The sequence below is a fragment of the Variovorax sp. OK605 genome, assembly GCF_900115445.1.
Taxonomy (GTDB): domain Bacteria; phylum Pseudomonadota; class Gammaproteobacteria; order Burkholderiales; family Burkholderiaceae_C; genus Variovorax.
This window is the reverse complement of the sequence record NZ_FOWL01000010.1, coordinates 94,801-301,791: the sequence shown is the minus strand read 5'-3', so window position 1 is coordinate 301,791 and position 206,991 is coordinate 94,801. Positions and strand designations below refer to the sequence as shown.

At 68.9% G+C, this 206,991-nt stretch carries 191 protein-coding genes, 1 tRNA gene, 1 rRNA gene and 2 riboswitches (1 of these 195 only partly in view); of the genes, 107 read left to right on the top strand and 86 right to left on the bottom strand.

Annotated features, from left to right (window positions below):
* The first annotated feature begins 175 nt into the window (after nt 1–175).
* A 5S ribosomal RNA gene (gene rrf, locus BM013_RS26280) occupies nt 176–288 on the top strand.
* 100 nt (nt 289–388) lie between these two features.
* On the opposite strand, the gene BM013_RS26275 is transcribed toward rrf, so the two are convergent.
* The 5 genes from BM013_RS26275 to hppD all read right to left on the bottom strand — a co-directional run bounded on the left by BM013_RS26275 (nt 389) and on the right by hppD (nt 6,037).
* Nucleotides 389–1,321, bottom strand: a complete 933-nt coding sequence (locus BM013_RS26275) for an MBL fold metallo-hydrolase (protein ID WP_093130594.1) — start codon at nt 1,319–1,321, stop codon at nt 389–391.
* Complete coding sequence (locus tag BM013_RS26270) at nt 1,322–3,016, bottom strand: AMP-binding protein (RefSeq protein WP_093130593.1); 1,695 nt, start codon at nt 3,014–3,016, stop codon at nt 1,322–1,324.
* Nucleotides 3,017–3,155: 139 nt separating this feature from the next.
* On the bottom strand, nt 3,156–4,031 hold the full coding sequence (gene phhA, locus BM013_RS26265) for a phenylalanine 4-monooxygenase (protein ID WP_093130592.1): 876 nt from the start codon (nt 4,029–4,031) through the stop codon (nt 3,156–3,158).
* Between the two features lie 19 nt (nt 4,032–4,050).
* Nucleotides 4,051–4,872 carry a transporter substrate-binding domain-containing protein gene (locus tag BM013_RS26260; protein ID WP_093130591.1) on the bottom strand — a complete coding sequence of 274 codons (822 nt, stop codon included), beginning with the start codon at nt 4,870–4,872 and terminating at the stop codon, nt 4,051–4,053.
* 37 nt (nt 4,873–4,909) lie between these two features.
* Nucleotides 4,910–6,037, bottom strand: a complete 1,128-nt coding sequence (gene hppD, locus BM013_RS26255) for a 4-hydroxyphenylpyruvate dioxygenase (RefSeq protein WP_093130590.1) — start codon at nt 6,035–6,037, stop codon at nt 4,910–4,912.
* Between the two features lie 151 nt (nt 6,038–6,188).
* On the opposite strand from hppD, the gene BM013_RS26250 reads away from it, so the two are divergent.
* The 4 genes from BM013_RS26250 to lnt all read left to right on the top strand — a co-directional run bounded on the left by BM013_RS26250 (nt 6,189) and on the right by lnt (nt 10,051).
* On the top strand, nt 6,189–6,662 hold the full coding sequence (locus tag BM013_RS26250; protein WP_093130589.1) for an Lrp/AsnC family transcriptional regulator: 474 nt from the start codon (nt 6,189–6,191) through the stop codon (nt 6,660–6,662).
* A gap of 108 nt (nt 6,663–6,770) precedes the next feature.
* Complete coding sequence (locus tag BM013_RS26245) at nt 6,771–7,499, top strand: GNAT family N-acetyltransferase (protein ID WP_093130588.1); 729 nt, start codon at nt 6,771–6,773, stop codon at nt 7,497–7,499.
* Between the two features lie 99 nt (nt 7,500–7,598).
* A complete protein-coding gene (locus BM013_RS26240; protein ID WP_093130587.1) occupies nt 7,599–8,477 on the top strand; it encodes an HlyC/CorC family transporter in 879 nt (292 codons plus the stop codon).
* The gene (lnt, locus tag BM013_RS26235; protein WP_093130586.1) at nt 8,477–10,051 is read left to right on the top strand and encodes an apolipoprotein N-acyltransferase; all 1,575 of its coding nucleotides are present in this window, start codon (nt 8,477–8,479) and stop codon (nt 10,049–10,051) included. Before BM013_RS26240 ends, lnt begins: the two co-directional genes overlap by 1 nt.
* A gap of 21 nt (nt 10,052–10,072) precedes the next feature.
* On the opposite strand, the gene BM013_RS26230 is transcribed toward lnt, so the two are convergent.
* From BM013_RS26230 to BM013_RS26200, 7 genes are all read right to left on the bottom strand, one after another.
* The gene (locus BM013_RS26230; RefSeq protein ID WP_093130585.1) at nt 10,073–11,443 is read right to left on the bottom strand and encodes an FAD-binding oxidoreductase; all 1,371 of its coding nucleotides are present in this window, start codon (nt 11,441–11,443) and stop codon (nt 10,073–10,075) included.
* 8 nt (nt 11,444–11,451) lie between these two features.
* Nucleotides 11,452–12,273, bottom strand: a complete 822-nt coding sequence (locus tag BM013_RS26225; RefSeq protein ID WP_093130584.1) for an ABC transporter permease — start codon at nt 12,271–12,273, stop codon at nt 11,452–11,454.
* Nucleotides 12,270–13,106 (bottom strand): ABC transporter ATP-binding protein, encoded by an 837-nt coding sequence (locus BM013_RS26220; RefSeq protein ID WP_093130583.1) that lies wholly within the window; start codon nt 13,104–13,106, stop codon nt 12,270–12,272. The genes BM013_RS26225 and BM013_RS26220 overlap by 4 nt, the downstream gene beginning before the upstream one ends.
* A gap of 76 nt (nt 13,107–13,182) precedes the next feature.
* On the bottom strand, nt 13,183–14,163 hold the full coding sequence (locus BM013_RS26215; RefSeq protein WP_093130582.1) for an ABC transporter substrate-binding protein: 981 nt from the start codon (nt 14,161–14,163) through the stop codon (nt 13,183–13,185).
* Between the two features lie 99 nt (nt 14,164–14,262).
* Entirely contained in the window at nt 14,263–15,126 is an 864-nt protein-coding gene (locus BM013_RS26210; protein ID WP_093130581.1) for a creatininase family protein, read from the bottom strand.
* An 18-nt stretch (nt 15,127–15,144) separates the two neighbouring features.
* On the bottom strand, nt 15,145–16,416 hold the full coding sequence (locus BM013_RS26205) for an amidohydrolase family protein (protein WP_093130580.1): 1,272 nt from the start codon (nt 16,414–16,416) through the stop codon (nt 15,145–15,147).
* Complete coding sequence (locus BM013_RS26200; RefSeq protein WP_093130579.1) at nt 16,413–17,000, bottom strand: NAD(P)H-dependent oxidoreductase; 588 nt, start codon at nt 16,998–17,000, stop codon at nt 16,413–16,415. Before BM013_RS26200 ends, BM013_RS26205 begins: the two co-directional genes overlap by 4 nt.
* 194 nt (nt 17,001–17,194) lie before the next feature.
* Between BM013_RS26200 and BM013_RS26195 the strand changes: the two genes are divergently transcribed.
* Nucleotides 17,195–17,515, top strand: a complete 321-nt coding sequence (locus BM013_RS26195; protein ID WP_093130578.1) for a hypothetical protein — start codon at nt 17,195–17,197, stop codon at nt 17,513–17,515.
* Between the two features lie 28 nt (nt 17,516–17,543).
* Here the strand turns inward: BM013_RS26195 and BM013_RS26190 are convergent, their stop codons facing one another.
* A complete protein-coding gene (locus tag BM013_RS26190) occupies nt 17,544–18,221 on the bottom strand; it encodes a TetR family transcriptional regulator C-terminal domain-containing protein (RefSeq protein ID WP_177225568.1) in 678 nt (225 codons plus the stop codon).
* A 170-nt stretch (nt 18,222–18,391) separates the two neighbouring features.
* Here BM013_RS26190 and BM013_RS26185 point away from each other — a divergent pair, with 170 nt between their 5' ends.
* Nucleotides 18,392–19,462, top strand: a complete 1,071-nt coding sequence (locus tag BM013_RS26185; RefSeq protein WP_093130576.1) for an asparaginase — start codon at nt 18,392–18,394, stop codon at nt 19,460–19,462.
* 136 nt (nt 19,463–19,598) lie between these two features.
* On the opposite strand, the gene BM013_RS26180 is transcribed toward BM013_RS26185, so the two are convergent.
* The 3 genes from BM013_RS26180 to BM013_RS26170 are packed head-to-tail and all read right to left on the bottom strand — an operon-like array spanning nt 19,599 to nt 22,239.
* Nucleotides 19,599–20,417: a phosphatase PAP2 family protein gene (locus BM013_RS26180; protein WP_093130575.1), complete on the bottom strand. Its 819-nt coding sequence runs from the start codon at nt 20,415–20,417 to the stop codon at nt 19,599–19,601.
* A gap of 11 nt (nt 20,418–20,428) precedes the next feature.
* Nucleotides 20,429–21,274, bottom strand: a complete 846-nt coding sequence (locus BM013_RS26175; RefSeq protein ID WP_093130574.1) for a metallophosphoesterase family protein — start codon at nt 21,272–21,274, stop codon at nt 20,429–20,431.
* Complete coding sequence (locus BM013_RS26170) at nt 21,271–22,239, bottom strand: diacylglycerol/lipid kinase family protein (RefSeq protein WP_093130573.1); 969 nt, start codon at nt 22,237–22,239, stop codon at nt 21,271–21,273. The genes BM013_RS26175 and BM013_RS26170 overlap by 4 nt, the downstream gene beginning before the upstream one ends.
* 232 nt (nt 22,240–22,471) lie before the next feature.
* Here BM013_RS26170 and glyQ point away from each other — a divergent pair, with 232 nt between their 5' ends.
* The 6 genes from glyQ to BM013_RS26140 all read left to right on the top strand — a co-directional run bounded on the left by glyQ (nt 22,472) and on the right by BM013_RS26140 (nt 28,610).
* Nucleotides 22,472–23,380, top strand: coding sequence for a glycine--tRNA ligase subunit alpha (gene glyQ / locus BM013_RS26165; protein ID WP_093130572.1), 909 nt, complete (start codon nt 22,472–22,474; stop codon nt 23,378–23,380).
* A gap of 19 nt (nt 23,381–23,399) precedes the next feature.
* A complete protein-coding gene (locus BM013_RS26160; RefSeq protein ID WP_093130571.1) occupies nt 23,400–23,966 on the top strand; it encodes a metal-dependent hydrolase in 567 nt (188 codons plus the stop codon).
* Nucleotides 23,967–24,067: 101 nt separating this feature from the next.
* On the top strand, nt 24,068–26,200 hold the full coding sequence (gene glyS / locus BM013_RS26155; protein WP_093130570.1) for a glycine--tRNA ligase subunit beta: 2,133 nt from the start codon (nt 24,068–24,070) through the stop codon (nt 26,198–26,200).
* Between the two features lie 46 nt (nt 26,201–26,246).
* On the top strand, nt 26,247–26,825 hold the full coding sequence (gmhB, locus tag BM013_RS26150) for a D-glycero-beta-D-manno-heptose 1,7-bisphosphate 7-phosphatase (protein WP_093130569.1): 579 nt from the start codon (nt 26,247–26,249) through the stop codon (nt 26,823–26,825).
* Nucleotides 26,825–27,595 (top strand): lysophospholipid acyltransferase family protein, encoded by a 771-nt coding sequence (locus BM013_RS26145; protein WP_093130568.1) that lies wholly within the window; start codon nt 26,825–26,827, stop codon nt 27,593–27,595. Before gmhB ends, BM013_RS26145 begins: the two co-directional genes overlap by 1 nt.
* 19 nt (nt 27,596–27,614) lie before the next feature.
* Entirely contained in the window at nt 27,615–28,610 is a 996-nt protein-coding gene (locus BM013_RS26140) for a M48 family metallopeptidase (RefSeq protein ID WP_256221693.1), read from the top strand.
* A gap of 679 nt (nt 28,611–29,289) precedes the next feature.
* Here the strand turns inward: BM013_RS26140 and BM013_RS26130 are convergent.
* The 4 genes from BM013_RS26130 to BM013_RS26115 all read right to left on the bottom strand — a co-directional run bounded on the left by BM013_RS26130 (nt 29,290) and on the right by BM013_RS26115 (nt 33,469).
* A complete protein-coding gene (locus BM013_RS26130) occupies nt 29,290–30,060 on the bottom strand; it encodes an SDR family oxidoreductase (RefSeq protein WP_093130567.1) in 771 nt (256 codons plus the stop codon).
* A 69-nt stretch (nt 30,061–30,129) separates the two neighbouring features.
* Complete coding sequence (locus tag BM013_RS26125) at nt 30,130–31,050, bottom strand: pseudouridine synthase (protein ID WP_093130566.1); 921 nt, start codon at nt 31,048–31,050, stop codon at nt 30,130–30,132.
* The gene (locus BM013_RS26120; protein WP_093130565.1) at nt 31,047–32,369 is read right to left on the bottom strand and encodes a leucine-rich repeat-containing protein kinase family protein; all 1,323 of its coding nucleotides are present in this window, start codon (nt 32,367–32,369) and stop codon (nt 31,047–31,049) included. The genes BM013_RS26125 and BM013_RS26120 overlap by 4 nt, the downstream gene beginning before the upstream one ends.
* A gap of 29 nt (nt 32,370–32,398) precedes the next feature.
* On the bottom strand, nt 32,399–33,469 hold the full coding sequence (locus BM013_RS26115) for an MBL fold metallo-hydrolase (protein WP_093130564.1): 1,071 nt from the start codon (nt 33,467–33,469) through the stop codon (nt 32,399–32,401).
* Nucleotides 33,470–33,589: 120 nt separating this feature from the next.
* On the opposite strand from BM013_RS26115, the gene BM013_RS26110 reads away from it, so the two are divergent.
* From BM013_RS26110 to BM013_RS26045, 14 genes are all read left to right on the top strand, one after another.
* Complete coding sequence (locus BM013_RS26110; RefSeq protein WP_093130563.1) at nt 33,590–34,009, top strand: MerR family transcriptional regulator; 420 nt, start codon at nt 33,590–33,592, stop codon at nt 34,007–34,009.
* 29 nt (nt 34,010–34,038) lie between these two features.
* Entirely contained in the window at nt 34,039–34,830 is a 792-nt protein-coding gene (can, locus tag BM013_RS26105) for a carbonate dehydratase (RefSeq protein ID WP_093130562.1), read from the top strand.
* 51 nt (nt 34,831–34,881) lie between these two features.
* On the top strand, nt 34,882–36,702 hold the full coding sequence (gene aceK / locus BM013_RS26100) for a bifunctional isocitrate dehydrogenase kinase/phosphatase (protein WP_093130561.1): 1,821 nt from the start codon (nt 34,882–34,884) through the stop codon (nt 36,700–36,702).
* A gap of 60 nt (nt 36,703–36,762) precedes the next feature.
* Nucleotides 36,763–37,947 carry an acetyl-CoA C-acyltransferase gene (locus BM013_RS26095; protein ID WP_093130560.1) on the top strand — a complete coding sequence of 395 codons (1,185 nt, stop codon included), beginning with the start codon at nt 36,763–36,765 and terminating at the stop codon, nt 37,945–37,947.
* Between the two features lie 98 nt (nt 37,948–38,045).
* Nucleotides 38,046–39,293, top strand: a complete 1,248-nt coding sequence (locus tag BM013_RS26090; RefSeq protein WP_093130559.1) for a glutamate carboxypeptidase — start codon at nt 38,046–38,048, stop codon at nt 39,291–39,293.
* Nucleotides 39,294–39,330: 37 nt separating this feature from the next.
* The gene (locus tag BM013_RS26085; RefSeq protein ID WP_093130558.1) at nt 39,331–40,461 is read left to right on the top strand and encodes an acyl-CoA dehydrogenase family protein; all 1,131 of its coding nucleotides are present in this window, start codon (nt 39,331–39,333) and stop codon (nt 40,459–40,461) included.
* Nucleotides 40,458–41,291, top strand: coding sequence for a metallophosphoesterase (locus tag BM013_RS26080; RefSeq protein WP_093130557.1), 834 nt, complete (start codon nt 40,458–40,460; stop codon nt 41,289–41,291). The genes BM013_RS26085 and BM013_RS26080 overlap by 4 nt, the downstream gene beginning before the upstream one ends.
* 71 nt (nt 41,292–41,362) lie before the next feature.
* A complete protein-coding gene (locus tag BM013_RS26075) occupies nt 41,363–43,162 on the top strand; it encodes a hybrid sensor histidine kinase/response regulator (RefSeq protein ID WP_093130556.1) in 1,800 nt (599 codons plus the stop codon).
* 75 nt (nt 43,163–43,237) lie between these two features.
* Nucleotides 43,238–43,669, top strand: a complete 432-nt coding sequence (locus BM013_RS26070; RefSeq protein ID WP_093130555.1) for a YchJ family protein — start codon at nt 43,238–43,240, stop codon at nt 43,667–43,669.
* Between the two features lie 26 nt (nt 43,670–43,695).
* A riboswitch (TPP riboswitch) is annotated at nt 43,696–43,801 on the top strand.
* Between the two features lie 86 nt (nt 43,802–43,887).
* Entirely contained in the window at nt 43,888–45,774 is a 1,887-nt protein-coding gene (gene thiC / locus BM013_RS26065; protein WP_093130554.1) for a phosphomethylpyrimidine synthase ThiC, read from the top strand.
* A gap of 97 nt (nt 45,775–45,871) precedes the next feature.
* Nucleotides 45,872–46,564 (top strand): HAD family hydrolase, encoded by a 693-nt coding sequence (locus BM013_RS26060; protein ID WP_093130553.1) that lies wholly within the window; start codon nt 45,872–45,874, stop codon nt 46,562–46,564.
* A gap of 53 nt (nt 46,565–46,617) precedes the next feature.
* Nucleotides 46,618–46,950 carry a thioredoxin family protein gene (locus BM013_RS26055; RefSeq protein WP_093130552.1) on the top strand — a complete coding sequence of 111 codons (333 nt, stop codon included), beginning with the start codon at nt 46,618–46,620 and terminating at the stop codon, nt 46,948–46,950.
* 112 nt (nt 46,951–47,062) lie between these two features.
* On the top strand, nt 47,063–47,890 hold the full coding sequence (locus tag BM013_RS26050) for a helix-turn-helix transcriptional regulator (protein WP_093130551.1): 828 nt from the start codon (nt 47,063–47,065) through the stop codon (nt 47,888–47,890).
* 149 nt (nt 47,891–48,039) lie between these two features.
* Nucleotides 48,040–49,152, top strand: coding sequence for an aromatic ring-hydroxylating oxygenase subunit alpha (locus BM013_RS26045; protein WP_093130550.1), 1,113 nt, complete (start codon nt 48,040–48,042; stop codon nt 49,150–49,152).
* Here the strand turns inward: BM013_RS26045 and BM013_RS26040 are convergent.
* On the bottom strand, nt 49,090–50,118 hold the full coding sequence (locus tag BM013_RS26040) for an AraC family transcriptional regulator (RefSeq protein WP_093130549.1): 1,029 nt from the start codon (nt 50,116–50,118) through the stop codon (nt 49,090–49,092). The two genes, BM013_RS26045 and BM013_RS26040, sit on opposite strands and share 63 nt — an antisense overlap.
* A 141-nt stretch (nt 50,119–50,259) precedes the next feature.
* Here BM013_RS26040 and BM013_RS26035 point away from each other — a divergent pair, with 141 nt between their 5' ends.
* The 10 genes from BM013_RS26035 (at nt 50,260) to yfcF (ending at nt 61,518) form a co-directional block, all read left to right on the top strand.
* A complete protein-coding gene (locus BM013_RS26035; RefSeq protein ID WP_093130548.1) occupies nt 50,260–51,432 on the top strand; it encodes an isovaleryl-CoA dehydrogenase in 1,173 nt (390 codons plus the stop codon).
* A 143-nt stretch (nt 51,433–51,575) separates the two neighbouring features.
* The gene (locus BM013_RS26030) at nt 51,576–53,255 is read left to right on the top strand and encodes an AMP-binding protein (protein WP_093130547.1); all 1,680 of its coding nucleotides are present in this window, start codon (nt 51,576–51,578) and stop codon (nt 53,253–53,255) included.
* The gene (locus BM013_RS26025) at nt 53,252–54,877 is read left to right on the top strand and encodes a carboxyl transferase domain-containing protein (RefSeq protein WP_093130546.1); all 1,626 of its coding nucleotides are present in this window, start codon (nt 53,252–53,254) and stop codon (nt 54,875–54,877) included. Before BM013_RS26030 ends, BM013_RS26025 begins: the two co-directional genes overlap by 4 nt.
* A gap of 21 nt (nt 54,878–54,898) precedes the next feature.
* Nucleotides 54,899–55,768 (top strand): alpha/beta hydrolase family protein, encoded by an 870-nt coding sequence (locus tag BM013_RS26020; RefSeq protein ID WP_093130545.1) that lies wholly within the window; start codon nt 54,899–54,901, stop codon nt 55,766–55,768.
* Between the two features lie 16 nt (nt 55,769–55,784).
* On the top strand, nt 55,785–56,585 hold the full coding sequence (locus BM013_RS26015) for an enoyl-CoA hydratase/isomerase family protein (protein ID WP_093130544.1): 801 nt from the start codon (nt 55,785–55,787) through the stop codon (nt 56,583–56,585).
* A gap of 5 nt (nt 56,586–56,590) precedes the next feature.
* Nucleotides 56,591–57,103, top strand: a complete 513-nt coding sequence (locus BM013_RS26010) for an SMI1/KNR4 family protein (protein ID WP_093130543.1) — start codon at nt 56,591–56,593, stop codon at nt 57,101–57,103.
* Between the two features lie 9 nt (nt 57,104–57,112).
* The gene (locus tag BM013_RS26005; RefSeq protein WP_093130542.1) at nt 57,113–57,787 is read left to right on the top strand and encodes a DUF4126 domain-containing protein; all 675 of its coding nucleotides are present in this window, start codon (nt 57,113–57,115) and stop codon (nt 57,785–57,787) included.
* Entirely contained in the window at nt 57,780–59,783 is a 2,004-nt protein-coding gene (locus BM013_RS26000; RefSeq protein ID WP_093130541.1) for an acetyl-CoA carboxylase biotin carboxylase subunit, read from the top strand. Before BM013_RS26005 ends, BM013_RS26000 begins: the two co-directional genes overlap by 8 nt.
* 69 nt (nt 59,784–59,852) lie before the next feature.
* Nucleotides 59,853–60,854 carry a DUF4349 domain-containing protein gene (locus BM013_RS25995; protein ID WP_256221692.1) on the top strand — a complete coding sequence of 334 codons (1,002 nt, stop codon included), beginning with the start codon at nt 59,853–59,855 and terminating at the stop codon, nt 60,852–60,854.
* Between the two features lie 43 nt (nt 60,855–60,897).
* Nucleotides 60,898–61,518: a glutathione transferase gene (yfcF, locus tag BM013_RS25990; protein ID WP_093130539.1), complete on the top strand. Its 621-nt coding sequence runs from the start codon at nt 60,898–60,900 to the stop codon at nt 61,516–61,518.
* A gap of 15 nt (nt 61,519–61,533) precedes the next feature.
* Here the strand turns inward: yfcF and BM013_RS25985 are convergent, their stop codons facing one another.
* A complete protein-coding gene (locus BM013_RS25985) occupies nt 61,534–61,848 on the bottom strand; it encodes an EthD family reductase (protein ID WP_093130538.1) in 315 nt (104 codons plus the stop codon).
* 117 nt (nt 61,849–61,965) lie between these two features.
* Here BM013_RS25985 and BM013_RS25980 point away from each other — a divergent pair, with 117 nt between their 5' ends.
* From BM013_RS25980 to BM013_RS25950, 7 genes are all read left to right on the top strand, one after another.
* Nucleotides 61,966–62,886 (top strand): 2-hydroxyacid dehydrogenase, encoded by a 921-nt coding sequence (locus tag BM013_RS25980; protein ID WP_093130537.1) that lies wholly within the window; start codon nt 61,966–61,968, stop codon nt 62,884–62,886.
* A 99-nt stretch (nt 62,887–62,985) separates the two neighbouring features.
* Complete coding sequence (locus BM013_RS25975) at nt 62,986–63,735, top strand: IclR family transcriptional regulator (RefSeq protein ID WP_093130536.1); 750 nt, start codon at nt 62,986–62,988, stop codon at nt 63,733–63,735.
* Nucleotides 63,732–64,127: a cupin domain-containing protein gene (locus BM013_RS25970; protein WP_093130535.1), complete on the top strand. Its 396-nt coding sequence runs from the start codon at nt 63,732–63,734 to the stop codon at nt 64,125–64,127. Before BM013_RS25975 ends, BM013_RS25970 begins: the two co-directional genes overlap by 4 nt.
* 27 nt (nt 64,128–64,154) lie before the next feature.
* On the top strand, nt 64,155–65,171 hold the full coding sequence (locus BM013_RS25965; protein ID WP_093130534.1) for a Bug family tripartite tricarboxylate transporter substrate binding protein: 1,017 nt from the start codon (nt 64,155–64,157) through the stop codon (nt 65,169–65,171).
* Nucleotides 65,172–65,439: 268 nt separating this feature from the next.
* The gene (locus BM013_RS25960; RefSeq protein ID WP_093130533.1) at nt 65,440–66,663 is read left to right on the top strand and encodes a CaiB/BaiF CoA transferase family protein; all 1,224 of its coding nucleotides are present in this window, start codon (nt 65,440–65,442) and stop codon (nt 66,661–66,663) included.
* Nucleotides 66,660–67,829: an acyl-CoA dehydrogenase family protein gene (locus BM013_RS25955; protein WP_093130532.1), complete on the top strand. Its 1,170-nt coding sequence runs from the start codon at nt 66,660–66,662 to the stop codon at nt 67,827–67,829. The genes BM013_RS25960 and BM013_RS25955 overlap by 4 nt, the downstream gene beginning before the upstream one ends.
* Nucleotides 67,830–67,956: 127 nt before the next feature.
* Nucleotides 67,957–68,877, top strand: a complete 921-nt coding sequence (locus BM013_RS25950; protein ID WP_093130531.1) for a hydroxymethylglutaryl-CoA lyase — start codon at nt 67,957–67,959, stop codon at nt 68,875–68,877.
* Between the two features lie 24 nt (nt 68,878–68,901).
* Here BM013_RS25950 and BM013_RS25945 read toward each other — a convergent pair whose 3' ends face one another.
* The 4 genes from BM013_RS25945 to nirB all read right to left on the bottom strand — a co-directional run bounded on the left by BM013_RS25945 (nt 68,902) and on the right by nirB (nt 74,488).
* Nucleotides 68,902–70,653: a bifunctional protein-serine/threonine kinase/phosphatase gene (locus BM013_RS25945; protein ID WP_093130530.1), complete on the bottom strand. Its 1,752-nt coding sequence runs from the start codon at nt 70,651–70,653 to the stop codon at nt 68,902–68,904.
* Between the two features lie 11 nt (nt 70,654–70,664).
* Complete coding sequence (locus BM013_RS25940; RefSeq protein ID WP_093130529.1) at nt 70,665–71,477, bottom strand: formate/nitrite transporter family protein; 813 nt, start codon at nt 71,475–71,477, stop codon at nt 70,665–70,667.
* Nucleotides 71,478–71,561: 84 nt separating this feature from the next.
* Nucleotides 71,562–71,921: a nitrite reductase small subunit NirD gene (gene nirD / locus BM013_RS25935; RefSeq protein ID WP_371270621.1), complete on the bottom strand. Its 360-nt coding sequence runs from the start codon at nt 71,919–71,921 to the stop codon at nt 71,562–71,564.
* Between the two features lie 26 nt (nt 71,922–71,947).
* Nucleotides 71,948–74,488, bottom strand: a complete 2,541-nt coding sequence (gene nirB, locus BM013_RS25930) for a nitrite reductase large subunit NirB (RefSeq protein ID WP_093130528.1) — start codon at nt 74,486–74,488, stop codon at nt 71,948–71,950.
* Between the two features lie 485 nt (nt 74,489–74,973).
* Between nirB and BM013_RS25925 the strand changes: the two genes are divergently transcribed.
* From BM013_RS25925 to BM013_RS41335, 5 genes are all read left to right on the top strand, one after another.
* Nucleotides 74,974–75,462 (top strand): YbaK/EbsC family protein, encoded by a 489-nt coding sequence (locus tag BM013_RS25925; protein WP_093130527.1) that lies wholly within the window; start codon nt 74,974–74,976, stop codon nt 75,460–75,462.
* Nucleotides 75,459–75,716, top strand: coding sequence for a DUF1289 domain-containing protein (locus tag BM013_RS25920; protein WP_093130526.1), 258 nt, complete (start codon nt 75,459–75,461; stop codon nt 75,714–75,716). Before BM013_RS25925 ends, BM013_RS25920 begins: the two co-directional genes overlap by 4 nt.
* Nucleotides 75,713–76,354: a 2-hydroxychromene-2-carboxylate isomerase gene (locus tag BM013_RS25915; RefSeq protein WP_093130525.1), complete on the top strand. Its 642-nt coding sequence runs from the start codon at nt 75,713–75,715 to the stop codon at nt 76,352–76,354. Before BM013_RS25920 ends, BM013_RS25915 begins: the two co-directional genes overlap by 4 nt.
* Before the next feature lie 236 nt (nt 76,355–76,590).
* Nucleotides 76,591–78,285 carry an MFS transporter gene (locus BM013_RS25910; protein WP_093130524.1) on the top strand — a complete coding sequence of 565 codons (1,695 nt, stop codon included), beginning with the start codon at nt 76,591–76,593 and terminating at the stop codon, nt 78,283–78,285.
* Nucleotides 78,286–78,433: 148 nt separating this feature from the next.
* Nucleotides 78,434–78,583, top strand: a complete 150-nt coding sequence (locus tag BM013_RS41335; RefSeq protein ID WP_177206608.1) for a hypothetical protein — start codon at nt 78,434–78,436, stop codon at nt 78,581–78,583.
* A 114-nt stretch (nt 78,584–78,697) separates the two neighbouring features.
* Here BM013_RS41335 and BM013_RS25905 read toward each other — a convergent pair whose 3' ends face one another.
* Nucleotides 78,698–79,810, bottom strand: a complete 1,113-nt coding sequence (locus BM013_RS25905) for an ABC transporter substrate-binding protein (protein WP_093130523.1) — start codon at nt 79,808–79,810, stop codon at nt 78,698–78,700.
* Between the two features lie 189 nt (nt 79,811–79,999).
* Nucleotides 80,000–81,121: an ABC transporter substrate-binding protein gene (locus BM013_RS25900; protein WP_093130522.1), complete on the bottom strand. Its 1,122-nt coding sequence runs from the start codon at nt 81,119–81,121 to the stop codon at nt 80,000–80,002.
* A gap of 185 nt (nt 81,122–81,306) precedes the next feature.
* Here BM013_RS25900 and uvrA point away from each other — a divergent pair, with 185 nt between their 5' ends.
* The 4 genes from uvrA (at nt 81,307) to BM013_RS25880 (ending at nt 90,652) form a co-directional block, all read left to right on the top strand.
* Complete coding sequence (uvrA, locus tag BM013_RS25895; RefSeq protein WP_093130521.1) at nt 81,307–87,165, top strand: excinuclease ABC subunit UvrA; 5,859 nt, start codon at nt 81,307–81,309, stop codon at nt 87,163–87,165.
* A 213-nt stretch (nt 87,166–87,378) separates the two neighbouring features.
* The gene (locus BM013_RS25890) at nt 87,379–88,428 is read left to right on the top strand and encodes an ornithine cyclodeaminase (protein ID WP_093130520.1); all 1,050 of its coding nucleotides are present in this window, start codon (nt 87,379–87,381) and stop codon (nt 88,426–88,428) included.
* Between the two features lie 40 nt (nt 88,429–88,468).
* Nucleotides 88,469–89,509, top strand: a complete 1,041-nt coding sequence (locus BM013_RS25885) for a histone deacetylase family protein (protein ID WP_093130519.1) — start codon at nt 88,469–88,471, stop codon at nt 89,507–89,509.
* Between the two features lie 171 nt (nt 89,510–89,680).
* Complete coding sequence (locus tag BM013_RS25880) at nt 89,681–90,652, top strand: Bug family tripartite tricarboxylate transporter substrate binding protein (protein WP_093130518.1); 972 nt, start codon at nt 89,681–89,683, stop codon at nt 90,650–90,652.
* Nucleotides 90,653–90,658: 6 nt separating this feature from the next.
* On the opposite strand, the gene BM013_RS25875 is transcribed toward BM013_RS25880, so the two are convergent.
* Together BM013_RS25875 and BM013_RS25870 are read right to left on the bottom strand one after the other, a co-directional pair.
* Nucleotides 90,659–91,729: a Fic family protein gene (locus BM013_RS25875; RefSeq protein WP_093130517.1), complete on the bottom strand. Its 1,071-nt coding sequence runs from the start codon at nt 91,727–91,729 to the stop codon at nt 90,659–90,661.
* Between the two features lie 98 nt (nt 91,730–91,827).
* On the bottom strand, nt 91,828–92,415 hold the full coding sequence (locus BM013_RS25870) for a TetR/AcrR family transcriptional regulator (protein ID WP_093130516.1): 588 nt from the start codon (nt 92,413–92,415) through the stop codon (nt 91,828–91,830).
* 89 nt (nt 92,416–92,504) lie between these two features.
* Here BM013_RS25870 and BM013_RS25865 point away from each other — a divergent pair, with 89 nt between their 5' ends.
* On the top strand, nt 92,505–93,779 hold the full coding sequence (locus tag BM013_RS25865; RefSeq protein ID WP_093130515.1) for an MFS transporter: 1,275 nt from the start codon (nt 92,505–92,507) through the stop codon (nt 93,777–93,779).
* A 199-nt stretch (nt 93,780–93,978) separates the two neighbouring features.
* Complete coding sequence (locus BM013_RS25860; RefSeq protein WP_093130514.1) at nt 93,979–95,184, top strand: porin; 1,206 nt, start codon at nt 93,979–93,981, stop codon at nt 95,182–95,184.
* 133 nt (nt 95,185–95,317) lie between these two features.
* On the opposite strand, the gene BM013_RS25855 is transcribed toward BM013_RS25860, so the two are convergent.
* Nucleotides 95,318–96,145, bottom strand: coding sequence for an HAD-IIB family hydrolase (locus tag BM013_RS25855; protein ID WP_093130513.1), 828 nt, complete (start codon nt 96,143–96,145; stop codon nt 95,318–95,320).
* 138 nt (nt 96,146–96,283) lie between these two features.
* Here BM013_RS25855 and BM013_RS25850 point away from each other — a divergent pair, with 138 nt between their 5' ends.
* From BM013_RS25850 to BM013_RS25840, 3 genes are read left to right on the top strand one after another with little or no spacing between them, the layout of a single operon-like run.
* The gene (locus tag BM013_RS25850) at nt 96,284–97,279 is read left to right on the top strand and encodes an ABC transporter ATP-binding protein (protein ID WP_093130512.1); all 996 of its coding nucleotides are present in this window, start codon (nt 96,284–96,286) and stop codon (nt 97,277–97,279) included.
* A 59-nt stretch (nt 97,280–97,338) separates the two neighbouring features.
* Nucleotides 97,339–98,115, top strand: a complete 777-nt coding sequence (locus tag BM013_RS25845) for an ABC transporter permease (protein WP_093130615.1) — start codon at nt 97,339–97,341, stop codon at nt 98,113–98,115.
* 47 nt (nt 98,116–98,162) lie between these two features.
* Nucleotides 98,163–98,966 (top strand): ABC transporter permease, encoded by an 804-nt coding sequence (locus BM013_RS25840; protein ID WP_093130511.1) that lies wholly within the window; start codon nt 98,163–98,165, stop codon nt 98,964–98,966.
* 9 nt (nt 98,967–98,975) lie between these two features.
* Here the strand turns inward: BM013_RS25840 and BM013_RS25835 are convergent, their stop codons facing one another.
* The 5 genes from BM013_RS25835 to BM013_RS25815 all read right to left on the bottom strand — a co-directional run bounded on the left by BM013_RS25835 (nt 98,976) and on the right by BM013_RS25815 (nt 106,380).
* The gene (locus tag BM013_RS25835) at nt 98,976–99,629 is read right to left on the bottom strand and encodes an SIMPL domain-containing protein (RefSeq protein ID WP_093130510.1); all 654 of its coding nucleotides are present in this window, start codon (nt 99,627–99,629) and stop codon (nt 98,976–98,978) included.
* Nucleotides 99,630–99,635: 6 nt separating this feature from the next.
* A complete protein-coding gene (locus BM013_RS25830) occupies nt 99,636–101,264 on the bottom strand; it encodes a peptide chain release factor 3 (RefSeq protein WP_093130509.1) in 1,629 nt (542 codons plus the stop codon).
* A 69-nt stretch (nt 101,265–101,333) separates the two neighbouring features.
* The gene (locus tag BM013_RS25825; protein ID WP_093130508.1) at nt 101,334–102,068 is read right to left on the bottom strand and encodes an amino acid ABC transporter ATP-binding protein; all 735 of its coding nucleotides are present in this window, start codon (nt 102,066–102,068) and stop codon (nt 101,334–101,336) included.
* A gap of 21 nt (nt 102,069–102,089) precedes the next feature.
* Nucleotides 102,090–103,337: a M20/M25/M40 family metallo-hydrolase gene (locus BM013_RS25820; protein WP_093130507.1), complete on the bottom strand. Its 1,248-nt coding sequence runs from the start codon at nt 103,335–103,337 to the stop codon at nt 102,090–102,092.
* A gap of 31 nt (nt 103,338–103,368) precedes the next feature.
* The gene (locus BM013_RS25815) at nt 103,369–106,380 is read right to left on the bottom strand and encodes an FAD-dependent oxidoreductase (protein WP_093130506.1); all 3,012 of its coding nucleotides are present in this window, start codon (nt 106,378–106,380) and stop codon (nt 103,369–103,371) included.
* 105 nt (nt 106,381–106,485) lie between these two features.
* Here BM013_RS25815 and BM013_RS25810 point away from each other — a divergent pair, with 105 nt between their 5' ends.
* The 5 genes from BM013_RS25810 (at nt 106,486) to BM013_RS25790 (ending at nt 111,294) form a co-directional block, all read left to right on the top strand.
* Entirely contained in the window at nt 106,486–107,382 is an 897-nt protein-coding gene (locus BM013_RS25810; protein WP_093130505.1) for a dihydrodipicolinate synthase family protein, read from the top strand.
* Between the two features lie 99 nt (nt 107,383–107,481).
* A complete protein-coding gene (locus tag BM013_RS25805) occupies nt 107,482–108,312 on the top strand; it encodes an ABC transporter substrate-binding protein (RefSeq protein WP_093130504.1) in 831 nt (276 codons plus the stop codon).
* Between the two features lie 34 nt (nt 108,313–108,346).
* Nucleotides 108,347–109,066 (top strand): amino acid ABC transporter permease, encoded by a 720-nt coding sequence (locus tag BM013_RS25800; protein ID WP_093130503.1) that lies wholly within the window; start codon nt 108,347–108,349, stop codon nt 109,064–109,066.
* 16 nt (nt 109,067–109,082) lie between these two features.
* Nucleotides 109,083–110,537 (top strand): dihydropyrimidinase, encoded by a 1,455-nt coding sequence (gene hydA, locus BM013_RS25795; protein ID WP_093130502.1) that lies wholly within the window; start codon nt 109,083–109,085, stop codon nt 110,535–110,537.
* Between the two features lie 70 nt (nt 110,538–110,607).
* Nucleotides 110,608–111,294: a GntR family transcriptional regulator gene (locus BM013_RS25790; RefSeq protein WP_093130614.1), complete on the top strand. Its 687-nt coding sequence runs from the start codon at nt 110,608–110,610 to the stop codon at nt 111,292–111,294.
* A 54-nt stretch (nt 111,295–111,348) separates the two neighbouring features.
* Here BM013_RS25790 and BM013_RS25785 read toward each other — a convergent pair whose 3' ends face one another.
* From BM013_RS25785 to BM013_RS25770, 4 genes are all read right to left on the bottom strand, one after another.
* The gene (locus BM013_RS25785; RefSeq protein WP_093130501.1) at nt 111,349–112,269 is read right to left on the bottom strand and encodes an alpha/beta fold hydrolase; all 921 of its coding nucleotides are present in this window, start codon (nt 112,267–112,269) and stop codon (nt 111,349–111,351) included.
* Nucleotides 112,270–112,285: 16 nt separating this feature from the next.
* Nucleotides 112,286–112,792 carry a TIGR01841 family phasin gene (gene phaP, locus BM013_RS25780; protein ID WP_093130500.1) on the bottom strand — a complete coding sequence of 169 codons (507 nt, stop codon included), beginning with the start codon at nt 112,790–112,792 and terminating at the stop codon, nt 112,286–112,288.
* A gap of 161 nt (nt 112,793–112,953) precedes the next feature.
* A complete protein-coding gene (locus BM013_RS25775; RefSeq protein ID WP_093130499.1) occupies nt 112,954–113,595 on the bottom strand; it encodes a hypothetical protein in 642 nt (213 codons plus the stop codon).
* Between the two features lie 168 nt (nt 113,596–113,763).
* Nucleotides 113,764–115,887: a hypothetical protein gene (locus BM013_RS25770; protein WP_143098336.1), complete on the bottom strand. Its 2,124-nt coding sequence runs from the start codon at nt 115,885–115,887 to the stop codon at nt 113,764–113,766.
* Between the two features lie 174 nt (nt 115,888–116,061).
* Nucleotides 116,062–116,130: riboswitch (S-adenosyl-L-homocysteine riboswitch) on the top strand.
* Nucleotides 116,131–116,192: 62 nt separating this feature from the next.
* On the opposite strand from BM013_RS25770, the gene ahcY reads away from it, so the two are divergent.
* The 4 genes from ahcY (at nt 116,193) to BM013_RS25750 (ending at nt 120,000) form a co-directional block, all read left to right on the top strand.
* On the top strand, nt 116,193–117,632 hold the full coding sequence (ahcY, locus tag BM013_RS25765) for an adenosylhomocysteinase (protein WP_093130497.1): 1,440 nt from the start codon (nt 116,193–116,195) through the stop codon (nt 117,630–117,632).
* A gap of 7 nt (nt 117,633–117,639) precedes the next feature.
* Nucleotides 117,640–118,467 (top strand): TlyA family RNA methyltransferase, encoded by an 828-nt coding sequence (locus BM013_RS25760; RefSeq protein WP_093130496.1) that lies wholly within the window; start codon nt 117,640–117,642, stop codon nt 118,465–118,467.
* Nucleotides 118,468–118,477: 10 nt separating this feature from the next.
* Nucleotides 118,478–119,302, top strand: coding sequence for a methylenetetrahydrofolate reductase [NAD(P)H] (metF, locus tag BM013_RS25755; RefSeq protein ID WP_093130495.1), 825 nt, complete (start codon nt 118,478–118,480; stop codon nt 119,300–119,302).
* A gap of 92 nt (nt 119,303–119,394) precedes the next feature.
* The gene (locus tag BM013_RS25750; protein ID WP_093130494.1) at nt 119,395–120,000 is read left to right on the top strand and encodes a septal ring lytic transglycosylase RlpA family protein; all 606 of its coding nucleotides are present in this window, start codon (nt 119,395–119,397) and stop codon (nt 119,998–120,000) included.
* Between the two features lie 34 nt (nt 120,001–120,034).
* Here BM013_RS25750 and BM013_RS25745 read toward each other — a convergent pair whose 3' ends face one another.
* Nucleotides 120,035–120,988 carry a 23S rRNA (adenine(2030)-N(6))-methyltransferase RlmJ gene (locus tag BM013_RS25745; RefSeq protein ID WP_093130493.1) on the bottom strand — a complete coding sequence of 318 codons (954 nt, stop codon included), beginning with the start codon at nt 120,986–120,988 and terminating at the stop codon, nt 120,035–120,037.
* Between the two features lie 195 nt (nt 120,989–121,183).
* On the opposite strand from BM013_RS25745, the gene rplM reads away from it, so the two are divergent.
* From rplM to mdtD, 4 genes are all read left to right on the top strand, one after another.
* On the top strand, nt 121,184–121,615 hold the full coding sequence (gene rplM, locus BM013_RS25740) for a 50S ribosomal protein L13 (protein WP_028259766.1): 432 nt from the start codon (nt 121,184–121,186) through the stop codon (nt 121,613–121,615).
* 12 nt (nt 121,616–121,627) lie between these two features.
* Complete coding sequence (rpsI, locus tag BM013_RS25735; RefSeq protein ID WP_056577474.1) at nt 121,628–122,020, top strand: 30S ribosomal protein S9; 393 nt, start codon at nt 121,628–121,630, stop codon at nt 122,018–122,020.
* A gap of 231 nt (nt 122,021–122,251) precedes the next feature.
* Nucleotides 122,252–122,617 carry an iron-sulfur cluster insertion protein ErpA gene (gene erpA / locus BM013_RS25730; protein ID WP_007827949.1) on the top strand — a complete coding sequence of 122 codons (366 nt, stop codon included), beginning with the start codon at nt 122,252–122,254 and terminating at the stop codon, nt 122,615–122,617.
* Between the two features lie 107 nt (nt 122,618–122,724).
* A complete protein-coding gene (mdtD, locus tag BM013_RS25725; RefSeq protein WP_093130492.1) occupies nt 122,725–124,149 on the top strand; it encodes a multidrug transporter subunit MdtD in 1,425 nt (474 codons plus the stop codon).
* Between the two features lie 10 nt (nt 124,150–124,159).
* Here the strand turns inward: mdtD and BM013_RS25720 are convergent, their stop codons facing one another.
* Complete coding sequence (locus BM013_RS25720) at nt 124,160–125,284, bottom strand: anhydro-N-acetylmuramic acid kinase (RefSeq protein WP_093130491.1); 1,125 nt, start codon at nt 125,282–125,284, stop codon at nt 124,160–124,162.
* Nucleotides 125,285–125,323: 39 nt separating this feature from the next.
* A complete protein-coding gene (locus BM013_RS25715; RefSeq protein WP_093130490.1) occupies nt 125,324–126,670 on the bottom strand; it encodes a peptidoglycan DD-metalloendopeptidase family protein in 1,347 nt (448 codons plus the stop codon).
* Between the two features lie 159 nt (nt 126,671–126,829).
* On the opposite strand from BM013_RS25715, the gene tyrS reads away from it, so the two are divergent.
* Entirely contained in the window at nt 126,830–128,062 is a 1,233-nt protein-coding gene (tyrS, locus tag BM013_RS25710; RefSeq protein ID WP_093130489.1) for a tyrosine--tRNA ligase, read from the top strand.
* 37 nt (nt 128,063–128,099) lie between these two features.
* Here the strand turns inward: tyrS and BM013_RS25705 are convergent, their stop codons facing one another.
* Together BM013_RS25705 and BM013_RS25700 are read right to left on the bottom strand one after the other, a co-directional pair.
* On the bottom strand, nt 128,100–128,714 hold the full coding sequence (locus BM013_RS25705) for an OmpA family protein (RefSeq protein WP_093130613.1): 615 nt from the start codon (nt 128,712–128,714) through the stop codon (nt 128,100–128,102).
* Nucleotides 128,715–128,722: 8 nt separating this feature from the next.
* Nucleotides 128,723–129,310 (bottom strand): FecR family protein, encoded by a 588-nt coding sequence (locus tag BM013_RS25700; protein WP_177225566.1) that lies wholly within the window; start codon nt 129,308–129,310, stop codon nt 128,723–128,725.
* Nucleotides 129,311–129,464: 154 nt separating this feature from the next.
* Between BM013_RS25700 and BM013_RS25695 the strand changes: the two genes are divergently transcribed.
* On the top strand, nt 129,465–130,382 hold the full coding sequence (locus BM013_RS25695) for a cation diffusion facilitator family transporter (RefSeq protein WP_093130487.1): 918 nt from the start codon (nt 129,465–129,467) through the stop codon (nt 130,380–130,382).
* Nucleotides 130,379–130,822 carry a D-aminoacyl-tRNA deacylase gene (dtd, locus tag BM013_RS25690; protein ID WP_093130486.1) on the top strand — a complete coding sequence of 148 codons (444 nt, stop codon included), beginning with the start codon at nt 130,379–130,381 and terminating at the stop codon, nt 130,820–130,822. Before BM013_RS25695 ends, dtd begins: the two co-directional genes overlap by 4 nt.
* On the opposite strand, the gene BM013_RS25685 is transcribed toward dtd, so the two are convergent.
* On the bottom strand, nt 130,794–131,750 hold the full coding sequence (locus tag BM013_RS25685) for a LysR family transcriptional regulator (protein WP_093130612.1): 957 nt from the start codon (nt 131,748–131,750) through the stop codon (nt 130,794–130,796). The genes dtd and BM013_RS25685 overlap by 29 nt on opposite strands.
* A 123-nt stretch (nt 131,751–131,873) precedes the next feature.
* Between BM013_RS25685 and BM013_RS25680 the strand changes: the two genes are divergently transcribed.
* The 3 genes from BM013_RS25680 to BM013_RS25670 are packed head-to-tail and all read left to right on the top strand — an operon-like array spanning nt 131,874 to nt 135,291.
* The gene (locus BM013_RS25680) at nt 131,874–132,755 is read left to right on the top strand and encodes an SDR family oxidoreductase (RefSeq protein WP_093130611.1); all 882 of its coding nucleotides are present in this window, start codon (nt 131,874–131,876) and stop codon (nt 132,753–132,755) included.
* Nucleotides 132,752–134,260 (top strand): AMP-binding protein, encoded by a 1,509-nt coding sequence (locus tag BM013_RS25675; RefSeq protein WP_093130485.1) that lies wholly within the window; start codon nt 132,752–132,754, stop codon nt 134,258–134,260. Before BM013_RS25680 ends, BM013_RS25675 begins: the two co-directional genes overlap by 4 nt.
* Nucleotides 134,261–134,313: 53 nt before the next feature.
* A complete protein-coding gene (locus BM013_RS25670) occupies nt 134,314–135,291 on the top strand; it encodes a Bug family tripartite tricarboxylate transporter substrate binding protein (RefSeq protein ID WP_093130484.1) in 978 nt (325 codons plus the stop codon).
* A gap of 17 nt (nt 135,292–135,308) precedes the next feature.
* Here BM013_RS25670 and ybeY read toward each other — a convergent pair whose 3' ends face one another.
* Nucleotides 135,309–135,770 carry an rRNA maturation RNase YbeY gene (gene ybeY, locus BM013_RS25665; RefSeq protein ID WP_093130483.1) on the bottom strand — a complete coding sequence of 154 codons (462 nt, stop codon included), beginning with the start codon at nt 135,768–135,770 and terminating at the stop codon, nt 135,309–135,311.
* Between the two features lies 1 nt (nt 135,771).
* Nucleotides 135,772–136,728: a PhoH family protein gene (locus BM013_RS25660; RefSeq protein WP_177206606.1), complete on the bottom strand. Its 957-nt coding sequence runs from the start codon at nt 136,726–136,728 to the stop codon at nt 135,772–135,774.
* Between the two features lie 20 nt (nt 136,729–136,748).
* On the opposite strand from BM013_RS25660, the gene ruvA reads away from it, so the two are divergent.
* The 4 genes from ruvA (at nt 136,749) to BM013_RS25640 (ending at nt 140,540) form a co-directional block, all read left to right on the top strand.
* Nucleotides 136,749–137,321 carry a Holliday junction branch migration protein RuvA gene (gene ruvA, locus BM013_RS25655; RefSeq protein ID WP_093130482.1) on the top strand — a complete coding sequence of 191 codons (573 nt, stop codon included), beginning with the start codon at nt 136,749–136,751 and terminating at the stop codon, nt 137,319–137,321.
* A gap of 22 nt (nt 137,322–137,343) precedes the next feature.
* A complete protein-coding gene (locus BM013_RS25650) occupies nt 137,344–137,967 on the top strand; it encodes a hypothetical protein (protein WP_093130481.1) in 624 nt (207 codons plus the stop codon).
* Complete coding sequence (locus tag BM013_RS25645; protein WP_093130480.1) at nt 137,964–139,016, top strand: helix-turn-helix domain-containing protein; 1,053 nt, start codon at nt 137,964–137,966, stop codon at nt 139,014–139,016. Before BM013_RS25650 ends, BM013_RS25645 begins: the two co-directional genes overlap by 4 nt.
* A gap of 117 nt (nt 139,017–139,133) precedes the next feature.
* Entirely contained in the window at nt 139,134–140,540 is a 1,407-nt protein-coding gene (locus tag BM013_RS25640) for an aldehyde dehydrogenase family protein (RefSeq protein WP_218153686.1), read from the top strand.
* A 3-nt stretch (nt 140,541–140,543) separates the two neighbouring features.
* On the opposite strand, the gene BM013_RS25635 is transcribed toward BM013_RS25640, so the two are convergent.
* The 12 genes from BM013_RS25635 to BM013_RS25580 form a co-directional block, all read right to left on the bottom strand.
* Complete coding sequence (locus BM013_RS25635) at nt 140,544–141,188, bottom strand: SCO family protein (protein ID WP_093130478.1); 645 nt, start codon at nt 141,186–141,188, stop codon at nt 140,544–140,546.
* Nucleotides 141,188–142,771, bottom strand: coding sequence for an amidase (locus tag BM013_RS25630; RefSeq protein WP_093130477.1), 1,584 nt, complete (start codon nt 142,769–142,771; stop codon nt 141,188–141,190). The genes BM013_RS25635 and BM013_RS25630 overlap by 1 nt, the downstream gene beginning before the upstream one ends.
* Before the next feature lie 87 nt (nt 142,772–142,858).
* Nucleotides 142,859–144,205 carry a serine hydrolase domain-containing protein gene (locus tag BM013_RS25625; protein ID WP_218153685.1) on the bottom strand — a complete coding sequence of 449 codons (1,347 nt, stop codon included), beginning with the start codon at nt 144,203–144,205 and terminating at the stop codon, nt 142,859–142,861.
* Nucleotides 144,202–146,502: a primary-amine oxidase gene (gene tynA, locus BM013_RS25620; protein ID WP_093130476.1), complete on the bottom strand. Its 2,301-nt coding sequence runs from the start codon at nt 146,500–146,502 to the stop codon at nt 144,202–144,204. The genes BM013_RS25625 and tynA overlap by 4 nt, the downstream gene beginning before the upstream one ends.
* A gap of 69 nt (nt 146,503–146,571) precedes the next feature.
* Entirely contained in the window at nt 146,572–147,534 is a 963-nt protein-coding gene (locus BM013_RS25615) for a helix-turn-helix domain-containing protein (protein ID WP_143098335.1), read from the bottom strand.
* A 160-nt stretch (nt 147,535–147,694) separates the two neighbouring features.
* Entirely contained in the window at nt 147,695–148,282 is a 588-nt protein-coding gene (locus BM013_RS25610) for a YdeI/OmpD-associated family protein (protein WP_093130608.1), read from the bottom strand.
* Nucleotides 148,279–149,235, bottom strand: a complete 957-nt coding sequence (locus BM013_RS25605) for a phosphatidate cytidylyltransferase (protein ID WP_093130474.1) — start codon at nt 149,233–149,235, stop codon at nt 148,279–148,281. The genes BM013_RS25610 and BM013_RS25605 overlap by 4 nt, the downstream gene beginning before the upstream one ends.
* Entirely contained in the window at nt 149,232–149,954 is a 723-nt protein-coding gene (locus BM013_RS25600; protein WP_371280850.1) for a lysophospholipid acyltransferase family protein, read from the bottom strand. Before BM013_RS25600 ends, BM013_RS25605 begins: the two co-directional genes overlap by 4 nt.
* Nucleotides 149,951–150,406, bottom strand: a complete 456-nt coding sequence (locus tag BM013_RS25595) for a hypothetical protein (protein WP_093130473.1) — start codon at nt 150,404–150,406, stop codon at nt 149,951–149,953. The genes BM013_RS25600 and BM013_RS25595 overlap by 4 nt, the downstream gene beginning before the upstream one ends.
* Nucleotides 150,399–151,796: a phosphatase PAP2/dual specificity phosphatase family protein gene (locus BM013_RS25590; RefSeq protein WP_093130472.1), complete on the bottom strand. Its 1,398-nt coding sequence runs from the start codon at nt 151,794–151,796 to the stop codon at nt 150,399–150,401. The genes BM013_RS25595 and BM013_RS25590 overlap by 8 nt, the downstream gene beginning before the upstream one ends.
* 31 nt (nt 151,797–151,827) lie before the next feature.
* A complete protein-coding gene (locus BM013_RS25585) occupies nt 151,828–153,606 on the bottom strand; it encodes a bifunctional alpha/beta hydrolase/class I SAM-dependent methyltransferase (RefSeq protein ID WP_093130471.1) in 1,779 nt (592 codons plus the stop codon).
* A 52-nt stretch (nt 153,607–153,658) separates the two neighbouring features.
* Nucleotides 153,659–154,282 (bottom strand): CDP-alcohol phosphatidyltransferase family protein, encoded by a 624-nt coding sequence (locus BM013_RS25580; protein ID WP_093130470.1) that lies wholly within the window; start codon nt 154,280–154,282, stop codon nt 153,659–153,661.
* 99 nt (nt 154,283–154,381) lie between these two features.
* Here BM013_RS25580 and ruvB point away from each other — a divergent pair, with 99 nt between their 5' ends.
* Nucleotides 154,382–155,440 carry a Holliday junction branch migration DNA helicase RuvB gene (gene ruvB / locus BM013_RS25575; RefSeq protein ID WP_093130469.1) on the top strand — a complete coding sequence of 353 codons (1,059 nt, stop codon included), beginning with the start codon at nt 154,382–154,384 and terminating at the stop codon, nt 155,438–155,440.
* A 12-nt stretch (nt 155,441–155,452) separates the two neighbouring features.
* Nucleotides 155,453–156,418 carry a CDF family Co(II)/Ni(II) efflux transporter DmeF gene (gene dmeF, locus BM013_RS25570; protein ID WP_093130468.1) on the top strand — a complete coding sequence of 322 codons (966 nt, stop codon included), beginning with the start codon at nt 155,453–155,455 and terminating at the stop codon, nt 156,416–156,418.
* 120 nt (nt 156,419–156,538) lie between these two features.
* Here the strand turns inward: dmeF and BM013_RS25565 are convergent, their stop codons facing one another.
* Entirely contained in the window at nt 156,539–158,281 is a 1,743-nt protein-coding gene (locus BM013_RS25565) for a lysoplasmalogenase family protein (RefSeq protein WP_093130467.1), read from the bottom strand.
* Nucleotides 158,282–158,375: 94 nt separating this feature from the next.
* Here BM013_RS25565 and BM013_RS25560 point away from each other — a divergent pair, with 94 nt between their 5' ends.
* The 6 genes from BM013_RS25560 to BM013_RS25535 all read left to right on the top strand — a co-directional run bounded on the left by BM013_RS25560 (nt 158,376) and on the right by BM013_RS25535 (nt 165,779).
* Nucleotides 158,376–159,245, top strand: coding sequence for a UDP-2,3-diacylglucosamine diphosphatase (locus BM013_RS25560; protein ID WP_093130466.1), 870 nt, complete (start codon nt 158,376–158,378; stop codon nt 159,243–159,245).
* Between the two features lie 146 nt (nt 159,246–159,391).
* Nucleotides 159,392–160,588: an acyl-CoA dehydrogenase family protein gene (locus BM013_RS25555; RefSeq protein ID WP_093130465.1), complete on the top strand. Its 1,197-nt coding sequence runs from the start codon at nt 159,392–159,394 to the stop codon at nt 160,586–160,588.
* A gap of 10 nt (nt 160,589–160,598) precedes the next feature.
* Complete coding sequence (locus BM013_RS25550) at nt 160,599–161,726, top strand: acyl-CoA dehydrogenase family protein (protein ID WP_093130464.1); 1,128 nt, start codon at nt 160,599–160,601, stop codon at nt 161,724–161,726.
* A gap of 122 nt (nt 161,727–161,848) precedes the next feature.
* The gene (locus tag BM013_RS25545) at nt 161,849–162,961 is read left to right on the top strand and encodes a CaiB/BaiF CoA transferase family protein (protein WP_093130463.1); all 1,113 of its coding nucleotides are present in this window, start codon (nt 161,849–161,851) and stop codon (nt 162,959–162,961) included.
* Between the two features lie 55 nt (nt 162,962–163,016).
* Nucleotides 163,017–164,576 carry a long-chain-fatty-acid--CoA ligase gene (locus BM013_RS25540; RefSeq protein ID WP_093130462.1) on the top strand — a complete coding sequence of 520 codons (1,560 nt, stop codon included), beginning with the start codon at nt 163,017–163,019 and terminating at the stop codon, nt 164,574–164,576.
* A gap of 54 nt (nt 164,577–164,630) precedes the next feature.
* Nucleotides 164,631–165,779, top strand: coding sequence for an acyl-CoA dehydrogenase family protein (locus BM013_RS25535; RefSeq protein ID WP_093130461.1), 1,149 nt, complete (start codon nt 164,631–164,633; stop codon nt 165,777–165,779).
* A gap of 31 nt (nt 165,780–165,810) precedes the next feature.
* On the opposite strand, the gene BM013_RS25530 is transcribed toward BM013_RS25535, so the two are convergent.
* From BM013_RS25530 to BM013_RS25515, 4 genes are all read right to left on the bottom strand, one after another.
* Entirely contained in the window at nt 165,811–166,188 is a 378-nt protein-coding gene (locus tag BM013_RS25530; RefSeq protein WP_093130460.1) for a hypothetical protein, read from the bottom strand.
* A gap of 104 nt (nt 166,189–166,292) precedes the next feature.
* On the bottom strand, nt 166,293–167,156 hold the full coding sequence (locus BM013_RS25525; protein WP_256221686.1) for an AP2 domain-containing protein: 864 nt from the start codon (nt 167,154–167,156) through the stop codon (nt 166,293–166,295).
* A 185-nt stretch (nt 167,157–167,341) separates the two neighbouring features.
* Nucleotides 167,342–168,172, bottom strand: coding sequence for an AP2 domain-containing protein (locus BM013_RS25520; protein WP_256221685.1), 831 nt, complete (start codon nt 168,170–168,172; stop codon nt 167,342–167,344).
* Between the two features lie 232 nt (nt 168,173–168,404).
* A complete protein-coding gene (locus tag BM013_RS25515; RefSeq protein WP_093130459.1) occupies nt 168,405–171,191 on the bottom strand; it encodes a winged helix-turn-helix domain-containing protein in 2,787 nt (928 codons plus the stop codon).
* Between the two features lie 103 nt (nt 171,192–171,294).
* Here BM013_RS25515 and BM013_RS25510 point away from each other — a divergent pair, with 103 nt between their 5' ends.
* On the top strand, nt 171,295–172,077 hold the full coding sequence (locus tag BM013_RS25510) for an SDR family NAD(P)-dependent oxidoreductase (protein ID WP_093130458.1): 783 nt from the start codon (nt 171,295–171,297) through the stop codon (nt 172,075–172,077).
* A gap of 45 nt (nt 172,078–172,122) precedes the next feature.
* On the opposite strand, the gene BM013_RS25505 is transcribed toward BM013_RS25510, so the two are convergent.
* Nucleotides 172,123–172,632, bottom strand: coding sequence for a MarR family winged helix-turn-helix transcriptional regulator (locus BM013_RS25505; protein ID WP_093130457.1), 510 nt, complete (start codon nt 172,630–172,632; stop codon nt 172,123–172,125).
* A gap of 135 nt (nt 172,633–172,767) precedes the next feature.
* Between BM013_RS25505 and badH the strand changes: the two genes are divergently transcribed.
* The 8 genes from badH (at nt 172,768) to BM013_RS25465 (ending at nt 181,716) form a co-directional block, all read left to right on the top strand.
* Nucleotides 172,768–173,535: a 2-hydroxycyclohexanecarboxyl-CoA dehydrogenase gene (badH, locus tag BM013_RS25500; protein ID WP_093130456.1), complete on the top strand. Its 768-nt coding sequence runs from the start codon at nt 172,768–172,770 to the stop codon at nt 173,533–173,535.
* A gap of 30 nt (nt 173,536–173,565) precedes the next feature.
* The gene (gene badI, locus BM013_RS25495; protein WP_093130455.1) at nt 173,566–174,357 is read left to right on the top strand and encodes a 2-ketocyclohexanecarboxyl-CoA hydrolase; all 792 of its coding nucleotides are present in this window, start codon (nt 173,566–173,568) and stop codon (nt 174,355–174,357) included.
* A 19-nt stretch (nt 174,358–174,376) separates the two neighbouring features.
* Nucleotides 174,377–175,528 (top strand): cyclohexanecarboxyl-CoA dehydrogenase, encoded by a 1,152-nt coding sequence (gene aliB, locus BM013_RS25490; RefSeq protein ID WP_093130454.1) that lies wholly within the window; start codon nt 174,377–174,379, stop codon nt 175,526–175,528.
* Between the two features lie 49 nt (nt 175,529–175,577).
* Nucleotides 175,578–177,272: a cyclohexanecarboxylate-CoA ligase gene (aliA, locus tag BM013_RS25485; protein ID WP_093130453.1), complete on the top strand. Its 1,695-nt coding sequence runs from the start codon at nt 175,578–175,580 to the stop codon at nt 177,270–177,272.
* Between the two features lie 95 nt (nt 177,273–177,367).
* The gene (locus BM013_RS25480) at nt 177,368–178,360 is read left to right on the top strand and encodes a tripartite tricarboxylate transporter substrate binding protein (protein ID WP_093130452.1); all 993 of its coding nucleotides are present in this window, start codon (nt 177,368–177,370) and stop codon (nt 178,358–178,360) included.
* 13 nt (nt 178,361–178,373) lie between these two features.
* Entirely contained in the window at nt 178,374–179,153 is a 780-nt protein-coding gene (locus BM013_RS25475) for an enoyl-CoA hydratase-related protein (protein ID WP_093130451.1), read from the top strand.
* A gap of 127 nt (nt 179,154–179,280) precedes the next feature.
* The gene (locus BM013_RS25470; RefSeq protein ID WP_093130450.1) at nt 179,281–180,459 is read left to right on the top strand and encodes an acetyl-CoA C-acetyltransferase; all 1,179 of its coding nucleotides are present in this window, start codon (nt 179,281–179,283) and stop codon (nt 180,457–180,459) included.
* Nucleotides 180,460–180,552: 93 nt separating this feature from the next.
* Nucleotides 180,553–181,716 (top strand): GGDEF domain-containing protein, encoded by a 1,164-nt coding sequence (locus tag BM013_RS25465; protein ID WP_177225565.1) that lies wholly within the window; start codon nt 180,553–180,555, stop codon nt 181,714–181,716.
* Between the two features lie 16 nt (nt 181,717–181,732).
* Here the strand turns inward: BM013_RS25465 and BM013_RS25460 are convergent, their stop codons facing one another.
* The 6 genes from BM013_RS25460 to BM013_RS25435 all read right to left on the bottom strand — a co-directional run bounded on the left by BM013_RS25460 (nt 181,733) and on the right by BM013_RS25435 (nt 185,663).
* Nucleotides 181,733–182,131 carry a hypothetical protein gene (locus BM013_RS25460; protein WP_143098334.1) on the bottom strand — a complete coding sequence of 133 codons (399 nt, stop codon included), beginning with the start codon at nt 182,129–182,131 and terminating at the stop codon, nt 181,733–181,735.
* Nucleotides 182,132–182,204: 73 nt separating this feature from the next.
* On the bottom strand, nt 182,205–182,456 hold the full coding sequence (locus BM013_RS25455) for a hypothetical protein (RefSeq protein ID WP_093130447.1): 252 nt from the start codon (nt 182,454–182,456) through the stop codon (nt 182,205–182,207).
* A gap of 37 nt (nt 182,457–182,493) precedes the next feature.
* Nucleotides 182,494–182,886, bottom strand: coding sequence for a hypothetical protein (locus tag BM013_RS25450; protein WP_143098333.1), 393 nt, complete (start codon nt 182,884–182,886; stop codon nt 182,494–182,496).
* A 120-nt stretch (nt 182,887–183,006) separates the two neighbouring features.
* Nucleotides 183,007–183,948 carry a DMT family transporter gene (locus BM013_RS25445; protein ID WP_093130445.1) on the bottom strand — a complete coding sequence of 314 codons (942 nt, stop codon included), beginning with the start codon at nt 183,946–183,948 and terminating at the stop codon, nt 183,007–183,009.
* 36 nt (nt 183,949–183,984) lie between these two features.
* On the bottom strand, nt 183,985–184,770 hold the full coding sequence (locus tag BM013_RS25440) for a helix-turn-helix transcriptional regulator (RefSeq protein ID WP_093130444.1): 786 nt from the start codon (nt 184,768–184,770) through the stop codon (nt 183,985–183,987).
* A gap of 98 nt (nt 184,771–184,868) precedes the next feature.
* Nucleotides 184,869–185,663 (bottom strand): phosphodiesterase, encoded by a 795-nt coding sequence (locus tag BM013_RS25435; RefSeq protein ID WP_093130443.1) that lies wholly within the window; start codon nt 185,661–185,663, stop codon nt 184,869–184,871.
* A gap of 200 nt (nt 185,664–185,863) precedes the next feature.
* Between BM013_RS25435 and BM013_RS25430 the strand changes: the two genes are divergently transcribed.
* The gene (locus BM013_RS25430; RefSeq protein WP_093130442.1) at nt 185,864–187,504 is read left to right on the top strand and encodes a 3-(methylthio)propionyl-CoA ligase; all 1,641 of its coding nucleotides are present in this window, start codon (nt 185,864–185,866) and stop codon (nt 187,502–187,504) included.
* A gap of 215 nt (nt 187,505–187,719) precedes the next feature.
* Here BM013_RS25430 and BM013_RS25425 read toward each other — a convergent pair whose 3' ends face one another.
* The gene (locus BM013_RS25425) at nt 187,720–188,661 is read right to left on the bottom strand and encodes an AraC family transcriptional regulator (RefSeq protein WP_093130441.1); all 942 of its coding nucleotides are present in this window, start codon (nt 188,659–188,661) and stop codon (nt 187,720–187,722) included.
* 80 nt (nt 188,662–188,741) lie between these two features.
* On the opposite strand from BM013_RS25425, the gene BM013_RS25420 reads away from it, so the two are divergent.
* Nucleotides 188,742–190,232: a cytochrome P450 gene (locus BM013_RS25420; protein ID WP_371280835.1), complete on the top strand. Its 1,491-nt coding sequence runs from the start codon at nt 188,742–188,744 to the stop codon at nt 190,230–190,232.
* 268 nt (nt 190,233–190,500) lie between these two features.
* Nucleotides 190,501–190,821, top strand: coding sequence for a hypothetical protein (locus BM013_RS25415; protein WP_093130439.1), 321 nt, complete (start codon nt 190,501–190,503; stop codon nt 190,819–190,821).
* Nucleotides 190,822–190,870: 49 nt separating this feature from the next.
* Here the strand turns inward: BM013_RS25415 and BM013_RS25410 are convergent, their stop codons facing one another.
* The 4 genes from BM013_RS25410 to BM013_RS25395 all read right to left on the bottom strand — a co-directional run bounded on the left by BM013_RS25410 (nt 190,871) and on the right by BM013_RS25395 (nt 193,161).
* Complete coding sequence (locus tag BM013_RS25410) at nt 190,871–191,380, bottom strand: hypothetical protein (protein ID WP_256221682.1); 510 nt, start codon at nt 191,378–191,380, stop codon at nt 190,871–190,873.
* 177 nt (nt 191,381–191,557) lie between these two features.
* On the bottom strand, nt 191,558–192,037 hold the full coding sequence (locus BM013_RS25405; RefSeq protein ID WP_093130438.1) for a copper chaperone PCu(A)C: 480 nt from the start codon (nt 192,035–192,037) through the stop codon (nt 191,558–191,560).
* A gap of 35 nt (nt 192,038–192,072) precedes the next feature.
* Nucleotides 192,073–192,699 (bottom strand): SCO family protein, encoded by a 627-nt coding sequence (locus tag BM013_RS25400; RefSeq protein ID WP_093130437.1) that lies wholly within the window; start codon nt 192,697–192,699, stop codon nt 192,073–192,075.
* A 111-nt stretch (nt 192,700–192,810) separates the two neighbouring features.
* Nucleotides 192,811–193,161 carry a DUF2946 family protein gene (locus tag BM013_RS25395; RefSeq protein WP_093130436.1) on the bottom strand — a complete coding sequence of 117 codons (351 nt, stop codon included), beginning with the start codon at nt 193,159–193,161 and terminating at the stop codon, nt 192,811–192,813.
* A gap of 396 nt (nt 193,162–193,557) precedes the next feature.
* Here BM013_RS25395 and BM013_RS25390 point away from each other — a divergent pair, with 396 nt between their 5' ends.
* Nucleotides 193,558–194,886: a hypothetical protein gene (locus tag BM013_RS25390; protein ID WP_177225564.1), complete on the top strand. Its 1,329-nt coding sequence runs from the start codon at nt 193,558–193,560 to the stop codon at nt 194,884–194,886.
* A 98-nt stretch (nt 194,887–194,984) separates the two neighbouring features.
* Here BM013_RS25390 and BM013_RS25385 read toward each other — a convergent pair.
* Both BM013_RS25385 and BM013_RS25380 read right to left on the bottom strand, forming a co-directional pair.
* A tRNA-Met gene (locus BM013_RS25385) sits at nt 194,985–195,061 on the bottom strand.
* A 55-nt stretch (nt 195,062–195,116) separates the two neighbouring features.
* A complete protein-coding gene (locus BM013_RS25380; protein WP_093130434.1) occupies nt 195,117–196,637 on the bottom strand; it encodes a VWA domain-containing protein in 1,521 nt (506 codons plus the stop codon).
* A 138-nt stretch (nt 196,638–196,775) separates the two neighbouring features.
* Between BM013_RS25380 and BM013_RS25375 the strand changes: the two genes are divergently transcribed.
* Nucleotides 196,776–197,441, top strand: a complete 666-nt coding sequence (locus BM013_RS25375) for a sigma-70 family RNA polymerase sigma factor (RefSeq protein ID WP_093130433.1) — start codon at nt 196,776–196,778, stop codon at nt 197,439–197,441.
* Nucleotides 197,438–198,691, top strand: coding sequence for a hypothetical protein (locus BM013_RS41330; RefSeq protein WP_177225563.1), 1,254 nt, complete (start codon nt 197,438–197,440; stop codon nt 198,689–198,691). Before BM013_RS25375 ends, BM013_RS41330 begins: the two co-directional genes overlap by 4 nt.
* A 46-nt stretch (nt 198,692–198,737) precedes the next feature.
* On the opposite strand, the gene BM013_RS25360 is transcribed toward BM013_RS41330, so the two are convergent.
* The gene (locus BM013_RS25360) at nt 198,738–199,517 is read right to left on the bottom strand and encodes an enoyl-CoA hydratase (protein ID WP_093130431.1); all 780 of its coding nucleotides are present in this window, start codon (nt 199,515–199,517) and stop codon (nt 198,738–198,740) included.
* Between the two features lie 106 nt (nt 199,518–199,623).
* Here BM013_RS25360 and BM013_RS25355 point away from each other — a divergent pair, with 106 nt between their 5' ends.
* On the top strand, nt 199,624–199,959 hold the full coding sequence (locus tag BM013_RS25355; RefSeq protein WP_093130430.1) for an SMR family transporter: 336 nt from the start codon (nt 199,624–199,626) through the stop codon (nt 199,957–199,959).
* 66 nt (nt 199,960–200,025) lie between these two features.
* On the top strand, nt 200,026–200,616 hold the full coding sequence (locus BM013_RS25350; RefSeq protein ID WP_093130604.1) for a DUF2325 domain-containing protein: 591 nt from the start codon (nt 200,026–200,028) through the stop codon (nt 200,614–200,616).
* On the opposite strand, the gene BM013_RS25345 is transcribed toward BM013_RS25350, so the two are convergent.
* From BM013_RS25345 to BM013_RS25335, 3 genes are read right to left on the bottom strand one after another with little or no spacing between them, the layout of a single operon-like run.
* Nucleotides 200,613–202,511: a M61 family metallopeptidase gene (locus BM013_RS25345; protein WP_256221680.1), complete on the bottom strand. Its 1,899-nt coding sequence runs from the start codon at nt 202,509–202,511 to the stop codon at nt 200,613–200,615. The genes BM013_RS25350 and BM013_RS25345 overlap by 4 nt on opposite strands.
* Nucleotides 202,511–203,233 (bottom strand): DsbC family protein, encoded by a 723-nt coding sequence (locus tag BM013_RS25340; RefSeq protein ID WP_093130429.1) that lies wholly within the window; start codon nt 203,231–203,233, stop codon nt 202,511–202,513. The genes BM013_RS25345 and BM013_RS25340 overlap by 1 nt, the downstream gene beginning before the upstream one ends.
* A 51-nt stretch (nt 203,234–203,284) precedes the next feature.
* Nucleotides 203,285–204,421, bottom strand: coding sequence for an FAD-dependent monooxygenase (locus BM013_RS25335; RefSeq protein ID WP_093130428.1), 1,137 nt, complete (start codon nt 204,419–204,421; stop codon nt 203,285–203,287).
* A gap of 133 nt (nt 204,422–204,554) precedes the next feature.
* Between BM013_RS25335 and BM013_RS25330 the strand changes: the two genes are divergently transcribed.
* Nucleotides 204,555–205,436, top strand: coding sequence for an MOSC domain-containing protein (locus BM013_RS25330; protein WP_093130427.1), 882 nt, complete (start codon nt 204,555–204,557; stop codon nt 205,434–205,436).
* Nucleotides 205,437–205,488: 52 nt separating this feature from the next.
* Here the strand turns inward: BM013_RS25330 and rbsD are convergent, their stop codons facing one another.
* The 3 genes in view from rbsD to BM013_RS25315 are tightly spaced (at most 23 nt apart) and all read right to left on the bottom strand, a layout consistent with a single transcriptional unit that may run on beyond the window.
* Nucleotides 205,489–205,881: a D-ribose pyranase gene (rbsD, locus tag BM013_RS25325; protein ID WP_093130426.1), complete on the bottom strand. Its 393-nt coding sequence runs from the start codon at nt 205,879–205,881 to the stop codon at nt 205,489–205,491.
* Entirely contained in the window at nt 205,878–206,840 is a 963-nt protein-coding gene (rbsK, locus tag BM013_RS25320) for a ribokinase (RefSeq protein ID WP_371280828.1), read from the bottom strand. The genes rbsD and rbsK overlap by 4 nt, the downstream gene beginning before the upstream one ends.
* Before the next feature lie 23 nt (nt 206,841–206,863).
* Nucleotides 206,864–206,991, bottom strand: partial view of a LacI family DNA-binding transcriptional regulator gene (locus BM013_RS25315; protein ID WP_093130424.1) — the 3' end only. Its footprint extends 961 nt past the window's final position; only the last 128 of its 1,089 coding nucleotides appear in the window; the start codon falls outside the window, past its right edge; it ends in the stop codon at nt 206,864–206,866.

Sequence of the window (206,991 nt, the reverse complement as noted above, 5' to 3'; positions counted from 1 at the left end):
TAATGCGTTAAGCTAACTGATACTAATTGCTCGTGCGGCTTGACCCTATAACTTTGATCAGTCTGATCAAGGTGTTATGCCAAGTTGACGCATTCAAAATAATTCGCCAAAAGCTGATTCCAAACTCTATGAATTCGTTTGATTGATCACGTGATCAGTCAGACAACCCTTTATGCCTGATGACCATAGCGAGTTGGTACCACTCCTTCCCATCCCGAACAGGACAGTGAAACGACTCAGCGCCGATGATAGTGCGGGTTCCCGTGTGAAAGTAGGTCATCGTCAGGCTCTTACAGCCCAGAAAACCCCAGTCAGCATTGACTGGGGTTTTTTGCTTTGCGGGTACAGAATTGGCTTGCAGATATCCATTGCTCGTTCGACGAGCAATTCAGGCATTGCGAATATGCGATCCGTCCATTTCGGCAGCGCCCACAGCCACAAGCTCCCCCAGGATGTCGCCGGTCAGCAGATCCAACTGGATATCACCGAAGAAGCGCGCCCGGATGTTCTCGAGATAGGGTGTACGCCGCAGCCAGCCGTTCCATTCGTCGCGACTGATCGACTGCATTTCAAGCAGCTTGAACTTCATCAGCACCTTGATCGCGTGACGCGCATGCTTCACTGGATCGCGGCGAAGTCCGTCCAGCCGGCGGCGCGCAACAGACAGCGCTTTGCCGACCTCATCGAAGACCGCCCCGTGACCTGGTATCACCTGCAGCGGTGAAAGCCGCTCGATCAAATCCAGCGTCGCAGCCATGTCTGCGAAAGACGGCTCGCCGGCCAGCTCCGGAAACGCGATGCCGAAGCCGTTCTCCCAAAGTGCGTCTGCTGAAATCAGCGTTCGCGACTCCGGCTCGAACAAGATGACGGAGTGCGGATCGTGCCCCGGCGCCGCGTGCACCTGCCATGGCCGGTCGCCAAGCATGCATTCCTTGCCGGGCCGCAACAAACCCGTCGGATAAAAGCGCGGACAGGTCTGCCCGGTCGCCGCAAAGCTGAGTCCCTCTTCGTCCCAGCGCTCGACAAGCGCCGCGTCTCCCGGCGGAATGTCGATGCGAACGTCGGGATACCGCGCCTGCAGCGCCGCATTCCCTCCGCAGTGATCGCTGTGAAGATGCGTATTCAGAACACGATCGAGCGGCCGCGCACCCAATACCGACGCCACGAGCGCCAGCGTCTGATCGGCGTGCGTCGCATAACCCGTATCGACAACCGCAGTCTCATCCGCCCCGACGAACAGGACATTGTTCGAAGACAGCCACCCGCGCTCGAAAACCACCACATTCGCCGGCAGCCCGGCGCTCGCTGACGCCTGGCTCATTCAGGCGTTCGCGCTCGTGCGGAGTTCGCGCCGCAGGATCTTCCCGACGTTCGTCTTCGGCAGCGAATCGCGAAACTCGATATGCCTCGGCCGCTTGTAGCCCGTGAGTTGCGAGTGGCAGTACTGCAGCACGGCATCCTCGGTCAGCGCCGGATCCCGGCGCACCACGAACACCTTGATGGCCTCGCCCTGCTTCTCGTCCGGCACGCCGACAGCCGCGCATTCCACCACGCCAGGGCACAACGAAATCACGTTCTCTAGCTCGTTCGGGAACACGTTGAAGCCGCTCACCAGGATCATGTCCTTCTTGCGGTCGACGATGCGGCTGTAGCCATCTTCCTGCATCACGGCGATATCGCCCGTCCGCATGAAGCCATCTGCAGTGAACGCCGCGGCCGTCTCGGCGGGCTGGTTGTAATAGCCGGTCATCACGTTCGGCCCCTTGATGCAGAGCTCCCCCGATTGGCCGACGGGCAGCGAGTTGCCATCGTCGTCCTTGACCGCGATCTCGATGCTCGGCAGCGGCAGCCCAATGGTGCCGGTGAACTCGGTGTTCGACACCGGGTTGTTGGTGCCGATCGCACAGGTCTCGCTCATGCCCCAGCCCTCGATCATCGGGCAGCCCGTGGCCTCGAACCACTTGCGCGCCGTGCCTTCGGAAGCCGCCATACCGCCCGCCTGCGAGACGAACAGCGTCGAGAAATCGATGGTCTTGAACTCCGGATGCATCAGCAGCGCATTGAACAGCGTGTTCACCGCGGGCAGCATGTGGAAGGGCCGCTTCTTCAGCACCGCGATGAACTTGTTGAAGTCCCGCGGGTTCGGAATCAGCGTCATGTGCGAGCCCTGGCGGATCACCAGCAGGCACAGCGTCAGCGCGAAGATGTGATACAGCGGCAGCGCGGCGATGCTGTTGACCTTGGCCAGGTCGCCGGCGCGAGACAGCGCCGGCGTGAACCAGGCCTCGGCCTGCAGCGTTGCCGCGACGATGTTGCGATGGGTCAGCACCGCGCCTTTGGACAGGCCGGTCGTGCCGCCCGTGTACTGCAGGAAGGCGATCGAATCGAGCGTGCTGCTGTCGGCACCGAGCGTGCGGCCGCGGCCTTCGGAGATCGCTTGCGTGAACGCCGTCACCGAGCGCCCCTCGTCCAGCGGCAGCTTGTACGCCGGCACCATCTTCGCCAGGTGCCGCACGGCCGTGGTGATCCAGGCGCCGTACAGGCCGCCCAGCAGGTCGCCCATCGACGTCACGACCACGTGCTTCACGGGCGTGCGCTCGGTCACCTTCTCGAGCGTCGATGCAAAGTTTTCAAGAATGACGATGGCCGTCGCGCCCGAGTCCTTGAGCTGGTGCTCGAGCTCGCGCGCCGTGTACAGCGGGTTGACGTTCACGCAGGTGAACCCCGCGCGCAGCACGCCGCACATCGTCACCGCGAACTGGGGGATGTTGGGCAGCATGATCGCCACGCGCGCGCCCGGTTCGAGCCCGCGCGACTGCAGCCACGCACCCAGCGCCGTCGACAGCGTGTCGAGCTCGCGGTAGGACATCCAGCGCTCCATGCACACCGAGAACGGCCGGTCGCCATAGCGGCCGAACGCTTCGTCGAACATGTGGGGCAACGAACGGTACTGCTCGGGATGAATCTCGTGCGGTACGCCGGCCGGATAGTTGGATTGCGCGGATGTTGTCTGCATGCAAGCTCCTTTGGCGCGGATTGTGGAAGGCAGTGCGCCTTCGCCGCCAGCGGGCTTGTCCTAGGGAGCAGGTGCCGGCTGTCGCGCCCGCGATAGCCGCGGGGCGACCCTCAGGCGGCAAACAGCCGCCGTGACGCCGTCAGGCCTTGCCGGACTCGCCCGGCAGCAGCACGCCGGCCTCGATGTCGGTCGCAACCTGGAGCGATTCGTACAGCGGCGCGAAGTCGGGCTCGGTGAGGTCGAACAGCTGCGCAAAGCTGTCGATCACGAAGTAGTTGGCCTGGTAGGTGTCGATCTTGTAGCGCGTGCGCATGGCGCGCAGCAGGTCCAGCGGCAGCCGGCGCGGCTCGTCGCTGAGCACCGCGTGCTTCAGCTCGCCGACCGAGCTCAAAATGCCGGCGCCATAGGCGCGCAGGCCGTCCGGCTGGCGGATCAGGCCGAACTCCACGGTGTACCAGTAGAGCCGCGCCAGCTTCTCGCCGGCGCCCAGCTCGTGCGCCTTGATGCCGCCCGCGCCGTAGCGCTGCACGTAGTCGGCGAAGGTCGGGTCGAACAGCATCGGCACGTGGCCGAACAGGTCGTGGAACACGTCGGGCTCGACGATGTAGTCGAACTCCTCGGGCTTGCGGATCCAGTCGGTCACCGGGAACTTGCGGTTCGCCAGCAGCGTGAAGAACGGCAACTCGGGAATCAGCCCCGGCACCGCCACGATCTCCCAGCCGGTGGCGCGATGCAGCCGCTCGTTGAGCTCATCGAAGCGCGGAATGCGGTCCTTCACGCCGAGCGAAGGCAGGGCATCGATGAAGGCGTCGCACGCCAGGCCGGGCAGCTGCGCGGCCTGGCGCTCGTAGAGCCGCTTGTAGGTGTCGTGGTCGGCCGCCGTGTAGCTGGCCCAGTCCTGCGGGCAGGTGTAGTCGGCCATCACCTTGCCGCCGCGCGAGTAGTCGCCCCGGGGCGGGCGGTCGGAAGCGCCGTAGACGGCGGGGGTGACAACAGCGGCGGCAGGGGTGTCCATGGGAAACGATCTTGAGGGGTTACTTGAGCCAGCGGTCCATCGTGCGCTGGAAGTCGCCGCCGGCCTGCTGCAGGTGCAGCCATTGGTCGACGTACGATTTGAAGGCCACGTCGTCGCGCGGCAGCATCCAGGCCATTTCGCCGTACTGCAGCGGCTTGTCGGGGTTGATCGCGCACAGGCCCGGCTTGAGCTTCTGCTGCGTGATGGCCTCGGCCGCTTCGGTCACGAACACGTCGGCGCGGTTGGCAAGGATCTCGTCGAAGATCGTCACGTTCTCGCCGTGCAGCGTGAGCCTGGCCTGCTTGAAATTGGTGCGGGCAAAGCGCTCGTTGCTGCCGCCCGGATTGAAGATGACGCGCACCGACGGCTGGTCGATGGCGGCCACGCTCTGGTACTTGGCCACGTCCGCGCAGCGCGCGATGGGCGTCTTGCCGTTGACCATGTAGGGCGCGCTGAAGAAGGCGCGCTTCTGGCGGTCGGTGGTGACCGACACACCGCCCACCGCGATGTCGCACTTGCCGGCGGCCAGGTCGGGCAGCAGGTTGGCCCAGGTGGTCTTGATCCACTCGGGCCTGGCGCCCAGGCTGGCGCTGAAGCCCGTCATCAGGTCGACGTCGATGCCCTCGAAGGCGCCATCGGTCTTCTGGAAGCTGAAGGGCTTGTAGTCGCCCGGCGTGCAGATGCGAAGCACCGCGGTCTTCTGCACCTCGTCGAGGTGCGAGCCGGCCACCAGCGGCATGGCCGCCGGGGCCGGCGCTGAAGGCGACATCGCGCAGCCGGACAGAACGGCGGCCGTGGCCGCAATGGAAGTCAGACCGATCGAAAACTTGCAGCTGCGCATGCCGGGCTCCTTGTGCAAAAAATAAGGGAAGGAGCCCTTATTTTGCGGCGCTGAGCACGCCGCGGCGCATCTGGTCGAGCTCGATGCTCTCGAACAGCGCCTTGAAGTTGCCGTTGCCGAAGCCGTCGTCGCCCTTGCGCTGGATGAACTCGAAGAAGATCGGGCCGAGCTGGTTCTCGCTGAAGATCTGCAGCAGCAGCGCGTCCTTCTTGCCGTCGATCAGGATCTGGCGCTTCTTCAGATCGGCCACGCTTTCGCCGTGTTCCGGAATGCGCTTGTCCACCAGTTCGTAGTACGTGTCGATGGTGTCCAGCAGCGTGACGCCCTTGGCGCGCAACTCGTCGACCGTCTTGTAGAGGTCGTCCGAGCCCATCGCGATGTGCTGGATGCCCTCGCCCTTGTACATGTCCAGGTACTCCTGGATCTGGCCGGCCTGTTCCTTGCCCTCTTCGTTGATCGGGATGCGGATCTTGCCGCAGGGGCTGGTCATGGCCTTGCTCTTCACGCCCGTGACTTGCCCTTCGATGTCGAAGTACTTGATCTCGCGGAAGTTGAAGAGCTTCTCGTAGAAGCCGGCCCAGACGTTCATGCGGCCGCGGTAGACGTTGTGCGTCAGGTGGTCGATGTAGGTCAGGCCGTTGCCGAAGGGCGAAAGCGCCTGTTCCGGTGCCACGCCGGGCAGGGCCTCGAAGTCGACGTCGTAGAAGCCGATGTTGCCGATGTCGCCGGGCTTCGCGCCGTTCTTGCCGGGCCAGCGGTCCACCAGGTAGATCAGGCTGTCGCCGATGCCCTTGATGGCGGGGATGTTCAGTTCGCCGGGGCCTGCCTTGTCTGCAAAGCCCCATGCGCCCAGCGCCGTGGCGCGCTCGTACGCCTGCTTGGCGTCCTGCACGCGAAAGGCGATGGCACACACGCTGGGGCCGTGCTCGCGCGCGAATTTCTGCGCGAAGGAGTCGGGCTCCGCATTCAGGATGAAGTTGATCGTGCCCTGGCGGTACAGCAGCACGTTCTTGTGGCGGTGCTTGGCCACGGCGGTGAAGCCCATGCGCTCGAAGACCTTGCCCATGGCGACCGGATCGGGTGCCGCGTATTCGATGAATTCGAAGCCGTCGGTGCCCATGGGGTTGTCCCAGGGCGTGAAGGCGGGTGCGTCGGCTTGGCTCATGTGCAGTCTCCGAAGAAAAGTAAGGTGGGGATTTCGAAAAATAAGCCGCAAGGCGGCCGGTCATGCAATGTAGGCCGGATGGCTCTCAGGTTTTCTGCGTTTCCGGGCGCTCCCGATGGCTCTCGCGCAGTAAAACTGCAAGAATGGCGCAATGGAAGCACTGGACAAGATTGATAGGCTCATTCTGCGCACGCTGCAAGCAGACGGACGCGCAACCTACGACCAGATCGCCGAACAGGTGAGCCTGTCGCCCAGCGCGGTGCTGCGCCGGGTCAAGCGGCTGGAAGAGCACAAGATCATCGACCGCTACGTGGCGCTGGTGAAGCCGGAAGCCATCGGCCTCGGGCTGACCGCGTACCTCAACGTGCGGCTCGAAAAGCACACCGAGACCCACAAGCGCAACCCCATGGACCTGTTCCGCGCCAGCGTGCAGACCTGGCCCGAGGTGGTCGAATGCGCGGCGCTGACCGGTGACATGGACTACCTGCTGCGCGTGGTGGTGGCCGACATGGCCCACTACAGCCGCTTCATCATGGACACCCTGCTGAAGCACCCCAGCGTGGAAGACTGCAAGACCAGCTTCGTGCTCGACCGGGTCAAGGCGACCACCGCCGTTCCGGTTTAGCAACATCCGGTTGCGTGCGCGCCACGCAACCCGGGCACTCGGTCGCGAATGTGTCCCGGATTGCCCCTGCTGCCTTGATGATTAAGGGAAAACCCTTACATTCGAGGCATGCTCACCGCCAAGACCCTCCTCAAAGCGTCTCTCGGCCTTGGCTCTTTCCTGAAAGCGCCGATGGTTGAGGCGCAACCACGCGCCACCAGCGCGCCTCAACCCGTCATGGTGCCGATCCGCTCGATCGGCCCTCGCGAGCGCGAGCGCATCGCGCGCCACCTGCTCGACCTGACCCCGCACGACCGCTACCTGCGTTTCGGCTACGCGGCGGCCGACGAACAGGTGCAGCGCTACGTCGACAGCCTCGACTTCGAGCGCGACGAGCTCTTCGGCATCTACAACCGCCGCCTCGACCTGATCGCCATGGCCCACCTGGCCTTCGCGCCCGGCGACCAGCACAGCGACTGCGCCGAATTCGGCGTGTCGGTCTCGGCGCACGCCCGCGGCCGGGGCTACGGCGCCCGCCTGTTCGAGCGCGCCGTGGTCGTGGCCCGCAACGAAGGCGTGGGCATGCTCTTCATCCATGCGCTGAGCGAAAACGCCGCCATGCTGAAGATCGCGCGCAACGCCGGCGCCACCGTGGTGCGCAGCGGCGCCGAGGCCGAAGCCCACCTGCAGCTGCCCAGCGCCACCTTCGACAGCCGCATGAGTGAAATCGCCCTGGAGCACTACGCCGCGGTCGACTTCGCCCTCAAGAGCCGCGCCAAGCAGTTCTGGTCCTTCCTGGCCAGCCTGCAGGAAGTGCGCAGCGGCATGCGCGACGCCCGGCGCAAATCCGGTTCCTGAGCCCCGGCAAAGGCACCGCACGGCCTGTGACGCCCGTGCGATAGAGCCTGTCATGTGCAATCCGGTATCCTTGCGTCTCTTCAACTAAGCCCTCCCGCAGTGGCCGAACCTCACCCTGAACGCGCTCCCGTCGAACGGGAAGACAAGCGCGGCTTCCTCCAGAAGCTTGCCGAATTCATCCACCCCGGACCAGACTCGCGCGACGAGCTGATCGAAACCCTGGCGGACGCCGAGGACAACGAGGTGATCGGCGCCGAGTCGCGCGTGATGCTCGAAGGCGTTCTGCGCATGGCCGACATGACCGCCGGCGACGTCATGGTCGCCGCGCCGCGCATGGACACGGTGAACATCGACGCGCCCTACGACGCGTTGCTGCACCTCGTGATCGACACCGCGCACTCGCGCTTTCCGGTGTACGAGGGCGAAAAAGAAAACATCATCGGCATCCTGCTCGCGAAGGACCTGCTCAAGCTGCAGCGCGCGCCGGGCCTGAACATCCGCGCGCTGCTGCGCCCGGCCACGTTCGTGCCCGAGAGCAAGGGCCTGAACGACCTGCTGCGCGAGTTCCGCGGCAACCGCAACCACCTCGCCATCGTCATCGACGAGTTCGGCCGCGTGGCGGGCCTCATCACCATCGAGGACGTGCTCGAGCAGATCGTCGGCGAGATCGAGGACGAGTTCGACATCGCCGAGGACGAGGGCGACATCTTCGGCCTGGCCGACCACACCTACCGGGTGTCGGGCGACACGCCCATCGAGCGCGTGGCCGAGGCCTTCGGCATCGTGTTCGACGAAGAACAGCTCAGCGAAGACTTCGACACCATCGGCGGGCTGGTCGCGCACGAGATGGGCCACGTGCCCAAGCGCGGCGAGCACCACGCCATCGGCGGCTTCGACTTCGTGGTGCTGCACACCAAGGGCGGCGCGGTGCGCTGGTTCAAGGTGTCTCCGGCCCGCGGCGGCGACGCGGCCGACTGATGCGCGGCGCGCCAGTCTCTACCTCCGCCAACCTGTTCCGCCTGCTCGGCTTCGCTGCCGCGGGGCTCGCGCAGGCGCTGTCGATGGCATCGCCCGCGGGCGGCAAGCCGCTGTGGTGGCTGCAACTGCTGTCGCTCGGCGCCCTCGTCTGGCTGCTCGACGGCCTGCGCGCGCAGGGCGCGGGCTGGCGCCGCGCCGGCCTGCACGGCTGGCTCTTCTCGACCGCCTGGCTCACCGGCAGCTTCTGGTGGCTCTTCATCTCGATGCACACCTACGGCGGGCTGCCGGCGCCGCTGGCGGCCATTGCCGTCTTGGCACTGGCCGCGGCGCTGGGTCTCTACTACGCCGTGGCGGCCGCCTGGTTCGTGGTGCGCGGGCCCAAGGGACGGGTGACGGGCGCCGTCGTCTTCGCGGCGCTCTGGACGCTCGCCGAGCTCGTGCGCGGCAGCTGGTTCACGGGCTTTCCGTGGGGCGCCGGTGGCTACGCGCACGTCGAAGGGCCGCTGGCCGCGCTCGCGCCCTGGGTGGGCGTGTACGGCATCGGCGCGGCGGCCGCGCTGGCCGTGGCACTGGTCGCGCTGCGCCGGCCGTTGCGCGCGGCCGAGACCGCGCTGGGCGTGGCCCTGCTCGCCCTCGTGTTCGTCGCGCCGCAATTCGCCTCGCCGCTGCACAGCGAGGTGCAGGGCGACAAGGGCGCCACCGGCCAGCTGCAGTTCGCGCTGCTGCAGGGCAACATCCCGCAGGACGAAAAATTCATTCCGGGCGGCGGCATCGAGACCGCGCTGCGCTGGTACGGCGAGCAGTTGCGCGACGCCAAGGCCTCGCTCGTGGTGACGCCCGAAACCGCCTTGCCGCTGCTGCCGCAGCAACTGCCGGCCGGCTACCTCGAAGCCATCCAGGCGCGCTACAGCCAGGGCACGCAGGCCGCCATCGTCGGCCTGCCCATGACCGGGCTCGGCGGCCGCGGCACGTACAGCAACTCGGTGCTCGGCTTCCAGCCCGGCGCCGCACGCGCCTACAGCTACAGCAAGCACCACCTCGTGCCCTTCGGCGAGTTCATTCCCACGGGCTTTCGCTGGTTCATCCAGATGATGAACATCCCGCTCGGCGACTTCGAGCGCGGCGGCCTCGCGCAGGCGCCGTTCCTCTGGCAGGGCCAGCGCATCGCGCCGAACATCTGCTACGAGGACTTGTTCGGCGACGAGATCGGCGCCAACTTCAAGGACGAGGCCACCGCCCCCACCATCCTGCTCAACGTGAGCAACATCGCGTGGTTCGGCGATTCGGTGGCCATCGACGAGCACCTGTCCATCTCGCGCATGCGCGCGCTGGAGTTCGCACGGCCGATGGTGCGTGCCACCAACACCGGCGCCACGGTCGTCATCGACGCCACGGGCCGCGTCACGCACGAGCTGCCGCGCCTCACGCGCGGCGTGCTCGAAGCCAGCGTCGAAGGCCGCCGCGGCCTCACGCCCTATGCGCGCTGGGTGGCGCCCTTCGGGCTGTGGCCGCTGTGGATCGGGGCGATGGCCATCGTGGCCGCGGCCTTCGTGCTGCGCCGCCGCCAGGGCTGAAGCTCAGGCTGCTCAGGCTGCTCAGGCCGTGGGGGCCGCTTTCACCGGCCAGTCGCGCAGCTTGCCGGGGTTCAGCAGACCCATCGGATCGAAGCGCTCCTTCACCGCGATGACCTCCGGCGGCAGCGGCCCGCCGGCCTTGCCGTCTTCCACGATGTTCACGTGCGGGTTGTTGATGTGCACGTGGTGCGCACGGTGGATGTCGATGATCTCGTTCAGCCGCTCCTCGGTGCTGAAGCGCACCAGCTGCAGGCCGCTGCAGGTCATGAGCCCCGCCACGTTGCGGATGAACTCGGTGTGCATCATCACCTCGCCGCCCAGCAGCTTTTCCATCTCGACGATCTGCTCGACGTGCTTGCCGGGAATGAAGCCGCTCTGCAAATAGGTCAGGTTCGGGTCGATCTTCAGCGCGTGCAGCGTGGTGTGGTTCCAGGTGAACTCCATCAGCGTGCGGTTGCTCTTCTGCACCTCGGCGGCCGTCTTGCGGTAGCCCACGGTGCCGCCGTGCGCTTCCACCAGCAGCATCATGGCCGGCTCGCTCGATTCGGCCACCAGCGACAGCACCGTGTGGCAGCCCTTGGGCAGGCTCGCCGACAGTTGCGCCAGGTGATCGGAAATCGGCGCCGCGAAGAAAGAGACGCCGCGCTTCACGATGCCCGGCCCGTTCGCCAGCTTGTCCGCGAAGTTCAGCGCGTTCTCGAAGTTGTCGAAAGTCACGAGCGTCTCGAGCCACGGGTGCGCCGGTGCCAGCGCGATCTCCAGCTCCAGCACGAGGCCGTTGGTGCCCCACAGGTGGTGCATGCGCATGGCGTCGGGGCCGCGCAGCTCGACCATCTGCGGCTCGGCCTCGATGGTCATCGCGCGAATGCCGATCACGTTGCCCGGCGCGCTCAGCGGCCCGTAGTTGATCGAGCCCACGCCGCCGAAGCCGCCGCCGAACAGGCCGCCCAGCGTCGCGCTGCGGTAGGTCGAGGGCACGCAGCGCATTTCCTGTCCAGTGGGCTTGGTCTGCTTCTCGAGCTCGCCCAGGCGGATGCCGGCCTGCGCGCGCGCCACGCCGGGCTGCACCCACAGGCAGGCGTTGTAGCCCGTCATGTCCAGCACCACGCCGCCGGCCAGCGGCGTGGTCTGGCCGTAGTTGCCGGTGCCGCTGCCGCGGATGGTGATGGGCACGCCGCGGCGCGCGCAGGCGCCCACCACCGCGCGGATTTCTTCCTCGGTGCGCGGGCGCACGACCACGTCGGCGCGCTTGTCTTTCAGCTGGCGCGTGAGCACCGGGCTGAACCACGAGAAGTCCTGCGAGAGCCGCGTGACGCGGCCTTCGTCGGTGATCCAGTCGAGGTCGGGGAGTTCGAGCAGCAGCTGCTCGATCACGGAAACGGGAGCGTTCATGGTCTAGTTCAATCCTGGGAAAGTTCGCTCGCGTGCCACGAGCCCAGCGCCAGCTTGGTGAGCCAGGCCATCAGCACAAAGAGCGCGACACCGGTAAGGGAAATCAGCAGCAGGGCCGCGAACATGCGCGGAATGTTCAGCTGGAAGCCCGCCTGCAGGATCTGGTACGCCAGCCCCGCGCCCGAGCCGCCCGTGCCGGCGACAAACTCCGCCACCACCGCGCCGATCAGCGCCAGGCCGCTGGAGATGCGCAGCCCGCCGAAGAAGTAGGGCAGCGCGCTCGGAATGCGCAGGCGCACCAGCTGTTGCCAGCGCGTGGCGCGGTTCAGCTTGAAGTAGCTCTGCAGGTCGGGGTCGATGCTGCGCAGGCCCAGCGTGGTGTTGCTGATGATGGGGAACAGCGCCACCAGCGCCGCGCACACCGTCATGGCGGCCACCGGGTTCTTCACCCAGATGATGATCAGCGGCGCCACCGCCACGATGGGCGTCACCTGCAGCAGCACCGCGTACGGAAAGAGCGCGGTCTCGATGCGCTTGCTCTGCACGAACAGGAACGAGATGAGCACGCCCGCCACCGTGGCCAGCAGGAACGACAGCACCGTGATCTTCAGCGTGACCAGCAGCGCGCTGCCCAGCGGCGCCCAGTCGGTCACCAGCGTCTGCATCATCAGGTAGGGCGAGGGCACCAGGTAGGCCGGCAGCTCCATCGCCACCACCATCCATTGCCACAGCGCGACCAGCACCACGCCGATCAGCATCGGGTAGAGCACGCGCTGCACGCGCGGCTGGCTCAGCAGGGGAACGCGTTGCTTTCTTGCGGCGGCGGTCATCGTGCGGCCTCCTCGTCGTGGCTGCTGGCACGCAGCAGGCTGTCCTGCAGTTGCTTGGCTTGGCGCGCGAACGCGGGCGTCACCATGAAGTCGGCGCTGCGCGGGTAGGGTTCGTCGATGTGGAACTGTTCCACCACGCGGCCGGGCCGCGCGGCCATCATCACGACGCGGGTCGACAGGAACACCGCCTCGTGAATGGAGTGCGTCACGAAGATCACCGTGAGCTTCTTCTTGCGCCACAGCTCGAGCAGGTCGGCGTCGAGCTTGTGGCGCGTGATTTCGTCGAGCGCGCCGAAGGGTTCGTCCATCAGCAGCAGGTCGGGCTGCGTGACGAGGCCGCGCGCAATCGACACGCGCATCTGCATGCCGCCCGAGAGAGCGCGCGGCAGCGCGTTGGCGAACTTCTCCAGCCCCACCAGCGCGAGCGATTCCATCACCCGCGCATCGGCTTCCTTGCGCGGCACGCCGGCCAGGTCCAGCGGCAGGCGCACGTTGGTCTGCACGCTGGCCCACGGCATGAGCGTAGGCGACTGGAACACGAAGGACATTTTTCGTGCGCTGTCGTGCAGCTGGCTCACCGGCTTGCGCCACACCAGCAGGCGGCCGTCGCTGGGTTCGAGCATGCCCGCCACCATCTTCAGCAGCGTGCTCTTGCCGCAGCCCGAGGGGCCGAGCAGCGTGACGAATTCGCCTTCGGCGATCGACAGGTCCACCGGCAGCAGCGCCTGCGTGCCGTTGGGGTAGGTCTTTTCGGCCGACAGCACCTCGACGGCAGGCACGGCGGGTGTGAGTTCAGGCGGAGGCGCCAGGGTGTGGGGTTCGATGCGATTCATGCGTGGAGCCTTTCGAGAACGGCCGCGTGGCGCGGCCGCCTGGTTTCAGGGCAATGCCCAAACGTCGGGGCAGACCTCAGGGCAGGACCTTGGCGTCCTTGACGAACTCGGTCGTGTAGGTCTTGGCGAGGTCGACCTTGGCCGGGTCGAGCAGCTTGGCGCTCACCAGGAAGTCGTAGCTCGCCTTGGCGCGCGCATCGGTCATCACGCCGATGCCGAGCTTGGCCGCGTCGCCGCCGGTGATCATGCCCATCTCTTTCAGCTTGGCCACGCTGTAGGCCAGCTGGTCGTCGGTCATGTTGGGGTTGTCCTTCTTGATCAGCGCGTTGGCGGGCGCCGGATCGGCCAGGTAGCTCTTCCAGCCTTCGGCCGAGGCCTTCACGAAGGCGGCGACCTGCTTGTTGCGGTCCTTCAGCGTCTTCTCCATGCACGACACGGTGGTGGCGTACGCGGGGAAGCCGTGGTCGCTGAACATCAGCACCGTGCTCTTCACGCCGGCCTTCTGGATGGCGTAGGGCTCGGAGGTCAGGTAGCCCTGCTGCGCGGCGTTCTTGTCGGCCACGAAGGGCTGGATGTTGAAGGTGTAGGGGCGCGTCTGCTCGTCGGTGAAACCGAACTTGGTCTTCAGCCACGGCCAGTAGCCGCGTTGTGCCTGCGCGCCGATGAGCAGCGTCTTGCCCTTGAGGTCCTCGAACTTTTTCACGTCCTCATGGGCGATGAGCACCTGCGGGTCCTTCTGGAAGAAGGCGGCCACGTTCACCACCGGCACGCCGCCTTCGCGCACCTGCATCATCTGGATGTCGCTCGAACCCATGATGCAGTCGGCCTGGCCGGCGGCCATCATCTGCGTGATGTTGACCTGCGGGCCACCCATCTTGATGGTCACGTCCAGGCCGTACTTCTTGTAGATGCCCTGTGCCACCGCCTGGTAGAAGCCGCCGTGCTCGGCCTGCGCGTACCAGTTGGTCATGTAGGTGAACTTGTCCTCGGCCTGCGCGGGCGCGGCGAGGAAAGCGATGGCGGCGGCGCCGGCCAGGGACAGTGCGAAGGAGCGCATGGAGTAGACCTCTCGAAGGGGCGAATTGAAATGAAGAAACGGTGATCGGTGCGATGCAAATAGCGGGCCGCGCCTGGACTCGAGCGGCCTTCAACAGCCTCAGGCGGGCGTGAAGCTCTGCTGGATGAAACCGGTCTGGTGGCCGCGCTCCCAGGTGGGCTCGTCGCGCACCACCCACTGCAGCGCGTGCAGCTCGGTCAGCGCCTGCACCCAGCTGTCGGAGAGCGTGTCGAGGATGGCCTCGCCCTGTTCGCGCGTGGCCGTGGTCGGGTCGCCGATGACGCCGCTCGGGCCGAAGTCGCGCGCGGTCCAGGCGCAGGCCGGGCGGCCGTCGGCCGACAGCAGCTTGATGGGGAAGGGCGGCGGAAAGTTGGCCACCGCGCGCTCCATGTGCACCGTCTCGGGCGCCAGCGCGAGCATCAGCGCGGTCTCGGAATGGCCGGCGTGCATCGCGAGCTTCTTCTCCTGCTCGCTGACCTGCTTGCTGGCCGCGCTCGGCAGGCGCGACACGCCGTGCGGCACGATCACGAAGTCGCCATGGCGCAGGCGCAGTTCGCGCGCGGCCATTTCCAGCACCTGCGGCTGGCCGCCGTGGCCGTTGGCGAACAGCAGCTTGCGAAAGCCCGAGCGGTAGACCGACTCGCCGATCTCGATCACGGTCGACAGCAGCGTGGTGCCGGTGAGCGTCATGGTGCCCGGAAAGTGCAGGTGCTCTTCCGACTTGCCGTAGGTGATGGTCGGCAGCGCGAAGGCGCGCACGTCGGCCGGCAGCTTCTCCAGCGCCTTGCCCATCACGCCCGAGCAGATCACGCTGTCGACCGAGCACGGCAGGTGCGGGCCGTGCTGCTCGATGGCACCGCAGGGCAGCACGATGACCGTGTTCTCGCGGTCGGGCAGCGCGGCGATCTCGGTCCAGCTCAGGTAGGGCAGGAAGCGGTGGGGCGGAATGTAGCCGTGGAGCATGGCGGTCCTTGCGGTTCGTTATCGGGGGAGGAAGGGCGTGGCGTCGCCGCGCGTCACGCGGCCGTCGCGCAGCACCACGCGGTGGGCGGTGCGCGAAGGCCAGCCGTGGCGGTCGGCGTCGGTGAAGAGCACCAGGTCGGCGCGCTCGCCGACCAGCGTGGGGTGCGCGGGCGCTGTGCCGCGGCGCAGCCAGTCGCCGCGGCACAGCGCCTGCGACCAGGTGTCGAAGGGCTCGTCGAGCTGCGCCACCAGCGCGGCCGTGCCGAGCGCCTCGACCGGGTCGAAGCTGCCGAGGCGGCAGAACGGGTCCTGCACGTTGTCGCTGGCGAACAGCAGCGGAATGCCGCGCTCGCGCGCTTCCTTCACCAGCGTGATGCCGCGCAGCCGTGGCGTGCGGCCGGTCACGGCGTCCTGCAGCAGCAGGTTGGTGGCGGGCAGCGACACCACGGTGATGGGCGCGCGCGCCACCGCGTCGAGCGTGGTGAAGGCCTGCGCCTCGGGCTGGGCCGCGAGCGCGCAGATGTGGCCGCAGGTCACGCGGCCTTCGTAGCCGATCTCGCGCAGGATGCGCGCGGTGGTCTGCAGGCCGACCGCCGCGGCGTTGAGTTCTTCGTCGACGTGCAGGTCGATGTCGAGGTCGCAGGCCTGCGCCGACACCAGCAGGTTGCGCAGCGCGTTCTCGCTCCAGTTGGTGGAGTGCACGAAGCCGCCGAGCAGCGCGTGCGGGCCGGTGGCCTTCACCTGCTTTGCGAGGCGCAGGGCCTGCGCCGCGTCTTCGAACAACGGCAGCTTGATGAGGCTCACCTGCTCCAGTCGCACCTTGCCGGCCCATTCCTGCGCCAGCTCGGCCATCACGGGCCAGGCCATCGGCAGCGACTCGGGCTCCCACCAGTCGACATGCGTGCGCAGGTGCGTCGTGCCGCATTCCCAGGCCCACTGCAGGCCGCGCGCGGCGCGCTCGCGCACGTCGGCGGGCGTCCAGTGCACGCGGTCGGCCAGCATCGCGTCGATGGCGCCGAGCAGGCCGGGCTGCACCTGCTTCATGCGCGGCAGCGTGAAGGCCTTGTCCAGGTGCGTGTGGGCGTCGACGAAGCCGGGCAGGGCCAGCGTGCCGGCGAGGTCCCAGGCCGTGGCGGAGGGCGCATCGCCGGTTGCGGGCAGCACCGATTGCACGCGGCCGGCTTCGATGCCGAGGCGTGCCAGCACGGGCACGCCGTCGCGCTGCGGCCAGTCGGCCGGCAGCAGCCAGCGCGGCAGCCGCACGTTGTCCAGAAGGGCGGGCGCGTTCATGCGAAGCGCGCCATCGCGTGGCCGACCTTTGCCATGAAGCGCTTGAGCTGGGGCTCGGTCGCCACGTTCATGTGGTAGTGGGCGTGGTAGTCCACCTTGGCGCCCTGGCCGGTGAGCCGCTTCATGTAGCGCGTGACGATCTTGCGCGGCGGGTCGCCCATGTACATGGCCACCCAGCGCGGCCGGCCGTAGGTGACCACGGCGCTGATGCGCTTGATGTGCGTGAGCATCGGCTTCACGTTGGCCGGGTCGCTGATGTCGAAGGCCACGCCCGGCATGAAGAGCCGGTCGAAGTAGCCCTTGAGCATCGCCGGCAGGCCGAAGCACCAGGTCGGAAAGCAGAACACGATGCCCTCGGCCCACTGCAGCCGTTCCACGTAGGGCGCCAGCGGCAGCCGGTTGGCCGGCACGTCGTGGTAGCCCAGGCGCTCCTCGCGCGACAGCACCGGGTTGAAGCCCTCGGCGTACAGGTCGCAGTCGTCCACCTCGTGCCCGGCGGCGCGCAGGTTCTTCAGCACCTCCTGGTGCAGGGCGGCATGGAAGCTGGTTTCGACCGGGTGGCAGTAGACGACGAGCACGCGCATGGTGTGTTTGACCGTTTAATCAGAGCAAGTGGTCAGGTTATGCAAGCGACGTGCCAGTGCGCACGCACCGGTTTGGGGCGATCGGCGGCGACCGAGGCGAGCGCCCCGGCCCTTCAGTTCTTCCCCAGGCTGCCGATATCCGGAAGCCGGGCGCCATTGCAGTGCCCGAACCTTTGCTTTTTCGGATGGGGTGTATGAGGGAACGTTGGCTTCGATCGGGCCGCCGCGCGCGCGGCGCGGCAGCGGCGCTGTTGCTCGCGCCGGCGCTGTGCCTGGCGGAATCGGCCCATGGCAGCGCCAGCGCCTCGGCCCGGCTGCAGATCACCGTGGTCGTGCCGCCGGTGTTCCGCGTGCTCGAGGTCACGCCGGTGGCCGACGGCTACGAGTACCGCGTGTGGACCAACATCCCGTCGATCGTCATCGGCGGGCACGAGTACCGCTTCGAGCGCATCGGCGAGAACACGGTGCGCGTGCCGACGGCGCCCGGCGACACCTGGGTCGTGCACGGCCTGTAAGCCACGCGGGCCACGCAGGAGCGGAGCTTCAGGCCTTGATGCCGCAGCCGTTCAGCACGAAGGCCACGAGCTCGCGCGCGATCGGCTCTCGGTCGATCGGCGCGTCGGGCGGCAGGCCGAGCATCACGCGCGTCTGGATGGCGTAGTCGGCATAGCTCTGGGTCATGGCCCAGACGTGCATCAGCAGGATGCGCGCATCGAGCGGGCGCATCTGCCCGCGCGCGATCCAGCCGTTGATGATGTCCACCTTCTTCTGCGTCCACGCGCGTGCGTTGGGCCAGTAGCGGTCGAGGTTGCGCCCGCCGTCGAGGATCTCGCGCGTGAAGATGCGCGACATCTCCGGGCTGTCGATCGCGTGGTCTAGCTTCTTGCGGATGTAGTCGCCCAGCACCGTGGCCGGGTCGCTCGCGTCCTCGAACGAGAACACGACCTTCCACGCATGCAGCACCTGCATCAGCAGCTCTTCGTAGAGCTCTTCCTTGCCGACGATGTAGTAGTGCAGCTGGGGCTTGGTGAGGCCGGCGCGCGCGGCAATTGCCTGGGTCGAGGTGCCCTTCAGGCCGTGCAGGCTGAACTCTGTGACCGCCGCGGTGCGGATCGCCGCCATGATGCGTTCGCGCCCGGGCCGCGCGCGCGACAGCGGGCCGTCGGGGGCGGGCATTTCCTGGGCGGTCGAGGCGAAAGGGGCGGCGGAATCGGCGTTCATGGCAGGCGGCGGCGGCGGTGTGCGCGGCCCGTGAAGCGGCCGCGCGGTCGATGGTAATCCTTCGTGCATGGGCGCATGCCATGCCGGCATGGAGGCACGGAGCATGCGGGCATGGTTCATGTATCTTCCTCGCCGCCTCGAAAGATTCCACTTCAACAAAGGAGCTCTCCATGTACCTTTCTCCCCGTTTCAGGGCCCTCGCGGCCGGCACCGCACTGCTGGCGGCCAGCGCGCTCGCGCAGGCGCAGCAGGCGCTGCCCAACGTGGTGATCCTCGCCACCGGCGGCACCATCGCGGGCGCGGGCGCCTCGGCCGTCAACAGCGCCACCTACGCCGCGGCGAAGGTGGGTGTGGAGAAGCTGATCGCCGGCCTGCCGGAGCTGGCCAAGGTGGCCAACGTGCGCGGCGAGCAGGTGTTCCAGGTCGCATCGGAAAGCCTCACCAACGACAACCTCATGACGCTGGCCAAGCGCGTCTCGGCGCTGTCGAAGCAGCCCGACGTCGACGGCATCGTGATCACGCACGGCACCGACACGCTGGAAGAAACCGCCTACTTCCTGACGCTGACCGTGCACACCGCCAAGCCGATCGTGGTGGTCGGCTCGATGCGCCCGGGCACCGCGCTGTCGGCCGACGGCGCGCTGAACCTGTACGACGCGGTGAACGTGGCGGGCAGCAAGGACGCCATGGGCAAGGGCGTGCTGGTGACGATGAACGACAACATCGACAGCGGCCGCGACGTGAGCAAGAACGTCAACATCAAGACCAACGCCTTCTCCAGCCAGTGGGGTCCGCTGGGCATGGTGGTGGAGGGGCGCAACTACTGGTTCCGCGCGCCGGTGAAGCGCCACACCATGAACTCGGAGTTCGACATCGACACCATCAGCGCGCTGCCGCCGGTGGAGATTGCGATGGGCTACGAAGGCGTGTCCTCGGTGGCTATCGACGCCATTGCCAAGAGCGGCGCCAAGGCGCTGATCCACGGCGGCACCGGCAACGGCTCGGTGGCCGACCGCATCGTGCCGAACCTGCAGAAGGCGCGCGCCGACGGCGTGATCGTGATCCGCAGCGCACGCGTGCCCGACGGCTTCGTGATCCGCAACGCCGAGCAGCCCGACGACAAGTACGACTGGGTGGTGGCGCACGACCTGCGCCCGCAGAAGGCGCGCATCCTGGCGATGGTGGCACTCACCAAGACCAGCGACACCAAGGAACTGCAGCGCATCTTCTGGGAATATTGATCTCCCCCAGGCTTGCTCGCTTCGCGTAGCCTCCTTCCCCCTTCCGGGGGCAACACCTGCGGCCCGGCAAAGCCGGTTCCGCGGTGTTCCTGGCGAAGCCTCGGTTTTTCGCCCGGCGGAGCGTCCGGGCCGGGGTTCAGGCCAGGGCGCGCCGCTGCTGCCGGTGGCGCGCGTACTCCAGGCTGCTCACGCACACGAGCAGCCAGGCCAGGCCGGTCAGCAGGCCGGCCGCCACGTCGCTCGCAAAGTGCACCTGCAAGAAGATGCGGCTGCACGCGATGGTGACGATGGCGCCCGCCGCGGCCATCGCGCCCGGCACGTGCCAGCGCGGCGGCAGCGTGCGCAGCAGCAGGTACAGCAGCATTCCGTAGCTCACGATCGCGCCCGCGCTGTGGCCGCTGGGAAAGCTGTAGCTCGTCTCCAGCGCCAAGCCGTGGTCGTGCAGCGGTCGGGCCCGCGCAAAGATCTGCTTGAGCGCCGGGTTCAGCACCACGATGCCGCCCAGCGCCAGCACCCAGCCCAGCGCCAGGCCGCGGTGCGAATGCCACCAGAGCGCGGCGGCCACCAGCAGGCACACCGGCCCGAGGAAGGCCGCGTCGCCCAGGTGCGTGACCCAGCTGAACACCACCAGCGCGGTGCGCGGCAGGTGCGTGGCAATGGCGTCGGTCAGCGCGTGGTCAGCCTGGCCGAGCACGCGGCCGTCGGAAATGTTCGACGCGATCCAAGCGAACAGGCTCGAGGCCAGAAGAATCAGCACGAAGCCCGACGCGAGCCCGAGCGCGATGCGCGGCTCGTTGGGCTCGTCGGTGTCCAGCGCATTGAAGTGGCGTTTCTGCAGCAGGTGGCAGGCCAGGCCGGCACCGAGCACCGACATCGCGAGAAGGCAAAGGAACCAGGGCAGCGCGTGCACGCCGAGCTGCTGTGCAGCGAGAACAAGAGGGGCTTGCGTCAACATAGCGGCGCACCCTAAGGCCGCGCCGCCTCACTGGCAAGGGAAAGACCGAATACTTCGGCGCAGCCGAAGGCCTTGTCGCGCGCCACGTAGTCCCAGCGTTCGACGCGGCATGCGCGAGGGCCGCCAGCCATGCCTTCGGCAACATCGTCGGCCATGCCCGCGCGCACCACGTTCACCGAATTCGGATGGCCCGCGCGCACCCGCGACGACACCGCGGTGCCGGCCTGCACCGCCCAGGCCGTGCGCGCGCACCCCGGAAAGGCGTCGTGCAGCGGCCGCACATAGGGCAGGTGGATGTGCCCGCCCAGGATCAGGTCGGCGCCGGCCGCGCACCAGCGCGCCACCGCCTGCTCGCGCCCGTGCAGGCGGTTGCCCATGCCCTGCGTGCGCGTGACCATCACCGGCTGGTGCGTCACCACCACGCGCACCTGCGACGGCGAGGCCGCCGCCAGCCGCCGCGCCACGCGCTCGACCTGCGCGGGCGAGACCGCGCCGTCGGTGTGCCGGTACCAGCGCGTGGTGTTGACCATGGTCACCTGCCAGTCGGGCGACTCGAACACCGGCTCCAGGTCGTCGCCGAAGGCCCGGCGGTAGCGGCCGTAGGGCGCGAACACGCGCGCCCCCAGCTGGAACAGCGGAATGTCGTGGTTGCCCGGCACGGCCACCACCGGCCGCCCCAGCCGGTCGGCAAAGGCCCGTGCCGCCGCAAACTGCGCGGCGGTGGCGCGCTGCGTGATGTCGCCCGACAGCACCACCACGCCCGGCGCCAGCGCATCGGCGAGCCGCTCGAGCGCGTGCAGCACGTCGGGCTGCTCGGTGCCGAAGTGGGGGTCGGAAATCTGCAGCAGGCAGCTCATTCGCGCGCCGCCTCCAGCTCGGGCGCCGTCCGGGCCGGGCGCACCAGCCACAGCGGCTCGGGCGACACGCGGAACAGCAGCGGCGTGTCGACCCAGCCGATCTCGCCGTCGGTCGCCACCTTGATGCGGCGCGCGGCCAGCGGGCGCCGCGGCTTCACCGTGAGCGACTCGAACGGAAAGCTCAGCACCTCGTCGGCGTCGCCGAGCCGGCCGAGCGCGCCGCGCACCAGCAGGCCGGGCATGGCCAGCGGCCCCACGGGCTTGAGCGCAATGGCGGCCAGCTGGCCCTGCTCGGGCACGTCGGCTTCGGGAATGCCGACCTGGTGCAGCTGCAACGGGTTGTTGCCGACGAACAGCGTCGGCGTGCGGATGTCGCGCTCCACGCCGCGCCAGGCCATGCGCAGGTTCCATTGCCGGTGGCCGCGCAGCACCGTCAGCAGGCCGGCGCCGAAGGCGATCCAGCGGTTGCGGCCGTAGCGCGCCTTGTAGGCCTCGCGCTCTTCCAGCAACTCGGCGTACAGGCCGAGGCTGGCATTGACCAGGAACATCCGGTCGTTCACCAGCCCGACCTGCACCGCGCGGGGCTGCTCGGTCAGCAGGATGTGCAGCGCCTGCGCCGTGTCGCGCGGAATGCCGTGGGTGCGGCTGAAGTAGTTGAAGGTGCCCTGCGGCAGCACGCCGAAGGCGCAGCCGCTGCCCAGCGTGGCGTGCGCCACCGCGTTGATGGTGCCGTCGCCGCCCGCGGCCACCACCACGCCGCCCACCGCCCGCGCCCGCTCCACCGCCTCGCGCGCCAGCGCCTGCACCCGGCCGGGTCCGTCGACCACGAAGATGCGGTTGCGCCGGCCGGCCGCATCGCAGCCTTCCTCGATGACCCGGCGGGCCTCGGCCGCGTCCTCGCTGCCGGAGCTGGCGTTGAGCACGATGAACAGGGGGGCGTCGGGTGCGGTCTCGGGCACGGGCATGTCGTTGGGGCGGGTCTGAAGGCGGGAAAAGTGCAGGAAAAGAGGGCCAAAAACGGCAGCGGCGGCCCCGCCGCACGCGGCGGGTTGGGTGTTGTCGCACCCCTCGCCCGGCCCCGGCAGCAGGCGACTTCCCGACCCGCTGTGGGAGAGTTGCCCTCCGAACGTAAAATCGCCCGCTTTCGCGGTGCTTCGCCGCGCTACCGTCCAATGTCCGGCCACGCCGGCCAGCTTCATGTTGACCTTCCAGCAAATCATTCTCAAACTGCAGTCGTACTGGGCCGACAAGGGCTGCGCGCTGCTGCAACCGTACGACATGGAAGTGGGCGCGGGCACCTCGCACACCGCCACCTTCCTGCGCGCGCTCGGCCCCGAACCCTGGAAGGCTGCCTACGTGCAGCCCAGCCGCCGCCCCAAGGACGGCCGCTACGGCGAGAACCCCAACCGCCTGCAGCACTACTACCAGTACCAGGTCGTGCTGAAGCCGGCGCCCAGCAACATCCTCGAGCTCTACCTCGGCAGCCTCGAAGCCCTGGGCTTCGACCTGAAGAAGAACGACATCCGCTTCGTCGAGGACGACTGGGAGAACCCCACGCTCGGCGCCTGGGGCCTGGGCTGGGAGGTCTGGCTCAACGGCATGGAAGTGACGCAGTTCACCTACTTCCAGCAGGTGGGCGGCATCGACTGCAAGCCCATCACCGGCGAGATCACCTACGGCCTGGAGCGCCTGGCCATGTACCTGCAGGGCGTGGACAACGTCTACAACCTGACCTGGACCGACGGCCTGAGCTACGGCGACGTCTACAAGCAGAACGAGGTCGAGCAGTCGACCTACAACTTCGAGCACAGCGACGCCGAGTTCCTGTTCACCGCCTTCAACGCGCATGAAAAGCAGGCCAAGCACCTCATGACCGAGCAGCTCGCGCTGCCGGCCTACGAGCAGGTGCTGAAGGCCGCGCACAGCTTCAACCTGCTGGACGCGCGCGGCGCGATCAGCGTGACCGAGCGCGCGGCCTACATCGGGCGCATCCGCAACCTCGCGCGCAGCGTGGCGCAGAGCTACTACGAGAGCCGCGAGCGGCTGGGCTTCCCGATGGCGCCGCGCGAATGGGTCGCGCAGATGCCGCCGAAGAAGGCCGCCTGAGCGAACGCCGAGCCACTGCATGCCCACCGTCTTCACCCACGTCGCCGTTCCCGTCTGCGCAGCCATTGCGCTGGGCACGCGTCGCGTGCCGGTGGCGGCGCTGCTGGCGGGCATGCTCGCGTCCATCGCGCCCGACTTCGACGGCCTGGCCTTCAAGCTGGGCATTGCCTACGGCGGCATGACGGGGCACCGCGGCTTCACGCACACCCTGCTGTTCGCGCTGCTGCTGGGCCTCGCGGGCTGGTGGCTCGCGCCCCGCTGGGGCATGCGCCGGGCCGTGGGCTGGGCGTGGATCTCGCTGTGCGCCGTGTCGCATCCGCTGCTGGACATGCTGACCAACGGCGGCATCGGCATCGCCCTCTTCTGGCCGTTCAGCGACGTGCGCCATTTCAGCCCGTGGCGGCCCATCGAGGTGTCGCCGGTGGCGCTGAAGCGCTTCTTCTCGCCGCGCGGCGCGCAGGTGCTGCTCAACGAGATGGCCACCGTGTGGGCGCCGCTGCTGGCGGCCGCGGTGCTCGCGCTCGTCGCGCGCCGCCGCGTGGAGCGTCGCAACGTGGAGCTGCGCAAGGGCGCCGTTGCCGCATGAATCCGATCTGTCTTCTTTCTTCTTTCCCTTCCACGGCGCCGCTTCGCTGCGCGCCCGTGGCCGGTGCCGTCCGCGGCCCATTTTCAAAAGCCCTCTGAGCCATGTCGTCTGCCAGCCTTCTTGTCGAACTGTTTGTCGAGGAATTGCCGCCCAAGGCCCTGAAAAAGCTGGGTGACGCCTTTGCCGGCGGCCTGCGCGACCAGCTCGTGGCGCAGGGGCTCGCCGAGCCCGGCGCCGTGCTGACCGCCTACGCCTCGCCGCGCCGCCTGGCCGCGCACCTCACGCACGTGGCCGAGCGCGCCGCCGACAAGGCCGTGTCGCAAAAGCTCATGCCCGTGGCCGTCGGCCTCGACGCCTCCGGCCAGCCCACGCCCGCGCTGCTCAAGCGCCTGGGGGCGCTGGGCGCCGACGCCTCGGCCGTGCCCGGCCTCAAGCGCGCGATGGACGGCAAGGCCGAGGCCCTGTTCTACGAAAGCACCGCCAAGGGCGCCACGCTGGCCGAAGGCCTGCAGAAGGCGCTGGCCGAAGCCATCGCCAAGCTGCCGATCCCCAAGGTCATGACCTACCAGCTCGAAGAAGGCAGCGAGCTGCCCGGCTGGACCAGCGTGAGCTTCGTGCGCCCCGCGCACGGCCTGGTGGCGCTGCACGGCGACACCGTGGTGCCGATCGAGGCGCTGGGCCTGAAGGCCGGCCGCGACACGCACGGCCACCGCTTCGAGGCGGCTGTCGACCCCGTGGTGCTGCGCGACGCCAGCAGCTACGCGCTGCAACTGCAGGAAGAGGGCGCCGTCATCGCCAGCTTCGAGGCCCGCCGCGCCGAGATCGCGCGCCAGCTCGCGGCGGCCGCGGTGAAGGTCGGCGGCGGCGTCGTGCCGATCGACGACGACGCGCTGCTCGACGAAGTGACCGCGCTGGTCGAACGCCCCAACGTGCTGGTCTGCAGCTTCGAGCGCGAGTTCCTCGAAGTGCCGCAGGAATGCCTGATCCTCACGATGAAGGCCAACCAGAAGTACTTTCCGCTGCTCGACGCGTCGAACAAGCTCACCCACAAGTTTTTGGTCGTCAGCAACATCAGCCCCGACGACGCGAGCGCCGTCACCGGCGGCAACGAGCGCGTGGTGCGCCCGCGCCTGGCCGACGCCAAGTTCTTCTTCGACCAGGACCGCAAGAAGTCGCTGGCCTCGCGCGTCGAGTCGCTGGGCAAGGTGGTCTATCACAACAAGCTGGGCACGCAGGGCGAGCGCGTGGAGCGCGTGATGCGCATCGCGCGCGGCATTGCCGAGAAGATCGGCGACGCCACGCTGGCCGCGCACGCCACCCAGGCCGCCCAACTGGCCAAGGCCGACCTCGTGACCGACATGGTCGGCGAGTTCCCCGAGCTGCAGGGCACCATGGGCCGCTACTACGCGCTGCACGACGGCCTGGACGCCTCGGTGGCCGACGCCATCGAAGACCACTACAAGCCGCGCTTCGCCGGCGACGAACTGCCGCGCAACAACGTGGGCCTGGTGGTCGCGCTGGCCGACAAGCTCGAGACGCTGGTCGGCATGTTCGGCATCGGCAACCTGCCCACCGGCGACCGCGACCCGTTCGCGCTGCGCCGTCATGCGCTGGGCGTGCTGCGCATGTTGATCGAGAAAGACCTCGCACTGGGGCTCGACGCGCTGCTGCAGGACGCCGCCGCGCAGTTCGACGGCATCGCCGGTTTCGACAGCGGCAAGGCCACCGTCGAGCTGCAGGACTTCATTCTCGACCGCCTGGCCGGCAGCCTGCGCGAGCAGGGCGCCAGCGCGCAGGAAGTCGACGCCGTGCTGGCCCCGCGCCCGCAGCGCCTGGGCGAAGTGCCCAAGCTGCTGGCCGCGGTGCGCGCCTTTGCCGCCTTGCCTGCCGCTGCCGCGCTGGCCGCCGCGAACAAGCGCATCGGCAACATCCTGAAGAAGGCCCCCGAGGCCGACGCGCACGTCAGCGAGCTGCTGCTGCAGGAGCCCGCCGAGAAGGCACTGCACGCCGCCATGGCGCAGGTCGTGCCCGCCGCCAACGCGCAGTTCGAAGCCGGCGACTACACCGCCTCGCTGCAGACGCTGGCCGCGCTGCGCGAGCCGGTCGATGCCTTCTTCGACGGCGTGATGGTCAATGCCGACCAGGCCGACCTGCGGTTGAACCGCCTGGGCCTGCTGATGTCGCTGCACGCCGCGATGAACCGCGTGGCACAGCTCGAGCGGCTGGCTGTCTGATCTCTTCCCGACGACTCCACGAGACTCCACCACGGGCGGCATTGCCATGAAACTCGTCATCCTCGACCGCAACGGCACGATCAACGTGCACCGCGAAGATTTCGTGAAGAGCGACATCGAGTGGACGCCGCTGCCCGGTGCGCTGGAGGCCGTGGCGCGCCTGAACCATGCGGGCTGGCACGTGGTGATCGCGTCGAACCAGTCGGGCCTGGGCCGCGGGCTGTTCGACATGGCCTCGCTCAACGCCATGCACGCCAAGATGCACAAGATGCTCGCGGCCGTGGGCGGCAAGGTCGACGCTGTCTTCTATTGCCCGCACAGCCCCGACGAGGACTGCGATTGCCGCAAGCCCAAGCCGGGCCTGTTCCTGCAGATCGGTGACCGCTACGGCATCGACCTGAAGGGCATCCCGACCTGCGGCGACAGCCTGCGCGACCTGCAGGCCGGCGCGGCCGCCGGCTGCGAGCCGCACCTGTTGCTCACGGGCATGGGCGCGGCCTGCCGCGGCGTCGATCCGCTGCCTTCCGAATACCCGGCGAACACGGTGGTCCACGACGACCTCCCCGCCTTTGTCGACTTTTTGCTTGCGCGCGAAGCGCAGGCTGCACTGCAGGTAGCTGTCTGATGGCGTTTATCCGTTCCGTTCTCCATGCACTCTGGATGCTCGTCACCGTGGTGCCCTGGGGCATCATCATGTGTGTCAGCTCGCTCTGGAAGCGCGGCATTCCGCTGTACTGGATGGCCGAGCGCTGGCTCAGCTGGGCCATTGGCGGCGCGCGCGTGCTGCTGGGCATCAAGACCCGCGTGAGCGGCATGGAGAACCTGCCGACCGACCAGCTCGCCGGCGCCGTGCTGCTGGTGAAGCACCAGTCCACGCTCGAGACCTTCCTGATGCCCACGCTCATGCCGCACCCGCTGGCCTACGTGTTCAAGAAGGAACTGATCTACGTGCCGTTCTTCGGCTGGGCGATGGCGCGGCTGGACATGATCCACATCGACCGCAGCCAGCGCGCGCAGGCCTTCAACAAGGTGGTGAACCAGGGCCGCAAGCTGCTCGCGCAGGGCATCTGGATCATCATGTTCCCCGAAGGCACGCGCATTCCGCGCGGCCAGAAGGGCACCTACAAGAGCGGCGGCACGCGCCTGGCCTGCGAGACCGGCGTGCCGGTGATCCCCATTGCCGTCACCTCGGCCAAGGTGTGGCCCCGCAAGGCCTTCATCAAGCGCCCCGGCGTGGTGGACGTGTCCATCGGCCCGGCGATCCCGAGCGTGGGCCGCAAGCCCGACGAACTGATGCGCGAAGTCGAAGCCTGGATCGAGGCCGAGATGCGCCGCCTCGACCCCGAGGCGTATGCCGACAGCCCTGTGCAGCCCACGCAAGAAGCGGTGAGCTGAGAAGACAAGAAAGCCCGTCATGGGGGGACTGCTTCAGTTCACGATGGATCTTTTCGAGGGGTTGGGCAGCGAGTTCGCGCCACCGGCGCCAGCAACTGCGCCTGCGCCTGCGCGGCCGCGACGGGCAAGGAAGCCCAAGCTGGTGGCGCCGCAGGACGCGGTGCCTGATGCGGTGCCCACGGCACCTGTCGTTGCACCTGCACCAATGGATCCGAATGCGCCGCCCGCGGTGCTGCTGGCCGACACGCTGGCCTTGGCGCGCTTCGCGCATCCGCAGGCTTCGCGCGAGATCGTGCTGGGGTCGGCGCGCGTGGCCTATGAGTTCAAGCGGGGAAAGCGCAAGACCATCGGTTTCCTGGTCGGGGCCGAAGGCCTGTCCGTGCGCGCGCCGCGCTGGGTGGCGCTGCGCGATGTCGATTCGGCGATTCACGAGAAGTCGGACTGGATCCTGCGCAAGCTGACGGAGACGCAGCAGCGGCATGCGCGGGTCGAGGCGACGCGCATCGAATGGCGCGACGGCGCGGTGTTTCCGTTCATGGGCGAGGCCGTCGTGATCCGGCTCGACCCGAAGCACGGGTTTGCCAGCGTGGGCGGGACGCTCGATGCGGCGGAAGGGGGCGAGCCCAGGGTGCTGCGGCTGGCCGTGGCGCAGAACGCGGAGCCTTCGCAGATTCGCGATGCGGCGCAGGCGTGGTTGATGCGGCAGGCACGCAAGCTGTTCATCGAGCGGTTGGATCACTTTGCGCCGCTGCTCGGGGTGCGATGGGTGAAGCTCTCGTTGTCCAACGCGGCGACTCGGTGGGGGAGTGCGAGTGTCGATGGGTCGATTCGGCTGAACTGGCGGTTGATTCACTTCCGGTTGCCGGTGATCGACTATGTGGTTGCGCATGAGCTGGCGCATCTGAGGGTGATGGATCACTCGCATCGCTTCTGGGAGACGGTCGAGAGTGTGTTGCCTGACTATGGTTTGTTGCGGCAGCAGTTGAAGGATGAGGCTGTGCCTCGTTGGAACTGAACCTTTGTTGGGTTGGTTTTTTCCCGGGGCCGGGATTTCGCCCGGCGGCGGCCTTACTTTCTTTTGCTTCGCCAAAAGAAAGTAGGCAAAGAAAAGGCGACCCCACTGTCTGCGACCCCTGCGCTTCGCTACGGGGCAACCTGCGGTGCTCGCGTTTCGCGGGGTCTCGCAGAACTCGCTTCGCTCAAACAGCTGCGAGCCCTGATCCGCGAAACGCTCCGCTCCTCGGCGCAGCCAGAGGGGATGGGACGCCACACGGGCCATCGCGTTGCTCGGCCCGAGGCACTGCAGGCGCTGTGCGCCTGCAGTGATGAACCAGGGGTACGGGCAGGGGGCTGTCTTTCTGCTTTCTGTATCGGCTGTTCCCAAGCCGAGCGCAGCGATGGCGCGTCTGTTCCCCAAGCCCTTCTGGCTGCGCCGAGGAGCGGAGCGTTTCGCGGATCAGGGCCCACCCTTGTTTGAGCGAAGCGAGTTTGGGTGGGACCCCGCGAAACGTGAGCACCGCAGGTTGCCCGTAGCGAAGCGAAGGGACGCAGACAGTAGGGTCGCCTTTCTTTTGCCTACGTTTCTTTGGCGAAGCAAAGAAAAGTAGGTCGCCTGCCGGGGCGAGACCCGGCCCCGGAAAGCAAACGCCCAACGAGCGTGCCCAAAAAAGCGAGCGTGCTCGAAGAGCAAAACCTTATCGAGCGTGCGTAACCCCCCCATCCACCACCAACGTAGACCCCATCACATAATCCCCCGCCCGCGAAGCCAGATAAATAGCCGCCCCCGCCATATCCTCAGGCACCCCGATCCTTCCAGCAGGAATGCGATCCTTCACCACATCCCCGTGGTCCCGCGCATCCTTGTTCATATCGGAAGCAAACGCGCCCGGCGCAATGGCGCTCACCACGATGCGGTCCTGCGCCAGCCGCAGCGCCATGCGACGCGTCAGCTGGATCAACCCAGCCTTGCTCGCCGCATACGAATACGTCTCCTGCGGATTCACCGAGATCCCGTCGATCGACGCAATGTTGATCACCTTCGACAGGTGATCGGTCGCCGCCTTCTTCAGCAGAGGTGTCAACGCCTTCGTCAGAAAGAAGGGCGTCTTCAGGTTCAGGTCGACCACCTTGTCCCACCCGCTCTCCGGAAACTCTTCGTACGGCGCTCCCCAGGCCGCACCGGCGTTGTTCACCAGGATGTCGAGCGAGCCTTCATGCTTCGCATAGGCATCGACCAGCGCCTGCGCCCCTTCCACCGTCGACACATCCGCCGGCAGCGAAACGCAATGCCCGAACGCCGACAGCTCCTTCGCCGTCTGGTCGCAGGCCGCGGCCTTGCGTGCCGAGATGTACACGCGCGCGCCCTGGGCCAGGTAGCCCTCGGCGATCATGCGGCCGATGCCGCGCGAGCCGCCGGTGATCAGCGCGGTGCGGCCCTTCAGCGAGAAGAGTTGGGTGGTGTCCATGGTGCAGGTGTCTCCTGAATGAAAGAATTTTCAGGAAACGAGCTTAGTGCGCGCCACGCCGCGCGCGCGTCACCTCGGTGTCAGCGACAGGCTCCGGGGGCTCGTGAAGCTGCGTAGCTCACCGGTGAGCGGATCGATGAACGACAGCGAACGCGCCAGCAGCTGCAGGGGCTTGCTGAAGTCGTCCGCGCCCTCGGGCAGCAGCACGGGGTAGATCGGGTCGTTCACGATCGGCATGCCCAGCGCCTGGCAGTGCACGCGCAGCTGGTGCTTGCGGCCGGTGACGGGCGACAGCCTCAGCAGGGCATGGCCGTCGCGCACTTCCTGCACGGCGATGCGGGTCTCGGAATTGGGCTCGCCGGGCTCCTCGCGCACGCGCATGAAGTGGTCGTCGTCGACCAGGCGGCTGCGGTAGATCTCGGGCACCGACGACACGCCTTCCTGCCAGGGCACCACCGCCTCGTAGTGCTTGTCGATGCGGCGCTCCGGAAACATCGACTGGTAGGCGCCGCGCGTGGCGTGCCGCACCGAGAACAGCACCAGCCCCGAGGTGCTGCGGTCGATGCGGTGCATCGGCACCAGGTCGTCGAGCCGCAGCTTGCGTTTCAGGCGCACCAGCAGGCTCTCCTGCAGGTACTTGCCGGTGGGCGTGACGGGCACGAAGGGTGGCTTGTCGACGACCAGGAATTCGTCGTCCTGGAACACCACCTGCTCCTCGAACGGAATGGGCACCTCGTCGTCCAGCGTGCGGTAGTAGTACACGCGCAGCGGCGACTGGTAGGGGCGCGTGAGGGTCACGGCCACACCGTGCTCGTCCATGACGTCGTTGGCCTCGATGCGCGCGATCCAGGCCTCGGGCGTGATGGCGGGAAAGCGCTCGATCAGGAATTCGGCAATGGTCCGCCACGGGCCGTAGGGCAAACCGGTGCAGCTGGGGCCGACGCCATCGCGCGTGGGCAATGGCAACTGCGGTGGCCGGCGCCGCGTCATGGCGAAAGCGCTTGCTGCAGCAGCGCCAGGGCGTCGGCGAACGAAGGGCGCGCGGCCGCGTCGGGCTGCAGGCAGCGGTCTTTCAGCGCGGCCACGGCGGGCGGCGGCGTGTCGGTGCAGCGTTCGAGCAACTCTTCGAGCAGGCAGCCGAAGGCGCGCATTTCCAGCGACTGGAACGCGCGCGCCTGTGCCGCGCCGAGCGCGCCGGTCATCCAGGCCGCGCCGAAGTCGCCGAGCCGTCCGCCGCCCTCGGCCTGCCACAGGATGTTGTGGGCGTACAGGTCGCCGTGCAGGAGGCCCCGCGCATGCAGGTGCTGCATGGCCGAGGCGATGTCGCGCGCGATGCGCAGCGCCACGCGGGCCGGCCAGCGCGCGTCGCCCGAATAGACGTCGCGCGTGCACGATGCCAGGCTCGGCGGCCCGGCGAGGGTGACGAACGACGGATCGACCAGCGCCATCACGAGGCCTTCGGTGCCCTCGGGATGGCCGTCGATGCGGCTCTGCGCGGCGATCAGCGTCGGGTGTTCGCCGGCCGCGATGCACGCCGCCATTTCGCTGTGCGGCCAGCCGTCGCTGGTGACGTCGCCCTTGAACAGCTTGACCGCCACCTGTTGTTGCTGCTGCCCTGGTGTGCCGAGCGATGCCTGGTGGATCACGCCCGATGCGCCTTCGCCGAGCTTCCTGCCGAGCGTGAGGTCACGCCAGTCGATGTGCGGCACCGACCGCGCGGCGATCGCCGCGTCTTCGGCCTGGGTGTCGAAGGGGTTGCCCGCGCAGGCGAGCCACGAGAGGCGCGGCAGCGAGAGCAGCCACTCTGGCAGCGTCTCGAAACGGTTGGCCGAGATGCGCAGCAGCTCGAGCCGGTCGAACGCGGCCATCGACGGCGGCAGCGCGCGCAGGCGGTTGCCCGCGAGCATCAGCTTCTGCATGCGCGTGCAGTGGCCGAGCGTGTCGGGCAGTTCCTCGATCCGGTTGTCCGTGAGGATCAGCCAGCGCAGCGACGGCGGCAGCGCGGCGGCCGGCACGCTGCGGATCTGGTTGGCCTTGAAGCCGACGATGTCCAGGCCATCGCATTGGCCGATGGCTTCGGGCAGCGTGGTGAAGCGGTTGTCGGAGCAGAACAGCACGCGCAGCCGGCGCAGGCGGTGCAGGTCGTTGGGCAGGGTGTCGAGCGCGTTGCCCGACAGGTTCAGCGTCTCGAGCGAATCGGCAAGGTCGAACAGCTCGCGCGGGAACTCGGTGAGTCCGCACGAGAGATCGATTCGTTTTGCGCCTGCCAGCCGGCCCGCGCGCAGCTCAGCCAGCGTGTCGTCGTCCATCCGGCGAGTCTAAATTGCCGGCGATGTCCTCAGGCGGCGCCCGACTTGGCGCCGAAGCGGTACATGCCGTCCTTGCCCAGCTCGCGCTTCACCTGGCCCGCGAACCACAGCAGGTGCAGGTGGGCCACGGTCTCGCCCATGGCGAAGGTCATCTGGTGCAGGTCGAGCTCGCGCTTGAACAGGATCGGCAGGCCTTCGGCCGCGGTCAGCGGGCGCGCGGTGCAGGCCTCGAGCAGCTCGGCCAGGCGGTCGCGGTGGTGCTCCTGCAGCTGGTCGACGCGGCGATGGATGCCGGTGAACGGCTTGCCGTGCGAGGGCAGGCCCAGCGTGTCGGCCGGCAGCGCCTTGAACTTGTCGATGCTGTCCAGGAACAGGCGCAGCGAGTTCGCCTCGGGCTCGCCCGCATACACGCTCACGTTGGTGGAAATGCGCGGCAGCATCATGTCGCCGCCCAGCAGCAGCTTGAGCTCGTCGCAGTACAGCGCGATGTGCTCGGGCGCATGGCCGTAGCCGCTGATGCAGCGCCAGGCGTGGCCGTCGATGGTGACGGTGTCGCCGTCGAGCATGCGCACGAAGCTGTCGGGCACCGCCGGCACCATGTTCGCGTAGTAGTTGGTGCGCGCGCGGATCTTGGCGACCGCGTCGGGGTCGCTCAGGCCGTGCGAGCTGAAGAAGCGCGCCGCCTGCTCGCCGCCGGCCAGCGTGTCGCCGGCGGTGCTGAGCACGCGGGCCACGTGGTAGTCGGTCGAGCTGATCCACATCGGCGCGTTCCAGCGCTCGCACAGCCAGTGCGCCAGGCCGATGTGGTCGGGGTGCATGTGGGTCACGATGACGCGCAGGATCGGCAGGCCCTGCAGCTGCGTCTCGAAGATCTGTTCCCACTGCGCGCGCGCCTCGTCGTGGGCGATGCAGCAGTCGACCACCGTCCAGCCGGCCACGCCGTCGATCGTGTCGCGCAGCAGCCAGAGGTTGATGTGGTCGAGTGCGAAGGGCAGCCGCATGCGGATCCAGCGCACGCCGGGCGCCACTTCCATGGCTTCGCCGGGCTGGGGCAGGGTGTCGCCCAGGGGGTAGTGGAGTTCGCGTTCGAGGAGGTTCATGTAAGATTGACGTTTACGTAAACGTCATGAGTCAAGGGCACCATTGTAGGGATCGCCGGGCAAACCTGCTGTCGCCCTCGTAACCTTCCGTTTGACGCTTCCTTCGCCACCACTTCCGCCATGCCTGCGCAAACCTTCACCATCAGCCAGCTCGCGAAGGAATTCGACCTCACGACGCGGGCCATCCGCTTCTACGAGGACATGGGCCTGCTCACGCCCGAGCGCGCCGGCCTGCAGCGCGTGTACAGCGCGCGCGACCGGGCGCGGCTCACGCTCACCCTGCGCGCCAAGCGCCTGGGCCTGAGCCTGACGGAGGCCAAGGACATCCTGGACATGTACGACAGCCCGCGCGACACGGTGCCGCAGCTGGAGAAATTCCTCGGTGTGCTGGGCGCCCACAGGGCCCAGCTCGAGGCGCAGCTGACCGAGCTGCAGGCGAATCTCGCGGAAGTGCGCGAGCACGAAAAAAAGGGACGGTCCACGCTGGCCAAGGCACAAAAGGCGGCCAAGGGTTCGAAAGCCGCCGAAGCCAAGGCCTGAAAAACACTCCTCATCGACAATAGACGACTATGTCCGACAACCTCGAAGACCTCTTTGCCCATAACCGTGCCTGGTCCGCACAGATGGAGCGAGACCGGCCTGGTTTCTTCACCAGCCTGGTCAAGCAGCAAACCCCGCGTTACATGTGGATCGGCTGTTCCGACAGCCGCGTGCCCGCCAACCAGATCACCGGCCTCGAGCCCGGTGAAGTGTTCGTGCACCGCAACGTGGCCAACATCGTGGTGCACTCCGACCTCAACGCGCTCTCGGCGATCCAGTTCGCCGTGGAGCACCTGAAGGTCGAGCACATCATGGTCGTGGGCCACTACGGCTGCGCCGGCGTCAAGGCCGCGCTCAGCGGCAAGCGCATTGGCCTGGCCGACAACTGGATCCGCCACATCCAGGACGTGCGCGACCGCCACCACGTGATGCTCGAAAGCCTGCCCGAGGAAGCCCGCGTCGACGCGCTGTGCGAACTCAACGTGGCCGAGCAGGTGGTCAACGTGGCCGTGAGCACCGTCATGGTCGACGCCTGGGCGCGCGGCCAGAAGGTCAAGATCCACGGCTGGACCTTCGGCGTGCACGACGGCCTGCTGCAGGACCTGGGCCTGAGCGTCGACGGCGCCAAGCCGCTCGATGCCGTCTACAAGGCCGCCGTGCAGCGCATCCGCTACAAGTGGAGCAGGCCCGGCGAAGTGATTCAGGCGCTGACCGTGCAGGGCGCGCAGGTGAACCAGTCGGTGCAGGAAGCGCAGGCCATGTCGCCGCAGCCCGAGGCCGACACCGGTTCTGCCGGTTCTGTGGATCCCGCTGCGGCCTGAGGCCGCCCGGGCAGCGCCACGGCCATTTCCAGTTCCCCGGTCCGTCCATTCATGTTCCCGCAGCGCCTCGACTCGCCGCTGGCCTATGACATCGCGAAAGCGATGATGGACGGCTTCAACCGCCACTACCGGCTGTTTCGCGCCGAGTCGGCGCGCGCCAAGCACCGTTTCGAAACCGCCGACTGGCACGGCCAGCAGCGCGCGCAGCGCGAGCGCATCGAGTTCTACGACCTGCGCGTGAGCGAAGCCGTGGCCCGGCTCGAGAAGGAGTTCAAGGCCGGCGAGCAGCCGATGGACGTGTGGCACCAGATCAAGCTGCACTACATCGGGTTGCTGGTGGACCACCACCAGCCCGAACTGGCCGAGAGCTTCTTCAACTCGGTCACCACGAAGATCCTGCACCGCGCGTACTTCCAGAACGACTTCATCTTCGTGCGCCCGGCCATCAGCACCGAGTACATCGAGCCGCGCGGCGCGCCCACCTACCGGCCGTACTACCCCGAGCCCGAGACGCTGGCCGACACCGTCGAGCAGATGATCGACGACTTCGGCCTCACCGGCAGCTATGCCAACAAGCAGCGCGATGCGCAGCGCGTGGCGCACGTCATCCTGAACCGCTTCCACCAGGTGAAGCTGCGCGCCAACTTCCAGCTGCAGGTGCTGTCGGGGCTGTTCTATCGCAACAAGGGTGCGTACGTGGTCGGCAAGATCATGAACGGCTTCACCGAGATTCCGTTCTCGCTGCCGATCCTGCACGACAGCCACGGCAAGTTCTACATCGACGCGGCGCTGTTCGGCGAGGACGACCTGCAGATGCTGTTCAGCTTCGCGCGCGCGTACTTCATGGTCGACATGGAAGTGCCTTCGGCCTGCGTGCAGTTCCTGCGCTCGCTCATGCCGCGCAAGCCGCGCGCCGAGATCTACAACGCGCTGGGCCTGGCCAAGCAGGGCAAGACGCTTTTCTACCGCGACTTTCTTTCGCACCTGAACTACTCGAGCGACCGCTTTCGCATCGCGCCCGGCATCAAGGGCATGGTCATGCTGGTGTTCGACCTGCCGTCGTTTCCGTTCGTGTTCAAGGTCATCAAGGACTTCTATCCGCCGCAGAAGGACACCACGCGCGAGCAGATCAAGGGCAAGTACATGCTCGTGAAGCAGCACGACCGCGTGGGCCGCATGGCCGACACGCTGGAGTACAGCGACGTGGGTTTTCCGCTCGACCGCTTCGAGCCCGGGCTGATCGACGAAATCCGCAAGTTCGCGCCCAGCCAGCTGGAGATCGGCGACCGCGACGGCAACGGGGAAATGGAAGTCGTGCTCAAGCACGTCTACATCGAGCGGCGCATGATCCCGCTGAACATCTACCTGCAGGAAGCCTTCGACACGCTGGCAAACCCCGAGAGCCCGGCCCACGCCAGGCGCGCGAAAGACCAGCTCGAGCATGCGGTGATCGAGTACGGCAACGCCATCAAGGACATGGTGGCCGCCAACATCTTCCCGGGCGACATGCTGTGGAAGAACTTCGGCGTGACGCGCGGCGGCAAGGTCGTGTTCTACGACTACGACGAGATCGAATACCTCACCGACTGCAAGTTCCGCAAGGTCCCCACGCCGCGCAACGAGGAAGAAGAGATGAGCGGCGAGGTCTGGTACGCGGTGGGCCCGAAGGACGTGTTCCCCGAGACCTTCGAGCCTTTCCTGCTGGGCAACGCGGACGTGCGCCAGGCCTTCATGGCGCACCACGCCGACCTGCTCGACGCTGCCTTCTGGCAGCACCACAAGGAACGCATCCAGGCCGGGCAGATGCTCGACGTGTTCCCGTACGAAGAGTCGCAGCGCTTCCAGCACGAAGGCCACGCAACGCATTTCTGACCGATCGTTTTTTTCACCCGATCCAGTTTTCACTTCCCCATTCCTGAAGGAGACCTCCACATGTCCGAATCCATCGTCATCGTCGGCCTGGCCCGCACCCCCATGGGCAGCTTCCAGGGCGACTTTTCCGCGCTCTCCGCGCACGACCTGGGCGGCGCCGCCATCAAGGCCGCCGTCGAACGCGCGGGCATCGCGCCCGACAGCGTGGGCGAAGTGCTGTTCGGCAACTGCCTGATGGCCGGCCAGGGCCAGGCCCCGGCGCGCCAGGCGGCCTACAAGGGCGGCCTGCCCGACAGCGCGGGGGCCGTCACCCTCAGCAAGATGTGCGGCTCGGCCATGAAGGCCGCCATGCTGTCTTACGACATGCTGCTGGCCGGCACGCACGACGTGATGGTCGCGGGCGGCATGGAAAGCATGACCAACGCGCCCTACCTCATGCTCAAGGGCCGCGGCGGCTACCGCATGGGCCACGACCGCATCTTCGACCACATGATGCTCGACGGCCTGGAAGACGCCTACCAGCCGGGCCGCTCCATGGGCACCTTCGGCGAAGACTGCGCGGCCAAGTACAAGTTCACGCGCGAGCAGCAGGACGCGTTCGCCATTGCCAGCGTCGAGCGCGCCAAGAAGGCGACCGACACCGGCCTGTTCAAGGACGAGATCGTGCCCGTCACGGTCAAGGGCCGCGGCGGCGACACGGTGATCTCCATCGACGAAGGCCCGGGCAAGGTCAAGCTCGACAAGATCCCCACGCTCAAGCCCGCGTTCAAGAAAGAGAACGGCACCATCACCGCCGCGTCGAGCTCGTCGATCAACGACGGCGCCGCCGCGCTGGTCATGATGACCGAGTCGCACGCGAAGAAGATCGGCGCCAGGCCCATCGCCCGCATCGTCGGCCACGCCACGCACGCGCAGCAGCCCGAGTGGTTCTCCACCGCGCCGGTCGGCGCCGTCGCCAAGCTGTTCAAGAAGACCGGCTGGGCGGTGAAGGACGTCGACCTGTGGGAAGTGAACGAAGCCTTCGCGGTGGTGCCGATGGCGCTGATGCACGAGCTCGACGTGTCGCACGAAATCGTCAACGTGCACGGCGGCGCCTGCGCGCTGGGCCACCCGATCGGCGCGAGCGGCGCGCGCATCATGGTCACGCTGATCCACGCGCTGAAGGCGCGCGGCAAGAAGCGCGGCGTGGCCACCTTGTGCATCGGCGGGGGCGAAGGCACCGCGGTGGCACTCGAATTGCTATAAGGACAAGGGTCGGCCAGCGCCCGAGGGATGGGCGCTGGCCGGCTTTTTTCATTCGGATATTTCAAACAATGCAAAACATGCGTAGAGCAGGAGATTTCATGCGCCCATCCATCCACCGTACCGCCGTTGCCGCCGTGCTGGCCACCGCCTTCGTCGCGGGTGCCGCCCTGGCGCAGAAGCGCGACAACGTGCTGTTCCAGGCTGCCACCGACGAGCAGCCCGCGGTGATCAAGACGCTGGAGAAGCTCGTCAACATCGAGACCGGCACCGGAGACGCCGAAGGCATCGCCTCCGCCGGCAACTACCTCGAAGGCGAGCTCAAGAGCCTGGGCTTCACCGTCACGCGCAGCAAGTCGGCCGGCCTGGTGGTCGGCGACAACATCGTGGGCAAGCTCAAGGGCCGCGGCGGCAAGAACCTGCTGCTGCTGTCGCACATGGACACCGTGTACCTGAAGGGCATCCTCGCGAAGGCACCGTTCAAGGTGGAAGGCGACAAGGCCTACGGCCCCGGCATCGCCGACGACAAGGGCGGCAACGCCGTCATCCTGCACACGCTCAAGCTGCTGAAGGACTACGGCGTGCGCGACTACGGCACCATCACCGTGCTGTTCAACACCGACGAGGAGAAGGGCTCCTTCGGCTCGCGCGACCTGATCCAGGAAGAAGCCAAGCTGGCCGACTACGTGCTCTCGTTCGAGCCCACCAGCGCCGGCGACGAGAAGCTCTCGCTGGGCACCTCGGGCATCGCCTACGTGCAGGTCAACATCACCGGCAAGGCCTCGCACGCGGGCGCCGCACCCGAGCTGGGCGTGAACGCGCTGGTCGAGGCTTCCGACCTGGTGCTGCGCACCATGAACATCGACGACAAGTCGAAGAACCTGCGCTTCAACTGGACCATTGCCAAGGCCGGCAACGTGTCGAACATCATCCCCGCCAGCGCCACGCTGAACGCCGACGTGCGCTACGCGCGCAACGAAGACTTCGACGCCGCCATGAAGACGCTGGAAGAGCGCGCGCAGCAGAAGAAGCTGCCCGATGCCGACGTCAAGGTGCTCATCACGCGCGGCCGCCCGGCCTTCAACGCAGGCGAAGGCGGCAAGAAGCTGGTCGACAAGGCCGTGGCCTTCTACAAGGAAGCCGGCGGCAACCTGGGCGTGGAAGAGCGCACCGGCGGTGGTACCGACGCGGCCTACGCGGCGCTGTCGGGCAAGCCCGTGATCGAAAGCCTGGGCCTGCCCGGCTTCGGCTACCACAGCGACAAGGCCGAGTACGTGGACACCAGCGCCATTCCGCGCCGCCTGTACATGGCCGCGCGCCTGATCATGGACCTGGGCGCCGGCAAGTAACCCACAGCGATTCATAAGAAAGACAGGAGACAACGCCATGCTGCTCAGCACCGACCAGGAAGCCATCCGCGACGCGGTGCGCGACTTCGCACAAGCCGAACTCTGGCCCCACGCCCCCACGTGGGACCGCGAGCACAGCTTTCCGAAGGACGTGCACCAGGGCCTGGCGGCGCTGGGCGCCTACGGCATCTGCGTGCCGGAGGAGCATGGCGGCGCCGGCCTCGACTACCTCACGCTGGCGCTGGTGCTGGAAGAAATCGCGGCCGGCGACGGCGGCACCAGCACCGCCATCAGCGTGACCAACTGCCCCGTCAACGCCATCCTCATGCGCTACGGCAACGCGCAGCAGAAGAAGCAATGGCTCGAGCCGCTGGCGCAAGGGCAGATGCTCGGCGCCTTCTGCCTGACCGAGCCGCAGGCCGGCAGCGATGCATCGAGCCTGCGCACCACCGCGCGCAAGGACGGCGACGGCTACGTGATCGACGGCGTGAAGCAGTTCATCACCAGCGGCAAGAACGGCCAGGTGGCCATCGTCATCGCGGTGACCGACAAGGCCGCGGGCAAGCGCGGCATGAGCGCGTTCATCGTGCCCACCGACGCGCCCGGCTACAACGTGGCGCGGCTGGAAGACAAGCTGGGCCAGCACAGCAGCGACACTGCGCAGATCAACTTCGACGGCTGCCGCATCCCGCGCGAGAACCTGATCGGCGCGGAAGGCGAGGGCTACAAGATTGCGCTCGGCGCGCTGGAAGGCGGGCGCATCGGCATCGCGGCGCAGAGCGTGGGCATGGCGCGCAGCGCCTTCGACGTGGCACTGGCCTACGCCAAGGAACGCCAGGCCTTCGGCGGCACCATCTTCGACCAGCAGGCCGTGGGCTTCCGCCTGGCCGAATGCGCGACGCAGCTCGAAGCCGCGCGCCAGCTGATCTGGCATGCCGCGAGCCTGCGCGACGCCGGCCGGCCGTGCCTGAAGGAAGCCGCCATGGCCAAGCTCTTTGCCAGCGAGATGGCCGAGCGCGTGTGCAGCGCGGCCATCCAGACGCTGGGCGGCTACGGCTACGTGAACGACTTTCCGCTGGAGCGCATCTACCGCGACGTGCGCGTGTGCCAGATCTACGAAGGCACCTCGGACATCCAGAAGCTGCTGATTCAACGCGCGCTGGCGTGAACGCGCGCGGCGGGCGTCGCTGGAGCTGGATCGCCGCCGCAGTCGTGCTGGTGGCGCTGCTGGCTTGGGGCGTCGTCATCGAGCCGCGCTGGGTGGCGGCGCGCGTCGAGCCCTTGAGCTCGCCGCAATGGCAGGCGCCCGCCGGCCTGAAGGTGGCGGTGGCGGGCGACTGGCATCTCACCGAACGCTCGGCGTGGCGCATCACCAGCGTCGAGCGTGCCGCGCGCATCGTCGACGACATCAACGCCGCCCGGCCCGACGTGGTGCTGCTGCCCGGCGACTTCCTGGCCGGCTCGGGCGACGACGAGGCGCTGCCCATCGAGGACATGGCCGCCGTGCTCGGCCGCCTGAAGGCGCCGCAGGGCGTGTACGCGGTGCTCGGCAACCACGACTGGTGGCACGACGGCCAGCGCACCGCCAAGGCGCTCACCGCGCAGGGCATCCGCGTTCTGGAGAACGCCTCGGTGCAGTTGCCTGGTCACGACCTCTGGGTGGTCGGCATCGGCGATCACTCGACCGGCCATTCGGAGCCCGACAAGGCGCTGGCCGGCGTGCCAAAAGGCGCCGCCACGCTGGTCATGATGCACGACCCCTTCAGCTTCGCGACCATGCCGAAAACGCAGGGCCTGGTGGTGGCCTCGCACACGCACGGCGGCCAGGTGCGCATTCCCGGCTACGGCGCGCTGATCGTGCCCGGCGCGGCACCGCGCGACTGGGCTTACGGCTGGATCGCGCACAAGGACAAGCGCATGTACGTGACCAGCGGGCTGGGCGTGAGCATCCTGCCGGTGCGCTTCAACATGCGGCCCGAGTGGGTGATGTTCCAGTAGGCGATAGAGCGACGAGCGACCGGGCTGCAAGGCGGTCACATGCATCGCGCAGAATCGGCCGCACACCGACCATGCCATCGACACCCTCTTCCGGCACCGAATCCGCATCCAGGCCGCTGCTGCAGCAGCTTCGCGGCCATTGGGTCGAGGCGCCCAACGCCAATCCGCTGGTCGACCAGAGCCTGGCGCGCGCCTATGTGATCGACACGCGCGACACGCCGCTGTCGGCCGCCGTCACGGCCGCGGTGTTCTGGGTGCTGTTCCTGGTGCTCACCGGCAACCGCGGCACGCTGGTGTGGGCCGTGCTGGTGCACGCCATGCAATGGAACATGCACCGCCACCTGCACAAGCTGGACCCGGAGGCCATCGACGCCGCCTCGGCCGCGCGCACGCGCCGCCAGCTGGAGCTGCGCATGCTGTTCCCGGGGCTGGTGTGGTCGCTGGCGCCGTGGCTGTTCTTTCCGAGCGGCGACCTTGCCTACATCCTGCTCATGTACTTCTTCGTGAGCGGCACCACCAGCGTGATCATTGCCGCGCTCGCGCAGTGGTGGCTGGCCGCGCTGTGCTTCGGCGTGCCGGTGTTCCTGAGCCTGGCGCTGCGGCTGGTGCTGGAGCCGGGCAGCGTGCCGGTCATCATGGGCTGCCTCGCGGTGTCGCAGCTGCTGGCGGCGCTGCACTACGCGCGCAAGCAGAACCGGCTGATCGTCGGCTCCATCGAGAACGGCTTCGAGAACGCGCGCCTGGCCGAGGCGCTCGCGCGCCAGCTCGACCACGTGGCGCAGCTCGCCGCGCAGCGCGCCCGCATCTTCGCGGCCGCCAACCACGACCTGCGCCAGCCGATGCACGCGCTGGCCATCTTCGTGGACGCGCTCGACACGCGCAGCCCGCCCACGGCGCAGAACCTGCGCTTCATGCGCGACAGCGTCGACGCCCTGCGCGGCTCCATCGACGCGCTGCTCGACATCGCCCAGCTCGACGGCGGCGTGGCCCCGGTGCGGCCCGAGCCGCTGCGCCTGCAGCCGCTGTTCGACGCGCTGCACGGGCGCTTCGCGGCGCTGGCCGCGGCCAAGGGCTTGCGCCTGCGCGTGCGGCCCACGCAGGCCGCGGTGCTGGCCGATGCGCGCATGCTCGCGCGGCTGCTCGGCAACCTGGTGGACAACGCCATCAAGTACACGCCCTCGGGCACGGTGCTGGTCTGCGCGCGGCACGTGGCGCCGGGCGGCTGGCGCATCGAGGTGCGCGATTCGGGCGTAGGCATCGACGCGCAGCACCAGTCGCAGGTGTTCGAGGAGTTCTTCCAGGTCGACAACCCCGGTCGCGACCGCAGCCGCGGGCTCGGCCTGGGCCTGTCGCTGGTGGCGAGCATGGCGCAGGTGATGGGCTCGCGCATCCGGGTGCGCACCGCGCCGGGGCGTGGCAGCACGTTCTCGCTGGTGCTCGAGCAACGGGCTGCAGCAGCCGTTCCGACGGGCGACGACGATCTTTTCGCTTCGACCGCGCCCGAGCAGGAGGCCGCCACCGCGATTCGGATCCTGGTGCTCGACGACGAGCAGCCCGTGCGCGAGGCCATGCGTTCGCTGCTGTCCGCCTGGGGCCACGAGGTGGTGCTGGCGGCCAACCCGCGCGAGGCGCTGCAGCAGGGCGGCGTGTTCGACCTGATGCTGAGCGACCTGCGCCTGGGCAGCGGGCTCTCGGGCCTGGCCGCGGCGCAGGCCCTGCAGGCGGTGGGCAAGGCGCGCCACGTGGTCATCCTCACGGGCGAGACGGCGCATGCCAACCGGGCCGAGGTGGAGCGCGCCGGCTATGCGCTGATCTACAAGCCGGCCGACGCGCGGGCGCTGCGCGCCGCCATCGCGGGCAGCCTGCCCTAGGGTGGACAGGGCCTGGGCGGCTTCGGGCTTGCCCTGTCGGCGCTTCGGGCGCAAGGTGTTCCAATAGCGGTCTTCATGAGCGCCAACGATCCCACCAACGGACCTTGCCCCTGCGGCCGCACCGACCGCCGCGACAAGCCCATCGGCTACACCCTGTGCTGTGGCCGCTACCTCGACGATTTCGAGAACACCCCCGCGCCCGACGCCGAATCCCTGATGCGCTCGCGCTATTCGGCCTTCGTGCTGGAGCGCGGCGACTACCTGCTTGCCACTTGGCATGCCGCGCACCGGCCGGCCTCGATCGAGTTCGAGCCCGGCGTCAAGTGGCTGGGGCTCGACGTGCGCTCGCGCTCGGTGCTCGACGCGGACCATGCCGAGGTCGAGTTCGTGGCGCGCCAGCGTGGCCCCGCCGGCGCCGCCACCCGGCTGCACGAGCGCAGCCGTTTCGTGCGCGAGGGCAATCGTTGGTACTACCTCGACGGGGATCTGCAACTGCCCGTAGCTTGACGCGCGGGCCCGGGGCTCGCACAATCGGCCCCGCTCCGGGGTGCACGCATGTGGCGTGCTGAGATGGCAAAGTTGCCGACCCGCGAACTTGATCCGGGTCATACCGGCGTAAGAAGAGCTGCACTCCCTGACTCCGGTCCGTCATTCCTTTTCATGGCGGGCATCCCGAAGTCCATCGAGCGATTGCGGAGCACCCTGTCCCCACAAGGAGTGCCCCGATGAATGCCCCCGACAAGTTCACCACGCTGCTTTCGCTGACGCGCGAGCCCTTTCCCGCGTCGCACAAGTGCCTGATTCCGGGCAGCCGGCCCGACCTCAACGTGCCGGTGCGCGATGTGCTGCTGACCAACGGCGAGACCGTGTCGCTCTACGACACCTCGGGCCCCTACACCGATGCCAAGGTCGAGATCGACGTGCGCCGCGGCCTGCCCGATGTGCGCGGCGCGTGGATCGCCGAGCGCAACGACACCGAAAGCTACGAGGGCCGCTCGCACCAGGCGCTCGACGAAGGTCTCAAGCACGCCCACGACCACGATGCCCAGCGCCTGGCCGAACTGCGTGCCGGCGCTTCGGCGCTGCAGCGCACGCCGCGCCGCGCCAGGTCGGGCGCCAATGTCACCCAGATGCACTACGCGCGCCGCGGCATCGTCACGCCCGAGATGGAGTACGTGGCCCTGCGCGAGAACGGCAAGCGCGAGTGGATGGCCGAGTACCTGGCCAACGAGGAGCGTGCGAAGCGCGTCATGGGCAACCCGATGGGCGCCACCATTCCGCGCATCATCACGCCCGAGTTCGTGCGCGACGAGGTGGCCCGCGGCCGCGCCATCATTCCGGCCAACATCAACCACCCCGAGGTGGAGCCGATGGCCATCGGGCGCAACTTCAAGGTGAAGATCAACGCCAACATCGGCAACTCGGCCGTCACCTCGAGCATCGAGGAAGAAGTCGAGAAGCTGGTGTGGGCCATCCGCTGGGGCGCCGACAACGTCATGGACCTGTCCACCGGCAAGAACATCCACACCACGCGCGACTGGATCGTGCGCAACTCGCCGGTGCCCATCGGCACCGTGCCGATCTACCAGGCGCTGGAGAAGGTGGGCGGCGTGGCCGAGGACCTGACCTGGGAGATCTACCGCGACACGCTGATCGAGCAGGCAGAGCAGGGCATCGACTACTTCACCATCCACGCCGGCGTGCGCCTGCCGTTCATCCACCTCACGGCGGACCGCATGACGGGCATCGTCTCGCGCGGCGGCTCGATCATGGCCAAGTGGTGCATCGCGCACCACAAGGAGAGCTTCCTGTACACGCACTTCGAGGACATCTGCGACATCATGAAGGCGTACGACGTGAGCTTCTCGCTGGGCGACGGGCTGCGTCCGGGGTCGGGTGCGGATGCCAACGACGAGGCGCAGTTCGCCGAGCTGCGCACGCTGGGCGAGCTCACGCAGATCGCGTGGAAGCACGATGTGCAGACGATGATCGAAGGGCCGGGCCACGTGCCGCTGCACATGATCCAGGCGAACATGGACGAGCAGATCAAGCACTGCCACGAGGCGCCGTTCTACACGCTGGGGCCGCTGACGATCGACATCGCGCCGGGGTATGACCACATCGCGAGTGCCATCGGGGCGGCGATGATCGGGTGGGCGGGGACTGCGATGCTCTGCTACGTGACGCCGAAGGAGCACCTGGGCTTGCCGGATCGCGACGACGTGAAGCAGGGGATCATTGCCTACAAGATCGCTGCGCATGCGGCGGATGTGGCCAAGGGGCATCCGGGGGCACGTTCGCGCGACGACGCGCTGAGCAAGGCGCGCTTCGAGTTTCGCTGGCAGGACCAGTTCAACCTCGGGCTTGATCCCGATACCGCACGCGAATTCCATGACGAGACCTTGCCCAAGGACTCCAGCAAGGTGGCGCACTTCTGCTCGATGTGCGGGCCCAAGTTCTGCTCTATGAAGATCACTCAGGAAGTGCGTGAATACGCTGCCAAGAAGGGCATGGCCGAGGCTGCCGTGATGGCTGAGGGGATGGAGGAGAAATCCAAGGAGTTCATGGCGGGGGGCGGGGAGATGTATATCCCTATTCGAGCGGTGTCCTGACGTTTTTTTCCGGGGCCGGGCGGAATCCCGGCCCCGGAAAACAAATTTCAAAGCGATTGCTACCATCGACAGCAATCCCCCCAAGGCCAATGCAGCAATGAATCAATTCCCCTTCTCCGCAGTCTTGTTCGACTGCGACGGCGTCCTGGTCGATTCAGAACCCATCACCAACCGAGTCCTCGCAGAAATGCTCGGCGAACTGGGCTGGCACCTGACAACCGAAGAATCGATGAACACCTTCACCGGCAAGGCCGTGAAGGACGAAGCCGGCCTCATCGAATCCAGGACCGGCGTCAAGATCACCGACGACTGGCTGAAGGCGTTCAGAGCCCGCCGCAACGAAGCCCTCGAGCGCGACCTCGTCGCCATCCCTCACGCCCCCGCCGCCATCCGCGAGATCCACGCCAAGCTCAAGGGCCGCATCGCCTGCGCATCGGGCGCCGACCGCCACAAGGTCGAACTGCAGCTGGCCAAGGTCGGCCTGCTCGACTGCTTCCAGGGCCGCATCTTCAGCGGCCATGAAATGCCCCGCTCCAAGCCGCACCCCGACGTGTACCTCGCCGCGGCCGAGGCGCTGGGGGTCGACCCGAAGCGCTGCGCCATCGTCGAAGACACCGTCACCGGCGCGATGGCCGGCGTGGCCGCGGGTGCCACGGTGTTCGGCTACAGCACGGGCGAGTCGGGCCACAGCGGCCCGGGGCCGCTGCTGAGCGTGGGCGTGACGCGCGTGTTCAGCGACATGGCCGAATTGCCCGCGCTGCTTTCGGGCTACGGGCTGCAGACGGCCTGAGTTTCTGATGGAATGAGGGCCATCAACGAACGGCAGACAGGAACGACACGCCCATGACCTCCGAATACAAAACCGAGCAACCCGATCGCACCGAGATCGACACGCTCACCGGCCCCGCCGTGGTCGAGTTCGGCACCAACTGGTGCGGCATCTGCAAGGCCGCGCAGCCGAACATCGCCGAGGCCTTCGCCAAGTACCCGACCGTGCGCCGCATCAAGGTGGAGGACGGCAGCGGCCGGCCGCTGGGCCGCTCGTTCAACGTGCGGCTGTGGCCCACGCTGGTGTTCATGCGCGACGGCAAGGAACTCGCGAAGCTGGTGCGCCCGGAAGACAGCCAGTCGATCGCCGACGCGCTCGCGCTGATCGACGCACCGGCCCCCACCTGACGCAACTGGCGCAGTTGATGCTGCCCGGCCCCAGGCCCGACCCGGGTTAGTCCCGAGTCGCACGCGCCCCGCACGGCTTTCGCGCCGGCCCCGCGCGGGCCACAATTTCAGGATGCAGCCGCATCCGCCGCAAGCCACCTGGTCCGTGCCCGCGCTCGCCACGAGCGCGCAGACGCTCGACCTGCGCGCGGTGTCGCTGCTGCTCGACGCACCGCGCGACGCGGCCCCGGCGCGCGCGATGCTGCACTTCCTCAACGCGCTGCTGCCGGTGGAGTTCATCTCGCTGGTCTCGCACGGCGAGGAGCTGCCGGCGCAGCTCGAAGGCCATGCCTTTCACGCCGGCACGCGCAACGTCACGCGCGACTGCTTCACGCAGTACCGCCGGCACTTCTACCTGTTCGACGACGCCACCCGCATCACGCGCCACATGCGCTCGCAGGCGCGCGAGTGCGACACGGTCACCGCGCTGCACCTGCGTTCGCGCGACGTGCCCGACGCGGCCTGGCGCCACCGCATCTACGAGCGCGAGCACCTCACGGAACGGCTCGCGCTGCTGTACATGCCGGCGCCGCGCACGGCGTTTTCCATCAACCTGTACCGCAGCGAATCGATGGGCAGCTTCGCGCCGCAGGAAATCGAACGCGTGCTGGCGGTGTCGCCGCTGCTGCGCCAGGTGCACCGCAACCTGGTGGGCGGCGCGACGGCCCATGCGGACATGCCCACGCGCATCGCGCTCGCCCGCGCACGGCTGGCCGCGGGCGAGGTGCACCTGAGCGCGCGCGAGCTCGACGTGGCCGCGCGCATCGCCTGCGGCATGACCGCCGACGGCATCGCGGCGGACCTCGACATCGCACCGTCCAGCGTGCTCACGCTGCGCAAGCGCGCCTACGCCCGGCTCGGCATCCACGACCGCGCGGCGCTGGCGCGGCGCGCGGCCTGAACCGACATCGGTACCGACATCGGAACCGGCGCTGGCTCAGGCACCGGCTCAGGCGAATAGCCGAGCGTGTCCCCCGCGAAGGGGACGGGCCCGCCGCCCGCGCGCGCCACCATCGCGAAAAACAACCACCCGATGGAGACAAGCGCGCAATGTTCATCCGCAACTGCTGGTATGTGGTCGCCTGGGACCACGAGATTCCCGCCGAAGGCCTGTTCAACCGCACCGTGATCGGTGAGCCGCTGCTGCTGATGCGGCAGTCCGGCGGCGACATCGTGGCGCTCGAAGACCGCTGCTGCCACCGGCTCGCGCCGCTGTCGAAGGGCCGGCGCGAAGGCGACTGCGTGCGCTGCGGCTACCACGGCCTCAAGTTCGACGCGCGGGGCATCTGCGTCGAGGCGCCGGGCATGGAGACGGTGCCGCCCAAGGCCCGCGTGCGCAGCTACCCGGTGGCGGTGCGCAACCGCTGGGTGTTCGTGTGGATGGGCGATGCGGCGCGGGCCGACACCGCGCTGCTGCCCGACAACCATTCCTGCGACGACCCGCAGTGGCTGAACATCCCGGGCTACCTGCACTACGACACGCCGTACCTGCTGATCTGCGACAACCTGCTCGACTTCTCGCACCTGAGCTACGTGCACGAGAAGACGCTGGGCGGCTCGACCGCCATCGCGCAGGCGCGGCCGGCCATCGAGAAGATCGAGCGCGGCCTGCGCGTCACGCGCAAGGTGCCCGACGTGCCGCCGCCCGCCCACTGGGCCGGCGCGCGCGACTTCGGCGACAACCCGCGCTTCGACCGTTGGTTCGTCTACGACTTCGTGCTGCCCGGCACGCTGCTGATGCATTCGGGCGGCCGGCCGGTGGGCGATGCCGAGGGCGACATGCGGCGCGCGGTGGAGCTGCACAGCTGCCAGACGCTCACGCCCGAGACCGAAACCACCACGCACTATTTCTTCCAGCAGTCGCACCGGCCTTCGCTCGGGGGCGAGAAGCTCACGCGCACCATCCACGACAGCCTGATCGTCGCCTTCAACGAAGACCGCGACATGATCACCGCGCAGGCGCGCAACATCGAGCGCGACCCCGCGGCGCCGATGCTGCCGCTGGCAATGGATTCGGCGCTGATCCAGTTCCGCCGGCTGGTGGCGCAGGCCGTGGAGGCCGAGGAGGCAGAGCGCGCGGATCGCTCTGCTGCGGCCGCCTCACAGCCCCTGCTGGCGGAAGTCGCGCGGCGCGTGCCCGGTCCACTGCAGGAAGGCGCGTGAAAAGCTCTTCTCGTTGCGAAAGCCCACCGCCAGCGCCACCTGCTTGATGGGCCGCGTGGTGCGGCGCAGCTGGTCGACGGCCATCTCGTGGCGCACCTCGTTCTTCAGCACCTGCAGCGAGGTGCCTTCCTCGTGCAGCTGTCGGTGCAGCGTGCGGCTGGACACGTTGAGCAGCGCGGCCAGCGCCTCGGCGGTGGTGGCCTCGCTGGCGCGCGAGCGCAGCAGCTCGCGCACGCGCTGGCCCAGCAGCCGGTCGCGCCGGTACTGCAGGATGGTCAGCGGCAGCGCGCGCTTGAGCATGGTGCGCAGCGCGCGCTCGTCGCGCTGCAGCGGCAGCGCCAGGTAGCGCTCGTCGAAGCCGATGCTGGCCTGCGCTTCGCCGAAGCGCACCTCGGGCGTGAACATGGGCGCGTAGGCGTCGGCGTGCGGCGGCGCGGCGAACGGAAAGGTGGCTTCGCGCAGCGAGATGCGCGAGTCGATCGCCCAGCACATGTAGCCGTGCATGAAGCGCAGGCTGGTCACCAGGCAGAACTCGCGAAACGCGTCGCCGAGCGGTCGGTTCTCGGTGATGCGCAGCGTGGCCATGCCGCCCGCCACGTCCAGCGACAGGCCGATGTCCTCGGTCAGCAGCCGGTGGTGGCGGCACCAGCGCTTGATGGCCACGCCCAGGTCGGGCGAGCCGAGCGAGGCGCGGCACAGCATGCCGTAGCTGCCCCAGGGCAAGCGCCGCGAGAACCAGCCGAGCGCCTCGTCGTCGAGTTCCTGCATGGCATGGTCCGACAGCGCCTCGAACTGCGAGGCCGTCACGCGTGCGCCCGGCCGGACCAGTTCGCGCGGCGTGATCTGTGCCGCCTTCAGGGCCTGGGCCGGGTCCATGCCGTAGCGCTCGTAGCCCTGCACGATGGCTCTCACGAAGGCCATCGGCGTGACGGCGCGGGCGGGTCGCAGGAACGAGGGTGAAGACATGGCTGTATTGGGCGGGGCGTGGCGCAATTTGCAACCATTGTGGCGCCAATTGCGGCGCGACGAGGCGTAAGCTGCGATCTTTCAAGCGCCATCCAGCGCGGGTAGCACTGCGCGCCGACCCCTTCAGAGGAGACAAACCCCATGCACGATCCCGGCCTGAACTTCGACCTGGGCGAGACCATCGATTCGCTGCGCAGCGCCATCCAGGACTTCGCCGCGAACGAAATCGCACCGCGCGCCGCCGACATCGACCGCGACAACCTGTTCCCGCACGACCTGTGGCAAAAGCTCGGCGAGCTGGGCCTGCACGGCATGACGGTGAAGGAAGAGTTCGGCGGCACCGAGCTGGGCTACCTGGCCCACATCGTGGCGATGGAAGAAGTCTCGCGTGCCTCGGCCTCGGTGGGCCTGTCCTACGGCGCGCACTCCAACCTGTGCGTGAACCAGATCCACCGCAACGGCAGCGACGCGCAGAAGAAGAAGTACCTGCCCAAGCTGGTGAGCGGCGAGCACGTGGGCGCGCTGGCCATGAGCGAGCCCAACGCCGGCTCCGACGTGGTGAGCATGAAGCTCAAGGCCGAGAAGAAGAACGGCTACTACGTGCTCAACGGCGGCAAGATGTGGATCACCAACGGCGGCGACGCCGACACGCTGGTCATCTACGCCAAGACCGAACCCGAGATGGGCGCGCGCGGCATGACGGCCTTCATCGTCGAGAAGAACTACAAGGGCTTCTCGGCCGGCAACAAGCTCGACAAGCTCGGCATGCGCGGCTCCAACACTTTCCCGCTGTTCTTCGACAACTGCGAAGTGCCCGAAGAGAACGTGCTGGGCGGCGAGGGCATGGGCGCGAAGGTGCTGATGAGCGGCCTCGACTATGAGCGCGCGGTGCTGTCGGGCGGCCCGCTGGGCATCATGGCCGCGTGCATGGACGCGGTGCTGCCCTTCGTTCACGACCGCAAGCAGTTCGGCCAGAGCATCGGCGAGTTCCAGCTGATGCAGGGCAAGCTGGCCGACATGTACTCGACCTGGCAGGCCACGCGCGCCTATGTGTACGCCGTGGGCAAGGCCTGCGACCGCAACGACCACGCGCGCACCTTCCGCAAGGACGCGGCCGGCGCGATTCTGTACTCCGCCGAGAAGGCGACGTGGATGGCCGGCGAGGCGATCCAGGCGCTGGGCGGCGTGGGCTACACGAAGGAGTTTCCGGTCGAGCGGCTGTGGCGCGACGCGAAGCTGTACGAGATCGGCGCGGGCACGAGCGAAATCCGCCGCATGCTGATCGGTCGCGAGCTGTTCGCTGAAACGGCCTAGGATGTTTTTCTCCCTCCCCTTTCGGGGGAGGGCAGGGGTGGGGGCTCGCGGCGGCCGATGAAGCACAGCGCCGAACCGGCGCCGCTCGCCCCCATCCCAACCTTCCCCCGAAAGGGGAAGGAGCCAGACAAGGAGACAAGGAAATGAACATGACCGCTTCGTTGACCGAGAGCTACAACAAGGGCGCCACCGACGTCCCCCTCATCGAACAACCCATCGGCGACTTCTTCGACGACATGGTCGCGAAGCAGCCCGAGCGCGAGGCGCTCGTCAGCCGCCACGAAGGCCAGCGCTACACCTACCGCGCGCTGCAGACCGAATCCGGCAAGCTCGCCAGCGCGCTGCTGAACCTCGGCCTGCAGCCCGGCGACCGCGTGGGCATCTGGTCGCACAACAACGTGCCGTGGGTGCTGATGCAGATCGCCACCGCCAAGGTCGGCCTGATCCTCGTCAACATCAACCCCGCCTACCGCACCTCCGAGCTCGAGTACGCGCTCAACAAGGTCGGCTGCAAGGCGCTGGTGACGATGGCGCAGTTCAAGACCAGCGACTACCTCGGCATGCTGCGCGAGCTGGGCCCGGCACGCCTGCCGCAGCTGCTGCACACCTTCTGGATCGACAAGCCCGGCGAAGGCGCCGAGCAGGCCGGCATGCAGCGCTTCTCGCAGTTGCTGGCGAGCGGCGACGCCTCGGACGCGCGCATCGCGCGGATCCAGAAGACGCTGAAGGCCACGGACCCGATCAACATCCAGTTCACCAGCGGCACCACGGGCTTTCCGAAAGGCGCGACGCTCACGCACCGCAACATCCTGAACAACGGCTTCTTCATCGGCGAGTGCATGAAGCTCTCGCCGGCCGACCGGCTGTGCATTCCGGTGCCGCTGTACCACTGCTTCGGCATGGTGCTGGGCAACCTGGCCTGCCTCACGCACGGCTCGACCATCGTGTACCCGAACGACGGCTTCGACGCGCTCACCGTGCTGGAAACGGTGCAGGCCGAGCAGTGCACCGGCCTGCACGGCGTGCCCACCATGTTCATTGCCGAGCTCGACCATCCGCGCTTCAAGGAGTTCGACCTGTCGACCCTGCGCACCGGCATCATGGCCGGCTCGCCGTGCCCCATCGAGGTGATGAAGCGCGTGGTCAGCGAGATGCACCTGGGCGAGATCACCATCGCCTACGGCATGACCGAGACCAGCCCCGTGAGCTGCCAGAGCAGCACCGACACGCCGCTGGACCGCCGCGTGTCCACCGTGGGCACCGTGCAGCCGCACCTGGAGGTGAAGATCGTCGACCCCGAGACCGGCGCCATCATGCCGCCGGGCCAGTCGGGCGAACTGTGCACGCGCGGCTACTCGGTGATGCACGGCTACTGGGACGACGAGCCGCGCACGCGCGAGGCCATCGACCCCGAGCACTGGATGCACACGGGCGACCTGGCCACGATGGACGCCGAGGGCTACGTCAACATCGTCGGGCGCATCAAGGACCTGGTGATCCGCGGCGGCGAGAACATCTACCCGCGCGAGATCGAGGAGTTCCTGTACCGCCACCCCAAGGTGCAGGACGTGCAGGTGGTCGGCCTGCCCGACAAGAAGTACGGCGAAGAGCTGTGCGCGTGGATCATCGTCAAGCCCGGCCAGAGCGCCACCGACGAGGAGATCCGCAGCTTCTGCAAGGGCCAGATCGCGCACTACAAGGTGCCGAAGTACATCCAGTTCGTCACCGAATTCCCGATGACCGTGACCGGCAAGATCCAGAAATTCAAGATCCGTGACGCGATGACCGAACAACTCGGCCTCCGCCAGGAAAAGACAGCATGAGCCAACTCGAAACCAAACTCAACGCCCGTTCGGCCGACTTCCAGGCCAATGCCACCGCCATGCGCGCGCTGGTCGAAGACCTGCACAAGCAGTTCGCCAAAGTGGAGCAGGGCGGCGGCGAGGCCGCGCGCGCCAAGCACACCGCGCGCGGCAAGCTGCTGCCACGCGACCGCGTGGCCGAGCTGCTCGACCCGGGCACGCCCTTCCTCGAAATCGCGCCGCTGGCCGCGCATGCGATGTACCTCGATGCCAAGGGGGCCGAGTCGGCGCCGGGCGCGGGCCTCATCGCGGGCATCGGCCGCGTGAACGGCGTCGACTGCATGATCGTGTGCAACGACGCGACGGTGAAGGGCGGCACCTACTACCCGCTGACCGTCAAGAAGCACCTGCGCGCGCAGGAGATCGCCGAGCAGAACCGCCTGCCCTGCATCTACCTGGTCGACTCGGGCGGCGCCAACCTGCCCAACCAGGACGAGGTGTTTCCCGACCGCGACCACTTCGGCCGCATCTTCTACAACCAGGCCAACATGAGCGCCCAGGGCATCCCGCAGATCGCGGTGGTCATGGGCTCGTGCACGGCCGGCGGCGCCTACGTGCCGGCGATGAGCGACGAGTCGATCATCGTGAAGAACCAGGGCACCATCTTCCTGGGCGGCCCCCCGCTCGTGAAGGCGGCCACGGGCGAGGTCGTGACGGCCGAGGACCTCGGCGGCGGCGACGTGCACACGCGCCTGTCGGGCGTGGTCGACCACCTCGCGCAGAACGACCTGCACGCGCTGGCGCTCGCGCGCTCGGCGGTGGCGAACCTCAATGCGAAGACCGCCGCAGAAGGCGGCGGCAAGGCCGCGGTGCGCGAGCCAGCGTTCCCGCGCGAAGAGCTCTACGGCGTGATCCCGACCGACACGCGCAAGCCCTTCGACGTGCGCGAGATCATTGCGCGCATCGTCGACGGCAGCGAGTTCCACGAGTTCAAGGCGCGCTTCGGCGCCACGCTGGTCTGCGGCTTCGCCGAGATCGAGGGCATGCCCGTGGGCATCGTCGCCAACAACGGCATCCTGTTCAGCGAGTCGGCGCAGAAGGGCGCGCACTTCATCGAGCTGTGCTGCCAGCGCAAGATCCCGCTGGTGTTCCTGCAGAACATCACCGGCTTCATGGTGGGGCGCAAGTACGAGAACGAAGGCATTGCGCGCCATGGCGCCAAGATGGTGACGGCCGTGGCCACCGCCAACGTGCCCAAGTTCACGATCATCATCGGCGGCAGCTTCGGCGCCGGCAACTACGGCATGTGCGGGCGCGCCTACAGCCCGCGCTTCCTGTGGATGTGGCCCAACGCGCGCATCAGCGTCATGGGCGGCGAGCAGGCCGCGAGCGTGCTGGCCACCGTGAAGCGCGACGGCATCGAGCTCAAGGGCGGCAGCTGGAGCAAGGACGAGGAAGAAGCCTTCAAGGCGCCGATCCGCCAGCAGTACGAAGACCAGGGCCACCCCTACTACGCCACCGCGCGCATCTGGGACGACGGCATCATCGATCCGGCCGACACGCGCCGCGTGCTCGCGCTGGGCCTGGCGGCCGCGCGCAACGCGCCGATCCCCGAGCCGAAGTTCGGCATCTTCCGCATGTAAGAGCCGGCCAGGGACCCCGTCATGACGCTGCGCACATTCACGTTCATTGCCGCACTGCTCTGCTGCGCGCTCGGTGGGCAGGCGCAGGCGCAGGCCGTGGCGCGCCGCGACGTCGAGATCCCGATGACGGTCAAGGGCTTCTTCGGCGAGTCGCGCATCAAGCTCGCCGCCATCGAATACAGGCCCGAGGGCGACGGGCCGTTTCCGGTGCTGGTGATCAACCACGGCACGCCGCGCTCGCCCGCCGAGTTCCCCAAGATGCAGGACCGCTACGAGCGGCAGGCCGAGATGTTCGCCAAGCACGGCTTCGTGGTCATCAACCCGATGCGCCGCGGCTACGGCAAGTCCGACGGGCCGTGGGCCGAGAACTACTTCAGCTGCGCCAACCCCGACTACGTGCAGGCCGGCCTGGAGAGCGCGAAGGACATCGGCGCCGCGCTCGACTACGCGCGCACGCTGCCGTACGCCGACGCGCAGCACATGGTGCTGCTGGGCAAGTCGGCCGGCGGCTTCGGGGTGCTGGCGCTCTCCAGCCTGAACCCGGCCGGCGTGGTCGGCACCATCAACTTTGCCGGCGGGCGCGGCTCGCGTGGCCCCGACGACGTGTGCAACGAGGCAAAGCTGGTCGATGCCTTCGGCCGCTATGCCTCGACCACCAGGGTGCCGATGCTGTGGGTCTATTCGGAGAACGACCACTTCTTCGGCCCCGCGTTGGCGGGCCGGCTGCTGGCGGCCTACAAGGCCCAGGGCGTCGATGTGCGCTTCGAGGGCGTGCCGCCCTACGGCAACGACGGCCACGCCTTCTTCGAAGGCCGCGCCAACGTCGCGACCTGGGTGCCCATGGTGGACCGGTTCCTCGCGAAGCTGGGCCTGCCCCAGCACCTGCAATGACGACAAGACAACAGACATGAGCGACTACACCAAACTGCAACTGAGCTTCGATGGCGCCATCGCCCGCATCTGGCTCGACCAGCCCGACGCCCGCAACGCCTTCGACGACATCGTCATCGCCGAGTTGACGCGGGCCTTCACCGAAGCCGGCGCCGCCGCGCAGGTGAAAGCCGTGGTGCTCGGCGCGAACGGCCCGGCCTTCTGCGCCGGCGCCAACCTCAACTGGATGCGCCGCATGGCCGACTACACGCGCGACGAGAACATCGCCGACGCGGGCAAGCTGGCCGCCATGCTGCGCACCATCGCCGAGTGCCCCAAGCCCACCATCGCGCGCGTGCAGGGCGACGTGTACGCGGGCGGCATGGGGCTGGTTGCGGCCTGCGACATGGCCGTGAGCGTCGATACGGCCTGGTACTGCCTGAGCGAAGTGAAGATCGGCCTGGTGCCCGCGACCATCAGCCCGTACGTGCTGCGCGCGATGGGCACGCGCGCGTCGCAGCGCTACTTCGTCACGGCCGAACGCTTCTCCGCCGCCGAGGCGCATCGCATCGGCTTCGTGCATGAAACGGTCGCGGCCGGCGCGCTCGACGCCAAGGTCGACGAACTCGTGAAGGCGCTGACCGGCGCGAGCCCGGCCGCAGTGCGCGCCTGCAAGCAGCTGATTGCCGATGTGGCCGGCCAGGAGATCGACGACGCGCTGATCGCGAAGACGGTCGAAGGCATCGCCGACATCCGCGCCAGCGACGAGGGCCGCGAAGGCGTGCAGGCCTTCCTGCAGAAGCGCAAGCCGTCGTGGCTGGAAGCGAACAAGGGCTGAGCGGCATGTCGCACGGCGCACTCATCGAACCCATCCAGCGCATGGACGCGTGGCTGGCCGCGCACCGCGCGGACTACCGCGCGCTGCTGCGGCCCGGCGTGGACGACGCCGCGCTCGACGCGTTCGAGGCCAGGTTCTCGCTGAAGCTGCCCGAAGCCTTTCGCGCGCTCTACCGCTGGCGCAACGGCCAGCCGAACAGCGCATTCGACAGCCTGCAGGACAACCGCATGTTCAGCGCGCTCGAGGACATCGCCGACACCAAGGAGATGCTCGACGAGATGATCGGCACCGACTTCGAAGACCCCGCCACCTGGCGGCGCGGCTGGGTGCCCTTTCTGTCGAACGGCGGCGGCAGCCACCTGTGCGTCGACATCGATGCCGAAGGTGGCGGCCAGCCCGGGCAACTGATTGCGTTCTGGAAAGCCGACGAAGACCGCCCCGTGGAACACGCGTCGTTCGACGCATGGCTCACGGACCTCGTGGCTTCCATGGAAGCCGGCACCATCGAGTTCGACTGAGGCCCCGCCATGAACACCAGCCTCGACATGCCCCAACTGCTCGCGCTGGCCGCCGCCATCGGCTGGGCCAGCGGCGTGCGGCTGTACCTGGTCGTGCTGCTGACCGGCGTCGTCGGCTACTTCGGCTGGGTGCCGTTGCCCAGCGGGCTGCAGCTGCTGGCGCATCCGGTGGTCATCGCGGCCAGCGGCTTCATGGTGTTCGTCGAGTTCTTCGCCGACAAGATTCCCGGGCTCGACTCGCTGTGGGACGTGGTGCACACGGCCATCCGCATTCCGGCGGGCGCGGCGCTCGCGGCCAGCGTGTTCGGCGCCGACCATGGCGTGATGGCGCTCGTCGCGGCGCTGGTGGGCGGTGGCTTCGCGGCCACGGCGCATGCGGCCAAGGCCACCACGCGCGCGGCCATCAACACCTCGCCCGAGCCGTTCTCCAACGTGGGCGCGTCGCTGGTCGAGGACACCATGGTGCCCGCGGGGCTGTGGCTGGCGGTGGCGCACCCCTTCGTCTTTCTCGTGCTGTTCGTGCTGGTGCTTGTGCTGAGCGTGTGGCTCATCCGCAAGAGCTGGCGTTTCCTCAAGGCGCTGTTCGCCCGCGTGGCCCGCATCTTCAGCGGCCGACCCGATCCGGGCGTGGTGCCCGCGTTTCAACTGAAAAAGAATCCTCCGGGAGACACTCCGAATGTTTAAGAAGATCCTGATCGCCAACCGCGGCGAAATCGCTTGCCGCGTTGCAGCCACCGCGCGCCGCATGGCCATCCGCACGGTTGCCGTGTACTCCGATGCCGACGCGCACGCCAACCATGTGCGTGCCTGCGACGAGTCGGTGCACATCGGCGGCAGCGCGCCGAAGGACAGCTACCTGCGCTGGGAAAAGATCCTCGAAGCCGCCAAGGCCACGGGCGCGGAGGCCGTGCACCCGGGCTACGGCTTCCTGAGCGAGAACGAAGAGTTCGCGCAGGCCTGCGCCGACGCCGGCCTGGTCTTCATCGGCCCGCCGCCCTCTGCCATCAAGGCGATGGGCCTGAAGGCCGAGTCGAAGCAGCTGATGGAGAAGGCCGGCGTGCCGCTGGTGCCCGGCTACCACGGCCACGACCAGGACCCGCAGCTGCTGCAGCGCGAGGCCGACCGCATCGGCTACCCGGTGCTCATCAAGGCCAGCGCCGGCGGCGGCGGCAAGGGCATGCGCGCGGTCGACAAGGCCGAGGACTTCGCCGCCGCGCTGGCCTCCTGCCAGCGCGAGGCCATCAACAGCTTCGGCGACGACGCCGTGCTGATCGAGAAGTACGTGCAACGCCCGCGCCACATCGAGATCCAGGTGTTCGGCGACACGCAAGGCAACTACGTGTATCTGTTCGAGCGCGACTGCTCGGTGCAGCGCCGCCACCAGAAGGTGCTCGAAGAAGCGCCCGCGCCCGGCATGACCGAGGCGATGCGCAAGCAGATGGGCGATGCCGCCGTGTCCGCCGCGCGTGCCGTGAACTACGTGGGCGCGGGCACGGTGGAATTCATCGTCGAGCAGCGCGAAGGCGGCGAGATGAACTTCTTCTTCATGGAGATGAACACGCGCCTGCAGGTCGAGCACCCTGTGACCGAAGCCATCACCGGCCAGGACCTGGTCGAGTGGCAGCTGCGCGTGGCCTCGGGCGAAGCGCTGCCCGCGAAGCAGGCCGACCTGCAGATCCACGGCCATGCCATCGAGGCGCGCATCTGCGCCGAGAACCCCGACAACAACTTCCTGCCCGCCACCGGCACCTTGCGCGTGTACCGCAAGCCGCAGGCCACCGCCTTCCAGCGCAGCCGCGTGCGCATCGACGACGGCGTGCGCGAGGGCGGCGAGATCTCGCCGTTCTACGACTCGATGATCGCCAAGCTCATCGTGCACGGCACCACGCGCGAAGAAGCGCTGGCCCGGCTCGACGCCGCGCTGGCACAGGTGCAGATCGTGGGCGTGCAGACCAACGTGCAGTTCCTGCGCGGCATCCTGGCGACCGAGTCGTTCGCGAAGGCCAACCTGGACACCGCGCTGATCGAGCGCGAGCGCGCCGTGCTGTTCGAACGCGAGACGCTGGGCCTGCCGCTGGCCGCGGCCGCGGCCATCACGCGCACGCTGGTCACCGAGCGCCCGGTGGGCGCGCCCGACCCGTTCGAGCGCCGCGACGGCTGGCGTTCGCACGGCGAGTACCTGCGCCGCTTCGACTTCGAGTTCCGCGGCGCCGAGCAGGTCGCCCTGCTGAGCTACAGGCGCGACGGCAGCCTGTGGCTCGAAGCCGGCGGCGCCCAGGGGCCGCTGGTGGTCGGCCAGTTCCCGACCGGCGAGTTCGAGGTGGAGTTCGCCGGCACGCGCCAGACGCTGGACGTGCACCTCGACGGCGCCACGGCGCACGTCTTCGCGTCGAAGGGCGCGACGAAGATCACCGCCATCGACCGCCTGGTCCACGCCGGCGACACCCAGGCCGAAGGCGGCCGGCTCACCGCGCCGATGCCCGGCAAGGTCGTGTCCTTCGCGGTCAAGGCCGGCGACAAGGTCAGCCGCGGCCAGCCGCTGGCGGTGATGGAGGCCATGAAGATGGAGCACACCATCGCCGCGCCGGCCGACGGCACGGTCGACGAGCTGATGTTCGCGCCGGGCGAGCAGGTGGCCGAAGGCGAGGAGCTGTTGCGAATGAGTGCCGCTGCCGCCTGAAAAAAAGTTAACCCCGTTGCGGGCGCCCGCCCGTATCAGCTGCGGTAGTCATCACTCAAGGGAAATCCCATGACCTATCGCATGCTGTCTTGCACGCTTCGCCCCGCGTCCGCGCCCCGTTTCCTGTCTGCCCGCCACCGCTCGGGCATCGTCCTGCTGGCCCTGGCGGCCGCCCTGTCGCTCGCCGGCTGCAACCGTACCCAGGACGAGACCGCCACGCTCGCCGAGCCGGCGCCGGCGCCGTCTTCGGCACCGGCGCCCATGCAGGCCGCGGCCAGCTATGCCGGCGGCATGGCCCGCAAGGAGCAGCGCATGCGGTCGGCCGAGCAGGCGTCCGCGGACCAGGCCCAGGGCGGGCAGGACACGCCGCTGCAGCGCTTCCTAGCGGTGCGGCAGGACCTGAACGTCGAGGTGCCGTCCGAGCAACTGGCCGATGCCTGGGGCAAGGTGCGCGACCTGTGCGGCACGCTGAAGTGCGAGCTGCTGTCGTCGTCGCTGCTGCGCGAGACGCCGCAGCAGCCCGGCAACGCCATGCTCGAAGTGCGCGTGGAACCGGCCGATGTCGACAAGCTGCTCGGCGGCCTGGCCGGCGTGGCGAACGTGGTCTCGCACACCACCACCAGCGAGGACAAGACCGCCGAGGTGATCGACGTCGAGGCCCGCATCAGGAACCGCACCGAGTTCCGCGACAGCCTGCGCGTCATGCTGCGCGACACCGTCACCAAGCGCACCATGGCCGACCTGCTGGCCATCCAGCGCACGCTGTCGGACACCCAGGCCGAGCTTGACGCCAGCGCCACGCAGCGCAAGGTGCTGGCGCAGCAGACCGGCAAGCAGCACATCCAGATCCAGTTCACGCCCAAGCGCGCGCTGGTGAGCAACGGCGGCGGCTACAGCCCGATGGGGCATGCGCTGCGCAACGCGGGCTCGGTGCTGGCGCAGAGCGTGGGCTCGCTCATCACCTTCGTGGCGGCGGTGTTGCCGTGGCTGCTGCTGGTGGTGCTGCCGATGGGGTGGCTGGTGCGGGTGCTGTGGCGCCGCCGCCGCCAGGGTGGTTCTAAGATCGCGTGAGGCCCGCGACCGGGTCCTTTTCCCCACAGAGGAGCCATTCTTGATGCAGGACCCGATCCGCCTTTACGTCGACGCCCAGTTCGCGAGCCCTTACGCCATGTCGGTGTTCGTGGCCTTGCATGAAAAGCAGCTGGCCTTCGACATGCTGCCCGTCGACCTGGCGGCACTCGAACACCGGGGCGCCGGTTTCTCGCAGCTGTCGCTGACGCAGCGCGTGCCGACGCTGGTGCATGGCGACTTCGCGCTGTCGGAGTCGTCCGCCATCACCGAGTACATCGACGAGGTGTTTCCGGGGGCGCCGCTCTATCCGACGGAGCCCCGCGCCAAGGCCCGCGCGCGGCAACTGCAAGCCTGGCTGCGCAGCGACCTGATGCCGATCCGGCAAGAGCGTTCGACCGAGGTCGTGTTCTTCGGCCCGTCGAGCGTGCCGCTGTCCGCGGTGGCGCAGGTGTCGGCCCGGTCGCTGTTCGATGCGGTCGAGGCGATGCTGCCGGTGGATGCGCAGAACCTGTTCGGTGAATGGTCGATTGCCGATGTCGACCTGGCGCTGATGTTGAACCGGCTGGTGCTGAACGGGGATGCCGTGCCGCAGCGGCTGGCTGCATATGCGACGCGGCAGTGGCAGCGGCCCTCGGTTCAGCGGTGGGTGGCGCTGGCGCGCTGATGCACTGACGAGGCGTCAGCCCACCACCACTTCGCTGATCTGCATCAACGGCGCGATGTCGGTGTAGTTCTTCACGTCGCCCATGATCTCCTTCATGTGCGGTCCGAACGCCTTCTGGAAGGCCTCGACCGATTCGCTGAACACGTGGCACATGCCGACGTAGGTGGGGTCGGAGCCCGGGGCGCCGCCGGCCAGGCCCTTGTCGATGGTGTACGAGAGGCAGGCGTCGCCCATGCGCGCCTTCAGCATCGGCATGTGCTTGTCGCGGTAGTACGCGTGGTCGAAACGCGCGCCGGGGGTGTGGGGGTACATCACGCTGACTTTGATCATGGACAGGTCTCCTGAGGTAAGCGTTCGAGCATAGGAGATGGCCCCGGCCCGCACAAGCCGAGGGCGACTCGCGCGGGACCCGGTGCACCGCGGCGTCGCCGCCTAAGATTCGTCCCCATGCGAATCACCGTCTACCTCACCGACAACCGCCCAGACCCCTGGATCCAAGGCCTTCAGGCCGAACTCCCCGACGCCGTCATCGAAGCCTGGAAGCCCGGCGCGCCGCAGGCCGACCATGCCGTGGTGTGGGCGCCGCCGCAGGAGTTTCTCGACGAGCAGCCCGCGCTGCGCGGCATCTTCAACATCGGCGCGGGCGTGGATGCGTTGCTCAAGCTGAAGGTGCCGGCGCACGCGCGCATCGTGCGGCTCGACGACGCGGGCATGTCGGTGCAGATGGCCGAGTACGTGTGTCACACGCTGATTCGCCACTTCCGCGAGTTCGACGTCTACGAAGCCGACGCGAAGCAGGGCAAGTGGAGCTACCGCAAGCCGAAGCTGCGGCGCGACTTTCCGGTCGGCATCATGGGCCTGGGCGTGCTCGGCGAGCGCGTGGCCAGGGCCGTGGCGCAGTTCGAGTTTCCGGTGCTGGGTTGGAGCCGCTCGCCGAAGGCCATCGACGGCGTGCAGGTGTTCAGCGGCGAAGCGCAGTTCGACGAGTTCCTGTCGTCCACGCGCGTGCTCGTGAACCTGCTGCCGCTGACCGACGCGACGCGCGGCATTCTCAACCGCGACACGCTCGGCAAGCTCAAGCCCGAGGGCTACCTGATCAGCATCGCGCGCGGCGGCCACCTGGCGGAAGACGACCTGATCCCGATGCTCGATGCGGGCCAGCTCGCGGGCGCGACGCTCGACGTGTTCCAGGTCGAGCCGCTGCCGGCCGACCACGCGTTCTGGCGCCACCCCAGGATCACCGTGACGCCGCACGCGTCGGCGCGCACGCTGCGCGAGGAGTCGATCAGCCAGATCGCCGGGAAGATCCGCGCGATGGAGCAGGGCCTGCCGGTGGCCGGCGTGGTCGACCCGACGCGCGGCTACTGACGAAGGGTGCCGCCAGCGCGCGGCACCAAGCGAAGCGCCGAGGGGCAGGGAAGGGGAAACCCCGAGGCAATAGTTTTTCACAAGTATGAAAATCTTTTCATGACTGTGAAAACTGCGTTTCGCGTGATCGAGATCGTCGAGCTCTTCGCTCGCGAGAAGCAACCGCTGGCGCTGTCCGAAATGGCGCGCCTGCTCGACATGCCGGTGTCGAGCTGCCTGGGCCTGATCCGCACGCTCGAGGAGCAGGGCTACATGTACGAGACCGGCCGCCGCCAGGGCTACTACCCGACGGGCCGGCTGCTCGCGATGGCGCAGGTCATCGCCGCCCACGACCCGGTGCTCGACCGGGTGAAGGCCACGCTCGAGGAGCTGCGCGACGCGGCGCGCGAGACGGTGGTCTTCGGCAAGTTCCGCGACGCGGGCCAGGTGGTGTACCTGGAGGTGCTGAGCGCGCCGCAGGCCATCCGCTATTCCGCCGAGTCGGGCGAAACGCGTCCGGCGTATGCCAACTCGCTGGGCCGCGCGCTGCTGTCCACGCTGGCGTCCGAGGCGCGCCGCAAGCTGCTCGACGGCATGACGCTCGCGCCGCTGACCGAGGCCACGCTCACCACCGCCGAGGCCATCGAGGCCGAGCTGCAGCGCGGCGCCGCGCGCGGCTGGTACGGCAACCTCGGCGAAAGCATTCCCGACCTGATCGGCCTGGCCTGGCCGCTGCGCATCGGCGGCGAGGCCTACGCCATCTCGGTGGCCGGCCCGCGCTACCGCATGGAACCCCGCATCGAGGAGGTCGCTGCGATGCTGCGTTCGGCCTGCCTCGCCATCGAACCCAAGACCGAAAGCCCCCGATGACCACGACCGCCGCCGCGCCCCGCTACTTCGTCCGCGAGGACGAGATCACCGGTTACCACCCCGCCAACCACACCGGCACGCTGAACAAGCGGCTGATCGGCCCCGAGACGGTGGGCGCGAAGCAGCTCGAGGTGCTGGTGGGCCACATCCAGAAGGGCAAGGGCGCGCTGCCGCATGCGCACCCGGGCATCGAGCAGGTCTGCTACATGCTCGAAGGCCGCGCGGTCGCCGAGGTCGACGGCCAGCGGCAGGAGCTGCACCCCGGCGACAGCTGCTTTTTTCCGGCCGATGCGATGCACACCTTCACGGTGGTGAGCGACGAGCCGGTGCGCGTGCTGGTGATCTACAGCCCACCCTACGAGGAACTGCCGGAACGCGTGATCCGGCCCTGACCCGACAACAACCCGGAGACAAACCCAATGCAGACAACGAAGAACGCGACCGAGAAATCGGTCGTGGTGGCGAACCGCCGCCGTTTCATTTCCATCGGCGCGGCCACGGGCCTCGCGGGCGCCGTGCCGTGGGCCTTCGCGCAGGACGCCTACCCGAAGCTGCCGATCAAGCTCGTCGTGCCGTTCGCGGCCGGCAGCGGCACCGACGCGGTGGCGCGCATCACCGGGCAGATGCTCGGCGAGGCGCTCAAGGCCTCGGTCATCGTGGACAACCGCGCGGGCGCCAACGGCGTGATCGCGGCCGAGCTGGTGGCCAAGGCGCCGCCCGACGGCTACACGCTGTTCATGACGACCAACACCACGCACTCGGCCAACCCGAGCCTGATGAAGTCGCTGCCCTACGACCCGGTGAAAGACTTCGCGCCGGTCAGCCGCATGGGCAACCTGCCGTTCATGCTGGTGGTGAACAACGAGCTGCCGGTGAAGAACGTGGCCGAGCTGCTGGCCTGGGGCCGCGCGCACCCGGGCAAGCTGACCTATGCCAGCGGCAACAGCACCGGCATCGTGAGCGGCGCGACGCTGTCGCGCATGAGCGGCGTGCCCATGCTGCATGTGCCGTACAAGAGCACGCCGCCGGCCATTGCCGACCTGATCGGCGGGCAGGTGTCGATGATGGTGGTCGACCTTGCCGCGGGCCTGGCCACGGTGAAGGCCGGCAAGATGCGCGCGATCGCCGTGACCACGCAGGAGCGCACCAAGCTCTTTCCGGAGCTGCCGCCGCTGGCCGACACGCCCGAGCTCAAGGGCTTCGACATCACCTCGTGGAACGGCGTGTTCGCGCCGGCCGGCACGCCGAAGGACATCGTGCGCAAGCTCAACAAGGCGCTGTCGGACATGGCCAACGGCGCGGTGTTCCGCGAACGGGTAAGCAAACTGGGCTTCGATGCGTTCGGCAGCACGCCGGAAGAACTGGGCGCGTTCACGGTGTCTGAGCTGGCGAAGTGGAAGAAGCTGATCCAGGCCGCCGGCATTCAACCCGAATGACCACGCTGTATTTCTCCGTGCCCTGCCGGAGGAGGGCAGGGGTGGGGGCCCGCGGCGCCACCATCGGGCGCTCTGCCTGCCCCCATCCCGGCCTTCCCCCGGAGGGGGAAGGCGCAATGCAGATGCAGGACCTCCGTGTGCAAACGTCCTTGATGTCTTGCTCCCTCCCCTCCCGGGGGAGGGTTGGGGTGGGGGCACGCGGCGCATCCATCGGGCGCTCTGCCCGCTCCCATCCCAGCCTTCCCCCAAAGAGGGAAGGAGCAAGGACATGAACGCCACCGGACCTCTCGAAGGCATCCGCATCCTCGACCTCACGGCCGTGGTGATGGGCCCCTATGCCACGCAGACACTCGGCGACCTCGGCGCGGACGTCATCAAGGTCGAGCCGCCCGCCGGCGACAACCTGCGCGCGGTCGGCCCGATGCGCCACGCGGGCATGGGCGCGATGGCGATGCACCTCAACCGCAACAAGCGCTCGATCGTGCTCGACCTCAAGCAGCCCGAGGGCCGCGAGGCCTGCCTGAAGCTCGCGGCCAGCTGCGACGCGCTGATCTACAACACGCGCCCGCAGGCGATGGCGCGGCTCGGGCTCGGCTACGACGTGGTGGCCGCGGCGAACCCGAAGATCGTCTACCTCGGCGCGTTCGGCTACGGCGAGCAAGGGCCCTACGCCGGCAAGCCCGCGTACGACGACCTCATCCAGGGTGCGGCGGGCGTGGCCTCGCTGTTCGCGCAGCAAAGCGGCGGCGATCCGCGCTATGCGCCCGTCACGCTGGCCGACCGCGCCGTGGGCCTGCAGGCGGCCATCGCGCTGCTTGCCGCGGTGCTGCACGCGCAGCGCACCGGCAAGGGCCAGGCGGTGGAGGTGCCGATGTTCGAGGCGCTCGCGCAGTTCGTCATGGGCGACCACCTCGGCGGCCACAGCTTCGAACCGCCGCTGGGCCCCACCGGCTACGCGCGCCTGCTCGCGCCGCACCGCAAGCCCTACGCCACGGCGGACGGCCACCTCAGCGTGCTGATCTACAACGACAAGCACTGGCAGGCCTTCTTCGACGTGATCGGCCGGCCCGAGCTGCGCGACTCGCCGATGTTCGGCTCGCACACCGCGCGCGCCGCGAACATCGGCGCGGTGTACGCCTTCGTCGCCGAAGTGATGGCCACGCGCACCAGCGACGCATGGTTCGCCGCGCTCGATGCGGCCGACATTCCCGTCGCGCGCCTGCACAGCACCGACAGCCTGCTCGGCGACCCGCACCTGCGCGCGGTCGACTTCTATCCCGAGTTCGACCACCCGAGCGAGGGCCGCATCCGCACCCTCGCGCCGGTCGGGCGCTACAGCGCCACGCCCACCGCCATCCGCCGGCCCACGCCGCGCATCGGTGAGCAGAGCGTGGAGCTGCTGCGCGAAGCCGGCTACGGCGACGAGGCCATCGAGCAGCTGCTTGCGCGCGGCGTCACGCTGCAACCCGACCCCACGAAAGACAGCGAATGAATTTCTCCCTGAACGAAGACCAGCGCTCGCTGGTCGCGGCCATCGAACGGCTGTGCGAAGACTTCCCCGCCGACTACTGGCGCGACCACGACGACCGCGCCGTGTTCCCGCACGCGTTCCACCGCGCCGTGGCCGAGAGCGGCTGGCTCGGCATCGCCATGCCCGAGGCGCAGGGCGGCGCGGGGCTCGGCATCACCGAGGCGGCGCTGATGATGCGCGCCATCAGCGCGTCGGGCGCGGGCATGTCGGGCGCGTCGTCGGTGCACATGAACATCTTCGGGCTCAACCCGGTGGTGGTGTTCGGCAGCGAGGAACAGCGCCAGCGCTTCCTGCCGCCGCTGATCGCGGGCACCGAGAAGGCCTGCTTCGCCGTGACCGAGCCCGACGCGGGGCTCGACACCACGCGCCTGAAGACGCAGGCGGTGCGCCAACCGAATGGCAGCTACCTGCTGCACGGCCGCAAGATCTGGATCTCGACCGCGCAGGTGGCCGACCGCATGCTGATCCTCACGCGCACCACGCCGCTGGACCAGGTGAAGAAGCCCACGCAGGGCCTCACGCTGTTCTACACGCCGCTGGACCGCAGCAAGGTCGAGGTGCGAGAGATCCACAAGCTCGGGCGCGCGGCGGTCGACTCCAACATGCTGTTCATCGACGGGCTCGAGGTGCCGGAAGAAGACCGCATCGGCGAGGAGGGTCGCGGCTTCGAATACATCCTGCACGGGCTGAACCCGGAGCGCATATTGATCGCGGCGGAGGCCATCGGCATCGGCCGCGCGGCGCTGCGTATCGCATCGCAATACGCGCAGGAGCGCGTGGTGTTCGGCCGGCCCATCGGCCAGAACCAGGGCGTGGCGCACCCGCTGGCGCGCGCCTGGGCCAACCTGGAAGCAGCCGACCTGATGATGCTCAAGGCCGCCACGCTGTACGACGCGGGCGAGCCCTGCGGCACCGAGGCCAACGCGGCCAAGTACCTCGCGGCCGAGGCGGCGCACGACGCCTGCCAGAACGCGGTGCTCACGCTGGGCGGCATGGGCTACGCGAAGGAATACCACGTCGAGCGGCTGCTGCGCGAGAGCTACATTCCGCGCATTGCGCCGGTGAGCCCGCAGATGATCCTGAACTTCATCGCCGAGAAGGCGCTGGGACTGCCGAAGTCGTACTGATGGCGCCATTTGCAACCCCGCAGGCACGCATTGCTACCTTCCGGGACTTGTGTACCAGGCGGGGCCATTGCATGTGGCGGACAATCGAAGGCGGTTTTTCATCCGCCCGCGACGCCAGAGACATCCCATGAAACTCCCAACCAAAGTCAAACTCGTCGACGTCGGCCCGCGCGACGGCCTGCAGAACGAAAAGCAGCCGGTCTCGGCCGAAGTGAAGATCGGTCTCGTGCACCGCCTGCAGGACGCGGGCCTGAACGAGATCGAGGTCACCAGCTTCGTGTCGCCCAAGTGGGTGCCGCAGATGGCCGACAACGCCGAGGTGATGCACGGCATCCAGCGCAAGGCCGGCGTGCGCTACTCGGTGCTCACGCCCAACATGAAGGGCTTCGAGGCCGCCATTGCCGCGCCGCGCGAAGAGTGGCCCGACGAGATCGTGGTGTTCGGCGCCGCCAGCGAGGCCTTCAGCCAGAAGAACATCAACTGCTCCATTGCCGAGAGCATCGAGCGCTTTGCGCTCGTGGTGGCCGCGGCGCGCGAGAAGGGCATCCATGTGCGCGGCGCCATGTCGTGCACGGTGGGCTGCCCCTACGAGGGCGAGATCGCGCCGGCCAAGGTCGGCTACCTCGCGCAGCTGATGAAGGGCATCGGCGTGCAGCGCGTGGACGTGGCCGACACCATCGGCGTGGGCACGCCGCGCAAGGTGCAGGCGGCGATGGAGGCCACGCTGGCGCACTTCGATGTAGCCGCCATTTCCGGCCATTTCCACGACACCTACGGACAGGCGCTGGTCAACACGCTGGCTGCGCTCGAGCTGGGCGTGTGGAACTTCCAGTCGTCCTCGGCCGGCCTGGGCGGCTGCCCGTACGCCAAGGGCGCGACGGGCAACGTGGCGACCGAGGACGTGGTCTACATGCTGCAGGGCATGGGCATCGAGACCGGCATCGACATGGACAAGCTGATCGACGCGGGCGTGTACATCAGCCAGGCGCTGGGCCGCGAGCCGAACTCGCTCGCGTCGAAGGCCATCCGCGCCAAGCGGGCCGGCTGAACCGCGAGCGCTGCGGCGCCGTCTTCAGTGACCGAAGGCGCGCAGCCCCAGCAGCACGACCACCGCGGCGGCCAGCAGCACGGTCGTGCATTGCCAGAACAGCACCGGGCGGCGCTCGATCAGCGCGGGTGAGCGCGCGCTGAGGAACTCGGGGCCGGGCGCCCTGAGGTCGTGCGCGAACTCCGACACCGCCTCCTGCCGCTTCATGGCCTGCGGATGCAGCGCCTTCTGCAGCACCGCGTCGACCCATGCGGGCAGGTCGGGGCGGAAGTGCCTCACCGGCACATAGCGCAGCCGGCCGACATCGGCGGGCGAGCGGATGCGCGAGGCCTGCAGGCCGTAGGGCAACTGGCCGGAAAGCATCCGGTAGGCGATCACGGCCAGCGAGAACAGGTCCGAACGGGCCGTGCCGCCGTGGCCGACAAAGTACTCCGGCGCGGTGTACTGCAGCGTGCCTTCGATGGCCAGCGCCCGGCGCTCGCCGCTGCCGTCGGCCAGCCCCGCCACGTGGGTGGTGGCCAGGTCGATGATCTTCACGGTGCCTGCGCGGTCGATCATCACGTTCTCGGGCCGCATGTCCTGGTGCAGCATTTCCTTGCCGTGCAGCGCCTGCAGGCCGCGCGCCAGCTGCTCGACGACGCCGCGCACGCTGTCCAGCGGCGGGCGCGGGTTGTCGACCATCCACTGCGCGAGCGTGTGGCCTTCCACGTACTCCATGGCCACGTACAGGTGGCTGCGCGTGCGCGTGACGGCGCTGGCCTTGAGCACGTGCGGGCTGTCGATGCGCCGTGCCACCCATTCCTCGCGCACGAAGCGGTCGAGGTAGTCCGGGTCGTCGCGCAGGTCGACCGACGGCAGCTTCAACACCGCGGGCTGGCCGGTGGCGTCGTCGGTGGCCAGGTAGACGTGGCTGCGCGCGCTCATGTGGATCTCGCGCACCAGCGTGAAGCCTTCGAAGCGGGCCCGCGGTGCGAGCGCGGGCGGCATCGCCAGGCCTTCGCGCTGCAGTTGGGCCGGCGGCGCGTCGGCCACGGGGAGTTCGTCGATGCGCAGCAGCTGGACCGTGCTGTCGTCGTCGCTGCCTTTGGCCTGGGCGGCCTGCGCGATCAGGCGCGCGGCCGCGTCGAAATCGTCCGCGCCACGGGCCAGCGCGTCGTTCACCGTGGCGGCATCCAGGTGCGCGTAGGCGCCGTCGGTGGCCAGCAGGTAGACCTCGCCCACCTCCGCCTCCCAGCAGCGGTAGTCGATCTCCACGTTGGCGCCGGCGCCCAGCGCGCGGCCCAGGTACGACTCGGCCGACGACACGTGCACGCGGTGGTCTTCGGTGAGCTGTTCGAGCGCGTTGGCGTGCAGCCGGTAGATGCGCGCGTCGCCGATGTGCAGCAGGTGCACGTCGCGGCCCTTGAGGATCAGCGCGCTGAAGGTGCAGACGTAGCCGCTGTCCTTGTCGAAGCGCGCGTCGCTGCGCATCGTCTGCGCATGCAGCCACGCGTTGGTGGCGTTCAGCACGCGCTGCGCGGAGCGCCGCACCGACCACGCATCGGAGGTCGCGTAGTAGTCGTCGAGAAAGCCCCGCACGGCCGCCGCGCTCGCCACCTGGCTCACGCGGCTGGAGCCGATGCCGTCGGCCAGCGCCACCGCGATGCCCTTGGCCGCGCGCAGGGCGCCCTCGGGCAGCATCGCGCCGTGGAAGTCCTGGTTGACCTGCGACTTGGCGCCCGCCAGCGAGTGCTGGCCGAGCGTGACGCGCAGCGCCTTCCGGGGCGAGGCGGGCATGCGCTCGCGGATCAGCCGGCGACGCGCTTGGGCGCCGTCTTGTAGTGCGTGGCGTACAGCGTCAGGCCGACGAAGGTCAGGCCGCCCACCAGGTTGCCCAGCACGGTGGGCAGTTCGTTCCAGATCAGGTAGTCCATCAGCGTGAACTTGCCGCCCAGCATCAGGCCGGTGGGGAACAGGAACATGTTGACGATCGAGTGTTCGAAGCCCATGTAGAAGAAGATCATCACGGGCATCCACATGCCGATGGCCTTGCCCGACACGGTGGTCGACATCATGGCCGCGACCACGCCGGTGGACACCATCCAGTTGCACATCACGCCGCGAATGAACAGCGTGAGCATGCCCGCGGCGCCGTGCGCGGAGTAGCCGAGCGTGCGGCCTTCGCCGATGTGGCCGAGCCGCTCGCCGATGGCGTTGGGCGCTTCGCTGAAGCCGAAGGTGAAGATGACGGCCATGAACACCGCCACCGTGAGCGCGCCGGCGAAGTTGCCCACGAACACCAGGCTCCAGTTGCGCATGACGCCGCCCCAGGTGGCGCCGGGGCGCTTGTCGAACACGGCCAGCGGCGCCAGCGTGAACACGCCGGTCAGCAGGTCGAAGCCCAGCAGGTACAGCATGATGAAGCCGACCGGGAACAGCATCGCGCCGACCAGCGCATTGCCGGTGTTCACGGTGATGCTGACGGCAAAGGCCGCGGCCAGCGCGAGGATGGCGCCCGCCATGTACGAGCGGATCAGCGTGTCGCGTGTGGACATGAGCAACTTGGATTCACCGGCATCGACCATCTTGGTGACGAACTCGGCGGGGGCTAGGTAGGCCATTCTTTTTCCTTGAAGAAGCGTGAAGACGAAAAGCGTGAAGACGAAAAGCGCGAAGACGAAACGAATGAAAAGGAGGGCGGTGCCTCAGGCCAGCGCGACCAGCACGCGGCCTTCGTGCACGCGCACGGCATGCGCGCGCACCGAGTGCTCGGGCGCCTCGATGCATTCGCCGTTGCGCAGGTCGAAGTGGTTCTTGTAGAGCGGCGAGGCCACCACGATGCGGTCGCCCAGGCTGCCGACCAGTCCGCGCGACAGCACGCTGGCCTTGGCCTTGGGGTCGACGTTGTCGATGGCGAACAGCGACTGTTCCTGGCCGACGCTGAAGATCGCCACGTGCACGCCGTCGACGAGGGCGCACACGCCGGTGTCGGGAAGGATGTCGGTGGCGGCGCACACCGGGGTCCACCGGATGTCTTGCGAGGCGATGGAGGTCATCGAGGTCATGGGGTTTCCTTGGGTGTTCGTTCAGTTCAGGCCATCGACACATCGGCGGCTTTGGCGCGCTCCTCGGTGCGCTCTTCGGTGCGCGCCGGGCGGATCTGGCCGCGCTCCTGCACGAACACGATGTGCTCGTCGGGCTTCTCGCTGTTGACGAAGGAGCGGAAGCGCTGGCGCGTGACGGGGTCGTTCACCGCGGTCTTCCATTCGCACTGGTAGGTGTCGACCACGCGCTGCATCTGGGTCTCGAGCTCGCCGCCCAGGCCCAGCGTGTCCTGCAGCAGCACGCCCTTGAGGTAGTCGAGGCCGCCTTCGAGGTTCTCGCGCCAGGTGCTGGTGCGCTGCAGGCGATCGGCCGTGCGCACGTAGAACATCAGGAAGCGGTCGATCAGGCGGATGAGCTCGGCCTTGGTGAGGTCGCTCGCGAGCAGCTCGGCGTGGCGCGGCTTCATGCCGCCGTTGCCGCACACGTACAGGTTCCAGCCCTTGTCGGTGGCGATGATGCCCACGTCCTTGCCCTGTGCCTCGGCGCATTCGCGGGTGCAGCCCGACACGCCGAACTTGATCTTGTGCGGCGCGCGCAGGCCCTTGTAGCGGTTCTCCAGCGCCACGGCCAGGCCCACGCTGTCGTCCACGCCGTAGCGGCACCAGGTCGAGCCGACGCAGCTCTTCACCGTGCGCAGCGACTTGCCGTAGGCATGGCCCGACTCGAAGCCGGCCGCGATCAGCTCTTCCCAGATGGCGGGCAACTGCTCCACGCGCGCGCCGAACATGTCCACGCGCGCGCCGCCGGTGATCTTGGTGTACAGGCCGTACTTCTTGGCCACCTGGCCCACGGCGATCAGCCCGTCGGGCGTGACCTCGCCGCCCGGCATGCGCGGCACCACCGAGTAGGTGCCGTCCTTCTGGATGTTGCCCAGGAAGTAGTCGTTGCTGTCCTGCAGGCCGGCCAGGTCTTTCTTGAGCACGAACTCGTTCCAGCACGACGCGAAGATGCTCGCGGCGGTGGGCTTGCAGATGTCGCAGCCCAGGCCCTTGCCGTGCTTGGCCAGCAGGGCGGCGAAGCTGCGGATCTCGCCCACGCGCACCAGGTGGTACAGCTCCTGGCGCGAGTAGGGGAAGTGCTCGCACAGGTGGTTGTCGACGGCCATGCCGCGCTTGGCCATTTCCATCTTCATCACCTGCGTGACCAGTTGCACGCAGCCGCCGCAGGTGGCGCCGGCCTTGGTGCAGGCCTTCATCTCGGCGCTGGTGCACACGCCCTGGCCCACGGCTTCGCAGATCTGGCCCTTGGTGACGTTGTTACACGAGCAGATCTGCGCGGTGTCGGGCAGCGCGTCCACGCCCAGGCCCGGCCTGGCCTTGCCGTCGCTGGACGGCAGGATCAGGAACTCGGGGTCGGCCGGCAGCGCGATGCCGTTGAGCGCCAGCTGCAGCAGCGTGCCGTACTCGGCGGCGTCGCCGACCAGCACCGCGCCCAGCAGCTGCTTGCCGTCCTCGCTGACGACGATCTTCTTGTAGACCTGCTTGCGCTCGTCGATGTACTGGTAGGCGCGCGACTTCGGCGTCTTGCCGTGCGCGTCGCCGATGCTGGCCACGTCCACGCCCATCAGCTTGAGCTTGGTGCTCATGTCGGCGCCGGTGAAGGCGGCGTCGTCCTGCCCGGCGATGTGCCTGGCGGCCACGCGGGCCATGTCGTAGCCTGGCGCGACGAGGCCGAAGGTCTGCTCGTTCCACGAGGCGCATTCGCCGATCGCGTAGATGTCGCGGTCGCTGGTGCGGCAGTGGCTGTCCACCGCCACGCCGCCGCGCGGGCCGACGGCCAGCACGCTCTGGCGCGCCAGTTCGTCGCGCGGGCGGATGCCGGCGGAGAACACGATCATGTCGGTCTCCAGGTGCGTGCCGTCGGCGAACACCATGCGGTGGCGGGCGGTGGCGCCGTCGGTGATCTCCACGGTGTTGCGCCCGGTGTGCACATGCAGGCCCAGGTCCTCGATGCTGTTGCGCAGCGCGCGGCCGCCGCCTTCGTCGACCTGCACGGCCATCAGGCGCGGCGCGAACTCCACCACGTGGGTTTCCAGGCCCATGTCGCGCAGCGCCTTGGCGCATTCCAGGCCCAGCAGGCCGCCGCCCACGACCACGCCGCTGCGCGACCTGGCGCCGCAGGCCTTCATGGCCTCGAGGTCCTCGATGGTGCGGTAGACGAAGCAGCCGGGGCGGTCGCGGCCCGGCACGGCGGGCACGAACGGGAAGGAGCCGGTGGCCAGCACCAGCTTGTCATAGGGGATCACCTCGCCGTCGGCGGTGGTGACGGTGTTGTTGCGCCGCTCGATGGCCGCGGCGCGGGCCGCCAGGCGCAGCGTGAAGCCGCTGCGCTCGAAGAAACCGGGCTCGACCAGCGACAGGTCTTCGGCCGTCTTGCCGGCGAAGAATTCGGACAGATGCACCCGGTCGTACGCCGGGCGGGGCTCTTCGCACAGCACGGTGACCTGTGCATTCGCGACGCCGAGCTCGTGGAGTTGCTCGAGGAACTTGTGGCCGACCATGCCGTGGCCGATGACTGCGATCTTCATTGGGGGTCCTGCACGCAACCGGTCCGGGAAGCCGTGGCCCGCTGAACGCTGTCTGTAGATGGACAGCTGCAGTGGAGCCCCCGCGACGGAACGGATGCGAAATTGGGTTGGAGCGGACGAACCGGCGGCGTGGGGCCATCGGCTCGCTCGAACCCCGCCGTCGTTAGCGGAGGCACTGTGACCCGCCATCAAGTCAGCGGGTCTACGCTCGTGTCCAGCAATATCCGTGCCGCCGCAAAAACCGCCTGAAAGCCGTGTCCGCGCCCGGTCGCGCACCGAAATCGCACCGCCGCCGGCACCGCGCGCACGGGCGTCGTGCGCCCTGGCCCGGCGCGCGTCTCTGCATTGGTGCGCCCGGCGAAGGGGCGTCAATCGGTGCCGAACGCGGGTGCGCGGGGCTTTTCCGTATGCTCAGGGGGCCTGCAACGCGGGGGCGACCGCCCCCACCATCTCCCCCTACAACCTGCCAACCTGCTGAACCAGCCATGTGCGGCTCCGAACTCCATTCCCTTCCCGACGGTGTCCAGCGCGTCTCGCGCGTGCTCCAGGACGCCGGCCATCCCCATTCGCCGCGCATGCTCGACGACGCCTGCCGCACCGCGCAGCAGGCGGCCGACGCGCTCGGCATCTCCGTCGGGCAGATCGCCAAGAGCATCATCTTTCGCCGCAAGAGCGACGAGGCGGCGGTGCTGGTCATCACCTCGGGTGACAAGCGCGTCGACGAGAAGAAGGTCGATGCGCTGGTCGGCAAGACCGGCCGCGCCGACGCCGACTTCGTGAAGTCGCGCACCGGCTTCACCATCGGCGGCGTGTCGCCCGTGGGGCACGTCACCAAGCCCGTGGTGCTGATCGACCGCGAGCTGTTCCGCTTCGAGGAGATCTGGGCCGCCGCGGGCCATCCGCATGCGGTGTTCCAGCTGCGCCCGCAAGACCTCGAGAAGCTCACCGGCGCGCCGGTGGCGGACGTGGTGTGAATTTCGACACCGCTGAAACACTGGCCGAACGCGCCGTGGCCGTGCAGGGCGCGGCCGACGCCGTGCCTTCGCCCTGCACCTCGGTGTGCCGCATGGACCGCCTGAGCGGCTTCTGCGAAGGCTGCCTGCGCACCATTCCCGAGATCGCGGGCTGGAGCAAGATGGAAGACGAGACGCGGCGCCACGTGTGGCGCGCGATAGAGTTGCGCGCACGTGCCGGCATCTGGCGCGTGCCTGGAGACACCCCCGCATGAAGCACATCGACTTCTACCTGGACTTCATCTCGCCCTACGCGCACCTCGCGTTCGAGCACCTGCCCGAGGCGCTCGAAGGCCTGAGCTACAGCGTGGCCTACAAGCCGGTGCTGCTGGGCGCGCTGCTCAAGCAGCACGGCCAGCTCGGCCCGGCGGAGATTCCGTCCAAGCGCAGCTGGACCTACCGCCACGTGCTGTGGCTGGGCCACACGCACGGCATTGCCATCGAGATGCCGGCCTCGCACCCCTACAACCCGCTCGCGCACCTGCGGCTCGCGCTGTCGACCGGCGACGACGGCACCGTCAGCCGCCTCGTGGCCGAGACCGTGTTCCGCCACGTGTGGCGCGGCGGCGAGGAAGCGGGCGACGCCACGCGCCTCGCCGCGCTCACCGCGCAGCTCGCGCCCCGGCGCGACGCCAACAGCGACGAGAGCAAGGCGCTGCTCAAGCGCAACACCGACGAGGCGCTGCAGCGGGGCGTGTTCGGCACGCCGGCCTGTGTGGTCGATGGCAGGCTGTTCTGGGGCTTCGACGGCCTCGCGATGCTGCGCGCCTACCTGTCGGGCGACGCGTGGTTCGACGGTCCGCAATGGACCGGCGCCGACCAGCGCCCCTCGTTGCTGCGCAACAAGCCTTGAGCACATGGCTGCACAGCAAGGCCTGAGCACTTTGCTGCACGGCAGCAGGGTCTGAGGACAAACCCGAGCAGGCCTCCGATTTCTTACAAGCTGAAACGCGCCGCGCGGGTTTCACCTTAATTCGTAAGCGTCGGTTCAGTTTCGCGCAAGGCTCGGGTCAGTCGTGCCTCCAAGAATGCCTCACGGTCGTCCGGATATCGGGCGCCGCACGAACGCATACACACAGGAGACGACAAATGGCAGCCACACTAGATTCACGGGGAGTGCCGCATCCGGCCCCCCGGCCCATGTCAGCGGAGGAGAAGAAGGTCATCTTCGCTTCGTCGCTCGGCACCGTGTTCGAGTGGTACGACTTCTATCTCTACGGCTCGCTGGCCGCGATCATCGCGAAGCAGTTCTTCAGCGGCCTGGATGCGGGCGCGGCCTTCATCTTCGCGCTGCTGGCGTTCGCCGCCGGCTTCCTGGTGCGTCCGTTCGGCGCCATCGTGTTCGGCCGCCTGGGCGACATGATCGGTCGCAAGTACACCTTCCTGGTGACCATCCTGATCATGGGCCTGTCGACCTTCATCGTCGGCCTGCTGCCCAGCTACGCGACCATCGGCGTCGCGGCGCCGGTGATCCTGATCGCGCTGCGCATGCTGCAGGGCCTGGCGCTCGGCGGCGAGTACGGCGGTGCCGCCACCTACGTGGCCGAGCACTCGCCGCACGGCAAGCGCGGGGCCTACACCTCGTGGATCCAGACGACCGCCACGCTGGGCCTGTTCCTGAGCCTGCTGGTGATCCTGGGCGTGCGCGAAGGCCTGGGCGAAGCGGTGTTCAACGACTGGGGCTGGCGCATTCCGTTCCTGGTGTCGATCCTGCTGCTGGGCATCTCGGTGTGGATTCGCCTGACGCTGTCGGAATCGCCCGCCTTCCAGAAGATGAAGGCCGAGGGCAAGACCTCGAAGGCGCCGCTGGCCGAATCGTTCGGCGAGTGGAAGAACCTGAAGATCGTGATCCTGGCGCTGGTCGGTCTCACGGCCGGCCAGGCGGTGGTCTGGTACTCGGGCCAGTTCTACGCGCTGTTCTTCCTGACGGCCCAGCTGAAGGTCGATGCGACCACGGCCAACCTGATGATTGCCGCGGCGCTGCTGCTGGGCACGCCGTTCTTCGTGATCTTCGGCACGCTGTCGGACAAGATCGGCCGCAAGCCGATCATCATGGCCGGCTGCCTGCTGGCCGTGGTCACGTACTTCCCGGTCTTCAAGATGCTGACCGAAGCCGCCAACCCCGACCTGGCCCGCGCGCAAGCCACGGCCGGCGTGACGGTGACGGCCGACCCGGCCACCTGCTCGTTCCAGGGCAACCCGGTGGCCCGCGAGATCGACTTCAAGAGCTCGTGCGACATCGCCAAGCGCTACCTGGTGCAGAACTCGGTGAGCTATGAGAACGTGGCCGGCGCGCCGGGTTCGAAGGCGGTCGTGAAGATCGGCGACAAGACCGTCGAGGCCCCCATCGGCAACGTCGTGAACCTCAAGTTCGACGAAGGCTCCGCCAAGGAAATCGCCGCCTTCAAGAAGGGCGTGGCCGAAGACCTGAAGATCGCGGGCTACCCGTCCAAGGCCGACCCGGCCAAGATGAACAAGGTGCTCACGGTGCTGCTGCTGTTCTGGCTGGTGCTGCTGGTGACGATGGTCTACGGCCCGATCGCCGCGATGCTGGTCGAGATGTTCCCCACGCGCATCCGCTACACCTCGATGAGCCTGCCGTACCACATCGGCAACGGCTGGTTCGGCGGCCTGCTGCCGACCACGGCCTTTGCCATCGTGGCGTCGACCGGCAACATGTACAACGGCCTGTGGTACCCGATCATCATCGCGGGCATCACGCTGGTGGTGGGCACGCTGTTCATCCGCGAGACCAAGGACGTGGACATCTACGCGAACGACTGAGTTCCGCGTTCGCACACGGCAGGAGGGCGCTGCGCCCTCCGCTCCACAAAGAGGCTTCATGCCAACCGCATGAGGCCTTTTTCTTGAGCCGTCCGGTTCAGAGCTTCAGCGCTTCATCGATCCATCCGTTCTTCAGGAGACAGCACCCATGTGGAAACTCGTCGTCGGCTTCGTCATCTTCGCCGCCCTTGCCCTGTATGTGATTTCGAAGGCCGGTGACAAGGTCGACATGTCGGGCGAGAAGCACGGCGGCGACACCACCGCGCATGAGCCCGCGCCGGCTGCGGCGCCGAAGTAAAACGCCGGCCGCGGCGCCGAAGTAGAACCCCGGCCGCGGCGCCCAGGTAGAACGCCGGCCGCGGCGCCGAAGCAAGGCGCTGGCCGGGGGGCACGGAGAAACGGGGGGCGAACCCTAGCGCTTGAACCTGCCGTCGCTCACGATGGACAGGTCGACGTAGTCGATGCCCGTGTGGTCCGTGGGCGAGTAGCTCACGTCGAGGCCGCCGCCCAGGTCGTACTGGAAGGCGTTGAGCGTGGCGATCAGCTTGGCGCGCGTGGGCTTGGGCCCGGTGCGGCGCAGCGCCTCCACCAGCACCTTGGTGGCCACGAAGCCTTCGAGCAGCGCGGGCGACAGCTCGGTCTGGCCCTTGGCCTTGGCCAGCGTCATCGCCTCCTTGATGAGCGGGTGCGCCGCCGCGCGTTCGTAGGGCAGCACCTGCGTGATGATCACGCCCGCGCTGGCCGAGCCCAGTTCCTTGATGAAGCCCGAGGCCGCGTTGTTCGACAGCGTGATGATCTGCGCCGCCGAGCCCGCGGCGCGCAGCGCCTTGATGCCGTCGGTCACCGCCGTGCCCGAGCCGATCCACAGCACCGCCTGCGCGTTCGCCTTGGTCAGCTGCGGCACGATGGCCGCGTAGTCGGGCTTGTTGCGGTCGGCCAGCGCCACCACGGCCGGCTTGAGGTTGGCCTTCTCGAAGCCCTTGCTCGCGCCTTCCATCGCGTCCTTGCCGAACGAGTCGTCGGCCTGCACGACGGCAATGCGCTGGATGCCGGTGGTCTGCAGGTGCTGCACCGCCTTCTCGGCCTCGCGCTGGTAGGTCGAGCGCACGTTGAAGATGTTCTTCTGCACGGGCTTGTGCAGCGCCATCGCGCCGGTTGACGGGCCGACCAGCGCCACGCCGTACTTGTCGAGCAGCGGAATCACCGCCAGCGTGTTGGGCGTGCCGCGGTTCAGCAGCAGCGCCACCACTTTCTTGTCTTCGATCAGCACGCGGGTGTTCTCCAGCGAACGCTTGGCGTCGAGGCCGTCGTCCATGCGGATCACCTCGATCTGCTCGCCGTTGATGCCGCCCTGCGCATTGACCGCGTCGATCACCAGCTGCGAGCCGGCAATGGTTTCCTTCACGCTGGCCGCGACCGGGCCCGACAGGTCGGCCGACTGGCCGATCACGATCTGGGCCTGCACGCCGGGCGCCGCCATGGCCAGCAGGAGCGCCGCGGCGCAGGACGTCAACGTCTTCTTCATCGAGCAAAGCCTTTCCAAGGAGCGGGTGCTGGTGTCAGCAGGTGTGTAATGTGTTGCTGAACGTGACCGGCCGCTAGCTCGCGCAAACCCTGTCAAACCAAGGTTTCCAAGGCTCCTGCAGGCCCTCGAAAGCAAACGGCCCGCCGGAATGCCGGCGGGCCGTTGCGAAAAAAGCCTGGAAGAAGGGGCTCAGCGCTTGAAGCGCCCGTCGCTGATGATCGACAGGTCCGCGAAGTCGATGCCGCTGTGGTCCTGCGGCGAATAGCTCACCTCCAGCCCGCCGCCCAGGTCGTAGTTGCGGATGCTCTCGAGCGCGGCGACCATCCTGGCGCGCGTGGGCTTGGGCCCCGCGCGGCGCAGGGCCTCCACCAGCACCTTGGCCGAGGCGAAGCCCTCGAGCGCGGCCGGCGAGAGTTCCGCCTGGCCCTTGGCCTGCGCGAGGGCCAGCGCTTCCTTCACCATCGGCTGGCCGATGGCGCGCTCGCTCGGGAACACCTGCGTGACGATCACGCCCTTGCTGGCGTCGCCCAACTGCTTGATGAAGCCCGAGGACGCGTTGTTCGACAGCGTGACCACCTGCGCCGCCGAGCCCGCGGCGCGCAGCGCCTTGATGCCGTCGACCACCGCGACGCCCGAGCCGATCCACACCACGGCCTGCGCCTCGGCGCCCTTGATGGCGGGCACGATCGCCTTGTAGTCGGGCTTGTCGCGGTCGGCCGGGATGGTCACGATCGGCTTGGCCTTGCCCTTGGTGAAGCCGGCCATGGCGCCTTCGAGCGCGTCGGTGCCGAACGAGTCGGTCACGTGCACCACGGCGATCCGCGTGAGGCCGATGGTCAGCAGGTGCTGCACCGCCTTCTCGGCCTCGCGCTGGTAGGTGGCGCGCACGTTGAACACGTGCTTCTGCAGCGGCTTGTGCAGCACCATCGCGCCGGTCGAGGGGCCGACGAGCGCCACGTCGTACTTGTCGAGCCACGGCACGATGGCCTGCGAGTGCGGCGTGCCGCGGCTCATGAAGAGCGCGAGCACCTTCTTGTCCTCGATCAGCGCGCGGGCGTTGTCGCCGGCGCGCTTCACGTCGAAGGCGTCGTCCATGCGGATCACCTCGATCTTCTCGCCGTGGATGCCGCCTTGGGCGTTGGCCGCGTCGATCACCAGCTGCGCGCCGCCGATGGTCTCGTTCACGCTCGCGGCCACCGAGCCGGTCATGCCGGCGGTCTGGCCGATGAGGATCTGGGCCGACGCGCCCGTGGCGGTCATGGCCAGCAGCGCGAGCAGGGCGGTAGCGCAAAGGGTGCGCGTCTTCGTCATGGAAACCTTTCGGGGCAATTCAGCGGCCATTGGGAAGCCGATGCAAACAAACGTCGTATTTGTTTCCAGAAGTGACATTCATGCCATTCGTAGAAACCCCTGCGCAGTGGCCGACCTTGTGACGCAATGCACAAGCCCGTCATCGCCCACTCCCTAGAATGTTTGCCCCACCCCTCAAGGCATTCATGACACAGGGCTCCATCCGGATTCGCGGCGCGCGCCAGCACAATCTCCAGAACCTCGACCTCGACATCCGCACCGGCGAGATGACCGTGGTCACCGGGCCCAGCGGCTCGGGCAAGTCCAGTCTCGTTTTCGACACCCTCTACGCCGAAGGCCAGCGGCGCTATGTGGAGACTTTCTCCGCCTATGCGCGCCAGTTCCTGGACCGCATGGACAAGCCGGCCGTCGACAAGGTGGAGGGCGTGCCGCCCGCCATCGCCATCGACCAGACCAACCCGGTGCGCTCCTCGCGCTCCACGGTCGGCACCATGACCGAGCTGAACGACCACCTGAAGCTGCTCTTCGCGCGCGCGGCCAACCTGTTCGACCGCGAAACCGCGCTGCCGGTGCGCCACGATTCGCCCGACAGCATCTATGCGCAGATCGTCGAGCGCGCGGCCGCCGCGGGCGATCCGCGGCTGGTGGTCACCTTCCCGGTCGAGTTGCCCGCCACCACCACGGCCGACGAAGTGACGCAATGGCTGTCGGCCAGCGGCTTCACGCGCGTGCAGGCCGAGCGCGAGGTGGCCACGCCCACCGGTCCGCGCAAGGTGCTCGACGTGGTGGCCGACCGCTTCCGCGCATCGAGCGCCGAGCGCGCGCGCGTGGTCGAGGCCATCGAGGTGGCGCTCAAACGCGGCAGCGGGCGCGTCACCGTGCACGCCGCAGGTGCGGACGAGAACGCGCCGGCCGACGTGTGGAAGTTCTCCACCGGCCTGCATTGCCCCGAGAGCGACATCCGCTACGCCGACCCCATTCCGTCGATGTTCTCGTTCAACTCGGCCGTGGGCGCCTGCGACACCTGCCGCGGCTTCGGCCGCGTCATCGGCGTCGACCTGGGCCTGGTGATTCCGAACGACAAGCTCACGCTGCGCGCGGGCGCCATCAAGACCATCCAGACGCCCGCCTGGAAGGAAGCGCAGGACGACCTCATGCGCCACGCCGAGGCCGCCGGCATTCCGCGCGACACGCCCTGGAACAAGCTCACCGAGGAGCAGAAGCACTGGGTGATCGAAGGCACGCCCAACTACAAGGAAGGCAACTGGAACAAGCAGTGGTACGGCGTGCGCCGCTTCTTCGGCTACCTGGAGAGCAAGGCCTACAAGATGCACATCCGCGTGCTCTTGTCCAAGTACCGCAGCTACACGCCGTGCCCGACCTGCAGCGGCGCGCGCCTGAAGCTCGACAGCCTGATCTGGCGCATCGGCAGCAAGGAAGACGCCGATGCGGTGCTGCCGCCCGAGAAGCGATTCATGCCGACGGGGGCGAAGTGGACGCGTGCGCAGCTCGAAGCCTTGCCCGGGCTTTGCCTGCATGACCTGATGCTGTTGCCGATCGAGCGGCTGCGCAGGTTCTTCGACAGCATGCGCGGCGGCATGACTCCCTCCCCTTCCGGGGGAGGGCAGGGGTGGGGGCACGCGGCCTCTGCAAAAGCCGTGACTGTGGTGGAGGCCGAGAGCCCTCATCCCAACCTTCCCCCGGAGGGGGAAGGAGCACGACAACAAGGCGAGGCGCAAGCGCTGAAGCTCCTCTTCGAGGAAATCACCACCCGCCTGCGCTACCTGCACGACGTCGGCATCGGCTACCTCACGCTCGACCGCCAGAGCCGCACGCTGAGCGGCGGCGAGGTGCAGCGCATCAACCTGACGACCGCGCTCGGCACCTCGCTGGTCAACACGCTGTTCGTGCTCGACGAGCCCAGCATCGGCCTGCATCCGCGCGACATGAACCGCATCACCGAGGCCATGCTGCGCCTGCGCGACGCGGGCAACACGCTGGTGGTGGTCGAGCACGACCCGGCCGTGATGCTGGCCGCCGACCGCGTGATCGACATGGGCCCCGGCCCCGGCGCGCGCGGCGGGCAGATCGTGTTCGACGGCACCACCGACCAGCTGCGCGATGCCGACACCCTCACCGGCCAGTACCTGGGCGGGCGCAAGAAGATCGGCATGGGCTTCAAGCGGCTCGTGAGCGAGAACACGCACCGGCTCATCCTGGAAGGCGCGCGCGAGCACAACCTGAAGAACGTCACCGTCGAGTTTCCGCTCGCGCGGCTGGTGTGCGTCACCGGCGTCAGCGGCTCGGGCAAGTCCACGCTGATCCAGGACGTGCTGGCGCCCGCGCTCATGCGCCACTTCGGCAAGGCCACGGAAACGCCCGGCGCGCACGACCGCCTGCTGGGCGCCGATCACCTGGGCGACGTGGTCTTCGTCGACCAGTCGCCGATCGGCAAGACGGCGCGTTCCAACCCCGCGAGCTACGTGGGCGCGTGGGACGCCATCCGCGAGATCTTCGCCACGGCGGCCCTGTCGCGCCAGCGCGGCTACACCGCGAGCAAGTTCAGCTTCAACTCCGGCGACGGGCGCTGCCCGACCTGCGGCGGCTCGGGCTTCGAGCACGTCGAGATGCAGTTCCTGTCCGACGTGTACCTGCGTTGCCCCGACTGCGACGGCAAGCGCTACCGCCCCGAAATTCTCGAGGTGCGCGTGGAGCGCAAGGGCAAGAGCTACAACGTGGCCGACGTGCTCGACCTCACCGTGGCCGAAGCGGCGACCGTGTTCGAAGGCGACCGCGACGTGCTGCGCGTGCTGCAGCCCATCTCCGACGTGGGCCTCGACTACGTGAAGCTCGGCCAGCCCGTGCCCACGCTCAGCGGCGGCGAGGCGCAGCGCCTGAAGCTCGCGGGCTTCCTGGCCGAAGCCGCGAAGAACGCCACGTCGAGCAAGCAGCTGCTGGCGCGCAAGGGCACGCTCTTTTTATTCGACGAGCCGACCACCGGCCTGCACTTCGACGACATCGCGCGGCTCATGCGCGCGCTGCGCAAGCTGCTCGACGCTGGGCATTCGCTGATCGTCATCGAGCACAACCTCGACGTGATCCGCGCGAGCGACTGGCTGATCGACCTCGGCCCCGAAGGCGGCGAGGGCGGCGGCCAGGTGGTGGCCGAAGGCACGCCCGAGCAGATGCGCGAGAACCGCGCCTCGCTCACCGGTGCCGCGCTGGCCGACTACGAGCTGGCCATCGGCCCCGACGCCTACAAGGTGGCCGAGCGCGCCGCGCGCCGCTACATCGCCACGGCCAAGACGGCGCCGGGCGCCAACGCCATCGAGATCGTCAACGCGCGCGAGCACAACCTGAAGAACCTCAGCGTGGACATTCCGCGCGGCAAGTTCAGCGTGGTCACCGGCGTGAGCGGCTCGGGCAAGTCGACGCTGGCCTTCGACATCCTGTTCAACGAAGGTCAGCGCCGCTACCTCGAGTCGCTCAACGCCTATGCGCGCAGCATCGTGCAGCCAGCCGGCCGGCCCGAGGTGGACGCGGTGTACGGCATTCCGCCGACCGTGGCCATCGAGCAGCGCCTGTCGCGCGGCGGCCGCAAGAGCACGGTGGGCACCACCACCGAGGTGTGGCACTTCCTGCGCCTGCTGTATGTGAAGCTGGGCATCCAGCACTGCATTCACGACGGCGCCGCCGTGCAGCCGCAGACGCCCGACAGCATCGCCGCGCAGCTCATGCGCAATTTCAAGGGCCAGCACATCGGCCTGCTCGCGCCGCTGGTGACCAACCGCAAGGGCGTGTACACCGAGCTGGCCGACTGGGCGCGCCCGCGCGGCTTCACCCACCTGCGCGTGGACGGCGACTTTCTGCCGACCACCGGCTTCCCGCGCATCGACCGCTTCAAGGAGCACAGCATCGAGCTGCCGGTGGCCAGCCTCGACGTGCTGCCCTCGAAGGAAACCGAGTTGCGCGAGGCACTGACCAAGGCGCTGGAGCACGGCAAGGGCGTGCTGCACGTGCTGAGCGACCTCGGCGGCCTGCGCGCCGCCATGATGGCGGGCGTGTCCGCCGCGGGCATCGGCCGCGTCAACGTGTTCTCCACGCTGCGCGCCTGCCCGGTGTGCAGCACCAGCTACGCCGAGCTCGACCCGCGCCTGTTCAGCTACAACAGCAAGCACGGCTGGTGCCCCGACTGCGTGGGCACGGGCGTGAAGCTCAGCAAGGACCAGCGCAAGGTGTTCGACGACTCCGTGCGCGACGACGACAGCAAGGGCCGCGAGCAGACCTTCGCCGAACCCGAGATCGAGGACCTGGCCGACACCGCCTGCCCGACCTGCCAGGGCACGCGCCTGAACGCCACGGCGCGCGCCGTGAGCTTCGGCGCCTCGCCGGCCGACGGCCTGAGCGGCATCGGCATCACCGAACTCGCGCGCATGAGCGTGACCGAGGTGCGCCGGTGGTTCGACGGGCTGACGTTGTCGGGCCGCGAAGCCGAGATCGCGCGCGACCTGGTGCCGGAAATCAAGAGCCGGCTCGAGTTCCTCGAAGAAGTGGGCCTGGGCTACCTCACGCTCGACCGCGGCGCGCCCACGCTGTCCGGCGGCGAGGCGCAGCGCATCCGCCTGGCGGCGCAGCTCGGCAGCAACCTGCAGGGCGTGTGCTACGTGCTCGACGAGCCGACCATCGGCCTGCATGCGCGCGACAACCAGATCCTGCTCGACGCGCTGCACAAGCTCGGCGACAAGGGCAACACGCTGGTGGTGGTGGAGCACGACGAAGACACCATCCGCCGCGCCGACCACATCATCGACATCGGCCCGAGCGCGGGCAAGCGCGGCGGCCGGCTGGTGGCCGAAGGCTCGGTGGCCGACATCGAGGCCGCCGGTGATTCGCAGACCGGCCGCTACCTGCGCGATGCCATCAAGCACCCGCTGCAGGCGCGCCGCCTGGTGCCGTCGCCCGACCCCAAGGCCGAGGAAAGCGGGCAATGGCTCACCGTGCACGGTGCCGACCTGCACAACCTGCAGGACGTGACCGCCACGCTGCCGCTGCACCGCCTGGTGGTGGTCACCGGCGTGAGCGGCTCGGGCAAGTCGACGCTCGCGCGCGACGTGCTGCTGGCCAACGTGCAGGGCATCGTGGTGCAACGCATGACCAAGGCCGGCCGCGACGCGGACGCCGCGGGCAAGCGCCCGGCCTGGGCCGGCTGCACGAAGGTCGAGGGCTACGAGAGCGTCGACCGCGTGCTCGAGGTCGACCAGACGCCCATCGGCAAGACGCCGCGCAGCTGCCCGGCCACCTACATCGGCTTCTGGGACACCATCCGCAAGCTGTTCGCCGACACGCTGGAGGCCAAGGCGCGCGGCTACGGCCCGGCGCGCTTCAGCTTCAACACCGGCGAAGGCCGCTGCCCGGGCTGCGAAGGCGCGGGCGTGCGCACCATCGAGATGAGCTTCCTGCCCGACGTGAAGGTGCCTTGCGAGGTGTGCCACGGCGCGCGCTTCAACCCCGAGACGCTGGCCGTGAGCTGGCGCGGCAAGAGCATCGGCGACGTGCTGAAGATGGAGGTCGACGAGGCCGTCGAGTTCTTCGCGAGCATGCCCAACATCGCGCATCCGCTGCAGCTGCTGAAGGACGTGGGCCTGGGCTACCTCACGCTGGGGCAGCCGTCGCCCACGCTGTCGGGCGGCGAGGCGCAGCGCATCAAGCTGGTGACCGAGCTCAGCAAGGTGCGCGACGACATCACCCGCCGCGGCCAGAAGGCGCCGCACACGCTGTACGTGCTCGACGAGCCGACCGTGGGCCTGCACATGGCCGACGTCGAGAAGCTGATCCACGTGCTGCACCGGCTGGTGAACGGCGGCCACAGCGTGGTGGTGATCGAGCACGACCTCGACGTGATCGCCGAGGCCGACTGGATCATCGACCTGGGGCCGGAAGGCGGCAACGCGGGCGGGCGCATCGTGGCCGCGGCACCGCCGGAAGAGGTGGTGCGGCTGGGCACGCACACGGGCGTGGCGCTGGCGCCGGTGCTGGCGCGCTGACGCAGGGAGGGGCACGTTCGCGGACGTGTCCTTCCACCTGAATGCATAGGCCTTTCGTGGGCCTCGCCACGTTCGCGCAAACTCGCGCGAACGTGTGCAAACGGGCGCACAATGACTTCGACCCTTGGCCCAGGCGCATCCTGAATCAGCCATGGTGGAGTGAACATGCGAGAGGGTGAAGCGCCGCGGCGGGGCTACGCAAGGAGCCATGTCATGACCCGCTTCATCGATGTTCACAGCCTGGTCCGCCTGGTCGACGAGACCGGCGTTGCGGAGTTTCTCGCCGCGCTGTCCGACGCGCTGCGCGACGACTTCCTGCGATGGCGCGAGTTCGACAAGAAGGCGCGCGTGGCCAGCCATTCGCACCTGGGCGTGATCGAGCTCATGCCCGTGGCCGACGACGGCGCCTATGCCTTCAAGTACGTCAACGGCCATCCGCACAACACGCAGGTCGGGCTGCCGACCGTCATGGCCTTCGGCGTGCTGGCCGAGGTGGACACGGGGTACCCCGTGCTGCTGTCGGAGCTCACGCTCACCACCGCCTTGCGCACGGCCGCCACATCGGCCATGGCCGCCAAGGCGCTGGCGCGGCCCGATTCGCGCAGCCTCGCGCTGATCGGCAACGGCTCGCAGAGCGAGTTCCAGGCGCTGGCCTTCCACGCCCTGCTGGGCATCGAGGAAGTGCGCGTGTTCGACACCGACCCGCACGCCACCGACAAGCTGGTGCGCCATCTCTCGGCCTGCACGCCGCTGGACATCGTGCGCGCCGCTTCCGTGGCCGAAGCGGTGCGCGGCGCCGACATCGTCACCACCATCACCGCCTACCAGGGCCACGCGACCGTGCTCACGCCCGAGATGATCGAGCCCGGGATGCACATCAACGCCGTGGGCGGCGACTCGCCCGGCAAGACCGAGCTGCACCCCGGCGTGATGGGGCTGGCGCGCGTGTTCGTCGAGTACGAGCCGCAGACCCGCGTGGAGGGCGAGATCCAGCAGGTGGCGGCCGACTTTCCGGTGCACGAGCTGTGGCGCGTGCTGCTGGGCGAAGTGCCGGGCCGCGAGAGTCCGCGCCAGGTCACGCTGTTCGATTCGGTGGGCTTCGCGCTGGAGGACTACACGGCGCTGCGCTACATCCAGCGCATCGCCACCGAGCGCGGCATCGGCCAGCAGATCGCACTGGTGCCCGAGCTCGACGACCCGAAGGACCTGTTCGGCCTCACGGCCTCGGGCAGGCGCCGGGCGGTGCTGCGGCGTGCGGCATGATGGGCGGCTTCACCACCGCCGGCCCGGCCTCTCCCGATCCATGCTCACCATCTACAACGACCGGCACGTTCTTCACCAGGGCAAAGTCGAGATGTTCCGCGGCGAACTCGTGCCGTGCTTCGAGGTGCCCGCCCGCGTCGACCATGTGAGGCATGAACTGGAGCGCCGCAGGCTCGGTCCGCTGCAGGCGGCCGATGCCTTCGACGAAGCGTTGCTGGCCAAGGTGCATGCGCCGCGCTACCTGGACTTCATCGCGCATGCCTGGGACGAGTGGGTGGCGCTGGACCCGGCCAATGCGACGCGCGACGCGTTGCCGTCGTACTGGCCCACGCGCGGCATGCGCACCGACGTGCTGCCGAAAAGCTTTCCGGCGCGCATGGGGCTGTTCTCGTTCGACGCGGGCACGCCGCTGATGGCGGGCAGCTGGGCGGCGTCGCGGCACGGCGCCGCTTGCGCGTGGACCGCCGCGCAGCGCGTCATCGGCGGCGAGCGCGCGGCCTTCGCGCTCACGCGGCCGCCGGGGCACCATGCGGGCGCCGATTTCTTCGGCGGCTATTGCTTCGTCAACAACGCCGCCGTCGCCGCGCAGGCACTGCGCGACGCGGGTGTCGAACGCGTGGCCGTGCTCGACGTGGACTACCACCACGGCAACGGCACGCAGGCCATCTTCTACGACCGCGACGACGTGCACTTTGCGAGCCTGCACGGCGACCCGCTGACCGACTACCCGTACTACCTGGGCCACGCCGACGAGCGCGGCGCGGGCAAGGGCGAGGGCTTCAACCACAACCTGCCGCTGCCGCGCGGCACCGACTTCACGGCCTGGCGCGCCGCGCTGAAGACCGCGCTGGCGCGCATCGCCGAAGTGAAGGCCGGCGCGCTCGTGGTCTCGCTGGGCGTCGACACCTTCGAGGGCGACCCGATCTCCGGCTTCAAGCTCCGGAGCGACGACTACCTGCGCATGGGCGAAGACCTGGCGCGCGCCGGCCTGCCGACCGTGTTCGTGTTCGAGGGCGGCTACGCAGTGGACGACGTGGGCGTGAACGCGGTGAACGTGCTGGAAGGCTTCGCGCAGGCGTAGCTGCCGACCTGCGCGGGGATGCGCGGGGATGCGCTGTCATGCGCTGACGCGCAGGCGACTCGGAACGCGGGAATGGCCTTGTTTCCCGCGGGCAATCAGGGGAGCCCCGATTGCCTTTGCCGACCCGGCAAGGCCCAATCGGCGCTTCTTCAAGTCAGGATCCAGTCAGCCATGCTGCGCCGCTCATCTTTCCTCTGTGCCGCCACGCTCGCCGCGTGCGGCCTCGTTTCTCCGCTGGCGGCTTTCGCGCAAGCTTTTCCCGCCAAGCCCATCAAGCTGGTCATCGCCTTCCCGGCGGGCGGCCCGACCGACATCACCATGCGCCAGTTGGCCGACAACGCCAGCAAGATCCTCGGCCAGCCCGTGATCATCGACAACAAGCCCGGCGCCGGCGGCACGCTGCCCGCGCAGGCGCTGCAGACCTCGCAGCCCGACGGCTACACCGTCGCGCAGATCCCGCTGGGCGTGTTCCGCCTGGGCTACACCACCAAGATCAACTGGGACCCGCTGAAGGACATCACGTACGTGCTGAACGTCACCGGCTATGCCTTCGGCATCGTGGTGCCCGCCAACAGCCCCTTCAAGACCTGGGCCGACTTCGTCGCCTACGCCAAGGCCAACCCCGGCAAGCTGACCTACGGCTCCACCGGCAACCTGACCAGCCCGCATCTGACGACCGAGATCGTCGCGCAGAAGGCCGGCATCGAGCTGCAGCACGTGCCCTACAAGGGCAGCGCCGACCTGATGCTCGCCGTGGTCAGCGGCCAGCTGATGGCCGCCGCCGACAGCACCGGCTTCGCGCCGCAGGTCGAGGCCGGCAAGCTGCGCGTGCTGAACACCTGGGGCGAGAAGCGCCTGGCCAAGTTCCCCGACGCGCCGACGCTGAAAGAGCTGGGGTACGACATCGTGCAGAACTCGCCCTTCGGCATCGGCGCCCCCAAGGGCACGCCGCCCGAGGTGGTGAAGAAGCTGCACGACGCGTTCAAGCAGGCGATGGAAGAGCCGAGCTACGTGGCTTCGCTCGGGCGCTACGACATGCAGCCGAACTACATGAGCTCGGCGACGTACACCAAGTTCGCGCAGGACACGGTGGTGCGCGAGAAGGTGGTGATCGAGAAGCTGGGGCTGGCGAAGGAGAAGTGAGCCGGCCTATTTGCCGCCTTGCAGGATGGGCGTGAGCACTGTGTTGACGTAGTAGTTGCCGCGCCCCATCTTGTGCTTCTGGATGAAGCCGCCCTCGACCAGCGCGTCGAGGTACTTGGTGGCCGTGAGGCGTGAGACCTGCAAGTCGCGCTGCACGAATTCGATCTTCGTGTAGGGATGCATGAAGAGGTTGTTGATCAGATCCTGGCTGTAGAACCGGTAGCTTTCGCGAATGCGGTGCTTGTAGTCGAACAGTGCGGATTTGATCGCGTTGATGGTTTCGATGGTCTGGCCGGCTGTTTGCTCCACCGCTTCAAGCAGATACAGCACCCACTCTTCCCAGGCGTCGTCGTCTCGCACGGCCTGCAGCAGCCGGTAGTAATCGGCCTTGGTTCGCATGATGTGACTGCTCAGGTAGAGCACCGGAATGTCGAGCAGCCGTTCTTTCACCAGATACAGCACATTGAGGATGCGCCCCGTGCGACCGTTGCCGTCGTAGAACGGGTGGATGCTCTCGAACTGGTGATGGATGAGCGCCATCTTGATCAAGGGGTCGACGGCGAACAGCTCGGCCTCGTTGACGAAGCGCTCGAGTGCACGCATCAAGGTCACGATCTCGTCGGGATCCTGCGGCGGCATATAGACAACGCGGCCCGCCCTGTCCTTCAGCGCGGTTCCCGGCAGCTTGCGCAGTCCGGCATTGTTTCTCTCCAGTTCGGACTGGATATGGACGATGTGATTCGAGGTGATCAGGCCGCTTTCGCGCACTTGCTCGAAGCCCACGCGCAGGGCCTGCCTGTATCGCAGCACCTCTTTGGCCGCCGGATTGGCAAAGGCTTCAGGCAACACATCGTCCTTGAACAGCTCGTCGTGGGTCGTGACGATGTTCTCGATTTCTGAACTGTCCTTGGCTTCCTTGAGCCCCAATGTGTTGATCAGGATCTCTTGATTGGGAATGGCAGCCGCAATGCCCTTGAGCTCAGCCAACTGACGGCTGGCACTCGCGAGCTTCTTGAGAATCGCAGGCGTGTCGAAGCGGGCGGGATCCAGGTGATCGAGGCGCGCAAGCATGTGCATGGGAATTAAAGATTTCTATACATGGTAGGCCTGATATGTATAGAAAACTCGATTTTCTATACACGTCGATCATCGCGTGCATAGCAAACCGCACAGATTCAACGGCTTGCCGCCCCGATCGCAAACAGCTCCTCCACCAGCCGCGCCGCCAACACCGGCTGCACCGGCTCCCCCCCGAACACCAGCCTGAACACGATCGGCGCAATCAGGTGATCGATCACCTGCTGCGGCTCCGGGGCGCGCTCGCCACGCGCGCGTGCCTGTTCCACCAGCGCCAGCGCTTCCTTCCTGCGGTTGCGCAGGCAGTCCGTGTCCGAGTCGCCGTTGGCCAGCGCGGCCGCGGCTTTCAGCAAGGAGGTGTTGCACGGCTGTGCCAAATGCACGATGAGTTCGCGCGCCCAGGCTTCCAGGTCGGCGCGCAAATCGCCGGTGTCGGGCAGCGGGCGGTTCGGGTCGAGCTTGTGGGTGGCCGTTTCGGCCAGCAGCCCCTGCAGGTCGCCCCAGCGCCGGTAGATGCTGGAGGCGCTGACGCCCGCGCGCTCGGCCACGGCCGGCACGGTGACCCGTTCCCGGCCCTGCTCGGCCACCAGTTCCTCGAGGGCGGTGCGCACCAGCGCCTGCACCTGCGCGCTGCGGCCGCCGGGCCGCTTGTGGGGAAGAGGAGCGGCAAGAGAGGCGTCGTTCATGTTTCGGACTTTAACGCAAAGATATTTGCTTTAGGTGATTCGCAGGTCTAGAATCGCAAAAGCAAAAAAAGTTGCATTAAGGATCCGACATGCCGTCCACCTGCCCCGATCTCGCCGTCCGCACTGCAGCCACCGCCGCCGTGGCTGCGCGCGCCAAGCCCAGGCGCCTGCCGCAAGGCGTGGCCTTTGCGCTGCTGGCGGCCGTGCTGTTCGCGTTCTTCTTCGCCGCCAGCGCGCCGTCGCCGCTGTTCGTGGTGTTCCAGCACGCATGGCATTTCTCGTCGTCGATGCTCACGGTGGCATTCGCGATCTATGCGATCGCGCTGCTGCTCTCGCTGCTGGTGGCCGGCTCGCTGTCCGACCACATCGGGCGGCGGCCGGTGGTGCTGGCGGCGCTGGTGCTGCAGGCGGTGGCGATGGGGTTGTTCCTGCTGGCGCACGACATCGGCGGGCTGATCGTCGCGCGGGTGGTGCAGGGCGTGGCCACGGGCGTCGCCAGCGGCGCCTTGAGCGCGGCCGTGGTCGAGGCCGCGCCGGCCTCGCGCAAGCGGCTGGGTGCGCTGATCACCAGCGTGTCGCCGCTGGCCGGCCTGGCCGTGGGCGCACTGCTGACGGGCATGGCGGTGAAGCTGTCGGTGCAACCGGTGGTGCTGGTGTTCGGGGTGCTGGGCGCGGTGTTTGCACTGGGCGCGGCGGTGGTGCTGTGGATGCCCGAAACCGTGACGCCGCGCCCCGGCGCGCTCGCCTCGCTGGTGCCGCGCGTGTCGATCCCCGCGAAGGCGCGGGCGGAGTTCGTGCGCGGGCTGCCGGTGTTCATCGCGGTGTGGGCGCTGGGCGGGCTGTTCCTGTCGCTGGCGCCGTCGCTGATGCTGCATGTGTTCGGCATCGACAACGGCGTGGTCAACGGCCTCACGATCGCGGTGCTCTCGGGCATGGGCGCTCTCGCACCGACGCTGCTCGGACGCTTCGCCGCACCGCGGCCGGCCATCGTCGGCATGGCGAGCATGGCGGCGGGGCTGGTGTTGCTGCTCGTGTCGCTGGCCACGCGCTCGCTCGCGCTGTTCTTCGTCGGCACCGCGGTGGCGGGCGTGGGCTTCGGCGGCGCGTTCTCGGCGCTGGTGCAGACGCTCGCGCCGCTGGCCCAGCCGCACGAGCGCGGCGAGCTGTTCGCGGCGATCTTCGTGGTGAGCTACCTGGCGTTCAGCCTGCCCGCGATGCTGGCGGGCTTCCTGGTGGCGCCCGTGGGGCTGCTGAACACGGTGGAAGGCTATGCGGCGGTGCTGCTGCTGATCGCGGCCTTCGGTACCTGGCGCCAGTGGGCGGGCTTGCGCCGCCAGCCGCGCGTTGCGCCGTCCGGCGAGTAACCCATCGAGAGAGGCAGTGCGCGAGGATGCGCGGGTGTCAAGTCGCGTACCCCTTCGAGGTTTAAGTACTAACCCTATGTAATTCGTATGTCTTCACTGGAAAGAACACTCGGAATCGTCTCGGGGCGATAAAGCCCGAGCGCTTTTGACAGCCGCGCCGCAGGCCGGCGCGGCATTTCTCTTTCCTGGAGTGATACGAATGAAAAAATCCCTGCTTGTTCTGGCCGCCCTCGCGGCGTGCGGTGCCGCATCGGCGCAATCGACCGTGACCCTGTTCGGCGTGGTCGACGCCGCCGTGCGCAACGTCTCGAACAAGAGTGTGTCGACGGCGTTCGGCACCGGCTACAGCGTGAAGGCCAGCCGCACCGAACTGGCCAATTCGGGCCTGAGTTCCAGCCGCCTCGGCTTCCGCGGCGTGGAAGACCTGGGCGGCGGGCTGTCGGCCAGCTTCTGGCTCGAAGCCCCGATCACCAACGACGACGGCGCCACCGGCGTCGCCAGCTTCAGCCGCCGCTCGACGGTGAGCGTGGCGGGCAGCTTCGGCGAGATCCGCCTGGGCCGCGACAAGACCACCACGGTGCTGAACGAAGAACAGTTCGACCCGTTCGGCGACACCGGCATCGGCGGCTCGCTGATCATCGACGCCAACGAAACCAGCGTGTCGGGCACCGGCTACGGCAGCAACAGCACGTACAAGCGCGCCGGCAACATGGTGCAGTACTACCTGCCGCGCAACCTGGGCGGCTTCTACGGCAACGTGGCCTACGCGCTGCACGAGAACACCCGCACGTCGGCCAGCTTCGCCACCGCGGGCACGCTGAACACCGGCCGCCACATCGGCGGGCGCTTCGGCTACGCGACCGGCCCGCTCGACGTGGCTGCCAGCTACGCGCAGAACGACACGAGCTTCACCACCGGCACCGGTGCCGCCGCCGTGGCGCGTCCCGGCAAGATCAAGACCTTCAACCTCGGCGCGACCTACGACTTCGGCGTGGCCAAGCTGTACGGCGAGTATTCGCGTTCGAAGGACCAGCGCGATCCGTTGAATCCCTTCACGACGGTGCCCGATGTCGACCTCGCCGGCTACCTGATCGGCGTGACCGTGCCGATCGGCCCGGGCCAGATCCGCGCTTCGTATTCGCGCGTGAAGTACGACTTCAACCGCGTGCCGACCCTCTTCGGCGTCAACGCCGCCGATCCCACGGCGAACAAGCTCGCGCTGGGCTACGTGCACAACCTGTCGAAGCGCACTGCGCTGTACGCGACCATCGCGCGCGTCAGCAACAAGAACGGCGCGGGTCTCACGGTGGGCGCGGGACCGTCGTACAGCACCGCGTTCAACGGCACCGCATTGCAGGCCAGGACGTCGACCGGCTACGAGTTCGGCATTCGCCACGCCTTCTGAACCAGGAAGGTCTTCACCCGTTTCTCCAAGGGGCCTTCAAACGTTCCTTTTTCGGCCCGCCTCGTGCGGGCTTTTTTTCGTCCGCGTGTTTTTTCTTTGTTGTTTCTTTGCCGCGCCATCCGCGGCGCGATGCTCAGCGCGCTTCGAGAACGGCGCGTGCCGCTTCGGCAAACCCGGTGCCGCGTTCGCCCAGCGTCACATAGCGCGGCAGGTGCTCCAGCTGCGGCACGAAGCGCGCCACGTTCGCCACGCCGATGCTGTGCGCGAAGCTGCGGAACATCAGCTGGTCGTTGGTCGAGTCGCCCACGTAGGCCCAGCGGTCCATCTCGTCGTCGAGCCTGCGGTCCCACAGTTCGCGCGTGATCCAGCGCGCGCCCTCGAGCTTGTCGTTGTCGCCGTACCAGCCGTTGATGTGGATGCTGCTCACGGTGGCGTGCATGCCTTCGCCGCGCATCAGCGCCACCACCTGCGCGATGGTGGCGTCGCTCAGCTGCACGAACTCGCTGTGGTCGATGGCGATGTCGGTCTCGCGGCCCGGCGAGTCGGCGGCGCGCGCGGCGCCCGGGATCTCGCGTTCGATGCGCGCGAGCACGGCCTGCATGCGCGCGAAGTTGATGGCGCGCGTGGCGGCGTCCTGCTGGTAGCGCTTCTCGATCTGTCCGTCGGCCTGGGGCAGCAGCGCCACCGCGCCGTTCTCCGCCACGATGGCGTCGATCGGCCAGGTGTTCACGAACGGCAGGCTCCAGCCGACGGGGCGGCCCGTGATCGCCACCACGGACAGGCCCGCGGCCTTGAGGTTGCCGAGCGCCTGCAATGCATCGGGCGTGATCGCGCCGTCGTGCGTCAGCGTGTCGTCGATGTCGGTGAACACGCCGACGAGCGCGCGGCGCGCGGCGGCCTCCCACCGGGTCAGCGGCAACAGGTGATGGGGCGAGGAGGGCAGGGACGACGACGAAGGCATGGCGGGAACGCGGCAGGAAGTCTGTGGGGAGCCGCGATCCTAACGGCGCTTCCCAACCGCGCTTTCCCAAGGCGCTTTCGTGTAGCATCCCGCCCCCCACTGCCGCCTCGTGTCACCGAGGCCGGTGCGGCGCCTTCCATGTCCCATATCGTCGTCGACCAACTTCTCAAGACCTACCGCATCTCCGAGCGCGACCCCGGCGTGATGGGGGCGCTGCGCGGGCTCGTGCAGCGCCGCCACCGCACGGTGGAGGCGCTGTCGGGCGTGTCGTTCTCGCTCGAGCGCGGCGAGCTGCTGGGCTTCATCGGGCCGAACGGCGCGGGCAAGTCGACCACCATCAAGATCCTCGCGGGCATCCTGCGGCCCGACGGCGGGCGCGTGACGGTCGACGGGCGCGACCCCTTCGCCGACCGCGAGCGCCACGTGGCGCGCATCGGCGTGGTCTTCGGCCAGCGCACGCAGCTGTGGTGGGACCTGCCGGTGGGCGACGGCTTCGACCTGCTGCGCGACATCTACCGCGTGGACCCCGCGCGCTACCGCCGCACCCGCGACGAACTGGTCGCGCTGCTGCACCTGGAGCGCGTGCTCGACCAGCCGGTGCGGCAGCTGTCGCTGGGCCAGCGCATGCGCGCGGAGATTGCCGCGGCGCTGCTGCACGAGCCCGACATCCTGTTCCTCGACGAACCGACCATCGGGCTCGATGCGCCCTCGAAACTGGCCGTGCGCGACTTCGTGCGGCGTGCCAACCAGGAGCGCGGCACCACCGTGCTGCTGACCACGCACGACATGCACGACATCGAGGCGCTGGCGCGGCGCGTGATCATCATCGGCCACGGCCGCGTGCTGGCCGACAGCCCGGTCGAGGCGCTGCGCGCGCAGGTGATGGCCGAGCGCCGGCTGGTGGTCGACTTCGCGCAGGACGCGCAACTGCCCTTGCAGGTGGCCGGCGCCAGGGTGCATTCGCGCGACGGCCAGACATTGGTGCTCGACTTCGACCCGGCGGTGACGACGGCTCCCGCGCTCATCGCACGCATCGCCGCCGAGCATGCGGTCGAGGACATTCGCCTCGAGGGCCTGGCGATCGAGGCCGTCATCGCGCGCTTCTACGCCATGCATGGAGCGGGCGAAGCGTGACGGCCCTGCGCGAGCTGGCGCGCCCCTACGTCGCGGCCTTCGCGTCGCGCTTCCTGCAGATGCTGCAGTACCGCACCGCCGCGCTCGCGGGCTTTGTCACGCAGTGCTGGTGGGGCGGCATCAAGGTGATGGTGCTCGCCGCGTTCTACGGCGGCGCGTCGGTGGCCGGTGCGCCGATGTCGCTCGCGCAGGCCATCACCTACTCCTGGCTCGCGCAGGGGCTGCTCGCGCTGCTGCCGTGGCTCGGCGACCCTGAAGTGGCGCAGGCGGTGCGCACCGGCGCCGTGGCCTACGACCGGTTGCGGCCGGTCGATGCCTATGCGCTGTGGTTCGTGCGCAGCGCGGGCTGGATCGCCGCGCGCGTGCTGCCGCGCCTGGTGCTGATGGCGGCCTTTGCCGCGGTCGCGTTGCCGCTGGCCGGCCTGGGCGACTGGGCCTGGCAGCCGCCGTCGAGCGTGGCCGCCGGGGTCGCGTTCCTGGCGTCGAGCGTGCTCGCGCTGCTGCTGTCGACCTCGATGGTGATGCTGCTGAACATCGCGACGGCCGCGGCGCTCAACGAGCGCGGCATCAACGCGCTGGCGGGCCCGGTCGTCATCGTGTTCTCGGGCAACCTGCTGCCGCTGGTGCTGCTGCCCGACGCGTGGCAGACGGCGCTGCTGCTGCAGCCCTTCGCCGGCGTGGTCGACATTCCCGCGCGGCTGTACTTCGGGCTGATGAGCGGGCCGCAGGCGCTGGTCGGCCTGGGCCTGCAGTGCTTCTGGATCGTGGTGCTTGTCGGGTTCGGCCATGTGGCCATGGGGCGCACGATGCGCAAGCTGGAAGTGCAGGGGGGCTAGATGAAATCTTGCTGCCCGAGAACGCATGGCGCAGAGAAGGCGCCGGGATGAATTCCCTGAGCCTCTTCTTCCGCCTCGTCGGGGCGTCGCTCAGCGGCCAGGCGCACTACCCCGCCTCGGCGCTGATGCGAACGCTGGGGCAGTTCCTCGCGACCGGCATCGAGGTGGTCGCCGTGTGGGCGCTGTTCCATCGCTTCGGCGAGGTGCAAGGCTGGACCCTGGGCGAGGTGGCCGTGTTCTACGGCCTGGTGAACTGCATGTTCGCCATCGCCGATGCGCTGGGCCGCGGCTTCGACGTGCTGGGCACCGAGTTCCTGCGCACCGGCGCGTTCGACCGGCTGCTGCTGCGCCCGCGCCCGCTGGCGCTGCAGCTGATGGGCCACGACCTGCGCATCAGCCGCGTGGGCCGCCTGTTACAGGGCGCGCTGGTGCTGGCCTTCGGCGCGTCGCAGGCCGGCATCGCCTGGACGCCCGGCGCGGTGGCCGTCGCGCTGTTCGCGCTGGCCGGCGGCGTGGCGCTGTTCCTCGGCATCCTCGTGCTGCAGGGCACGCTGTCGTTCTGGACCGTGGAAAGCCTGGAGGTCGCCAACGTGCTGACCTACGGCGGCGTGCAGGCGGCGCAGTTTCCGCTGGCGCTGTATGCGCAGTGGTTCCGCCGGGTGCTGACCTTCATGGTGCCGCTGGCCTGCGTGGCGTACTACCCGGTGCTGGCGATCCTGGGCAAGCCCGATCCGCTGGGGGCGCCAGGGTGGACGGGCTGGGTGTCGCCGCTCGCGGGGTTCTTGTTCCTTGCGGCGGCGTTCGGGGCCTGGCGCTTCGGGTTGCGCCGCTATGCGTCCACCGGAAGCTGAGCCGGGCGCTCAGCCGATCAGGAATCGCACGCGGTAGCGCAGCGTGCGCGTGCGCTTGGCGCCGCCCAGTTCCTCGAAGTTGTCGTCTCCGCCCATCGATGCCGCGGCACCGCCTGCCGACGCCCATTGGTAGTCGCCGTAGGCCCCCGAGTTCTGTGCCTGCGAACCCAGCTCCTCGACCTGCGCAACCGCGCCCAGCGTGACGCCGGCTTCTTCCGCCAGGACCAGGGCCTTGCCGCGCGCCTGCCGGATGGCCGCGGTGCGTGCCGCGGTCTCGGCGCCTTCCGGTGCCTCGAAGCAAGGCTGCTGCATGTCGACGCTCATCGTGTAGCGCGCGTTCGTGAACAGCGGCTCGAGCGCATCGAGCGCTTGATAGAGGCGCCGCGTCTCCCGGCAGGCGATCAGCACGCGGTGCGCCACTTCCTGGCCCACGCTGCGTTTCAGGTACCAGGGCTGCCAGGCGTCGCGTCCACCTTCGGAGATTTCGTCAGAGGTCAGCCCCGCCTCTTTCAGCGTGCGGATCGCGTCGTTGCGCAGGCTGCTTGCTTCGGCCAGCGCCACTTCGGTCTTCGATGCCTTGACGGTGATCGTCAGCGTGGCCCGCTGCTCGACGACCGTTTCGACCAGGTCGCCCAAGCCGGCGACCTGGATATAGGTTTCCATCGGTGCTCAGCCCGCGCTCTGCAACGCCAAGCCCGCATGCTCGCGCAGCGGATGGAAGTGGATCTTCGGGAACCGCTCCTGCGCCAGCCGCACGTCGTACGGCGAGGTGCACAGAAAGGCCAGCGTGTCCGCCGCGTCCTTGGCCATGCGCACCGGGTACGCATTGACGAACTCACGCAGCTCGGCCGGGGTGTCGGCCGTGATCCAGCGCGCGCCGGTGTACTGGCAGCCTTCGAGGCGCACGTCGGCGTCGTACTCGGCCTTCAGGCGGTGCTGCACCACTTCGAACTGCAGCTGGCCGACCGCGCCCAGCAGCATCGGGCCGCCGACCTCGGGGCGGAACACCTGGATGGCACCTTCCTCGCCGAGCTGGGCCAGGCCCTGCTGCAGCTGCTTGGTGCGCAGCGGGTTCTTCAGGATGACGGTCATGAACAGCTCGGGCGCGAAGAAGGGCAGGCCGGTGAACTGCAGGCTCGCGCCGTCGGTGATGGTGTCGCCCAGCTGCACGCCGCCGTGCGTGGTGAAGCCCACGATGTCGCCTGCGTAGGCCTCTTCCACCGCCTCGCGGCGCTGGCTCATGAAGGTCACCACGCTGGTGGGGCGCAGTTCCTTCGAGGTGCGCTGCACCTTGAGCTTCATGCCCGGCGTGTACTTGCCCGAGGCCATGCGCACGAAGGCGATGCGGTCGCGGTGGTTGGCGTCCATGTTGGCCTGCACCTTGAAGACCACGCCCGCGAAGTCCTTGTCCTCGGGCTGGATCTCCTTCACCACCGGCTGGCGATTGACCACCGTGGTGCTGGTGCGCGACTGCGGCTGCGGCGCCAGGTCGACCAGCGCGTCGAGCACTTCCATCACGCCGAAGTTGTTCACGCCGGAACCGAAGAACACGGGCGTCTGCTTGCCGGCCAGGAAGGCCTCGCGGTCCCAGGTGGGCGAGGCGCCGGTGGCGAGCTCCATGCTGTCCATGGCGCTCTCGAAGTCGGCGCCGAAGCGCTTGGTGAGCGCTTCGCGCTCGCTCAGCGCAATGGTCTCGAAGTCGTGCGGCAGCCGCTCGCTGCCCGACTCGAACACCGTCATCGTCTGCGTGCGCAGGTTCATGATGCCCCGGAAGCTCTTGCCCTGGCCCACGGGCCAGGTCATGGGCACGCAGGGCATGCCGAGCTCGCGCTCCACCTCGTCCAGGATGTCCAGCGGCTCGCGCACTTCCCGGTCCATCTTGTTGACGAAGGTGATGATGGGCGTGTCGCGCTGGCGGCAGACCTCGATCAGCCGGCGCGTCTGCGCTTCCACGCCGTTGGCCGCGTCGATCACCATCAGCGCCGAGTCGACGGCGGTGAGCACGCGGTAGGTGTCTTCCGAGAAGTCCTTGTGGCCGGGCGTGTCGAGCAGGTTGATCACGTGGTCGCGGTACAGCATCTGCATGACCGACGAGGCCACCGAGATGCCGCGCTGCTTTTCGATTTCCATCCAGTCGGAGGTGGCATGGCGCGAGGCCTTGCGCGCCTTCACCGAACCGGCGATCTGGATCGCGCCGGAGAAAAGCAGCAGCTTTTCGGTCAGCGTGGTCTTGCCGGCGTCAGGGTGGGAAATGATCGCGAAGGTGCGACGGCGGCGGGTTTCGGCGAGAAAAGACAAGGTGGGCAATCTGCAGGGGAATTGCCCCGATTTTAGAAGGCCGCCCCAAACCCGCCCCCGGCAGCGGCTTCAGTGCTGCAGGATCTTCGACAGGAACTGCTGCGCGCGGTCCGAGCGCGCCGACGGATTGCCGAAGAATTCCTCCTTGGCGCAGTCCTCCACGATGCGGCCGCGGTCCATGAAGATCACCCGGTTCGCCACCTTGCGCGCAAAGCCCATTTCATGGGTGACGCACATCATGGTCATGCCGTCGCGCGCGAGCTCGACCATCACGTCGAGCACCTCGTTGACCATTTCCGGGTCGAGCGCCGAGGTGGGCTCGTCGAACAGCATGGCCACCGGGTTCATGGCAAGGGCGCGCGCGATGGCCACGCGCTGCTGCTGGCCGCCGGACAGCTGGCTGGGGAACTTGTGCGCGTGCGCGCGCATGCCGACGCGCTGCAGCAGCGCCATGGAGGCGGCGCGGGCTTCGGAGGCCGGGCGCTTGAGCACCTTGAGCTGCGCGATCGACAGGTTCTCCTCGATCGACAGGTGCGGAAACAGCTCGAAGTGCTGGAACACCATGCCGACCCGGGCGCGCAGCTTGTTGAGGTCGGTCCTGGGGTCGCCCACCGACACGCCGTCGACGGTGATGCGGCCCTGCTGGAACGGCTCCAGCGCGTTCACGCACTTGATGAGCGTGGACTTGCCCGAGCCCGAAGGCCCGCAGACCACCACCACCTCGCCCTTGCGGATCTCGGTGCTGCAGTCGGTCAGCACCTGGAAGGCGCCGTAGCTCTTGTTCACATGGCTGATGTCGATCATGGGCGTTCGCCGCGGCGCCTTTCAGCGCGTCAGGAGTTGGTGGAGGGTGTTGGCGACCACCCGGGTGGCCTTGCGCAGTTCGTCCAGCGGCACGCGCTCGTCGGCGCGGTGCCCGTTGGCCTCGAGCAGCGACTCGGGGCCGGCGCCGTACATGACCGTGGGAATGCCCGCCTCGCTGTACAGGCGCGCGTCGGTGTACAGCGGCACGCCGATCTGCGTCACGGGCTTGCCCATGACCTCGCCGGCCTCGCGGCACACCAGCGCCGCCAGTTCGTCGGCGCCCGGCGCGGGCGCGAAGGGGCGGGCCAGCAGGATCTGGCGGATGTCCACCGAGATGCCGGGCAGCGGGCGGCAGGCCGCCTCGATCACCTCGCGCAGTTCGGCCTCCACGGCCTCGGGAGATTCCTCGGGCACGATGCGCCGGTCGATGCGCAGGCTCAGCGCGTCGGCCACCACGTTGGTGTTGATGCCGCCGCCGATCAGTCCGACCACCATCGTGGGATGGGTGATGCCGGGCGTCAGCGAGGGGCGCTCGGCCAGGCCGTCGCGGTAGCGGTAGAGCGCGGGCAGCAGGGTGGCCGCGGCCTCGATGGCGTCGTGGCCGGTGTCGGGCCGGGCGGCGTGCGCCGAGGTGCCGCGCACCACGACCTCCAGGTGCAGGCAGCCGTTGTGCGCCACCACGACGTGGTGCGAGAACGCGGCGGAAAGCACGAAGTCGGGCCGGCTCAGGCCCTTGGACAGGATCCAGCCGGGGCCGGTGACGCCGCCGGTTTCCTCGTCGTAGGTCAGGTGCAGCTCGACCGTGCCGGCCAGCGGCGTGCCCGAGGCCGCCAGGTGCTTGAGCGCGCGCATGGCGAAGGCGTAGGTGGTGAAGTCCGATTTCGACACCGCGGCGCCGCGGCCGTAGAGCCAGCCGTCGCGCACCTCGCCGCCGTAGGGGTCGACGCTCCAGCCCGCGCCCGGTGGCACCACGTCGCCGTGCGCGTTGAGCGCCACCACCGGGCCGTCGCCGAAGCGTTCGCGCACGATCAGGTTGGTCACGCTGCGCATGCCGTGCGCGGCCGCGAACTCGGCGGGCACCGCGTGGCGCTCGACCTCGAAGCCCATGGCCTCGAGCAGGCGCGCCGTGAGTTCGGCATGCGGCGCGCAGTCGCCGGGCGGGTTGTCGGAGGGGCAGCGCACCAGCTCGGCGAGCGTGCGCACCTGCTCGTCGAAGTGGGTGTCGATGAATTGGCGCAGGGTGTCGCGCGCTGGAGTGGAGTCGGTCATGGCAGTGATGAAGGTCAGGCGGTCGTGGCGTTCAGAGGAAGCGGTCGATGCGAAAGGGGCTGATGTCGACGTCGGTGCGCCCGTGCACGATCAGGTCGGTCACGAGCCGCGCGGTGACGGGCGCGAGCGTGTAGCCGTTGGAGGTCACGGCGTTGAAGAAGCCGGGGCGGCCCGGCACCTCGCCCAGGATGGGGGCGCCGTCGATGTTCACGTTCATGCCGGCCCAGCAGCGCACCATGTGCAGGCCGCGCACGGCGGGCAGCACACGGGCGGCCACCCACAGGTTGCCTTCGATGCTGTCGCGCTCGGCGCGGTTCAGGCGCATGTCTTCATGGAAGGCGGCCGTCCAGCCGCCGCCCACGATGAGCCCGCCGCTGGCCGCCTGCTTGAGGCTCAGGTGCCGGTCGGCATGCGCGACGAGGTGGTCGACCAGCGGCGGCGCGGGCTCGGTGACGATCATCTGCAGCGGCGCGCCCTTGACCGGGACCGTCACGCCCAGCATGCCGCCGATGGCGCTCGACCACGCGCCGCTCGCGTTCACGATGCGCCCGGCATGGATCACGCCGCGCGAGGTGCGCACCACGTAGCCCGCGTCGTCGCCCGGCAGCGCCTCGATGGCCTGCACGTCGCAGCCGCGCAGCATCCGCGCGCCTTGCTGCTGCGCGCGCCGAGCCACCGCGTAGGTGGCGCGCAGCGGGTTGATCTTTCCCTCCATGGAGCACAGCTCCGCGCCCAGCAGTTCGCCGGACAGCGCGGGCGACAGGCGCCGCAGGTCGGTGCCGTCGATCACCTGCGCGTCGATGCCGTGGCTGCGTTCCAGCGCGGCCTTGGCCTCGAGGAAGCGCATGCCGGCCTGGCTGTCGGCGACCATGAGGCCGCCGGTGATCTTGATCTCGAGGTCTTCGCCGCAATCGGCCTCGATCTCCTGCCACAGGCGCACCGACATCGGCCCCAGCGGCAGCGTGGCCGCGGCCGGGCCGCCGCCCTCCTGCGCCTTGGCGCCGAAATCGAAGGACAGCAGCTGCACGTGCAGGCTGCCCGCGTTGGCGCCCGAGGCCTGCAGGTTGATGTCGTCGCGGTCGACCACCGTCACGTCCTGCCCGGCCTTCGACAGGTAGTAGCCGAGGCAGGAGCCGAGCACGCCGGCGCCGATCACCAGCACGTCGGTGCGCAGCGGCGCGAAGGGCGCGTGCTCCACGGGCCGCGCGAGGTTGGGCGTGATGGCCGGCTTGTGGCCGCCCCACTCGGGTTTCTCGAAACCGAGCGCGCCGGCCGGCACCGGCTTGGCCGGCGGGCGCGGGGCGAAGTACTGCTCGACCTCGGGTGGCCGGCCCGTGAGCTCGGCCAGCAGCCGGCCCGCGGTGGCGGCGCAGTAGCGCGCCTGGCAACGGCCCATGCCCAGGCGCGTGTTGCGCTTGAGCGCGGCCAGGGTGTCGCTGCCGGCGCGGATCTGCTCGCGCACCGAGCCGAAGGTGATCTCCTCGCAGCGGCACAGCAGGGTGTCGTCGGGCACCGCCGCCAGCGTGACGGGCGGCGGCGCGTAGAGCGACCACAGCGCCTGCTGGAAGCACTCGGCCCGGCGCAGGTGGGAGATCGTCTCCGTCTCGGTGGGCCCGGCGAGCCCGTTGGACCCGGCCGGCGCGGCGGCAGCGGCCAGGCCGAGGTTGCGCGCCGCGGCGGTGCCGGCCAGCGTGCCGCGCGCCAGGGCCACGCGCGAGCCGCCCAGGTCGGCACCGTCGCCCACCACGTACACGCCGGGCACGCTGGTGGCGCCGTCTTCCAGCGTGACGGTGGCCAGGTGGCCCAGATGCCGTGGCGCGAGCCGGTGCTTGCAGCCCAGCATGCGCGCGAGTTCGGTGGAGGGAATGAAGCCGTAGCCCAGGCACAGCGTGTCGGCCTCTAGGCGCCGCGCCGTCGCGGCGACCGTGTGGCCTTGGCGGTCGATCCGCGCCACCTGCACGGCGCGCAGGCCGGTGGTGCCGTTGGTGACGCCGGCTTCGTCGGCCTCGCCTTCCGCCGCCACGACGGTGTGCTCCCACAGCACGGGCACGCCGTGCGCGCGCAGTTGCCGCAGGTAGCGCCAGCCGTCGCGCAGCAGGTCGGGTGCCGTGCGCGCCGAGGCCAGCAGGTCGCGCCATTGGCGCAGCGACGGGCGCGCGGCCGATTCCAGCACGGCAACCACCTTGGCGCCGCCGGCGAGCAGCTCGGCCGCCAGTTGCAGGTTGAGCGGTCCGTTGCCCGCGATCACCACGCGGCGCCCCGGGGCGACCCGGTAGGCGCGAGCCAGCGTCTGGCCGGCGCCGGTGGTCATCACGCCGGGCAAGGTCCAGCCGGGGAAGGGCACGGGGCGCTCGTAGGCGCCCGGGGCAATGACCAGTTGCCTGCAGTTGATGACGTGGGCCCGCCCGTCGATCAGCGCCGCGACCTCGCGCGGCGAAAAGGCGGCCCACACCTGCGCGCCCTGGGCGATGGTGACGCCAGCGGCACGCACGTCGTGTTCCAGCGCGAGACCCTGCGCGAACTGGCGGTCGGCCGGCGTGGCCGAGCGGTGCGAGGGCGCGAGCGGCTTGTAGAACTGGCCGCCGGGCTCCAGGCGTTCGTCGAGCACCAGCACCCCGGCGCCGGCCCGGCGCGCCGAAAGCGCCGCCGACAGGCCGGCCGGGCCCGCGCCGATCACCAGCACGTCGACCTGCAGCCGGGCGGGTTCGGCGCCGGCGGCGGGTGCCAGCGGTTGCAGCGGGTCTTCCGCGGTGCCGGCCGGTGGGGTGGAGCGCACCTGCTGGCCGTCGGCCACTTTCGTGAGGCAGGCGCGCTGGCTGGTCCGTCCGTCGACCGTGACGAGGCAGTCGAAGCACGCCCCCATGCCGCAATAAAGACCCCGGCGCTCGCCGCCGCGGGTGTGGCGCATCGCCTTGATGCCGCCGGCCGCCAGCGACGCCGCGATGGTTTCGCCTTCCAGGCCTTCGACCGGTTGCCCGTCGTACCAGAAGCGCACGGGGCGCCCGGCCGGGGTGATGGAAGGGTGGGTCAGTCTGGCGCTCATGGGCAGGTGCGAGGGAAAACGGAAAACGGCGTTGACGCGATTGAATGTATACGTATACTACACGTATACGTATACTTCGTCATCGAATTTTCCAAGGACTGCCCCATGACAGCGTTCCGAGGCACCTATACGGTGCTCATCACCCCCATGACCGACGACGGCCTGCACGTGGACGTGCCGGCACTGAAGAAGCTGGTCAATTGGCAAATCGAGGAGGGAATCCACGGGCTGATCCCTCTGGGGAGCACCGGGGAGTTCCTGTCGCTGACGCCCGATGAGCGCCAGTTGGTGATCGAAACCTGCGTGAGCACCGCTGCAAAACGCGTGCCCGTGTTGATCGGCACCGGTGCGGAGTGGACCGACGAGTGCGTGCGGCTGAGCCGCGAGGCCGAGACCATGGGCGCCGACGGCGTCATGATCATTCCGCCGTTCTACAGCACGCCCACCGACGACGAGCTGTTCGCGCACTACCGCAAGGTGGGCGAGGCGATCGGCATTCCGATCATGGTCTACAACAACCCGGCCACGGCCAACGTCGACCTCAAGCCCGAGCTGGTGGCGCGCCTCTCGCGCATCGACAACTGCAAGTACATCAAGGAGTCGACGCTGGAGGTGACCCGCGTGCGCGACATCATCGAGCTGTGCGGCGACCGCATGACCGTGTTCGCCGGCATCCTGGGCTACGAGTCGTTCTGGCTCGGCGCGCAGGGCTGGGTGGCGGTGTGCTCCAACCTCATTCCGAAGATGTCGGCGCGCCTGTTCGAGCTGGTGGCCGACGAGCGCGACATGCCCGCGGCGCTGGCGCTCTACAAGCAGATGCTGCCGATCGTGCGCTGGGTGGGCGGCCACCGCTACGTGGCGGCCTCGAAGGACGGCCTCTCGATGATGGGCCTGCCGGTGGGCAAGCCGCGCGCGCCGCGCCTGCCGCTGCCCGACGCCGACGTGGCGGACCTGCGCCGCGAACTGGCCCGCCTCGACCTGCTGGACTCGATCCGCGCCTGAGGGCCGGCGCCGCCGCACCCCCTCCTGCTTTCTGCCTTCTGCCTCCTGGCTCCTGCCTTTCCCTTTCGTCGCCTCGTTCATTCCCTGAAGGACTTCACCATGAAACTGCTCCCCGCTCTCGCGTCGGCAACGGCACTCTTCATCTTCTGCGCGGGCGCCGCGAACGCGCAGGCGTGCAAGTCGCCGGTGCCCGACTCGGCCCTCGTCAAGAAGGGCACGCTGACCATGTCGGTCAACCCGACGCTGCCGCCGATGCAGTTCGTCGACCAGACCGGCGCGCTCAAGGGCATGCGCGTGGAGCTCGGCGAGGCGATCGCCAAGCGCCTGTGCCTCACGCCGGAGTACGTGCGCATCGAGTTCTCGGCCATGATCCCCGGCCTGCAGGCCGGGCGCTGGGACGTCATCAACACCGGCATCTTCTACACGGAAGAGCGCGCCAAGCTGATGCAGATGCTCATCTACGAAGACCAGGCGATCAGCATCAGCACCGCCAAGGGCAACCCGCTGAAGATCGCCAAGCCCGAAGACCTGTCGGGCAAGAGCATCGGCGTGGAGCTCGGCGGCTTCGAGGAGCGCAAGGCGCGCGAGCTCGACAAGGCGCTCACCGACAAGGGCATGAAGGGCATGACCATCCGCACCTTCGAGAACTTCGCCATGGCGTTCCAGTCGCTGCGTGCGGGCCAGGTCGACGTGGCCCTGTCGATCGACTCGACCGGCGCCGAATACCAGAAGCGCGGCGACTTCGAGCGCGTGCTGCACGGCCTGTTCCCCACGCCGGTGGCGCTGGCCTCGCGCAACAAGGACCTGGCCGCCGCGATGGCCAAGGTCATGAACGACATGAAGGCCGACGGCAGCTTCCAGAAGCTGTTCGACCAGTACGGCGTGAAGGCCGTCGACGGCGCCGTGGCCGTCAAGGGCCCGGCGGGCTGAGCCGCGCCGTCACCGAGCACACGAAGGAACGTTCATGGGACAAGGCTGGAGCTGGTCGGGGTTCATCGACTATCTGTTCAATCCGTACATCCTCAGCGGCGCGGTCACCACGCTGTGGCTCACGCTCGCTGCGATCGCGGGCGGGCTGGTCGTGGGGTGCGCGCTGGCCCTGGCCCGCCTGTCCAGCCGCCGCTGGGTGGCCGGGCCGGCGCACTTCTACATCTGGGTGTTCCGCGGCACGCCGCTGCTGGTGCAGCTGATCATCATCTACACCGGCTTGCCGCAGCTCGGGCTGAAGCTGTCGGTGATCGAGTCGGCGCTGCTGGGCCTGATCCTCAACGAGGCCGCCTACCTGGCGGAGATCGTGCGCGGCGGCATCCAGTCGATTTCCGCCGGGCAGACCAACGCGGCGCGCGCCGTGGGCTTCAGCAGCGCGCAGACCATGCGCTACATCGTCATGCCCCAGGCCATGCGCCTGATCGTGCCGACGCTGGGCAACAGCATCAACGGGCTGCTCAAGACCACCTCGATCACCTCGGTGATCTCGATGGAGGAGCTGCTGCGCCGCACCCAGGTGCTGATCCAGGAGAAGTTCATGGTGCTCGAGCTGTTCGTCGTCGCGGCCATCTACTACCTGCTGATGACCACCGCCTGGGACTTCATCCAGCGGCGCATCGAGCGCCACTACGGCCGCGCCTACGGCAATGCGAGCGCGCCGGTGGTGCCCGCGGAACCCGCGCTCGAGCAGCGCTAGACGGAAGAGAACGCCCATGAGCACCTACGACCTGATCCTGCGCAACGCCGACATCGCCACCGCGGGCGACCGCTACACCGCCGACATCGGCGTGCGCGACGGGCGCATCTGCGCCATCGCGCAAGGCCTGGACGCCAGCGCCGCGCGCGAGATCGATGCGCGCGGCCGCCTCGTCACGCCGGGCGGCGTGGACGGCCACTGCCACTTCGACCAGCCGACCAGCGACGGCTCGCGCTTCGCGGACGACTTCCTCACGGGCACGCGCTCCGCGGCCTGCGGCGGCACCACCACCGTGCTGCCCTTCGCAGCGCAGCAGAAGGGCCACAGCATCCAGGAAGCGGTGGATGACTACCACCGCCGCGCCGAGGGCAAGGCCGTGATCGACTACGCCTTCCACCTGATCGTGGCCGACGCCACGCGCGACGTGACGCAGCGCGAGCTGCCCGCATTGATCGAGAAGGGCTACACCTCCTTCAAGATCTACATGACCTACGACGACCTCAAGCTGGACGACCGCCAGATCATCGAGGTGCTGGCCACCGCGCGCCGCCACGGCGCGATGACGATGATCCACGCCGAGAACAGCGACTGCATCGCCTGGCTCACCGAGCAGCTGCTCGACGCGGGCCTCACCGCGCCGCGCTACCACAGCAGCTCGCGGCCGATGGCGGTGGAGCGCGAGGCAACGCACCGCGCCATCGCGCTGGCGGAGCTGGTCGACACGCCCATCCTGATAGTGCACGTGTCGGGCCGCGAGGCCGTCGAGCAGATCCACTGGGCGCGCGGGCGCGGCCTGCCGATCCACGCGGAAACCTGCCCGCAGTACCTGTTCCTGAGCGCCGAGGACCTGGGCATCGACCCCGACGATCCGATGCACGGCGCACGCTGCATCTGCAGCCCGCCGCCGCGCGACAAGGCCAACCAGCAGTTCATCTGGAACGGGCTGTCCAGCGGGCTGTTCACCATCTTCTCGTCCGACCACGCGCCCTTCAACATGAACGGCAGCGACGGCAAGCGCGTGGCCGGCGACGACGCCTCGTTCGACCGCATCCCGAACGGCATTCCCGGCGTGGAAACCCGCCTGCCGCTGCTCATGAGCGAGGGCGTGCTCAAGGGGCGCATCGACATCCACCGCTTCGTGGAGCTCACGGCCACCAACCCGGCGCGGCTGTACGGGCTGTACCCGCGCAAGGGCACCATTGCAGTCGGCAGCGACGCCGACTTCGTGGTGTGGGACGTGTACGCCAAGGGGCAGGAGAAGCGGCTCACCAACGACATGCTCCACCACGCCGTCGACTACACGCCGTACGAAGGCATGGCGTTGCGCGCCTGGCCGGGCATCACCGTGTCGCGCGGGCGCGTGGTGTGGGAAGACGGCGAATTCCTGGCCGAGCCGGGCTCGGGCCAGTTCCTTCCGTGCCTGCGTCCGCGTGCGCCGAACGACGGCAATCCGCTGGACAAATGGCTCTGAAGCCGCCGGGCCGCGCCGCCATGCGGCCCTGATAAGCTCACCCGCCCTTGTGGCCCACGCCATTCTCCGCATGCCCAGCCTTCCCAGCCCCACGCAGCCCGCCACCATCACGATCGCACCCCTGGAGGTGCGCTCGGCCAGCCTGGCCGAGCAGGCCTACGAGCGGCTGCGCACGCTCATCCTCGACCGCCAGATCTCGCCCGGCAGCCCGCTGCAGGAAGCGCGGCTGGCGGAAGACCTGCGCATTTCGCGCACGCCGATGCGCGAGGCGCTCGTGCGGCTGGCGGGCGAAGGGCTGCTGGTGCGGCGCGACGCGCGTTCCTACGCCGTGCGCGCGCTGGGCACCAAGGAGTACTTCGACTGCATGCGCGCGCGCGAGGTGATCGAGGGCGAAGCCATCGCGCTGGCCGTCGGCAAGATCACCGACGCCGAGATCGATGCGCTCGAGGCCGACATCGCCGCGCTCGGCGGCGGCGAGCACAGCGAGACCGAGCACTGGCACTTCGACGACCGCTTCCACCTGCTGATCGCCACGGCCAGCGGCAACGTGGTGTTTCCGCGGCTGGTGGAGGAACTGCGCGTCAACGCGCGGCTGTTCCGCCTGCACAGCCCGCTGCACAGGCAGCCGGAGAACCACGACGAGCACGGCGAGATCATTCGCGCGCTGCGTGCGCGGGACGCGGAGCGCGCCCGCACGGCGATGCGCGATCACCTGCGCAGCCTGCAGGAAGACGTGCGGCGCGCGCTGATCGAATAAGCGACCGAACGGAAGCAGCCGGACAGCTGCAGCCGGACGGCTGCAGGCGAGGGTTCAGGCGTCCGGATGCCGACCCGCGTGCCCCGCGATCGCCTCGACGATCTGCGGCCACATCGACACCGGCAGCGCATGCCCCATGCGCGGAATGCGCAACAGCGTCGCCCCCGGAATGGCATCGGCCACGTCGACGCCGCAGGCCACCGGCACCAGCGGATCGGCGTCGCCGTGGATCACCAGCGTGGGCACGCGCACGCCGCGCAGCGCGGGCCCGCGGTTGCCCGAGGCCAGGATGGCCGCGAGCTGGCGCGCCACGCCGGGCGGATTGAGGCCGCGCAGGAAGACGAGCTGCGCTCTTTCGGTGTCGCGCGCCTCGTCGAGCGGAAAGGCCGACGGGCCGCGCAGCACGCGCCACACCTTGGCGTAGTGCGGCAGGTAGGCCTCGAAATTCGTGGGCGACGGCGAGAACAGCATGGCCATGGCTTCCGGCGTGGGCGGTGGCAGGCCCGGCGCGCCGGTGGTCGACATGATGCTGGTGAACGACAGCAGCCGGTGCGCATGGTGAATGCACAGCTCCTGCCCGATGGCGCCGCCCATCGAGGCGCCCACGACGTGCGCGCGCGCAATGCCCAGCGCGTCGAGCAGCCCGACGCAGTCGGCGGCCATGTCGCGCAGGGTGTAGGGCACCTGCAGCGCCCGGCCGGCCATGGCGTCCAGCATCAGCGCCTGGATGTCGGGCACGCCCAGGTGCGTGAGGTAGGTCGAGTGGCCGATGTCGCGGTTGTCGAAACGGATCACGCGCAGCCCGCCGGCCTCGGCGAGGCGGGCGCAGAACGCGTCGTCCCACGCGACCATCTGGGCGCCCAGGCCCATGACAAGCAGCATCGGCGGCGCGCCCGGGTCGCCGAAGCTGTCCCAGGCGAGCTCGATGCCGTTGGCGCGCGTGCGCCGCTCGACGCGTGGCGCGGCGGCGCTCATGCCAGAAAGCTCCGGCTCACTTGCGCTGCAGCATCTTGGTGACTTCGTCGACGTTGGCCTGGATGCGCTGGCGCACCACGTCGAAGGCATCGGCCTGCGACTTGGCGGCCAGGTTGGCCAGCTCCTTGATGTCGTCGACGGCGCGCTGGAACGACTGGCGGCCGAGCTCGTCGAGCTTGGACAGGTTTTCCTTGGGGTCCTTGCCGGGCATGCCCTTGGCGGCCGTCTGCCACTCGCCGATGGCGGTCTTGATCATCTCGGTCTGCCGCTGCACCACGGCCTGCAGCCCCTGGTAGGACTTCTCGTTGGCTTGCATCAGCGCCTGCAGGTCCTTGCGCCCGCTGTCCAGCAGCTTGCCGGCGCCGCCGGTCAGGTTGAGGTTCTGCAGCCGGTCGGCCATGCCCTTCAGCGGATTGAGCATGTCCGCGGCGTCCGGCATCGCCTTCTTCTCGCTGGCGGTGCTGCTGGTGCTACTGCTGCTGGAGGTGGTCTTCTTGGCGGCGGCTTTCTTGGCAGTGGCCATGGTGCGGAATCTCCTGTGTCGGGTGAACGGGTGGGTGGCTGGGACCGGCCGGGCGGCAAAGTCCCTCGCCACGATACGCGCACAGGCGCGCCCGGGGCTTGCCGCCGCGACAAAAATGCCTGCGGGATTTCCCTTGGAGGCCGGGCTTGCCTGCTTTCGCCTTACATCGGCGGCGCGAAGCCGTCGCGCCCGGCCGTCACGCGCAGCGCGGTGGGCGTGCCGTTCTTTTCCTGCGCGCTGATCATCACCTTGGCGCCGGGCACCAGCAGCGCGTCGGTGCCGGGGCGGAAGGTGACCACCGGCACGTCGGGCGGCACGATGACGGTCTTCTCGCCGCCCTTGTAGGTCAGCCGCAGCTGCTGCCCGCCGCGCACCGACTTCGGCGCGGAGGCCAGGTCGGCGACCGTGGCGTTGGTCATGGTGCTGTCGGGCATCAGGTCCCACGGCCGGTGGCCTTCGCCGGTGCCGCGCGCGGCCTCGGGGAACACCACCACCTCGAGCGCCTTCTGCGTGCCGTCGGGCTGCGGCATGGCGGCGGTGCCGATGAAGCTGCCGCGCTTGATGTCGGACAGCTTGATGCGATAGACCTCCGAGACCGGCATGCCGGCCGGCCGCGCGAGCGAGACGACTTCGCCGCCGCGGTCCTGGACCACGAGGGTGCTGGCATCGACGCGCACGATGGTGCCGCGGATGCGCACGGTGTCGGCGCCTTGGGCCGCGGCAATGCCGGGGAGGGCGGCGCCCAGGCACAGGGCGGTGGCGGCAAGCAGTGCGCTGGAGGCGCGGAACGAGAGGGTCGGCATGGCGGCGTGGGGAGGCTGGTGGAGGTGCGGCCAATGTACGTCGCGCCGGCCAATCGTGCCCGCGGCCGACTTACGGCGGAATGAGCAAGGGCCGCAGGCCGGGCGGTGCGGCATGCGGCCCTTTTCAGGCAAGGCGCCGCTTTGTCAGCCTCTCAGCCTCTCAGCCCGTCAGTCGATCAGCCCGATCTCGAGCGCGCCCGCCGTGGCCGGGTTGCGCGAGCCGACCATCGCGAAGAGCTTGCTGCCCTGGCTCGCGAAATGGAAGGCGGTGCCGAACGACGCCGCGCGCATGTTGACCGGGCCGACCGCGCCCATGGAGCCCAGCGTGGCGCCGAACGTGCCGGTGGCACCGCCCGGGAGCACCTGCGTGCGTGCATAGCCCGACGCGTCGATGGCCGTGCCGCCCCAGCTGCCGTTGGTGGCGCCGCCGCGCGCCGTGACGGCGGGCCAGGTGGCGCGCTCCGCCAGGCCGATCCGGAACACCGACGTCGTGGGCGTCGACGGCACGATGCCGGCCGAGAGGTAGACGTTCTCGTTGCCCACGCGCGCGATCGCGAAGCTGCCGCGGTCCGCCGGGTTGCTCACGTTCACGATGTTCCAGGTGTCGACGCTGGCGCCGGGCGACACCGTGTAGGTCAGCAGCGTGGCCGCGGGGCAGGTGTCGATGCGGTAGATCGTGCTGTTGTTGCACAGGTAGAGCGCGGTGCCGCCGCTGGCGACCTGGATCTGCGTGATCGACGAGTCGCCGCCCGCGGCCGTCAGGTTGACGCCCAGCCGGTTGTAGACGCCGTCCAGCGCCGCCTGCGTCTTCACCAGCGCGCGCGATGCCACGAAGGGCCGCACGCCGTAGCTCACCGGCGTGACCTGCGCCACCGCGAACGGGAACGAGCCGACCACCGTGTCCGCGGCCAGGCGGAAGCGCGCCGTGTTCACGGGGCTGGCGATCCGCGCGCTGTCGAACACGAAGCTGCCGGCTTCGGCCGCGTCCTCGGAGAAGCTGCCCGAGGCGGCCGTGCCGGTCTCGTCGGTCATCTCGTAGCGCTTGCTGTCCAGGTTCAGCGCCAGCGCCTGGCGCGTGCCGTTGCTGGCGTAGACCTTGTAGCGGCCGTTGCGCGCGTCGGGTGCCGCGCCGGTGTCGATCAGGTTGAGCTGCAGGTAGCCCTGCGTGTTCGGGTTGCGCGAGCCCACGAGCACCGACAGCGCGCCGCCCTGCATCGCGAAGTACCGGCTCGTGCCGCCGCTGTTGACGCCCCGGATGCCTTCGGGCTGCAGCGCGAAGGTGCCGCCCACCGGCATCGCCAGGCTGGCGTAGGTGCCGTCCGTGCCGGTGCTCGTGCGCACCGAGTTCGCGCTGTCGATCAGGTTGCTGCCCCAGCTGCCCGTGGTCGATGCGCCGACGCCGCGCGTGGCGGGCCAGCTCGAAGACTCGGGCAGGCCGATGCGCATGAACTGCACGGCCGGCGCGGTGCTGACGCCGCCGGCCAGGTACACGTTTTGCCCGCCGATGCGCGCCATGCGGAAGTTCGCGACATCGCCGGCGTTGGCCACGTTGGTCCCGACCCAGGTGTCGTCGGTGCCGGACGCGACCGCGTAGGTGCGCTTCGAGGCCGCGGGGCAGAGGTCGATCTTGTAGATCACCGCGTCGTTGCAGATCTCGAGCACGGTGCCGCTGCCCGACAGGCGCATCGACAGTATCGCGGAGTCCTGCGCGTTGCCCGGGCTGCGCGTGACGCTGAAGCGGTTGTAGGTGCCGTCCAGCAGCGCCGCGGTGGCGACGAACTCGCGGGCCGCCACGAAGGGCTGCGCGGCGTAGGCGACGGGGCTCGCATACGCCGTGGCGAACGGGAAGGCGCCCACGATGGCGTCCGCCGTGACCCGAAAGCGCGAGGTGTTGGCCGCGGTCGTGATGCGGCCGCTGGCGAACACGTAGGTGCCGGGCTCGGTGAAGTCCTCGCCGAACGTGCCCGACTCGGGCAGGTTGGGGCTGTCCGTCATCGTGTAGCTGCCGGCGTCGAAGTCGACCGTCAACTGCTGCTGCGTGCCGTTGGCCGCGTAGACGCGGTAGGTGCCGTTGCGCGCGTCGGCGATGTCCTGGGTGCCTTGGGTGCCCTGTGCTGCCTTGGCCTTGACCAGTGCGGGCGCCGGCGCCGCGGCTTGCGTGTTCGGCGCGGCATTGCCGCTGCCGCTCGCCAGCGGCAGGCCGCCGCCCGCGCCTTCACCCCCGCCCCCGCCGCCGCAGGCCGCCAGCAAGGCCGCCAGACCGCAACCCGTGAGATATCTCGTCATCCTCATGTGAGCCCTCTTTCTTGTACGAGGGGCTCGGCAGAAAGCCGGCTGGCTGCTGAACCGAACCCTGGGGAAATCGTAAAAAGAGGTGTCTTGAACCCGCAGGGTGGCGAATGTCAGCCTGCCCGGGGGCGCAAATCCCCCGGATTGGCTGCGCCTGCCGCCGCGTCTACAATCCGCGGTTCCGAGGAGCGTTGCAGCGCCATCAGGCGTGAGGCTCGGACCACATCGCAACCACGCTCACCCGCTGTTCTCGCGGTGAGTCCTTCCCCGTACGCAGTGGCATCTTTCAAACCAGTTTTGGAGTCCTCATGAGCGCTGTTCTCAAGCCCAACCCCGTTTCGACCGCCAACCAGGCGATTGCCGACCTCTCCCTCGCCGCCTGGGGCCGCAAGGAAATCCGCATCGCCGAAACCGAGATGCCCGGCCTGATGGCCATCCGTGAAGAGTTCTCCAAGGGCCAGGCGCTCAAGGGCGCGCGCATCACGGGCTCGCTGCACATGACCATCCAGACGGCCGTGCTGATCGAGACGCTGCAAGCCCTGGGCGCCGACGTGCGCTGGGCCTCGTGCAACATCTTCTCCACGCAGGACCACGCCGCCGCCGCCATCGCCGAAAAGGGCACGCCGGTGTTCGCCATCAAGGGCGAGTCGCTGAAGGACTACTGGGACTACACCCACGCCATCTTCGACTTCGGCCCCAAGGGTTCCAAGGGCGAAGGCCCGAACATGATCCTGGACGACGGCGGCGATGCCACGCTGCTGATGCACCTGGGCCAGCGCGCAGAGAAGGACCTGGGCGTGCTCGCCAACCCGACCAGCGAAGAAGAACGCATCCTGTTCGCGGCCATCAAGGCCAAGCTGGCTGTCGATGACAGCTGGTACACCCGCAAGTCGGCCGAAATCATCGGCGTGACCGAAGAGACGACCACCGGCGTGCACCGCCTGAACGAAATGTCGGCCAAGGGCACGCTGCTGTTCCGCGCCATCAACGTGAACGACTCGGTCACCAAGAGCAAGTTCGACAACCTGTACGGCTGCCGCGAGTCGCTGGTCGACGGCATCAAGCGCGCAACCGACGTGATGATCGCTGGCAAGGTGGCACTGGTGGCCGGCTACGGCGACGTGGGCAAGGGCTCGGCACAGGCACTGCGCGCACTGAGCGCCCAGGTGTGGGTCACTGAAATCGACCCCATCAACGCCCTGCAGGCCGCCATGGAAGGCTACAAGGTCGTGACGATGGAGTACGCCGCCGACAAGGCCGACATCTTCGTGACGACCACCGGCAACAAGGACGTCATCACGCACGACACCATGGCCAAGATGAAGGACCAGGCGATCGTCTGCAACATCGGCCACTTCGACAACGAGATCGACGTCGCGTCGATCGAGAAGTACGAATGGGAAGAGATCAAGCCGCAGGTCGACCACATCACCTTCCCGGACGGCAAGAAGATCATCCTGCTGGCCAAGGGCCGCCTGGTGAACCTGGGCTGCGGCACGGGCCACCCGAGCTTCGTGATGTCGTCGTCGTTCGCCAACCAGACCATCGCCCAGATCGAGCTGTTCACCAAGCCCGACGCCTACCAGGCCGGCAAGGTCTACGTGCTGCCCAAGCACCTGGACGAAAAGGTCGCGCGCCTGCACCTGAAGAAGGTCGGCGCCATGCTGACCGAGCTGACCGACTCGCAGGCCGCCTACATCGGCGTGAGCAAGAACGGCCCTTACAAGCCGGACACGTACCGCTACTGATCCGCGCATGCGCGCCGATCAACTGTTGGTAGAGCGCGGCCTGGCCGCGTCGCGTTCGCAGGCCGTGCGGCTCATTGCCGGCGGCATGCGCTGGCGCGACGCGGGCACGAGCGACGCCTGGCGCTCGGTCGTCAAGAACAAGGACGAGGTGCCCGAATCCGCGGAGCTCGAGCTCGACGACGCGGCCGAGGCGCGCTACGTCTCGCGCGGCGGGCTCAAGCTCGAAGGCGCGCTGGCGGTGAGCGGCGTGGACCCGGCCGGCAAGCTGTGCCTCGACGTGGGCCAGTCGACCGGCGGCTTCACCGATTGCCTGCTGCAGCGCGGTGCCGCCAAGGTGGTGGGCGTCGACGTCGGCCACGGGCAGCTGCATGCGAAGTTGCGCGAGGACGCGCGCGTGGTCGCCATCGAAGGCGTCAATGCGCGGGCGCTGTCGGCCGATGACCTCGCCGAGGAGCCTGAAGAGGGCGACGAAGGCGAGCCGGAAGAAGGCGCAGGGGAGTCTTCTGCCCCGCGCTTCGACCTGATCGTGGGCGACCTGTCGTTCATCTCGCTCACGCTGGTGCTGCCGGCGGTCGTGGAGTTCCTGGCCGACGACGGCCAGTTGCTGATGCTGGTCAAGCCGCAGTTCGAACTGCAGCCCGGCCAGGTCGGCAAGGGCGGCATCGTGCGCGACGAGACCATGTATGCGGTGGTCGAGAAGCGCCTGCACGACGCCTGCGCGGCGCTCGAGCTGAAAGTGCTGCGCTGGTTCGACAGCCCGATCGCCGGGGGCGACGGCAACCGCGAGTTTTTCATTCACGCCGTTCGTGCCGACCGGGCGAACGACGCTTCCTGAGGAGACGCAGGTGCGCCTTCCGCTGAGTTTCGAATTCTTCCCGACCAAGACGCCCGAAGGCGCGGTCAAGCTGCGCGCCGCGCGCCAGCAGCTGTACGTGCGCAAGCCGCAGTTCTGCTCGGTCACCTATGGCGCGGGTGGCTCCACGCACCAGGGCACCTTCGGCGCGGTGCAGGAGATCCTGTCCGAAGGCGTGGACGCGGCCAGCCACTTCTCGTGCATTGGCGCCACGCGCGCCACGGTGCGCGAGCAGCTCGCCGAACTCAAGGCCATGGGCGTGAAGCGCCTGGTGGCGCTGCGCGGCGACCTGCCGAGCGGCTATGGCATCGGCGGCGAGTTCCTGTATGCGAGCGACCTGGTCGCCTTCATCCGTGAAGAGACCGGCCGCGACTTTCACATCGAGGTGGCCTGCTACCCCGAGATCCACCCTCAGGCCCGCTCGCCCGAAGCCGACCTGCAGGCCTTCGCCGCCAAGGTGAAGGCGGGTGCCGACTCTGCGATCACGCAGTATTTCTTCAGCGCCGAAGCCTACTTCCGCTTCGTCGACGACGCGCGCAAGCTGGGGCTCGACACGCCGATCGTGCCGGGCATCATGCCCATCACGAGCTCGACGCAGCTCATGCGCTTCTCGGACGCCTGCGGCGCCGAGATCCCGCGCTGGATCCGCCTGCGGCTGCAGGGCTTCGGCGACGACACGGCGTCGATCAAGGCCTTCGGCCTCGACGTGGTCACCGAGCTGTGCGCGCGGCTGCAGGAAGGCGGCGCCCCGGCGCTGCACTTCTACACGATGAACCAGTCGGCGGCCACGCTGGCCGTGCTGGAGCGCCTGGATTGAGAGGGCGGCGCGCGGCGCTGGCGGCGGGTTCGCTGCGCGGGGGGCTTCGCCTGGCCCTTGTCGCGGCGGCTTGCGCGCTCGCAGGCTGCGCCATGCCGCCGGCCAGCGACGGCAGCAAGCTGCAGCCGCTGCCGCGCGCCATCGCGGTGCCGCCGGGCGCCGCGCCGCGCTCCAGCGTGCCCTCGGTGCGCTATGACCTCGCCGTGTCCGGCTCCGGTGAATTGACGCCGGACGACGGCGTGCCCGGCGACGACGGCCCGCGCGAGGTGTTCGAGCGCGGCGGCGCGTCGTGGTACGGCATCCAGTTTCACCAGCGCAAGACCGCCAGCGGCGAGCGCTTCGACATGACCGCCATGACGGCGGCCCACAAGACACTGCCTTTCAACACGCGCGTGTGCGTTCGCAGCCTCGTCAACGGCAGCGAGGTGCTGGTGCGCATCAACGACCGCGGCCCCTATGCGCTGGGCCGCGTGATCGACCTGAGCCGCGCGGCGGCCGACCGCATCGGCCTGACCGGGCTGGGCATCAAGCAGGTGGCGCTGACGGTGGTTGACCGCGACGGCATGCGTTGCGGCGGCTTGCCGGTGGAAGCGAGCGATGCGCAGGCGCCGGTGGCGGCCGCCGAGCCGAAGCAGCGCGCCAGGGCGCAGGTTCCGGCGCGGCGCAAGGCGGTCGTGCCGGCCCGTCGGCGCAAGTAAGCCCGCCAGCCCGGCGGGGCTCGGGCCCGGAGGCTCAGCCGCCCGATTCGAGCGAGAAGGCGGCGTTGCGGTCCTGGCCCAGACGCTCCACCAGCTGCGGCAGCGCGGCCGCGAGCAGCGGTTTCAGCGTGTAGGGCGGGTTGATCAGGAACATGCCGCTGGCCGGCAGGCCCGGGCGCTGCGTGGCGCCAGAGGCAGCGTCCTTGGTGATCTTGCTCGATTTGACCGTCAGCGTGGCGTGCAGCCACGACTTGCCGGCCTTGGTCGCCATCGTCTTCAGGCGGCGCGGCAGGTCGTGCGCCTCGGGGCGCGGAATGATCGGATACCAGACCGCGTAGGTGCCCGTGGCGAAGCGCTTGAGCGCCTCGGCCGCGAAGTCGAGCACGCGGCCGTAGTCGGTCTTCATTTCGTAGCTCGGGTCCATCAGCACCAGCGCGCGGCGCGAGGGCGGCGGCAGGAACTTGGTGGCGCTGCCGAAGCCGTCTTCGTTCAGCACGGCGATCTGGCGGCCGGCCTCGAGCTGGGCGATGTTGGCGCTCAGCGTGCGGCCGTCGGTCGGGTGCAGCTCGAACAGCTTGAGCTTGTCGTGGTCGCGCAGCAGGTGCTGCACGATGAACGGCGAGCCGGGGTAGACGCGGGCGCCGCCGTTGGGGTTGAAGTCGTGAATCACTTCCAGGTAGCGCGCAATGGCGTCGGCGACCGGAGCTTCGGCTTCGGGCGCTACTTTTTTGGTAGCGGACTTCGCAGCAGGGGCGGGCGTGCCGGGTGTTTTCTTGCCTGAAAGAAGGCGCAGGATGCCTTCGGCCGCTTCGCCGCTGGTGCCGGCGTAGTCGCCATCCAGGCGGTACAGGCCGGCGCCGGCGTGGGTGTCGACCACCGTGAGGGCGGCTTCTTTTTCGAGCATGTGCTCGAGCGTGGCAATCAGCACCGTGTGCTTGAGCACGTCGGCGTGGTTGCCGGCATGGAACGCGTGGCGGTAACTGAACATAGGGGGAGGATGGTAACGGTGTTGGGCCCTGCATATGCGCATTTGCCAGCACAAGGCCATTCTTTATATAATCGCGGGCTTCGCAGCGTTTTTGTAGCCCCGCGGCGAAGACTTCAAACCACCTAAGAGATTCCCACCAGAGGAACGCCGACCGTGGAAAAGGGCTCGCCAAACCCTCTTCAAAGAGAAAAACTCATGACCAAAACGTTCAGCGCCAAGCCCGCTGACGTGACGCACGAGTGGTTTGTGATTGACGCGACCGACAAGGTCCTCGGACGAGTAGCCAGCGAAGTTGCTCTCCGTTTGCGCGGCAAACACAAGGCCATTTATACGCCTCACGTCGATACCGGTGACTTCATCGTCATCATCAACGCCGCGCAACTGCGCGTCACCGGCGCCAAGTCGATCGACAAGGTGTACTACCGTCACTCGGGCTACCCGGGCGGTATCACGGCGACGAACTTCCGCGACATGCAATCCAAGCACCCGGGCCGCGCCCTGGAAAAGGCTGTCAAGGGCATGCTGCCCAAGGGCCCGCTCGGTTACGCGATGATCAAGAAACTCAAGGTGTACGGTGGCGCTGAGCACCCGCATACCGCCCAACAGCCCAAAGTGCTGGAACTGTAAGGAGCCTTGAGAATGATTGGTGAATGGAACAATGGCACCGGCCGTCGCAAATCCAGCGTCGCCCGCGTGTTTCTGAAAAAAGGCACCGGCAAGATCACGGTCAACGGCAAGGACATCCAAGCGTTCTTCGGCCGTGAAACCTCGATCATGATCGCGAAGCAGCCCCTGGCGCTGACCAACAACCTCGAAGCTTTCGACGTGATGGTCAACGTGAACGGCGGCGGCGAATCGGGTCAAGCTGGCGCCACGCGCCACGGCATCACCCGTGCCCTGATCGACTACGACGCAACGCTCAAGCCCGTGCTGAGCCAAGCCGGCTTTGTGACGCGCGATGCGCGTGAAGTCGAACGTAAGAAGGTCGGTCTGCACTCCGCCCGTCGCCGCAAGCAGTTCAGCAAGCGCTGATCTGTTCACTGCGAACACGAAGCCGCCCTCGGGCGGCTTTTTCATTGCAGGGCCGCCTTCGGGCTGCCTTTTTCATTGCAAGGCCGCCTTCGGATTGCTTTTTCGTTGCCGAGGTCGCATCCGACCCCACTTGCGTTGGGGTGCACGCCACACCCCGCCTGCCGAAATTGCGGCATTGCAGTAGCATTGGTTCCATTGGCCGCATGTACGGCCCCAAGGAGTGATTACCCCATGAGCGCCGTAGCCGAAAACATCCAGACCCAGATGCCAGAGCCCATCGTCTTCACCGACAGTGCGGCAGCCAAGGTGGCCGACTTGATCGCCGAAGAAGGCAATCCCGACCTCAAGCTGCGCGTGTTCGTGCAAGGTGGCGGTTGCTCGGGCTTCCAGTACGGTTTCACCTTCGATGAAATCACCAACGAAGACGACACCACCATGACCAAGAACGGTGTGTCGCTGCTGATCGACGCCATGAGCTACCAGTACCTGGTCGGCGCCGAGATCGACTACAAGGAAGACCTGCAGGGCGCCCAATTCGTCATCAAGAACCCGAACGCCACCAGCACCTGCGGCTGCGGATCGAGCTTCTCGGCCTGATGCCTGGATGCTGCTGACCCAGCCTCCCCAGAAAGCCGCCTCCGGGCGGCTTTTTCGTTTCCGCTCCAGTTTCTGTTTCTCCTCTTTCCGATCTTCCCCGCCTGCCCATGACCTCAGAGGCTGAAACCCCCGTCGATCCCGTTCGCAAGAGCCTGCTGTGGCTGGTCGCCGTCGGCTTCTTCATGCAGACGCTCGACGCCACCATCATCAACACCGCGCTGCCGGCGATGGCCGCGAGCCTGGGCGAGAGCCCGCTGCGCATGCAATCGGTGGTGGTGGCCTACGCGCTGACCATGGCGATGCTGATCCCCGCCTCGGGCTGGATCGCCGACCGCTTCGGCACGCGGCGCATCTTCTTCTGCGCCATCGTGCTGTTCGCCGCCGGCTCGGTGCTCTGCGCGCTGTCGCACGGCCTGGGCCAGCTGGTGGCCGCGCGGGTGGTGCAGGGGCTGGGCGGCGCGCTGCTGCTGCCCGTGGGGCGCCTGGCGCTGCTGCGCACGGTGCCGCGCGGGGAGTTCCTGCAGGCGATGAGCTTCGTGGCCATTCCGGGCCTCATCGGGCCCTTGCTGGGCCCCACACTGGGCGGCTGGCTGGTGCAGTACGCCTCCTGGCACTGGATCTTCCTGATCAACGTGCCCGTCGGCCTGCTGGGCTGCCTTGCCACGCTCAAGTACATGCCCGACCTGCGCGGCGCGGTGCAGAAGCGCTTCGACAGCGTCGGCTACGCCATGCTGGCCTTCGGCATGGTCGCGATTTCGCTGTCGCTCGACGGCGTGGGCCTGCGCCAAGGCGGGGTCATGGTCCTGCTGATCTTCGGCTTCGCCAGCATCGTCACCTACTGGCTGCGCGCCTCGCGCACGCCCGAGCCGCTGTTCGCGCCCTCGCTCTTCCACGTGCCCACGCTCAGCATCGGGCTGATCGGCAACCTGTTCTCGCGCCTGGGCAGCAGCTGCATGCCGTTCCTGGTGCCGCTGCTGCTGCAGGTGTCGATGGGCTATTCGCCGGTGCGTGCCGGGCTGATGATGCTGCCGATCGCGATGGCCGGCATGGCCATGAAGCGCGTGGCCACGCCGCTCATCACGCGCCACGGCTACCGCCGCGTGCTGGTGGTCAACACCATCCTGGTGGGCTGCACCATGGCCAGCTTCGGCCTCACGGCGCCGGGCCAGCCGATGGCGCTGCACGTGGTGCAGCTGCTGGCCTTCGGCGCGGTCAATTCACTGCAGTTCACGGCCATGAACACCATCACGCTGAAGGACCTGGACGGCAGCATGGCCAGCAGCGGCAACAGCCTGCTGTCGATGGTGCAGATGCTGGCCATGAGCCTGGGTGTGGCCGCCGCGGGCGCGGTGCTGGCGGGCTACAACGGCATCTTCGGTACCGACTCGCCCGCGCACACGCTGGACGCCTTCCAGGCCACTTTTGCCAGCATGGGGTTGATCACAGTGGCTTCGGCGCTCATCTTCTGGCATCTGCCGTCGGAAGTGCGGGCGCCGCGTCCCGCGCAGCCGGAAGTTTCCGGCCAGGGCTGACCGCGGACGCTCAGGCGGGGTAGATCGCGCCCAGCACCCGCGCGCCGCGCGCGCCGGTCACGCTGGCGAGGTTGCCCGCCTCGCGCCGCACGGTGGCGCGGGCCAGCCAGGCGAAGGCCGCGGCTTCGACCTGCTGCGGCGGCAGGCCGTGCGCGTCCGATGCCGCCACGGTCACGCCGGGCAGCAGGGCGCGCAGCCGGCCCAGCAGGTGGTCGTTCAACGCGCCGCCACCGCAGACGATCAGCAATTTGCTATCTTTTCCGTAGCGTGACACGTCCGCTGCACAGGCGTGAGCGGTCAATTCGGTCAGCGTGGCCTGGACGTCGGCCGGGTCCATCGCCGTGGTGCCGAGTTGCGCGGCCAGCCACGTCGGGTTGAACAGGTCGCGGCCGGTGCTCTTGGGCGGTGCCTTCGCAAAGTACGGGTCTGCCAGCAGCCGGGCGAGCAGTTCGGGCAGCACCTGCCCGCTGGCCGCCCACTGGCCGCCGCGGTCGAAGGGCTGGCCCTGGTAGGTCTGGCACCAGTGGTCCATCAGCGCGTTGCCGGGGCCGCAGTCGAAGCCGAGCACGATGGCGCCTTCGGTCGCGTTGGCGGGCGGCAGCAGGCTCAGGTTGGAGATGCCGCCGATGTTCAGCACGGCCACGGTTTCGCCGGGGCGGGCGAACAGCGCGCTGTGGAAGGCCGGCACCAGCGGCGCGCCCTGGCCGCCGGCCGCGAGGTCGCGGCTGCGGAAGTCGCCGACCACGTCGATGCCGGTCAGCTCGGCGAGCAGCGAGGGGTTGTTGAGCTGGAGCGTGTAGCCGACCTCGTCGAACTCGAGCGGCCGGTGGCGCACCGTCTGGCCGTGCGCGCCGATGGCGGCGACGGTGCTGGCGGCGGTGCCGCTGTCCGCCAGCAACTGCTCGACGACGCCGGCGTAGGCGCGGGCCAGCCCGTTGCCGGCCAGTGCCGCGCGGTGCAGTTCGTTGTCGCCCGGGGTGTTCAGCGCCAGCAGCTCGGCGCGCAGCGCCACGGGAAATTGCGCCGTGGCGTAGGACTTCACCGCGATGCGGCCGTCGGAGAAATCGGCGAGCACGCCGTCCACGCCGTCGAGCGAGGTGCCCGACATCAGGCCGATGAAAAGGTCGGCAGCCATCTCCGGATCAACTCTAGAGAAGCGGGCTGCGCGACCGGATCAGTCGGCGCTGGCCTGCACCACCGAGAAGGCAGCCGCCAGCTCGGTGCGCGCGCCCACGGCGATGCGTTCGAACGCCGGGCGCAGGGCCGCGGTGATCGGTGCGCCGCCTTCTTGCGCGATGGAAGCCGGGTCCTGGTAGACGCCGCCTACGCGGAATTCGAAGTGCAGGTGCGGGCCGGTCGCCCAGCCGGTGGAGCCCACCGCGCCGATGGCCTGGCCCTGGCTCACGCTCTGGCCGGCCTTGACGTCGATGCGGCTCAGGTGCGCATACGCCGTCTGCTGGTTGTTGCGGTGGTTGATGATGATGATGTTGCCGTAGCCGTTCTGCGTGCCGGCAAAGTCGACCGTGCCGTCGCCGACCGTGCGCACCGACGTGCCCGTGGGGGCCGCGTAGTCGATGCCGTTGTGCTGGCGCCAGCTGTTCAGGATCGGGTGCATGCGCATCGCGAAGCCGCTGGACACGCGCGAGAACTCGACCGGCGTCGCCAGGTAGGCCTTGCGCAGGCTGTCGCCGCTCGGGCGGTAGTAGCTGCCCTTCTGGCCCGCGCCCGGAGGCTGGAACCAGACGGCCTGGTGGATCCTGCCGTTGTTCTCGAACTCGGCCGAGAGCACGCGGCCGCTGCGCAGCGCCTGTCCGTCGGCTTCGAAGGTCTCGTAGACCACGGCGAAGCGGTCGCCCTTGCGCAGGGCGCGCACGTCGACGTCGCCCGCGAAGATGTCGGCCAGCTGGCTGGCCACCGCGTCGGGAATGCGCGAGTCGTCGGTGGCGGCGAACAGCGAGGTGCGGATGGTGCCGCTTGCCAGGCGCGTGCCCGGCGTGAGCGCGTCACGCTCGGTCACGCCGGCAAAGCCGGTGGGCGTGCGTTCGATGACAAAGCGCTTGAAGCCGCCGTCGCCGTCGGGAATCCAGCGGGCGCTGAGCTTCTTGAGCTGGTTTTCCTGCGTGGCCTCGGCCGTCACGGTGCGGCCGGCGCGCGAGAAGAGGGCGTTGCGAGCTTCCGAGTTGCCGCGCACGAAGGCGGTGGCGGTGGGGTCGGAGATGCCCAGGCGCTTCAGCAGCGCTTCGGCCGTGTCGCTCGAGCGCGTGACGTCGGTGCGGAACAGCGTGAAGCTGAAGTTCTCCAGCGACTGGCTCTGGTCGGCGAACGACACGGGGGTCGTCGCTTCGAGGATCTGGTGGACCGGGAGGTCGGATGCGTCCGGACCGAGCGAAGCCACCGCGAGGGTGCCGGCGCTCAGCAGGGCGGCGGCGATCATCGCCGTGATCTGCTTGGGGTAGGTTCGAAATGTATAGGCCACGCGAGAAGCAAGGAGCTCCTCGGCGGCAAGAATGCCGTTGATCAAACTTTGAATTCCAGCTCAGGTTCTGCAAATCCGTGCTGCAAGGCCCAGGACGTTCGGGGCGGCAGGAGACGGTGCGGAAGAAGCGCCGCTTAGAATTCGGCGCTTGAAAAGTCGGGCTGAGTATAGCTTCGGCACCCCCAAAATCAGCTAAAAAAGCCCATGAACGCCGAATCTGTTACATCCATGGCCCTCTCAAATAGTGTAGGACGCGCGCTCGAAATATCCCTCCGAGGCGCTGACGAACTGCTGCCGCAGGACGAGTGGGTGCGCAAGCTGCAGCGCTCCGAAGCCACCGGAACCCCGCTGCGCATCAAGCTCGGCCTGGACCCGACGGCCCCCGATATCCACATCGGCCACACTGTCGTGCTCAACAAGATGCGCCAGTTGCAAGACCTGGGCCACCGGGTGATCTTCCTGATCGGCGACTTCACCACCACCATCGGCGACCCGTCCGGGCGCAACAGCACCCGCCCGCCGCTGACCCGCGAGCAGATCGAGGCCAACGCCCAGACCTACTACAGGCAGGCCAGCCTGGTGCTGGACCCCGAGAAGACCGAGATCCGCTACAACTCCGAGTGGAGCGACCCGCTGGGCGCCCGCGGCATGATCCAGCTGGCCGCCAAGTACACCGTGGCCCGCATGATGGAGCGCGACGACTTCAGCAAGCGCTTCAAGGCCGGCCAGTCGATTTCGGTGCACGAGTTCCTCTACCCGCTGATGCAGGGCTACGACTCGGTCGCGCTCAAGAGCGACCTCGAACTGGGCGGTACCGACCAGAAGTTCAACCTGCTCGTGGGTCGTCATCTCCAGCAGGAGTACGGCCAAGAACCGCAGTGCATACTCACTATGCCCTTGCTGGAGGGCCTCGACGGCGTCGAAAAGATGTCGAAGAGCAAGAACAACTACATCGGCATCAGCGAAGACGCCAACACCATGTTCGCCAAGGTGCTGTCGATTTCCGACGACCTGATGTGGCGCTGGTACACGCTGGTGAGCTTCCAGTCGCTGGAGCAGATCGCGGCGCTGAAGGCCGAGATTGCCGGCGGGCGCAACCCGAAGGACGCGAAGGTCGCGCTGGCCAAGGAAATCACCGCCCGCTTCCACAGCGCGGCGGCGGCGGACGCGGCCGAGCAGGATTTCATCAACCGCAGCAAGGGCGGCGTGCCGGACGAAATCCCGGAGGTGTCGCTGTCGGGGGCGCCGCTGGGCATTGCCCAACTGCTCAAGCAGGCCAACCTGGCGCCTTCGACCTCGGAAGGCAATCGCCTGATCGATGGCGGCGGCGTGCGGGTGGATTCGGCCGTGATCAGCGACAAGGCGCTGAAGCTGCCTGCCGGTACCTATGTGGTGCAGGTCGGCAAGCGCAAGTTCGCGCGCGTCACGCTGGGCTGATCCGACCTGGTTTGACCTGACCGGCGCGAAACGCCGGTCAGCGGACCTCGATCGTCACGCGACGGTTGCGCGGCTCGTCGACCTCGTCGGCGGTTGGCACGGCCAGCTCGCGCTCGCCGCGGCCCACTGCTTCGATGCGCTTGGCCGGGAACTGCCGCTCCACGAAGAGCTGCGCCACTTCCTGGGCGCGCCGGCGCGACAGCTGGTCGTTCTGCTCGCCGCTGCCCTTGGTGTCGGTGTGGCCCGTCACCACGATGTCGCTGCCGCTGCGCGACTGCGCCGCGGCCAGCGCCTCGTTCATGATCTGCTGCGACGCCGGCGTCAGCGTGGTGCCACCGAGTTCGAAGTACACCGTGTAGCGCTGCGGCGGGGGCGGGCGCATGTCGAACAGCGGCTTGTTCTCGGCCTGCACCTTGGCCGCGTCGGCCTGGTCGACGACCGGGGCGCCGCGCGCGCCGACGGCGGCCGTGGCGCGCTGGTAGGGCTGGGAGAGCACTTCCTCGCCATCCTTGGCGCGCACCACCACGGCGGAAGGCCTGCCGTCGGCCTGCGGCAGCAGGACCACCCGCGTGCCGGGCGTGGAGCAGGCGGCGAGCAACGCGGCCGCGAGGGTGACGGTGAGCAGGGCGAGGCGGGAGCCGGGTCGGGACATCGTCATCTTCATGGTTGGCCGTCGGCTTGCACGATGAAGTCGGTGCCGCGAATGCCGATGGTGGCGGTCTGCGTTTCGACCCGCACCGCGTCGGGGTTGGTCTTGCCGATGAGGCCCGTGATCATGCGCATGGAGCCGCGCAGCAGCGACACCAGCATGCCGCCTTCGTGCGTGGTGCTGTCGAAGTGGAACTCCTTCAGGTCCAGCCGCGACGAGGGGCCGACCACCAGCGTGGTGTCGTCGCGCAGCACGACGGAGGCCGACGAGTCGGGTCCGGTCACGATGCGGTCGACGGCGCCGAGCGCGTCGCCGGGGTTCGCGGCGCGGGTGGTGCCGGAGCCGTTGAGCAGTTGCACGTTGCCGCGCACCGACTTCACGAAGCCGGCCTGCAGGTCGGCCTTGGCGGTGGTTGCGGGCGGCGCCGCGGCAGGCACTGTGACCGCGGGTGCCGGCGTTGCGGCAGCGGCTGCTGGTGCTGCGGCGGGCGCTGCGACCGGCGCCGCCGGCGGCGTCTGGGTCTGGGGCTGGGCTTGGGCCAACGTGGCCGAGCCCACAATGGCGAGGCTGTACAAGGCGATCAGTAGGTTTTTCATCATCCGGGTCTGACTGTCTGCGAAGAATGTTTCGCAATGGGCAGAAATACTAAGCCGAAGGCGTTACATGTAGACACGCACCCGATAATTCAGGTTCTTCCTGCGGCCTTTTACCGCTTTTCGCGTGGCCATTTCCCCAATTCCAGCTGGATTTCCCATGACGTTTACCCCTAAGACGCTGCTTCGCGTCTCCGTTGCGGTTGCGCTCATCACCATCCTGCTCAAGGGCTATGCAGGTTACCTGACCAACTCGATGGGGCTGATCTCGGACGCGATGGAGTCCTTCGTCAACCTCGCCAGCGCGATGTTCGCACTGGCCATGGTGACCATCGCGGAACGCCCCGCCGACGACGACCATCCCTACGGCCACCACAAGGCCGAGTATTTCTCCTCGGGCTTCGAAGGCATCCTGATCGTCGGCGCCGCCATCGCGATCCTCTGGGTCTCCGTGCAGCGCCTGCTGTCGCCGCAGCCGCTCGAGCAACTGGGCTGGGGCCTGGCGCTGTCGGTGCTCAGCTCGGCCTTCAACGGCGCCCTGGCCGTGCTGCTGTTCCGCGCGGCGCGCACGCACCGTTCCATCGCGCTGGAGGCCGACGGCCGCCATCTCATGACCGACGTCTGGACCTCGGCCGCGGTGGTGGTGGGCATCGTCGGCGTGCAGCTCAGCGGCTGGCTCTGGCTCGACCCGCTGCTGGCCATCGGCGTGGCGCTCAACATCGTGCGCGAGGGCGTCAAGCTGGTGTGGCGCTCGTCGCAGGGCCTGATGGACGAAGCCGTCGACCCCGAGACCCTGGCCACCGTGCGCGCCACCATCGGCGACTTCGCCGCGCGCACGCCCGAGGGCACGCGGCTGCGCTTCGACGACATGGTGACCCGCAGCGCCGGCCAGCGCCGCTTCGCCGACCTGCACATGCACGTGCCCGGCGAGTGGACGCTGCAGCACGCCGCCAGCATGCGCGACGAACTCGAGCAGGCCCTCATGAACGCCGTGCCCGGCCTGCGCGTCACCATCCAGCTGTTGCCCCTCACCATGGAAGCCCGCGCCACCCAGGCCGGCGAACACCACCCCCTATGAAAGCCGTTCTCCAGCGCGTCGCGAATGCACGCGTCGACATTTCAGGGCGCACCGTCGGCGCCATCGACGCCGGCCTGCTGGTGCTGCTGTGCGCCGAGCGCGGCGACACCGACGCGCTGGCCGAGCGCATGCTCGCCAAGCTCCTCAAGCTGCGCATCTTTTCCGACGAGGCCGGCAAGATGAACCGCAGCGTGCAGGACATCGGCGGCGGCCTGCTGGTGGTGAGCCAGTTCACGCTGGCCGCCGACGTGAGCGGCGGCAACCGCCCCAGCTTCACCCAGGCCGCGCCGCCCGACGAAGGCCGACGCCTCTACGACCACTTCGTGGCGCAGGCGCGCGCCGCGCACCCGGTGGTGGCTACCGGCGAGTTCGGCGCCGACATGCAGGTGCACCTGCTGAACGACGGCCCCGTCACGATCCCGCTGCAGATGACGGCGTAGCCGCCGGCACATCGGGCACATCGGGCACATCGCCGTCGTCCATCGACGCCAGCACCTCGCGCAGGTAGTCCATCACCGCCACCGCGGCGTGCGACGGGTGCCGATCGGGCATCGTCAGGATGTAGAGCGCATTGCCCAGCCCTTCGGGCTCCCACTGCGGCAGCACCGGCACCGCGCGTCCGGCCCGCACGTCGTCGGTCATCGCGTAGCGCGGCAGCAGGCCGATGCCCGTGCCGGCCAGCACCGCGCTGCGCAGGTAGGGGAAGTGCTCGGTCTGCAGGTTCAGCTTCAGCCGCAGGTCGCGCCGCTGCGCTCCCCGGTGCATCGGCATCATGAAATGCCGCTCCGGCCCCGGCACGTACAGCACCACGCAGGCCGCCAGGTCTTCCGGCTCGGCGATGGGCGCGTGCCCCGCGAGGTACGAGGGCGCCGCATAGAGCCCCCAGCGGATCGCGCAGATGCGCCGCGCCACCTGGTCCAGCGGCGGCTCCGAGGTGATGCGCAGCGCGATGTCGATCTCGGTGCCGATCAGGTCGAACACCCGGTTGGAGAACAGCACCCGCAGCGACACCTCCGGGTGCGCGCGCTGGAAGTCGAGCAGCCGCGGCCCCACGAAGAACTCGCCCAGCCCGGTCGGGATGCTGATGCGCACGTGCCCGCGCACGGTCTGCCCCAGGCGGTCGATGGCCGCGCGCGCCGACTCCACCTCGGCCAGCATGCGCAGCCCGTGCTCGTACAGCGTGCGCCCCTGCTCGGTGGGCGCCAGCTTGCGCGTGGTGCGGCGCAGCAGCGTGGCGCCCACCTGCCGCTCCAGGTTCTTCAGCTCCTTGCTGATCTGCGAGCGCGTCACGTCGCGCCGGCGCGCGGCCTCGCTCAGGTTGCCGGCGTCCACGATGTCCACCAGCGTGCGGATCAGGTTCAGGTCCAAGTCCATCGGATTGTCAACACAGGAGATACAGACTGAGTCAATGAACGGGAATTGTATGAACCGGGGTGAACGATAAAGATCGATGCCACCAGATTCCCCGGAGACACCATGGACACAGACAACATCTTCAAGGACGGCCTGTTCGCCGGCCAGCGCGTGCTTGTCACGGGCGGCGGCACCGGCCTGGGCTTCGCGATGGCCGAGCAGCTGGCCGCGCTGGGCGCCGAACTGCACCTGTGCGGGCGCCGTGCCAGCGTGCTCGACGAGGCCGCGCAGCGGCTGCGCACGCGCTTCGGCGTGACCGTCGGCACGCACGTGCTCGACATCCGCTCGCCGCAGGCGGTCGACGACATGATGGAAACCATCTGGACGCGCCACGGCCCGCTCGACAGCCTGGTCAACAACGCCGCCGGCAACTTCATCAGCCGCACCGAAGACTTGTCGCCCAACGGCTTCCACGCCATTTCCGACATCGTCTTTCGCGGCACCTTCTACGCCACGCAGGCCGCGGGCAAGCGCTGGATCGCGGCCGGGCGCGGCGGCAGCGTGCTGTCGATCGTGGTCACCTGGGTGGCCACCGGCGCGCCTTTCGTGGTGCCCTCGGCCATGTCGAAGGCCGGCATCGACGTCATGACCAAGTCGCTGGCGGTGGAGTGGGGCCCCAAGGGCATCCGGCTCAACGCCATTGCGCCCGGCGTGATTCCCACGGCCGGCGCGTCGGGCCGCCTGCGCCCGGTCGACAGCCAGGAAAACGCCATGGCCACGCAGAACCCCACGCGCCGCCTGGGCGAGGGCGGCGACATCGGCCGGCTCGCCGCGTTCCTGCTGGCACCGCAGAACAGCTGGATCAACGGCCAGACCATCACCCTCGACGGCGCCGACGCGCTGGCCAACGGCGCCTACTTCACGCAGTACCAGGAATGGGGCGACGCCGACTGGCAGGCTGCGCGCGAGAAGATCCAGGCCCTGAACGCGTCCGACAAGGCGCAGCGCGGCGCGGCATGACGACGACCACCGTGAGGCCCGAATTTCACTTCGAAGGCCGCGTGCTCGACGCCGCCGCGCAACTCGCGCGCGGCGCGCGCCTGGCCGGCGGCCTGCTGCGCCTGGGCCTGCGCGAGGGCGACGTGCTGGCCGTGCTGCTGCGCAACGACGAGACGCAGGTCGACGTGGTGCATGCCTGCCGCCAGGCCGGCATCTACTTCTGCCCGATCAACTGGCACTTCACGCCCGACGAGGTCGGCGTGCTGCTGCAGGACAGCGGCGCGCGCGCCTTGCTGGCCCATGGCGACCTGCTCGATGCGGTGGCGCATGTCGTGCCCGAGGGCACGGCGCTGCTGGCCGCGGGCGATGCGCGCACGCCCGGCGCCAGGCCCTATGAAAGCTGGCTGGCCGCGCAGGCGCCGTACGACGGCCCGCTGGTCTCGCCGCGCGGCCACATGGCCTACACCTCGGGCACCACCGGGCGGCCCAAGGGCGTGGTGCGCCATCCGATCCCGGTGGCCGAGCTGGAGGCGCGCCAGGCCCGCATCCGCGAGGTGGTCGCGCTGACCTTCGGCCTGCGCGCGGGCTGCCGCGCGCTGCTGCCCGCGCCGCTGTACCACAGCGCCCCCAGCCTGTTCCTGCAGAACGCGCTGCTGCTGGCCGAGCGCGTGGTGCTCATGGCGCGCTTCGACGCCGAGGCGCTGCTCGCCGCCATCGCGCAGCACCGCATCGACACCGTCTACCTCGTGCCCATCATGTACGTGCGGCTGCTGCGCCTGCCGAGCGAGGTGCGCGCGCGCTACGACCTGTCGTCGCTGCGCTTCGTGGCCTCCACCGGCGCGCCCTGCGCGCCCGACGTCAAGCGCGCCATGATCGAGTGGTTCGGCCCGGTGATCCACGAGACCTACGCCTCCAGCGAGGCCGGCATGATCACCTCCATCGGCGCCGAGGAAGCCCTCGCGCGCCCGGGCAGCGCCGGCCGCCCGGTGCTCGACGCGCAGGTGCGCATCCTCGACGAGCAGGGCGCGCCGCTGCCCACCGGCGAGATCGGCCTGATCTACGTGCGCCAGCCCGCCTACCCTGACTTCAGCTACCGCCACAACGACGCCGCGCGCCGTGCCATCGAGCGCGACGGCTTCATCAGCCTGGGCGACATGGGCTACCTCGACGCCGACGGCTACCTCTACGTGTGCGACCGCGCGTCCGACATGGTGATCTCCGGCGGCGTGAACATCTACCCGGCCGAGATCGAGCACCGCCTGCTGGCCTTCCCCGGCGTGGCCGACTGCACGGTGTTCGGCGTGCCCGACGCCGAGTACGGCGAGCGCCTGCATGCCGTGGTCGAGGCCGTGCCCGGCACCGATCTGCAAAGCGAAGCGCTGCGTGCCTGGCTGCAGGCCGGCCTGTCGTCCTTCAAGGTGCCGCGCAGCATCGAGATGGCGCCGCTGCCGCGCGACGACAACGGAAAGATCGCCAAGCGCCGCCTGCGCGACCTGCACTGGCAGGGCCAGGCGCGCCGCGTCTAGCAGGCCCCATGGACCGTTTTCGCATCCCCCAAAACAAAGACTGGAAGAGACAAATGAAGACCCCTCTCCTGCGCGGCATCGCGCTCTCGCTGTCCCTGCTCGCCGGCCTGGCCGCCTCGGCCCATGCCGACTACCCCGACCATGCCGTGAAGCTCGTCGTGCCCTACACCCCGGGCGGCTCGGCCGACATCGTGGGCCGCGCGCTCGCCACCGAACTGTCGAAGGAAATCGGCCAGGCCGTGGTGGTCGACAACAAGCCCGGCGCCAACACCATGGTGGCGGCCAGCGGCGTGGCGCGCGCGCCGGCCGACGGCTACACGCTGCTGCTGGCCAGCAGCGCGAGCATGGTGCTCAACCCGCAGCTCTACAAGAAGATGAGCTACGTGCCGCAGAAGGACTACCGCGTGCTGGCGGTGGCGGCCGAGGCGCCGCTGGTGGTGGTCACCAACGACAAGGCGCCGCCGCGCACGCTCAAGGAGTTCCAGGCCTACGCCAAGGCCAATGCCGGGCGCCTGAACTACGGTTCGGTCGGGCTGGGCAATCCGTTGCAGCTGGCCAGCGAGATGCTCAAGAGCGAACTGCAGATCGACCTGGTGCACGTGCCCTACAACGGCAGCGCGCCCGCATTGGCCGCGCTGTTGGGCAACGACACGCAGCTGATGGTCGACGTGGTGAGCACCTCGCTGCCCCACATCCGCGCCGGCAAGCTGCGCGCACTGGCCGTCACGGGCAGCGAGCGCGTGAAGTCGCTGCCCGACGTGCCCACGGTGGCCGAGGCCGGCTTCCCCGGCTTCCATGCCGCCACCTGGTTCGGCGTGGCCGTGCCGGCGGCCACCCCGGCCGCGGTGTCGGCCACGCTGCAGTCGGCCATCCACAAGGTGATGCAGGGCGCCCAGTTCCGCAGCCTGGTCGAGGCGCAGTCGCTGCTGGTGCAATCGCCGCGCACCGACGCCGAGCTCAACCAGTACATCGAGCGCGACCGCAGCAGCTGGGGCAAGGTGATCCGCGAGCGCAACATCACGCTCGAGTGACGCAGGGGCGCCGCAGTTCAGTAAGGGCTGCGGATGCCCATCTCCGCGAGGATCTCGATCTCGTACGCCTCCATCTCGTCGGCGTCGGCCTCGCTGGTCTCGTGGTCCCAGCCCTGCGCATGCAGCGTGCCGTGCACCAGCAGGTGGGCGTAGTGGTTGGCCAGCGTCTTGCGGTTTTCCTTCGCCTCGCGCGCCACCACCGGCGCGCACAGCACCAGGTCGGCCATCACCAGCGGGCTCTGCGCATAGTCGAAGGTCAGCACGTTGGTCGCGTAGTCCTTGCCGCGGAACTCGCGGTTCAGGCGCTGGCCTTCGTCGGCATCGACGATGCGCACGGTGATCTCGCCGTCGATGTCCAGCGCATGGCGGATCCAGCGCGTCACGCTGTGGCGCGGCAGCGCGGCGCGGTGGCGCTCCACGCCCTTGAAGCGGCCGAACTGCAGCGACAGCGACAGCGCCGGAAGTCTGGAGGCCGCCATGTCAGTGGGCTCCCGCGCGCTTGCGCTGGCCGTCGTAGGCGTCGACGATCTTCGCCACCAGCGGGTGGCGCACCACGTCCGCGCTGGTGAAGTGCGTCATGGCGATGCCGCTCACGCGCTTGAGCACGCGCTCGGCGTCGATCAGGCCGCTCAGCTGCTGCTTGGGCAGGTCGATCTGGCTCACGTCGCCCGTCACCACCGCGCGCGCGCCGAAGCCGATGCGCGTGAGGAACATCTTCATCTGCTCGGGCGTGGTGTTCTGCGCCTCGTCCAGGATCACGAAGGCGTTGTTCAGCGTGCGACCGCGCATGAAGGCCAGCGGCGCAATCTCCAGCGCATTGCGCTCGAACGCCTTCTGCACCTTCTCGTAGCCCATCAGGTCGTACAGCGCGTCGTACAGCGGGCGCAGGTAGGGGTCGACCTTCTGCGTCAGGTCGCCCGGCAGGAAGCCCAGGCGCTCGCCCGCTTCCACGGCCGGGCGCGTCAGCACGATGCGCTGCACGGCCGCGCGCTCCAGCGCGTCGACCGCGCAGGCCACCGCGAGGTAGGTCTTGCCGGTGCCGGCCGGGCCGATGCCGAAGGTGATGTCGTGCTTGGCGATGTTGTCCAGGTAGGCCGCCTGCGTGGGCGTGCGCGCGCGCAGGTCGGCGCGGCGGGTGACCAGCATCGCGGCGTCTTCGTCGCCCTCGAGCATCGAGCCGTCGCCGGCCAGCGTGAGCTGCACCACGGCCGCGTCGATCGGGCGCTGGGCGATCTCGTAGAGCGCCTGCAGCACGTCCATGGCGCGTTGCGCGGTGGCCTTGGGGCCGTCGACCTTGAACTGCTCGTGGCGGTGGGCGATCTTCACGCCCAGGGCTTCCTCGATGCGGCGCAGGTGGGCGTCCAGGGGTCCGCACAGGTGGCCGAGGCGCGAGTTGTTCAGTGGGGTAAAGGTGTGTCGCAGAATCACGCCGGACATTTCAAGGAAAAAGGGCACCCATGATAGGCAAACTGACCGGCACGCTGGCCGAGCGCAATCCCCCCCAGGTGGTTGTGGACTGCAACGGGGTCGGCTACGAGGTCGACGTGCCCATGAGCACGTTCTACAACCTCCCGGCCACCGGCGAGCGCGTGTCGCTGCTCACGCACTTCGTGGTGCGCGAGGACGCGCAGATTCTCTACGGCTTCGGCACCGCAGAGGAGCGCGGGGCTTTCCGCCAGCTCATCAAGATCACCGGCGTGGGCCCGCGCACCGCGCTGGGCCTGCTTTCTGGCATGAGCGTGGCAGAGCTGTCGCAGGCCATCACCACGCAGGAGCTGGGCCGGCTCGTGAAGATCCCGGGCATCGGCAAGAAGACCGCCGAGCGGCTGCTGCTGGAGCTCAAGGGCAAGCTGGGCGCCGACATCGGCCTGCCCGCGCACGCCGCCTCCGACGCGCAGGCCGACATCCTGCAGGCGCTGATCGCGCTGGGCTACAGCGACAAGGAAGCCGCGCTCGCGCTCAAGGCGCTGCCGAAGGACGCGACGGTGAGCGAGGGCATCAAGATGGCGCTGAAGTCGCTGGCCAAGTAAGAACGCGAGAGGGCGCACAGGCATGCCGAACTGCGACTTCTACGCCACGCCCGAAGACCACGAGGGCCTGCTCGCGTGGCTGCTGGCCGACGGTGCCTGCGAGGTGCACGAGCTGGCCTCCGACTTCGGGCAGCCGCTCAGGCGCTTCCACTCGGCGGGCGAAGTGCTCGCCCAGTTCGAGCGGCGCTATCCCCATGGCGGGAAGTGGCGCGCCGTTCACCTGCAGCTCTACGTGCCGGGGGCCGGGCCGCCGTTCGTGCCGCGGCGCGTGTCGCTCGACCCGAAGGCCTGCGGTGGCGCGACCTTTCGCTACAACGCCGACGGCTGGGGCCTCGTGCAGCTCTACCTGGGCGCGCTGCCCGAAGGCGACACGCGGCTCGAAGATTCGCACACCAACCACAACACCCTGAAGCGGGCGCAGGCCTGGTCGGCCACATTGCCGGAAATGGGCGACGTCGGCGCCTGGGACTTCGGCAAGATCACCGCCTTCTCGTCGCGCCTGAACCGCGAGATCCGCAAGCGGGGCGTGGCAAGGATCGGCAGCCGCGCCATACTGCCGGGCGCGCTCGCGCTGTGGAACGCCGGGGTGGCCATGGGCCCCTGGAAGCCCGGCGAGCATGCGCTGCAAGGAGACACCTCGACGTGAGCGCTTCCCCGTTTCCCGCACCGGCCATCCGCGCCATGCCGCTCGCCGTGACAGGCGGCGCCCTGATGCCCCTGATGCCCCTGATGCCCCTGATGCCTCTGACGCCGCTGATGCGTGCCGAGATGCCGCTGGAACTCGTCGGCCCGCGCCTGCAGGCCGTCTGCGGCAACTTCGCCGCGGTGCCCATGCCGCGCCAGCACACCGTGTCGGGCGGCATCGAGGTGCGGCGCGCGGGCGGTGTCGACTTTGCGCTCATCGGCCAGAACCTGCAGCGCGTGTACCGCGACGCGCGCGCCATTCGCGGCGACGACCGCGAACACTTCTTCCTGGTGTTCCAGGACCACGGCGGCGCGCTCATGTGCCAGGGCGAGCAGCGCGTGGCGGTGCAGGCCGGCGACATCGTGCTGATCGATTCCGCGCGCCCCTCCGAATTCGTCTACGACGGCGCCTGCTCGCAACAGGTGTCGGTCCACCTGCCGCGCGCCGACATGCTCGCGCGCTTCGGCCCCGCGCTGCAGGGCGGCGTCTGCGTGCGGCGCGGCGACGCGCTCGGCTTCGCCATGCGGGCCATCCTGGCGCGCATGCTCGAAAGCGGGCAGAGCGACGACGCGCACCTGGTGGAGGCCTTTCTGGGCGTGTTCGGCTCGGTGCTGGTCGAGCGCGCCCGGCAGGTGCCGGCGCTCGCGCGCAGCGCCGGCGAAGGCGTGCTGCGCAAGGCGCTCGACCACGTGGCCCTGCACTTCCAGGACCCGGCCTTCCACGCGGGCGACCTCGCGCGGCACCTGGGCGTGTCGCCGCGCCTGCTGCAGCGCGCCTTCGAGTCGCTGGGCGTGTCCCCGAGCCGCCACATCCTCGACGCCCGGCTGGCCGCCGCCCATGCGTCGCTCCAAGCCGCCGCCAAGCGCGGCGCACCGGCGGTGGCCGTTTCGGTGGTGGCCTACGACTGCGGCTTCAACGACCTGTCCTTCTTCCACCGCGAGTTCCGCAAGCGCTTCGGCGTGCCGCCCGGGCAACTGGGCCGCGTCGAGCCGGACCCGCCGCTGCACTGACGCCTGAGTCCATGCGCTGACGTCCTGCTCCAAGACGCAGGGCCTTGCTTTTCCTACATTGGGCCGGCGCCCGCCATGCGGCGGTGCGTTCCAGCATCAACCCAACGAGGACAAAGAATGCAAGAGACAAGAATGACCATCGGCGGCCGCGCGGTGCAGGGCGCGACCTCCTTCGAGGTGCGCAACCCCGCCAACGGCCAGGTGGTCGGCACCGCGCCCAACGGCTCTCGCGCCGACCTCGACGCCGCCGTGGCCGCCGCCCGCAAGGCCTTCACCAGCTGGTCGCAGAAGCCCGATGACGAACTCGCCGCCGCCTGCCGGGCCGTCACCGAGAAGATCGGCGCGCACGCCGAGGAACTCGCCCGCCTGCTCACGCTGGAGCAGGGCAAGCCGCTCAACGGCCTGGGCTCGCGCTGGGAAATGGGCGGCGCCGCCGCCTGGGCCGGCGCCACCGCGGCGCTGTCGCTGCCGCCGCGCGTGCTGCAGGACAACGCGCAGGGCCGCGTCGAGATCTTCCGCAAGCCCGTGGGCGTGGTCGGCTCGATCACACCGTGGAACTTCCCCGTGATGATCGCCGTGTGGCACGTGCTGCCGGCGCTGCGCACGGGCAACACGGTGGTCATCAAGCCTTCTCCGTACACACCGCTGGCCACGCTGCGCTTCGTGGAGCTGCTCAACGAGGTGCTGCCCGAGGGCGTGGTCAACAGCGTGAGCTGCGACGACCGCACCTCGAACCTCGGTGCCGACATGGCGGCCGACCCCGTCATCCGCAAGATCGTGTTCACCGGCTCCTGCGCCACCGGCCAGAAGGTGATGCAGTCGGCCGCGCGCACCATGAAGCGGCTCACGCTCGAACTCGGCGGCAACGACGCCGGCATCGTGCTGCCCGACGCCGACCCCAAGACCATTGCCGAAGGCCTCTTCTGGGGCGCCTTCCTGAACAACGGCCAGACCTGCGCGGCCATGAAGCGCCTGTACGTGCACGAGCGCATCCACGACGACGTGTGCGAGCACCTCGCGGCCTTCGCGAAGAAGGTGCCCATGGGCGACGGCATGGACGAGAAGAACGTGCTCGGCCCGGTGCAGAACCGCATGCAGTTCGACAAGGTCGCGCGGCTGGTGGCCGACGCGAAGAAGAAGGGCCAGCTGCTCACCGGTGGCGAGCCGGGCGAGGGCCTGTTCTTCCCCGCGACCATCGTGGCGGGCCTGAAGAACGGCGACGCGCTGGTCGACGAGGAACAGTTCGGCCCCGCGCTGCCCGTGATCCGCTACTCGGACGTGGACGACGCCATTCGCGCGGCCAACGACAGCGAGAACGGCCTGGGCGGCTCGGTGTGGTCGAGCGACATCGAGCACGCACGCCGCGTGGCCAGCCGCATGGAATGCGGCTCGGTGTGGATCAACAAGCACGGCGCCATCCAGCCCAACGCGCCCTTCGGCGGCGTGAAGGCTTCGGGGCTCGGCGTGGAGTTCGCGGAAGAGGGGCTGAAGGAATACACCGACGCCCAGGTGATCTTCTCCTGAGGTTCAGGCGCGGCGTGACAGCAACTCGGTGACCTGGGCCGGCTGCGGGTCCACCGCGGTCGCCCAGGTCATCGCGCCGCGCCGGTCGAAGAGGAAGACGCGGTTCAGGTGCGGCACCGCGTCCTGCGCGCTGCCGAGCTGGAACGCCGCGAGCATGCGCTCCACGCCGCGAAGCTCGGGCACCGCGGCTGTCCATGCATCGCGTTGCGCGCCGAACTTGGTCAGCCACGCATCCAGCCCCTTGGCATCGTCGCCGAGCGCGTCGATGCTGATCGACAGCAGACGGGCATTCACCTGGCGCGCACGCAGCTGTTCCTGCACCTGCGCGAACAGCGCGCCCTGAAGCAGGCAGGTGGTGCCGCAGCCGGTGAACATCAGCTGCACGGCCGTGAGCTGGCCGCGCAGCAGCGCCTGCAGGTTCGCCTTGCGCCCGTCGGCCAGCTGCAGCGGAATCGCACCGACCGGTGCGCGGTCCGTGACCGGGCCTTCGGGCTGCTTCATCGGTACCACCGCATCCTTCACAGGCTGGCCATGTGCTGCATGCGCATCGTGCGCGAACGCAGCGCCAGGCCACACGCCCATCGCGGCGAGGCCCGGCAGCGCGCCGAGAAAGGCCCTGCGGTGCGCGCGAGCGATGGCGATGGGCATCAAGCGAGCAGCGCGCTGCGCTTGGCCGTGTAGCCGCTGGCCTGCTCGTAGGCATGCCCCAGCTGCAGCACCGCCAGGTCGGCCTGCGGCCGGCCCATCACCTGCAGGCCCATCGGCAAGCCGCCGGGCCCGAAGCCCGCGGGTACCGCGAGCGTCGGCACGCCGGCCAGCGTGCCGCCGATCACCACTTCCATCCAGCGGTGGTAGGTGTCCATCGGCTTGCCGGCCACGGTCTTCGGCCAGTCGAGCCTGGCGTCGAACGGGAACACCTGCGCGGTGGGCAGCACCAGGTAGTCGTAGCGCTGGTAGAGCGCCTGCAGCGCCTGGTACCAGGCCGAGCGGTCCGACGAAGCCTTGTAGACATCGGCCGCATTGAGCTTCAACCCGTTCTCGATCTCCCACACCGCCGCCTCGTTGAGCAGGGGGCGCAGCTTGGGGTCGTTGTACAGCCCGCCCGCAATGCCCGCCACCATGAAGCCGCGCATCACCAGCCAGGTCTTCCACAGCCGTTCCATCGAGAAGTCGGGCTGCACCGCCTCGACAGTGCAGCCAATGGTCTCGAAGTGCTTCAGCGCGCGCTGGCAGGTGTCCATCACGCCGGCCTCCATCGGCAGGTAGCCGTTGTAGTCGCCGAGCCAGCCGATGCGTGCGCCCTTCATGTCCCTGGCCAGCGGCTGCGCGAACACGGCCGGGTCGTCCTTCAGCGACTGCGGCGTGCGCGGGTCGTAGCCGGCCTGGGTCGACAGCAGCATCGCCACGTCGCCCACGCTGCGGCCCATCGGGCCTTCGTAGCCGAGCTGCTGGATGAACACCTCGCCGGTCGGGCCGTAGGGCACGCGGCCCGCCGAAGGGCGAAAGCCGAACACGTCGTTCCAGCCCGCGGGGTTGCGCAGCGAGCCCATGAAGTCGCTGCCGTCGGCCACCGGCAGCATGTCCAGCGCCAGGGCCACCGCCGCGCCGCCGCTGCTGCCGCCCGCGCTGCGGGTGGTGTCGTAGGCGTTGACGGTGGTGCCGAACACCTTGTTGTAGGTGTGCGAGCCCAGGCCGAACTCGGGCGCGTTGGTCTTGCCGATGAGCACCGCGCCGGCCTTGCGCGCGCGCTCGACGATGATCGAATCGGCCTTGGGCACATGGTTCCTGAAGATCGGCGAGCCCTGCGTGGTCGGAATGCCCGCGGTGTTCGTCAGGTCCTTCGGCGCCTGCGGAAAACCGTGCATCCAGCCGACGTTGCGGCCCGCCGCCCTGGCGGTTGCCAATTGCGTGTCGCGTTCGCCGGCCTGCGCCAGCAGACCGTCGCGCGCCTGCAGCGACACGATGGCGTTGACCTTCGGGTTGAGCCGGTCGATCTGCGCCAGGTACGCGCCCATCACTTCCACGCAGGACACGCTGCGCGACCGGATCGCTTGCGAGAGTTGAACAGCACTCCAGCCGGTGATCTCGCGTTGCGAGCGCGCGGTGGCGCCGGCGGTTTGCGCCGTCGCGTTCAGCGCAACGGGCGCCGCGAGCACGGCCGCGCCGAGCTTGAGGAAGCCGCGGCGGCTGTTGTCGCCCGGCGTGAACGAAGGGGTTGCAAAGTCATTCATCTCGAATCCGTCTGTGTGTTGTTCTTGAATCTGCGGAATGCGCCTGCTGTGCGCCTGCCGTGCATTTGCTGTGCGACGGCTGCGCGCCTACTTGCGAAGGGCGGCCGTCAGCGCGCCGAGCAGCGCGTCGGTCTCGACCAGGCTCGGCCCGTGGATGGGCTTGGGCCAGGTGCTGTGGATCGCGACCACCAGCTTCTCCTTCGGGTTGATGTAGATCTGCTGGCCGAAGATGCCGAGCGCGGCGAACAGCCCGCCGTCGAGGTTGGGCAGCGCCTTCTCGCCGACCGGAAAGGTCCACCACTGGTAGCCGTAGCCCATCGGCTCGAAGCCCTTGAGCGTGCCGGGCGCGAGGCGCTGCGCCGGGTCGGCGCGCGTGGCGTCGGCGATCCAGTTCGCGGGCAGCACCTGCTTGCCGCCGGCCACGCCGCCTTCGAGCACGAACAGGCCGAAGCGCCCGAAGTCGCGCAGCGTGGCGTTCACGCCGCTGCCGGTGAACTCCTGGCCGTTGGGCGAATCGAGCTGCCAGTAGGCGTCGGCCTCCATGCCGAAGGGCGCCCAGATCTTCTTCGACAGGTACGCGCTGATCGGCTGCTTGATGGCACCCGCCAGGATCTCGCCGACCAGGTAGGTCTCGCCCGTGCTGTAGTTGAACCGGGTGCCCGCCGGCGCCACGCGCGGCAGCTGGGCCATGAACTTCAGCACCGCGCCTTTTTCCTGCGCGAGCTGCGCGCGCAGCATCTGGCGGCGGTCGGACGCGGGGTCGAGGTAGTCCTCGTTCCAGGCCACGCCGGAGCTCATCTGCAGCACCTGCTTCACCGTGACCTCGTCGTAGGCCGAGCCGCGCAGCGCGGGCACGTACTTGACCACCGAGTCGTCGAGGCTGGCGATGAAGCCGTCCTTCACCGCCGCGCCCACCAGCGTGGAAGACAGCGACTTGGCCACGGAGAACGACAGCCATTTCGTCTTCGCGTCGTTGCCCATGGCGTAGCGCTCGAGCACGACCTTGCCGTCCTTGAGCACCAGCAGGCCGGCCGTGCGGTTGCGTGCCATGAACTCGTCGATGCCGTAGCGCTGATCGCCCACCTGGTAGCTCACGTCGATCTTCTTCCCCTCGGGCAGCGGGTGCACATGCGTGCCGCGCTGGATGGTGCGCGTCGGGTACAGCCGGTCCATGTGGCGGTAGGTGGGGGCCTGCAGCTCGGGCGGCAGCGTCATCAGGTCTTCGTAGCGGCCGAAGACTTCGTCCTGCGGCGCGGCGGGTTGGGCCTGGGCTTGCGCCTGCAGGCCGGCGGCCATGCCGAGCGTGGCGACCAGCGCGGTGGTGGCGCGCGCGAGTTGCGCGAGCTTGGGGCGCGAAGACGGATGTGAAGTAGAGCGGGGGTTCATGTCGGTGCGTGCGGTGTCGTTGTTCGGTGTGCGGTCGCGGTCCGTCATTTCGCGGGGCGGTTCAGCCCCAGCGTCGGCGTCTCGTCGAAGAAGTTCCAGGGCTTGAGCAGCGCGTGCACCCACTCGGTGGGCATGATCGGCCACTCCTCCGCGCGCGCCACGTGCGTGGTGCCGGTGGTGAGCCACACCACGTTGTCGGTGTTCACGATGTCCTGGTTGTCGGCCGTGAACTGGCCCAGGCCCGTGTCCTTGTCGGAGCGGTTCGGGTACTTGCCTTCGGGGAACTGCTCGTCGGGGTTGTAGCGCGTCACCCAGAGCTGGCGGTCCATGAAGCTCAGGCGGTGGTTGATCCACTCGTCCTTGGCGAAGTTGGCGCCCTTGGCAATCGGGTGCGTGCCACCCGCGTACGGAATGAGCTGGTACGACACCGGGTTGCCGACCTTGTTGTTCTTCGCCGGGTTGCTCAGCAGCCGGATGGTCGAGGGGTCGAACTTCTGCGCCGCCTGCTGCTCGTTCTGCACCGTTCGCTGCACCGTCTGCATGGTGCTGGTGCGCGGGCCGCCGCGGGTGTTGGGCAGCACCACCGGGTCGACCTCGGTGAGCGAGTTGGCCTCGCCGTCCACGTCCATGTCGAGGCGGAAGTTGTAGATGTGCTGGTGCGTGGTGCCCACGATGTGGTGGTCCAGCAGCGTGCCGTAGCGCGTGTCCTCGGCGGCGGTGGCGTCCTGCATGGTGCGCGACTTCACGCCCTTCACCGCTTCGATGCCGGTGGCGCCCGCGTTGATGCCGATGGTGCCGTTCTCCGCGAACACCCAGTCGAACATGTAGTCGTAATTTCCCACCGTGCTGATCCAGCGCACCACCAGTTCGCGGCGTTCCACGCTGATGTTGGGCTTGCCCATTTCCTGGTGCTTGAATTCCGCGTCGGCGTAGCGCTCGAACACCGCGATGGCGCGCGGCACCTGGGTGGCCGTGCCGGTGTAGTCGGCCAGCGTGGCGTCCAGCAGCACCGCGTTCTGCGGCGCGTCCTTGTTCGGCTCGATGGGCGAGGTCAGCGTGCCCATGCCGTACTCGCCGGAGTCGAGGTAGGCCTTGAAGTACCAGCCTGTGTCGGGGTCGCCGTAGGGCACGATCATGCCGCCCAGCGAGCCTTCGTACATCACCTTGCGCTTCGTGCCCTTGTCGTTGTACGTGACGGTCGACAGCACCAGCCCCACGCGCGAGTCGAGCCGCACATGGAAGTCCCAGTTGCGCCAGTGCAGCGTGTTGCCGGCGATGGTGTAGTTCTTGCCCTCGGGCTCGGTGATGTCCAGCGGCTTGGGCGCGGGTGTGCCCGCGCGGTCGCGCCCGTCGTAGGGCGTGGGCTTGAGCGGCACCGGCACCAGGCCGCCGTCCTCGATCTTGATGATCTTCTTCTGCTCGAGGTCGACCACCGCCACCAGCCCCTCGATCGGGTGCGCCCAGTAGTTGCCGTCGCCCACGTCCAGGTAGCTCACCACCTTCAGCAGGCGGTCTTCCTGGCGCAGCGAGTCCTTGCCGTCGAAGTAGCCCACGGTCAGCGGCGTGGCCACCACCTTCTTCACGTCGGCGATGCCGCGCACGGCCAGCGCCCTGGCGTAGTCGGCGCTGGCCTCGATGGCGCTCTGCACCGTGGCGAAGTCGTCCAGCAGCACCATGCCGTGCGCGCCTTCCACCGGTTTCCAGGCCGTGAGGCTGCGTGCCGCGAGGTCGACCGTGCCCTCGATCACCTTCTTGCCGTCGAGCGCGACAAACTCGGCCTGGCGCGGCGCCTGCACCGCTTGCCCGGCCAGCGCGAAGGCCCACACCTGGTCCTTCGGCGGGCGCTTGACGCTGATCTCGGTGAAGCGCAGGCCGGGCTTGTAGCGCCCGGAGGCCTTCAGCACGTCGACCGTGGCCCGGATCTCGGCGGCCGTGAGCGGGTTCAGCGGGTTGGCCACGCGCTCGACCACGAAGGTCTTGTCCAGGTTGGACTGGAACACCTGGTTGATGAAGTCGTGCGACACGAAGGCCGCGCCCTTGCGCATGACCACCGGCACGTCGAGCTGCAGCGGCTGGCCGTTGATCAGCGCGGTCTTCGAGCCCGGCTTGACGCGCACCAGCGTGCCGTTGCGCGAGATGGTGAACACGCCGCCGAAGCCGTCCCAGCGCACCGCGGCGCCGAAGTCTTCAACGGTCTTCTTCAGCGGCACCATGTGGGCCGCGCCGCCATGGGCCAAAGCGTTGCCTGCGCCCAGCGCGCCGGCGGCGCCCAGGGCCAGTGCCAGCGCCGTGGCAAGGAAACGTTGCGTGGCCTTGCGGGGCGTTCGGTGGTAGCTGCTGCGCATGGCTGCATCCTTCTTCGCATGTTGTTGTGGTGAACAACAGCGAAGTTAAGGTCGCAACCCCGTGGAGCGTTATCCGGATTTGGCAAGCCAGCGCATGCGCGTGGCCGAGGGGAGTTCGCCGAACAGGCGGCTGTAGTCGCTGGCAAAGCGCGACAGGTGCCAGAAGCCCCAGCGCGCGGCCACGTCGCCGATGGTGTCCCGCACGCGCGTCTGCAGCTCGCAGCGCACGCGGTTCAGGCGCATCACGCGCAGGTAGGTGACGGGGCTCAGGTGCACCACGTCCTCGAAGGCGTACTGCAGCGCACGGCGCGACACGCCGGTGGCGGTGCACAGGTCGGGCACGCTGATGGCTTCGTCGGCGTGCGCGTGCATGTACTCGCGCGCCATGGCCACGATGTGCCGGCGCGCCACCGTGCTGGCGGGCAGCTCGGCCTCGAAGGCGTCGGAGCCGATGCAGTGCAGCACGGCGTCGGCCAGCGAGAGCGACAGCATGTGCCGCGCGGCGGGCTGCTCCAGCTGGGTGAGGTTCTCGCGCGCCAGCGTCAGGGCCGCGCCCAGCAGGCGGGTGAATTCGGTCTCGTCGAAGCCGGGTTCGCGCACCGGCACCGGCTCGGGCAGGCGCAGTTCGAAGCCGGGGCCGAACAGCGTGGCGGCCAGCTCCGACAGCGGCGCGGCGTCGATGCACACGGCCATCAGGTCCATGCCGGCGCCCGCGAGCAGCTCGAACTCGCGCTGCGGGGAGAGGGCGATCAGCCGGCGTCCGCCGATGTCATGCCCGCAATACCAGCTGCCGGGCTGCTCGACCTGGGTCACGGCAAAGGCGATGGTGCCGGGCCGGCCGTGGCCCGCCTGCAGCACCGTCTGGTTCGCGTGCTCGTGGAAGACCTGGACGTAGTCGAGGTGCAGGTCCTCGGAGAGGCCGGCGAAGCGGCCGTTGGAGAGCTGCTCGTAGCGCTGCTCCCAGGCGTCCACGCTGGAAGCCTGTGCCTGGGCCTCGGTGGTCAGTTGTCGGGTGAAGTGGAGCTCGGTCATGGTGCGCGGTGGCGCGGCGGCCATCGTCGACCTGACGAGCAGAAACCGTGCCAATCACGACGCAGTGTGGGGGAGCAGGCCTCGCTTGAACATGTTGCTTACCCTCGGGTGCGAGGCGGAAAAACGCGAGACGGCACCGGCCGATGCGCGGCGATGGCCCTCAGGGGTGGATCTTCTCGCCCCGCGCCAGCATCTCGACGAACTTTTCAATGCGGCGCGCCCGGGTCTCCGGTTTTTTCGCACCCTGCGTGCGGAACAGCACCGCATAGCGGTTGCGCGCGTCGAGCGTGGCGAAAAACTTCGCGGCCTTCCTGTTGGCGTCCAGCGCCGCCTGCAGGTCGGGCGGCACGGTCGCCACGCTGGCGCCTTCGTAGGCCGCGTCCCAGCGCCCGTCGGCCTTCGCGCGCGCCACCTCGGCCAGCCCGGCGGGCTGCATGCGGCCGTCGTCGATGAGCTTGCGCACCTTGTCGCGGTTGATCTGCGACCACATGCTGCGCGGGGTGCGCGGCGTGAAGCGCTGCAGGAAGTACTGCGCGTCGTCGCTCTTGCGCTGGCCGTCGATCCAGCCGTGGCACAGCGCCTCTTCGAGCGCCTGCGGATGGTCGATCGACGCAATGCCGGAGCCCTTCTTCGCGATGCGCAGCCAGATGCCGGCGGCGCTCTCATGGTGGCGCCGCAGCCAGCGCGTCCAGGCCGCGGCGTCGGCGCATTCGAGCGGCGCGTCGTGCTGAACGCGCCCGGTGCTCACGGCACCCACCAGTAGCGCAGGGCGTGGAAATAGATGGGCGCGGCGAAGATCACCGAGTCGAGCCGGTCGAGCATGCCGCCGTGGCCCTCGATCATCGAACCCCAGTCCTTCACGCCGCGGTCGCGCTTGATGGCCGACATCACGAGGCCGCCGAAGAAGCCCATGAGGCAGATGGTGAGCGCCATCAGCGCCGCCTGCCACGGGTTGAACGGCGTGGCCCAGTACAGCGCCGCGCCCAGCGCGGTGGCGCTCGCCACGCCGCCGATCAGGCCTTCCCAGGTCTTGGAGGGCGACAGCTCGGGCGCCACCTTGCGCTTGCCGAACAGCTTGCCCCACACGTACTGCAACACGTCGCTGCCCTGCACCACGATCACCAGGAACGCGATCAGCAGCAGGTTGCGGCCCTCGAAGCCCGGAATCTGCAGCGTGAGCAGCGCGGGCACGTGGCTGATGCAGAACACGCACACCATCAGCCCCCACTGGATCTTGGAGGTGCGTTCCAGGAAGCGCTGCGTGTCGCCGCCCACCGCCGCCAGGATGGGCAGGATCAGGAAGGCATACACCGGGATGTAGATGGAGTACAGCCCGTACCAGTCGATCCAGATCAAAAAGTACTGGCCCGGCAGCGCCACGAAGAAGGCCAGCGCAATGGCGCCGTGGTCGCCGCGCCGCGTGTAGGCCAGGCTGATGAACTCGCGCAGCGCGTAGAACGAGATCAGGTAGAACAGCACGATCACGCCGCCCTTGCCGAAGGCAAAGGCGATGCCGATGACCGCCACCATCACCCACCACGCGTTCACGCGCGAGTTGAGGTTGTCGATGACCGAGTGCGGCTGGCCGTGCGCCACGCGCCACTTCAGCACCGCGCCGATGGCCGAGGCCAGCACCAGCACGCCGAAGACGCCGCCGAAGAGCTTGAAGGTGGTCCAGGCGAAGGGGGAGAGTTCGATCATGCGGCGCTCCCACCGTTGTTCTGCCCGTTGGTGTCGATGCGGTCGTACTCGGGCCGCATGTCCAGCATCGCCGTGCGCGCGCGGGCCAGGAACGACACCTTGTCTTCTCCCTGCGCCAGTACCAGCGGCGTGCCGAAGCGCACCGTGCAGGCCAGCGGAATCGGCACCAGCACGCCCTTGGGCAGCACGCGCTTGAGGTTCTCGATCCACACCGGCACCAGCCGCACGTGCGGGCAGGCGCGCGCCAGGTGGAACAGGCCGCTCTTCAGCGGCAGCAGGATGTCGTCGCCCGTGTTGCGCGTGCCCTCGGGGAACATGATGAGCGAGTCGCCGCCTTCCAGCGCCTCCTTCATCTGGTCGACCGGGTTGCCGCCCTGGCCCGAGCCGTCGCGCCGGATCATCAGCGCGTTGAACACGTCGCGGCCGATGAAGTTGCGCAGCTTCGACGCTTCCCAGTAGTCCTGCCCGGCCACGGGCCGCGTGAGCGCGCGCAGGTCGGGCGGCAGCGTGGCCCACAGCAGCACGAAGTCGCCGTGGCTCGTGTGGTTGGCGAAGTACAGCGTCTGCTCGGCCTTGGGGCTGGTGCCCGACCAGATGGCGCGCACGCCGGTCAGCAGGCCGGCCGCGCCGATGATCAGCTTGCCCGCCACGATGGCGAGCCCGCGCCGCAGCACGGTGCTTTCGGGTTTGTCGTTGTTCTTGTTGTCTTCTGCGGTCAAGAGAGGTCCTGTGTCATCAAGGCGAGGAGGAACATGGCGCTCTGGCAGGCCACCACGATGGCGTGGCGCTGCATGAGCTGGCGCGTGCCCTGCACGCGGTCTTCCAGCGCGCGCGTGGGCGGCTGGTGCGGTTGCTGGTGCTGTGGCGCATCGCGCAGCCCGAGCGAGGCGAGCGCCTTGTCGAGCGCGTCGAGCGAGGTCACGGTGCTGCGCGCGAGGCCGTCGAACAGCGCCTCGTCGAAGCGCAGGCGGAACGCGAAGTAGCGCTCCAGCGCCCCCAGCACCACCACCGCGCCGAACGCCATGGTGGCCGTGGTGGAGAGCGAGCGCAGCGTCAGTGCGAGCACCAGCGCGGCGATGCAGGTGAGCGCGAAGCCCCAGAGGGCCAGCAGCGCGGCGGCGCGCAGCAGGCCGGCCAGCGCGGTACAGGTGGTGCGTTCGTTGTCAGTCATGGCGTGGGACCTCCGGCAGCTTCGACAGCGGCTTCAGGGGTTCCAGCGACGCCAGCCATGCCCCGCGCAGCACGATCTGCGGGCGGGCACGGCGCACGGCGGCCTCGGCCTGCGCCACACCGCCGGCCGCGCCGTAGCGGCCCAGCCAGGCGATGGACGCGGCCGCGCTGCGCGAGAAGCCGAGCGCGCAGCAGACCCATACGGTAGCGCTTTCGGCACGGTGCGTAGCGCCTTCTGCACGGTGCGTGGCGCTTGCAGCGTTGCGCCGCTGACCTTCGATGACTGCCGCCGCGCGCTGCAGCCGCACGGTGGGCGGCACCGTCAGGTCCAGCAGCGGCACGCAGCGCGCATGCGGCACGCCGGCCGGCAGCTGCAGCTCGGCGCACAGGCTCACCAGCCGGGGCCGGCCGGCGGCCAGCCATTCGGCGTGCGTCGGGCGGCGGCCCAGCCGCAGGCCGGGCACCACCTCGACCGAGGCCGGCAGCTTGCGCGTCCACAGCCAGGCATTGATGGCCGCGCCGAGCCGGTAGGGCGCGAACAGCCAGCGCGCCGCCCAGCCCATGCGGCCATGGCGGTTCATCTGGAAGCCGCGCGCGCCGAAGCCGATGTAGTTGAGCGCCACCAGCGCCAGCGACGCGGCCGGCCAGGCCAGCCACAGCGCGATGCCGCCGCCGTACAGCGCGGCGGCCAGGCACAGCACCGCGCCCGCCGCATAGAAGCCGCCCAGCTTCCAGCGTTGCGCGTCGCGCGTGCGCTGCCAGGCGCGAGGCATCGACACCACGCGCTCCAGCGGCCACAGCCACACGCAGAAGATGCCCAGCAGCGCGCCGGTCGGAATGTCGATGAAGTGGTGCTGCCACGTCGTGAGCACCGACGCGCAGATGGCGAAGGCCCACACATGCAGCACCAGCCGCGCCCACAGCGGCCGCAGGAACTGCCGGTACCAGTCCCACAGGATCACGGCCAGCGCAATGTGCAGCGAAGGCGCCTGGTTGAACGGCTGGTCGAAGCCGCGCAGCGCGTTGAACAGGAAGGCCGGCGCCCCGTCCACCGGCGGTTGGCCGAAGCTGAAGTGCAGCGGCCACAGGATGAAGCAGGTGCAGGCGACGAGCGTGGCCGTGACCAGCCGCAGCGCGTGCCGGTCGAGCGTGTGCTTGCTGCGCGCGAGGAACAGCGACAGCGCGTAGAAGACGTTGATGGTCCAGTACGGAAAGATCGTCCAGGGCCAGAACGGCACATGGCGCTCCCACGCGAAGGCCATCGACGGCACGCTGGCGCGCGTGGTGGCCCACCAGTTGGCGAACCCGTAGGTCGCGTAGAACAACGGCCCCAAAAATACCAGCCAGGCGGCGGCGCGCTTCCAGGGCCGCTGTGCCAGCCAGGCGGTCATTGCAAGGCCTCGGTGCCGCGCGCCGCTGCGCTCATCGCTCGGTGCGCACCGCCAGCGACACCGTGAAGATGCCCCACTCGTCGACCCGCTGGTCGATCTTGCGGAAGCCCGCTTCTTCCACCAGCTGGTCCATCTCGTACTGGGTGCGGCGGCGCATCACCCAGGCTTCGCCCTGGCGGTGGCTGGTGAGGGCGCGCGCGATCATCTCCAGCTGCGGATGCCACGGCTGGCCGGTGTAGACCAGGTAGCCCCGGTCTTCCACCGCGTCGCCCACGCCCGCGAGCGAGCGGCGCACCATCTCGTTGTCGGGGAACAGCTCGTACAGCCCCGACACCACGGCCAGCGTGGGCCGCGGCGTGACGCTCGCCAGGCTCATGCGGTCGAAGGCGTCGGCCTGCACGAACTGCGCGACGTCTTCCAGGCCCTTCTCGGCGATGAGCGCGCGGCCGTCGCGCACGTTGATGTCGCTGTAGTCGCGCAGCAGGATCGAGGCGGCCTTCACCGGGCTGGCCTGCACCGCGTCGAGCACGTAGCGGCCGTGGCCGGCGGCGATGTCCATCACGCGCACCTCGCGGTGCATTTCGGCCAGGCGCTCCATGGCGATGCGCAGCAGCTCCTCGACGTGGATCTTGCGCTGGCGGATGCCGCGCCAGCCGATCGAGTTCAGGTAGGTGTTGTCGATGGAGCGGCCAAGGGCCGAGCTGCCCTTCGGCTGGTTGCGGTACACGTAGTCGAGCGTGCTGCCGGAGTCGAAGCCGGTCTCATGGCCCAGCTTGATGCCGTCGGACATCGTGCCGCCCAGGCGCAGGCTGGCGCGGGTCATGGCCCAGTAGGCGCCGCGCGGCGACAGCGGCGACAGCGGCTCGGCCAGCGCGCGCGACTCGTCGGCCGTGTCGCCGCTCAGGTGCGCCTCGCGGCGGTCGACCGGCACGGCCGGCTCGTCGAAGCGCTGAAGGATGAACTCGCGGATCTGCGCCACGGCGGGCGCGCGGTCTTTCTCGCCCAGCGTGTCGTGGAAGAAGCCCGGCAGCTCGGTCTTGGTCTTCACCGCGCTGCCGAGGCGCTCGAAGAACTGGTGCTGCGGCTTGTGGTGCACCACCCAGTCGGCGCCGGAAATCAGCAGCTGCACCGGCAGCGTGATCGCGTTGGCATCGGCCACCACGCGGTCGGCGGCCTCGTACAGGCCCAGCAGGATGTTGACCGCGATGGGCCGCGAAATGAGCGGGTCGCTCTCGTAGCTGGCGATGCGCGCGGGGTCGTGCGTGAGGAACTTCGCCTTCACGTAGCTGTTCACGAAGAACAGGCCGCGCAGCTTGTGCATCAGGCCCAGGCCGGCGCGCGCGAACGGCACGTACAGCTTCACCTTGAAGGCCGGCGAGGCGAGGGTGAGGCCGCGCACCTTGGGGGCGTAGTCGTGCGCCCAGGTGGCGATCAGCACCGCGCCCACGCTCTGCGCGACCACGTGGATGTCCTGCTCGGGCACGCCGTGCGCGCTGCCGATGTGCTGCACGAAGGTCTGCACGTCGCGCACCGAGGTGCCGAAGCTGGGGCTGTAGCCGCGCTGGCCCGGCGAGCGGCCGTGGCCGCGCGCGTCCCAGGCGTAGAAGTCGAAATCGGGCAGGTTCAGCTCGTCGACCAGGTGCGCCATGCGCGCGCCGTGCTCGTGGCCGCGGTGGAACAGCACGATGGCGCCGCGCCGCGCGGCGCCCGTGGCGGGCCAGCGGCGGTAGAACAGCGATTCGCCGTCGTGGGTCTGGAACTGGCGTTCTTCGGGAACGCGCGAAGGCGCCATGTTGGTTGTGTCTGTCATTGAATCCCTGTGAGTTTTTTATTGGTCGATTTGTCTTGCGGTGCCGCCGCGCTCAGCCTGGTGCCGCCGGCACGGCCCCGGCTTCCGCCAGCGCGCGGCGGATGCGGTTGACCGTGGTCCAGGCCACCAGCGCCGCGAGCAGCGGCATCAGCCAGCCCGTCCAGCCCGGCAGCGGGCCGCCGAGTGCGACGTACAGGCCGAGCGCGCCGAACACGAAGGCCCGGTCGCTCTTGCCCAGCGGGCCGTCGTAGCGGCGCGAGGCGCCCACCGTGGGGCCCAGCGCGCCGGCGAATTCGCTCAGGCCGGCCAGCACGATCACCGTGCCGACCCAGAAGCCGCTGAACGGCGCCACCAGCGCAAAGGGCAGGTACAGCGCGGCGTCGGAGACCACGTCGGTCAGTTCGTTGAGGAAGGCGCCCAGCTTGCTTTGCTGGTGGTGTTCGCGCGCCAGCATGCCGTCGATGGCGTTGAAGGCCATGCGCAGGAACATCCACAGCGGGATGAGCGCGAAGGCTGCAAGGGAGGGCGCCGAGAAGAAGAGCCACAGCCCGAGGGCGACCGAGACGACGCATGCCGCCAGCGTCACCTGGTTGGCGGTGACGCCCATCGCATGCAGTCGGACCACCAGCGGCCGCAGCAGGGCCTGGAAACGCGGCTTCAGTTCGTAGATCGACACGTGCTGGCTTCCCCTCGTTTGTTATATGGCCGGATACACGGCCGGAGCATTCTGCCAGTGTGGCAGGCACTAAACTCGCCTTCGAAGAACCCCCTCGCAATGACCATCCAGACCGACGACTTCGCGCCCGCCCCCCAACGCGTGGTGTCCGCCGCCCCCGCCTCGCCCAACGAAGAGGCGATCGAGCGTGCCTTGCGCCCCAAGCTGCTCGACGAGTACGTCGGCCAGGCCAAGGTGCGCGAGCAGCTCGAGATCTTCATCGGCGCCGCGCGCAAGCGCAAGGAAGCCCTCGACCACGTGCTGCTTTTCGGGCCGCCCGGCCTGGGCAAGACCACGCTGTCGCACATCATCGCGGCCGAGCTCGGCGTGAACCTGCGCCAGACCTCGGGCCCGGTGCTCGAGAAGCCGAAGGACCTGGCGGCGCTGCTGACCAACCTCGAGCCCAACGACGTGCTCTTCATCGACGAGATCCACCGGCTGAGCCCGGTCGTCGAGGAAATCCTGTACCCCGCGCTGGAGGACTACCAGATCGACATCATGATCGGCGAGGGCCCCGCGGCGCGCAGCATCAAGCTCGACCTGCAGCCCTTCACGCTGGTGGGCGCCACCACCCGCGCCGGCATGCTGACCAACCCGCTGCGCGACCGCTTCGGCATCGTCGCGCGGCTGGAGTTCTACACGCCCGACGAGCTCGCGCTCATCGTGACCCGCAGCGCCCGCCTGCTCAAGGTCGAGACCGACCCGGCCGGCGGCTTCGAGATCGCCCGCCGCTCGCGCGGCACGCCCCGCATCGCCAACCGCCTGCTGCGCCGCGTGCGCGACTACGCCGAGGTGAAGGGCAACGGCCGCATCACGGAAGACATCGCGCACAAGGCGCTGGCCATGCTCGATGTCGACCCGCAGGGCTTCGACCTGATGGACCGCAAGCTGCTCGAGGCCGTGATCCACCGCTTCGACGGCGGCCCCGTGGGGCTGGACAACGTGGCGGCCAGCATCGGCGAGGAGCGCGACACCATCGAGGACGTGATCGAGCCCTACCTCATTCAGCAGGGCTACCTGCAACGCACGCCGCGCGGGCGCATCGCCACGCTCGCCGCCTACCGCCACCTGGGCGTGGTACCGCCTTCGGGCCGCGCCGAAGGCCCCGATCTTTTTTGAGCCTGACTCCCCATGCACACCCATGACCTGAGTGCCTGGAAGCACGACCACCACTTCGGCGGCGACAACAGCTCCGCCGAGCGCAGCACCCGCCTCGTGATGTGGATCACCGCCGTGATGATGGTGGTGGAAATCGGCGCGGGCTGGTGGTTCAACTCGATGGCGCTGCTGGCCGACGGCTGGCACATGAGCTCGCACGCACTGGCCATCGGCCTGAGCGCCTTCGCCTACGCGGCCGCCCGGCGCTATGCGCGCGACCCGCGCTTCGCCTTCGGCACCTGGAAGATCGAGGTGCTGGCCGGCTTTGCCAGCGCGCTGGTGCTGCTGGGCATCGCGGCGCTGATGGTGGTGGGTTCGCTCGAGCGGCTGTGGTCGCCCTCGGCCATCCACTACCCCGAGGCGATTTCGGTGGCGGTGCTGGGGCTGGTGGTCAACCTGGTCTGCGCGCGGCTGCTGGGCGGGGCGCATGACCACGGACACGACCATGGGCATGACCATGGGCACGGCCACGATCACGGCCACGCGCATGACGACCACGGCCACGACCTGAACCTGCGCTCGGCCTACATCCACGTCGTGGCCGACGCCGCCACCTCGGTGCTGGCCATCGCCGCGCTGCTGGGTGGCTGGTTCTACGGCTGGGCCTGGCTCGACCCGGCGATGGGCATCGTCGGCGCGGTGCTGGTGGCCATGTGGGCCAAGGGGCTGCTGAAGGAAACCGGCAAGGTGCTGCTCGACCGCGAGATGGACCACCCGGTGACGGAAGAAATCCGCGAAGGCGTCGAGACCATGCTGGCCGCATCGGAAACCCGCGTGGCCGACCTGCACGTGTGGCGCGTGGGGCGCGATGCGTATGCCTGCGCGCTGACGGTGGTGACGCACTCGCTCACGCTCACGGCCGACGAGGTGCGCGCCTGCTTCTCGATGCACGAGGAGATCCGCCACTCGACGGTGGAAATCCAGCGCTGCGTGGATTGATCCGGTCTTGCTCCTCCCCCTTCCGGGGGGAGGTCGGGAGGGGGCACGCAGAGCGCCCGATGCAGACGCCGGGTGCCCCCACCCCCGCCCTCCCCCGGGAGGGGAGAGCGCAACACCCATTCAGGCCGCTTGGCGCGCGTGCCGCACGATCAATATCTGCGCCGCGTAGTACGTCCCCAGCACCCACAGCGACGCCAGCGGCAGCGGCGTCACGAACCGGTTCGTCGCCAGCAGCGAATCGCTCAGCATGAAGAAGCAGGCGCCCACCGCCACCCACGGCGCGGCCGGGTCCCGGCGCCGCAGCACGGCCGCGCGACCGATGGCCTGTGCCGCCATGCATGCAATCACCACCACGTAGACCCCGACCGGCACCCGCAGCGCCACGGGCAACCCGCCCTGCCAGAGAAACGCATACATCCCCGCGCCGATCAGCAGCGTCACCGCCAGCACCCCGCGCCGCGGAAACAGCCCGACGCCGATGCGAAACAGCGCGATGTACGCCAGGTGCGCCAGCAGAAAGCACACCAGCCCCGGCACGAACAGCCTGGCCGACCCCATCAGCAGCACGTCGCCCGCGAGCGATGCCACCAGCCCCGCGAGCAGCATCCCGTCGAAGGCCGTCACCGCGCCGCGCACCATCGCCCGCCGAGCGACCAGAAAGATCGCGATGCCCAAGGCCAGCGGCTTGCAGACGTGATGCAGTCCTTCGAGGCCCAGCGCCGCGCTCGCCGTGGCCAGCGCCGAGGCCTCCATCAGCAACACCTCGGTCACCGTCAGCCGCCCCTGCAGCACCCCGCCCACGGCCCACAGCCCCGCCGTCAGCGCGGCGAGCCACACGGCCGCCTGCGGCAACGGGACCGTGTCGGAGAACCACAGAAAAACTGCGACGAGGCCCAACAGCACCACGAACTGCAGCCCGGCGAACCACTGCACGCCCCGGCCCACTTCCGGCTCGTAGCGCGTCACCTTCGAAATGTCGAACATCGTCTTGGGAAAACGCTCGGCCACGTCGGCCGGCCGCCAGCCCGGCGGCTTGAACCACACGCGCAGCTTGTCTGCCCAGCTGCGCGCATGCCATGAATCCCTGGCCAGCCCCCAGTACACCTCGGCGTTGGCCCACAGCGGGTCCCAGCTGCGCAGCTCGCCGCGCGTGCCGTACACGCAGCGCTCGTCTTCCTCGCGGAAGGTGCCGAACAGGCGGTCCCACACGATCAGGATGCCGCCGTAGTTGCGGTCCAGGTAACGGTCGTTCACCGCGTGGTGCACGCGGTGGTTCGACGGCGAGCAGAACCAGCGGTCGAACCATCCCAGCTTGCCCACCTGCTCGGTGTGCACCCAGAACTGGTAGAGCAGGTCGACGAGCGCCACCACGCCGAACACCAGCGGCGGCACGCCCGCCACCGCCATCGGCAGGTAGAACACCCAGCCCAGCAGCGCGCCGCTGGAGGTCTGGCGCAGCGCGGTCGACAGGTTGTAGTGCTGGCTCTGGTGGTGCACCACGTGCGCCGCCCACAGCACGGCCGACTCGTGGCCCATGCGGTGCAGCCAGTAGTAGCAAAGGTCGTAGAACACCAGCGCCAGCAGCCAGCCGTACCAGGCGCTCCAGAAGTCGCGCGCGGCCTCCTGCGGAAACAGCGCCGCCGCCGAGTACACGGCCGTGTAGATGCCGATGCGCAGCAGCCCCGTGAGCACCGCGCTGATCTGGCTCAGCATGCCCAGCCCGATGCTGTTCACGGCGTCGGCCAGGCGGTAGGTGTCCTGCCCGGTGCCGCGCTTGGCGCGCACGCGGCCGACCGCGAACTCGAGGGCGATGAGAAGAAGGAAGACGGGGGTCGCGAGAACGATGATCTGGCCAGGGCGCATCGCGGGATTGTGTCGTTGCCGGGCGGCCACGCGTCACCGGGATGTCACGGGTGTGCCATCGCGCCGTCATCGGGCAGTGGGAGCCTACCCGTCCATGCAACGCGACGACGCTTTCCTTCGCGCATGGCGCGACACCGCGACCCGGGCCCTGGAGCCGGACGACGAAGACCACGTGCGCGAGCCCCTGCGGTTCCGCACGCTCTGGATCTCCGACCTGCACCTGGGCACGCCCGGTTGCCAGGCGCGGGCGCTGCTCGACTTCCTGAAGAACACCGAGTGCGAGACGCTGTTCCTGGTCGGCGACATCATCGACGGCTGGCAGCTCAAGCGCCACTGGTACTGGCCGCAGGCGCACAACGACGTGATCCAGAAGCTGCTGCGCAAGGCGCGCAAGGGCACGCGCGTGATCTTCATTCCGGGCAACCACGACGAGTTCGCCCGCAAGTACCTGCACCACAACTTCGGCGGCATCGACGTGGCCGAAGAGTGGATCCACGAGACGGCCGACGGGCGCAAGCTCTGGATCATCCACGGCGACCTGTTCGACGGCGTGATCCAGTGCGCCAAGTGGCTGGCCTACGTGGGCGACTCGCTCTACGAGTTCACGCTCAAGCTCAACCGCCACCTCAACTCGCTGCGCGCGCGCATGGGGCTGCCGTACTGGTCGCTGTCCAAGTACCTCAAGGGCAAGGTCAAGCGCGCCGTGAGCTACGTGGGCGACTTCGAGGCGGCCGTGGCCCGCGAGGCCCGCAACCGCGGCGCGCAGGGCGTGGTGTGCGGCCACATCCACCATGCCGAGATGCGCGACATCGACGGCATCCTGTACTGCAACGACGGCGACTGGGTGGAAAGCCTCACCGCGCTGGCCGAGCATGCCGACGGCACGCTGGAGATCATCGACTGGGCGCAGCACATGCCGGTTTCGGCCAAGGCCGCGGCGCCGCGCGAGACCGTGGCGGCCTGACTGCTGACTGCTGACGGCTGACGGCTGACGGCTGACGGCTGACGCCAGGGCGCTGTCGCTCCGGCGACCCTTTCGTCCGATCCGACGATGCCGGCCAGCCCGGCCGGCGTCACACTCGCGCGGTATTCCCGAAGCGAGACAACACCATGGCCTGGGCACTCACGGCGGCGGAGACCGCGTTCCGAGACGAGGTTCGAGACTTCCTGGCGCGTGAGCTGACGCCCCAACTGCGCACCGCGGGGCGGCGCTGCTCGGGCATTTTCAGCGACTACGCCGAGGGCAACGGCTGGCACCGCATCCTTGCCGGGCGCGGCTGGAGCGTGCCGCAGTGGCCGGTCGCGCACGGCGGCACCGGCTGGACGCCGATGCAGCACTACCTCTTCGCGGCCGAGCTGGCCGCGGCCGACGCGCCGCAGCGCGCGCCCATGGGGCCCGGCATGGTCGCGCCGGTGATCATCGCCTTCGGCACCGAGGCGCAGAAGCGCGCCTGGCTGCCCGGCATCCGCTCGGGCGAGGACTACTGGTGCCAGGGCTACTCGGAGCCGCAGTCGGGCTCCGACCTGGCGTCGCTGCAGTGCAAGGCGGTGCGCGACGGTGACCACTACGTGCTCAACGGCACCAAGATCTGGACCACCCACGCGCAGTACGCCAACAGGATGTTCTGCCTGGTGCGCACCGCCTCGGGCGGCAAGCCGCAGCAGGGCATCAGCTTTCTTTGCTTCGACCTGCCGGCGCCGGGCATCACGATCCGCCCGATCATCAGCATCTCGGGCGACCACGAGCTCAACCAGGTGTTCTTCGACGACGTGCGCGTGCCCGCCGACGGGCTCATCGGCGAGGAGAACCAGGGCTGGACCATCGCCAAGTACCTGCTGCAGCACGAGCGCGGCGGTGCCTGGGCGCCGATGCTGCGCGCGCGCCTGCGCCGGCTGCAGTCGGCGGCCGACGCGGCCTTTGCCGCAGCATCGTCCGATGCCCACGAGGCCGACGACATGGCCCTGCGCCTCGCCGACGCCGAATGCGCCATCGACGCGCTCGAGGCCACCGAGCTGCAGTCGCTGCGCGCACAGGCACGTGGCGAGCCGCCGGGCATCCGGCCCTCCATGGGCAAGGTGCTGGGCTCCGAGCTGCGCCAGCGGCTGACCGAGCTCGGCGTGGAAATCGCCGCGCACCATGCCGCGGTCGACCTGCCGCTGGACGACGGGCTGCAGGGCGAGCTGCCCATTCCCGAAGAGGCCGTGTTCTCGATGTCGGCCTACCTCAACGACCGTGCCGCGTCGATCTACGCGGGCTCCAACGAGGTGCAGCGCAACATCGTCGCGGCGCACCTGCTGGCGAACTGAGGTGCCTCCCATGCCCACTCTCACCGAACAGGACGACACCCTCTCGATGCTGCGCGACAGCCTCGCGCGCTACCTCGACGACCGGCACGGCTTCGAGCAGCGGCTGCATGCGCTGCGCCATGCCGGCGACGCGCCGCCGCCGTTCTGGCAAGGGCTGGCGCGCGAACTCGACCTGCTGGGCGCGGCGCTGCCTGAAGCCCAGGGCGGCCTCGGCGGCGGCATGCCGGCGCACCTGGCCCTGATGGAAACGCTGGGCGGCGCGCTCGCGGCCGAGCCCTACCTGTCGACCATGGTGATCGGCGCGGGCCTGCTGCAGCGCCACCCCGGCGCGCAGGCCGATGCGCTGCTGGCGCGGGTCGTCGCGGGCCAGGCCGTGCTGGCCTTCGCGCACGCCGAACCGCAAAGCCGGCACGACCGCGCCGACGTGAAGTCCGAGCTCGCGCGCGAAGGTGACGGCTTTCTCCTGGACGGCCGAAAGGCGCTGGTGCATGCCGCGCCATGGGCCAGCCGTTTCCTCGTGAGCGCGCGCAGCGCCGCCGGGCTCTCTTTGCTGGTCGTGCCCGCCGACACGCCCGGCGTGCGCCTGCGCGCCTACCCCACGCGCGACGGCGGCCGTGCCGCCGACATCGCCTTCGACAAGGTCCGCCTGCCCGCCAGTGCCCTGCTCGGCGAGGAGGGCGGCGCGCTGCCGCAGATCGAGCAGGCGCTCGACGAGGCCACGCTGGCCGTGTGCGCCGAGTCGGTCGGCGTCATGCGCCGCCTGATGCGCGACACGCTCGACCACGTGCGCCAGCGCAAGCAGTTCGGCGTGCCGATCTCCAGCTTCCAGGTGCTGCAGCACCGGCTGGCCGACATGCACATGGCGCTGGAGCTGGCCGCCGCGCTCACCGCCAGCGTGGGCGAGGCCATCGGCACCGCGCCGCCCGCCGAACGCGCGCGCGCCGTCTCGTCCGCCAAGGTGGCGGCCGCGAAGGCCTGCAGGGCCGTGGGGCAGGGCGCGGTGCAGCTGCACGGCGGCATGGGCATGACCGAGGAGCTGGCGGTGGGCCATTACGTGCGCCGCGCCACGCTCATCGAGGGCCAGTTCGGCCCGCCGTCGTGGCACCTGCGCCGCGTGGCGCGGCTTCGCGCGGGCTGAGCCGGCCCCGCGCGGGCACCGGCGCGCGTGCATTCGTCGCTTTCGACGATGCACCCCGGCCGTCCGCGCGCCAAGATGCCGCCACACGACAGGCGCGCGCCGCGGCGCCGAAGGAGACAGACATGGCAGGTCCGTTGCAGGGGTTGCGGGTCATCGAGATGGCGGGCATCGGCCCGGGGCCGTTCTGCGCGATGCTGTTCGCCGACATGGGCGCCGAGGTGGTCCGCATCGCGCGCCCCGGCACCCGGGCGGACGCGCACGACATCCTGGCGCGCGGGCGCAGCACGCTGCAGGTCGACCTGCGCGCGCCAGGCGCGGCGCAGCCGGTGCTCGACGCCATCGCGCGGGCCGACGTGCTGATCGAGGGCTTTCGCCCCGGCGTGATGGAGCGCCTGGGCCTGGGCCCCGCGCCCTGCCACGCGCGCAACCCGAAGCTGGTCTATGGCCGCATGACGGGCTGGGGCCAGCACGGGCCGCTGGCGCATGCGGCGGGCCACGACATCAACTACATCGCCATCAGCGGCGCGCTGCACGCCATCGGCCGCGCGGGCGAGCCGCCGGTGCCGCCGCTGAACTACGTGGGCGACTTCGGCGGCGGCGCGATGCTGCTGGCCTTCGGCATCCTCGCGGCGCTGCACGAGGCCAGGCAGTCGGGCCAGGGGCAGGTGGTGGACGCCGCCATGACCGACGGCGCGGCGCTGTTGTCGGCCATGATGTACGGCTTCAAGTCGGCCGGCCAGTGGAGCAACCAGCGCGGCGAGAACATGCTCGACGGCGGCGCGCACTTCTACGACACCTACGCCTGCGCCGACGGCAAGTACGTGGCCGTGGGCGCGATCGAGCCGCAGTTCTACGCGCTCATGCGCGAGCGCTGCGGCATCGCCGACGACACCGCCTTCGACGCGCAGATGGACGCCGACCGCTGGCCGCTGCTCAAGCTGCGCATGGCCGACGTGTTCCGCACCCGCACGCGCGACGAGTGGTGCCTGCTGCTCGAAGGCAGCGACGCCTGCTTCGCGCCCGTGCTCGACTGGGACGAGGCTCCGCGGCACCCGCACAACGTGGCGCGCGGCACCTTCGCCGACGTGGGGGGCGTGGTGCAGCCCGCGCCCGCGCCGCGCTTCAGCCGCACCGCGCCGGTGGTGCCGCCCGCCACGGCGCGCGACGACGGCCCGACGGTGCTGCGCCGCTGGGGCGTGGCGGCCGAGGCCATCGCGCCGCTGTGCACGCCGTGATCCGCTGACCCGATCGACGCCCGACAAGACAACGACGACCACGGAGACCTCACCCATGTTCCTCACCCAGCCCCTGCACAAGGGCCGCCGCGAAAAGGCCGGCGCCACCGCCGTGGTGTGCGGCGCCAGGCGGCTCGACCACGCCGAGTTCACCGACCGCGTCGCGCGCCTGGGCGGCGTGCTGCAGCGCCTGGGCATGGGCCGCGGCGACCGGGTCGGCATGCTGAGCCTCAACTCGCACCGCTTCGTCGAATACTTCTTCGGCACCTGGTGGGGCGGCGGCGTGATCAACCCCGTGAACATCCGCTGGAACCCGAAGGAGGTGGCGTACTCGCTGGACGACTGCGACACCCGCATCCTGCTGGTGGACGACCTGTTCGCGCCGATGGTGCCCGCGCTGCGCGGGCTGTCCCGCTCGCTGCGCACGGTGGTCTATTGCGGCGACGCCGCCGTGCCCGAAGGCATGCTGGGCTACGAGGCGCTGCTGGCCGAGGCCGTGCCGGTCGACGACGCGCCGCACGGCGGCGACGAGCTCGCCGCCATCATGTACACCGGCGGCACCACCGGCCAGCCCAAGGGCGTGATGCTCACGCACGCCAGCCTGTGCATCAACGCGCTGGGCACGGTGGCTGCATTGCCGCGCGACACGCACGACGCCGCCGCCATCGTCGCGGCGCCCATGTTCCACGTGGCCGGCTGCGGCGTCGCGCTGCAGAGCCTGCTGCGGCTGGTGCCGGTGCACGTGGTGCCGATGTTCGACGAGCTGGCCGTGCTGCAGACGCTGCAGTCGGCGCGCATCACCGAGATGTTCCTGGTGCCGACCATGATCAAGCGCGTGATCGAGCACCCGCGCTTCGCGGAGTTCGACCTGTCGAGCCTGCGCCTGCTGTCGTACGGCGCGGCGCCCATCGACGCCGCGCTGCTCGACCAGGCCATGCGCGCCTTTCCTGGCACCGCGTTCGCGCAGGTCTACGGCATGACCGAGCTGTCGCCGGTGGTCACCGCGCTGGCGCCGCATTGCCACCGGCCGGGGCCCGAGCGCGAGCGCCTGCTGCGCTCGGCCGGCACGCCCATCTCGATCGCCGAGCTGCGCATCGTCGACGGCGACGACCACGAACTGCCGCACGGGCAGGTCGGCGAGATCGTCGCGCGCGGGCCGATGGTGATGAAGGGCTACTGGAACAAGCCGCAGGAAACCGAGGCCGCGCTGCGCGGCGGCTGGATGCACACCGGCGACGGCGGCTACATGGACGAAGAAGGTTTCGTGTACGTGGTCGACCGCATGAAGGACATGATCGTGAGCGGCGGCGAGAACGTGTATTCGGCCGAGGTCGAGAACGCCATCGCGCAGTTGCCGCAGGTGCTGATGTCCGCCGTCATCGGCGTGCCCGACGAGAAGTGGGGCGAGCGCGTGCATGCGGTGATCGTGCGGCGCGAGGGCATGGCGCTGGAGGCGGCGGATGTCATTGCGCATTGCCGCGGGCACATCGCCGGCTACAAGTGCCCGCGCAGCGTGGAGTTCCGCGACGCGCTGCCGCTGTCGGCGGCGGGCAAGCTGCAGAAGTTCCAGCTGCGCGACCCCTACTGGGCCGGCCGCTCGCGCCGTGTGGGCTGAGACCGGACGCGCAACAAAGACAAGCGAAACGAACGAGACCACCAAGGAGACCCCATGTCCATCGACTTCCGCCGCTCATGGAGCGACGAAGACCTGGAGCTGTACCGCGACAACGTGGTGCGCTTCATCGAGACCGAGATGCTTCCCGGCGACGAGGCGGCGCGCAAGCGCGGCCACGTGGGCCACGAGATCTGGCGCAAGGCCGGCTCGCTCGGGCTGCTGTGCGCCGACATTCCCGAGGAGTTCGGCGGCGGCGGCGGCGACTTCCGCCACGAGGCCGTGTTCTACGAGGAGGCCGCGCGGCGCGGGCTCAACGGCATGAGCACCTCGGTGCATTCCATCGTGGCGCACTACTTCCTGAACCACGGCACCGACGAACAGAAGCGCCGCTACCTGCCGCTGCTGGCGCGCGGCGAGATGGTGGGCGCCATCGCCATGACCGAGCCCGGCGCGGGCTCCGACCTGCAGGGCGTGCGCACGCGCGCCGAGAAGGCGGACGGCGGCTATGTGGTCAACGGCTCGAAGACCTTCATCACCAACGGTTTTCTTGCGGGCGTGGTGCTGGTGGTGTGCAAGACCGACCCGGGGCAGGGCGCCAAGGGCACGTCGATCCTCATCGTGGAGACCGAGGGCTGCCAGGGCTTTCGCGTGGGCCGCGTGCTCGACAAGATCGGCATGAAGGCGCAGGACACCTCGGAGCTCTTCTTCGACGACGTGCGCGTGGGCGCCGACGCGCTGCTGGGCGGCGTGGAGGGGCAGGGCTTCTTCCAGCTCATGAGCGACCTGCCGTACGAGCGCACCATCATCGGCCTGAGCGCGCTGGCCACCATGGAAGGCGCCTACCAGGCCACGCTCGGCTACGTGCGCGACCGCAAGGCCTTCGGCAAGCCGATTGCCGAGTTCCAGAACACCAAGTTCAAGCTGGCCGAGATCGCCACGCAGATCAAGGTGGGCCGCGCCTTCATCGACCGCTGCGTCGAAGACCTGGTGGCCGGCACGCTCGACACCGCCACCGCCTCCATGGCCAAGCTCTGGGGCTCGGAGACGCAGGGCCGCGTGCTCGACGAATGCCTGCAGCTCTTCGGCGGCTACGGCTTCATGAGCGAGTACATGGTGGCGCGCATGTACGCGGATGCGCGCGTGCAGCGCATCTACGGCGGCACCAACGAGATCATGAAAGAGGTGATCTCGCGGGCGATGTGAAGGCGAGCAGGGCCGCCGAAAAGGGCGGCCCTCAGGACAGCCGGCGGATCTCCGCCCGCGCAATCTCCCGGTGCGGGTACGACGGCGACAGGCCGATGAACTCGGTGTACTTCTCGCGCGCGGCCTCGGGGTCGCCCGCGTCCTCGAGCTCCAGCGCCTCCAGCGTGAACTGCGTGAAGAGCCGGTTGGCCTCGAGCTCGCGCGGCGACGCGGCCAGCGACTTGGGCTGCAGCTCGGGCTGCGCCGTGTAGATCTGCCGCTGCACCTCGATCACTTCGATCAGCGCGCGTCCGATGCGCTGGATGTTGTCGGGCACCGGCGCGAGGTCGGCCGCGCGGATGTCGGCCGCGGCCTGGTCGAGCAGGTGCGACGCGACGCGCAGCAGTTGGTGGAGTGATTTGTGGGTCATGGAGTCACCGCCTTCGGGGCGGGGCTGGGAGATGGGTTCGGGCATGCGGGGGCCGCCGGGCCCCGCGCATCGGCGAGGCCGGAGCAGGGGCAAGGCACGCAGGATCAGTGGGGACGCTTGGGGCCGGAGGTGGCGCGGGCCCTGGGCTTCCCTGGCGCGCGGGACTCGGCTGGTTCACGGCCCTTGCGGGGCTTGGCGGGTTCGAGCGGCGACGCAGCCGCCGCCTGCGCCGATGCGGCTTCATCGGCGCGCAGCTTCTCGGCCAGCTGGCGCTGCCGCTCGGCGATGGCCAGGTTCCTGGCCATGTCGCTGCCGTGCGCCTTGACCGAGAAGGCCTTGCTCACGCTGCCCTTGGCCGTGCTGTAGGTGATGGCGAGCCAGTAGCCCGGATGGTTCGGGTTCGGCGTCTTGAAGTGCACGCCGCTCACGCCGCTGGTGTTGTTGCGCCGCGTGATCTCGGACTTGGAGCGCTTGGCCGCGCGCGGGCCGCCCGCATGCGCCGACAGCCCCATGCGGATCGCCTCCTCGGCCGGGTGCAGGTGCACCAGCCCCGTCATGCGGTCGAGCTGCTGGGTGCGCTCGCGGATGGCCAGCATCTGCGCCGCGTCGCCCAGGCCCGCGACCGGAAAGTCGGCGCGAAGGATCTCGTCCTGCGCGATGTAGGTCTTGGCCAGCCAGCCGCGCACCCGGCCGCCCGGCGCGAGCCGGTGGAACACGCCCGGCACGCCGGTGCTGTTGTTGGCGCGCATTTTTTCGGCCCGCGCGCGGCGCGGCACCGGCGGCACGCTGCGCACGATGTGGTCGCGCCAGTCCTGGGCCTGCAGCAGCGCCTGCTCTTCGCCGCCGTAGCTGGCGCGGCCGAACTGCCTGTAATAGCGCACGCCGTTGCGGATCAACGAAACCTCGAAACCCCAGGGCCTGGCACAAATGCCGTACAGGGCGGCGGAATTGGGAACACCTTTGGGCATGCTCGACGTGCTGCTGCTTTGCTTCCCAGCGGCCTTGCCGCTGGTTTCGATGGACTCCCCAAGTCGCCCGAGGCTCGTTGGCGCCCGTTTCTCGCAGCTATTCTGACCCAAGACCTGACCCACCTGACCCAAGACGCGTGACGGTTTCGCAGCGGCGGCACTGTCGCCGTCGCCGCGCGCCGTCCTCACTGCGCCTGCCTCGCCCCGGCAACCGCCATGCCGTGGGGGCGCGGCTCCTTGCGGTAGGCAATGGTGAGCGCGTGGCCGGTGTCTGCGGTGTTGCTGACGTGCATCAGTTTCTGTTCGAGCTGGCGCTCGCGCTCCTCGATGGCCAGGCGCTTGGCGCCGTCGGGGCCGTGTTCCTTGATGGAGAAGGCCTTGCTCACGCTGCCCTTGCCGGCCGTGTACGTGATGGCCAGCCAGTAGCCCGGGTGGCCGACATTGGGCGACTTGAAATGCACGCCGCTCACGCCGCTGGAGTTGGTGCTGCGCTTGATCTCCGACTTCGAGCGCTTGGGCGAGCGCAGCTCGGCGATGGTCGGTGGCGGCACCGGCGCCGTGCGGATCATTTCCTCGGCCGGGTGCAGCCTGGCCAGCCCCGCCATGCGCTCGAGTTGGCGCGCGCGTTCCTCGATGGCCAGCGCCTGCGCGGCGTCGCCCACCGCGTTCACGGGAAAGTCGGTGCGCAGGATCTCGTCCTGGCCCAGGTAGGTCTTGGCCACCCAGGCGCGCACCTTGCCTTCCGAATCGATCTGAGCGAAGACGCCCGACACGCCGGTGGTGTTGTTCACGCGCAGCTTCTCAGCCCGCGCGCGGCGCGGCACCGGCGGCACGTTGCGCACGGTCTCGTCGCGCCAGTCCTGCGCCTGCAGCAGCGCCTGCTCGTCGCTGCCGTAGCTGGCGCGGCCGAACTGCTTGTAGTAACGGGTGCCGTTGCGCACGATCGACACCTCGTACCCCCAGGCACGCAGGTAGATGCCGTACATGGCGGCGGGGTTGGGAATTCCTTTGGGCATGGTGGCTTCAGCTCGATGGCGCTCTCTGTTGAGTGGCTTCGCTGGGCGCGACTTTCCTCCGGGTGCCACGCGCCTTTGGGCTATCGCGGCAGTTGGAAGGCTCTGATCTCGAGGGAAATGCTAGGGACTGCCGGGGGTGGGGGATATCACCGAAATCCGTAGTCGTTGTGATGACAGGTAAGTACAACGCCGCATGAAAAGGCGTCCCCGAAGATTTTTGTTGTCTTTGGTATTAACGAATGACGCCGAGCTTGCGCGCGATGGCCACGGCCTGCGTCCGGCTCTTCGCATCGAGCTTCATGTTGATGTTGCGCAGGTGCGTGCGCACCGTGCTGTCCGACACGAACAGCTTCTCGGCCATCGCGTTGTTCGAGTAGCCCTCGGCCAGCAGCTGCAGCACGCGGATTTCCTTGCGCGTGAGCGGCTCCTTCATCGCGTCGCCGCTCGGTGCCTCGGCCTCGCCGGCCGGTGCTGGGCCGGCGGCCTGCAGCAGCCGCTGCAGGTAGTCCGCCAGGATCGGGTCGCCGGCCTGCTGGCCGCCGTGCGCATGGCTTTCCTGCTGCACCGCCGCATAGCGATGCACCAGCGCGCCCACGGCAGGCCCTTCGTCGAGGATCAGCCGCATGAAGCCTTCCTGGCTTGCGGCCTGCAGCACCACGCCGATCTGGTCGAGCGCGGCCGGCAGGTCGCCCGCGCGCTGCAGCGCCAGCGCGCGCAGCACCCGCAGCGTGAGCGCGCGGCGGTTGCGGGCGCAGGCCAGCGCGGCGTGCAGTTCCGCGTCGAGCACGGCCAGCGCCGCGCGCGCGTCGCCGAAAGCGATGTCCCAGCGCGCCCTGGCGAGCGCGAGGTAGTCGAGGTCGTGCGCGGGCAGGCGCTGGCGCCGTTCGCGGTCCCACAGCGCGGGCTCGTCGGCGCGCTGCAGCTCGTCGTGCGACGCGGGGCCGTTGCCCTGCAGCAGCAGCATGCGCGAGCGCTCCAGCTTGGCGCCGGCCACCACGCGCGGCAGCTGCCGGTGGTGGCCGAGGTACTCGAGCTCGGTCAGTGCCTGGAACGCCGCATCGATGTCCCCCGCATGGAACGCGAGGCGCGAGCGCATCACGTGGCTCAGGATCATGTGGTCGGGCAGGCCCACGTCGCGCGCCAGCGGCAGGTACACGTTGAGCAGGTGCTCGGCCTGCACCAGCTGGTTGGTCTCGTACACCGCGCCCGCGTACAGCACGCCGGCCCAGGCGTTGCCGTGGCTGTGGTTGTACGACGCGGCATGCGCCGAGTGGGTGGCGTAGGTCGAGTCGACGGCCATGCGCAGCCGCGCGGTGGCCTGCCGCAGCCGGCCTTCGTGCAGGTCGAACAGGCCGGCCAGCGACTCGGTGTACATGCGGTTGAAGCTGCTGTTGCCCTGCTCGCGCCGCGCCACCTCGAGCAGGCGGCGCGCCTCGTGCGGGTCGCCGCGCACGGCCAGGATGTGGGCCATCGCGTTGAGCAGCACGCTGTCGGCAAAGGCCAGGCCGGTGGGCAGGCGCGCGAGGCTCTGGCGGCCGGCTTCGTAGGCCTCGTCGTGGCGGTCCTGCATGGCCAGCAGCAGCGGCACCAGCGTGTGGGCGCTCGCGCGCACCTCGGCGATGGGGCTGTCGAGGCAGCCCGACTTGTCGAGCTGGCGCATTGCGTCCCACGGGCCGTGCGTGAAGCAGGTGGCCCACAGCGAGATCGGCTGCAGGAACGGGTGCTCGCGCAGCTGGTGTTCCGGAATGGCCGAGAACCAGCGCGCCAGCATGCGCATGCGGCCCTGCTCGAGAAACTGCGCCGCATAGCTGTCGAGCAGCGTCAGCGCATGCGGATGGTCGCCGCCCTCGATGGCGTGGTCGATGGCCGGCACCGGGCGCTCGTGCGACTCGTACCAGCCCGAGGCCGCGAGGTGCAGGCGCTCGAACTCGCCGGGCATCTCGCGCACGAGCTGCGCGCGCAGGAAGTCGGCGAACAGGCTGTGGTAGCGCCACGCATCGCCGTCGCCGTCGCCTCCCGCACCGCCTTCGCCCCCCATGCGCGTGACGAACAGGTTCGACGCCGCCAGCCTTTCGAGGATGGCCGCGCAGTCCACGCGCGGACACAGCGCCTGGCACACCGACGCGTCGAGCTGGCGCAGGATGCTGGTGCGCAGCAGAAAGTCGCGGATCTCCTTGGGCTGGTGCGCGAGCACGTCCTCGGCCAGGTAGTCGGCCACGGCGCGGTCGGAGCCCGAGAAGCGCTCGACGAAGCCGGTCTCGGTGCCGTGGCGCTCCAGCGCCATCGACGCGAGCCACAGCGCGGCCACCCAGCCTTCGGTCTTGCGGTGCAGCTGCGAGAGCATGTCGGGCGGCAATGCGCCGGTGGCGTGCGTGGCTTGTTGCGGTGCCGCATGGGCCAGGCGCAACGCGAAGAAGGCGGTGGTCTCCTCCAGGCTGAAGCGCAGGCGGTCGGTGTCGATCTCCATCAGCTGCCCGCGCGCGCGCAGCCGGCCCAGGCCCAGGTCGGGCAGGCTGCGCGAGCCGATCACGATCTGCCCGCGGCGCGGCAGGTGCTCGACGATCTCGCGCACCAGGCCCAGCACGGCCGGTTCCTGCACCACCTCGAAGTCGTCGAGGAACAGCGTGAAGGGCGAGTCGTGCGCGGCGAGCGCGGCCACGGCGTCGAAGGGGCCGTGGCTGCCCTGGGTGCTGTGCATGCCGTGCATGCCGTGAAAGCGCGGCGCTTCCACGCCCAGGCGCTGCACCGCCTCGGCCAGGCAATGCAGGAAGCGCGACACGTCGTTGTCCGCGCGGTCCAGCGTGAGCCACGCGGTGGCGATGCCCTGCGCCTCCATGCGCTCGCGCATCTGCGCCATGGCGGTGGTCTTGCCGAAGCCGGCCGGCGCGCGCACCAGCACCAGTTTCACGGCCGCCGCCGCGGCGCCTTCGCCGAGGGCCGCGCGCGGCACCTGCGTGGCGACGAAGGCCGGCGGGCTGAGCTTGGTTTCGAGGATCCGGGGTGTGGGGTGCTGCTGCATGCGGTGGAGAGAATCCCGTCGTTTCCGACGATGCGTGCGAGCGATTCTGCTTCCTAAACTGGCCGCGGACAAACCCGTCCAGACACCTCAAGGACACCCCCAGATGCAACTCGATTCCAGCATGGCCGCCGTCGTCACGGGCGGCGCTTCGGGCCTCGGTGCCGCCACCGCGCGCCGCCTTGCCACGCACGGCGTGAAGGTCGCGCTGTTCGACCTGAATGCCGAGCAGGGCGAGGCGCTGGCCAGGGAGCTGGGCGGCGTGTTCTGCAAGGTCGACGTGACCTCCGAGGAGCAGGTCGACGCCGCGTTCGCCAAGGCCCGCGCCGCGCACGGGCAGGAGCGCGTGCTGGTCAACTGCGCCGGCACCGGCAACGCGGTGAAGACCGCCAGCCGCGACAAGGCCACGGGCGAGATCAAGCACTTTCCGCTCGCCAACTTCGACCGCATCATCCAGATCAACCTGGTGGGCACCTTCCGCTGCATCGCCAAGTCGGCCGCCGGCATGCTCACGCTGGAGATGCTGCAGGACGGCGAGCGCGGCGCCATCGTCAACACCGCCTCGGTGGCCGCGCAGGACGGGCAGATGGGCCAGGCGGCCTACACCGCGTCGAAGGCCGGCATCGTCGGCATGACGTTGCCGATTGCGCGCGACCTCATGGGCGAGGGCATCCGCGTGAACACCATCCTGCCGGGCATCTTCGACACGCCGCTGCTGCAGGGCGCGCCCGACAACGTGAAGGCCGCGCTGGCGGCGTCGGTGCCGTTTCCCAAGCGGCTGGGCAACCCGGCCGAGTACGCGACGCTGGCGGAGCTGATGATCACCAACGGGTACTTCAACGGCGAGAGCGTGCGGCTGGACGGGGCCATCCGGATGGCGCCGCGCTGAATGCGCTGAGCGCATCGATCGCTTCGATGGCGCCGCGCAGCGCCTTCACTCCGCCGTTTCTTCCGCGCCCCCCTGCGCGTTGTCCACCCGCTGCATGTTCTCGAGGATCTTCAGCAGGTAGTGCAGGGTGTGGGTGACGTCGTTCACCGAAAACCCCTCGAGCACCTGGTCGTAGTAGGCGTAGATCTTCGGCTGCGCCTCGACCACCCACACGTGTTGCCCCGACTCGGTCATCGTGACCAGCCTTGACCTGCGGTCGCGGCTGTCGGGCGCCGTCTTCACATGCCCGTCGCGCTCCATGCGGCTGACCAGGCCCGACAGGTTCTGGCGGCTGACCTTCAGGTAGCGCGCCAGGTCGCCCATGCTCATCCCGCCCTCGGCCTCGTCGCGAGACAGCGCGCCGAGCACGGCCCATTGCTGCGTCGTCAGGCCCTCGGCTTCGACGGCCCGGCTGCCCGTTTTATGCAACATGTTTGCACATTGATACAGGCGAAAGAACACCCGATTGGCGAGCGCCATTCGCGTGCTGTCAGCGTTTTCACTAGCGGTAACCATGGTTTTTCTTTCTGAAAGGCTTGCGCGGCCCCGCGTCGTCAACTAATAATACGTCAACGTATTTACGTAATTGTCGAAAAAGCGGTGCCCGACCGCCCAACGATATAGCAAGCCCCCGGACCCAAGGAGAACCAGATGCAACGATTCCAAGACAAGACAGTCATCGTCACCGGCGGTGGCGGCGGCATCGGCGGCGCCACCAGCCGCCGCTTCGCCCAGGGCGGCGCCCGCGTGGCGGTGTTCGACATGAACCTGGAGGCCGCCGAAGCGGTGGCCGCGCAGATTCGCGCCGACGGCGGCCAGGCCCAGGCCTTTCGCTGCGACATCACCGACCGGCCCGGCGTGGACGCCGCCGTGGCCGCCGTGCTGGAGCGCTTCGGTCCCATCGACGTGCTGGTCAACAACGCCGGCTGGGACGTGTTCAAGCCCTTCACCAAGACCGAGCCCGCGCAGTGGGACAAGCTCATTGCCATCAACCTCACCGGCGCGCTGCACATGCACCACGCGGTGCTGCCCGGCATGGCCGCGCGCAAGGCGGGGCGCATCGTGAACATCGCGTCGGACGCGGCGCGCGTGGGCTCTTCGGGCGAAGCGGTGTACGCGGCCTGCAAGGGCGGGCTGGTGGCCTTCTCCAAGACCATCGCGCGCGAGCACGCACGCCACGGCATCACGGTGAACGTGGTGTGCCCCGGCCCTACCGACACGGCACTGTTCGCCGACTACAAGCAAGGCGCCGGCAACCCCGAGAAGCTGATGGAAGCCTTCACGCGCTCGATTCCGCTGGGCCGCATCGGCCAGCCGAGCGACCTGCCCGGCGCCATTCTTTTCTTCGCCAGCGACGACGCGGCCTTCGTGACCGGGCAGGTGCTCAGCGTCTCGGGCGGCCTGACGATGAACGGCTGAACCCCTCCGATACCCCCCAAGGAGACACACATGGCCCCGACAGATTTCGAAGACATCCTCTACGACGTGCGCAACGGCGTGGCCTGGATCACCATCAACCGTCCCGAGAAGATGAACGCGTTCCGCGGCCAGACCTGCGACGAGATCATCCGTGCGCTGAACCGCGCGGGCTACGACCGCGAGGTGGGCGCCATCGTGCTGGCCGGCGCGGGCGAGAAGGCCTTCTGCACCGGCGGCGACCAGTCCGCGCACAACGGCAACTACGACGGGCGCGGCACCATCGGCCTGCCGATGGAAGAGCTGCACGACGCCATTCGCAACGTGCCCAAGCCGGTCATCGCGCGGGTGCAGGGCTTCGCCATCGGCGGGGGCAACGTGCTGTGCACCATCTGCGACCTGACCATCGCGTCGGAGAAAGCCGTGTTCGGCCAGGTCGGCCCGAAGATGGGCTCGGTCGACCCTGGCTACGGCACCGCCTTCCTGGCGCGCGTGGTGGGCGAGAAGAAGGCGCGCGAGATCTGGTACCTGAACCGCCGCTACAGCGGCGCCGAAGCCGTGGCCATGGGCCTGGCCAACGCGGTGGTGCCGCACGAGCAGCTCGACGCCGAGGTGCAGAAGTGGGCCGAGGAAATCTGCGAGCGCAGCCCCACGGCGCTGGCCATCGCCAAGCGCAGCTTCAACGCCGACACGGCGCACCAGGCCGGCATCGCGGGCCTGGGCATGTACGCGCTGAAGCTGTACTACGACACCGAAGAGTCGCGCGAAGGCGTGAAAGCCTTGCAGGAGCGGCGCAAGCCCGAGTTCCGCAGGTACGCGAAGTAGCCGCCGCAGGAGACACGCGATGAACCCCTACATCGACGACGACCTCGCCACGCTGGCCGAGCATGCGCGCCGCTTCGCCGCCGGCCGCGTGGCGCCCGGCTTCCTGGAGCGCGACGACACGCGCGTGCTCGACCGCACGCTGATGCGCGAGATGGGCGAGATGGGTTTCATCGCGCCCGAGCTGGCCGAAGAACACGGCGGCCAGGGCATGGGATGCCTCGCGGCCGGCGTGATCCACGAGGAGATTGCGCGCGCCGACCTGAGCCTGAGCTACATCAACCTGCTGGCCTCGCTCAACGGGCAGATCCTGGCCGAGCACGGCCGGCCCGAGGTGGTGCGGCCGTGGCTGCACAGGCTCACGCGCGGCGAGGCGCTGCTTGCCATTGCGCTGACCGAACCGCGCGGCGGCTCGGACGCGGCCAACCTGCGGCTGCGCGTGGAGCGCGTGGGCGACGCCTACGTCATCAACGGTGAGAAAACGTCCATCTCCGCGGCCGACCAGGCCGACGCGGTGGTGGTGTTCGGGCGCACCGGCTCGGTGGAATCGGCGGCGCACGGCGTCACCGCGCTGCTGGTGCCTGCCGATGCACCCGGCCTCACGCGCAACCGCTTCGACTGCCACGGCCAGCGCGCCATCGGCCGGGGCTCGCTGTTCTTCGAGAACGTGCGCGTGCCGCTGGACCACCGCCTGGGCGACGAGAACAAGGGCTTCGTGCAGGTGATGCAGGGCTTCGACTTTTCGCGCGCGCTCATCGGACTGCAGGTGCTGGCCGTGGCGCGCGTGGCACTCGAGGAAACCTGGGAGTACGTGGCGCAGCGCGAGGCCTTCGGCAAGCCGCTGTCGGCATTCCAGGGCGTGTCGCACCCGCTTGCCGATTTCGACACGCAGGTGGAGGCCGCGCGCCTGCTGTGCCTGCAGACGCTGTGGCTCAAGGACAAGAGCGCGCCGCACACCGCCGAGGCCGCCATGTGCAAGTGGTGGGCGCCCAAGCTGGCCTACGACGCCATCCACCAGTGCCTGCTGATGTTCGGCCACGGCGGCTACGACCGCGGGCCGATGGAGCAGCGCCTGCGCGACGTGCTGGGCTTCCAGATCGGCGACGGCACCGCCCAGATCATGAAGACCATCGTGGCGCGCACGCGGGCGGGGCGCTCGGCCGTGCCGGCCTGAACGCCACCGCCACGGATTTCGGGTTCACAACAAGAGGAGACAAGACATCATGGAATTCGACGCTGTACTGCTGCCCGCGCGCCGCGCGCGCATGGTGGCCCAGGGGCTGTGGCACGACCGCACCATCAACGACGCGCTCGACGCGTGCATTGCGCGCAGCCCCGACAAGCTCGCGCTGACGGCGCTGCGGGTCGACACGGGAGAAGGGGGCGGCACCTCCCTCGGCACCTCCTTCGGCACCACGCGCTTCACCTACCGCGAACTCGGCCGCATGGCCGACCGCATGGCGGTGGGGCTCGCGCGGCTCGGCGTGGGCCGCAACGACGTGGTGGCCTGCCAGCTGCCCAACTGGTGGCAGTTCACGCTGACCTACCTCGCGTGCTCGCGGCTCGGCGCGGTGATGAACCCGCTGATGCACATCTTCCGCGAGCGCGAGCTGTCGTTCATGCTCAAGCACGGCGCGGCCAAGGTGCTGATCGTGCCCGCGCGCTTCCGGGGCTTCGACTTCGAGCAGATGGCCATGGGCCTGCAGGCCGGCCTGCCCGAGCTGGCGCACGTGGTGGTGGTCGGCGGCAGCGGCGCGAACAGCTTCGACGCCTTGCTCGGCGGCCCCGAATGGGAGAACGAGGCCGATGCGCAAGAGATTCTCCGGCGCAGCCGGCCGGGGCCCGACGACGTCACGCAGCTCATCTACACCTCGGGCACCACCGGCGAGCCCAAGGGCGTGATGCACTCGGCCAACACCACCATGGCCAACATCGTGCCGTACGCGCAGCGGCTGGGGCTGGGCGCCGCCGACGTGGTGCTCATGGCCTCGCCCATGGCGCACCAGACCGGCTTCATGTACGGGCTGATGATGCCGATCATGCTCGGTGCCTCCGTGGTGCTGCAGGACGTCTGGGAGCCGAAGCAGGCCATTGCCGCCATCAACGCGCAGCGCGTGAGCTTCACGATGGCCTCGACGCCGTTCCTCTCGGACCTGGCCAAGACCGTGGCCGAGACGGGCGTCGAAGTGCCCACGCTCAAGGTCTTTCTCTGCGCGGGCGCGCCCATTCCGGGCACGCTGGTCGAGCAGGCGCGCCGCGCGCTGGGCGCGAAGATCGTCTCGGCCTGGGGCATGAGCGAGAACGGCGCGGTCACGCTCACGCAACTGGCCGACGACGACGAGCGCTCCGTCCACACCGACGGTTGCCCGCTGCCCGGCGTGGAGATCAAGGTGGTCGACGTCGACGGCCTCGTGCTGCCCGCGGGCGAGGTCGGCAAGCTGATGCTGCGCTCCTGCTCCAACTTCGGCGGCTACCTGAAGCGCCCGCAGCTCAACGCCACCGATGCGCAGGACTGGTTCGACACCGGCGACCTCGCGCGCATCGACGAGCGCGGCTACGTGCGCATTGCGGGCCGCACCAAGGACGTGATCATCCGCGGCGGCGAGAACATTCCCGTGGTCGAGATCGAGTCGCTGCTGTACCGCCACCCCGACATCGGCATGGCCGCCGTCGTGGCCTACCCCGACGAGCGGCTCGGCGAGCGCGCCTGCGCGGTGGTGGTGCCCAGGCCCGGGTGCAACGTCGACCTGGCGTCGATCGTCGCGTTCCTGAAGGGCGAGAAGGTGGCGGTGCAGTACATCCCGGAGCGGTTGATCGTGCGCGAGGCCATGCCTTCGACGCCCTCCGGAAAGATCCAGAAATTCAAGCTGCGCGAACTGCTGCGCGCGGACGAATCGGGTGGCGCGGGCAAGGCCTGACGCGCGCTCGGGTGCCCAGCGCCGGCCGGCCATCCGGCCTTCCAGCCGTCTGGGCCACAAGGCCATCGAGCCATTACTGCAACGGAGACACAGACATGCCTTTCAACCTTTACGTCGCGCGCCTGCGCACGCTCGCCATTGCAGCCGGCGTGACCGTGGCCTTTGCCGCAAGCGCACAGACTGCGGCACCCGCCGCGTGGCCCAGCAAGCCCATTCGCGTGGTCGTCGGCTTCGCACCCGGCGGCAGCACCGACGTGATGGCGCGCATCCTCGCGCAGTCGCTCTCGGAGTCGCTGGGCCAGACAGTGCTCATCGACAACAAGCCCGGCGCCAGCGGCAACATCTCGGCCACCGAGGTGGCGCGCGCGGCGCCCGACGGCCACACCTTCCTGATCGCACCGACCTCGGTCGAGACGGCGAACCCCTCGCTCTTCAAGTCGGCGCTGCTGCCTTCGCGCGACCTCACGCCGGTGGCCACCGTGGGCCGCACGCAGATGTACCTGGTCGCCAAGCCGCAGCTGCCCGCGAAGGACGTGCGCGAACTGGTCGCGCTGGCCAAGGCCAAGCCCGGCACCTTCTCTTACGCCTCGGCCGGCACGGGCACGCCGCCGCACCTGGCCTGCGAGCTCTTCAAGCAGGCCACCGGCACCGACGTGCAGCACGTGCCTTACCGCGGCGCCGCGCCTGCGCTGCAGGACGTGCTCTCGGGCCAGGCCGACTTCGTGTGCGACCCCGGCATTGCGTTCCCGCACATCCGCACCGGCAAGGCCAGGCTGCTGGGCATCGTGAGCGCCAAGCGCTCGCCGTTCTTCCCCGACGTGCCCACGGTGGCGGAGCAGGGCTTCGCGGGCGCCAACCTCGACATATGGTTCGGCATGTGGGCGCCCAACGGCACACCGGGCGAGGTGCTCGCGCGCATGAACGGCGAGCTGGCCAAGGCGCTGGCCCTGCCGGCCGTGAAGTCGCGCTATGCGGACCTGGGCGCGGAGCCGGTCGCGATGAACACGCCCGAGTTCCGCAAGCTGCTGGCCGACGAAGGCGCGGTGCTGTCGGCGCTGATCGCCAGGCAGAAGATCGTCGTCGACTGAGGGGAGCGATCCGATGCAGCAGCAACCCCCCGTGCGCGTGCACACCGACGGCCGCGTCGGCGTGATCACCCTCAACCGGCCGAAGCAGCTCAACGCGCTCGACGACGCGGTGATGGACGCGCTTGGCGCTGCGCTGCTCGGCTTCGACGCCGATGCGGGCATCGGCGCCATCGTCGTCACCGGCGGCGACACCGCCTTTGCGGCGGGCGCCGACATTGCGGCGATGGTCGAGTGGGGCTACGCCGACGTGGTGCGCGACGAGTTCATCACGCGCAACTGGGAGACCATCCGCCGCGTGCGCAAGCCGGTCATCGCCGCGGTGGCGGGCTTCGCGTTCGGCGGCGGCTGCGAGCTGGCGCTGGCCTGCGACATCGTGCTGGCGGCCGAGTCCGCGCGCTTCGCGCTGCCCGAGGTCAAGCTCGCGATGCTGCCCGGCGCGGGCGGCACGCAGCGCCTGCCGCGCGCCATCGGCAAGGCCAAGGCGATGGAGATGTGCCTGGGTGCGCGCACGCTCGACGCGGCCGAGGCCGACCGCTACGGCCTCGTGTCCCGCGTGGTGGCCAACGACGCGCTGATGCCGGAGGCCATGGCGCTGGCCGGTCGCATCGCGGCCTGCTCGCTGCCGGCGTTGATCGCCATCAAGGAGTCGGTCAACCGGGCCTGGGAGGCGCCGCTGTCCGAGGGCATCCTGTTCGAGCGGCGGCAGCTGCATGCGCGCTTCGCCAGCGAAGACGCGCACGAAGGCATGCGGGCCTTCCTGGCACGGCGCAAGCCGGTGTTCAACCACCGCTGAAGCCCTCGCGCCTCGGCATCGCGGCCATCGCGAAAGGGGCCAGCCAAAATCGTCCGTTCCGACGACGCTGCGCGCGCACCCGGCGCGAACAATTCTCCGAACCCCAGACGCAACCGGAGAACTCCCCATGCCCGAAGCATTCATCGTCGCCGCCGCGCGCACCGCCGGCGGCCGGCGCAACGGCCGCCTGGCCGGCTGGCACCCGGCCGACCTCGCCGCGCAGGTGCTCGACGCGCTCGTTGCGCGCACCGACGCCGACCCCGCGCTCGTCGAAGACGTGATCATGGGCTGCGTCGGCCAGGCCGGCGAGCAGTCTTCCAACATCGCGCGCAACGCCGTGCTGGCATCGAAGCTGCCCGAGTCGGTGCCGGCCACCTCTGTCGACCGGCAGTGCGGCTCGTCGCAGCAGGCGCTGCACTTCGCGGCGCAGGCCGTGATGTCGGGCAGCATGGACATCGTGATCGCCGCCGGCGTCGAGAGCATGACGCGCGTGCCCATGGGCACGCCCGCCACGCTGCCGCTGAAGGCCGGCCTGGGCTTCTACGTGAGCCCGCAGATGGCCAGGCGCTACCCCGGCGTGCAGTTCAGCCAGTTCACCGGCGCCGAGATGATCGCGAAGAACTACGGCATCGAGAAGGAGGAACTCGACCGCTATGCGCTCGAGAGCCACCGGCGCGCCATCGCGGCCACGCGGGCCGGCCTGTTCGAACGCGAGATCGTGCCCGTCGCGGTGCGCATGGCCGACGGCACCGAGCCCGGCGAGCTGCACACCGCCGACGAAGGCATCCGCTACGACGCCACGCTGGAGAGCATCGCGGGCGTGAAGCTCATCGCCGAGGGCGGGCGCTGCACGGCGGCCACCGCCAGCCAGATCTGCGACGGCGCGAGCGGCCTGCTGGTGGTGAACGAACGCGGCCTGAAGACACTGGGCGTGAAGCCGCTCGCGCGCATCCACCACATGAGCGTGATGGGGCACGACCCGGTGATCATGCTGGAGGCTCCGCTGCCGGCCACGCAGCGCGCGCTGAAGAAGGCCGGCATGAGCATCGGCGACATCGACCTGTACGAAGTGAACGAAGCCTTCGCGCCCGTGCCCATCGCATGGCTGCAGGCGCTGGACGCCGACGCGGCGCGCCTGAACGTGAACGGCGGCGCCATCGCGCTGGGCCATCCGCTGGGCGCCTCGGGCACCAAGCTGATGACCACGCTGGTTCATGCCCTGGGCCAGCGCGGCAAGCGCTACGGCCTGCAGACCATGTGCGAAGGCGGCGGCATGGCCAACGTGACCATCGTCGAGCGGCTCTGAGCCGTCGCGGTCCACCGGGACCGCCGGGCCTGGTTCCCTCGTGGAACCGGTGTCCCGGAACATGGAATGGCAATGCCAACATAATCGATGCCCATGGGCGCATTGCCATCCATCCTCGACCCCCGCTCCGTCATCATGCTGGCCGGCATCATGGGCCTGATGATGGCGCTCGTGGTGTTCTTCATGCGCCGCAGCTACCCGCCGAGCATCGGCGGGCTGGGCGACTGGGCACTGGCGCCGCTGGTGGCCTTCGTGAGCACCATGCTGTTCGCGGGGCGCGGCTTCCTGCCGGACTTCGTCACCATCGTGGTCGCCAACTTCGTGCTGTTCCAGGCCTGCATTCTTTATTACTCAGGCAGCCAGAAGTTCCTGCTGGGGCGCAGCGACACGCGGGGCTGGACGCTGTTGAACGGCTTCCTCGGGCTGGCCATGTTCTGGTTCAGTGCCGTGAAGCCCGACTTCGAGTTTCGCCTGGTGCTGGTCACGCTCGCGGTGTCGGCGCTGTTCTTCTTCCACGCCCGGCTGTACATGCGCGATCGCGGCATGGTGTTCGGCAAGCGGCTGATGACCGGCCTGCTGCTCGTGCAGTCGGCCGTGGCCGCGCTGCGCTTCGTGTCGGTGCTGGTGGGCATGGCGGGCGAGAGCCTGCTGGACACGTCGTGGATCCAGTCGCTCTACATCACCATGTATTCGTTCACCGTGCTGCTGATGTCGATCGCGGTGATCCTGATGGCCACCGACCGCGTGCACACCGAGTTCGAGTACCTGGCTTCGCGCGACCCGCTGACCGGCGCGCTCAACCGCCGCGCGCTGCTCGATGCGTGCCGTGCCGCGTTCGCCCATGCGGGCCGCCGGCGCGTGGCGCTGCTGATGATCGACCTGGACCACTTCAAGGACATCAACGACCGCTTCGGCCACCTGATGGGCGACGCGGTGCTGCGCGAGGCGGTCAGCCGCATGCAGCGCGCGATCGGCGATGCGGGGGTGCTCGGGCGCTATGGCGGCGAGGAGTTCGTGGTGCTGCTGAGCGGCGCGGGCCAGGCCGAGGCGATGAGCATCGCGCAGCAACTCAAGCAGGCCGTCGGCGAGCCGTTCACGCCGGATTCGCCGCTGGCGGCGGTCGGTGCCATGGCGGTCAGCATCGGCGTGGCGGCGGGCGAGGAAGGCAACCGGGTCGACGACGTGCTGGCACGGGCCGATGCCGCGCTGTACCGCGCGAAAGCCATGGGGCGCGACCAGGTGATGGCCGCGGCCTGATTCGGCCGGTGTTGATTCAGCCGGCGTTGCTCCAGTCGCAACGCAACCGGTACTGCGCGCCGCGGTAGGTCAGCGTGCCCCGTGTCTTCGATGCGTTCAGCGTGGCCTTGTGCGCGGGGCGGTCCAGCCCGGCGCCCTCGATGCGCATGACCTGGCGCTCGTGGTCGACGAACCGCCGGCGCAGCGTGAAGCGCTCGGATGCGGTGTTCGCGCCGTTCGTGCGCGCGACGATCAGCTCCGTGAGCTCGCCGGTCGACAACCGGAACTGGATCTCCGCCGAGTAGGGAACACCTTCGCACTGCATGCCGCCGTTGGCGAAGGCGGGCGAGGCGCAGAAGGCGCACAGCAGCAGGCAGGCGGCGCAGAGCCGCAAGCGCGCGCCGCGCATCAATCGGTCACGCAGGCGTCGAGCCATGCGATGCAGGGATGCGAGCCGCCGGGAATGGCGGTCGCTTCGACCGGCGAGCGCATCGGCGATGCGTTCGCCTTCATCGCTTCTTCTCTCCCCAGCGCCAACGGGGCGGTTCGCCCTTGAGCCAGCACACGGCGACGAGCGCGGCGCTGAGGCCGGTGACAGCGAGCAAAAAGTGAAACGGCTCCCGCTCGGGGCGAACGGTGAAGATCACGCCGGCGAGCAACACGAAGTACACCGCGAGCACGGCCCAACCCTGCCAGCAGGTCGGCACGCCCCAACCCCAGCCGTAGCGCTTGGCGGGGAACCAGCAGGTTGGCTTGTTCATGCGTGGTCCTCCGGTGGTGACGGTGGGTGTTGATGGCTCATGTCCGGACCATGGGTTCATCCTGGCTCAACACGCTCACGCAGAAGGTGGTGCCGATGACAAGAAACTCGCGCAGATCATCGTAAAGGCGGCCGCTGACAAAGTGCGTCCGCTGCATTTCGAGCGCCTTCCATCCACCGCCGGTGACCTCGAAAAACCAGCCGGTCTTCATGGAGCACTGCGACCAGAACTCCGTCAGGTCGAGTTCGTCGAGAACCCTGAATCCCCACGTGGTCGGGAAGACGACTTCGGCGGTGGAGTCCGCGCTCTTCAGCTTGATCTGCAATCCGTTCGATGCATGGAAGATCGACACGATCTCACTGATCGGATCGGGCTGGAAGGGGCCTGCGAGGACGGTCACGACGGGCTGCAGATGAATCTGATCGCTCATGTGCCCGAGCGCCAATGGGCCGGCGGTTCCGGTCGAGTTGCTGTGACAGCGTCGGTGAGCATGCGTTTTTCTTGGCGCGGGTGACGATGCGCCGCATTCTGCCCGTGCGGCCCGACGCCGCTACGCCGCCTGCGTCGGCACCTTCACGCGCGCGCGCACCGCGCCGCTCGCCAGCACGACGCCCGGCACCACCAGCGCCAACGCCAGCAGCACCGCGCCGGTGACCGGTTCGTTCATCCACCACGCCGCACCCAGCGTGGTCAGCACCGGCACCAGCGCCGCGGAGAGCGATGCGCGTGCGGCACCCAGCCGCGCCACGGCCACCATGTAGACCACCAGCCCGAGCAAGCCGGCGACCACGCCTTGCCCCGCGGCCTGCAGGGCGATGTCGGCCCACGGCGCGCTCAGCAGCCGCGGCGCACCCGCGATCGCCACCAGCGGCAGCAGGAGCAGGGCCGACCAGCCGTTGACGAACGCGGCGCCCTGCCATGGCGTGAGGCCGCATCGCGCGAAGGCGAGCGAGTGGGCGGCCCACAGCATGGCCGCGGCCAGGAAGAGCAGGTCACCGCGCCAGTCGAGCGAGCCGCTGCGAAAGCTGCCGGCCGCGAACAGCGCCATGCCGAGCGCAATGCAGCCCAGCCCCAGCAGGCGCATGCCGCCGATCTTGCGTCCCTTGTGTCCCTTGTGACCCTCTTGCCCTCCTTGCAGCCGGGCGCCGATGGCGGTGAACAGCGGCAGGCTGCCCGCCATGAAGATGCCCATGTGGCTGGCGGGCGCCCATTGCGCGCCGGCCAGCACCAGCAGGCCGAAGGGCAGGCCGCCGCCGATGACGAGCAGCGCGAGCGTGGCCCGCGAGGCCGCGGGCGCCATGCGGGTGCCGCGCGCGCGGCCGAACCACAGCGGCGCCAGCAGCAGGGCGGGTATGCCGTAGCGCATCAGCGCCAGCTCCATCGGGCCGAGCGTGGTGGTCACGCCGTGGCGCGAGACGAGTTGCCAGGCGCTGCCGACCAGCGCGGCGGCGAGTGCGGCCAGCAGGCCGGTGCAAAGGTGGCGGTCCGTCATGGCGGCGAGTCTCGCGACCGCGCCGCGTGGCGGCTATCAAATTCGTGCGCTGCCCAGCACGCGGCGGGCTTCGCCGAGCGTCACGCCGGTTTCGCGGCGGAACACCGTGCCCAGGTGGCTCTGGCTGCAGAAGCCGAGGTCGTGCGCGATGCCCGCAAGCTCGTGGTCGCCATCGGCCAGCCGCTCCATGGCCGCGGCGAGCCGCAGGTGCTGGCGGTACTGGTGCAGGCTCAGGCCGGTCTGCTGGCGGAAGCTGCGGGCGAGGTGGAAGGGGGAGCGCGAAACGGCGTCGGCCACGTCGTGAAGCGACATGCACGGTTCGCCGTGCGCAGTTTGCGCGGCCAGCGCGAGCAGGCGCCGGGCGCGGGCTGTCGCGCCCGCCTGTGGCACTTGCCGGCGCAACGCGGGCAGCTCGCCGACCAGCGACGCGACACGTGCCGCGCCGCAGCCGTCGGCGCGCAGTTGCCGCTGTGCGGCGTGCACCTGGTACAGCGACCTCGGCGACAGAAGGAAGAAGGCGGGCGCCTCGTCGGTGGCGTCCGCGCGATGCCGGGTGACGACCAGGCTGCTGCGCGCGGCCGGCATGCCCTGGCGCAACTGGTAGACCGTGCCGTCGGCGAAGCGGATGGCCGTGAGTCCGTCGGCCAGCCAGCTGCTGCCGCCGGAGCGCACCTCCAGCAAGGTGCTGCCGGCGGGAAAGACGATGCGCCGCGAGGCGACGGTGTAGACCTGGCTCCATTCCGGCGAGCGCGCAGGGTGCGAGCGAACGTGCGCCACTTCGAACGCGTCGCAGGCGTGGAGAAGGGTACGTTGCTGGGGCATGGCGCGGCGTGCGGGGCTGAGGATGTGCGGATGTGCGGATGTGCGGGGAAGGGTTCATTCTGCCCACGAAGGGGCGCAGCCGGCCGCTTCATTGCGTATCAGGCAAAGGGATACGGCCCCTCCATCTGCCCGATGTGGCTCACATGGCTCACCATGCCCTGCGCCGCGTCCCACAGGTGCAGCATGCATGCCGGGCGGCCCATGTACGAGGCGGGCGCGGCGTCCGCAGCCAGCTGCAGCGCGATTTCCGTCGTGCTGCTCGGGCACGCGCACACGACCGTGCCGGCCCAGCGCCGCAGCATGGTGCGGTGCACATGGCCGCACAGCACGCGCTCGATGTTGTCGAAGCCGCGCAGCACGGCCTCGAGCGGTGCCGGGTTCATGCAGCGGTACGGGTCCATGTACGGGATGCCGCTGGCGAAGGGCGGGTGGTGCAGCATCACGAGCGTCGGCTTCGTGCGCTGCGCCTCCAGCGTTCGCCGCAGCCACGCCAGGCCCTGCGCATCGACATCGCCGTGGTGCAGCCCGGGAACGCAGGAGTCGAGTGCCACGATGCGCACTGGGTGGTCGTCGATGCAGTAGTGCAGCGCGCCTTCGCGCGGCAGGTACGCGTGGTCCGCGAAGGCCGCGCGAAAGTTCTCGCGGTGGTCGTGGTTGCCCGGAATCACGAGGCAGGGCACGGCCAGCTTCGCGAGCAGCCGCCGCGCCTGAGCGTATTCCTCGGGCCTGCCTTCGTCGACGAGATCGCCGGTCAGCAGCACCAGGTCGGGCCGGCGGTCCAGCGCGTGCAGGTGGTCGATGGCCTGCGCGAACATGCGGTTCGAGTCGGCCACGCCCTGGTAGAGCTGGCCGGCGGGGCGCACGTGGGGATCGGAGATTTGAGCGATGAGCATCGGGCGCCTCGTGGTTGCCCTGCGTGCAAGCAGGTTCCGTTCCCTGCCGCATTTCCCGCATCCGCTTGGGGGCCCAACCGCCGCGGAAGGCGCCTATGAGGGGCAACCCTCTGGCGCCCTCAATCGTCCGTTCCGACGATGTGACGCGCCGTGGCCGCTGCCTACGATGCAGCGCGACAGCCCTACACAGGAGACAAGCCATGTTCGGATTGATGCAAGACCGCCCGCTGCTCATCTCGTCGCTCATCGACCATGCGGCCACCTTCCACCCGCATGCGCAGATCGTCGGGCGCAGCGTCGAAGGCCCGGTGCACCGCACCGACTACGCCGAGGTGCAGCGCCGCGCCAAGCAGGTGGCCAATGCGCTGCAGACGCTCGACATCGCGCCCGGCGACCGTGTCGGCACGCTGGCGTGGAACACGCACCGGCACCTGGCGCTGTACTACGGCGTGTCGGGCTCGGGCGCGGTGCTGCACACGGTCAACCCGCGGCTCTTTCCGGAGCAGATCGACTACATCGTCAACCATGCCGAAGACAAGGTGCTGTTCTTCGACACCACCTTCGCCGCGCTGGTCGAGAAGCTCGCGCCCGGCCTGAAGACGGTGCGCGCCTTCATCGCCATGACCGACCGCGCGCACATGCCCGCCATCGACGTGCCGAATCTGCTGTGCTACGACGAGCTCGTGGGCGCGCAGAGCGAGGCCTGCGCGTGGCCCGAGTTCGACGAGCGCACCGCGTCCTCGCTTTGCTACACCTCGGGCACCACAGGCAACCCCAAGGGCGTGCTGTATTCGCACCGCTCGACGGTGCTGCATTCGCTGATGGAGTGCGCGCCCGACACCTTCGGCGTGAACTCGCAGATGACGCTGCTGCTGGCCGTGCCCATGTTCCATGCGAACGCGTGGGGCATGCCGTATGCCGCCGCCATGACGGGCGCGAAGCTGGTCATGCCCGGCCCGCACATGGACGCGCAGAGCCTGTACGAGCTGATGCGCGACGAGAAGGTCGGCTTCTCGCAGGCGGTGCCGACCATCTGGCTCATGCTGTTCCAGTACTTCGATGCGCACCCCGAGATCGACACGCGCGCCATCGGCCTGAAGCGCATCGGCGTGGGCGGCGCGGCCACGCCGCGCAGCATGATCGAACGCTTCGAGCGCGACTTCGGCGCCGACTTCGTGCAGGGCTGGGGCATGACCGAGACCAGCCCCATCGGCGTGATCGGCAACCTGCTGCCCAAGCACCTCGCGCTGTCGAAGGAAGAGCAGACCACCATCAAGATGAAGCAGGGCCGCGGCGTGTGGGGCGTGGAGCTGAAGATCGTCGGCCAAGACGGACTGCGCCTGCCGCACGACGGCAAGGCCTTCGGCCACCTGCACGTGCGCGGGCCGTGGATTGCGAGCGGCTACTTCAAGAGCGAAGGCGGACCGGTGCTCGATGCCGAGGGCTTCTTCCCGACGGGCGACGTGGCCACCGTCGATGCCGACGGCTACGTGAGCCTGGTCGATCGCGCGAAGGACGTCATCAAGTCGGGCGGCGAATGGATTTCTTCCATCGACCTGGAGAACGCAGCGAGCGCCCACCCCGCGGTGGCCGAGGCCGCGGTGATCGGCGTTGCGCATCCGAAGTGGCAGGAGCGGCCGCTGCTCATCGTGGTGAAGCGCGCGGGCGCCGAAGTGACGCGCGAGGAACTGCTCACATTCCTCGCAGGCCGCGTCGTGAAATGGTGGCTGCCCGATGACGTGGCTTTCGTCGACAGCCTGCCGCACACCGCCACCGGCAAATTGCTGAAGACGAAGTTGCGCGAACAGTTCAAGGGTTACGTGGCCGCGGCATCCGCATGACGGTTCGATGACTTGTTCGATTTTTCTGTGGACAACTCTGTGGGTTGTGCGGGGAGGCGACCCGGCGAAGCGAGAGCTGGCGTGGGTTTCCACCACGTTGCCTGTTGAATAGGCAGGCCTCCCGCGAGGGGCGGAAAGACGTGTATCGCGGCGAGAGGAATGAAGGAAAGCGTGGTAGGCGACGCATGCGCCGTGTCACCCCGGTCCGGGGCCAGTCAGATCCAGAGCCGGTACATCCAGAACGACTCGTCATGTTCAAAGCGCTCGGCAAATTCACCTGGAGAAAAACCGGCGATGTGCCGTGTGGCACGCACGAGGTGCGATTGGTCGGCAAAGCCATGGTCGAGCGCCAGCGTCGCCCAGTCGAAGGGCTGGCCGGTCTCGTAGCGCTCGCGCGCGGCGAAGAACAGGCCCTCGGTGCGCACCAGCGATTGCCAGTCGCGCAGCGAGCGCCCGCTGAAGGCCTTGACGCGACGCTCCACCTGGCGCGGGCTGTGCGTGCGGCGCCATTCGTGGGCCTGCCATGCGAGGCGCTCGACCCAGTGGCGGCCCAACTGGCGCAGCGATGGCGCGGTGGTCGAGCGTCCGTGCAAGGCCTGCCATCGCGGGGCGATGTGGTCGCGCAGTGCAGCCAGTGTGGCTGCGTCGTCGGGGGACCAGACCAAGGCGTCGAGCAGTGGGGACCACGTGGCACCCATGACCTCGTGCGCGGGCACGAAGCGGTCGTGAACAGCGGCCGGATCGATGCCGAACAGCGTGCGCGCGATGTCCGCAGTGAAGCAGATCATGCCGGCGCGTCCGTTCTCGTGCGCCCAGCAGACCGACGGGCGCGACTGGCTTCCTGAAATCACGACCGTCGAATCGGTGCCCGAGGGTCGCCAGCTTGAAAGCTGCTGTGCATCGCCGCGTTCGATCATGCTGGCCTCGGTGTGCTGGAACCACGACAGGCTCATCAGCGGCGAGGCCGGGAAGTGCGTCAGGCGTTGCGCATCGTTCATGGTCAGGCCTCGCGTGTCGCGCGAGATCGCAGCCACCACGGCCCCTTGCAGCACCGGCGGCGTCGGCAGGATGTGGCCGGTGTCTTCCGGGCCTACACGCGGCGCGCGCGCCAGCGGGTCGGGGTAGGCGAGGGGGGAAAGCAGGGGAGCGATGTCCATCGGGCTCGAGTTTAGGCAGTCGCGCACGCGTGTCGTTTCGGTTCAAGACGGTGCGCATGAAACGGGGAACCATGCGGGGCATGAACACCGCTTCTCCTTCTTCTTCTTCTTCTTCTTCTTCTTCTTCTTCTTCTTCTTCTTCTTCTTCTTCTTCTTCTTCTTCTTCTTTCTCCGCGTGCCCGATGCACGCGACGGCGCCTCTGAGTGCACCGGTGCGCCACCCCCTCGGCCACTGGCCGCCCGGGCCGCCCTCCGGCATCACGGGCTGGGGCCTGCTCAACCAGATGTCACGCGACCTGCTGGGCACGTTGGGCGACTGGCAGCAACGCCATGGCGACCTGGTGCACCTGCGCATCTGGCCTGAGCATCAGGTCGTCGTGACCGATCCGGCGTTGGTGCGCGAGCTGCTGGTCGCGAACCACGATGCCCTCATTCGCTGGGAGCGCGGCATGCGCGTGTTCTCGCAGGTGCATGGCCACAGCGTGTTGGTGTCCGAGGGCGCGGCGTGGCGCGACAAGCGGCATGCGCTGCAGCCTGCGTTTTCGCCGAAATCGACACAGAGCTTCGTGCCCACGATCGCGGAGACGGCTGAGCTTGCGATGCGTTCATGGCCGCGCGGCGACGAGGCCCGCTGGCCGATCGAAAGCGCCCTCACCACGCTGGCCATGGACGTGATCGTGCGCATGCTGTTCTCGCGCCCCATCGGCGACGACGCGGCACGGGTCGCGCGGGCCGTACACACCGTCGGCACGGCCGCGGACAGCGAGTTCTATTGGCCCGCGAGCTGGCCCGACGCGATGCCGTGGAAGCGCGCCAAGCGCAATGCGAAGGCGATGCTGCGCACGCTCATCGACGACCACCTGCGCGCGCGCTCGGCCATCGAGCCGGAAGAGCGCCCCGACGACCTGCTCACGCGCCTTCTGCAACTGCACCGCGACGATCCGGCGGCGTGGCCGTTGCAGGCCGTGCACGACGAATGCATGACCGCGTTCCTTGCGGGGCACGAGACCGTCGCGGCCACGCTCACGTGGTGGGCGTGGTGCCTTGCTTTCAACCCTGAAGCGCAGCGCAAGGCTGCCGACGAAGTGAAGCAGCGGCTGCAGGGTCGCGCGCCGACGGCGCAAGACCTCACTGCGATGCCCGCGCTGACCCGCACGCTGCAGGAGGCGATGCGCCTCTATCCCGCCGCGCCCGTTCTGTTCAGCCGTCGGGCGACACGGCCAGTGACATTGGGTGCCTGGCAGTTTCCGGCACGCACGATGTTCATGGTGCCGGTGCAGCTCATGCAACGAGACCCGCGCTGGTTCGAGGAGCCGCTGGCGTTTCGTCCCGAGCGCTTTGCCCCCGGTGCGCCCGAAGTGCCGCGCGGGGCCTACATGCCGCTGGGTGCCGGCCCGCGTGTGTGCCTGGGCCAGCACCTGGCGATGACCGAGCTGACCGTGGTGGCGGCGATGCTGCTGCAACGCCATGTGCTGTCGGTGCCCGAAGGGCAGGAGGCACCGCGACCGGTGCTTAACGTGACGCTGCGTCCGGCGAGTCCGTTGCACCTGCGCGTGTCGCCGGCCGGTTGACGCAGCTGGAGTGCGCCGCTACATTCAGTCCGCCCTGCGATGAGCGGGGCCGGGTTTAGCAGCCCGAAAGAACCGCGGTGAAAGCCGCATACCGCAATGGTGTTGCGGCTTTTCTATTCCGGCTTCCTTTTAGGCGGCTCGGATGGGAGGGCTCGCGCCCTGCCGGTTTCGCCTAGCGGTTCCCGGTCTGCTAACCCGTTCGAGCCGCCGCCTTCGTTTAGCAGCGTGGTGCGTGGTTGTTGCAAAGCCGAACCGAAGGGAGGCCTCCATGGCCGATTCGTCATCATCATCATCACGCGCCGCGCATGCCGGCGCCCAGTTCAAGCCGTTTGCCTGGAGCCTGTTGGAGGGGCTCGATCATCGGGCGCGGCAGCGTGCCGCGTTCCTCAACGATGCACGTGACGTGATCGATGGGGCGCACACGCTGATGCAATTGCTCGCGTGGGACGAAGAGCGTGGTGACGCTGTCGGGTCTCTGCTCGACACGACGCATCGCGCGTCGCTTCAACGGCTTGTGATCGCTTCGCTGGGAATGCTGCACGCCGACATTGAAGTGCAGTGCGAAGCGCTGTCCGCCCCCAGGCCCTGAACGGTCGCACCGCATCGCGGCTGTAGTTCCTCGAAGCACGGATCGTCGGCTATCTGCCCCGCTTCAACTGCGCGCGCCCCAGCGGCGTGATGCGCCGGACGATCGCGAGCTCCTGCGGTTCGCTGCTGTCCTTCCAGGTGAACGCGGGGCTGATGGCCGCGTCGACGAACCCGGCCTGCTTCAGCGCCTCGATGCAGTTGATCTCGTCGTGGTTGTCCACGCGCAGCGGGAACGACGCGCCGGCGATCCGGTGCAGGTAGGCGAGCGCGTCCGGACCCTTGGGCCTGGCTGGCGGCTGTGGCGCCGAGGCCCTGCTGATCTTCGCGCCGCGCTTGCGGCTGCGCATGCTGGCGATCTCGGCGTGCCCGTCGTCGGTGATGCACACGACCAGCGCGGCCTGGGCGAGCCTGTAGTTGCCGCCCGGGTCGAACGCCGGATCGATTTCGGCCTCGACCAGGCCTGTGGCTTTCAACACCGACACGCGCCGGACGTCTTGCGCGTCGGTCACGTGCAGCGGCAAGCGCGCGTGCTCCAGGTGGAGCAGGTAGGTAAGCGGCACCGAAGATCCCCTGTCTGCGCTCCCCGCCGACGAGCGGGATCAAATGTCAACAATTGTTAGCAAATGATCATTCTTGTGTACATGGTGGTCAAGGGCCATACCCGGAACAGGGTATTTCTTCGGTCTTAGTTCACAAAATGTTGACAAACGGGCGCCTGCCCGCTTGCATTCACCGGCTCAATGCTTGTGGTCGCCGTGACCCATGGACTGCGCGGGCTGCGCCGACCCATTGAGCGCGCGCACCGGGGCCTTCACCTCGACCGATTCGCGCTTGCCGTCCTTGCCCTCGAACACCAGCGTGAGCGGCACGGTGTCGCCTTCCTTCACCTGCTGCTTCAGGTCGAGCAGCATCACGTGGTAGCCGCCCGGCTTGAGCTCGACGGTCTTGCCGGCCGGCACGTCGAGCGCGGGCACCTGGCGCATGCGCATCACGCTGTCCTGCATGGCCATCTCGTGGACCTCGACCACGGGCGTGACGGGCGAAGTGGCCGAGACGAGCTTCGTGTCCTTCGCGGCGTTGATCTGCATGAACGCGCCGGTGGCCTGCTGCTGCGGCACGGTGGCGCGCACCCATGCGTCCTTGACGGTGACCTGGGCGTGGGCGCCGGCTGCGAGCAAGGCGGCTGCGGTGAGGGCGATGTATGCGATGGTTTTCATGAAAGTGATTTCCTTGGGTTGGCTGGAGGTGAGAGTCAGGCGGACGCGGCTTTGCCGAGGATCTGGCGAAGGTCTTGCGCGCATTCCTGCGCGCCCTGCTCGTGGCGCAGCACGAGGCGGATCTTGCCCTTGGGGTCGAACACGTAGCTGAAGGCCGAATGGTCCATGGTGTACGACGAGCCGGTGGGCACCTTCTTGTAGAACACCTTGAAGGCCTTGGCGGTTTCGGCGGTCTTCTGCAGGTCGCCGTACAGGCCGATGAAGCTGGGGTCGAAGGCCTGGGTGTAGGCCTTGAGCACGACCGGCAGGTCGCGCTCGGGGTCGACGGTGACGAAGATCACCTGCAGGCGATCGCCGTCCGCGCCGAGCAGCCGCTTGATCTCGGCCGCGCGCACGAGTGCGGTGGGGCACACGTCGGGGCACTGGGTGAAGCCGAAGAACATCATCACGGCCTTGCCCTTGAAGTCGGCCAGGGTGCGCTCGCGGCCGTCGGCGTCGGTCAGGCGGAAGTCCTGCGCGTAGCTGGCGCCGGTGATGTCGACGCCGTTGAAGCTGGCGGGCAGGATCCGGTCGCAGCCAGCGAGGGACAGCACGGCGAGCGCGGCCGTTGCGCCGCCGGCCAGCAGCAGGCCGCGGCGGGTGGTGTGGGATACGTGGTTCATGGAAGAAAAGCTCTCTGCGGCGCCGCGGCTGGCGCCGGCTCGTTGCGGGAACGCACGCGATGCGCCTCGCCAGGAGGCGGCATCACGCGCGGACGAACTGAAGACGAAAGGTCAGGAGAGCGAAGGAGGACCGCGCGCCGGCAAGGGCGCCGCGGTGGCCGCGGCGATGTGCGCGGACGCAATCGGCTGGACCGCACGGGCCAGCGGCATGAGCACGGGCAGTTCGACGGCCGGCGTTGCCGGCGGCGCGCCGGCCAGCACGCACAACGGGCAGTCCATGTGACCAGCACCGAACTCCTGCGCGCCGTCGTCGGTGTGGACGATGGCCTTGACCGAACCGGTGGTCGAGCAGACCAGTTCGACCGTTTGCGGGTGCACCACCGGCGAGGCGACGGCCACGCCGATCGACAGGGCAAACCACAGCAGGACCCAGCGGATCAGCCCGGCGCCGGGAGGCCGCATGCCCGCGCGCGTGGCGCGAGCCTGGGGTGCGGGGCGGGAAGGCGTGGGCATCGGCGCGGATTATCGGGCACAGCGGAATTTCGCGAAATCGATGCACTTATCCCTAGTTCCGGGGATATCTGCGCAATCCCAAAGCAGATTCAATCGCTCCCCTTGAATGGACGTTTGGTTACATGCGATCCGCTTCGGTTGCATTTTGGGCTGCGTCCTGCTTTTCAGTTCTTACTCAGGAGCTTGCGAATGGATCGGCGAAAGTTTTCTCTCACGATGGTCGGGGCAGCAGTGTTGGCTGGATGTGGCGGGGGCGGCGGTGGTGCAAGCGGATTCGCTTTCCCTCCCATCGCGGCTGCGCCACCCGCGGAGCCGCCGCCTGCGGCACCCCCGGCGCCGCCAGAGGTGGTGCCGGAGGTGCCGGTGGTGCCGGCCGGACCGGAGCTGGCGACGCCGACGGCGCTGCCCGCAGGCGTCGCGTTCCTGCAAACCATCGCCGCCACCGACAGCGGCGGCGCGCAAGCGCCCGGCCAAGCCAATGTCTGGGACCTGAACTTGGACTTTTCGCTGGAAGACGGTGGCGACGATCAATTCGACACCGCCTTGGCGCTCTCGGTAAAGGTCGGCGCGAGCACCGACGTATTCCCTTCGGACCAGCTCTATGCGGAACTGACGGCGCTGGGTCCGGAGTTGGGCGCGGCGGATGGCCAGCTCCTGGTTTCGTTCACTTCCGACCCTGGTTTTTCGGGCGTCGGCACAGGCGGGTACGCGTTGCTGCATCCGGGCACGCAAGTGCGCCTGCAGCAAACCTTGAACCTCGGCACCGCGACCGGTGGCATCTCGATGTCCTGGGTCGGCAATCGCAGTTTCGGCAACCGGTACCTCGGCAGCTTGCGGGACGACACGATTTTTGGGCAAGTTGTCGTGCGCGACACGGCGGGCGCGATCCTGGCTACGCTGTACAAGCTGGACGTGAACGGTGAAACGGGAACATGGGGCTCGGCCTCGCTCACCTCGTTCGCCGGGCAGACGGTGGTGCTGTCGTTCGAGCAGCGTGTGGTCGTGAGCGGCATGGTCATCGACAACGTCTCGGTGCAGGACGGCTCCAGCCATGAGTTTGTTGTCAACGGCGATTTCGAGGCGCAGGGCACAGGTTGGACCGTGTCGGCTTCCAAGATGTCGCAGAACGTGCGCTCCGGCGTGCGCACCGCGGGCGGCCTCGAGGTGCAACGAACCTTCTACACGCAGCCCAATGTGCTGTGGGGGCGGTTCACCGACGTCTTCCACAATCCGAGTGCGGCAGCGATCGTGGCCGAGGTGGCCTACGCATCCGACCTGGGTTCGGACAGCAGCGGCATCATCTATCCCACGCCCGGTGCCACCTCGAAGGCCTTGACCACCTGGGATGGCTCTCCGGGCGATCGCGACGTCGGTTTTGTGTTCGGTGCGGCAGACAGTGTGACCTACCTGTCCGCGACGGCGCTGCACACCCCGGACGGCGACGACGCGCTGATGTTCAAGTTCAACATCACGGTGCCGGCGGGAGGCAGCGTCACGCTGGTCAACTTCCTGTTGACGGATGGAACGGACACCGGCCGCACCGCCGCCGATGTCAACGCGCGAGCGACCGCGATCGACACGGTGGCCGCGGACATCGCCAACAACTTCAAGACCAATTTCGCCTACCAGCGCGGCCTGACGCAGGCGCAGCTGGACACGTTGAAGAACCTCTGAACGTTCAGGGAAACCGCAGGCCGACCCGCCTGTGGTTTCGTTCTGCGGCGGAAAAGACAAAAGCCTTGCAAGTCATTGACCTGCAAGGCTTTTATTGTTGGTGGCTCTTCACGGATTCGAACCGCGGACCTGTGGATTATGATTCCATCGCTCTAACCGACTGAGCTAAAGAGCCGTTCAATGCTGTTTAGCACCGAGCCAAAAATTATAGCCCAGGTTTTGGGCCGAGTTCAACTCCCCACCGGCAACTTCCCCAATTCCTCGGAAACCAGGCGCACGACCAGCTTGTCGAGCGTCTGCACCGAGTAGTTGCCGACGTCGTGCACGGTCTGCGTTCCCGCACCGCTCGCCGGGTTCGCCGCCTCCTTGTAGGTCAGGAACACGAAGCGCCCGCCCGTGTACTGCGCGATCTGCCGCTGGATGTACTCCCCCTGCTTGTCCAGGCCCGACGCGCCCACGCTGAACACCTTGATGCCCTTGCCCAGCGCGGCGACCATGTCGTCGTCGTACTGCGGGCCGCCGTAGTCCAGGTGCGGCGGCGCGTCGGCCAGCAGCACCACCAGGCGCGTGGTGCCGTTGCCGCGCCAGCTGAGCTTGTGGACGGTCTCGTTGAGCGCCTCGTTCATGGCCTCGGGGTAGTCGCCGCCGCCCGCGGCCTGCAGCCTGTCGAGCACGCCCTGGAAGGCGTTCAGGTCGTTGGTGAAGTCGTGGCGGCGCACAAGAAAGTCGTCGGTGCGGTCGCGGTAGGCCACCAGGCCGAAGCAGGTGTCGGGGCGGCTCGGCAGCTTGGCCACCTGGTCGGCGATGGTGCGCAGCGTGGTCTTGAGCTTGGCGATCTCGTCGTCCATGGAGCCGGTGGCGTCGATCAGGAAGACCAGGTCGAGCTGTGCGCGCTTCGGCGCCGCGCCGGGCTTGCCGTCGAGCACCACGTCGACGGCGTTCTTCTGGCCGCGCTGCAGGAAGGCCGTGCCCTGCCGCCCGTTCTTGCGCACGGTGACTTCATACACATCGCTGTGCGTCTTGTCGAAGGCGTTCGGGTGCAGCCAGGCGCGCCCGCCGGCGTCGGTGCGGGCCCACATGGCGGCGCCGCTCGGCGCCTGCACGGCCACTTCGGCGTCGGGCACGACGGTGCCGCGCGCGTCGCGCACCTGCAGCAGGTAGCGCGCGCTGATGTCGCGTTCGCGGTGGACCACCTGCGTGCGCTCGCGGAAGGCCGTGTACTCGCCGAAGTCGGCGTTGTCGTCGACCATGCCGGCGGTGACGGGTTCGTTGGCGGGGCGAGGGGCTTGGGCGGGCGGCTGGGCGGCGATGCGCGGCACGGCGGGAGAAGCAGGAGAGGCGGGAGCAACAGGCGCAGGCATCGCAACAGCCGCCTCGGCCATCGGCGCGACGGGCGCGGCCAGCGCACCCGCGACCTCTGCGCGCGACGACTTGCGCAGCGCCTCCGGCGGCGCCGACGCATCGGCCAGCGCGCGCCGTTCCCGCGTGTCGCGTCGTTCGAGCTGCGCGTTGCGCTGCATGCCCGGCGTCTCGTGCGTCTGGATCGGCCGTGCGCAGCCGGTGGCCGACGGCGCCTCGAAATTCGGCACGGCCTGCGTCACCTGCGTGCGGCTGTCGGGCGCCGGCGTCGGCCACCGCACGGCACCGGCCATCGCCGGGGGCTCGGTGGCGCCGCAGGCCGACAGGAGCAATTGGGCGCACAGCAGCACGACGAGCGGCCTGCGGAACCGAGGGGCGAAAGCGTGGGTCATGGAAGGACTCCGGGTGGTTGGATGCAGGCTGATACGGCGGGCCGTGCGGAACGGGGTTAAGCCCGCGCGATCTTTTTTTTGCCGCTCCGAACCCCGATGCCTTTCGCCGCCCGTACAAGCTCGGGTGAGAATCCTTCGATGTCCGCGCTTCCCCGCGCCCCTTCCGCCAAGAACGCCCTCGAGCGCCAGGCCATGCCCGACGACCAGTTGATGCTGGCCTACGCGCAAGGCGACGCTGCCGCGTTCGACGTGCTCTATGCGCGCCACGAAGGCGGGCTGTTCCGCTTCGTCAAGCGGCTGCTGGGCGCGCGGCTCGCGGCGCAGGCCGACGAGGTGTTCCAGGACACCTGGGTGCGGATCATCTCGGCGCGCGAGAGCTTCTCGCCGCAGGGCGCGACCTGGCGCACCTGGGCCTTCACCATCGCGCACAACCTGGCCATGGACCGCCTGCGCGTGAGCGGGCGCGAAGTGACGCTCGACGCGCATGCCGACGACGACAGCGACCCCGTGCCCACGCTCGAGCGCGGGGTGCGCGGCGCGGTCGATGCGGCCGCGCATCCGTCGGCCGAAGAACTCGCGTTCTGGCGCGCCGCGGGCCGGCGGCTGCTGGCCTGCCTCGACGAACTGCCGACCGACCAGCGCGCCGCGTTCCTGCTGCACCATGAAGACGGGCTGACTGTCGAGGCGCTGGCGTCGAGCCTGGAGATCGGCTTCGAGACCGTGCGCAGCCGGTTGCGCTACGGCTTGCAGAAACTGCGTGCCTGCATGGAGCGCTACCTGGCGGTGCTGGAGCAACGGGCATGAGCGGCAACACCACCGGCTTCGACAACGACAACGATCGCGATCGCGGCGATGACCTGCGCGACCCGGCGCTGCGCCGCGCGCTGGACCACGCGCCCGACCGCGACGCCGCGCCCGATCCGCGCACGCGCGACGCCATCCTGAAGATGGCGCACAACCTGGCCGCGGCGCCGATGCCGGCGTCGGGCGCTGCCGCCAACAGCGCCAGCGTGCTGCCGTGGTGGCGCCGCCTCTTCGGCGGCGGCGAGCCGCGTTCGCGCATGCCCTGGAATGCGGCCTTCGCCACGGTGCTCGTGGCGGCGTTCGTCACCGTGCTGTGGCGCAGCGAGCCGGTGCCCGAGGCGCGGCTTGATGGAGAGGCGCGTGTCGGCGGGGCGGCTTCGCCCGCAGCGCAAGCGCCTGCCGCATCTTCGGCACCCGCGGCACCCGCGGCGGCCACCGCGCCTGAACCCGCGCCGCCACCGTCGGCTGCGGCGAAGCAGGCGCCGGCTGCCGCGCCGACTCCCGCCACACCTGCACCCGCGATTGCAGCCGAGCAGCGCGCCAAGGCGCTGCGCGAAGCAGCGTCAGCGAAGGAAACCGAGCGCGCCCAGCCGTCGCGCAAGCAGGCGGCGCCCGCGCCCGCGGCCGTGGCCCCTGAGCCTCCAGCCATCGTGGCCGAGCAGTCGGCGCCCGCACCCGCACAGGACGAACGCCGCGAAGCGCGTGTGGAAAGCGAACGCCAACGCGCCTACGCCGCACCTGCAGTTCCCGCAGCGCCTGTTGCTCCTGTTCCGGCCGCGGCACCCCCGCCGGCCATTGCCGCCGCACCGCTCGCGCGCCAATCGCAGGACGCATCGGCCCTCGCCAGCCAGGGCGGCAGCGCCAACGCGCAGGCGTCCGGTGCGTTGCGCGACAGCGCACCGCGCGCGGCGAAAGCGGCGCCGCTTCAAGCCGCCGTACCGTCGTCCTTCTCTGCGCTGGAGCGGTGGACGTCTTTCAGCTCAGGCGCTGGCGCGCGGCGCGCGCGTGGCGATGTCGAAGGGCTCGCTGCGTTGGTGGGCACCGTGGCGCGTTCGGCCACCGCACCCGATGCATCGCTCGACGCACCGGTGGAGGCGCGCCTGTCGCTCTATCGCGGCGACACGCTGGTCGCGGTGCTCGAGATCGCGGGCGACCAGGTGCGCTGGACGCCGCAGCCCGGCGGCACCGCACGGGTCGGCACGCCGCCGGCGCAGGCGCTCGATGCGCTGCGCTCGCTGCTGGCGCGCTGAACGAACGGCCCCGGCAGGCGACCGGGCGAGCCTGCGATCAGGGCGGTCAGGCGTTCTTGAAGTCCGGTGCGCGCTTGTTCAGGAAGGCGTCCATGCCTTCCTTCTGGTCGACGGTGGCGAACAGCGCGTGGAACAGCCGGCGCTCGAACATCACGCCGTCGCTCAGGCCGCCTTCGAAGGCGCGGTTCACCGATTCCTTGGCCGCCATCACCGAGATCTGCGAGAAGCCGCAAATGACCAGGGCGGCGCCCAGCGCCTCGTCGGCGAGCTTTTCGTAAGGCACCACGCGGCTCACGAGGCCCGCGCGCTCGGCTTCTGCGGCGTCCATCATGCGGGCGGTGAGCACCATGTCCATGGCCTTGCTCTTGCCCACCGCGCGTGGCAGGCGCTGCGTGCCGCCGGCGCCGGGGATCACGCCGATCTTGATCTCGGGCTGGCCGAACTTGGCGGTGTCGGCCGCGATGATGAAGTCGCACATCATCGCCAGCTCGCAGCCGCCGCCCAATGCAAAGCCGGCCACCGCGCCGATCACCGGCTTGCGGATCGAGCGGATGGTTTCCCAATTGCGCGTGATGTAGTCGCCCTTGTACGTGTCGATGAAGCTGTACTTGGCCATCGCAGCGATGTCGGCACCGGCGGCAAACGCGCGCTCGCTGCCCGTGAGGATGATGCAGCCGATGGCCTCGTCCGCGTCGAAGGCCTTCAGGGCCTGGCCCAGCTCGGTCATGAGCGCATCGTTGAGCGCGTTCAGTGCCTTCGGGCGGTTGAGGGTGATGATGCCGACCTTGCCTGCTTCGGTCCGCACTTCGATGTTTTCGTAGCTCATGGTGTCTCCGGGGGGAACGGGGGGAACGGGGAAAAACGCGCTTCACTATACCCAGCATGGCCGGTGCGGGTGGCAGGGCGCTGCGAGTTCCCATAGAGTGCCCGCCATGAGTTCCAACTACGCCTACCTGTTCGTCGCCATCGTGGCCGAAGTGATCGCCACCAGTTTCCTCAAGGGCTCGGACGGCTTCACGCGGCTGTGGCCCACGCTGGCTTCGGTGGCCGGCTACGTGGTGGCCTTCTTTTTTCTCTCGCTCACGCTGCGCACCATTCCGACCGGCATCGCCTACGCGATCTGGTCGGGCGTGGGCATCGTGCTGATCTCGCTGGTGAGCTGGCTGTGGTTCGGCCAGAAGCTCGACGGCCCGGCCATCGCGGGGCTCGGGCTGATCATTGCGGGCGTGGTGGTGGTGAACGTGTTCTCGAAGTCGGTTTCCCACTGAGCGGCAAGGGCGACCGTCTCTAGTTGAGAATTGCTCTCATCTAGAATGCCCGGCATGGAGTTGCCGATGCAAGAACATGCCGTGTTGCTGCGGGCCTATGCCCGCGTGCAGGAGCGTTGCTCGCGCCTGCTGGTCGAGCAGGCCGCGCTCGTCGAGAGGCTGGAGGCGCAGATCGTGCGCCTGCGCGGCGCCTTGGTGGCGCGCGACTCGGCCATTGCCATCGTGCGAGAGGAGCTGGCGGTGCGGGCCGCCGCGGGTGCGGCGCTGCCCAAGCGGCTGAGCGGCTTGCTGGCGCCGGGCAGCCGGCGCCACCTCATGACGCCTGCGCCGCAAGTGCCGGCCGACCTGCGCGAGAAGGCCGTGCTGTGCGTCGGCCACCAGGATGAAGCAGAGGCACCGTCGCTGGCACGCCAACTGGTCGAGATCGCCGGCGGCCGCTACCTGCACCACGACGGCGGCGACGACGCGGACGGCCCCGCGCTCGAAGCCAGCCTGCGCGCGGCCGACCTCGTGATCTGCCAGGCCGGCTGCGTGAGCCACGGCGCCTACTGGCGCGTGCAGGACCATTGCCGGCGCACCGGCAAGCCCTGCGTGCTGGTGGGCGAGCCGCAGCCGATGCTGTTCGTGCGCAACCCCGCCGCGGCGGAAAGCGCCTAGCCCTTCAACCAGTTCGCCACCTTGGTGGCGTCGTGCGCGAACAGGCGCCAGGTGGTCACGCCGGCCGGCAGCACGAGCGGCAGCTTGATGAGCTTGCGGTCGCGCGCGACGATGGCCGTGCACTTCGTGGCATCGCCCAGGTACAGCGCGAGGTCGTCGAGCTTGGCGATGCGCCAGGCCTGCGCCGGGCGTTGCGAGCCGCTCGAGCTCTTCTTGCCGGTGGCGGGCAGCTCGATGCCGATCCACTCGTCGTTGGCGGAGAACCCGGCCTTCTCGGCGGCGCCACCGCGCAGCACCACCTTCACCTGCACGCTGCCGCTGGCTTCGGTCACGCGCATGCCGAGCGTCTGCGCCTGCTGCGACGGGTCTTCGAGCGTGGCCACGCCGTGCACGCGCAGCAGTTGCGCGAGCGGGAGTTCGTCGGTCGAATGCACCCAGCGCGCGAGTTCGTCCGCGTACGAGCGGCCGCTCACGGCCTCCAGCGCGGCCGCGATGTCGGCCTCGCTGATCGGGCCGCCGCCGCTGTGCGTCCACAGGTGGCGCATCACGTCGTCGAGCGAACCCTTGCCTTCGTGGCGCAGCGTCAGGTCGAAGCACAGCGCCACCAGCGCACCCTTGGTGTAGTAGCTCACCGTGCTGTTGGGCGTCTGCTCGTCCTGGCGGTAGTACTTGACCCAGGCGTCGAAGCTCGCGTCGGCCACCGGCTGCACGAGGCGGCCCGGTGTCTGCATGACCTGGTTGAGCGTCTTGTTCAGCAGCCGCAGGTAGGCCGAGTCGTCGATGCGTCCGGCGCGGCGCAGCAGCAGGTCGTCGTAGTAGCTGGTGAAGCCCTCGAAGAACCACAGCAGCTGCGTGTAGTTCTCGCGGCTGTAGTCGTAGCGCGCGAACTCGGCCGGCCGCATGCGCTTGACGTTCCAGGTGTGGAAGTACTCGTGGCTGATGAGGCCCATCAGCGTGGTGTAGCCCTCGGGCTGCTTCTTCTTCTCGCCGCGCTGGGGCAGGTCGCGGCGGTTGCAGATCAGCGCCGTGGAATGGCGATGCTCGAGCCCGCCGTAGCCGTCGTCCACCGCATTGAGCATGAACACGTAGCGGTCGATCGGCAGCTTCGGGCCGCCGCGCTTGCCGGCCTTGTCGCCGTGCCAGAAGCGGATCTCGGCTTCGCAGATGGCTTGCGTGTCGGCGATGAGCCTGTCGCCGTCGAACGAGGCCGCGGCACCCGCGACCACGAAGCGGTGCGGCACGCCGCAGGCGTCGAACTCGGCGCTCCAGAAGGCGCCCAGCTCGACCGGGCTGTCGGCCAGCTCGTCGTAGCCCGAGGCCTGGTAGCTGCCGAAGCCGTACCTGTCGGCCTTCACCGGTACCAGGGCGGTGGCGCACGACCAGCGCGCCGCATCGGCGGGCAGCGCCGGCGCCACGATGTCCATGGCGTGCGGCGCGTCGGTCTGGCCTTCGACCCGCAGGCACACGCTGGTGCCGTTGAAGAAGCCGCGCTCGGTGTCCAGCCAGGCGGTGCGCACCGAGTTGTCGTAGGCGCAGACCTGGTAGTGCAGCACCAGCGGCTGGCCGGGCGTGCATTCGACCAGCCAGCTGCATTTGTCGAGCTGCATCAACGCCGGCTTGCGGCGGCCCTGCGTGGCGCGCAGGCCCTGCAGGTTCTTGGCGAACTCGCGCACCAGGTAGCTGCCCGGAATCCACACCGGCAGCGCCACGCGCTGCTGCGCGGCGGGCGAATCGATGGTGAGCGTGACGGAGAAGAGATGCGCGTGCAGGTCCGCGCATTCGACGCGGTAGCGCACGCCTGCGGTGGACTTGGCAGGCGTGGCCGGGGCGGTGGGGGCGGTTGGCGTGGCGGCTGCGGTGGCGCGGCGCGGTGCGGTCCGGGTCTTCGTCGCCATCAGCTGGACGAGGCGGCGAGTTGCTTCTCGACCTGCTCTGCGGGAATGGCGCCGGGCGTGCGAGTGCCGTCGCTGAAGATCAGCGTGGGCGTGCCGGTGATGTTGTACTTGCGGCCGAAATCGACGTTGCGCTGCAGCGCGGTCACGTCGCAGCTGCTCGGTGCGGTGACCGGCTTGGCACTGGTTTCCATCCAGTCGCCCCAGGCCTTGCCCTTGTCCTTGCTGCACCAGATGTCACGCGACTTGACGTTCGAATCGGGGCCCAGCACCGGGTACAGGAACAGGTACACGGTGACGTTGTCGACCGCCTTCATGTCCTTCTCGAAGCGCTTGCAGTAGCCGCAGTTCGGGTCTTCGAACACCGCCAGCTTGCGCTTGCCGTTGCCGCGCACGATCTTGATCGAGTCCTTCAGCGGCAGCTGGTCGAATGCGACCGCGCTGAGCTTCTCCACGCGTTCCTCGGTCAGGTTCTTGCGCGTCTTCACGTCGATCAGGTTGCCCTGGATCAGGTAGTTGCCCTGTTCGTCGGTGTAGAAGATCTGCGCGCCGTTCACGCGCACTTCGTACAGGCCCGGCACCGGCGCCTTCGTCACTTCCTCGATGGGCGGGAACTGCGGAATGCGCGCAGGCAGGTTCTTGCGGATCTCGGCTTCGCCGGCGGTGGCGGCCACGACCGCGCCCAGCGTGCAGGCGGCGAGAAGGAGGTTGCGTACGAGTGTCATCGGGAGATCCGTTGGTTCGGTTCGAAAAAGAGGTGCGAAAGCCGCGGGCCGTCAGGCCTTCAGCCCCATGGCTTGCGCCGTGATCCAGTGCTTGACCAGGCGCGTGCGGTCGAAACCGCGCATGCCCCAGTTGCGCAACGCAGGAAGTGGACCCAGGTTGTGCGAGAAAAGTTGCTGCAATCCGTCGGTCGCCAGGCTCATCTGCAACACGTCGGCACGGCGGGCGCGCTCGTAGCGGCGCAGCAGGCGCGGGTCGCCCACGCTGCGCCAGTAGTCGCGGTTCTTGATCACCTCGGCCAGCGCGGCCGCGTCGGCCAGGCCCAGGTTCAGGCCCTGGCCCGCCAGCGGGTGCACCGTGTGCGCGGCGTCGCCCGCCAACGCCCAGGAACGGTTCGGCTGGCCGGGCATGGCGCCAGTCCAGCGGTCGGCAATGGCGCGGGCCAGCGGCCAGGCGCCGCGCTCGCTCGTGAGCTTGAGCGCGCCCAGCGCATGGTGGCTGGCCTCGGTGATGGCGGTGTCGAACGCTTCGTCGCTTTGCGCCAGCAGCTCGGGCGCGCGCAGCTGGTCGACCGACCACACCAGCGCCACCGTCTTGCCGTGCGTGCCGCCGAGCGGCAGCAGCGCGAGCACCTCTCCCCTGTCGTTGAACCACTGGCGCGCAATGCCGTCGTGCGACTGCTCGGCCTCCATGCGCGCGGCAATCGCGTGCTGCGGATAGCGCGTGACCTCGTAGCTCACGCCCAGCGCCTCGCGCGTGGTGCTGGCCTTGCCTTCGCACACCACGGTCAGCGGCGCGGCAACGGGGGCGCTCACCACCTCGATCTGGGGCTGGAAGCGCACCGCGTCGGCCAGTTGCTGTTCGAGCGCGGGCACGTCGACGATCCAGGCCAGCGCATCGACCTTCTGGCGCGCGGCGCTGAACTGAACCCGGCCGCCTTCGTCGCCGTGCACCAGCATTTCGCGCACCGCGGTGGCGTGGGCCGCGTCGGGCCAGGCGCGCAGCGATTCGAGCAGGGTGCGGGAGGCGGTGTTCAGCGCATAGGCACGGATGTCACGGATGTCTTCCTTGCCCGGCGTGGCCGGCGGCACCACCAGCGCGACGCGCACCCGCTCGCGCGCGAGCAGCAGGGCCAGCGTACGGCCGACGATGCCGGCGCCGCGAATGCAAACTTCTGGGGGGAGAGCCATGAAACGATTGTAAGAACAAGCCCGCCCGGGCGCGCCCCGCGCCTTTCCCCCGGGAAGCGAAGGTCTTCCGGCCGCCGCGGCGCGCAAGACACGATGCGGGACAATTGCCGCCGAATTTCAAGGAACCCCCACCGTGTCCCAGCCCGCTTTCGACCTCGAAGCCACCATCGCGCGCCTGTTCATCTACCCGGTCAAGTCCTGCGCCGGGGTCGAGCTCCCCGAAATGCTGCTGACCGAGACCGGCCTGGAGTTCGACCGCGCCTGGATGGTGGTCGACGCCCAGGGCGAATTCGTCACCCAGCGGCAGCTGCCGCGCATGGCGCTGGTCAAGCCGCAGATGAAGCACATGGAAGTGGTGCTGCGCGCCCCCGGCATGCTGGCGCTGCACCTGGCCTTCGACCGGGTCGAGAAGCCGGTGCGCGTGCGCGTGTGGAAGGACGAAGTGGCGGCCTACGACATGGGCGACATCGCCGCCCAGTGGTTCAGCGACTTTCTCTCCGAGCCCGGCAGGCCGCAGACCCTGCGCCTGGTGCGCTTCGACCCCGAGCAGAAGCGCCTGTCGAGCATGAAGTGGACCGACGGCGTGGAGGCCGAGAACCAGTTCGCCGACGGCTTCCCGGTGCTGGTGGCCAGCGAGGGCTCGCTGGCCGACCTGAACGAGCGGCTGGCCGCGGCCGGCCACGACGCGGTCGGCATCGAGCGCTTTCGCCCGAACATCGTGCTGGCGGGCATGGAGTCGCACGACGAGGACCGCGTCGACGCGCTGCACATCGGCACCGCCGAGGGCGAGGCCGAGCTGCGCCCCGTCAAGCCCTGCACGCGCTGTCCGATTCCGGACATCGACCCGGCCACGGCCCTGAGCAGCCCGGAGGTCGGCGACATGCTGCGCACCTACCGCAAGGACCCGCGCGTGGACGGCGGCATCACCTTCGGCATGAACTGCATCGTGATCCAGGGCGTGGAATACACGCTCAAGGTGGGCCAGGCCGTGGGCGCGAACTACAGGTTCGAATGACCTGACCGGCGCCGGGCCGGCGGCTCGGAAGTCAGAGGTGAGAAATCGAAAGTCAGAAGTGCACGCCGGCGATCAGCATGATGTTGGCGTAGGGCGTGCATTCGCCCGTGCGCACGACGGCGCGGGCCTTGGCGCTGCGGCGCTTGAATTCCTCGTGCGACACCGTCTGCGGCGCGATGCCGAGCGACCGCGGGTACCAGCCCGGCAACTGCTTCGCACCGTCCAGCGCCTCGTCGGCCACGACGATGCTTTCCACCTGCATTTCCGACAACACCGCCTGCAGCACGTCGGTCAGCTGCGGCACGCCGCGCGCCACCGCCAGGTCGATGCGCCGCGGGCCGTCGGGAATCGGCAGGCCGGCGTCGCCGAGCACCAGCATGTCGCCGTGTCCGAGCGAGGCGATCACGTGGGACAGTTCGGCATGCAGCAGGGCGGTACGTTTCACAGCGGGGTCCAGTCGGGTGGCATGGGGCTGCGCAGCACGGCGTCGCGCAGCGGAATGGAGGGTTGGGCGCCGGCCTGCTGGATGCACAGCGCCGCGGCGCGGATGCCCAGGCGCACGGCCTCGTCGAAGGACTGGCCTTCGCCCAGCGCCACCGCCAGCGCGCCCAGGAAGGTGTCGCCGGCGGCCGTGGTGTCGACCGCCTGCACCTTCGGCGCGGGGTGGTGACGCGCGCCGCTGGCGTCGACCGCCACCGCGCCGCGCGCACCGAGCGTGACCACCACGCGGGCGATGCCCCTGGCGCGCAGCGCCTGGCCGGCCTGCGCCGCTTCCTGCGGCGTGTCGGCGGACTGGCCGCACAGCGTCTTGGCCTCGATCTCGTTGACCACCAGCGTGTCGATCTGCGGCCACAGCGGCGCGGCAATGGGCTGCACCGGCGACGGATTCAGCAGCACCTTGCAGCCCGCGGCGTGCGCCACCGCGATGGCGCGCGCGACCTGGTCCATCGGCGTCTCGAACTGCGTCACGAGAAAGGCGGCGCCCTGCACCTGCCGTTGCAGCGCGGCCTCGTCGATCCGGACCTTCGCATTGGCGCCGGGAACGATCACGATGCGATTCTGGCCGCCGTCCTCCACGAGGATCAGCGCCGTGCCGGTGGGCTCGCCGGCCACGGTGCGCAGCGCGGTGGTGTCGATGCCGTCGTTCTCCAGCGCCGTGCGCAGGGCCGTGCCGTGCGCGTCGTCGCCCACGCAGCCGATCATCTGCACCTGGGCGCCTTCGCGCGCGCAGCTCACGGCCTGGTTCGCGCCCTTGCCGCCGGGAATGGTGGCGATCGAATGGCCCTGCAGCGTCTCGCCGGCCGCCGGTGCGTGCGGCACGCGCAGCACCAGGTCCATGTTGAGGCTGCCGAGCACCACGATGCGCGGCGGCGGGGGGCTGCTGGAAGCGGTCTTCGGGTTCACTGAGCTCACAGGGTTCGCGGACATCACGGGGTTCGGGACTTTCGGGTTGCCGTTGCAGGCGTTTCGCTGGCAGGCACGGTGGCCTCGCGGAAGCTCGCGTGCCGCGCGGTCGAGGCGCGCACGCACAGCTCGGGCTGCAGCACCACCTTGC

Coding starts and splice junctions, on each gene's coding strand:
- BM013_RS26275 (WP_093130594.1), bottom strand. CDS start 1,321: ATGAGCCAGGCGTCAGCGAGCGCCGGGCTGCCGGCGAATGTGGTGGTT.
- BM013_RS26270 (WP_093130593.1), bottom strand. CDS start 3,016: ATGCAGACAACATCCGCGCAATCCAACTATCCGGCCGGCGTACCGCAC.
- phhA (WP_093130592.1), bottom strand. CDS start 4,031: ATGGACACCCCTGCCGCCGCTGTTGTCACCCCCGCCGTCTACGGCGCT.
- BM013_RS26260 (WP_093130591.1), bottom strand. CDS start 4,872: ATGCGCAGCTGCAAGTTTTCGATCGGTCTGACTTCCATTGCGGCCACG.
- hppD (WP_093130590.1), bottom strand. CDS start 6,037: ATGAGCCAAGCCGACGCACCCGCCTTCACGCCCTGGGACAACCCCATG.
- BM013_RS26250 (WP_093130589.1), top strand. CDS start 6,189: ATGGAAGCACTGGACAAGATTGATAGGCTCATTCTGCGCACGCTGCAA.
- BM013_RS26245 (WP_093130588.1), top strand. CDS start 6,771: ATGCTCACCGCCAAGACCCTCCTCAAAGCGTCTCTCGGCCTTGGCTCT.
- lnt (WP_093130586.1), top strand. CDS start 8,477: ATGCGCGGCGCGCCAGTCTCTACCTCCGCCAACCTGTTCCGCCTGCTC.
- BM013_RS26230 (WP_093130585.1), bottom strand. CDS start 11,443: ATGAACGCTCCCGTTTCCGTGATCGAGCAGCTGCTGCTCGAACTCCCC.
- BM013_RS26225 (WP_093130584.1), bottom strand. CDS start 12,273: ATGACCGCCGCCGCAAGAAAGCAACGCGTTCCCCTGCTGAGCCAGCCG.
- BM013_RS26220 (WP_093130583.1), bottom strand. CDS start 13,106: ATGAATCGCATCGAACCCCACACCCTGGCGCCTCCGCCTGAACTCACA.
- BM013_RS26215 (WP_093130582.1), bottom strand. CDS start 14,163: ATGCGCTCCTTCGCACTGTCCCTGGCCGGCGCCGCCGCCATCGCTTTC.
- BM013_RS26210 (WP_093130581.1), bottom strand. CDS start 15,126: ATGCTCCACGGCTACATTCCGCCCCACCGCTTCCTGCCCTACCTGAGC.
- BM013_RS26205 (WP_093130580.1), bottom strand. CDS start 16,416: ATGAACGCGCCCGCCCTTCTGGACAACGTGCGGCTGCCGCGCTGGCTG.
- BM013_RS26200 (WP_093130579.1), bottom strand. CDS start 17,000: ATGCGCGTGCTCGTCGTCTACTGCCACCCGGTCGAAACCAGCTTCCAT.
- BM013_RS26195 (WP_093130578.1), top strand. CDS start 17,195: ATGAGGGAACGTTGGCTTCGATCGGGCCGCCGCGCGCGCGGCGCGGCA.
- BM013_RS26190 (WP_177225568.1), bottom strand. CDS start 18,221: ATGAACGCCGATTCCGCCGCCCCTTTCGCCTCGACCGCCCAGGAAATG.
- BM013_RS26185 (WP_093130576.1), top strand. CDS start 18,392: ATGTACCTTTCTCCCCGTTTCAGGGCCCTCGCGGCCGGCACCGCACTG.
- BM013_RS26180 (WP_093130575.1), bottom strand. CDS start 20,417: ATGTTGACGCAAGCCCCTCTTGTTCTCGCTGCACAGCAGCTCGGCGTG.
- BM013_RS26175 (WP_093130574.1), bottom strand. CDS start 21,274: ATGAGCTGCCTGCTGCAGATTTCCGACCCCCACTTCGGCACCGAGCAG.
- BM013_RS26170 (WP_093130573.1), bottom strand. CDS start 22,239: ATGCCCGTGCCCGAGACCGCACCCGACGCCCCCCTGTTCATCGTGCTC.
- glyQ (WP_093130572.1), top strand. CDS start 22,472: ATGTTGACCTTCCAGCAAATCATTCTCAAACTGCAGTCGTACTGGGCC.
- BM013_RS26160 (WP_093130571.1), top strand. CDS start 23,400: ATGCCCACCGTCTTCACCCACGTCGCCGTTCCCGTCTGCGCAGCCATT.
- glyS (WP_093130570.1), top strand. CDS start 24,068: ATGTCGTCTGCCAGCCTTCTTGTCGAACTGTTTGTCGAGGAATTGCCG.
- gmhB (WP_093130569.1), top strand. CDS start 26,247: ATGAAACTCGTCATCCTCGACCGCAACGGCACGATCAACGTGCACCGC.
- BM013_RS26145 (WP_093130568.1), top strand. CDS start 26,825: ATGGCGTTTATCCGTTCCGTTCTCCATGCACTCTGGATGCTCGTCACC.
- BM013_RS26140 (WP_256221693.1), top strand. CDS start 27,615: ATGGGGGGACTGCTTCAGTTCACGATGGATCTTTTCGAGGGGTTGGGC.
- BM013_RS26130 (WP_093130567.1), bottom strand. CDS start 30,060: ATGGACACCACCCAACTCTTCTCGCTGAAGGGCCGCACCGCGCTGATC.
- BM013_RS26125 (WP_093130566.1), bottom strand. CDS start 31,050: ATGACGCGGCGCCGGCCACCGCAGTTGCCATTGCCCACGCGCGATGGC.
- BM013_RS26120 (WP_093130565.1), bottom strand. CDS start 32,369: ATGGACGACGACACGCTGGCTGAGCTGCGCGCGGGCCGGCTGGCAGGC.
- BM013_RS26115 (WP_093130564.1), bottom strand. CDS start 33,469: ATGAACCTCCTCGAACGCGAACTCCACTACCCCCTGGGCGACACCCTG.
- BM013_RS26110 (WP_093130563.1), top strand. CDS start 33,590: ATGCCTGCGCAAACCTTCACCATCAGCCAGCTCGCGAAGGAATTCGAC.
- can (WP_093130562.1), top strand. CDS start 34,039: ATGTCCGACAACCTCGAAGACCTCTTTGCCCATAACCGTGCCTGGTCC.
- aceK (WP_093130561.1), top strand. CDS start 34,882: ATGTTCCCGCAGCGCCTCGACTCGCCGCTGGCCTATGACATCGCGAAA.
- BM013_RS26095 (WP_093130560.1), top strand. CDS start 36,763: ATGTCCGAATCCATCGTCATCGTCGGCCTGGCCCGCACCCCCATGGGC.
- BM013_RS26090 (WP_093130559.1), top strand. CDS start 38,046: ATGCGCCCATCCATCCACCGTACCGCCGTTGCCGCCGTGCTGGCCACC.
- BM013_RS26085 (WP_093130558.1), top strand. CDS start 39,331: ATGCTGCTCAGCACCGACCAGGAAGCCATCCGCGACGCGGTGCGCGAC.
- BM013_RS26075 (WP_093130556.1), top strand. CDS start 41,363: ATGCCATCGACACCCTCTTCCGGCACCGAATCCGCATCCAGGCCGCTG.
- BM013_RS26070 (WP_093130555.1), top strand. CDS start 43,238: ATGAGCGCCAACGATCCCACCAACGGACCTTGCCCCTGCGGCCGCACC.
- thiC (WP_093130554.1), top strand. CDS start 43,888: ATGAATGCCCCCGACAAGTTCACCACGCTGCTTTCGCTGACGCGCGAG.
- BM013_RS26060 (WP_093130553.1), top strand. CDS start 45,872: ATGAATCAATTCCCCTTCTCCGCAGTCTTGTTCGACTGCGACGGCGTC.
- BM013_RS26055 (WP_093130552.1), top strand. CDS start 46,618: ATGACCTCCGAATACAAAACCGAGCAACCCGATCGCACCGAGATCGAC.
- BM013_RS26050 (WP_093130551.1), top strand. CDS start 47,063: ATGCAGCCGCATCCGCCGCAAGCCACCTGGTCCGTGCCCGCGCTCGCC.
- BM013_RS26045 (WP_093130550.1), top strand. CDS start 48,040: ATGTTCATCCGCAACTGCTGGTATGTGGTCGCCTGGGACCACGAGATT.
- BM013_RS26040 (WP_093130549.1), bottom strand. CDS start 50,118: ATGTCTTCACCCTCGTTCCTGCGACCCGCCCGCGCCGTCACGCCGATG.
- BM013_RS26035 (WP_093130548.1), top strand. CDS start 50,260: ATGCACGATCCCGGCCTGAACTTCGACCTGGGCGAGACCATCGATTCG.
- BM013_RS26030 (WP_093130547.1), top strand. CDS start 51,576: ATGAACATGACCGCTTCGTTGACCGAGAGCTACAACAAGGGCGCCACC.
- BM013_RS26025 (WP_093130546.1), top strand. CDS start 53,252: ATGAGCCAACTCGAAACCAAACTCAACGCCCGTTCGGCCGACTTCCAG.
- BM013_RS26020 (WP_093130545.1), top strand. CDS start 54,899: ATGACGCTGCGCACATTCACGTTCATTGCCGCACTGCTCTGCTGCGCG.
- BM013_RS26015 (WP_093130544.1), top strand. CDS start 55,785: ATGAGCGACTACACCAAACTGCAACTGAGCTTCGATGGCGCCATCGCC.
- BM013_RS26010 (WP_093130543.1), top strand. CDS start 56,591: ATGTCGCACGGCGCACTCATCGAACCCATCCAGCGCATGGACGCGTGG.
- BM013_RS26005 (WP_093130542.1), top strand. CDS start 57,113: ATGAACACCAGCCTCGACATGCCCCAACTGCTCGCGCTGGCCGCCGCC.
- BM013_RS26000 (WP_093130541.1), top strand. CDS start 57,780: ATGTTTAAGAAGATCCTGATCGCCAACCGCGGCGAAATCGCTTGCCGC.
- BM013_RS25995 (WP_256221692.1), top strand. CDS start 59,853: ATGACCTATCGCATGCTGTCTTGCACGCTTCGCCCCGCGTCCGCGCCC.
- yfcF (WP_093130539.1), top strand. CDS start 60,898: ATGCAGGACCCGATCCGCCTTTACGTCGACGCCCAGTTCGCGAGCCCT.
- BM013_RS25985 (WP_093130538.1), bottom strand. CDS start 61,848: ATGATCAAAGTCAGCGTGATGTACCCCCACACCCCCGGCGCGCGTTTC.
- BM013_RS25980 (WP_093130537.1), top strand. CDS start 61,966: ATGCGAATCACCGTCTACCTCACCGACAACCGCCCAGACCCCTGGATC.
- BM013_RS25975 (WP_093130536.1), top strand. CDS start 62,986: ATGACTGTGAAAACTGCGTTTCGCGTGATCGAGATCGTCGAGCTCTTC.
- BM013_RS25970 (WP_093130535.1), top strand. CDS start 63,732: ATGACCACGACCGCCGCCGCGCCCCGCTACTTCGTCCGCGAGGACGAG.
- BM013_RS25965 (WP_093130534.1), top strand. CDS start 64,155: ATGCAGACAACGAAGAACGCGACCGAGAAATCGGTCGTGGTGGCGAAC.
- BM013_RS25960 (WP_093130533.1), top strand. CDS start 65,440: ATGAACGCCACCGGACCTCTCGAAGGCATCCGCATCCTCGACCTCACG.
- BM013_RS25955 (WP_093130532.1), top strand. CDS start 66,660: ATGAATTTCTCCCTGAACGAAGACCAGCGCTCGCTGGTCGCGGCCATC.
- BM013_RS25950 (WP_093130531.1), top strand. CDS start 67,957: ATGAAACTCCCAACCAAAGTCAAACTCGTCGACGTCGGCCCGCGCGAC.
- BM013_RS25945 (WP_093130530.1), bottom strand. CDS start 70,653: ATGCCCGCCTCGCCCCGGAAGGCGCTGCGCGTCACGCTCGGCCAGCAC.
- BM013_RS25940 (WP_093130529.1), bottom strand. CDS start 71,477: ATGGCCTACCTAGCCCCCGCCGAGTTCGTCACCAAGATGGTCGATGCC.
- nirD (WP_371270621.1), bottom strand. CDS start 71,921: ATGACCTCGATGACCTCCATCGCCTCGCAAGACATCCGGTGGACCCCG.
- nirB (WP_093130528.1), bottom strand. CDS start 74,488: ATGAAGATCGCAGTCATCGGCCACGGCATGGTCGGCCACAAGTTCCTC.
- BM013_RS25925 (WP_093130527.1), top strand. CDS start 74,974: ATGTGCGGCTCCGAACTCCATTCCCTTCCCGACGGTGTCCAGCGCGTC.
- BM013_RS25915 (WP_093130525.1), top strand. CDS start 75,713: ATGAAGCACATCGACTTCTACCTGGACTTCATCTCGCCCTACGCGCAC.
- BM013_RS25910 (WP_093130524.1), top strand. CDS start 76,591: ATGGCAGCCACACTAGATTCACGGGGAGTGCCGCATCCGGCCCCCCGG.
- BM013_RS41335 (WP_177206608.1), top strand. CDS start 78,434: ATGTGGAAACTCGTCGTCGGCTTCGTCATCTTCGCCGCCCTTGCCCTG.
- BM013_RS25905 (WP_093130523.1), bottom strand. CDS start 79,810: ATGAAGAAGACGTTGACGTCCTGCGCCGCGGCGCTCCTGCTGGCCATG.
- BM013_RS25900 (WP_093130522.1), bottom strand. CDS start 81,121: ATGACGAAGACGCGCACCCTTTGCGCTACCGCCCTGCTCGCGCTGCTG.
- uvrA (WP_093130521.1), top strand. CDS start 81,307: ATGACACAGGGCTCCATCCGGATTCGCGGCGCGCGCCAGCACAATCTC.
- BM013_RS25890 (WP_093130520.1), top strand. CDS start 87,379: ATGACCCGCTTCATCGATGTTCACAGCCTGGTCCGCCTGGTCGACGAG.
- BM013_RS25885 (WP_093130519.1), top strand. CDS start 88,469: ATGCTCACCATCTACAACGACCGGCACGTTCTTCACCAGGGCAAAGTC.
- BM013_RS25880 (WP_093130518.1), top strand. CDS start 89,681: ATGCTGCGCCGCTCATCTTTCCTCTGTGCCGCCACGCTCGCCGCGTGC.
- BM013_RS25875 (WP_093130517.1), bottom strand. CDS start 91,729: ATGCACATGCTTGCGCGCCTCGATCACCTGGATCCCGCCCGCTTCGAC.
- BM013_RS25870 (WP_093130516.1), bottom strand. CDS start 92,415: ATGAACGACGCCTCTCTTGCCGCTCCTCTTCCCCACAAGCGGCCCGGC.
- BM013_RS25865 (WP_093130515.1), top strand. CDS start 92,505: ATGCCGTCCACCTGCCCCGATCTCGCCGTCCGCACTGCAGCCACCGCC.
- BM013_RS25860 (WP_093130514.1), top strand. CDS start 93,979: ATGAAAAAATCCCTGCTTGTTCTGGCCGCCCTCGCGGCGTGCGGTGCC.
- BM013_RS25855 (WP_093130513.1), bottom strand. CDS start 96,145: ATGCCTTCGTCGTCGTCCCTGCCCTCCTCGCCCCATCACCTGTTGCCG.
- BM013_RS25850 (WP_093130512.1), top strand. CDS start 96,284: ATGTCCCATATCGTCGTCGACCAACTTCTCAAGACCTACCGCATCTCC.
- BM013_RS25845 (WP_093130615.1), top strand. CDS start 97,339: ATGCTGCAGTACCGCACCGCCGCGCTCGCGGGCTTTGTCACGCAGTGC.
- BM013_RS25840 (WP_093130511.1), top strand. CDS start 98,163: ATGAATTCCCTGAGCCTCTTCTTCCGCCTCGTCGGGGCGTCGCTCAGC.
- BM013_RS25835 (WP_093130510.1), bottom strand. CDS start 99,629: ATGGAAACCTATATCCAGGTCGCCGGCTTGGGCGACCTGGTCGAAACG.
- BM013_RS25825 (WP_093130508.1), bottom strand. CDS start 102,068: ATGATCGACATCAGCCATGTGAACAAGAGCTACGGCGCCTTCCAGGTG.
- BM013_RS25820 (WP_093130507.1), bottom strand. CDS start 103,337: ATGACCGACTCCACTCCAGCGCGCGACACCCTGCGCCAATTCATCGAC.
- BM013_RS25815 (WP_093130506.1), bottom strand. CDS start 106,380: ATGAGCGCCAGACTGACCCACCCTTCCATCACCCCGGCCGGGCGCCCC.
- BM013_RS25810 (WP_093130505.1), top strand. CDS start 106,486: ATGACAGCGTTCCGAGGCACCTATACGGTGCTCATCACCCCCATGACC.
- BM013_RS25805 (WP_093130504.1), top strand. CDS start 107,482: ATGAAACTGCTCCCCGCTCTCGCGTCGGCAACGGCACTCTTCATCTTC.
- BM013_RS25800 (WP_093130503.1), top strand. CDS start 108,347: ATGGGACAAGGCTGGAGCTGGTCGGGGTTCATCGACTATCTGTTCAAT.
- hydA (WP_093130502.1), top strand. CDS start 109,083: ATGAGCACCTACGACCTGATCCTGCGCAACGCCGACATCGCCACCGCG.
- BM013_RS25790 (WP_093130614.1), top strand. CDS start 110,608: ATGCCCAGCCTTCCCAGCCCCACGCAGCCCGCCACCATCACGATCGCA.
- BM013_RS25785 (WP_093130501.1), bottom strand. CDS start 112,269: ATGAGCGCCGCCGCGCCACGCGTCGAGCGGCGCACGCGCGCCAACGGC.
- phaP (WP_093130500.1), bottom strand. CDS start 112,792: ATGGCCACTGCCAAGAAAGCCGCCGCCAAGAAGACCACCTCCAGCAGC.
- BM013_RS25775 (WP_093130499.1), bottom strand. CDS start 113,595: ATGCCGACCCTCTCGTTCCGCGCCTCCAGCGCACTGCTTGCCGCCACC.
- BM013_RS25770 (WP_143098336.1), bottom strand. CDS start 115,887: ATGAGGATGACGAGATATCTCACGGGTTGCGGTCTGGCGGCCTTGCTG.
- ahcY (WP_093130497.1), top strand. CDS start 116,193: ATGAGCGCTGTTCTCAAGCCCAACCCCGTTTCGACCGCCAACCAGGCG.
- BM013_RS25760 (WP_093130496.1), top strand. CDS start 117,640: ATGCGCGCCGATCAACTGTTGGTAGAGCGCGGCCTGGCCGCGTCGCGT.
- BM013_RS25750 (WP_093130494.1), top strand. CDS start 119,395: ATGCCGCCGGCCAGCGACGGCAGCAAGCTGCAGCCGCTGCCGCGCGCC.
- BM013_RS25745 (WP_093130493.1), bottom strand. CDS start 120,988: ATGTTCAGTTACCGCCACGCGTTCCATGCCGGCAACCACGCCGACGTG.
- rplM (WP_028259766.1), top strand. CDS start 121,184: ATGACCAAAACGTTCAGCGCCAAGCCCGCTGACGTGACGCACGAGTGG.
- rpsI (WP_056577474.1), top strand. CDS start 121,628: ATGATTGGTGAATGGAACAATGGCACCGGCCGTCGCAAATCCAGCGTC.
- erpA (WP_007827949.1), top strand. CDS start 122,252: ATGAGCGCCGTAGCCGAAAACATCCAGACCCAGATGCCAGAGCCCATC.
- mdtD (WP_093130492.1), top strand. CDS start 122,725: ATGACCTCAGAGGCTGAAACCCCCGTCGATCCCGTTCGCAAGAGCCTG.
- BM013_RS25720 (WP_093130491.1), bottom strand. CDS start 125,284: ATGGCTGCCGACCTTTTCATCGGCCTGATGTCGGGCACCTCGCTCGAC.
- tyrS (WP_093130489.1), top strand. CDS start 126,830: ATGAACGCCGAATCTGTTACATCCATGGCCCTCTCAAATAGTGTAGGA.
- BM013_RS25705 (WP_093130613.1), bottom strand. CDS start 128,714: ATGTCCCGACCCGGCTCCCGCCTCGCCCTGCTCACCGTCACCCTCGCG.
- BM013_RS25700 (WP_177225566.1), bottom strand. CDS start 129,310: ATGATGAAAAACCTACTGATCGCCTTGTACAGCCTCGCCATTGTGGGC.
- BM013_RS25695 (WP_093130487.1), top strand. CDS start 129,465: ATGACGTTTACCCCTAAGACGCTGCTTCGCGTCTCCGTTGCGGTTGCG.
- dtd (WP_093130486.1), top strand. CDS start 130,379: ATGAAAGCCGTTCTCCAGCGCGTCGCGAATGCACGCGTCGACATTTCA.
- BM013_RS25675 (WP_093130485.1), top strand. CDS start 132,752: ATGACGACGACCACCGTGAGGCCCGAATTTCACTTCGAAGGCCGCGTG.
- BM013_RS25670 (WP_093130484.1), top strand. CDS start 134,314: ATGAAGACCCCTCTCCTGCGCGGCATCGCGCTCTCGCTGTCCCTGCTC.
- ybeY (WP_093130483.1), bottom strand. CDS start 135,770: ATGGCGGCCTCCAGACTTCCGGCGCTGTCGCTGTCGCTGCAGTTCGGC.
- BM013_RS25660 (WP_177206606.1), bottom strand. CDS start 136,728: ATGTCCGGCGTGATTCTGCGACACACCTTTACCCCACTGAACAACTCG.
- ruvA (WP_093130482.1), top strand. CDS start 136,749: ATGATAGGCAAACTGACCGGCACGCTGGCCGAGCGCAATCCCCCCCAG.
- BM013_RS25650 (WP_093130481.1), top strand. CDS start 137,344: ATGCCGAACTGCGACTTCTACGCCACGCCCGAAGACCACGAGGGCCTG.
- BM013_RS25640 (WP_218153686.1), top strand. CDS start 139,134: ATGCAAGAGACAAGAATGACCATCGGCGGCCGCGCGGTGCAGGGCGCG.
- BM013_RS25635 (WP_093130478.1), bottom strand. CDS start 141,188: ATGCCCATCGCCATCGCTCGCGCGCACCGCAGGGCCTTTCTCGGCGCG.
- BM013_RS25630 (WP_093130477.1), bottom strand. CDS start 142,771: ATGAATGACTTTGCAACCCCTTCGTTCACGCCGGGCGACAACAGCCGC.
- BM013_RS25625 (WP_218153685.1), bottom strand. CDS start 144,205: ATGACGGACCGCGACCGCACACCGAACAACGACACCGCACGCACCGAC.
- tynA (WP_093130476.1), bottom strand. CDS start 146,502: ATGCGCAGCAGCTACCACCGAACGCCCCGCAAGGCCACGCAACGTTTC.
- BM013_RS25615 (WP_143098335.1), bottom strand. CDS start 147,534: ATGACCGAGCTCCACTTCACCCGACAACTGACCACCGAGGCCCAGGCA.
- BM013_RS25605 (WP_093130474.1), bottom strand. CDS start 149,235: ATGATCGAACTCTCCCCCTTCGCCTGGACCACCTTCAAGCTCTTCGGC.
- BM013_RS25595 (WP_093130473.1), bottom strand. CDS start 150,406: ATGACTGACAACGAACGCACCACCTGTACCGCGCTGGCCGGCCTGCTG.
- BM013_RS25590 (WP_093130472.1), bottom strand. CDS start 151,796: ATGACCGCCTGGCTGGCACAGCGGCCCTGGAAGCGCGCCGCCGCCTGG.
- BM013_RS25585 (WP_093130471.1), bottom strand. CDS start 153,606: ATGACAGACACAACCAACATGGCGCCTTCGCGCGTTCCCGAAGAACGC.
- ruvB (WP_093130469.1), top strand. CDS start 154,382: ATGACCATCCAGACCGACGACTTCGCGCCCGCCCCCCAACGCGTGGTG.
- dmeF (WP_093130468.1), top strand. CDS start 155,453: ATGCACACCCATGACCTGAGTGCCTGGAAGCACGACCACCACTTCGGC.
- BM013_RS25565 (WP_093130467.1), bottom strand. CDS start 158,281: ATGCGCCCTGGCCAGATCATCGTTCTCGCGACCCCCGTCTTCCTTCTT.
- BM013_RS25560 (WP_093130466.1), top strand. CDS start 158,376: ATGCAACGCGACGACGCTTTCCTTCGCGCATGGCGCGACACCGCGACC.
- BM013_RS25555 (WP_093130465.1), top strand. CDS start 159,392: ATGGCCTGGGCACTCACGGCGGCGGAGACCGCGTTCCGAGACGAGGTT.
- BM013_RS25550 (WP_093130464.1), top strand. CDS start 160,599: ATGCCCACTCTCACCGAACAGGACGACACCCTCTCGATGCTGCGCGAC.
- BM013_RS25545 (WP_093130463.1), top strand. CDS start 161,849: ATGGCAGGTCCGTTGCAGGGGTTGCGGGTCATCGAGATGGCGGGCATC.
- BM013_RS25540 (WP_093130462.1), top strand. CDS start 163,017: ATGTTCCTCACCCAGCCCCTGCACAAGGGCCGCCGCGAAAAGGCCGGC.
- BM013_RS25535 (WP_093130461.1), top strand. CDS start 164,631: ATGTCCATCGACTTCCGCCGCTCATGGAGCGACGAAGACCTGGAGCTG.
- BM013_RS25530 (WP_093130460.1), bottom strand. CDS start 166,188: ATGACCCACAAATCACTCCACCAACTGCTGCGCGTCGCGTCGCACCTG.
- BM013_RS25525 (WP_256221686.1), bottom strand. CDS start 167,156: ATGCCCAAAGGTGTTCCCAATTCCGCCGCCCTGTACGGCATTTGTGCC.
- BM013_RS25520 (WP_256221685.1), bottom strand. CDS start 168,172: ATGCCCAAAGGAATTCCCAACCCCGCCGCCATGTACGGCATCTACCTG.
- BM013_RS25515 (WP_093130459.1), bottom strand. CDS start 171,191: ATGCAGCAGCACCCCACACCCCGGATCCTCGAAACCAAGCTCAGCCCG.
- BM013_RS25510 (WP_093130458.1), top strand. CDS start 171,295: ATGCAACTCGATTCCAGCATGGCCGCCGTCGTCACGGGCGGCGCTTCG.
- BM013_RS25505 (WP_093130457.1), bottom strand. CDS start 172,632: ATGGTTACCGCTAGTGAAAACGCTGACAGCACGCGAATGGCGCTCGCC.
- badH (WP_093130456.1), top strand. CDS start 172,768: ATGCAACGATTCCAAGACAAGACAGTCATCGTCACCGGCGGTGGCGGC.
- badI (WP_093130455.1), top strand. CDS start 173,566: ATGGCCCCGACAGATTTCGAAGACATCCTCTACGACGTGCGCAACGGC.
- aliB (WP_093130454.1), top strand. CDS start 174,377: ATGAACCCCTACATCGACGACGACCTCGCCACGCTGGCCGAGCATGCG.
- aliA (WP_093130453.1), top strand. CDS start 175,578: ATGGAATTCGACGCTGTACTGCTGCCCGCGCGCCGCGCGCGCATGGTG.
- BM013_RS25480 (WP_093130452.1), top strand. CDS start 177,368: ATGCCTTTCAACCTTTACGTCGCGCGCCTGCGCACGCTCGCCATTGCA.
- BM013_RS25475 (WP_093130451.1), top strand. CDS start 178,374: ATGCAGCAGCAACCCCCCGTGCGCGTGCACACCGACGGCCGCGTCGGC.
- BM013_RS25470 (WP_093130450.1), top strand. CDS start 179,281: ATGCCCGAAGCATTCATCGTCGCCGCCGCGCGCACCGCCGGCGGCCGG.
- BM013_RS25465 (WP_177225565.1), top strand. CDS start 180,553: ATGGGCGCATTGCCATCCATCCTCGACCCCCGCTCCGTCATCATGCTG.
- BM013_RS25460 (WP_143098334.1), bottom strand. CDS start 182,131: ATGGCTCGACGCCTGCGTGACCGATTGATGCGCGGCGCGCGCTTGCGG.
- BM013_RS25455 (WP_093130447.1), bottom strand. CDS start 182,456: ATGAACAAGCCAACCTGCTGGTTCCCCGCCAAGCGCTACGGCTGGGGT.
- BM013_RS25450 (WP_143098333.1), bottom strand. CDS start 182,886: ATGAGCGATCAGATTCATCTGCAGCCCGTCGTGACCGTCCTCGCAGGC.
- BM013_RS25445 (WP_093130445.1), bottom strand. CDS start 183,948: ATGACGGACCGCCACCTTTGCACCGGCCTGCTGGCCGCACTCGCCGCC.
- BM013_RS25440 (WP_093130444.1), bottom strand. CDS start 184,770: ATGCCCCAGCAACGTACCCTTCTCCACGCCTGCGACGCGTTCGAAGTG.
- BM013_RS25435 (WP_093130443.1), bottom strand. CDS start 185,663: ATGCTCATCGCTCAAATCTCCGATCCCCACGTGCGCCCCGCCGGCCAG.
- BM013_RS25430 (WP_093130442.1), top strand. CDS start 185,864: ATGTTCGGATTGATGCAAGACCGCCCGCTGCTCATCTCGTCGCTCATC.
- BM013_RS25425 (WP_093130441.1), bottom strand. CDS start 188,661: ATGGACATCGCTCCCCTGCTTTCCCCCCTCGCCTACCCCGACCCGCTG.
- BM013_RS25420 (WP_371280835.1), top strand. CDS start 188,742: ATGAACACCGCTTCTCCTTCTTCTTCTTCTTCTTCTTCTTCTTCTTCT.
- BM013_RS25415 (WP_093130439.1), top strand. CDS start 190,501: ATGGCCGATTCGTCATCATCATCATCACGCGCCGCGCATGCCGGCGCC.
- BM013_RS25405 (WP_093130438.1), bottom strand. CDS start 192,037: ATGAAAACCATCGCATACATCGCCCTCACCGCAGCCGCCTTGCTCGCA.
- BM013_RS25400 (WP_093130437.1), bottom strand. CDS start 192,699: ATGAACCACGTATCCCACACCACCCGCCGCGGCCTGCTGCTGGCCGGC.
- BM013_RS25395 (WP_093130436.1), bottom strand. CDS start 193,161: ATGCGGCCTCCCGGCGCCGGGCTGATCCGCTGGGTCCTGCTGTGGTTT.
- BM013_RS25380 (WP_093130434.1), bottom strand. CDS start 196,637: ATGACCCACGCTTTCGCCCCTCGGTTCCGCAGGCCGCTCGTCGTGCTG.
- BM013_RS25375 (WP_093130433.1), top strand. CDS start 196,776: ATGTCCGCGCTTCCCCGCGCCCCTTCCGCCAAGAACGCCCTCGAGCGC.
- BM013_RS41330 (WP_177225563.1), top strand. CDS start 197,438: ATGAGCGGCAACACCACCGGCTTCGACAACGACAACGATCGCGATCGC.
- BM013_RS25360 (WP_093130431.1), bottom strand. CDS start 199,517: ATGAGCTACGAAAACATCGAAGTGCGGACCGAAGCAGGCAAGGTCGGC.
- BM013_RS25355 (WP_093130430.1), top strand. CDS start 199,624: ATGAGTTCCAACTACGCCTACCTGTTCGTCGCCATCGTGGCCGAAGTG.
- BM013_RS25350 (WP_093130604.1), top strand. CDS start 200,026: ATGCAAGAACATGCCGTGTTGCTGCGGGCCTATGCCCGCGTGCAGGAG.
- BM013_RS25345 (WP_256221680.1), bottom strand. CDS start 202,511: ATGGCGACGAAGACCCGGACCGCACCGCGCCGCGCCACCGCAGCCGCC.
- BM013_RS25340 (WP_093130429.1), bottom strand. CDS start 203,233: ATGACACTCGTACGCAACCTCCTTCTCGCCGCCTGCACGCTGGGCGCG.
- BM013_RS25335 (WP_093130428.1), bottom strand. CDS start 204,421: ATGGCTCTCCCCCCAGAAGTTTGCATTCGCGGCGCCGGCATCGTCGGC.